Genomic DNA, 230,686 nt, shown 5'->3' on the forward strand with positions numbered 1-230,686 from the left:
CTTTCGGACGACACTGAGACTAACGATATGGTAATCACTTGGACCAGAACGGTTAAGTAACTGTGAGTCTACAGCTGGTTACGTGGTAACACACCGTCAGCGCCGGAGGAGGCCAGGGATGGAGCCGGCCGTGAAAGTGGTGTTAGCTGGCGACGAATTTTCAGCCAGCTTACAGCACGGGCGACTTTGGAGACACATGCTCTTCGTGGCTTCAAAGCGAGCGAGAAGACTGGTGTTCTTCCAGTCTGAAGCGTCCCCACAGCAGGTGGAATCCCTGGCAGCCGCAGTGCGCCCAATTTAGCCTAATTTAACGGTGTGACTGCTTACCCACACTGTGATGAGGCCTGAGTTTTATCCTTCAACCTTTAGTCGCCATCAAAAAAAGTAGTCATCATCTGAATTTTGGCAGATGATGACTACTTTTTTGGTGTCTAATGCTGAAAAATTTGGACGTTAATAAATTGATTAAGACTCCGCTACAAACAGCTGGGGCAGTTCATGGTCGGCTAAGCTGTTAACCAATCTTCAGGTTCGTTAAAGGCCGTTTGAATCATCGTCAGTAACTGACTGACATGGTAGCCGTCTGCGACCGCGTGGTGGGTGGTCACGGAGAGGGGCATGGTCCATTTGCCATCGTGGGCGGTGAACTTACCCGCCTGAATGACAGGAAAGAAAGTCTGTAGTGGCGTAAAGGGCAGCGGCACGTAACTGGTGAAGTTGGTCCAAGGAATGCTACCAATCATGTATAAATTGGCGCTCTGAGGTTGTTTAGGTGCGGGGGTGTGCTGGTCGCCGTATGCCGCGATATCCGCACAATAATTCTGATAGAATGTCTGAAATTCCGGTTCATAGGCAGTCCACAGGTTAGAAATGGTGTGGTCGTCCTCATGAAAAATGGTGTAGGACGGATGCAGAACCTCGTAGCGCACAAGTTGGTCATTTTCCCTGCCGATGCGAAATTCGGGGAATCTAGTCAATACTTTAGAGACCAAGTAAAGGTAAGCGGGATTGAACTTGTATCCATGAGTTTTCAGCCAGGCGTGCGTCGCCGTGATATCGAGGTCGACGTTGACGGTAAATCCAGTTGGCATCATTTTTGTGAAGTAGTAAAAGTAGTCGCGCCGTGACCAAGTGGCGAGGTCAATCGGTGTGGTGGTTGTATTTAGTGTCATATTAGCTCCTTAATTATATGCGGGCTCACACTTGTCGAGCCACGTTTGTTTGAGTTCTTTTAATGTTTGCCGGAGGTGGTCGACGCCAGCCGTGTCTTTTTTCCAGAGAACACTGTAGCTAAAGGCGTCGGCCCCTAGTCGATTCCAGTCTCGCTGAAGGTCGGTGTCGTGGTAAAAATTACCATTCAGGTTGGTCTGGTAGTAGCCCCAGCGGTTGTGAATGTTCGGGACCACATCGATGAAGGTCTTGCCGGACTGGTTATTCTTGATTTGAATCACGCCATAAAATGTGGGGGTTGCTTTGTATTTTTGAATAAGTTCTTTATGATTCATAATTAACTTAACTCCTTGTATTGACGCGCCAATAGTCGGTCCCATCGGCAGTGCGGTCGAGATAGCCGTATTCGATCAGTGAGCGCCGCAGAATGGCATAATCGGCAAAGATTGGCTTGAGAATAGCTGTAATTTCAGCTTCCGTAAAGTGTTGGTCGCGTGGGATTTCCTGAACGATTCGTGACAGAAGGGCAACGACCGCTTTTTGTTTCTTCGGCCAGCGTTTGAGTTGAATGCCAACGCCAGAGGTTGTCAAATAGCGTTGCAGGCTTTGGTGATACTCGGACTGAGTGATGATGAAACGGTCGTCCAGACTGCCTGGCTGTTCGGGAATGGCGAGTAATTGGTCTTCGGGAGCGTTGGGGTGGTCAAAAACGTTGTCGTAAATTGCCAGATAGAGTCGTGCTTGTTTGGCTTTTTCACGGAAGGTGAATTTTTGATGGCGAACCGTGGCGGCGGCTACCTGATTTTGCTTGGCGATATCGGCATCCTTGAGGCCACTGTGAAAGGCCTCGAGCAGTTCACGTTGTTTGGCAGTTAGGGTATTGTACTTACTATCGTCGTTGATCAGGTCGGTCACCCGATGGGGATGTTCCGCGCGTACGTGGCGTCGAATCATTTGGTCGGCGGGATAAAATTTGTCGTTGGCAGCAAACACCTCGTCCGTTGCAAAAGCGGCATGGCAGGTATTGCAGATAAAAGCGGTCGGCGTTTGGTGCCATCCCTGTTTGAGTTCGGTTAACGTGAGATCAGATTGTGTCATGTGTCGGTTACTCCTTTTAGTTAGTCGGTAATTGTGAGCAATTTCCGACTATCAGTAGCCTTAGTGTACAAATGTTTATCGAAACTGTCAACAATAAAATTCTAAGTTTATTTATTTTACCAACATCACGCTAAAAAATAGCAGGCGGTTGGCCGATGACATTTTGAGCGTGTAGAAAACGTCACCAATCGCAGGAAACCGCGGTATAACAATATTTGTAAGCGGATTTCGTTGCTTCTCGCTACTGCATCGGGTAGTATGGAAATTACTTTTAAGGGGGGACGACCATGACGACACCACGTGTGATTGCAACGGATTTAGATGGCACATTTTTAAATGATGCGGGGGGCTATGATCATCGCCGGTTTGATCAACTCTTAGGGAAAATGCGGCAGCGGGGAATCCGTTTCGTGGTCGCTACCGGCGACCCATTAGACCACGCGCTAAGTCTCTTTACAGGCTTGACCAATACAGCTGAACTAACTTACGTGGTCGAGGATGGTGCCCTGATTGCCTTAGCGGATGGGACGATTTTAGCATCACGACCCATGGCAATGGTGGATTGGCGAGCCGCAGTCCGTTGGATTCAGACGGCCCCCATCATGGCAGATAACTTTTTGATTGCCTGTGGGGTCACCGCCGCGTACACCGAACTGGCTAGTGATAGTCAACGGTTTCAAGCGTCACGTGCGTTTTATCCGAGTCTCACCAGTGTTTCCAACCTCAGTACCGTGCAGGATGACATTCTTAAGCTAGACGTGACTTGGCTGCGAGATGATGTGAGTGCCCAAGAGGTCGCCTTTAACCAGAAATTCGCTGGAAAATTAAAAGCCACTAGCAGTGGGGTAGGCGGCTTTGACGTGAGTCTGCCGACCGTTAGCAAAGCGGCCGCCCTCAGCCAGTTGGGCGACTTGTGGCAGATTGAGCCGCACAAAATGGCGGCGTTTGGCGATTCGGGGAACGATTTAGCCATGCTGCAATTGGTCGGTCAGGGCTTGGCGGTGGCCAACGCAGCGCCAGAACTTTTAGCCAACGGGGCCGCGTTATCATTAACAAACGATCAAGGGGCGGTTATGGCACAGATAGAGACGTGGCTAGTTTGAGGGACTTCCGAACCGATTATTTTTTGACCCCCAACATCGTCGTTATCACGTAAAATCACTGGTAATGGGGGTGAGGGGTTATGGCACAAATTAGTCCATTAGGGGAGTATCTAATCGGATTAGAGATTAAATGGCATCGCAGTCGGCAAATGAACGCAATTTACCGATCGTTGAAACTCGTCTTTCCAGTCATTCTCCTCGGGAGCCTGGCGGACTTTTTTGATAGCGCTTGGTTACAGAAGACGGGTTATTACTATCAGACTTTGGGCGTGAGCCAGTGGGGGTGGCCACTCAAGGTGTTACGGGCTTACTTTCGCCTGGTCAGTGCTGGTACACTAGGATTTGCGGCTATCTTGCTGGCTTTTGCTGTGAGTTTTTACTTAGTCGCCGCCGTCACGCCGCATGCGACCGATCGGTTAATTGCCGGCATGACGGCCGTGATCAGCCTGAAATTTTTCAACGTGGACCGCGCCTCAGTGCTAACGTTAAAGCCCGTGCAATGGCTGTCGACGAATCTGGGAATTCAGGGTGTCTGTATTGGTATCTTGATGGGACTGCTAGTGGGTGACGGTTATCGCTGGTGGCTACAGCGCGAATCAACGGTTGAAGAGAATTTACCGCGAACACTGACCATTACCAGTGGTTGGTTGCTACTCATGGCGGCGTTAGGCCTGTTGTGGATCAGCACACAGACGGTGGGACTGAATGTGGCCTTCGCCAGCATCGTTCGCTGGCCGTTTAAGTTGCCACATTTTATTCTGGGTCTGTTGGGATTCAGTACGTTAAGTAGTATGTTCCAGTGGTTAGGCGCACTGGGACCATTGACGGCTGGAAGCGGTCAAACGATTGAAACGGCGCAGAACTTAGCGGCCGTGTTGACCCACAGTGGGTGGCAATTGCCTCATCCAGTGACGTTACACACGATTGTGACCGCTTATACGACCATGGGCGGAACGGGGATGGTTTTAGCCCTCCTGCTCGCTATTTTTCTCAGCAAGCCGGACCCTCTGCAACGGCGAATCGGCTGGCTGAGTGCGTTGCCCACACTGGGAAATCTGAACACGCCACTACTAGTGGGGTTACCAGTGATGTTCAGTCCCATTCTAGCCATTCCTTTTTTGACGGCACCACTGGCCTGCACCGTTATCAGTTGGGCTAGCGTGCGCCTACAACTCGTTCCGGCGGTGGCCTATCCCCTTGCGAACGGGACACCGGGGCCCTTGATTGCTTATCTGGGAACCGGTGGCAGTTGGGCAGCGCTAGTCTTGGCGTTTATTAACCTTGGCATCAGCACCGCCATTTATTATCCGTTTGTGAAGTGGTTCCAACTAGCACGAAGGGGTGAGTAGGATGAGAAGGATGCGAACATTGCGTAGTTTCTGGCTGATCTTAGGGGCCATCTTCTTGCTGTGCTTACCCGGATTCATTTGGCGCCCCCATCAAGAAGCTCATGTCCGCGCAAACTATCGTAGTATGATTGCACCGGTATTTTTGGTGCCGGGGTCCAGTGCGACACAGAATCGCTTCAACGCGTTAGTCAAAGAGTTGAATAAAAATTCGGGAACCAAGCACAGCCTTTTGCGGGTGGAAGTTATGACGAATGGCACGCTGAAATACTCTGGGGCCGTTCGGCAAGATGACATGCGGCCTTACATCGTCGTGGGGTTTGAGAACCGTCACGATGGTGCGACTAATATTGAAAAGCAAGCAAAATGGTTTGGTATTGCTTTTCGTGCTTTACAGAAGACGTATGGTTTTAATCACTTCTCGGCAATGGGGCACTCCAACGGTGGCCTGGTATTAACCCTATTCATGGAAGATGAATTGGCGGCCACACGCGTGCATGCTGACCGGTTGCTGACGATTGCTTCGCCATTTAACTTGGAGGAGCAGGATGCGACAGTCGACACGCCGCTATTTGAGCGACTTTGTGCCAATCGTGATCGGTTGCCGAAACAACTGGTCGTCTATTCGATTGCGGGGAGTAAGACCTATACAGGGGACGGAATTGTGCCATTCGACAGCGTCAATCGCGGCAAGTACATCTTTCAAAATCAGGTCAAAAACTTTACGCAGATGACGGTCACCGGAGCGAATGCCAATCACGCTAATCTTCCGGAAAATCAGCAGATCGTTAGTCTGATTCAGCAGTATTTACTTTGAAACAAGTGAGTTGTGTCCGCCTGATCTGACGCCGTAAATTTGCCATAACTATCCTAGAAACGCTGTTTATTTCGGTAACGGTTACGTGTAAACTAGACAGTGAAACGGAGGTCAATGACGAATGATTAAAATGATTGCGCTCGACCTAGACGAGACTTTACTCAACACGGATAAGACTATCAGTGAGGCCAACGCAGCTGCACTACGGCAGTTACACACGGCAGGGATTAAGGTGGTACTGTGTACTGGACGGCCAATTAACGCCATCTGGGGATATCTCGAGCAACTGGGGCTAACGACCGCAGAAGATTACACCATCACGTTTAACGGGGCGTTAGTAATTCAAAATACCACGAAGGAAGCCTTAGCCCAGAGTGGTCTGAGTCGCAATGACTTTAAGCCCCTCCATGAATTTGCGGCGGCTCACGGCTATCCTTTAGACGTGTTAGACTTCGATCAGGTTTATCCGGTCGCAGATCTCGCTAAGTCAGAATATCAACGGATGTTGAAGGCGCCTATGACATTTACGCCAACGCCCTTTAACGAGTTACCGGACCACTTGTTCAGTAAAGCGGTGATGGCAACGGCGTCGACAGTTTTAGATGACGTCGTGGCGAATCTGACGCCGGCCATGCGCGAGCAATATCACGTTGTTCGCTCACAGCCTAAGATTTTAGAATTCTTAGCAGCGGATATGGACAAAGCTGTGGGATTAGGCCAACTGCTGACACACTTTGGCTGGGATTTCAGCAATCTGATGGCGTTTGGTGATGCGGAAAATGATCTGGGAATGATCAAGGCTGCTGGCGATGGAGTCGCGATGTTAAATGGCCAACCGGAAGTCAAGGCTGCTGCCGACCATATTACCCCTAAGAGCAACAATGAGGCGGGAATTGCGGCTTATCTGGAACAGGTCTTTACGGAACTCAAAAATTAAAGCAGGCATGTCGCTTGTGTTTGAACAATGCCTATGGCAGTATGTAAACAGATGAGCGGATGAATTAAAGGGAAGATTTGAAGGAGGATTTTTGGTATGAAGCGTTTTTGGATTAAGTTAGGATTGGTCGTCATGGCTGTGGGGACGTTAGGCGGCGTGGTTTCACCAAGCGTTGCCAGTGCTAAAACGAAAGCCAAACCAACTTTTACGAATACGGATTTAAAGCGTTATTACAAGAGTGACAAATCAAAGACAGCCTTTTACTTTAAGACTTACAAGGCCGCCAATAAGAAGACCGGCCAAATGCTGATCTTCGGCGACTTTGGGACTACGCCAAACGTGAAGTACGGGGTGCCAACGTCCATTAAGCTTAGCAAGAACAAGCGGACGCTGACGACCAAGTATAAGCTGATCAAGTTCACGACGACTGATGGCCAGACGACAACGTCATTGACTAAGACGGTCTACACGTTCAAGTTGACCAAGAAGACCAGTACGACCTTTACCACTAAGGTAACGGGGAGTAAGGCTAATCGGCGGTTAGGCACGACCGGCAAGACTTACACGTACACTAAGGTCAAGAAGAGTCCCGCTGAAGCGTACGCTAAGAAGTACGTTAAGCCAACGTTGTACAAGCAATACTTAAAGGCCTTTGCGGATTCTGGTGCTTTGACTGAAGAACAACAAGAAGAATACGCCACGAAGTATGCCGATCAAGGGGTAACCACCATGGTCAACAACTTCAACTACAAATCATAATTAGTAGATTCAAAAACGCCGTCACGATTGTCGTGGCGACGTTTTTTTCAGGGTTTAAACTGAACTGCTAAAGAAAGATATTCAGTGTGGGTAAGCAGTCGCACCATTATAAATTAAGCGCACTATGGCTGCCAGAGATTCCGACTGCTGTGGGGACGCTTCAGCCTAGAAGAACACCAGTCTTCTCGCTCGCTTTGAAGCCACGAAGAGCATGTGTCTCCAAAGTCGCCCGTGCTGTAAGCTGGCGGAAAATTCGTCGCCAGCTAACACCACTTTCACGGCCGGCTCCATCCCTGGCCTCCTCCGGCGCTGACGGTGTGTTATCAAGACAACGGTTGTAAACCACAGCTACCTAGCATTTTTGAATTCGACTGATAACAACCGTTACGGTTACTATCAAAGTCGTCCGAAAGCACAATGTAAGCCGAGAGGTCGGCAGATATGAGCTCAGGCGCGTCGTTCTACTTAGTCAGTAAGTGATCTGCTTACTGGCTTAGTAGAAAACCAAGCTTGTAGACTCGTGACCTTCGAGGCTTCAAGTTGTGTTCGCACCGATTCAGCTCATATCTGCCGGCCGGTAAGGCGACCAGACCACCAAGTTGCCTACTTTTAGAGCTACGGTTGTTGGTAGAACAGGCATGAACCGTACTTTGGAGCTTTCAACCTTTAGCTGAACTGGAAACTCACTTCCCAAATCATGGATGACGGGTCCAGATCGACCAAGTTTGACATTTTTAGCTCGCAAAGATGCGAATGGCCCGGTAGATGTTGTACAGATAGAGGCCAATGCTAATGAGAATGAGCAGCGCGGTTACTAGGAAACTGCCGCCGACTAGTAGGCGACTGTCGACGCTGGTGAAAATGGATAAGCCGCCTAAGCTTAACATGAAGACAATGAAGCTGATAAAGGGAAGTAGCTGGAGGAAAAGGGCATGCCGCGCTGACCGGCGAATGTCTGGCGCTAATGGGGTAAATGCACTAGTGATGAGGACAAGTAGCGGAAACCCAACGGGCATGAAGATGACACTAAGATAATTAAGACCGTTGATGACACGGTGTTCGGGTTGAATGGTGGGGTGCAAGGCAGCCACCTCCGTTTCATTAAGATTGTTTCTATACAGTCTAGGGGATTTCTCAACCAGAGTAAAGCTATTCGACCATAACCGTACAAAAAAGGCGTTCGCCTGGCGAACGCCTTTTCTCTGAGGCATAAACCGTTTTACCACCACGGATTAACCGCTGGCCCATCCACACAGGATGGGGGTAGCGGTCAATCAGGGGAGATCATGTCGATTTAAGTCTACTTGTTAGCTTTGAACAGAGCAGTTAAGTAGTTCATGAAGACCTTGAGGTAACGGTCCTTGTCGACCATTACGGCAACCTTAACGTTCGTAGGTTCGTTCAGACGGTTATCGTCACCGATAGTCCGGCCGTAGGTTTCCTTGTTGTAGTTAACCACCATGTTCAAGTCAATCGTGGTAACGAAGCTAGGGTCCAAAGCAACCCCAACAGCTAGTGGGTCATGCAAAGCACAGCCACCCAAGTTGTCGTTGAATTGCTTGTAGGCTTCGATGTAGTAGTCAACGATGTCGGCAAACTTTTCACCGGCAACGGTGCCTAAGTCACGCCATTGTTGGGTTTCCTTCTTGGTTAAGAGGGTCCGCAACGTGACATCCAACCCAACCATAGTAGAGTGAAGTGGGCTAGTCAAAACGGCGTTAGCGGCTTCAGCATCTTGGTTGATGTTGGCTTCAGCGTAAGCAGTAACGTTACCAGGCATGGTCAGGGCACCACCCATGAAGGTCATATTGCCGATTTCGTGGGCAATTTCTGGGGCCTTCTTCAAAGCAGCAGCTAAGTTGGTCATTGGACCAGTTGGAACTAAGGTCAGATCCTTACCGTACTTATGTGCAGCGTCGATGATGAAATCAACACCGGATTCTTTTTCGATGGCACGGGTTGGTTCTGGCAATTCAACTTCACCGATCCCGTTTTGACCGTGAATGTTTGCACTAACTTCCATGCGGTCGAAGTGATCTGAAGTTGATGAATGACTTTCACCTAAGTATACTGGAATGTCGGTATGGCCCAATAATTCCAAAATCTTCAATGCGTTTTGGCCACCGGCTTCAACGACAACGTTGCCGTAAGAGCCAACGATCCCGATTAAGTCGACATCAGGAGCACCTAATGCGTAAGCGATTGCAAGTGAATCGTCAATACCAGTATCCAAGTCCAAAATCATTTTGCGTTTTGCCATGATATATTGTCTCCCCTTTGATTCTTATTTAAGCTATAAAGCCTACTCTAACTATAATGTAACTGGTTACATTTAGCAAGCTCACTCGCACACCAAGTTGAAGCTGACCCGACTTCAAGGTAAGATAGGGAACAGGTTTAACGGGCATTGTTGGCTAGCCATGGCCTGAAAAAAATAATTGATGGCGCTAGTGGGTACTCAGAGAAGGCTGGAAGTTGGGCGTCAGATGGGACCGACAGAAAAAATAGTCAGTCCAGCTAGCCGGCAAGCTGGGCTAATTAACTTGCTCAGCGTCATACTTGGTCGGTGCCTTTGCTCGTCAAATTAGGGATGAGAAAAGTTTAGTCAGTAAGTACACTTCTTACTGACTTAGTCGAAAACGTAGACGCGGGTCTTGCGAGACTTCAAGTGGTGTTCGCACCACCTGCCAGCCGGTAAGGCGACACAACTACCAGGTTGCCTAGTGTTGGCGGCAATGTTGTGGTGTGAACAGGTATGACCGGTGTTACGTTAACTAAATTAAAAGAAGCGATGAAGGGGGATTAAGGTAATGGCCGATAAAGAGACCGTAAAACCGTTCAAGCGACGGTTTCAATACCATAATCATTTATTAGATGATGCAACCAAGGAAATGAACGAGTGGACTGGTGAGAATAAGGTCGTCGAGATTCACTTGTTCTCCATGTTTACAGAAGTTTTTAAGCCGCACGACCTTGATGATGCCGAGGCCTTATTTATTGTCGGCACCAAAGAAACCACGCCCTCACTGGAAGCCGTTTCGGCGGCACCAGTGAAGCCCTGGCTATTTTCACGGGTCTTTGCGTTGCTCGGGGCCAGTTTTGTCTTACTGGCCATGTTGTTTCTGGTCTTCCGCAGTAACAATGCGGTTCCTGGCATGATTTTCATCGGGTCGTTGACCGTACCATTTGCCCTGTTGATCATGTTTTTTGAAATTAACGTTTTCCGCAATATTTCGGTCTATCAGTTAATGACGGTCTTCTTGGTCGGCGGGATTCTTTCCCTGGTCGCCACGATGATTTTGTACTCCCTGATTCCATCGGGAAATGGGACCTCGTGGGAGTCGGCGTTGATCGTTGGCTTCATTGAAGAGACCGCCAAGATGCTGGTGATTGCAGCCTTCATTAATCGGTTCCATCTGAACTATATTTTTAATGGCTTATTGGTGGGAGCTGCTATTGGCGCCGGGTTTGCGGTCTTTGAGACGGCCGGTTACACCGGTCAGTACGGACTGGTCACATTACTGATGCGCAGTTGGCAAGCCATCGGCACCCATACGATTTGGTCAGCAATCATGGGAGCCGCGATTATTTTGGCTAAAGAGGGCCATCAACCCGTGACTAGAAGTAGCATGGTCAAGCCGAAATTTCTACGCTTCTACTTGCTAGCAGTGGCCTTGCACGCCATCTGGGATTGGAACGCGCCCTTTGCGTTGCTCGACATTCTTTACCTCCAGCAGTGGCTGTTGATTGCCATCGGGTGGGTCGCCATCTTCGTTTTGATCAATGCCGGTCTGCGTGAAGCGCGGACGTTACAGGGGCAGCGTATCCTCAAACGCACTCAGCTGGGCGGATAGAGGAAACGAATGACTTTGACATCGAGTTGGGGATTTTCATGTAATAGAGAATGCTGCGTTTGCCAAACGGGGCCACGGACCGCTTCATAGTGGTAACTGCCAACGCGGCCAGCGACCAGCCGCCGCATGGGGGTGACCGTGTTCGCTGGGACCTCGCTGTCGTTGCCCACATTTTCGATTTCACCGGCTAAATTAAGAATGTGCAGTTGCGGATAGTGGTACCTTAGCGGCTGGCGTTCGGGAAAATCGGCACCAATGCAGACCAAGCGGCTAACGGTTACGGGCGCTTGGGGCCGGTGATTCAAATAGTCATAGGCAATCGTTCCCCCCGAGGAGTGGCCGACAAAGTTGACGTGGGTGATGCCGTAGCGGTCGTGGAGTTGGTCAAGCACGGTGATCAACTGACGCGACTGGCGCAGAGCGTGCGTGTTATCCTTAAAGATAACGGGAATGAGCGCGTTCGTGGTGATGGCGTGATGCTGTTGCCAGGTGACCCGACCGTTCTGACTGACGTGTGCGGTTAGAGGAAATGACGCAAGGTGGGGTCGGTCTAGGCTTAACACCATACTGCGCATGGAGAGCCAGGCACCACTATTTCCCGGCAAAAAGAGGGTCGCCGTGTGGGTCTGGGGGACGCGAACTTGGTTCATAACTTGCCAACGACTGTGCCACCACCACCCGAGACCGCTCAGTACAATTAAAATTGTCATTAAAACGGTGAGACCGCGACGATGCTTCACGGTGACCACCTCCTAAAAATTTAGAATGGAGTCTTTGATCATGACGGAAAATTACGATATTACCATTGTTGGTGGCGGCCCTGCTGGCATGTTTGCGGCCTTTTACGCTGGTATGCATAATGCCAAGACACAGGTCGTGGAAAGTCTTGCGGAACTCGGTGGTCAAATCAACGCGTTGTATCCTGAAAAAACGATTTTAGACGTTGCCGGCTTACCAGCGGTTAAGGGCCGTGATTTAGTCGCCGCTCAGCAAGAACAGCTCAAGCAATTTCCGTTAACGATTAAGACGGGCGCAGCTGTTACCAATATTACACCGAATGAAGCGGGCTTCACAGTCACGACAGCTAAAGAGACGAGCCAGACGCGTGCCGTCATCATTGCGGTGGGAAATGGTGCGTTTACGCCCCGGAAATTAAACGTGGCTGGGGCGGATGCCTTTACCGGTAAGCAGCTTTTTTACAGCGCGCGGGACTTGGAAACGTTCCGTGATCAAAACGTGATGGTTGCTGGCGGTGGCGACGCGGCGATTGACCAAGCCTTAATGTTAGAGCCGGTTGCCAAATCAGTGACGTTGCTTCACCGGCGCGCACAGTTCCGTGGGTTGGCACACATGGTCGACCTCTTGAACGCGTCCACGGTCAACGTGAAGACGCCATACCTGATTCGGGACCTGCAGGCGGCTGGTGACCAACTCGATGTTATTTTGAAGCCAGTGGGCGCCGACGCGGAGCCGGTCCATCAGATTGTTGATAAGTTGGTCGTGAGCTACGGGTTCACCGCCGACCACCACGCCTTGGATGCTTGGGACGTAGATTTGGCAGAAGACCACCGACTGATTGCGGTGGACAGCACTATGGCCACCAATGTTGACGGAATCTACGCCATTGGTGATGGGGTCATGTATCCTGGCAAACAACCGCTGATTGCAACGGGGTATGGTGAGGCGCCCGTCGCAGTTCAAGCCATCATGAGCAAATTTTTCCCAGATCGTCGGGGTCCGGTTCACAGTACCTCCCTGACCACTAAACAATAGAACAGTTTCGGCTAAACACCAAAGAAGCTGACCCTTCGATTTAAAGATCGAACGGCCAGCTTCTTTATATCCCCAGCAATCGAATGTTAGAAGCGGCTGATACAATAGCCACCCCAATATTGTCTAGGTTGTCCGCCTTACCGTTCACCAAATTTGGACCGGAACGCGGTGGGCAGGACGGTCAAAGCCTGAGGAGCGGTCTTTGACCTCGCTTTGAGCCGGAAAGTTCACTGTCTCAAAGTCGCCATTTTTCAAGCAGATCATTTGAAAAATCCCACGGCTAGGTCCAAATTTGGCTCACTCTCGGCTACGTGACCGATTAGCAATTATGGTAGCGGATAGCGGGATTTAACCGTAGCGAACTTTAACAGCATGTTACTGCTAAGAACGAACGTAACCGGAGGAGGCCAGAGATGGAGGTAGCTGTGACGACGGTGTTGACCGGGTTGGGCTTTGACGCGGTCTACAGCGTGGGACGCGTTTGGAAACTGACGACCCTTGTCAGGTTTCAAACCGAACCGGAGGACCGCTTCTCAGGCCGCAGGTGGTCCCCACAGACGCCGGAATCTCTGGCAGCCGCAGGTGACCTCCTCGACTATTTAAATTAACCAGCACTGTTAGCTAAAGTGAGTAGAGACTAAAAAGTCGCCCAGCAAGAGCTAGGCGACTTTTGTAGGTGCTTATTTACCACTGGTGTCATCTTGGTTGGTGATCTTGATCCGGTTGGAATCGGTCGTCTTGTGGCCGAGTTCAGGTGCGTTCGTTTTGTAGAACGGCTGCGTGGATTTGTCACCATTTCTGGAGAAGAGGCTGGTTGATTTCAAGCCCAGTTTCTTCTCGAGCTTCTCTTCCTTTTCGAGACCGTCGGAGTAATTGTAGTCCGATGGGTCGACATCCGTGAAGCCCTTAGGATGGAAGAAACGCAGGAGGTTCTTTTGGTTGAGCGAGTCGGAGAAATTCAACCCTTGATTGACGTGCTTTTGCATCTTATCGATTTTTTTCTTTAGCGCGCCAGTGGGGTGAATTTCTTGTTGTGTCTTGTTACTATAAATACTGCCATCGACCGAAGTGTAATCTGGGCTGACCCAGTCACGGTTACGGAAAGCGACGACCTGATTGTGTTCCTTCGAGAAGAGGTCAGTCCCGAATTGAATGTACTTCTTAGAGTTCATTCCCATCAGGTGCATGAGGGTTGGCAACACGTCGATTTCACCGCCGTATGTGTGTTCAACTTTCCCTTTCTTGTAGCCAGGCATGTTAAACATCAACGGGACCCGCTGGAGTTGTGCGTTGTCGTAATCGTCCCAATCGTCGGGGTTGACGCCCAGTAATTTCGCTAGACTCTTATTGGAAGAGTTGGAAATGCCATAGTGATCCCCGTAGATCATGACCAGTGAATTCTTAGCCAAGCCGGATTTCTTCAGGTAGGCGTAGAATTCCTTGATGGACTGATCGAGGTAGTGGGCCGTCTTGAAGTAGTTGTCAACAGTCTTATCACCGGTATTCGGCGTCTTAAAGCTCGAATCTTCCTGATCAAGGGTGAACGGGAAGTGGTTCGTGACAGTCAGATATTTCACATAAAAGGGTTGTTGTAAATGCTGCAGGTACTTCACGGAATCGTTGAACAATAGCTTATCCTTTAAGCCATAACCCAGCGATTTATCACCAGAAGTATCGTAGTAGCTGGCATCGAAGAAGTACTGATAGCCAAGATTCTTGTAGGTATTGCTCCGGTTCCAGAAGCTGGCAACGTTCCCGTGGAAGACCGCGGTCGAGTAACCAGCTTGATCAAAGATCGCCGGTGCCGCCTGGAAGGTGTTGTCATTTCCCAGTTGCGTAAAGAGCGATCCCTGTGGTAGCCCAAACGTCCCGGTTTCCAACATTGTTTCGGCGTCGGAAGTCTTGCCTTGACCGACTTCATGGAAGAAGTTGTCGAAGCTATACGTGGACTTACTCTTATAGAGTTTGTTCAGGAACGGCGTGACTTCTTGGCCGTTGATCTTCTTGTTGATCAAGAATTGCTGGAAGCTTTCTAGGTGAATAATGATGACGTTTTTCTTCTTGGCAACGCCGTAGAGTTTCTTGTCTGGGGCGGCGTAATTTTTGTGCACGTATTTGAGAATACCGGTCAACTCAGACTTCTTGGCGTGTGATCGGAGTTCGCTGGTGTGACCAGACTTGATGCCATCGTAAACGGTGAAGGCATCGAGTCCCAGGTATTTTACCACGTAGGTCCGGTCAAACGTCCGCGTCAGGAGTTGTGGGCGATCCATTTCCCCCAGCGTCAAGTTGACGGAGAACGCTAATAACGCGGCTGAGGTGACGGCTAGGCCCACCCGTTTGTTAACGGGACGCGGATCAATGTAGATGCGCCGTGTTGCAATGAGCGCGAGCACGACGACCAGGTCGAGCCAGAATAAAATGTCATGCGGTGAGGTCAGTGCCAGCGAACTACCAGACAGCCCCTGGTCAACCTTGGAATAGCCCAGCACCGTGCTAACGGTCATGAAATCGGTGAATTCCCGGAAATAGATGACGTTTATGTACAGCAGCAGGGTGTTGAGAATATCAATTAAAAATAAAAAGGGATAAAAGAACCGTGCCCGCTTGAAGTAGAGGGCTAACCCGAAGAGCAGAATAGTCGTTGCGAGGGGGTTCAGTAAGAGAATCAGAAACTGAAATGGATCGCTTAAATTAAGCTTGAAGTCGACGAAATAGGCGACTAGAGTTTTTAGCCAAAACAGGACGACCATTAAGGTCACAAAGCCCATCCGGGTTCCTGTCCTGGCCCAGATCCTTTTGAAACGTTCCACGATATTTCGCTCCTTCATTAACACCTGTAATCGTCTCATTTTACCATAGATAGATTAACTATCCTAAAAGCTGGCCACCTTAGGATGATTGGCCAAACCGCAGTTGCCGCGATTGTTACCAATCGGTCAGCCTAGCTAATCGACCTATGGATAATAAAAAAGACATTTTGTCTATCCTAGCAAACAACCGCCTGTGCTGGCAACTTTTGACCGAAGTTTAGGAAAACTTTAAGTCGGATTGTCAAATTGTAACCGCTACCTTAGCATTCTTTGGTACACTAGAGCTAAAGGTTGAACGGACCTGATGACGATTTAGGAAAGGTGTGGCGTTAAATGGATAAGCAAGTAACCTTATACGTAGTACGGCATGGTCAAACGTACTTTAACATCTATAATAAGTTGCAGGGATGGAGTAATTCACCGCTGACCGCGGCAGGTATCGCGGACGCTAAGAGTGCCGGTGAACGGCTCAGCGACGTCCAGTTTGCAGCGGCCTACTGCAGTGACACAACTCGGGCGGAACAGACGGCACGGACCATTTTAGCGGCCAATCAGTCCCAACCAGCAGCGCAATTGACCACGGCACCGTTCTTTAGAGAAGAATTTTACGGTTATTATGAAGGGACTGACATGGCACAGGCGTGGTACGTGGCTGGTGCGCCACATGGTGTCCCTACCTTTAAGGACATTGAAGAGAAGTATTCGATCGGCAAGGCCAAGGATTTCTTAAAGGAAGCCGATCCGTTCCACCAGGCTGAAAATAACGCCGAGTATTGGGCACGGGTGGACCAAGGCTTTGACTTGATTCGCCACAATCCGGCGGTTCACGATGGGGATAACGTCTTGATGATCAGTCACGGCAACACGTTGTTGAGTTTGATGGAACGTTATGGCCAAAATCAGTTCGACTTGAGCGTTCGGCCAGCCAATGGGAGCTTGACCAAGCTGTTATTGACACCAGATGACATTCAGGTTCTGAGTTACAATCAAAAAGATTAGAAATGAGGTTGGTTTGATGGAATGTAGAATGGCATGGGGGAAATTAAATCCTTGTTACGACGATGCGTTGGCAATTCGCAAGGAAGTCTTTATCGGTGAACAGGGGATCGACCCGAAAATTGAGTTAGACGGCACCGATGAGGATAAGATGCATTACGTGGGTTACGTGGACGATAAGCCCGTCACGACCGCACGCATTGATATGCTCGGTGGTAACCGGGTCAAGATTCAACGAGTCGCTACGGTGGCCAGTGCTCGTAAGCACGGATACGCCGGAGAATTGATCAAGCAGATCATCAAGGACGCCAAGAGCTCGGATGTCGCGCACATCGAATTGGACGCCCAGTTGACGGCATTAGCGTTCTATGAAGAACTCGGCTTCAAACCAGTGGGGGAACCCTTTGAAGAAGCGGGAATCCAACACCGAACGGTTGCCTATCAGGAAGACTAAATTAGTCGATTGTGCTGAGGTTAATAGTCGACCAATAGTCATTTGGCTCGCAAAGGGCGTCTGGGAGTTTTGACCCAGACGCTCTTTTAGTGCGCAAGGCAGATTGATCACATGGACGAAAGCTGTGCCCAAGGGGTGATTGATGCCCCTCAGAGGTGCGCCTAGCCAGTGAAGGAAGGGTAGCCGCGTAAGTGGTCAGCCAAAATTCGTTGGACAAAAAAACGTTGCGGCAAGTCAATTACTTGCGCGCAACGTGGTAAAATTCAATCGTTCAATTTAATTCATCAGAGGCTGATAATAATGATTAGTCAGCGTCGGTTGCTGCTGACGTGCTGGTACTGGTTGAAACGCGAGCGTAACCAACAGCGTGCCACCATGGGGCATGAACGGCTTCACGAACAACACCGCGGTTTTGGGCATCGATCATCTTGCCATTACCAACGTATAAACCAACGTGAGAAATAGAATACTTGCTACCACCGAAGAAGACCAAATCACCCTTCTTGATGTTCTTATACGTCACGTGCTTCAAAGAGTTGAATTGTGCTTGGGCAGTCCGTGGTAACGTAACGCCAGCACCCTTCTTGTAAACATAGCCGGTAAAGCCAGAGCAATCAAAGGCAGTAGGACCAGTTGCGCCGTAAACGTAACGTGCGCCCATATGCGCCTTGGCAACTTGGTAAATGTTGCTGAAGTCATCTGCAGTAGCGGCTGAAGCAGTAGTCGTCGTTGTTTCGCTGACGGCGAAGAAACCAGTTAAAACTAATGCGAATGTTGCAATTGTCTTGATCACTTTTTTCATTATTATCTAGCACCCCTCATGAATTTTACAAGTACTAGAATACCAATTTAATGTGACAGGAATGTAACAAGCCAGTTGCAGTGGCGTTAAATGTCTTAAACAAAACGTTACTTTTCGCAACAATCCAGCTTAGTTGGCTAGAAACTTGCTATTATCTAACATCAATGGTAACTTATTTAACATAGAATAACGGCTCATTGTTAGTGATGATGGTGAACTGTTCTAAGGGAAGTGGAGGAGTACAAGTTGGCACAATTTACAAATGAAATGCGGCAGTTCTTTGACGTGCAGCGTCTGGTCTTTCGCATTGGGGAACTCTCAGCGATGACGGGGGTCTCGGCTCGGCAACTGCGGTACTGGGAGAAGAAAAAATTAATCACGTCGCAGGAGCGTGAGGACGGTCAGCAAGCGCGCGTCTACACGTTTAAGACGTTTATTGGTGTCTCCATGATCAAATATTTCTTAGATGAGGGCTACACGCTCACAGCTGCCGCCAAGCAAGCGCAGAGTCGTAAAGACCGCATCGCCTATATCCATCGCTTCATCAAGACCGGATTGAAGGGGTTTGCGAAGATCGATGGCCAAATGGCGATCAACTTGGGCGCCTTCGACGAGCAACAGACGTTAATGGCATTGATGCCAACGGATGACGGCCCGGTCACGTACCGGTTGGTTTCGAACGATGAAGCCCACCGCATGACCCAAGCAGAACCTAATTAGACAAAAACGAGGTCCCCAGTTACCGGCAAGGTTCGGTAGTGGGGGCTTTTTATGTGGGGTAAAGTGGCCAGCAAATTAGGCTTTAATTTTCCCTTGAATGTATCTTCCCGATACACTATACTAGGTCAACGGAAAGGAGTTGGCTGGTATGTACGACCTATTCGTTTTAGGTCAATTAATGGATCACACCATGACAGGTTATCAGTTGCGAAAGGCGCTGATGACGGTAGTGGGGCAGGAGCAAACCGTGAGTTATGGTGTACTTTATCCCTTGCTCGAACGGCTAAACGAAGCTGGCGATGTAACCCTGACCACGACGACCGGTCCCCGGACCAAGAAACAGGCAGGCATCACGCCACAGGGACGCCAACATTTCCATGACTTGGTGATAGAACCGGTCGCAATCAATAAGCAGACCCAACTGGTATTTCAGATAAAATGTAACTTTCTGCATCTGCTGGTGGTACCTGAACAGCGGGACGTGCTTCAGGACTTTCAGCGATTCAGCCACTTACAATTGGAAAATCTACAAACAGCGCGTGACTATTTGACGGATCATCCGCGGATGGTGCCAACGGATGTCGCCGATGCATTACAACTGAATCAATTACAACAACTGCGCGCGCAGGCCCAAGCCGATTGGATTGCTGCACGCCTGACAAACTTGCATTAAGGGAGAATAGGGAATATGAACTCAAAGACGTTTGCGGCCGACCCGCAGATTCAAAAGCACCGCTGGTGGATCCTAGTAGCGGTCTGTCTCTTTACATTTATGTCAACATTGGACGCCAGTATCGTTAACATTGCGTTACCGGTGATGAGTCACGATTTAAAAATTCCAATGAATCAGGCGGAGTGGGTGGTCTCAATCTACTTGATTGCCATCTGCGCATTATTGCTATTATTCGGTAAGCTCGGGGATACCCGCGGTAAGATCCGAATCTTCAAAATAGGCTCGTTTCTGTTTGTCTTCGGCTCCTTTCTGAGCGGATTTAGCGTGGGGTTGTCCTTTCTGTTGGGCGCGCGGGTCATTCAATCCGTGGGTGCAGCGATGACGATGGCGACCAACAACGGGATCATTACAGAGGTCTTTCCATTCAAGGAACGTGGTCGAGCGTTGGGGATGATTGGTTCATTCGTTGCGCTCGGGAGTATTGCCGGTCCCGGCATCGGCGGCTTGATTCTAGCGCACCTGAGTTGGGGGTATATCTTCTGGATCAACGTGCCGGTCGGTATTATTGCCATTTTGATTGGGCAGCGCATTCTGCCGCAGGATATTACGGTGAGTGATGAACGAATCGACAAGCCCGGTGCTAGTCTCTTTGCCCTCATCATGATCAGTCTATTTGCGGGCGTTTTCGTGGGCCAAGAGATTGGGTTCACACGTCCCTTGATTCTCGGCCTGTTCGCGGTGGCCATCGTCGCCATCATCTGTTTCGTCCACTTAGAACTGCGCGTGGATAATCCTATCTTGGCGTTGCACTTATTTCAAAATAAGCGGTTCACCATCAGTATTCTCTGTGCATTTTTGATTTTCGTGGCCAATTTCTTTTTCAATGTGATTGCGCCATTCTATTTGGAAAATGCCCGGGGGCTGGCTGCCAACTATGCCGGTTACGCGCTGATGACCTTCCCCGTTGTCCAGGTGGTCGTTGCGCCGATTGCGGGGACGGTCTCCGACAAGATCGGCCCGGAACTACTGACATTTGTTGGCTTGATTCTGATCTCAATCAGTCAGGTGGGCTACATGTTAGCTAATCTGGCAACGCCACTGTGGGTCTTTATGTTCTTCATCGGCCTAGTGGGCTTGGGAAATGGTATCTTCATGGCACCGAACAATTCAATCGTCATGAGCTCCGTGCCGGTCCAAGACCTGGGGGTTGCTGGCGGCATCAATGCCTTAGCCCGCGAATTGGGGATGGTGATCGGTATTTCCATCGCCACGACCGTCTTGTTCTCCGCAATGGGCCATTACGCGGGCCATCACGTGACGGCGTACCTACCGAGTCATCCAGAAATCTTCATCGCCGGGATGCGCGTGGCATTTATGGTCTCGCTGGCCATCTGCTTGGTTGCGACCGTCATTACCGGTTGGCGGCTATTGAAACGCCGGGTGGCTTAAACCAGATGATAGCGACCGCTGGCCATTAATCTAATTTTGAATTTTACTAAAAAAGCAGCGCCACGAGAACGAACTCGTGACGCTGCTTTGGGTCTAAACATGATTAATCTTTAGATTCCGTTGATGTATCACTGTTACTTGGTGTTTCCGTGGGACTTGCCGACGAGACATCGGTTGCCGGTTTCTTGCTCCGACGGGTCCGTGAGCGTGAACGCCGGGAACGGGTTTTACGCCGCTTTCTTCTGTGTGGATTGCGTTTCTTCGGTTTGCCGCTGAAGAATTCGTAAGGCTTCTTGGCGGGTAGCGTTACAGAAAGCTTTCCGAACGAGGCCGCTATGATTGGCAGTGCCAAGTTAAAGATGATGGCCGTTAAGATAGTAATCAACGTGACGGCCGTTAACACTTGGGATTCAGCTGCCAGCAACCCGAGGACACCCGTAATGATAATGAAGAGTGAGTGGCGGGTCGTTTGACCGACTTCCTTGATGCCAGGTAATAACCAGTCTAGCAATGGCGCGTCGTTTAATCGGTAGCTCAGTGCCAGTTGCGTCAATTCAACCACGGCCAGAACGGTCAGTGGGACGAATGCCAACAGCGGTACCTGCCAGTTAAAGACGCCATTCCCCGTTAACCACGTCATTAAGAGGTGGGTCAACTGGTAGCCGGCTAAGCCAGACAAAATGAATGTTAAGAACCAGTAAGTGGATTGAACCAGAGAACGACTGAAGATGATCAGGAGAACTAAGATAATACCAAGGACCAATAGTAAGACGCGTGGTAAGTCGTGTTGGTATTGTGACTGAATGGTTGCAGCGACGACGGGTTGACCAGCAAAGGTCAATTTAGCATCCTTGAGCGAGGTCCCACGAAGTTGTGAAGTGGCGACCGTCTTTAAATGCTTTAACGTCTTCGCTGTGTTCTGAGCATTCGGCTCCTGTTTCAACGTGATGGTCAAGTAGGTTGCCTTGACCTTTTCATCCGTAAAGTTAACCATGGATTGTTGGAAGTCACCACTAGCAATTTGCGTTGGTGAGAGGTAAAGGGACTTGGCTGCCTCGGACGTTTGAAGACCACCTAGATACAGGTAGATGTCATTCAAGGACTTTTGCATGCTAATAACTTGCTTACGGGAACGGTTTAAGCTGCTGTTAACAGCCTTTAAAGTTTCCGCATAGTTACTCAAGTTGGAATGCGCAGCACTAGCATCAGTATTAACGGTGCTGGCATCATTAGACAGTGCGGTCATGGTCGTCAGGGCCGTGTTCAATTCGGTGTTGACCTTGTTTAATTGATTGATGTAGCTGGTAACCTTCTTAGAGGAGCTGCTACTACCAACTGCACTGGAACGGCTCAAAGCCGTTTGTAGTGAAGATTCAAGGGTGCCACTATCACTGACCAAGTTGTTGGTTTGTGAAGTCAGCTTCTTCAACCGTTTGATCTCACTCTTGAGGGTCTTTTGGCGCAGATTGATACTATCTGACTTCAGATCATTACGGACAGTTCCTAATTGGCCAACAACCCCGGTCAAGTTTTCGTTGAGGGAACTGAGTTGGTTAGAAACGTAATACTGCGTAATGGGTTGGCCACCTGGTTGTGTGACGGACGTTACCGAACTGACACCAGGTTGGGCGCGTAACTTTTTGGTTAGATTATCCAATTGGAAGAGTTGATCCTGGTTATCTAATCGTTGATCTGCTTGTACGTAAAGCGTCACTGGCGTTGATTTGCCTTGGCCAAAGTGAGCACTGAGAACCCGAGCACCCTGCACGGCTTGATTATTGGGAATATCTTGGGTGTTATTGTAGTTCAGTTGATTACGGTAAGTGAGTGCAAATGGACCGACAACGAAGAGAACGACCACGATAGCGAGCCACGGTTGCCAGAAACCAAAGCGGGCTAAGTTGTGCCAGAACTTGTGATCCTTGAGCTGGGGCCGGGTCTTCTTAGGCCAGAAGAGGCTGGCACCGAGCATTCCAGAGAAGACAGGTACCAGGCTGACACTGGCAATTCCAGTAATGGCAAAGCCAATGCCGAGCACACCGAAAGCCCGAATCGTGGAGAAATCAAAGAGCATCAGGCTGCCAAAGGCAATGGTTAAGCTCAGGGTACTGATGAGAATGCGGTAGCCCAAGTCGTGAATGACCTTGGACGTGGCTGCCTGACTCTCCATGCCGTCGTCGACTAAGTTCCGCAGTTCTCTAAAGAACCAGAAACTCGTCAGCAGGGTGAAGAGGCTGATTCCGAGTAACAGAAAAATCGGTGTGTACTCAGAATAAGCAAAGTTCCAGTGATAGGCCAGGTTAGTTGCCAGACTAAGTGTTGAAATATAGCTAATTAAAATGGCAAGGAACGTAATAATAGGGGCAATAATTGAGGCAAATAAAATCCCCATGGCAACTAAAGCAATCAATAACGTCATCAAGATAACGATCAACGTAAACGACGAAATGTGTTCATTAGCGGCGTCACTAATAATCTCGGGGCTGGTCACGTAGGTATTGAGGCCAATGGTTGAAATCTGGTTTTTTAACTGTTCGGTAATTTGACGAACAGTTCCCTGATTATGACTAACTGCTAATTGAACCACTTCGGTCGACTTATCCTTTGAGAATAACTGTGGTTTACTGGTTGGCGTGTTGGTCATGGTCGTGATCTTTTGGATGCCATAATAGTTCGACCGTTTTTGTAACTCGGAGACTGATTTGTTCACAGCTGCGAGTTGCTTATTGGTCAAGGCACCTTCCGGATTGTTAAAGACCGCGTTAACGGTGTAGGTTCCGTTTAAATTACGGCCCCAATTGTTTCGAATTTGGGTCGCCTTAACGGGTTGACTCGTATTCGCCAACTGTGGTTGGCCATCGTATTGAATGATGGTACTAACGTTTGGCAAGGTGACGATGGCCGCAAAGACCACGACTAACCAGAATACGAGTGCAAAAATGCGGTTGTGGTGAAGCTTTCTTATCCGTTCTTGCATATGTAATCTGAGTCCTCTCTCTGTAATCAATTTCCCGCCGTGCAAGCAGGGTGTAATCCATGCTTAATTTTACCATAATGACTAGGGTTGGTGCAGATTTCCGATTGATTTAAGAAAGTTTAAGAAACTCTTTAGTTGCCTTAAAAATCTTAACTGGTAGAGTAGAAATACTTGTATCAGACAATTGAGAGGAGCGATTTTCATGGCAAAGCACCATCAAGCTTACCAAAGCCCGTTTGCAGCGATGTTGACGGACCAACGCTACCCGTTTGCAACGAAGCTGGCAACGGCCGCTGGATTAGACCCTAGCCAAGTTATGTTTGCTTACTTACAGATTACGGCGAACGTCCCGGAGACGCTGGCGGCAATACCGAAGCAAAAAGAGATTGATCGCCGTTTTCAGGCATTTTTGGCGGATGCTAAGGCGGCGAATCAGCGGTAGATTTTGTTGAAATTTGCGTGGGAAAATTGAAGCGACACACTGAACGTTTGGCTCGGTGTGTCGCTTTTTGAGTAATTTTGTAGACAGTGTTTTTACTTGAAGAGTAATTGTAGTTTCTTTGTGGGAACAATTAAGTAGTTAATTTTATTGAAAATGCCAGCGATTAGTCACCAAGCGTTATTGAATTTCCGTCATAAGATGTTGAAATAAACCAACCTCACCATTAACCGCCAACTCGTTATCATTGCTGTTAACAAAATTTTCGCGTAAACTAAATTAACTTATTAATAATCAAAGGCGATAAGGAGGATACAGCTTATGTGTACCAGTATTTTACAGATTGCTAAGGATGGCACGCACATTCTGGCGCGAACCATGGATTGGCACGCCCTGTATGTGCAACCGTTATTCGTTCCCCGTGGCTATGAATGGGAGAGCGTCTATGATAACGGTCGGCACGTCAACCGGTATGCCATGATTGGCGGTGGTGGACCGCACGACCACGAAATTGATGTGTCGGACGGTGTCAACGAGATGGGGCTCAGTGTCCAGAAGCTGACCTTTGCCAATGGGTCCCACTTGGTTGACCAACCAACGCCGGGACAGGTCCACTTAGCGCCCTATGAATTTTCCTTTTACCTCTTAGGCCACTACGCATCGGTCGCCGATATTGAAGCACACATTGATGAGATTCAGTTGATGAGTGGCAAGTGGGCCGTAAACAACATCGGCGATTCCGAACTTCACTTTGCGGTGGTCGACCGGACGGGCCGGACGGTGGTGATCGAACCCACGCATTTTCCGATGAAGGTTCGCGAAAATCCGTTGGGGGTGGTCACCAACAGTAAGGACTTCGAACTGCAACTCCAACGGTTGGGCCAGTACGTCAACTATACCGACGACTTTAAGGCGGGGACCCTGCCTGTGAATGCCACGCGGGTGTCTACTGGACGCTTTTCTGGCAAGCCAGTTCCTAGTGGATCATTTACCCCCGGCGGTCGATTCGTGCGGGCGGCGTACTATAAGGAACGTGCAGACTTACCGGCCAATGAAGAAGCGGGCATCATCAGCGCGTGGCATCTCCTGAACACGGTCACGGTGCCGCGGAGCAGTCAGTATCGACCAACGTATTCCGTCTACCGGGCAGCGACCGTCTGTGAGTCCTTGACTTACTATTTCCAACCGTATGACCGGCTGGACGTGGTGCAGTTAAAATTAACGCCAGACATGCTGGACTGGACGGCACCCAAATTTTATCCGGTTGCCAACCACCTGACCGTCACGGCCCTAAATCAGCAGACTGAGCAAGTTGGCGGTGATCAAACCGATCAGTACACCCCGGTGTAAGTTAGGGTGCATGACGATGATGGCTAGAAATTCGCGTGCCCACGCCACGGGGAAGTAGGACCATCGTGTTGGGGCCGGAATGCCGCCGACCTGAATGTGCAGGCTGCTGGCAAGATTGCGGGCGCGAAATAGGTGGTAGCTGTTGGTGACGATGGCAACGCGACCACCCTGTTGTGGCAGTTGTCCCCATAAACGCTGACTGTTGATGAGGTTAGCCCGCGTATTCTGCGACTGACTCTCTTGGATGATTTGTTTGGCGGGAAAGTCGTGCGCCATTAAATAGGCGGCCATCGCGGCGGCTTCACTCATGGTCTCGTCAGGTCCTTGGCCGCCAGCAACGATGATCGTGACGGGATGGTCTTGGCGCCGCGCGACCCGCAAGGCGGTATCCAGACGGGCGGCGAGAATCCGACCAATCTGGTCACCCTGAAGTAGGCCGGCACCGAGGACGACCAGGGTGTCGGCCCGTCGCGTGTGAAACAGGGTGCTCCGGAGTAGGCCAACTAGGCTGGCGCCATAGAGGATGGCGAGGTACACGCTGAAGAGAGGGATGAAGGTCAGCCACGGCCAAAGTGTTTCACTGAACTGACCACGGGTGACGGCAAAGAACCAGCCACCACAGAGCCCGACCCATCCCCAGATACCAGCGACCAGCCAACCGCCTAGGCGTTCCTGTTTACGCACGACCAACTTGGGCGCACCAATCGTTAGAAATAGTGTGAAGAAGCCGCTAAACGCCATGAGCAGCAGAATGATACCCAGACCCCTGGCCAAAATGTGTGACCAGGGGCGTATCGACCAGTGGGCGAGTAAGAGCAAACTTCCAGCCGCAACACAGGTGGCACTGGCACTAAAGAGACCCTGCGGTTGCCAAAATGTTAGTAAAGCAACTAAACAAATTAAGAACAAACTGGCACTGAGTAACATTTTGACACCCCCTTCTAAAGGTTAAGTTTTCTTGAGACTTTACAATTTAAGTTACTTCTTAGTTCATTCTGATTATAATTAATGAGAACTGCTAAAGTTAAGCAATCGGCGAAAGTTTGGTCAATCTAAAATGGGCTGAGCTGGGCACCATAACATGAGTGGTTATCAAATTAATTATAACCGAAATTGGAGGGATCGGGTTGCCAAAGCGTCGGCACTCACGCAAGCGAAATAGTCACCCCGCCACGGCCACCTGGATCTTTGTCTTGGTCTTGTTGGCCTTAGGTGGCGGTTTATTAGTTCGTGGAAAAATTAAAACAGAAATTCAATCGGCTCGTATTGATCAGACAGCGAGTGAATCCTCATCGGGGGAGACCGCGGCTCAACGGAAGTTCATCACTGAGATGGCCAAGCCGGCCGTGCGGGTCTACCGCCAAAACGGGCAGGTTCTACCCAGCATTGTGATTGCGCAGGCTATCTTGGAATCTAGCTGGGGCACCTCGGCACTCTTTCTGCAGGCCAACAACCCATTTGGGGTGAAGGGTAGCTACGATGGACAGTCCAAGCGCTTCCCGACTAATGAGTACGTGAATGGGAAGAAGATTACGATCAACGCTAACTTCAGAGACTATCCCAATTTGACGGCGGCCATTCTCGATCACGATGCCTTGTTGAAGCGCAGCTACTTTAAACAGACGGTCACGGACTATACGGTAGCGGCCAAACTGTTGCAAAATAACGGTTATGCGACGGATCCCCAATATGCCAAGAAGCTGACCAACCTGATTGCAACCTACAACCTGAATCAGTATGATACTTAGGCTGTCAGGCGAGATGGAGCCAGCCGTGAAGGTGGTATTAGCTGGTGTTTTTTCAGTCAGCTTACAACCCGGGCGCTTTTGGAGACACGTGGTTTTCGTGGCTTCAAAGCGAGCGAGAAGACTGGTGTTCTTCCAGGCTGAAGCGTCCCCACAGCAGGCGGAATCCCTGGCAGCCGGAGTGCGCCAGATTTAGACTAATTTAATGGTGCCTTACTACTAGATTTAATCTTTCAGCCTTTAGTCGTGGTCTAAAACGTAAAAACAAAGAACCCTCGTCCAACTGTGAAGCACGGTTGGACGGGGGTTCTTTAGTGGTCAAAGGTTGCAACCGGGCAATCTTGACGCTGAGCGGTGAATCTTCCCTACGGCAGGCAGAATCAGAAATCCTGAACAGCCGGCCGTGGTTCACTCAAATTTACTTTTCATTGTAGTTAATGGCCAACTGATACAGGGTCTTAGCCAAGGAATTCAAAGACTTGGTTGGACTTTGATTGGCGAAAAGAATCACGCCAGATTTGTTGCCCTCGGAGCCGTACAGGATGGTTTGATAGCCGGCACCGGATAAGCCACCGCGAACCCGCTTCATGCCAGATTCGTGGTAAAGGCCACCGGCGTAGCTTAATTTGTAGTCGTTGCTGAGGTCATAGTACTGTGTCTTGGTCAAGATTTTGCCGTTACGCAGTCCCTTTTGAATCGTGTAGTAGTCCTCTGGGGTAGCGTAGTAGTTCCCAGCGCCGAGCAAAGAAGACATCAGGTTTTGTGAAACACCGTTGGCCGTGTAATCCTGACCATTGGTGTAACTATACCCGTTGGCTACAGTCTGACCAGTGGGTAAATTGTTCCAACTGTAAGTGTTAGTCAGCTTGAGTGGCTGAATGATCCGCGATTGAACCAACTGGTCGTACGTTTGACCGGTAACTTTTGAGGCGATACCGGCTAGCAACGTGTAGTTGGCGTTGGTGTAGTCGAAGGATTGGTTGTTGCTAACGGATAATTGACTAAGGGTGTAATTTATTTCGGAAGCTTGCGTAGTCAACAGTGTTGTCGGCGTGGTTTCTCCCATGTCGATTCCGGAGCGATGATTCAAGAGTTGCCGGATCGTGATGTTGCCACTGTTTTTGACGCTCGGATAATACTTGCTGAGCTTGTCGGTTAAGGCGAGCTTATTGTTGGCAGCGAGTTGCTCGATGATGGCCCCCGTCATCACCTTTTGCAGTGACGCGATTGGGAAGAGGGTGCTAGCGTCGTTAGCTGTTTTGGTGCTGGCATTGGCATAGCCAACGTTGACTAGGCTAGCACCAGTTGCGTAGCTGTTGAACAGCATGGCGCGGCCTTGGAAGTGGGCGTTTTGTAAAAGTACCGCCGCATTTTGTGAACGGGTAAAGGTTTGCAGAGCATTTTGATTGACCCAGCCAATCGTTTTTCCGTACCAAGAAAACTTCACATAGGTCGAGCCATCGGATAACTTAGCCGTCTGACTGACCCGGACAAACCGGTGTTGCCAGTTCTTACCGCTGGCATCACGCGTCTTAGCGGAACGTTGCGTGTAGTACGGTGCGTAGTAATAGATGCCGTCGTTACGGGTGTTCTGGTTCACAAAACGAGCATTGTAATCAGTCTTTTTAGTACTGGTAATGGTCGTGTAGCTACGAGCATACGCGGGGTGTGCAGGGAAGAAGCTGCCGACTAACAAGACGGTTCCTAAAAGTAACAATAGTTTTTTCACAATAATCATCCATTTCCCCTTAAGTTATCTTCAATCTTAACGCGCTTTAGTTGCATCGAGGTAACAGAGATGTAGCGATTCGGTAACATTTGCAATAACTTAAGTTGTAAAACGACGAATTCAGTTAACTAACCTTTTGAATGGTTGTGCGCTATACTAAATAAATGGGTCGTAAGTTCGTCGTTAGTATGTTAAACTGACTCAAAATAAATTGTCTTATACTGAGGAGCTGAAGTAAGCGTTGTTACATTTTCTTGGCCAGTTATACGGGCCATTCTTTGACTTACACAATTGGGAAACGGTCATTTCTTCGGGAAATGATTGGCTGATTATCTTCTCATTAGTGATGATCGAGTGCCTCCTGTCTGTGGATAATGCTGTGGTATTGGCTGCTCAGACGCAGTCCCTTCCTTCTCAAAAAGAACGAGAGAAGTCGTTGTTCTATGGAATCTGGGGCGCGTACATTTTTCGCTTCATCATCATCGGGTTAGGAACCTACCTGATTCATTTCTGGGAGATCAAGGTCATCGGGGCACTTTACCTCGCCTATCTGGTGCTCCAATTCTTTACGAAGACCCGAGTCAAGCACACACGGAAACTAGTGAGTGACAAGAAAAAACGGATTCTGCCCCTCTTTTGGTCAGTCGTGATGCAGATTGAAATGATGGACATCATTTTCTCCGTTGATTCCGTTTTAGCCTCGTTGGCAATTTCCAGCAATCCAGTCATCGTCTTAATTGGGGGACTGATCGGAATTCTCGCGATGCGGGGTGTGGCTGAGGTCATCATGAGACTGATGCAACGTATTCCGGAATTGGAGCCCATGGCGTATATTTTGATTGGGTTGATTGCAGTGAAGTTGTTCATCTCCATCCCAGCTATTGATATCGAAATTCCAGCAACGCTATTCGGAATCGTTGTGGTTGGTGCGATTATTGTGACGCTGATTATTCACGTCATTCGTAAGCGACGGCGAAAAGTAACAACGCCAAGTGCAGTTAACATAAAGAAATCTTCTAAATCAACTGAATCATAAGCTAAAAATATGGGACCAAGGGCAGACAAAATTGCCTTTGGTCCCATATTTAGTGATGACTAGGGTTGAAAGCCTCAAAGTATGGGTCCATGCCTGTTCTACCAACAACAGTAGCCCTAAAAGTAGGCGACATAGTGGTTGATTCGCCTTACCGGCCGGCAGATATGGGCTGGATCGGTGCGAACACAACTTGAAGCCTCGAAAGAGCCGAGTCTACAAGCTTGGTTTTCTACTAAGCCAGTAAGAAAATCACTTACTGACTAAGTAGAACGACGCGCCTGAGCTCATATCTGCCGACCTCTCGGCTGACGTTGTGAGCTCAGACAACTCTGAGAATAACCATAACGGTCGTTATCCATTGGATTCAAAAATGCCAGGTAGTTGTAGTCTACAGCCGTTGTCTTGGTAGAACGCCGTCAGCGCCGGAGGAGGCCAGGGATGGAGCCAGCCGTGAAAGTGGTGTTAGCTGGCGATTTTTTCCAGCCGGCTTACAGCACGGGCGACTTTGGAGACACGTGTTCTTCGTGGCTTCAAATCGAGTGAGAAGACTGGTGGTATTCCGGGCTGAAGCGTCCCCACAGCAGGCGGAATCCCTGGCAGCCGGAGTGCGCCTAATTTAACGGTGCGACTGCTTACCCATACTGAGATGAGACCTGAATTTTATTTTTTAACTAGTTATTACTCCACTTGATCATTTATACCGCGTGGTTATCTCCTATATTTTTCGGCAAGTGGGACGGGTATACTAGAAGCCGAGGAGGAGATTACATGCAAATACGATTGAAGTGGTGGCTGACCGCGCTCGTGGGATTAGTCACAGTTGGTGTCGGGGGACCAGTTGCCAACGCAGCTAGCACAGATAAGACTTACCTAGCGGGGGATGTTAGCTATGTTCGGACGAAGCGGGCGATGTTTGTGGGGATTTCTAAAAAAGTCAACGGCCAGTATCACGCTGTCAAGGTCAAGAAGAATACGTTACTCTATGTTGAGGGGACTTCAGCAGATCATTCGGGGGTCAAGGCAGCCTTTTCGTACGGTGTCGTCAATTACAACCGCGCTCAGACGTTGAAGTATAAAAATGGGATGACCATTCCCTTTACCAAGGCCAACTTTAAACCGGTTCGTCTCAAGGCGCCAATTCGTACGCAGATTTTTTTGGCGGGCAAGGGATTTACGGCTAACGCGGCCAACACCAATGCTGCACCAACAGCGGGCTTCTTTTTAACGCTGGACAACTATCTGCAGTTCTATGAGCGATCTGCGATGGCCAAGAATGATTTCCTGTTTGGCTCGCGCAGGGCAACGACTAATCGGGTCTACAAGCCAACACAGACTGTCAAAACGACTAAGGTGACGGTCAAAGGGAACACGACGACGGTTTACTATCAGCAACCGGTCAAGGGATTACCTAATCAGAAAATCAGTCAGGGCCACTACCGCCTGAAAATTACGAACCAAAAGACGATGGGGCAGTTGGGGATTCAACTCGTCGATGGCAGCTACGCCCAAAATGCCACTTGGACCAACTATACCGTTAATGGTAAGCCATACCACTTTGGTGAGGTAGAATCAGCTGATAACTAGGTGGTCCTTTAGGGCCAAACCAAATGAAATGTAAATGCTAGCGGCCGTGAGCGATTGCGGTCGCTTTTTGCTGCCAGTAGAAGTCTTCTCAGCCGTGCTGTGTCTGGTAGGGATGTATCCATCACTTAGTTTCAGGGGAATCCAGCTGGCCGATTCAACGTCTTAACGTGCGGGGCGTTAGGTAGTCGTGCTATGATAACTTTAACGAGTAATGGGAGGTTTTGCTGATGCAAATTGGATTTATTGGAACCGGTGTCATGGGCACTGGGATTGTTGCGAATTTACTGAAGGCTGGGCAACAGGTAGTCGTTTATAACCGTACCAAGGCGCACGCCCAAACCGTGTTGGCTGCAGGGGCAACTTGGGCGGAAACGCCTCAAGCCGTTGCGGCACAGGCAGATGTGGTCATGACCATGGTGGGCTATCCGAGCGATGTGGAAGAAGTCTATACCGGTGATAAGGGGATTTTTGCTGGCATTAAGCCGGGAAGTATCGTGGTCGACATGACGACCAGCACCCCCTCATTGGCAGTCAAATTAACCCAGGTTGCGCACGACCATCAGGTTCAGGCGCTGGATGCGCCAGTGTCCGGTGGGGATGTTGGGGCTAAAAATGCGACACTGACGGTAATGGTCGGTGGCGACAAGCCCGCTTATGATCAGTTGTTGCCAGTCTTCCAGCAGTTAGGGCAACGCGTGGCTTATTTTGGAGCCGCTGGTAAGGGCCAACATACCAAGATGGCAAATCAGATTATGATTGCTGGGACCATGACGGGCCTAACGGAAATGTTGGTCTATGCTAAGGCGGCCGGGTTAGACCTACCACAGGTATTGGCAACATTAAGCAGTGGTGGCGCCGACAACTGGAGCATGGACAATTACGTTCCCCGGATTTTGAAGGGCGACTACACGCCAGGGTTCTTTGCGAAGCACTTCCTAAAGGATCTGCGGATTGCCTTACAAGAGGCCGACAAAATGAATCTCGATCTGCCGGCGACCAAGCAGGCGAAACTCTTGTACGAAGCCATGGTTGATGACTTTGGTTTAGGCAATGACGGAACGCAAGGACTGATCAAGACTTACGAGTAACAGATTGAAAAAATAGCTGCTAGGCGTGATGTGATAGGTGACAGTCTTATCGCCAAATCCAAAGTGGAATGTCATGGGATGACGATAAAACCTGAGAAGCGGTCTTGAGCCTCGCTTTGCGTCGGAACAGTCACCGGCACGAGCAACTGCCAAACAACTAGAAATGAGGGATTAAGTTGCGGTTCAAAGCGTATTTACGAGGGTTGATTCCTTGTTTAGTTTGGGTAATTATCTTCAGCGTGTCGGTTAGTCGTGGGTCGGCGAAGCTGGTGTTCTCATGGTGGACGGTGTACGTGATTGTGAGTTATGTCCTCTGCTTTCCGCGAGGCTACCGGTGGCTAATGGGGCGCATGCAGCGGGAGAAGACGCCCCAAAAACCAATGAAAAATGCGGATCAGGAAGCATTACGCTTAGGGGCGACATATGCGAATACTGGTAAATTTGGAACCGCACGACTTGGCGACGCTAACGGCAAGGAAAGCTGGCTAACGCGGACAGGCACGAACTTAGTGGTTTGGTTGTTCTTGGTGATTGCGGGGCCACTAGTGTTAGGACTTAGTTATTTAACTAAAGGTTGAAATGAAAGTTTCAAAGTATGGCCCATGCTTGTTCTAGCAACAATAGTGGTTGAGTCGCCTTACCGGCCGGCAGATATGGGCTGGATCGGTGCGAACACAACTTGAAGCCTCGAAGGTCACGAGTCTACAAGCTTGGTTTTCTACTAAGCCAGTAAGAAGATCACTTACTGACTAAGTAGAACGACGCGCCTGAGCCCATATCTGCCGACCTCTCGGCTTACATTGTGCTCTCAGACGACAAGAATAACCCATAACCAACTGTTATTGACTGGACCAAAACCGTTAAGTAACTGTGGTCTACAGCCGTTTACCTGATAAAACGTAGTCAGCGTTGGAGGAGGCCAGGGCTGGAGCCGGCCGTGAAAGTGGTGTTAGCTGGCTACGAATTTTTAGCCAGCTTACAGCACGGGCGACTTTGGAGACACGTGCTCTTCGTGGCTTCAAATCGAGCGAGAAGACTGGTGTTCTTCCAGTCTGAAGCGTCCCCACAGCAGGTGGAATCCCTGGCAGCCGGAGTGCGCCCAATTTGGACTAATTTAACGGTGCGACTGTTTTACCCATACTGAAATACCAAAAAAGACGTTACCGAGTGGCCGGGAATCGGCAGTTCGGTAACGTCTTTTTGACTGGTGTTTGGTTACATTTGCGAGTTGTGTGACAAGTTCTTTTTCAACGTCACCACGGGGGCGCCATCTTCGTTGAACGGTTCGCCGACAATGTGGTAGCCACAGCGTTCGTAGAAGGTCTTGGCCGTGAGTTCGCCGTCGATGACGCCACTGGTAAAACCATGCGTTTTCGCCCAGTCTTCGCCGGCTTGCAGCACCTGACGACCGATGCCTTGGCCACGAGCAGCTTGACTGGTGCAGACACGACCAAAGCGCATTTCGATGTCAGACTGGGGTTCTAACCGGAGGGTTCCCACTGGTAATTCGGGACGTTGGTATGCCACCACGTAGAGTCGTTCCGGGGTATCGCGGTCATCGAATTCCACGTCACGCGGGATGCCCCGTTCGGTCACGAAGGTTGCTTGGCGCAGGGAAAGGGCAGCTGCTCGATTATAGGGCGCATTTGAAATGACAATTTCCATGGGCGCGCCTATTCGATCTCAGCGAAGAAACTGTAAAGCTTCTCGGTGGTCAAAGCCGCTTTGTCTGCACCGGCCGCGTCAAAGGTGACTTTGCCGTGATGCAGAACAATTAGCCGGTTGCCGTACGTCAAGGCGTCTTCCATGTGGTGGGTGATCATCAGGCAGGTCAACTTATCTTGCGAGACCCGTTCGTTAGTCAGGCGCATCAGGTCTTGACCGGTTCGGGGGTCCAAGGCCGCCGTATGTTCATCCAGCAGTAGAATTTCGGGCCGTTTCAACGTGGCCATCAAAAAACTTAACGCTTGTCGTTGACCACCGGATAGGTTGCCGGTGGCCGTAGTTAGGCGTTCGTCTAGGCCATTGTGCATGGTCGCCGTGAGTTCCTTGTAGTGGTCTAAATGGTGGTTCAATCCCCGAGGCATCAAGCCCCGTCGTTGTCCCCGTCGTTCGGCAAGTAAGAGGTTTTCGGCCACCGTCATCCGTGGTGCTGTTCCCAATTTGGGATCTTGGAACACACGCGCTAGAAAGCGTGTCCGTTTTTCTACGGAGTCGTGTGCGATGTCCTTGCCGTTGAGTAGGATCTGGCCGCTATCGATGCTGAGGTCGCCCCCGATAGCGTTGAAGAGGGTCGATTTACCGGCCCCGTTAGAGCCCAGCACGGTGATGAAATCGCCAGCGTTGATGGTCAGGTTGAGTTTATTGAGGATCGTAATTTCCTCGGGCGTGTTGCGGTTGACCTTTAACACGACGTCTTTTAGTTCGAGTAGTGGTTTAGTCATTGGTATCCAACCCCCGTTTCAAAATGTGCTTGAAGTTCAGAACATTCTTGAAGACCGGCAGCATCATGCAGAGTGCCAAGATGATGGCGGAAATCAGGTTCAAATCGTTGGCGCTGAAGCCGAGCTTGAGCACCAACAGGAGGACGAAGCGGTAGAGGATACTGCCAAGGGTGACGGCGACGAGTCGTTGATTCAAGGTCAGATCACCGAAGGCTACTTCACCAATGATGATGGAAGCCAAGGCAATAACGATGATGCCAATCCCCATGTTTACGTCGGCATACCCGTTATTTTGCGCAACCAGGGCGCCACCAAAAGCAATCAGACCGTTGGAGACCATCAGTCCCATAATCTTCATGTTGTCGGTGTTGATCCCTAGTGAGCGCGCCATGGTCTGGTTATCCCCGGTCGCGATGAATCCCTGACCCAGTTCTGTTTGAAGAAAGTAGATCACGATGGTTGTGATGACCACCATGACGATGGTTCCCAGAACGACACTGTCAAAGTACTGAGGCAGGGCCGCCAGCAAGTGATTTTTAAATAACGTTGATTTTCCCAGCAAGGAAACGTTGGCGCGGCCCATAATTCGTAGGTTAACGGAATAACAGGCGGTCATGACTAGAATACCGGCTAGCAGGATGGGAATGTGCCCCTTGGTGTAGAGCAGACCGGTAATCAAGCCAGCCAGTGCCCCGATGACAAAGGCCAGTAATGTTGCGAGTAACGGGTTCATCCCATTACTAATGGCAGCCACGGCGGTTGCGGCACCGAGTGGAAAGGTCCCTTCAACGGTCATGTCGGCGAAATCAAGAATTCTAAAGGTCAGGAATAATCCCACCCCGAGGACGGCCCATAGTAGGCCTTGTCCGATTGCGGATACTGCTAAACTCATTTGAAGACCTCCCCATGTGTTTTGGCTTCCTTGATGACTGAATCTGGTAGTGTGATGCCCAATTTCTTAGCTTGAGATAGATTAATGGTCATTTCACCCTGACGTTCAAAGTGAATTGGCGTTTCGGCGGGATTCTTACCCTTTAAAATAGCCGCGGTCATCTTGCCAGTCTCCACACCTAACTTGTACTGGTTGATACTCAGTGTGGCGAGACCACCAGCTTTAACCATGGTGTCAACGGCTGGAAAGACGGGAACCTTCTTGGCATTAGCGGTCGAGACCAGCGTCTGCATGGCACTGGCAACTGTGTTGTCCGTGGGCACGTAAACGGCGTCAACTTGGCTGACCATCTGTTCAGCGACCTGATTTAAGTCGTTGGTGCTGGCAATCGTGTAGGCTTTGAGCCGGACGTGCTCCTTTTTACAGAGCGCGGCGAATTGATGGTACTGTGCGGTGGCCGAGTCATCAGATGACGTGTAGATAATACCAAGTGTCTTCATATCAGGCATGATTTTTTGAATCAACTTCAGTTGTGACTTCAAAGGGGCTTGGTCAGAAACGCCAGTGACATTATTGCCAGGGTGCGTGTTGCTCTTGACCAGGTCGGCACCCTTGGGGTCGGTGATGGCTCCCAGAACGACGGGGATGTTGGAACTGGCATTGGCCAAGGCCTGTGCGGCTGGCGTTGCAATACCGATCATGGCATCGGCATTTTCATTGACGAAGCGGGCGCTCATGGTCTTGAGATTACTCTGATCATTTTGCGCATTTTGAAAGTCGATTTTCACGTTCTTACCGACATGGTAGCCTTCTTCGGCGAGACCGTGGATGATGCCTTTATGAATAGCATCGAGCGCCGGGTGAGATAGAAGTTGCAAGATGCCGACTGTGGGCACCTTGGCTTTCGTTGCGGACTGTTGACGGGTCTCCTTAACGTAGGCGAACCCGAGGAAGATAAGTAAAATGGCGATTAAGCTGTACATCCGTTTCATAACAAAACCCTCTCTTATGTTGACATAAAATACGTAGGTTGGCGCGGGCCTTACTTGACAGTCGAAAGTGACCCCGACGGAGAAAGATGATACAAAAAGGGCACCCAGACCGGCTGAGTGCCCCAAAGAAAAAGGCCCGCAAAACCGGAGATTAAACATCCGTGCGGGCTTTTGCATCAGAAAAGTAGCCGGCGCAGATGCGAGAATCGCTCTGGGAGCTCAAGTCGCATCAACACTGATGAGACTTGATTACCGGCTTTGCCAACGTCCATTAAGTTCGATACCAGACATTTGCATATGACTTTTCCTTCTTTCCGTATGTGAATAAATTTAGTGTACGGCAACCGGGAAAAGCCGTCAACCTTATTTTTTTATTTATGACCTAAAGCACGCTTCTTGGTCAGATTTAGAAAAAGATTAAGTTGGTTAGCCAAGGATGAAATTTGCGCTTCATCCTAGTTTTGGTAAGTATTCGCGCCGTTAAATTGGGCTAACTTGGGCGCACTGCGGCTACCAGGGATTCCACCTGCTGTGGGGACGTTGCAGACCACGGCCATTTAATGTTTTTCGGTCCACTTGATAACAATGATTGTAGTTAGTCTCAGTGTCGTCTGAGAGCACAATGTAAGCCGAGAGGTCGGCAGATATGGGCTCAGGCGCGTCGTTCTACTTAGTCAGCAAGTGAATTTCTTACTGGCTTAGTAGAAAACCAAGCTTGTAGACTCGTGTTCTTCGGGGCTTCAAGTTGTGTTCGCACCGTTCCAGCCCATATCTACCGGCCGGTAAGGCGAAGAAACCACCGCGTTCCGGTCCAAATTTGGCGAACGGTAAGGCGGGCGTTTGACCAATATCCACTTAATTACGTTGATTTTAAGTCGGAACCGAATATCACGGAATTTTTTTGTTATACTGAAGAATAATGAAAAAGGACGAAACCATGACCTGACTGCGGACCTTGGCGGCCAGGGCGTTGACTACTAGGAGGCTCTGCCATGAAAATTGCCGTTTTAACGGATACATCGTCGGGAATCGATTTCCCTGAGGCACGGGAACGTCAGATTACCCTGTTGCCGGCGCCAATTATGTTTGGAAATCGACAGTATCACGAGTATCAGGATCTGAGTACGGCGGATTACTATCGGTTAATGCGCTTGGCGAAGGGGAGTAAGGTGGTACCAACTGCCCCCCAACTTTCAATGAAGACGTTACAAGCCGTTTGCGAGGACTTGGCTAGTCAAGGCGTGACCGATGTTATCGTGATTGGTCCTTCCTTGGGGATTTCTGGGGTGATTAATACCTTGGCTGCCTACACGTCATCGATTGTGGGCCTCCACGTCTGGCCGTGGGATTCACGGGGAATCCTGACCACGATGGGTGAACAGGCACGCTTGGCAGCCGCTTTAGCGGGGCGCGGGGCGACGGTCGATGACATCTTCGCTCAACTCACGACATTGCGGCAAACCACGCACAGCGCGTTTGTCGTCGATTCCATCAAGCCGCTGTTGCGAACCGGGGAAGTCAATCCGAGTCACAGCCCAGGCAGTACGCCGTTGTTAGCGGGAAAGCCAATCTTAATTTTTGATCCTTCCGGTAAGATGCGTGTGGCCGGCAGTTCGCTACGGTTAAAGGGGGCCCTGGGTGACTTTCTTGATGCATTGGCGACTGATTTGGCCGGAACGGTACCGGTTAAGGCGACGATTTTAAATGCCGATCAACCCGAGGCCACCGCACGATGGGTCAGTGCCGCCCAAGAACGATTTCCCACGGTTAAATTTGATGTTGCATTGATTGGGCCCAGCTTTGGTGTTCATGTGGGTGATGGGGCAATGGGACTAGCCTGGTGCCAGGATTATCGAAGCTTGTTAGACTCGGAAGATGAGAATTAAATTAAAGATTGGGGTTGACAGCCTCATTTTTTAATGGTTAACTGATAGTTGTAAATTGATAAATGAAAGGGATAATTCCAATGAAAATTACCAGCCTTAATCATTTAAATAGCCAATTTGCCTTTAGCTTTTTCTTTAGATAGCGTTTGTGTTCAGTTCACTGGATACAAGCGCACCGCATCATTGCGTTTGTATCTATCGATTAGCTAAAGTTTTTCAGCATGACTTAGCGCCAGATAGATACGGGTTAATCTATCTGGAGAAATAATATCGGGCCCGATATACACCAGGTAGATTCTACTCAGAATCTACCTGGTGTTTTTTGTCTTCTTAGGAACGAATTCTGAGAGAATTGGCAATCTTGGACGCAAGGTCGTCAATGTTGAAAGATTGGCAAGATTTACCAATTCAGAATAACTTTATCTGGCACGTAGCCGGATCACGAAAAATTAAAATAGACGTTTTGGAGGAAATTGAGAATGAAAAAATTATTAGCAACGAGTATCGCCGTACTGGGATTGGGTTTAGTTTTAGCGGGGTGTTCCAGCAAATCGGACGCTAGCAACGGTGGCTTAAAGGTCGGCATCTTGCAGGTCGTCCAACACGGCTCACTTGATGAAGCACGGCAAGGGTTCAAGGCCGGCTTAAAGGCAGAGTTAAAGGCCCACGGAAAATCGACCAAAGTGACTTATCACTACCTGAATGCGCAGGGGGATCAAGCCAATTTGAACACCATGAGCCAACAATTGGTGCAACAGAAGAATGATCTGTTAGTCGGTATCGCCACGCCGGCGGCTCAGGGGCTGGCCAAGAAGACGACCAGCACGCCAACCTTGGTCACCGCTGTGACTGACCTCAAGTCAGCTGGACTGGTCAAATCAAACGCTAAGCCACAGACCAACGTCAGTGGAACCAGCGATCTCACACCAGTGGGCTTGCAACTGAAGCTATTGGCTAGCATGGCGAAGGGCAAGTTACCCCTGGGTGTGATGTACAATTCATCCGAAGAAAATTCGGTGCTTCAGGTCAAGCTAGCTAAGGCTTACGCCAAGAAGCACAACTTGAAATTAAAGGTTGTCAGTGCGACGAGTACGAACGACGTTGCCAGTGTTTTGGCGGGTCTGACGGGCAAGGTTTCCGGCTTGTACTTGCCAACCGACAATCTGATGGCCAGTGCCATGAAGACCATTGGGGCCAAGGCAAAAGCAGCCAAACTCCCCGTTGTGACTGGCTCGATTGAAATGGCCGAAGATGGTGGAACCGCAACTTACGGGATCAACTACTACGACCTGGGCAAGCAGACCGGGAAGATGGCCTACGATGTCTTAGAAAACAACAAGAAACCGCAAAACATGGCCGTTCAGACCTCAAAGAAACTTCATTTATACGTGAACAAGGCAAATGCCAAGGCGATTGGGTTACAGTCTAATCAGATTAAAGAGCCTTAAGGAAGGGAGCTTGTTTTTATGTTAATCACGAGTATCGGTCAGGGCCTCTTATGGGCACCGTTGGCCATTGGCGTCTTCATTACATTTCGAATTTTAGATATCCCCGATTTGACTACCGAGGGGAGCTTTCCACTGGGCGCCGCGGTCACAGTGAGTGCTATGTTGAGCGGTCAATCCGCCGTAACGGCCAGCTTACTGGGATTCTTGGCGGGCTGCATTGCGGGCTGGGTTACGGGCGTGTTGGACACCAAGCTCCACATGCCATCGTTACTGGCCGGTATCCTCACGATGACGGGGTTGTATTCGGTCAACATGCACATTATGGGTAAGTCTAACGTGCCGTTGTTAGATCAAAAAGTGCTGACGACCTACCTGCCACAAACTTGGTCGATCGACCTACAAACGATTGTAGTGGGTGCCATCGTGACGGGGGTAGTCGTGGCATTACTGGTTTGGTTATTCAAGACGCGACTGGGGTTATCGCTCATGGCGACAGGAAATAATTCCGCTATGAGTGCGGCTAACGGGATTTACACGGACCGGATGGTAATTATTGGCTACATGGTTTCTAACGGTTGTATTGCCCTTTCTGGTGCGCTGATTGCCCAGAGTAACGGGTATGCTGATATTGGAATGGGCATTGGGACCATCGTCATTGGGTTAGCCTCCGTCTTAGTCGGTGAGATCTTCCTACGCGGACGTCAAATTTGGCTACGGTTGTCCGCTATGGTTCTGGGAGCCATCATCTACCGCTTCCTGTTAACGGTCGCGATGGGACTAGGCTTCCCAGTCGATGATTTGAAAATTCTATCTGCGGGCATCTTAGTCATTGTTATTTGCCTGCCTATTTTACAAAACAAATACCGTACGCGTCAGCAGTTGAAACGTTACCTCAAACAGATTGGAGCCGATGAACATGAAGCAAGCAACCGCAGTCTTAACCGTCAAACATCTCCAGAAGGTCTTCTTTCCCGGGACAGCAAATGAGCGTCACGTCTTAAAAGATGTCAGTCTTACCATTGAGCCGGGAGACTTCATCTCCGTGATCGGCAATAACGGGGCCGGTAAGTCGACCCTGTTGAATACGATTGCTGGCACACTATCGGCTGATGCGGGAACGTTAGCCTTAGCAGGGCACGATGTCACCAAGAAACCGATCGCGTATCGGTCGAAATGGTTATCGCGTGTCTTCCAAGATCCCAAGATGGGGACGGCTGGTGAGCTTAGCGTTGCGCAAAATTTAACGTTGGCACAACAGCATACAGGAAGTATGAGTCTCCACCGGTACCACAAGGCCAGTCAAACGGCGGCATATCAGGAGTTGTTGCGGCCGTTGAATATGGGTCTGGAAGATCGTCTGACGACACAGGTGAAATATCTGTCCGGTGGGCAACGCCAGGCCCTGTCACTCCTGATGGCAACGCTGAGTCAGCCGGACCTACTGCTGCTGGATGAGCACACGGCCGCCTTAGATCCACAGACCAGTCAGAAGGTCATGGATTTGACCCAAAAGATTGTGACAGAGAACCAATTAACAACGATGATGATCACTCATAAAATGAGTGATGCGCTGCGGTATGGCAACCGGCTAGTTATGGTCCAAGATGGCCAGATCAAGTTGGATGTGCGTGGTGCAGAAAAACAGAATCTGCGACAGGAAGACCTATTGACCCTGTTCGCGGAGTAAGATCACCGCTTAACTCTAGTGAAGGTTTACAGCAATATGTGGGCAAAAGAGACTCAGCTAATCCCCGTGGGGAAAAGCTGAGTCTCTTTTTTAGATGGTAGAAAATTGCCGCCTTACCGTTCGCCAAATTTGGACCGGAACGCGATGGGCAGGACGGTCAAAGCCTGAGGAGCGGTCTTTGACTTCGCTTTGAGCCGGAAAATTCACCGTCTCAAAGTCGCCATTTTTCAAGCAGATCACTTGAAAAATCCCACGGCTGGGTCCAAATTTGGCTCACTCTCGGCTACATGACTGATTAGCAATTATGGTAGCGGATAGTGGAACTTTAACAGCATGTTACTGCTAAGAACGAACGTAACCGGAGGAGGCCAGAGATGGAGGTAGCTGTGACGACGGTGTTGACCGGGTTGGGCTTTGACACGGTCTACAGCGTGGGACGCGTTTGGAAACTGACGATTTTTGTCAGGTTTCAAACCGAACCGGAGGACCGCTTCTCAGGCCGCAGGTGGTCCCCACAGACGCCGGAATCTCTGGCAGCCGCAGGTGACATCTTCAGCCAACTACATAAATGCCATCAGTGACATGGCGTTGTTGAGGAAGTGGAGCGTGGTGTTGTAGCGAATATCGCGAAAGTGCAGGTAAGCAGCCCCCAAGACCCAGCCGAGCCCAGCGTACATAAGCAGCGTTGGCGTGAGACTCATGGTGTGCAGGTAACCGAAAATCAGACCGGACATGAAGACCCCCAGGATGTTTAGCGTGCGGGAGTTTCCACGGAAAAAGTAATTCAGGAAGATACCGCGAAAGATGAGCTCCTCGATAACGGGGGCAAACAAAATGGAATAAGCTAGATTCCAGAAGGGCAATTGGATCACTTGTGAGGTCAGTTCCTTTTGATTAACGGGATTACTCAGGATGTGGGCTGAAATTAAGAACGTCCACAGATATTGAATCATCAGCATGAGCAGAAAGAAACCAATTAGTTGGACAATGGTTTTGGCTGTGAAACGGGTGTGCCCAAAGTGACGGGGATTATTTTGCGTCAATTGCTTTTGGTAGCGCCAAGTGATAAACGCGAGGAGCAATGCTGAATAAATCAGCATGATCCCAATTGAACGGTTAACGACACCAGGACGCTTAACCATTGCTGTGGCAAAGGTCAAGATTCCCGTATCAAGTAGGTAGATGATCAGAAAGCTAATCCATTTTAAACTACGGGACAGCCAATCGAGTAGGCTGTTCCCAGCGTTAGTAACGTGTCGCAAGGGGCAGGCCTCCTTTACTTGTCGTACTTCCCGATTTCAATTAAGTTTTCATCTGGATCGCGCACGTAGACGGAGGTCATCGGGCCCATTGCGCCTTGCTTTGGGAGGGGACCGTCAACGATTTCAACCGCGTAGTTGGTGAGGTGCGATAAGATATTTGCCAGCGGATCGGTCGCGATGATGGCAAAGTCTGCGCCACCGACCGTGGGATGCTTAGCAACGGGCAAATGGGGCTGGTCGCTCTGTTGGAAATTAATTTTTTGTTTCCCAAGTTTGACGCCGCGTCGGCCGTTGTCGAATTCGATGATGGGTAAGTCGAAAACTTCATGGTACCAGCGGACGGAACGCTCGATGTCACTAACGGTCAGTGTGATGTGGTCAATGTTACGAATATTCATAAGTTGTCAGTCCTTAGGCAGTAAATTTTACCCATTATAGCATAGTTTGCCACGACACTCCTAGGCGAGGAAGTTGACGAACCCGGGCGTTTCGTGGTAAATTACTACCTAATATATTGTTTAGGAATCTGGCCTTGACGTTGTCGGGGCTTTTTTCTGCGTGAGAGAAGAAGGGAAGGGACGAAACGTGCCACTATTAGAAGTTGACGACCTGAGCATGAGCTTCGCCGATAAGAAGCTTTACGAAGGGGCCAGTTTTACCCTAGAAAAGGGCGAACACATGGGTGTCGTCGGGCAAAACGGGGTTGGTAAGTCAACCTTAATTAAAATCATTACCGGTAATGAACTCCCATTGACGGGATCTGTAAAATGGCAAAAGAAGACCCACGTGGGTTATTTGGATCAATATGCCGACATTCCAGAGGGGATGACGCTGATTGATTTTCTCCATACGGCTTATGCTGACCTGTATGAAATGAACGACCGGATGACGGCCATGTACACGGAATATGCCGAGACGATGGAGGATAAACTGCTTGAACGCGCTGGTCGCATTCAGGAAGTGCTGGATGCCAGAAACTTTTATGACGTTGAAACGGAGATTGAACGGGTCATCTCTGGGCTTGGCCTGGACGACATGGGCCGCGATCACGAAGTCGCTAAGATGTCTGGTGGGCAACGGTCAAAGATTATTTTGGCCAAGCTATTGCTCGAAAACCCAGACGTGATTCTGTTGGACGAACCCACGAACTACTTGGATGTCGCCCACATTGCCTGGTTGGAAGACTATTTAAATAACTTTGAAGGGGCCGCTTTAATCGTTTCTCACGATTACGACTTCCTACAAAACGTGACCAACTGTATCATCAACGTTGCCTTTGGGCAGATTACGAAGTACCGGGGCAGCTTTAAGCAAGCTATGCGGCAACGGGGTGAAAAGGAAAAGGCCCAACAGCGTGAATTTGACAAGCAACAAGTCGTGATTGAAAAGGCGGAACGCTTTATTCGTAAGAACAAGGCCGGCTCGAAGTCGACCATGGCCAAGTCACGAGAAAAGATGCTGAACAGATTGGACCGGGTCGATCCGCCTTCGACGAACGTGCAAGCCCACTTTGATTTCCCTTACCAGGAAACCGGATCGCAAAATGCCTTGGTGGTTGATGAACTCTCCGTGGGTTACGACCGGCCATTGTTGAAACCCGTGACGTTCTCAGTGACAACGGACCAAAAAGTTGGTTTGACTGGGTTCAACGGGGTTGGTAAGTCAACGCTGATTAAGTCTATTCTGGGATTGATCAAGGCCAAGGGTGGGGAAGCCCACTTCTCGCCATCCGCGCGAATCAGTTACTTCAGCCAAGACTTGGTCTGGGATAACAATCAGCAGACACCGCTACAGATTATTCAAGAAAAGTACGAAAAGTTACCGCAAAAGGCGATTCGGACCAAGCTTTCCAAGTGTGGGCTAGATTCCGCCAACGCCATGAAGCCAATTGGTGAACTCTCCGGTGGGGAACAGACCAAGGTCAAGTTAGCGCTGATGGAATTTGAACCGGCCAACTTCCTGATCATGGACGAACCCACGAACCATTTGGATGACGAGACGAAGCAGGCTTTGAAACAGGCCATCTTGAATTTCCAAGGGAACGCCATCATCGTTAGCCATGAGGCGAGTTTCTACAATGGATTGGTCGATAAGATCTTGAACGTTGAAAAGCTGAGTTTACGTGCTGGCAACTAAAAACGTGTAAATTGGTCACGCGTCGGTTTGAGTTGCGTGTGCCGAGAAGAATCGTGGCCGACTGAAATCTTACGGCTAGGTTACGTTTTGGTCGAAATGGTTCCCTTTTTCAGAAAAATCCGTTAAGGTTAGCGGTAGAGATGAAAATTATGTCAACAAAAGGACGGAGAGCATGAGACGATTTAGACAATTACTCGTCATTGTTGTGTTGGTCATTGTGGCCGCAATTGGTATCAACCGGGTGATACAACAGACCTCGGCAGATAAGGTTGCCAATACGGCACCCAAGACAACTAAGACGACGACTGCCACCAAAAAGCCTAAAGTTGAGACTATTAATTGGCGTAAGCCGTCGGAAAAGAAGGCTTATCCGGATTTGAAAAAGTATCCTAATGCATGGTTAGACGTCAATACCAGTAAGCAGCGGGTTTACATTAAGAACGGCAATAAGGTGCTCTACACCATGTATTGCTCGACCGGGACCGGTAAGGAAAATGGCACGCCGCACGGGACATTCTATATCCAAGGTGAGCGGGGAAAGTTCTTCTACAACCAGAGTTCGGGTGAAGGTGCCCGTTACTGGGTCTCTTGGAAGGACCACGGCATTTACCTGTTCCACAGTGTGCCGACTGATAAAGATGGGAACTACATCGAAAGTGAGGCTAAGGAGCTGGGCAAGACCGCCGCATCACATGGGTGTGTCCGCTTATCCGTAGCCGATGCCAAGTGGGTCTACAACCATGTGCCTTATGGGATGAAAGTTGTTATTCATTAATTTAAATGACACGTATTGTGTTGATGGAAACAGGTTACCGATTCTTGGGGGCCTGTTTTTTGTTGTCGTCGAAAAATAGAGTGGGCCATCAGGCGGTTAGTTTGCGAGCATTAACGTGAGAACAGGGGTTATGCCTGGTCTTGGCATAAGTCCTGTTCTCGGGTTAAGCGTAACAAACTGCCTGGTGGCGCACGTTTCGACACGATAATGGCAAAAATAAAATCAGCTTTTTCAGAAGGAAATCCGAAAAAACTGATTTTTAAGTTATGTTCCAGACTCTTTAACTAGTTAAGCATTAAAATTGTCATTTTCCACGTCGCGAATAAATGTTGCTAAATGATCGTAGTAAACGGGAGCATTGTCGATCATGTGATGGTGACCGCCCTCTGGCGTCGTCACGAAGCGTGAGTGTGGAATAAGTTCAGCCATCTTCTTACCGGTCGCAATTGGCATGGTTTCGTGTTCACCAAAGGTCAGCAGGGTTGGCACCTTGATTTCCTTGAGATGGTCGCGGAAGTTCCATTCCTTTAGCTTCCCTTTGATGACGAATTCGTTGTCGCCTTGGAAGGCACCATATACGTCGGTTGCCATGGTGCTGATCAAGTGGGAAATAGCGGCGGGCTTCTTCCGGTCCACGTAGCCATCGTTCAAGATGTCCACGTAGCTTTGGTACTTCGCGTCGTCGTAATTGCCGTCAGCTTCGACCTGCTTCATGTAGGTCACTTGGTCGGGCGTCAGCACCGTTTCCCGGATATGGTTGATGCTTTCAACGTATTCATCGATGTTATCGACCATGGAGGAGATGATGGCCCCCTTCAAGTGTTGACCATACTTGGCAGCGTACATTTGAACTAAGGCGCCACCCCATGATTGGCCAATCAGGTAGAACTTGTCGATGCCTAATTTTTGGCGAACTTCTTCAACCTCATCCAAGAAGTAGTCGTAAGTGAGATATTTCTTAGCGGTCTCAGGATCGCTGTAATCGGGTTGGTCAGAGTACCAGGAACCGAGTTGGTCATACATGTGGACTTGAACGTTCAAGCCTTGCTTGGCTAATTGCTTCGCCGTGTCTTCCCAGTATTCATGGTTACCACCGGGGCCACCGTGTAGGGCCAGCAAATGAATGTCGCCGGTGCCTTGGGTGTTGGTCCAGAGGTGATAGCCGTTGTCTAAGGTGATAATTGTGGTGCCTTGCTTCATGAAAGTTTCCCCCGTTTCTAATGAGTCATTAATATTCTATCACTATTCGCAGAAATTCTAAACTGTTGGCAGTGAATCAAAATTTAAGCCGATGACGTTCAAGGTAGACTAAATGGTTCTGATTATTATTTTTTTTAGAAAGAGCAAACGAAAACCATCCTCAGTAGTACCGAAACACGCAGCACATCTGGGGATGGTTAGAAGATAAGACTAAAAGTTTCAAAACACTAGGTAATATGGTGGTTGATTCGCCTTACCGGCCGGCAGATATGGTGTTTTCAGTCGATAATGAGAATAACTATAATCGGTATGATCAATTGCCGCCAAAAAATAGGTTACCGTGCCTTACAGCTATTGTCGTGATAAAACACAATCAGCGCCGGAGGAGGCCAGGGATGGAGCCAGCCGTGAAGGTGAAGTTAGCTGGTGTTTCTCAGCCAGCTTACTCCACGGGCGCCTTTGGAGACACGCGGTCTTCGTGGCTTCAAAGCGAGCGAGAAGACTGGTGGTCCTCCAGTCTGAAGCGTCCCCACAGCAGGCAGAATCCCTGGCAACCGGAGTGTGCTAATTTAGATCAGTGTAACCAATGTTAGTCTTGTTCGGTAACAAAGGGCACACGCAAGGTAGAATCTCCCAGCTGAATCGAATACTGCAGGTCTTGGTTGCCCCGAACGGTCATACCGAAGTCGGTGGCGTAGACGACCAGTCCCAGCTGATGACCTGCAAGCAGGCGGTAGTGGGTTGGTTGTAGCGTGACGCTGAGATCGTAGAATTCATTCGGTTTCAACTCGTCAACGTGATAAACGTTGGTTCGGTTCTGCAGGTTACGGTGACCCTTGGTAATCATCTTAAACGGCGTCGTTGCGGTCGGCTTAAACTCACGCAGGTCGTCTTCACGCCAACGGTAGCCCTCATCCAGAGCCTTACGAGCAAGAACGGTTGGGCTGACGCCGAGCCGTTTGGCCTCCCCGTAGTCGACAATCTGAAAACTCAGCATCCCGACCGGTTGGTTGACTGCCACCCGGAGGTCAACGGTCGGCTTACCATCTAGGATGAGGTCGTCGGTCAGCACGGCCGACTTGAAGAGCAAGCGGTGGTTAAACATAGCGTTATGTTTGTCACCGAGGAGATCAGCCTGCCATTGATCAATATGGTGGGTGTAGCGATTGAACTGTTCGGCTGGCAGTTGGTCGTTAAAACTGGTTGCGGCAGGGCGTGTTGTCGTGACGGTTGCATCGACTAGCTCATCATCTTGTAAATTGAAGGTTCGTGTTGCGTTGGTTGGGGCATCCCAATCGGCGTAAGCGTTCCAAGTCTCAGGCCGGACATTATCTTGGATGATGACATTGGGCAACAGGGTCTCTGCTTGGTTGTCAACGCCTAACAGCTCGTGGGTCAACCACAGATTGACAATATCCGTGTAGTCGATGGAGCGAAAGGCGTTGATGTAAATGTGTTGTCCCTGATGTAGGATAAGCTTCTTGGCGACCGGCAAGTCGCGAACGGCGTTCCAAAGATTATTGACGTTCCGGGGCTTGACATTCCAGTCGTTGAGTCCGTGGACCAACAGGAGGTCAGCCTTGATGTTTTTAACATTTTTCAGGTAGTTCCGTGCGTCCCAGAAACTGTTGTAGTTACCGGTGGCCCGGTCTTGCCCGTGAGTGATAGCAGCGAGGTCGGCCTGCCATTTGGCCTGAATCCGGTGGTAGTCACCCGGAAGCAGTTCGCGGCTAAAGGTTTCCTCGGCCAACACATCGGTATCTTCGCCGGGAAAGCCACCGGGAGCGATGACTAAGCCGCCATCACGATAGTAATCGTACCAATTGGAAATGGCGGCTTCACTGATGACCGTCTTGAGACCTGCCACCCCCGTAGTTGCGGCGGCCGTGGCCAGAGTTCCCAGGTAGGAACGACCGGTCATGGCAACGGCCTGATTGCTCCACCAAGCGGGAATCGCCTGAGTAGCGGCGCGACTGGTAAATGCCGTGCGGTTGCCGGCTAGCCATTCAATGATGGCAATGGTCGAGGTCGTTTCCTCAGGGTCACCAGTGGTGCGGACACCATCGGAGTCTTTGGTCCCAATACCAGCAGCATAAACGACTGCGAATCCACGTGCTAAGAAGTAGTCGTTAAGAGTGTAGGATTGTTCCCGGGCAAAGGTCTCTACGGCTGTCTTAGTTGTGGCCGCAACGGGACGTTCGGCAGGCAACGGCGTCGTGTCAGGTTGGGCGGTAACGTCGGCCAAGGTGAGGTCGTTGGGTTGCTTGGGTTGTAGCGGCACGTTCACGTTGTGCATGAGCGCGTCACCGGATTCATCGTTAGTCCCTTGATTGTAAGGACTGGCGGTATAAAGAACGGGCACCTTGAGACCAGTTTCAGTCTCAGCTGGTCGAATAATTTCGGCCTTTAACAGGTCACGTTGACCATCGTGGTCGGTGTCTTGGGGACTCTCCACGTAGACGACTTCGCGAATTAGACGCGTTGTGTCAAACACAGCTTGGGATTTGCCATTAAAGATCAGGGGTTTTTCCACGCTGGCATCGTGCACGAGGGGCTCGAAATAGCCGTGGGTGGTCAGGTGATCCAGGAAGCTTTGGCCGTTCTTGGTGTGGGTCGTCAATAAGAGGTACCACGCCTGAACCAATTCGGCCAGGGTAAAGTCGTCACCGGCATGGTCGGCGACTGGCAGTTGAATCTTAGCCATGGCACGTAGCGGGTCGGTGAGTTGAAAATCAAGCCCGGGAGCAAACGCTAAACGTTGGAGGGCCAAATTGTAGAAGACGGTGACCGGAACATTATCGTGATGGTCTAAGAAGTCCAGGCCATCAACGTCTGCGGTCGCCATTAAATTACTAAGTTTTTGATCCACGACTGCTGGAGCCGTGTACTCTGGCCAGCTACGATCATAGAGATCCCGTAACAGGGCACTGGGAGTTGTTAAGCTAGTATTGTGGTCGTCTAAAAAATGAATTCGAGTCAGTTCATCACGCGCCGCTGCGGGGGCAGTGGGTCGGATGGCAAATTGTTGATTACGCAAAACTATCGCCTACTTTCAATTTTTTATCAAACAGGTTACTGATCATTAAAGCTGATCGTTGAGTCGACTGTGACGCAGGCCATAGCCGAAGTAAATCATGAGGCCCAGTGCAAACCAGATAGATGATGCAATCCAGGTCTCTGCTGGGAGTTGGAGCATCATGTAGAAACACAAGAGCCCAGAGATAATGGGCAGGACGGGATAGAAGGGAACCTTGAAACCGGAGTTTTGCGGCAGATCCTTCAGGTGACGTAGCCGGATAATCCCAAATGAAACAAACAGGAAGGCCACCAACGTGCCGATGTTTACCAGATTGGTCAGTTGTGCTAGGGGAACGAACCCGCCGAGCAAGGCAATGACCACGGTGATGACGGCCAGACTGTGCTTGGGGGTTCCGGTGGCGTCATCGATTTTGCCCAAGAACTTAGGCAACAGACCGTCACGACCAACTGAGTAGATCAGTCGCGATGAGCTATAGATCATGGTGACCATCATGGTAAACATGCCGGCTAGCGCCCCGAGGGAGATGATGCCAGACGTCCAGTTTTGATGGACGAGCGTCAGGGCAAAGGCCACGGGGTCGGCAACGTTAAGTCTCGTGTAGTGCACCATCCCGGTCAGCACGATTGCAACCAGCATGTAGAGCACCGTGGCCACGATCAACGTGCCAATGATCCCGATGGGCATGTTCTTCTTGGGGTTCTGCACTTCGGCAGCGGATGCGGAGACCACATCGAATCCCAGGTATGCGAAGAAGACGGTCGATGCGCCTCGCAAAATCCCCTTGGATCCAAACGGTGCGAAGGGTTGCCAGTTGCTAGGCTTGACGTAGAACATTCCCACGATTACGAATAAAATAATGATGGCAATTTTAACGATGACGATGGCATTGTTGATCCGCATCGACTCGCGCATCCCGCGATTCAAAAGCCAACTGATGAAAAAGACCACGAGAATGGCAACGAGGTTACCGTACGTGCCGTGGTTCGGGTCAAAGGGCCCAGAGATTGCCGTGGGGATGTTGAGGTGAAACCCAGCCAGAAATGATTTGAAATACGCCCCAAAGGCATTGGCCACGGCCGCCACCGCTAATACGTATTCCAGAATCAACGCCCAACCGAGCACCCAGCCGATGATTTCACCAAAGACCAGGTTACCGTATGAGTAGGCCGACCCGGCGACCGGTAGAACGGAAGCAAACTCGGCATAACACATGGCCGCTGTGGAACACACGATGGCCGCGATGAGAAAGGATAGAACGATGCCCGGGCCGCTGTACTGCGCGGCGATGGTTCCAGGTAAGATGAAGATCCCAGTTCCAATCACGGCACCGATTCCGAGTGACATCAGATCCTTTGCCGACATGGTTTTGGCAAAGTGTTGGTCACTCTTTAAGTAGTTGTCTAAGCGTTCGCGGCGAAATATTCGCGAAAGTCCCATAAAAAGCCTCCTATGCTAATATGTAGCGTAACTAGTCTGCGCGTATCAGTGCTGTTTTGGTACCACCGCCACGGTGAAAACAAACTAGTTTAAACCTATTGTATACATATTATGAGGATACGTCCCATAATATTTTTTCTAAACGACGATTTCTCCCCATTAGGCAACTGAAAACGGTTTAAAATGGGGTGGTCTCGGATAGTGTACCCTAGAGCTAAATTAAAAGTCAATGAGAGTTGGCCAGACTTTTTGAGAAATACAGTTAAATTTTACCCGTCAGTGGTCTTTTCGATTTAAAATAGAGGGAGTCTATTCAAATCCGAGGAGGGCAATTTGCCATGATTACCGAAAATGCTAGTGGAGCGGTCGTTTACCGCTTAAAGAATAACCAACCAGAGTATCTCTTATTGAAGAGTGCCACCAGTAACTTCTGGGGATTCCCCAAAGGTCACGTGGAGGGCAATGAGACAGACATCGAAACGGCCGTCAGAGAAATTCGTGAGGAGACCCAACTCCAGGCGACCATTGATCCCGCATTCCACGCTGATCTGGACTATGATATGAAGAACGGCCACCATAAGCACGTGGTCCTCTACACGTCACAGGTGCCAAGCGACGTGACCATCACGCGGCAGGTCGAGGAGATCAGTGAATACGGTTGGTTCGACTATCAAACGGCGCGCACCACCCTGAGTTATGACAATTTAAAGGGACTGTTGGATCAGGCAAATACGTACCTGGAGGACATCCATGAAAAGTAAAGTATTGGTGATCACCGGGGCAACGGGGACCGGCAAGACTACTGTGCAAGACTATCTGGTCGCTCATTACCCGGCAACAAAGATTGTGACGCACACCACCCGACCACCGCGCGCGGGCGAGGTCGATGGTGTTGACTACTATTTTGAAACGGAAGCGAGCTTTCCCAAGAACCACTACCTGGAATCCGTCCTCTATTCCGGCTACCATTACGGCTCGTCACAAGAGGGAATCGCCGCCGGCCTCAAACGAGCTGACCTGGCAACAATCGTGTTGGACAGTAAGGGCGCCATTACCTATGCGGATGAGCTGGGTAAGCAGGCGGTCATCATCTTTCTCACGGTTAGTGATTCCGGCAAGCTGGCACATCGCCTGAGTAAACGGGGTGACGATGAGCACATGATGGCCAAGCGCCTGGCTAGTCCAGAATACCGTCGCGATTTGACGATGCCCCTAGCTTTAAGGGGCCGCGCCATTCAGCTAAATAATGACAATTGGCAACAGACACAGATTAAGCTGGATGAGCTGATGACTCGCTTAGAACACGGTGAAGTAGTCGATAGTTGAGTTAATTCAGAAAATGTGCGACACTTACAGGGCGCTGAATGGGCTGGTTGGGGGCCGAAACGCACGAGAAGACCGGTGTTCTTCCAGTCGGAAGCGGTCTGTGTAGCCTTTAGAATCCCTAACAACCGTTTTGCAAATGCATAAACGCTACTGGGATGAGACCGGAATTTTGTCTGTCACCCTTTAGCAACGTTATCTAAAAAAACAAGGAGGCCGCCCATCATGGCAGAATCTTTATCCGCCGCTGTGGCTATTTTAAAAAAGAATAAATTAAAGCTGACTAAGCAACGGCACGCACTCTTAGAGTTTTTGTTGACCAATCAAGGTCATTACACGGATGTGGTGACCGTTGATGCTTTCATGCGAACCGAATTTCCGGGGATGAGCCACAACACGGTTTATCGTAACTTAAAGGAATTCGAGGAAGTCGGCATCGTTGAACAGAATACGGAACAGGAGCGCGCGCGGGTCAAGTACCAATGTGACTTCCACCATCAACATCATCACCACTTTATTTGTCAAAACTGTGGTAAGGTGATCGAGCTACAGATGTGTCCAATGGACTTTTTCACGGCCCAATTACCGGGTTGTGAAATTGCCGGGCATAGCTTTGAGCTGTACGGCCTATGTGCCGAGTGCAAGGCGGCTGGTGTGACCGAAGCGGCCTTAGTGAAAAATTAAGAGAATTTTGATAGTATTTTCGTTTTGCCGTGGGATAATGATTTTAATAAGAAGGATGCAGGGAGGAATGTAACATGGCGTACCGGACACCACCATTTATCACGCCATTTGCGATTGTCTCGATGGCCTTGGCCCTCGGTGCGACCAATGTGGTTACCAATACCGTGACTAAGACCAATGAAGGGGCGTCGCGGGTCTCAACAACGAGTTCATCGCTAGTTAGTGGGATGTCATCTAGTGACTCCAAGAAGAAGTCGAGTGATGATAGCAGTAAAAAGAAGAGCTCGGATTCTTCTAAAGATAGCAGCAGTGACGAGTCTTCATCAAAGGACAGTTCCTCAACGGATACGCAGAGTTCAACGGCGGATAGCACGTCTGAATCAGAAACGGGGACCACGACTGGGACGACTGGGAGCACAGGAACCACAACTTCTAAGAAGAAGACGTCATCTAGTGTGGCTAGCTCCGCAACCACGAATGATACGAACAACACGACGGGTGAGTCGACCAACTCAGCGAGTGATGACACGACCACGACGACCAATGATGACACTGGGGCTAGCACGTACAGTCATAGTACAGCTAACACCAATGGCACTTCGGGACAATAATGAAGAAAGGGGGACCGCAACATGCTTAGTTTCCTTGACATGGTCAACCACTATCTGGGTTATATCAACGTTAGTGTTAAGATCAAGAATCGAATTTACGTGATTTTAGGGGCATTGGGTGACTTATATCTGTTCTACATTGCCATTCGGTACTTCCAAAATGGTCACCCGTTCTGGGGACTGTTGATTCTGTTGGTGGCAATTATTCTGGTTTATTTTGTCTACCTGAATACGGTCTACTACTTTACGACCAAAAAGGCACCATTTGATATTTCACCAAAGATTGAAAAATTGTTGCACATGAAGCCCAAAGATGCCGATCTTGAAGGCACCAAGCCAATGGCGCGTGGTGGGCGCAACATTCCCGCCAATGGGTACTTTGACGAGAAAAAAATATTACCTGGGAAATTAACGTCGTCGGCAATGGAAACAGAGAGTATTCAACATCTAGCCACCCGCTTACAGCAGAATCAGCTGTTGCAGCTCGACTACTCCGGATTGGGCGACCGAGAAATCATGGAACAAACCCAGCGTTTGGGCAAGCCCGTCTATGCCTCAGGTCCTGGCGTCTTGATTCCTTACTTTGAAATGCAGACGGAGAACAACCAACTCGTTGTGTACGCGGGAATCAATCAAGCGGAAAAGCAGCGGGTAGGGGTCGTCAGCACGGTGGGATTACAAAACGTGGCTGATGTTCGTGATCAATTTGAATTGTACTTGGCCAACGCCACATTAGTGGGTGGTCCCTTCAAGGTTCTGGGCCGGACGAACCTGATTGAACAGGACAATCCATTTACTGTGGCTGTCCAATTGGCGTACAAGCATCAGAACGATGACCAGCCGCAGGATACATTGGCGGCTAACACGCGGGTGTCACGTTACGATGACCCCAGCTCGATGAGTCGTACGTCTCGGTCGGCGGAACGCGATGCCGGATCGGATTCAGAACCGATGACCCGGACGTCACGGTATCACCATTAAGTTTATGCTTCTCAGCCACCTATCAATTTTGGTAGGTGGCTTTTTTAGGGCCACTTTAGGCGATAAATATCGTCGGAACTTATGGGGATTTGTCATTCCAATAAAAGTAAGCGATACCATTGCCGGTATATGTGAATTTTAGAACTATTTAATAGGAAGAGTTTCATCAAAAGTGTTAGCTAGTACGTGGATTAACCAATTTGCGGGTGATGGTGTAACGGGCGAATCAGGCTCATGGTTAACATGGCAATGTCAGTTGGCGATGATAGGGACAAGCAGACCTAGAGTGGGCGGTGGTTAGACCGGTTGACGGGGGTGTAGAAAAAAACTTTTTAGGTTCAGCGGAGGACGCTAAACCGTGGTACGTCTAATATTTTTGACCTTAAATCGTCACCCGGGTTGGGCACCCCGAAGCAGTTTGTTTTGACCGAGTAAAATTTTTGGTTTAAACTTTAATTTAGACACCAAAAAAGCTTTCACGAAAAGTGGGTTTGGCGCTGAAATGCGACTTAGAGCCAACGGGCTAATTGGGGCGCTAGTAAGACCGTTTACGGTAAAAGAATAACTAGTGGAGGGAAAACATATGTCAATGATTGAATTTCACAACGTGGAAAAGTACTACGGCGACTTTCACGCGCTGCATAACATTAATTTAACGATTGAAGCCGGGGAGACCGTGGTTTTGATCGGACCATCTGGTTCCGGGAAATCAACGCTGATTCGGACGGTCAACGGACTCGAACAGATTCGTCATGGCCAATTGATCGTTAACGGTCAAGATTTGGCCAATCCCAAGACCGATATGAACCGGATTCGGAAGAACGTTGGGATGGTCTTCCAACATTTTAATTTATATGCGAATAAAACAATTTTAGAAAACATCATGTTGGCACCGCGAATCGTGTTACATCGTGGAGAAGATGAAAATAAGAAAGTGGCCATGGAAATGCTGGATCGGGTTGGTTTAGCAGATCAAGCTCCGAAAATGCCATCACAACTTTCTGGTGGGCAACAGCAGCGAATCGCCATTGCGCGGTCATTAGCGATGAAGCCTAAGTGTCTGTTGTTTGACGAACCCACCAGTGCATTGGACCCCGAAATGATCGATGATGTGTTGAACGTTATGAAGACCATTGCCCGGGACTCCAGTATGACGTCACTGGTTGTGACTCATGAAATGGGCTTTGCGCGTGAAGTGGCCAACCGGGTTATCTTTATGGCTGACGGTCGTATCTTGGAAGACGATACCAAGGAGAAATTCTTCGACGGCGAACCGACTAACGAACGTGCTCGTCAATTCCTTAGCAAAATTTTGACACACTAATCAGGGGAGGAAGCTAACCATGAAAAGATTGATTCGTAATCTTGGTCTACTGCTGACCCTGGTCACCCTAACAATTGTCGTGAGTGCTTGTGGCAGTAAGCCATTATCACAACGCAACGTGCTAAAGACCGACCAACAGACGAAAACCATCACTTGGGGGGTTAAGGCGGATACCCGACTCTTCGGGCTGCTTGACACCAAGGATGGCAAGATCAAAGGGTTTGAAGTCGATTTAGCCAAGGCATTAACCAAGCAGATGCTAGGGTCTAAAGGAAAGGCCAAGTTTATTCAGGTCACGAGTTCAACGCGGATGCCAATGTTGAAAAATGGGAACATTGACGCCATCATTGCAACGATGACCAACACGGCAGAACGGCGGAAACAAGTTGCCTTTTCTAACACGTACTTCTTTGCCGGGCAGTCATTGCTGGTCAAGAAGGGCAGTTCAATCAAGAACGTTAAAGATTTAAATAAGCAAAAAGGGACGGTTCTTGGCGTTGTCGGGTCTGACTCCGTTGAAAACGTGGCCAAGGTGGCACCAAATGCCAAGGTCCTCCAATTGACGGACTATGCTCAGGCTATGACGGCACTGAAGTCTGGTCAAGGACAAGCCTTGACGACTGATAACGGGATTCTTTACGGGATGTCCGTGCAGAACCCTGGCTATGAAGTGACAGGGGGCACGTTTGTCTCCGAACCTTATGGGATCGCCATGGATAAGAACCAGACGCCATTCAAGGCGGCTACAGACAAGGCGTTGAAGGAATTGCGGGCTAACGGGACTTATAATCGGCTCCTGCACAAGTGGTTCCACAACGTAAAGGGCTTTGACTACGAGGAGGCGGCTAAAGAATGATTCATATCTTTCAAAACTATTGGGGCACACTCCTTTATGGGTTAGGCCAGACCTTACTTTGCAGTATTCTTGCGTTGGTCTTTAGTTTAATTCTCGGCACGTTCTTTGCCCTACTCGAAGAGTCACCTAGCAAGGTTGCACGGGGAATCGCGCGGGTCTACATTGAAATTTTTCGGAACATTCCCTTACTGGTCATCACCATGTTCTTCTACGTGGTCTTCCCGTTGTATGTCATCAAAATGAACGGGTTTACTGCCGGCACGATTGGTTTGACGCTCTACACCTCAGCGTTTATTGCTGAAACGGTCAGAGCTGGGATTCAGTCCGTTGATTCTGGTCAGATGGAAGGGGCCCGTGCCAACGGGTTGTCTTTCTGGCAAGCGATGCGTCACATCATCTTGCCGCAAGCCTTCCGCTACGTGATTCCGCCATTAGGTAACCAGTTTGTCAACTTGGTGAAGAACTCATCAACGTTGGCCTTCGTGGGTGGCTTTGATTTGATGTACCAAGGAAACGTTATCGCGTCGAGTTCGCTGGAGACCATTGCGGCATACTCGGCAGTCGGGGTTCTTTACCTGGTCATCACGATGCCAATCAGTTACTACATGCGCTATCTTGAAAAACGGTTAGCTTAAGGGGAGGAGAATAACGATGTTACAAAACTTTATTGATGCTTACTCCCCAGATAACCTACGCTACCTGTTTGGGGGTCTCGGCATTACCATTCTGGTTTCCGTCGTCTCCATCATCGGGAGTTTTATTATCGGGTCGATCCTCGGGGTCATCCGGTACGTTAAGATTAAATATTTCTCAGCTATCGTTGGGTTTATTATCGACGTGATTCGTAACCTGCCGTTGATCTTAATCCTGTTCTTTACTTACTTCGGGTTGCCTAACCTGGGAGTCAAGCCGGAAATCATTCCAGCTGCCATTTTGGCCATGACCATTTTCGAATCCACCATGTTGGCAGAAATTGTCCGCTCAGGGATTCAAGCGGTCGATTCTGGTCAAATGGAAGGGGCACGCGCAAATGGGCTGACCTACTGGCAAGGTCTGTGGCATATCGTGTTGCCGCAAGCCATGGTCAAGATGATTCCAGCCATCGTGAGTCAGTTTATTTCCCTGGTTAAGGATACATCACTGGCAACTATCATTCTTTTGCCAGAAATGCTGTACCGGTCGCAGATCATTTATGGTCAGAACACGAACTACATTATTCCAATGTTCGTGGCAATTGCACTGATGTACTTTGTCGTGTGCTACTGCTTGTCGGTACTGGCCCGTTACTTGGAAAAACGTCAAGCTTAAATATTGTATAGGGATAGTCGATGACTTCTTAGTCGTCGGCTATTTTTCTGTTATGTCAGTTTGCGGGTGTACGGATGACACGTGCAGTCATGCTTGTTTTAGAAAACTAGGCAGCATGGTACTTTGGTCGCCTTACCGGCCGGCAGATATGGGCTGGATCGGTGCGAACACAACTTGAAGCGTCCCTACAGCAGGCGGAATCCCTGGCAGCCGTAGTGCGCTCAATTTAGACGATCAATTCAACTTAAAAAAAGCGCCTCACCAAATAGAAATTGGTGGGGCGTTTTTCAGATAAATCATAAAAAAGGTTAATCAGTCACGACATATTTCTTGAAACGGTCAAAGTCAGCTTGTTGGAGTTCAACCTTGAGGGCAGTGCCTTCAGCGGCGTAATCTGTGCTGAGAACGTGAGCGTTGTCGTTGAGGTAGGCCACAACTTCACCATCCGCAAATGGAATCAGGAAGTTAGCAGTGACGTAGTCGTGGAAGACCTTTTCCTTCATGGCGTCGACGAGCAGCTTGACGGAGGCATCGTCTTGCGCTGATAAGATGAGTTGGTCGCCGGCACGGCTTGGGTACTCGGCCTCAGTCAGATCAGCCTTGTTGAAGACCGTGATCATAGGAACGTCATTGACGCCAATCTCGTGCAATGTCTGTTCCGTCGTTGCCATCATAGCTTCCCGATTCGGGTCAGCATAGTCAACGACCTGAATTAAAAGGTCGGCGCTGGCGGCTTCGGCTAACGTGGAGCGGAAGGCTTGAACCAATTGTGTTGGCAATTGGCTAACGAAACCAACCGTGTCACTGAGAAGCATCTTCTTTTGGTCGGGGAAGGTCAGTTGACGCACACTAGTATCCAAGGTGGCAAACAGCATATTTTTGACGAAGACTTGTTTTTCTTCGCTCTTGCCAAACTGGCGAACTAGGGCATTCATCAGCGTTGATTTTCCAGCGTTGGTATAGCCGACCAAGGCCACCGAGGGGAGCTGATTGCGTTCTCGTTGTTGGCGTTGCGTGGCGGCCGCTTGGTTAATTTCCTTCAGTTCATGGTTAACGTGGTTGATGGAACGTTGAATGGTCCGCCGACTCATTTCGGTCTGCGATTCACCAGCACCACGGTTAGTGAAGCCACCGCCGCCACCGCTACCAGTTTGTTGGTCCAGCCGTTGTGAGGCGCTGGTGTGCAGTCGAGGCAGTTGGTATTGCAGCATCGCCAATTGGACCTGCAATTTAGCTTCGCGGGATTGCGCTCGGTTCGCGAAGATTTCCAGAATCAGGCCGGTGCGGTCAATGATCCGGGCCTTAGTGACGTTTTCGAGATTCCGAATCTGGCTGGGCGTCAGTTCGTCATTAACGACGATGATATCAACGCCATCGTCAGCAACAATGGTCGCCAGCTCTTCAACTTTCCCGGTCCCAAAGTAAGTCCCAGGTTGTGGCTTGGCTAAGGACTGTTGAATCTCCTCAACGACGGTCATGTTGTTTGCTTCTACCAGATTCTTCAGTTCGGTCATCGAGTAGTTAAACGTGGCTTGACCAGCATTTAACCCAATCGTGACGACCGGTGTTCGTGGGGTTTCTTCCAAAGGATCACCCTCCTTAATTGTCTATAAGATGAGTATAACATGCTCATCGGCTAACGTCGGTAAATTAACGCTTTTACTCAGGATTTAACGCCAATGGGTCTAACTTTGAAATACCAGTATTATAGCTAGCAAAATGTTCCAGGTAAGCTTTTAACCGAATTATCAGCGGTTATTAACTGTGAGGAACAGGTAACAACTTTGTGAGTAAACCATGACTAAGTTTGCCAGATTATGGGCTGATTTTTGTATATCGTATGCAGAAAAGCTCATTTTTACTCGTGCTAAATGTGACATCAGATTTTAATTTTTCATTTTAAACGCTGTTATATCAATGCTTTAAACTGGTTTGTTAAAATAATTTATCATTTACCATTGATTTTAATTAATTTCTAATATACAATTGGAAACATAAAATTTGAGGTTGTCAATTTATTACTCAAACAACTAAGAGGGGTTGGAATTAAAATGAAGATTAATTCGGCAGTCAAATTAGGGACGGTGGCAACGTTCGCGGCAGTTCTACTTGCAGCGTGTGGGTCATCTTCCAGCAGTTCAAGTGAATCCAGCAAGCAAACCTTAAACTGGATGGAAAGCTCAGCGTTACCTTCAATGGACTCATCTACCGCCACTGATGTCGTTTCAGGGGAAACGATGAACAACACGGGTGAAGGGCTCTTACGGATTGGTAAGAACAGTAGCATTCACCCTGGGGTTGCGAAGGATTACAAAGTCTCTAAAGATGGCAAAACCTACACCTTTAACTTACGGAAGTCTAACTGGAGTAACGGTGACAAGGTAACGGCTAAAGACTTCGTTTACGCTTGGCAACGGACGGTTAATCCCAAGACCGCTTCGCAATATGCTTACATGTACGCACCTGTGAAGAATGCGAACGCCATCATCAACAAGAAGAAGGCCGTTTCAACATTAGGCGTTAAGGCCGTTGGTGATTACAAGGTTGTGGTCACGTTAACGCGGGCAACTAGTTACTTCCCTTCATTGGTAGCTAGTCCAATGTTCTTCCCACAAAATGAATCAGTTGTTCAAAAATACGGTAAGAAATACGCAACGAATGCTCAGGATAACGTCTACAACGGTCCATTCAAGTTGACATACTGGACTGGGACGTCTGATAACTGGTCGATGAGCAAAAACACTAAGTACTGGAACGCAAAGAATGTTAAACTGAAGAAGATCAACTTCAAGACGATGAAGGATCCGCAAACGGCTTTGAGTCAGTACCAAAGTGGCAAGTTGGATGCAACTTACCTGAGTGGTCAACAACCAAAGAACTACAAGAACTCTAAGGAGTACGTTGAACGGAAGAGTGCCTCAACCTTCTACATTGAATTGAACGAAAAGAAAGATTCAATGATGAAGAACAAGAAAGCACGTCAAGCCTTATCAATGGCCATCAACCGGGACCAATTTGTCAACAAGGTACTCCAAGATGGTTCAACGGTTTCAACCGGTGTCGTTTCAACTGGTTTGGTGGAAAACAAGGGTAAGGACTTCAACACCGATGCTGCTGTTCCTTCAGCTACGAGCTACAACCTGAAGAAAGCTAAGCAACTTTGGAAGGAAGCTCTGAAGGAAACTGGTCGTTCAAACTACTCACTGACCTTAACCGCTGACGATACACCAGCTGGTAAGAACTCAGCTGAATTTATTCAGAGTCAATGGGCTAAGTTGGGCAACATCAAGGTCACGAACAGCAACCTGCCATTCAAGACACGGTTAGCGCGTTCACAAAGTGGTGACTTCGATGCCGTTATCTCCGCATGGGGTGCCGACTTCCCAGACCCAATCTCCTTCTTATCACTCTTCACTTCTGGTAACTCTTACAACAACGGGAGATGGTCTTCCAAGGCTTACGACAAAGACGTTGCCGCAGCTACTGGTAAAGACGCTAACAACACAACCGCTCGTTGGAACGATTTGGTTAACGCGCAAAAGACGATCTTGAACGAACAAGGGATTATCCCAATTTACCAACAAGGGAAAGCCCAACTCGTTAAGTCTAAGGTTCAGGGATTGGTTTACTTCCCAACCGGCGCTAACTGGGACTTCAGTAAGGCTTACATCAAGTAAGTTCTTGTTAACTCAGTGATTACTGTCGGGTAACCGACTTCATAAGTTTTATCGGGGAGTAAGGATTAACGCGAGTTGATCCTTACTTTTCGGTATTATTGCAATCATTTATTGTCTTGTTATTTTCGTAGAGTCTTTGTTAAGTTTGATAACTTAACGGTAACGAATAAGTCTACTGATTGAGAGGTAAACAAATGGCAAAGTACCTAGCAAAGCGGATCTTCTATCTGATCCTGACCTTATTCATTGTGATTACCGTGACGTTTTTCCTGATGAAGTTATTGCCCGGGACGCCACTGACCAATCAAGCCAAGCTCTCTAAGAGTCAGATTCATCTGATTTATGAGCAATATGGGTTGAACAAACCCGTTTGGCAGCAGTACCTGTTGTATCTGGCTGGTGCGGTCAAAGGTGACTTCGGAACGTCCTTCCAATTCAGTGACCAACCCGTATCTTACTTGATTTCGAGTCGGATCGAACCATCCTTGCAGATTGGGCTGCAAGCCATGATTATTGGGGTCATTTTGGGTGTTATCATCGGGGCCTTCGGTGCAATGAAGCAAAATACGTGGGTTGATACGACGACCACGGTGGTATCTATCTTAGGGATTTCAATTCCTTCCTTCGTCTTAGCCGTACTGTTACAGTACTACTTAGGTTTGAAGGCCGGTTGGTTCCCAATCGCTGAATGGGGCGGCTTTATCTACACGGTATTGCCAACCTTGGCTTTGGGGGCGCAACCGCTGGCCGAGTCCGCGCGGTTCGTTCGGACCGAAATGGTCGACGTGTTGAGTTCGGATTACATTGAGTTGGCGAAGGCCAAGGGGCTGAGCAAAACCGGTGTGATTTACCACCATGCGCTACGGAACAGTTTAATTCCGCTGATTACCATCGTGGGACCATTGGCCGTGAACATCATGACCGGGTCCATGGTTGTGGAAAACATTTTCTCCATTCCTGGTATCGGGGAACAATTCGTCAAGTCCGTCTTGACCAATGATTACCCAACCATCATGGGCTTAACCATCGTCTATTCATTCATGTTGTGTGTCGTTCTGTTGATCACGGATATTCTTTACGGAATCGTTGATCCACGGATTCGACTCACAGGAAAGGCTAACTAGGAGGTAAATAAATGGCAGATACAGTAAAACTCCCTGAAGATAGCTTTAAGCCGATTACGTCCGATGATCGGGCGGCGTTAGATAGTGAAAAAATTGCAGCACCTTCTCTGACCTTCGCGCAAGATGCATGGCGGCGGTTAAAGAAGAACAAGGGGGCTTGGGTCTCCTTGATTGTCTTGGTTGTCATCTTCATCATGGCCTTTGGGTCCATCTTCGTTTCACCACATGACCCTAATGCCGTGCACCCAGCCTATGCCAACTTACCTTCTAAGATCCCTGGTGTTAGCATTAATGGGTTTAACGGGACCTTGGTCCAAGCCGGTGAACGAATCGATGCCTACAAGGCTGCTGGTGCCAGTGGTGCACATTACATCATGGGAACCGACTACTTAGGTCGTGACTTGTTCTCACGGGTCCTTTATGGGACACGGATTTCCTTGATCATCGCGTTGGTAGCCACGTTATTTGACTTAACGATTGGGGTCACGTACGGGATGTTCTCAGGTTGGAAGGGTGGTCGCATTGATACCATCATGCAACGAATCATTGAAATCATCCTGTCCATCCCTAACTTAGTGGTTATCGTCTTACTGATCTTGATCCTGAAACCCGGGATGACCTCGATCATTATCGCCATCGCACTGACGTCTTGGGTCAACATGGCCCGGCTGGTACGAGCGCAGACGTTAGAGCTGAAGGAACAAGAGTTTATCTTGGCGGCTAGAACGCTGGGTGAGCGACCGATTAAGATTGCGTTTAAACACTTGCTCCCGAACCTCTCGAGTGTCATCATTATTAATACGATGTTTACCATCCCCAACGCCATCTTCTTCGAAGCCACCTTGTCCTACATTGGGATTGGGATTTCCTCACCACAGGCTTCACTAGGGACGTTGTTAAACGATGGACAGAAGAACTTCCAATTCCTGCCATATCAAATGTGGTGGCCAGCGTTGATTCTTTCCATCATTATGTTAGCCTTCAACCTTCTAGGTGATGGCTTGCGGGATGCGTTTGACCCGCGGACGAAAGAGTAGGTGAAGTCACGTCATGGATAACGAAAAAGATATTTTGGAAGTGCGCAACTTACAAGTTAACTTCAAGACCTATGCCGGTGACGTTAAGGCAATCCGGAACGTTAGCTTTGATTTACGTAAAGGGGAGACTTTGGCCATCGTTGGGGAATCTGGTTCCGGTAAATCCGTAACCACCCGGACGATTATGGGCTTAAATGCTCGGAACGCCGATATCACTAGTGGAACCATCATGTACAAGGGTGAAGACCTCTTAAAGAAGTCGGAAAAGGAAATGGAAGGCATTCGGGGCCAAGATATTGCCGAAATCTTCCAAGACCCAATGACCTCCTTGGACCCAACCATGAAGATTGGGCGGCAAATCGCCGAACCGCTGATGGTTCACAAGGGGATGAAGAAGGAAAAAGCCTTAGCGCAAGCTTTGGAAATGATGAAATTAGTCGGGATTACCGATGCTGAAAACCGCATCAATGACTACCCACACCAATTCTCAGGTGGGATGCGGCAACGGATCGTCATTGCGATTGCTTTGATCAACTACCCAGAAATTCTGATTGCTGATGAACCCACGACCGCCTTGGACGTGACGATTCAGGCACAGATTCTGAATCTGATGAAGGAATTACAAGACAAAATTTCCACGTCAATTATTTTCATCACGCATGACTTGGGTGTCGTGGCCGGCATGGCCGACCGGGTCGCCGTCATGTATGCGGGGAAGATCGTGGAATACGGGACGGTTGATGAAATCTTCTACAACCCGAAGCACCCGTACACGTGGGGCCTGTTGAGCTCGATGCCAACACTGGATACCGGTGGCGATGAATTGCCATCGATTCCAGGGACGCCACCGGACTTATTGGATCCGCCAACTGGGGATGCTTTTGCTGCCCGGAACGCCTACGCGTTGAAAATCGATACGGAACAAGAACCACCATTCTTTAAGGTGTCTGACACGCACTATGCCGCAACTTGGCTGTTGCATCCGGATGCCCCTAAAGTGACGCCGCCCGACCAAATCGTCGCTCGGCAAAAGAAGTACGCTGAGATGCAAAAGGACTTGGTCAAGCAACAACGGCCAAGTATTCCAGTTGAAGAAGAGGAGGAACAGCAATAATGGATTACGAAAATGCCGAAAAAATCCTCGAGGTCAAGCACCTCAAACAGTACTTCAACGTGGGTAAGCCCGATGAGGTTCGCGCCGTTGACGATATCTCCTTTGATATCTACAAGGGTGAGACCTTTGGCCTGGTTGGAGAATCCGGTTCTGGGAAGACTACGACTGGCCGCGCAATCATTCACTTGTACGAGCCAACCGCTGGAGAGATCTTATTTAACGGCAAGAACGTAGATAACTTTACCAGTAAGGCTGATCAACGAGAATTTCGTCAGGACATGCAGATGATTTTCCAAGACCCGTATGCGTCACTGAATCCCCGGATGAAGGTCAAGGATATCGTGGCTGAAGGAATCGACATCAACCACTTGGCCAAGGACGACGCTGACCGGAGCAAAAAGGTTGAAGACTTGCTGGAAACGGTGGGCCTGAATAAGGACCACTCCAGTCGGTATCCCCACGAATTCTCTGGTGGCCAACGGCAACGGATCGGGATTGCCCGGGCCCTCGCCGTTGATCCGAAGTTCGTGATCGCTGATGAACCGATTTCTGCCTTGGACGTGTCCATTCAAGCCCAAGTCGTTAACCTGATGAAGAAGCTTCAGCGAGAACAGGGCTTAACGTACCTGTTCATTGCGCATGACTTGTCCATGGTTAAGTACATCTCAGACCGCATTGGGGTCATGCACTACGGTCGGATGCTAGAAATCGCCGATTCTGACGAAATCTACGCCCACCCGCTGCATGACTACACTAAGAGTCTGCTGTCTGCCGTGCCAGTTCCTGATCCTGAGTTTGAACGGACCCGGGAAGAAATTGCGTACGATGCCAGCAGAGAAGGCGATGGTAAGGAACGAAAGTTAGTTGAAATCGCTCCCCATCACTGGGTTCGTGCTGCCGATGATGAAATTGACATGTACACGCAACGTGCTCATGAGGCGTCATTGATTAAAAAGTAAATTGAAAGCACTGTTGCTGTGATGGCGACAGTGCTTTTTTGTTGGGTCTAAAGTTGAAAGTTCCAAAACTAGGTAACATAGTGGGTTAGGTCGCCTTACCGGTCGGCAAATATGGGCTGGATCGGTGCGAACACAACTTGAAGCCTCGAAAGCCCCGAGTCTACAAGCTTGGTTTTCTACTAAGCCAGCAAGAACAAAAAAGTTCCGCCGACGATATCGTCAGCGGAACCTTTGCTGTTAGGGAGTTACTTCACTTTGCCCTCAGTATTGTTGTAATAGTTAACCTGGTAGTGCCCATCCTTAACGGTCAGCTTGGTGATGCTGCCATTGTCAACGGGAACGGAAACATCGATGTCGGAATACTTCGACACGATGCTCCGAATAGTGGTGCTGTGGGTGGCAATTAAGATGCGGTCACCATCAGTGGCAGCGGCAATGACGTGATCCAGACCAGGTTGCACGCGTGCCCAGAACTCAGCGTTATCTTCAGCATCGCCAAAGGGGTCCTGTGCCTTGAACATATCCTTGGTCTTTTCAATGGTCAGGTTAGCGATCATGGCGTTGAATGAGTCTAAACCAAGTGGTGTTCCCAACGTGTGCCAGGTCATGCCGGTATCCATACCTTCGAAGAAGCCAAAGTTTTCTTCCCGGAAGGCAGGTTCGGTCGTCAAGGCAACGGGAGCATCATTAGCGGCTAAAATGCTTTTAGCGGTGTTTTGCGCCCGAGTGGTGTCACTAGCGTAGGCAGCGGCAAATGATAGCTTAGAGAGACGTTCACCGGCTCGCTTGGCGTCTGCAATCCCTTTGTCGGTCAGAGGCGAATCGGACCACCCTTGAATGCGGTGGTATTTGTTTAAATAGGTTTGGCCGTGACGGACCAAGTAGAGTTCAACTGATGCCATGTTTTGGTCTCCTTTGATAATAAATGATATGAGGTGCGACGCAGTGACAGCAAGACATGCCAGCTGCGTTGGATGTTGACTAGTGGTGGTGACAAAATGGTGTTCAAAAGATAGCCACCAGCGACACTAGACTGCTAGTTTAACAGTTATGCGCTGGTTTTTAAATGACTTATGAAAAGGTAAGCGGTTTCCAGCACGACTTGTTATTAATTTAGAAATAATAGCGGCATTGGTCGCAGATAATACCAGGTACGTGGCGTAACTGCTCACCCGATTGCGCTGGTAGATTCGGTAAGGTGGTGGCAAAGTTTAAGCCACCATAACGGGCGAAATCTGAAACAATTACGCTAATTCAGAATTCCTAGTTCACGCCGAATCTCGCGCGCAGTAGCGGCACTGCTGGTGAAGATGATCCGGTCATTGAATTTGAGCGTGGTACTCCCGGTTGGTCGAATGAAATGGCCTTCACGGAAAATTTGACTGATTGTGATGTCCTTGACGAATGGCAAGTTGTGGATTTCCTGGTCGGTGTAGCGACGATTGCGCAATGCCACTTCGTAGACGGCAGAGGTCGACGCCGTCAGTAGACGCAGGGTGGTTGGGGTCTCAATCAGGCTCCGGAGCATGGCAATATTGACGTTCGGTGTGTTGTAGACCTCAATTCCCAAAGCAGTTAGCTCGTCTTCCCGTGCGTCCAAGACGTTGCGGTCCTCGAAACGCACGATGACCCGGTTGACACCGTACGCCTTGGCAGCCTTAGCCAGCTCATAGTTCTTGGTGGCGTTAAAGTGGCCGAGCACAACGATGTCAGCATCGAAGGCATCCTGGGACTCAACCACCTTGGTATCCAACGAAGACAGCAGTTTGGCGTTGACCTCGGAGTTGTAGGTCTTGAAGTTGGCCTCTTTATCGGTATACATGGTGATGTCGTACCAGCTGTCAGCCAGCTGTTGGGCGACAGGAACCGTGAGCAAATTGGTGCCAATGAAGTGCACCGTCGATTTTTTCAAGTCCTCAGCTTCAGCGGAATAGCCGGTGTTGAAGAGCAGTGGCCCGAGTACACAGGTGAGAATGGCGGCGAGCAAGAATGCACCGGATTGTTGTGTGGTGACGACCTTCATGGATTTGGCAACTTGCAGGACGGCCAGGACCATGGTGATGGTCGCAGCCGAGATGGCAGTTCCAGCAAAGGCGTTGCCCCGTTTGAAACGTAACCGGAGGATGAAGTAAACGGCGGCTTTGGCCAACAGATAGGCGACAAAGAAGGCCGGAATCAGGAGGAGGGTCGCCGGGTCGGCCAGCAATGTGCGGAGGTTGAGGTCAGCCCCACTCATCATGAAGAAGATGGGGATGAAGAACCCGTAACCGATACCGTCCAACCGAACCATGGTATTTTCTTGCGGTTGCAAAAGTTTCATGACGATTCCGGCAACGAAGGCGCCCAGGATTCCCTCGGCCCCCACAGATTCGGCAATGACGACCAGACTGAAAATTAGGAAGAATGCTAGGCGGATGTCGAGTTGCGTCGTGGATTTATTGATACTCTCAAAAAAAGTGAAGAACGGTTTGAACCGCCGAAAGAGGATGCCGGCAGCTAGGAAGACCAGTAGGAGAAGCCACAAGGATTTACTACTGTTGCCGAAGATCGAGGCGTAAACGGTCAACGAAAATAGGGGCACGATTTCCCCTAGGGCGGCCACTAACAAGACGGTTTGGCCGAACGGTTTACTCAGCAGCTCTTTTTCCTTCAAGGTGGCGATGACGATTCCTAGGGAAATCGTCATGAAGATGATGGCCGCTAGCCACGGGTCTTTGAAGAGTCCGGTCCATTGACAAATGAAGCCCAGCAAAAGCGACGTGACCATAATGGCCGCGTAACTGCTGACGGCCAGAAAAACTGGCGAGTACTTGGACGCGTTACCGGCGACCTTGGCGGCCAGTGGTGTCTGCGGACGCTTGCGGCGGTTGAATAGACTGAAGTCGATTTCCATCCCACTGAGAAACAGGAGGAAGATGACCCCCGTATTTGAAAGCAAGGAAAGTGTGGTGTTGCTGTGAACGATGTTGAGAACGCTAGGGCCCAACAGGATTCCCACGAGGATCTCCACGACGGCGGTGGGCAGGACGGTGAGCTTGAATTTCGCCATCACCAGCGGCGTCACCAACGCGGCGGTCAGAATGATTAATAAAGAAACTTGATCCATAAGATTCACCCCCGAAAAAGTTCCCTTACATTATAGCAAAATTGCGGCCACAAGACTGGAATAAAGGCACCACCTAGAGGGCATTTCAACGATAATTGACCAACACGGGTTGACCTAAATTTAGTGCAGTCAGTTTACTTTATTTATCACGAAAACACGTGTAGAATGGTAAGTCGAATTATTACGTCTGCCGACCAGTGGCTGCGGGTGATGGGGATGACAATTTTCCCATCATGGGGGAGTGAACTGGCCGAGTGGGCTGTCAAGGTTTAGTGTTCTGGACGTCATCAGCGACTGTCAACAGGTGTTGATCGGTGGTTCCAGAACACGTTAGTTTGCCCAATTAATCGAGGAGGGATTGGCTTGCCAGATTCAATTAAGGCCCACGAACAAAAACACTTAGATGCGGTGGTTACGAAGATCAAAGCCGCAGAAAAGGACGCTAAACAGCGAATCGACGTGGCTGAGGATGACGAAGCCGGGATTCGCAAGAACTTTGTCAACGACTTACGAATCAAAACAGATAGTTATGAGGGCTTGCTGGAAACGGCGCTGTCGGTGCGGCAACAGCAACAACTGTTGGCTGAACGGCAGAACAGTTGGCAACACGCCACAACGGAATTAAGTACGCTGCAACGCTTGGAGAAGAAGGCCTACTTTGCGCGGATCAATTTCCAAGAAGGTCCGACCGCGAAGCCGGAAACCATCTATATTGGGTTGGGGTCCTTCTCCGACACGCCTGACCACTTCTTGATCTACGATTGGCGGGCACCCATCTCGAGTATTTACTACGATGGGGAATTGGGAAATGTGAGCTACCAGACGCCGGATGGTGAACAGACCGTCGACGTGAAACTCAAACGGCAATTTCAAATTGAAGATGGGACCATTGTGACCCTGTATGACACCGACCAAACGGTGACGGATCAGATGTTGCTGTCGGCATTGAGCGAGCACTCCGATACCAAGATGAAGAGTATCGTGACCACCATTCAAAAAGAACAAAATCAAATTATTCGTGATACCAAGTCCGACCTGTTATTTGTGCAGGGGGCAGCGGGTTCCGGGAAAACGGCCGCTATTTTACAACGGGTCGCCTTTTTACTTTACCGCTACCGGGGCCATTTGACGGCAGGGCAGGTCATGCTGTTCTCACCTAACCAATTATTTAATGACTATATCGACCAAGTGTTGCCTGAATTAGGGGAACACAACATGGTTCAGATGACATACTATCAGTATGCCGGACGACGGCTGCCGAAGATCGACGTGGAAACGTTGGCGCAGCGCTTTGGTGAGACCAATACGCCGGCACAAAAGAAGATCAATCAGCTCAAGGGAAGCCTGGCGTTCTTTGATGCTGTCACGGCCTATGCCGACCAGCTGGAAAGCCGCGACATGGTCTTCAGAAACATCAAGTTCCAAGGCAAGATCTTTATTGATAAGGAAAAGATTCAAGAAATTTACTACAGCTTCAACCGAAACTATCACTTGGGCAACCGACTTCAAGCCACGAAGGAAGCTTTGATTCGTATCTTGAATCGGCGCATTACGAGTGAAATGAAGACCAAGTGGGTTGAAGAAACCATTCAGGACATGAGTAAAGAACAGTTGGATACCTTGTACGGCGAAGAACCAAGAGAATTCGACTCCTCTGAAAAGGAAATGCAATTTCTGTCGCGGCGAGTCGTCATGCAGGCGTTTGACCCTATTCGTAAGGCCATCGTCCGGGCACGATTCTTGAGCATCAATAACCAATACGTTCACATGTTGCGGAGCATGCCCAATCGGATTGATTTAGCACAGGCAGGTATTTCCGTGGCGGATTGGAATGCCAGCGTGGAGGAATCGATTGGTAAGCTGAAAGATCATCGCATGCAGCTGGTTGATACGACGCCGTACCTGTACTTGTATGACAAGATGACGGGCAAGGGTGGCGAGCGAGATATGCGCTATGTCTTCATGGATGAAATCCAAGACTACAATGCCTTTCAGTTAGCCTTCTTAAAGTTCAGCTTCCCCCGGGCACGCTTCACGATGCTGGGAGATCTGAACCAGGCCATCTTTACCAAGGAAAACAGTCGGACGCTGTTGCAGGAACTCAGTACGATGTTTGATCCCGACAAGACGCGGGTCATTCAGTTGACGCAGTCGTACCGGTCGACGCAGCAGGTGACTGATTTCACCAAGCATATCTTGAAAAATGGTGAAGCGGTCACTGCATTTGCACGGGAAGGTGAACTCCCAACCATGACGCTGGCGGCTGATGAAGCGGCGGGCCTCAAACGGGTCATCGCCCAAATCAAGCAGAACGAAGAAGAGGACGAGACGACCGCCATTATTGGCAAGGATTTGGCGGATTGTCGCGACCTGACGGCACAGTTGAAGGCAGCGGGCGTGGCGGTAACGTTGATTCAGTCCGAAAACCAACGGCTGGCACCGGGAACCATTGTGGTCCCATCGTTCCTGGCCAAGGGTCTGGAATTCGATGGTGTTATTGTTTGGCAGGCCTCAGCGAGTCGTTACGCGGCGGAGGATGAACGGCAATTGCTGTACACCATCTGCTCACGGGCCATGCATCGACTGAGTATCGTCGGCATTGGTGAGTTCTCGCCATTACTTAGCGATGTGCCTAGTGATGAGTATGAAATGGTTTAAGTGAATTGAAAACGCATGTCGCTGACTGTTGTGGTCGGGGCATGCGTTTTTTTGTTTGTTGGGAAACTAATGATAGATAGAAATATAGTTAGTCATATTAGCTAGTTAGTGATTTGTAGGGCAACCTTTCTCTTGACGTATTTGACACTAAAGCGGTTGTCAACGGGGTGATGGTACGATATGCTTTAAGAGGTTAAATGAAACTGACTTAGACTGCTGTTACAGTGTCATTGCCCAAGGTATTCTCCATGAGTGCGGAGCTAATTCTGTGTAGAAGGAAAGTGAAGTTATGCCAGTACAGCCATACACTGCTGCCAAAAAAGCGGCCAATGAAAGATGGAACAAAAAGAACAAGGAACGGGTACGGTACATTGCGGAGCGGTCTAAAGCACGTAGCTTTATTAAAAAATACGCGACTGATGACGATTTGCACGAACTTTTGGACTTGATCACTAGCAAGTTAGCTGAAAGGCCAGTGAGTGACGCTTAGTTCTGCAACCGGAGATATTAAAAAATATTCTCTGTGTACTGTCGGGGAAAGCTTCGTGGACCGGGGGCCATTTTTCGGGCCCTTTTTTCATACAACGATCTTTTTCCTAACCGTTTTAGTAAGCGCCTCCATTTTACAACTTCTCAGTGTCGGAAACGATCGACTTTGCGGTATAATGGTGGGTAATTATTTCTATCCAAAGTTGAGGTGTCTCCATGAGTGATCCCATTAATTACAATGCATTTACCCGCGCACAGTGGCGGGCGTTTTCCGATGATGCCACGTTACCGTTGACGCAAGAAAGTTTGCGGCAAATCAAGGCGTTCAATGATCGGATTTCCTTGCAAGACGTTCAAGATGTTTACATTCCGTTGGTTCATTTGTTGCACCTGGAGTTCGACCATTATCAAAAGCTCCAACAGGATAAGGCGACCTTTCTACAGCAAAAGAAGCACCGGGTACCGTTTATCATCGGGATTGCGGGGAGCGTTGCTGTTGGGAAAAGTACGGCGGCACGACTGTTGGAAGTTTTGCTCAATCACTATTTCAAGGGGCAACGCATTCAGCTGATTACGACCGACGGCTTTTTATATAGTAATGAAGAATTAAAAAAACGTAATCTAATGGCCCGTAAAGGGTTTCCTGAAAGTTATGATATGGCGAAACTCATTCACTTTTTAAACGCGGTGAAGGCCGGTGAAAAATTAATTAAGGCGCCGGTCTATTCGCATAAAGTTTATGATATCGTCCCTGATCAGTTTGAATACATTATGCATCCGGACGTGCTCATTGTTGAGGGAATTAATACCCTGCAATTGCCGACGAACGAACAGATCTACGTCAGCGATTTTACTGATTTTTCGATCTATGTCGATGCTGACCCGAGCTTAGTGGAAAATTGGTTCCTGGAACGATTTGAACTGTTACTGGAAACGGCCTTTCAGGACCCCACCAATTATTACTATCCCTATGCAATTGGTGATCATGATGCGGCACTGGCCAAAGGAAAAGCGGTTTGGCGCGACATTGATCTGAAAAATTTGGAAGAGTACATTTTGCCAACCCGGAATCGCGCCGACATGATCATTCACAAGACCTTCCATCATCGTATTGACCGATTACTGCTGCGAAAGTATTAGGAGGCGGTCGAATGTTACGAGATGCGACTATCGTTGACGCTGATGCAGTGGCCATGCTGGTACTACATGAGCTTGAACGGCGCCAATTGCGGCGGCTACGGCGAATCAGTAAGGAGCAGCTCTCGCAATTGTTGTTCGTCGGGTACCACCAACCTAATTTTCGCTACGGCTACGCCCAGGCGCGCGTCTATCAAAATCAGGGCGTCGCGGTAGGCGTGGCGTATGGGTATCCAGCGGCAGTTGAAGGCACGTTAGATAACCAGTGGTCGGCGCTGTTTTCTCGGTTGCAGGTGACGCCGCCCCAACAACTAGTTGTGACGCCACGCGCACTGGCTGATGAATGGTATTTAGACTTACTAACGGTACGGAACCGTTCCAAGGATAAGACTTTTCAGCAGAAATGGTTCGACGAATGGCTCTTGGGTGACGCGATTCACCGGGCCAAGTTAAGCGGTTGTCCGGTGATGGGGATGGACGTGCGGCCGGGAAGTCCACTGGGGACGTTGGCAGCAGAATATGGCTTTGTCGCGACCCAGCGACGGTTGTTGGACAGACAGGCCTATTATCATTTACGCCTGAAATTAACTTAGCCGTTATTCTGGCGACTAAACTTCAGGCGCTGAAAGCCCGAACCACGGGAGTAAGCAGCAGTGGTGAAGGCCAATTGCAACTTACCGGGTGACCCAGTTTTAGTCGAAATCGGTCGGATTTGCATTGACCATCGTTTGAGAAATCTGTATGATATAACCAATGTTGAAAAAGAAGAAAGGGTGAATGGCTTGGCAAACGTGGATATGTCCAAATTCGATAAGATTATCGTTTTGGATTTCGGAAGTCAATACAATCAATTGATTACGCGCCGGATTCGTGACATGGGCGTTTACTCTGAATTAAAGGCCCACACCATGAGTGCGGCTGAGATCAAGGCTTGGGGCCCCAAGGGAATTATCTTCTCCGGGGGACCAAACAGTGTGTATGACAGTAGTGCCTTTAATGTGGACCCAGAGATTTTTAACCTAGGAATTCCAATTTTGGGAATCTGCTATGGGATGCAACTGATGGCCCACAGTTTGACCGGTGGTAAAGTTGAGTCTGCAGACAACCGGGAATACGGTCGAGCAGACATTACCGTGTTGAGCGAAGATGCCAAACTGTTCAAGGACACGCCGAAGACCCAGACCGTCTGGATGAGCCATGGTGACTTAGTGACGCAAGTGCCAGATGGGTTTGAACGTGTGGCAACCAGTGACAATTGCCCGATTTCTGCCATGCAGGACGTTGACCGCAACTTTTACGGGATTCAATTCCACGCGGAAGTTCGTAATACAGAATATGGGAATGACATTCTGAAGCACTTTGCTTTTGACGTCTGTGGCGCGGCGGCAAACTGGTCCATGGATGACTTTATCGACTTACAAATCGAACACATCCGTGAAACGGTCGGCAACAAGCGTGTCTTGTTGGGCCTGTCTGGTGGGGTTGATTCCTCAGTAGTTGGTGTGCTCTTGCATAAGGCCATTGGCACGCAATTGACCAGTATCTTTGTCGATCACGGCCTCTTGCGGAAGGGTGAAGCCAAGCAAGTGATGGATAGCTTGGAAGGAAAGTTCGGGTTGAACATCGTTAAAGTCGATGCGCAAGACCGTTTCCTGAGCAAACTGGCTGGTGTCACTGAACCTGAAAAGAAACGTAAGATCATTGGTAACGAATTTATCCAAGTCTTTAATGACGAGGCCCAAAAGCTCGATGGTATCGACTTCTTGGCCCAAGGAACGTTGTACACGGACGTGATTGAAAGTGGGACTGATACGGCACAAACTATCAAGTCACACCATAACGTCGGTGGGTTGCCGGAAGACATGCACTTCCAGCTGATTGAACCACTCCGTTCCTTGTTTAAGGATGAAGCCCGTGAGTTGGGTGAAAAGCTGGGGATGCCAAGCGAACTCGTTTGGCGGCAACCATTCCCTGGTCCCGGTTTAGGAATTCGAGTTCTTGGCGAAATCACGCCAGAAAAGTTACAGATCGTCCGCGATAGTGACCTGATTCTGCGTGAAGAAATCAAAAAGGCCGGCCTCGACCGCGATATTTGGCAATACTTTACGGTCTTACCAAACATCAAGAGTGTGGGTGTCATGGGTGATGGCCGGACTTACGACTACGCCGTAGGTATCCGGGCTGTGACGTCGATTGACGGCATGACCGCTGACTTTGCCCGCATTCCTTGGGATGTTTTACAGGAGATTTCTGTTCGCATCGTCAATGAAGTGGATCATGTGAACCGCATTCTGTACGATGTTACGAGTAAGCCGCCTTCGACTATTGAATGGGAATAGGCCCCATTCTAAGCTATTTGCGTGATTTGATTTTTGTCTATAATTGGTAGGCCATTTTTAGGACTATCACAAAAAGCGATCTCCTATAAAAGGGAGGTCGCTTTTTTATATCCAAACATTAATTAAAGGCTTACAAGTGTCTTTTGAATCCGGTTATATTCATCCATGTATTCTTTAGCGTTCTGTGTGACGCCAGCAAAGTCATCGTCAGCTGCTGGGGCAGTCAAACCACCACCGGCACCAACAACTACCGCACCAGCTGCAAACCAGTCGCTCATATTTTGAACGTTAACGCCACCGGATGGCATGACATTTAAGTAAGGGAATGGACCATGATATTCCTTGATAGCCACAGTTCCAGCCATAGCCCCTGGGAACAATTTAACTACCTCAGAGCCATATCTTAAGGCAGTCTGGGCTTCTGTAACGGTGTAGGTTCCGGGAACGTAAGGGACTTGGTAGAGATTGCACATCAGTGCCACTTCTTTGTCAAAAGTAGGGCTAACGATGAACTGTGCGCCGGCAATGATTGCTAATCGAGCGGAGGTAGCGTCTAAAACGGTACCAGCACCGACAACCACGTCAGTATCTGCATACTTACCGACTAATTCACTAATAACCGTGTCGGCGTGGGGCACACTATAAGTCAATTCCAATCCCGTTACACCACCGGCAATCACAGCATCCGCAACTTTAACGGCTTTTTCCGGCGTTTCGGCCCGAATGACGGCAATGACACCCGTGTTGATCATTTTCTGTAGTAAATCTGCTCTTTTCATAAAATATAACCTTCTTATTCTGTAGTTTGTTGACTCTGTAAGTACGTATCTAGCTCAGCTGGTGTTGGATAACCGTCGTTGTCACCAGGGCTCATGACAGCTAGAGCACCAATTGCGCAACCACGACGTGCGGCTTTGGCAATTGATAAGCCGTCTAGTAAGCCGGTGATTAAGCCAACCGCGAAACCATCACCAGCACCGACTGTGTCCACAACAGTCTGAACATGAAAACCAGGAATAGTTTGTGCCTGTCCATTTCTCTGCTTAATGTAGGCGCCTTTAGGTCCTAATTTCACGATAACAGTTTGCGTTATCTCACTTTGATTCAGGTAAAAGTCGGCAATCTTCTCCGGATCAGTTGACCCCATTAAAATCTCACCCTCATGAATACCTGGCATGACAAGATCGGCATTCTTAGCGAGGTCATTTGTCACGGTCACCATGCGCGCTTGAGTATCCCAAAGAGCAGGCCGAAGATTGGGGTCGAAAGTGATGAACTTGTTGTGTTGCCGTAAACGTTGACTGAGTAGCTTGAGGACAGTCAAATCGTTGTCAGATAGGGCAGCAAAGATACCGGAGAGGTGGGCAATCTTGACGTCATCGAAATCAATTTGATCAAGAGTCTGCGCGTTAAAGTTAGCTGCTGCCGAGTTCTTTCTGAAATAGAATGTCTTTGGATCGCCATGGCTGACCCGTTCCTTTAAATAGAATCCGGTCCAGTGCTCAGCATCTTCACTAACATAAGTGTTACCAACTTTGGAAGCCGTCATTGCTTTGCGAATGAATTTGCCAAAGGGATCTTGGCCGACCGCTGAAATATATTCTGACTGGTGACCAAGACGTGAGACACCAATGGCAACGTTTAATTCGGCGCCCGCCACAAACTTTGAAAAGTCAGTGGCGTCTACTAAAGTTTGATCAACGTTAGTAGACGCAAAGACGGCCATGGGTTCACCGATTGTTAAGAATTCAGCCATATGCTTATTCCTCTTTTCTTATCTGCGATTATGTGGAGTATAGTAAAATTTCTAAAATGAAAAGGGATGCGAAATATTCGCGTCCCTTTCGTCTAGATAGGGTTAGTCGTTGAAGAAACCGAAGTAGTCACGTGCGTTCTCGTAACTGATGCGCTTCACGATTTTACCCAAGTACTCAAGATCGTCAGGAGCTTGTCCGCGAGCAACCCATTGACCGATAACATCACACATTACACGACGGAAGTACTCATGACGTGGGTAGGATAGGAAGGAGCGACTATCGGTTAACATGCCTAAGAAGTTGGGGAACATACCAGTGTTGGCATAAAGCTTCATCTGGTCTTCCATACCATCACGGGTGTCGTTGTACCACCAACCAGCGCCAAGGTGCATCTTTTGAACGGGTCCTTCTTGGAAGTTACCCAGTAAGGTGGCAATGGCCATCCAGTCGTTAGGATTTAGGGAGTAGAAGATTGTCTTAGGAAGGATTCCCTTGGTTTGGGCGTCGTAGAACAGGCGACGAACTTGTTCGGTCAGGTCAGCCTGTGTCCCAACGGAATCAAAGCCCGTGTTAGGACCAATTTTGTCGAACATTGGCTTGTTTTGTGAACGGGCAACGTTTACGTGATATTGGAGAACCCAATCGTGTTTTTGAGCGAGTTGCATCATAGTTTCAACCAGAGCAGTCGTGAATTTATTCAAATCATCGGCTGATAAGGATTCGTTGGCCATTCCCTTAGCAAAAATAGTTTCAAGTTCAGCGTCTGATGCATCAGCGTAGTAGTAAGTGTTTAAGCCGAGGTCAGCAATCTTGCCACCGTGATCGGCAAAGAATTGAACACGTTGGGCCATCGCTTCAGTTAACGTCTTGAAACTAGTGATCGTAATACCAGCTGCAGAGCCTAATCGCTTTAAGTAGTCGGCATAAGTATCAGCAGTAATGTTGAAAGCATCGTCGGGACGCATGCCGGGAAGAACTTTGAAGGCGAGATGTTCTTTAGCTAATAATTCATGGTACTTTAAGTCGGATTCTGGTGCGTCAGTCGTGACAACCACTTGAACGTTAGAACGTGCAATTAAAGCACGAGGTGTGAAGGAAGGGGTCGCAAGTTGTTGATTAGCTTCATCCCAAATTTCTTTGGCAGTGCTAGGATCAAGGCGCTTATTGATGCCAAAGAAGCGACGTAATTCCAGGTGAGTCCATTCGTACAATGGAGAACCTAATGAATCATTGATCGTTTTGGCCCAAGCCACGAACTTGTCGTAATCATCACCGTCACCGGTAATCAATTCTTCGGGGACACCATGGTCACGTTCCAACCGCCACTTGTAGTGGTCACCGTACAAGCCTTCATTGATCCAAATTTGAGAGATGTTGGCGTAATTTTTGTTTTCGTAAATTTCCTTTGGTTCCAAGTGGCAGTGATAATCGATAATCGGCTCATTCTGTGCATATTCGTGGAATAGCTTTTTGGCAACACCAGTGGTTAATAGAAAATCATCATTTAATAAAGTCATAAGAATCACTCCTCGATTTCTTTACCTAATTCGTTCAACAATTCTACCCAAGACATCTTGCCTTGATACTTGATATCCATACTAGCAACAAAACGCGTTAAGATTCCTTGAGTCTTTTCGGTGTAGTTGGCTTTAACTGCCTGCAGTGCTTCGTTGATGCGTAGATCTTCCCATTGCATGTAGGTTTGACTGGACCAAGTCGTTCCGTTGAAAACTAAGGCAAAAGTATCCGCTTGAACTAGTTTTCCCAATTCAGCGTCGGTGTTGAGGCCGATACTACTGAGATCCACTTTAGCCGGCGTGTTGCCGTTAAAGTCTTGATTTAGGAACTTTTGCTCTGGTTGATTGTAGACAATAACCGTAGTTGACATCTATAGCTCACTCCTTAATCTTTATCAGTTTGCGTTTCTTCATAAGTTTCATCTGGCCACAATTCGTCGTATGGATGGCCAGTTAACTCTTCAGCAACCTTCTTGGCTTCAGGGGTTACGTCGCGTTTGTCACCACCTTGTTCCAAACGATCAATTTCACCTTGTAGAACAGCATGTGTTTGCCGGTTCAACTTGAATGTCCAGGAAACAACTAGGGCAACGACAATTAAGACCAGTGGAGCCACTACGAAGAGCAAGGCGATTTTACCGGTGACACCGGCAGCTTGCGTCGATGCAGTTGAGACATAACCGATTTCTTCCAATAAAATCCCGGCAATCCAAGTTGCTAAAGCACCAGTAGATTTACGGAAGAAAGTCATGACGGCGGCGTAGGTTCCCGCTTTGTCATCACGAGTCATAATATGGTCAACATCGGGGATGAATGGGAAGACGTTCCATGGCGTAAATTCAAGAATCCCACGGGATAATTGATAAACAATCGTGATAATGATCAAAATAGTTAGTGGGTTCTTAACATGTAAGAAGTAAGTCACCCCATAAGCAAGTAATGCAACGATAATGCCTATGTATGACAAGCTGTAAAGGAAGCGAGGTCCGTGAGTAATCATCAACTTTGCAGCAGCTAAGGTTGATAGGATTCCAAATACGGCAAACGCATTGAGGACCCAAGGAATATTTGAAGACATTCCCATGCAGACAACAATGAATGTTGGCAACAATGTTGCATAGAAATCTTTTCCAGTGAAGGAGAAAATATAAATGGTTAAATGCTTACTGAATGCGAGGTTCCGGAAAGTTTGACCGTAGTCGTGCAATGTTTCTTTGATGTACTGACCAACGGTTAACTTTGGACGAGCATCAAGTTCAGCGATGAACTCTTTCGTCAATGGACGTTCCCAAGTGCTGCGGTAGGAGATGTAAATTGCAGCTACAAACAGAACAGTCCAGAGAATTCCGGCAAAGAGATAAGCATTCTTCTTTGCTTCGGCACTAGGTAAGGATTGTAGAATAGCCAAAATGAAGAAAACTAGTGAGGTTCCAGTAGCAGAGATAAACATCCGAGAACCAGAGAGGACAGTTCGCTTGGTATAGTCGGTCGTCATTTCTGTTGGTAAAGTTTCCCAAGGAATCAGAATCATCCCAACGAAGAGTTCAGTTAACGTGTAAACAACTAAGTAGTAGACGAAGTCATGTCCAGGTCCGAAAATGGATGTGGCTGGTACCCAAAAGGCCAAGAAAGAAATAGCAAAACCAATTAGGCCAATGAACATCCAGAAATGTCGCCGACCGTATTTCTTACCAAGGTTTGTCTTGTAGAAGCCATCGGTAATTGTCCCAAAAATTAAACAGAAGATAGCATCAAAGACACGAGCAATACCAGTAATCGCACCGGCCATTGCGGGATTCAAACCGACAGAAAGCGTTAGATAAGCGAAGATGACTCCAGAAACAATGTTGTTCCAGCCACCACCCATGAGGTCAGTTAAACCATAGGCAACCCCACGTTTAACATTGATCTCTTTGGGTGTGTAGACCCAGCGAGTATGTCCCATAATAATTCTTCCTTTCGAAGCGCCAATAATTGCAAATATTCCGTGAACTGAAATATTAGTATATCTGAATACGCTTTCATTCTATCTGCTTTTTGAATAAAGTCAATATGTTTTTTGTGAATGTTCATTCAAAGAATTAAATTGTGAACAAGAAAAGGCGCCACTTCAATGCGAAGTGGCGTCTTTAGCAAGGATAAAAAAATTCATGGCCAGACACTTTTAAGGCTAAGAATAGTCGTCATTCAAAGAAATCGGGATGAATCTTTAAGGCCACCTTAATGTCATCATCGACCATATGCAAGTGACGACTAACACAGGTTTCCGCACGGGTAGGTATCTTATCTGCGACAGCAGCTACAATGGCACGATGATCATCGAAAATCTGCTGCCAATCGAGGTCTGCAACTTCCAGTCGAAGGTAACGGAAACGATTGAACTGGAGATTAACAACCTGTAGCCAGTTCCACACAAATTCCTTATGATCAATCTTGTAAAAGGCCTGGTGAAAGGCTTCGTCTAGATTGAAAAAATGATCATAATCTTTTGAGTGAAGGTAGAGTTCTTGCAACTGAATCAGTCTTTGTAGCTCATTTAGGTCGACCTCAGTGATATGGTTGATTGTTTCGGCAACAACCAGTTTTTCAATGTTTTCACGGACAAAACGTGCCTGATAAACCTCATCAACACTGATTTTAGCAACGTAAGTACCGCTTTGCGGGCGTACTCGGAGAAGGCCCTCACGACTGAGACGTAAAAATGCTTCGCGCATGGGAGTTGCACCGATGGAGAGTTCGTTTTGTAACTCCTTCTTATTAATGCGATCCCCCGGCTTGAGCTCTAGACGTAGAATTTTATTACGAATGGCAACGTACGCTTCATCTTGAAAATTTGTTATTTCAACCATCTATGACTCCCCCTGCCTGTTTTTCAACTAAAGTATAACAATTTTGCCAAGCATAAACAAAAAATAATTTAGACTTGTAATCGGTTTCAACACATGTTAAGGTTTTTACGTGAACTGATATATTAGTGTAATTCAAAATATTGCTAAACTTGAAAGGAGCATACCATCATGGTGCGCTTAACTGATGATTATCTTCAAGATGCTGCAGCCTTCACTAAAGCTGGTATTACGGTACCAAAGTTTGATCAAGCTGAAGTCAAGCAGGCTGCACAAGAGGCTCCAGTGTGGGTTCATTTTGGCGGTGGAAACTTATTCCGTTGTTTCCATGCCAAGCTGGCCCAAGACTTGCTGGATGCTGGCGAATTACAAGCGGGCGTCATTGTTGCTGAAACCTATGATGATGGCGTAATCGAACAAGCTTACAAGCCGTATGACAACCGTGTCTTACAGGTTGTTATGGATGAAGCTGGTAATTACGATAAAACTTTGATTGCTAGTGTGGCAGATGCTATTTATTACAATAAAGCCAATACAGATGGCTGGTCGAAACTAAAAGGGATTTTTGAAAAAAAGAGTCTCCAGTTTGTGACAATGTCAATTACTGAAAAGGGTTATGCTCTACGCGATGTCAATGGTGACTTAACTGAGGCTGCACAGGCTGATATCGCTGGTAATCCAGATGATGCTCGTACCAACATGGGCGCTATTGCCCGACTGCTGCTCGCTCGTTTTAATGCGGGTAAGTTACCGATCGCCATGGTATCGACTGATAACTTCTCAGAAAATGGCAAACGGTTTGAGGAAGCTATCTTGACGATTGCAACGGGTTGGGAAGCTAATGGGACGGTTCCAGCAGAATTTGTTGACTATCTCAAGAATCCCAAGCAAGTAAGTTTCCCTTGGAGTATGATTGATCGGATTACGCCAAACCCAGCAGAATCTGTTGCTAAGATTCTCAAAGATAGTGGCTTTGAAGATACTAATATTATTCATACGGCTAAGCATACTAACATTGCGCCTTTTGGTAATACTGAGGTGACAAATTATCTGGTCATTGAAGACAGTTTTCCAAATGGTCGGCCAGCTTTAGATAAGGCTGGTGTAATTCTTACTGATCGCGACACAGTTAATGATGCCGATCAAATGAAGGTTACAGCATGCTTGAATCCGTTGCACACAGGTCTTGCCATTTTTGGTTCGGTACTTGGTTACAACAGTATTGCCGAAGAAATGACTAATCCAGACTTAGTTGCTCTAGTAAAACAGGTTGGATATAACGAAGACTTGCCAGTTGTAAAGGATCCAAAGATTATTGATCCAAAGCACTTTATTGACGAAGTTATTAACAAACGCTTACCTAATAAAAATATTCCAGATACGCCACAGCGGATTGCTAGTGATAGTTCACAGAAGATTCCAATTCGGTACGGTGTTACTTTGAAACATTACCTGGACGAGGGGAAGAGTACCAGTGACCTTAAAGCAATTCCATTAATCATTGCCGGTTGGTGTCGTTTCTTGATGGCAGTCAAAGATGACGGCACACCATTCACACCTAGCTTTGATCCCCTGCTAGATAAATTACAACCATACGTTGAGAATATTAAATTGGGAGACGCTGTCGACGCACATGCTGTTTTGAAGCCAATTTTGACGAATAAGCAAATTTTCCCAACGGATCTTGAAGCTGCCGGGCTGACGCCTAAGATTGAAGCTTACTTTACTGCAATGATTGCTGGTAAGGGTGCTGTTGCGAAGACATTACATGAAGTGTTAGGAGATTAATTCTATGAAAAATATGGGGTTCCGTTGGTATGGGCCAGATGATGACCCGATTACCTTACAAAACATCCGCCAAATTCCTGGAACTACTCAGGTTGTCGGTGCGTTGTTTGACGTACCGGTTGGTGAAGTATGGCCGAAAGAAAAAATTGCTAAACTTAAGCAGGAAGTTGAAGCTGCTGGTTTGAAGCTTGAAGTTATTGAATCCGTCAACATTCATGATGATATCAAGATTGGTAAGCCTAGTCGTGATAAATACATTGAAAACTATAAACAAACGATTCGTAATTTAGCTGAATATGGAATTAAAGTTATTTGTTACAACTTTATGCCGATATTTGATTGGTTACGGACGGATCTACATTATGTTTTAAAAGATGGCTCCAATGACATGGCATTTGAAGCTGAAAAATTAGCTGATGATCCACAAGAAATTATCGATTCTACCCGTAATGGGTCCAATGGCTACACTTTGCCAGGTTGGGAACCAGAACGGTTGGCAACAATCGAGGGACTTTTCAACGCCTACAAGGGTGTTGATGAGGATAAGCTACGTGAAAACATGAAGTATTTCCTGGATGCAATTATTCCAACTTGTGAGGAATGCGATGTCCGGATGGCAATGCATCCGGATGATCCACCGCGTCCACTATTTGGTTTACCACGGATTTACAAGAATGCTGAAGATATGCGTGCGATTGAAGCCATGCATGAATCTAAGTACAATGGATTCACCATTTGTACGGGTTCTTTAGGTGAAAATCCTAACAACGATGTCCCAGCTATTATTCGTGAATTTGTTGGTAAAGATCGGGCACCATTCATTCACGCCCGCAATATTAAGTTCATGAATGGTAATGGCGATTTCCATGAATCAGCTCACCTAAGTGAATGTGGTAGCCTTGATATGTATGAGATTATGAAGGCACTTCATGATACGAACTTTGATGGCTATATTCGTCCAGATCACGGACGTAATATCTGGGGTGAAGACGGTGTTCCAGGCTATGGTTTGTATGATCGAGCATTAGGGATTGCTTATCTTAATGGTCTCTGGGAAGCGTTAGAAAAGAATAAGTAATATTCAAGCATGATTGAGGCATAGTAACTGTATGCGTGCATAAATTATGTGTTGGAGATTCAATTCATTTTTGGATTGAATCTTTTTTTGTTAATTAAGAAAGTATAGATGGTTAAAACCGTCTTTAATGGGTTTATTTCATTTGTGAGGATGAAACTGGCGATAAACTTAATCACAGATTACCGACTTACACTTTTTATTTTCTCCACCAACTATCAAGGTGTATAACTAAAGTAACTAGAAATTAAACGTGACTGAAAAGGAGTTATCCCATCTATGTCAAAACAAATCGTTTTATATTTCTCTTGCACTGGGCACACCGCCGCGGTTGCTCAGAAAATCTCGCGTGTGACCGGCGCACAGTTAGTGCCACTCGAACCGCAACAGCCTTATACACCTGATGACCTTGACTGGCACAACCCAACCAGTCGCGTATCACTTGAATCCGCTGATGATACCGTTCGACCAGCCATTCAGTTACCCAATCAGCGGTTACTTGAACAGGCGGACACCGTCTACCTCGGCGCGCCCATCTGGTGGAGTCAGGTTCCACACGTGGTCAACACCTTACTCGAAACAAATCTGTTACGTGGCAAGGCCGTCTGGCAGTTCTGTACCTCCAGCACAACCCCAGTTGCGGTTGCTAATGACCGCTTACGTTGTGCCTATCCCAGCATCAATTGGCAACCCGGCCGGCGGTTTACCCACACAATCAATGGTCAAGAAGTCGAATCCTGGTTAAAACAGGGTCAGCGTTAATTTGCTCGCGTCATTCGTAGCGTCTCGCAACCAATTGTCGTATAATGAGTTTATTCTAACAATTTAAGGAGAAAAATATGGCAGAATCCACACATTTTTACGAACTGTTTCAACCAACGCACTACAACGTGTACCTCGATATCAACCGGGCGACGAAGCTGATCTCTGGGACGTCCACCATTACTGGTGACGCCAAGCAAGCTAGCATCGCAATCCACCAGAAGTTTATGACCATCAGCGCCGTTAAGGCTGACGGTAAGGACGTTCCTTTCACCTTTGACGACCAGAGTGAAGGTATTCACATTGACCTGGGCAAGACCGGAGAGACCACGGTGGCTATCGACTTCACCGCACCCCTGACTGATAGCATGATGGGCATTTACCCGTCATATTACGAACTCAATGGAGAGAAAAAGGAATTGATCGGCACCCAGTTTGAAACGACGGCTGCGCGCCAAGCCTTCCCCTGTGTCGACGAACCCGAAGCCAAGGCCACGTTTGACCTCGCTATCAAGTTCGACGAACACGAAGGCGAAACAGTTATTAGCAACATGCCCGAAGTGAAGGTTGTCGATGGTGTTCACTATTTTGATACCACGGTCCGCATGTCCTCTTACCTGATTGCCTTTGCTTTCGGGGAGATGCAAAGCAAGTTGACGACGACCAAGAGTGGTGTCAAGGTGGGGGTTTTCTCCACCAAAGCGCATCAACCTAAAGAACTCGACTTTGCTTTGGACATTGCCAAGCGGTCGATTGAATTCTACGAAGACTTCTACCAGACACCATATCCATTGCCACATTCTTGGCAACTGGCCTTACCTGATTTCTCAGCTGGCGCCATGGAAAACTGGGGATTGGTGACTTACCGGGAAGCCTACCTGGTCTTAGACCCCGACAACACGTCATTTGAAACGAAACAACGGGTCGCGACAGTTATTGCCCATGAATTGGCTCACCAATGGTTCGGTGATCTGGTGACTATGAAGTGGTGGGATGATCTCTGGTTGAACGAAAGTTTTGCCAACATGATGGAATACGTCGCTATCGACGCGATTGAACCTGACTGGCACATCTGGGAAGTCTTCCAGACGTCCGAAGCCCCAATGGCGCTGCAACGGGATGCCACGGATGGCGTGCAATCTGTTCACGTGCAGGTCGAAGATCCAGCTGAAATTGATGCACTATTCGATGGGGCCATTGTTTACGCAAAGGGCGCACGGATGCTAGTCATGGTTCGGGCCTTGATCGGTGACGATGCCTTGCGGGCTGGTTTGAAGAACTACTTTGCTACTCACCATTACGGCAACGCCACCGGGGCTGATCTCTGGGCTGCGCTCGGGGCTGCTTCTGGTATGAACGTTGGCGCCATCATGAACTCTTGGCTCGAACAACCAGGTTATCCCGTTGTTTCCGCCGCAGTGGTCGATGGCAAATTGACTATCAGCCAACAACAATTCTTCGTTGGCGAGGGCAAGGATGCTGGCCGTCAATGGCAAGTACCTTTGAACGGCAACTACGATGCGGTTCCTGAAATTTTAGCGGACAAGTCCATGACCTTAGGTGACTACGCGGAATTGCGTCAGGCCAGTGGTCAGCCTTTCCGCTTGAACGTGGGCAACAACTCGCACTTTATCGTGAAGTACGATGACACCTTGTTACAAGACATCTTGGCCAACTTAGACACCTTGGACGCCATTGCGCAATTGCAATTACTTCAAGACTTACGGTTGTTAGCTGAGGGACGCCAAATTTCATACGCAGCAATTGTGCCATTACTGAGTCGCTTTGCGGACAGCCGTTCAACGGTCGTTAACGATGTTCTGTATGGCGTTGCGGGTAACCTACGGAAGTTTGTCACTCCTGATTCTGCTGAAGAAAAAGCATTACGACGATTATTTGACCGTCTGAGTGCCAAACAGGTTGCTCGGTTGGGGTGGACCCCTCGGGCTGGCGAATCTAACGATGACCAACTGACGCGGCCATTCGTATTGAATGCGGCTTTATATGCGAAGAATCCGGAATCGATTGCGGCTGCCCACAAGTTGTTCGTTGCCAACCAAGATAACTTGGCTGGGTTGCCAGCGGCTGTCCGGGTCTTCATTTTAGCCAATGAGGTGGAGAACTTTAGCGACGCTGAGGTCTTCGACCAACTCTTGAATGACTACCGGAAGTCTAGCGATGCCAGTTACAAGGCTGATCTTGCAGCGGCACTGCCAACGACATCGGATGCAACCTTGATTGCCAAATTGATTGGTGTCTTTGAAGATGCCGATACTGTTAAGCCGCAAGACTTGCGCGCTTGGTATCGTGGTGTGTTGAACAATTCTGATGGTGAACAAGCCGCTTGGGATTGGATCAGAAACGATTGGCAATGGCTGGAAAACACGGTTGGTGGCGACATGGAATTTACCACGTACATCACCGTGACGACTGGTGTTTTCCATACGCCAGAACGGTTGGCCGAGTTTAAGGCCTTCTTTGAACCGAAGTTGAATACACCAGGGTTAACCCGGGAAATAACGATGGACACCAAGGTCATCGAGACCCGTGTTGCCTTGATTGAAGACGAAAAGACGGCCGTGAATGAAGCGGTTGCTGAAGCGACAAAATAGATTTTCATAAAAGAAGCTCACTGGGAGAATAATTGCCAGTGAGCTTTTTATTATGATTAAGATTTAGAACTAAGATGATATGATTAGGCATCTTCGGTGATCACATAGTTATTGTAGCCAATAATGATTTAACAAAAAAGCCCTCCCCAGATTGAAGGGAAGGCAATTCTAGAATTAATCGTTTAAATTGTACCGTAGCTTCATGTGTTCTGAACCAAACGTGACCATGTCACCCAGTAACTTGGTTTGACGCGTGAAGGATTCATTGGACAACTTTTCGTTAGCGTCCTTCAAAATATTAACGTCGGCACCGTTCTTGATAGCGGCGTCCGTGTCATTTTGAATCTTACGGTAAGCGCCCATAGCCTCTAAGGCAAAGGTGTTACGGAAGTCGACGTATAAGTCGTAGTCCGTGTCACCCAGTAAAGCGGTGGTGCAGCTCAACCAGTACATGTGATTCAAGTTGAATGTGCCATCGGCATCCTTGTAAACGGCGGGTGTGTCGTCAACGTTAGCGTAGAAAGGAACGACCGTGTTGAACGTGTTGGCACCAAAGGCTAACCAGTGAATACCGGCAATGCTGTCAGGCACGTTATTTCTGATTTGGAGAATGTGCACATCGTGGTTCCGGTTGATACCGATTGGCCGGAACTTCGTCTTGTCGGCTTCGGAGCCGTCGCCGTAAACGTCGTACTTCGTGTTTTCAAAGTGAGAACTCAATACGTACTTAACGTCTTCAATGGAAATCTTGCGGTTAGCGTGGCAGATGAATGGCAGGTCTTGGTCTTGCGGGTCCTGTTCAACATCAGGGGAGAAGTACTTTTGACCGAACCAAGCACGCGGGTTGTTGTAAACTGTATCCTTGGTAGAAGCACTACCGAAAATGTGACGGAGGTTAACCGTATCGAAATCAGGGTTTAAGCTGTAGGTTTCAATCATGTCTTCCAGGTCATCAGAGGCCATGGTGTCGTCAGCGCTGAAATCGAAGAAATCGATGTTCATCCGGTTAGGGGCAACGACATAAGCATCGTCTGGAATCCGCTTAGCAGCCCAGTGGTGACCACCGATGGTTTCAAGCCACCAGATTTCGTTGTTGTCGGAAAAGGCAATACCGTTTGGTTCGTAAGTCCCATAGTCTTTTAAGAGACTACCTAAACGTTCAACCCCTTCGCGGGCGCTGTGAATGTAAGGCAAGACCAAAGTTACCAAGTCTTCTTCACCAATACCACCAGCAACGTAAGGGTCGATGCCCAAGATGCGTGAGTTAGTGGTGATCGTTTCAGTCGCGGACATGGCGATGTTGTCGCTGTTGATTCCGGCAGCTGGCCAGATACCGTTCGTTAAAATTGAGTTGGGAATAGATGTGTAACGCAATGGGTTATCGGGTAATTTAACCTCGACACCACTGATAACGGCTTTGTAGTCGCGTGGTTGGTCAGCAGGATTGACCACGACAAATTTTTCAGGGTCGAGGGCCTCGTGACCATCGTCGTTCCGCGAAATAATCGTTGAACCATCGAGTGAGGCTTTTTTTCCAACCAAAATGGTGGTACATGAACCTTTAATTCGTTTTTCCATGAATGCAGCACTCCTTTTAACCCGTATTATATCATTGAAACCCATGAGAAGAGAAGTGGTTGCGCAGATGGTTGGCGCATTTATGGCGTGGTATCAGTCTTGTGCTGAACTTCGTCGGGGGAAGGGGATTGCCGGGTGGATCGTAGCAGGTCGCGCAATTCCTGATTCTGTTTTTCAATGGCAGTCAGTTGTTGGGTAACGCGCTGATACTCGGACGATTTCCCCCGATTCGCGAAGTAGGTGGTGATGGTACTCGTCAGCGCGCCAATAAAGCCGATGCCGACGAGCATGAGCAGGGTGGCGGCAACCTTGCCGACAGTTGTGTGTGGGGCAACGTCGCCGTAACCGACCGTGGTGGCAGTGGCAATGGCCCACCACAGAGCCTCTCCCCAGGAGACGTGTTCGGCATAGGAATAAAGCGTAGCGGCGAGAATCAAGATGGCCATGCAGGCCCAGATTAAGTAAATGAAACCGTTGGTGCGCAGAAAACGTTTCAGTGTCTGGCGAAGCTTACCAATGAAACCAATCAAGCGGATGAACCGGAAGAGACGGACGAGTCGAAATAAACGGGTGATCCGCGCTAAACGGAAGAAACTAAAGATGGTACTTAACGGAATGATGGCCAAGAGATCGAAAATGTTGTGGCGAAAGAAGACCCATTTTTGCTTAGATCTTGCGAAGCGGACAACGTAGTCCACGGTAAAAGCGGCTAAGATGCCATCATCCATGACACACCAAGGAAGCTCTTGAATGTGAATCAGATTGGAGAAGTCAAGGATTGCCAAGGTAATTGACCAGAGCGCCAAAATGACGACACCAAGATTATATGCTTTTTGCCACGAGCTCATACGACTCACCCCCCCTTAATTGTGTTCAGTATGACATGACAAAACTGAGGTACTCAAGGGGATGGCTTGGTAGTGGAAGTGGGCTAACTATACCAGTTGTCGACCAATTTTGTTTATAATCTAAATATAAAATATAGATTAATGCTTTACGGGGTGTCCTGATTATGGTAACGTTTACAACTGGAGGAGATACAACTTTCAGGGAGGAAATTAAAAGATGAATCAGATGATGAAAACCGGTTTGACCGTTGTGTTAGGAACAATGCTATTTGGGAGTATGGGGACGCCGGTTGTTGCTAATGCAGCAAGTAAAACGATTTATGGTACAAAGATTCCGTTGAAGGGTGCTAGTAACGTTCAGGACATGGGCGGCATCAAAACTAAGAATGGTCATCGGATTAAAGCCCATCGGATTATCCGCTCAAACAAGATGATCAATTACACCAAAAATGATATCAAGGTCATTACATCAACATATAAATTGAAAACAGTGGTTGACTTTCGTTCGGGTAATGAAATTAAAAACACACCCGACGTTAAGATTGCTCACGTAAAATACATTAAAGATGGTGTGGTCAAGGACTCTAATTTTGGTGGTAACTCACAAGCAGAGTTTGCCCAACAGTTAGCGACGATGGATCCTAATCATATGCCAGAATTCTACCAAGGTTTAGTCAGCGATAAAATCTCAATCAAGGGGTACAAAATTTTCTTTAACCAGTTGCTTAAGCAAAAGAAGGGATCGACTCTCTTTCATTGTACGGATGGTAAAGATCGGACTGGAATTGGTGCAATGCTCTTCCTGTCCGCGATGGGGGTCAGCAAGCAGACGATTATGAAAGAATATCTACGTTCCAATCATAACTTAGCTCAGGAAAACAAAATTGCGATTTCGGCAATGGATAAAGTGACGACGAATAAGAATGCGCGGGCCAATTTCCGTCGGTTGAAAGCCGTTAAGAAGTCCTACTTGAATGCTGCCTACAAGACGATTAATCAAAAATATGGTTCGGTGGACAACTTTTTGAAGACGAAGATTGGCTTGACTACTCATAAAAAAGCACAGTTACGGGCAATGTATTTGACGAAGTAACCAGTTATAAAAAGTAAGCTCCTCCAAAAAAGGCCTGAACGCGTCACTGTTCAGGCTTTTAAAAAAAGCTGAGCAAATGGTTAGCCATCAGCTCAGCCTTAAGTGTTTCTAGTTGAATTACTATCAGTGCGGATGTAACTTGAGTCTATATCTAGCAGACATAGTGCGCCCAATTTAGACTAGATTGCCGTGGTCAGGCTAGAGTCAGTGATAGGTGCAGTATCGCCTAAAATCTGATTGGCAACGTAGGTGGCTTCAACCGTGATGGCTGGTGTCACCTTAGCCCGTTGTTTGGCAATCACGTCGCCGATTGCGTAGATATTGTCACCGTTAGCGCGTAAATGATCGTCGACCGCAATATCGTTAGGGTTACTGTAAATCCCGGCATTCTCCAACCCCAGGTGTGTCACATTTGGTTCGCGGTCAGTCATGTTCAACACGTAGCCAGTGGCAAGGTTAGCGCCGTTGGAGGTGATGACCTTGTAGCCTGTGGGTGTTATAGCAATGGCGTGGGCAGTGTCATTGAAGTAAAATTTGGCGCCAGCCGCTTCCATTTTAGCAATGAGTTTAGAAGCTTGGCTGGAATTAAAACCATTTACCATGTGTGAGTCGTGATCAATAATCGTGACCTGAGCACCCAATTCCATAATTAAGGCGGCAAACTTCAAGGAAGCCATGCTGGCCCCGATGAAAGTTACGTGAGCGGGTAACTCTGACAGATTGAGAAGGTCATGGCTATCATGCATGAACTCCCAGCCACTGATTTGAAGTCGCTTTGAATGCCGACCGGTCCCGATAACAATTTTTGCAGCGCGAATCACTTCGCCATTAATTTGAATACAGTGGTTGCCCATGAGAACGGCGGAGCCATGGAAAACGGCGATACCTGCTTGGGTCAGTCGAGTCGTCATTTGGCGGGGAAGGGGATCAATGACGTGCTGTTTGTAGGTTCTGAAGCTTTTCCAATCAATGGCGGCCGTCGTCAGCCGTTGGTCGCGGTAATCCTGAAGTTGTGCGAGTAGTTCAGCGGGTTCGCTCGACAAGCGATTAGTGTCCCGTTCGATAAGGGCCACCGATTTGCCTGCTTGGTTGAGTATGGTCGCGGTATGCCATGTTGCGTGGCTACTGCCAATAAGGACGACGTCGTAATTTGTTTCTATCATTAATTGAAAAACCTCGTTTTCTAAATTTTGGTCGTGCACGATTGATACGAATGAAGAAAAGATGCTACTTGAGCATCCGTTGTAGGGTAGCAATCAATTCGTGATTCATAGCTAGGGTGTCATTGTATTTACTAACATCAACATTCTGCTGGGCAACACATTGATGAATAGCGGCAAATATTTCTGGTTTCGCGTCCCGTGCCTGTTCAGTCAGGGAAACAATCAATTGTCGATGGTCGGTAGCTGGCAGACGACGTGTCAACCAACCATTTGTTTCCATCCGCTTCAATAAAGGTGTCAGAGTATTGCTACCAAAGTCGAGCCGTTCGCCAAGCTTATGTAGCGGTTGTCGATCCTCTTCCCATAGTGAAAGGAGGACGAGATACTGCGGGTAAGTTAGCTGAAATGGTTCGAGGGCCTGCTTATAAAATTTGGTAAACAGCCGGCTAGCGTGGTAGACCGAGAAACATAGTTGGTTGGTTAAAGTCATATCGTCTGGTGCCATGCGCGATCACTCCAATTCAATTGCGTACGATTTAATTTACTATAAGCTAGTTTATCTTAGCTGTCAACTATATTTAGTGAACATTACAGGTAATGTCAGTTTAATTAATATCTAAATAGTTAGCTTGTTATAAGGCCTACAAACTGGTTGAAATCGTTACCCTTTCGTGTGATGACGGGTTTTACATGGCAAATCAAAATTAGCCATATTGGTCAATGTGTGAGGTGATTGTGAATCGATTTTAGGAGTGATTTATGGCCAGAAATTTTTATTTTAATTTTGGAATACGGCCGCAATTTTTTGGGAATTTAGGGTTTTGATTACAAATTAAATATGAATCTAGGCAAGAAAGTTACAGGGCGTTCGGTTGTATTACTCGGCATTAGCCTTTAAAATAGGACTATTGAGCAAGACGATATAAAGAAGAAATGATTATTTAAGGAGCCAGCCATGATAGATTTAGCGGCAGCACAACAAGTATTAAAGACAACGTTTGGCTACGACGAATTTCGTCCGGGCCAACGCGCAGTGATTGAACATGTGCTAGCCGGAGATAGTAGCTTAGCCATCATGCCTACGGGTGGCGGGAAGTCCCTGTGTTATCAAATTCCGGCGATGTTGTTTGCGGGGATTACGGTAGTTGTGTCGCCGCTGATTTCCTTGATGAAGGATCAGGTCGATGCGTTAAATGACAGTGGAATTCCGGCAACCTTTATCAATAGTTCATTAGAATGGCCGGAGATTCAAGAACGGCTAGCAGCACTACACGATGGTGCTTACAAGTTACTCTATGTTGCCCCCGAACGCCTAGACTCAGCAGCCTTTATTCAAGCTTTGGGGCGGTTGCCAATTGACTTATTAGCTGTGGATGAAGCACACTGTATTTCACAATGGGGACATGATTTTCGGCCGAGCTACCTGGCACTGAGTACGGCAATCGAACAATTACCCACTAAGCCACAAGTGTTGGCACTCACGGCGACGGCGACGGAGCAGGTGGTAGATGACATTCGGCAGCAATTAAAGATTGCGCCACAAAATGAGGTTAACACCGGATTCGCACGGGACAATCTCAACCTGACTGTGGTCAAGAACCAAGATACGGATCGTTATATTTTGGATTATTTGAAAGTTAACGCCGGTGAAACGGGAATTATTTATGCCAGTACGCGTAAAGAAGTTGAGCGGCTGACAAAAATGTTGACGCGCCATCATGTTCGAACTGCGGCTTACCATGCAGGACTGCCCGATGAAGAACGGCGGCAAAATCAGGAAGACTTCCTATATGATCGGATTCAGGTCATGGTTGCGACCAATGCATTTGGGATGGGTATCGACAAGAGTAACGTGCGGTTTGTGATTCACGCGCAGGTGCCGGGCACGTTAGAAGCCTACTATCAAGAGGCGGGCCGGGCTGGTCGGGATGGCTTACCTAGTGAGGCCATTTTGCTGTATCGCGCGCAGGACCTACAGATTCAACGGTTCTTCATTGACCAGTCGGAAGAAATGGACGAGGAGCACCGTCAGCGTTCCTACCATAAATTACAGGTGATGAATCAATATGCCAACACGCAAGGGTGCTTGCAACAGTTTATTTTGGCCTACTTTGGCGAGGACTCGGAGCCATGTGGCAGGTGTAGTAACTGTCTGGATGATCGGGAAGCACAAGATGTGACGACCGCGGCCCAGAAGGTGTTATCGTGTGTTGTTCGGCTGCGGTCACGTTATGGTAAAGGCATTGTAGCCCAGGTTTTGACAGGCGCCCACAACCAGCGAATTCGGGAGAACCATTTGGAAGAGTTACCCACGTATGGCATCATGCAGGGGCAGCGTCAAAAGAGTGTCGGCGAGTTAATTGATTTCTTATCCGCGGCAGGCTACCTGCAGAGTGTTGGTGGTCAGTACCCGACACTGCAAGTTACGGCTACTGGTGCGGCAGTCCTTAAAGGAGAAGAGCAAGTCTACCGTAAGATGGCGCGACAGGTTAAACGCCTAGTGCCAGAGAATGACGAACTTTTTGGAAAGCTCCGCGAGTTACGGCGCAGTTTAGCAGAAGAACAACATGTACCGCCATTTGTCATCTTCTCGGATAAGTCGCTTCATGGCATGTGTGAAGTCCTGCCAACGAATGAGGCGGAATTCCTATCCGTGAAGGGTGTCGGTCAGAGCAAGTTGGAGAAATACGGGGCGACATTTATGACGGTTATTCGGGAAAATAAATAAAGTTATTGTCTAAGAAGCAGAACGGATCAATCAACCGGACTGCCTCTTTTATTTTGAAGCCAGTTCACTTTGATCAAAATTTCAATTAGGGTAATCTTGTTGTTAGTTATGCCAATTAGGTGACAGGTGCCAAGGAGGACAGTGTTGTACGAGGGTCTCACCAGTGGATTTCTTAATTCGATTGGGAAGGCAAAGTGCGTATATGTGTTCCAATACATAAAAAAGCAGGGGGCCTGAGACAAAAAGTCTCAGACTCCCTGTAGTTGACACAGTTAATGACGACTAGTTGCTGACCTTGATCCGGAACATGTTCCAAGACAAAGGTTGTAACGTGGTATGCAAGCCGTTGGCGTCTAATTGGACGTTGTTATTTGGCTGAATGGCCATCGACTGGTCTTCGTTAGTCTGCTTGATGTCGTAGCCGTAGAATTGTGTGGCTTCAACAATTTCCTTGGCATTTAGGTCACGCAGGTCGGTACTAAAGTCCATGGCGTCTTCACCCTTGTTTTCGGCAAAGACAACAATTTCACTGTTTTCCTGGTTGTAAACGGCCAAGCTATCCAAGTAAGGAACAGCCTTGAAGTCCTTGCTGTCATAAGTAGCGGATTCCTGTTTAGGTGCTAAAGCAATCCCACGACCGTACTTGGAGACCTGCATGAATGGGAAGAAGATAGATTGTAACCAGACCCCGTTGTCGTCCGTCATGATTGGTGCGATGACGTTCACGAGTTGTGCCAGGCAGGCAATCTTGACCCGGTCAGCGTGCTTCAACAACGTAATCAGCATGGTGCCGACCATCAAGGCATCTTCAAAGTTGTAGTGGTCTTCCAGCAAGTGTGGTGCTTGTTGCCAAGGCGTCGCTTCATCATCTTGTTTGTGGGAGTGATACCAAACGTTCCATTCATCTAAGGCCAAGTTAAGGGTCTTATCGCTGTGTTTACGGGCCTTAACGGCGTCACAAACGGCAACGATACCGCTAATAAATTCGTCGAAGTCCACGGATTTCGCCAGGAAGTTGTGAAGGTCATTTTCTTCGTTGCCGTAGTAACGATGAAGGGACAAGTAGTCGACATCATCGTAAGTGTGGTCGAGGACGGTTTCTTCCCAGCTACCAAACGTTGCCATTTCACGCGTTGAACTGCCACTGACGACCAAGTCAATGTCGGGGTCAACGAGCCGCATGACCTTAGCTGTTTCGTGGGCTAAGCGACCGTACTCTTCAGCGTTCTTGTGACCGATTTGCCAGTCACCATCCATTTCGTTACCCAGGCACCAGGTCTTAATATTAAAGGGCTTGTCGGCACCGTTTTTCTTCCGCAAGTCACTCCAGCACGTCCCACCAGGAAAGTTGCAGTATTCGATAAGGTTACGAGCAGCATCGATGCCACGGCTGCCTAAGTTAACGGCCATGTCGGGACGCGTGCCAGTCTGCTTGGTCCATTTCATAAATTCATGGAGACCAAACTGGTTGGTTTCGATACTTCGCCAAGCTAGGTCAAGACGAGTAGGCCGATCTTCCTTAGGACCAACGCTGTCTTCCCAGTTAAAACCGGAGACGAAGTTCCCACCGGGGTAGCGAATCAAGTCGATGTTTAAGTCTTTAACGGCCTTAACAACGTCTTGGCGGAAGCCGTTGTCGTCAGACTTAGCATTTCCCGGGTTATAAAGGCCATCGTAAACGGCGCGACCGAGATGCTCAATTAAAGCACTGTAGACCCGGTCATCAATCTTTGAAATTTGATTGCTGGGGTCAACGGTTAATTTTCCTTGCATAAAAAAACCTCCATTAAATAGTGATTAGTTGTAATTATAGGGAACGGGTTTGCCAAAATTAGGAGTGCCATCGTCGTTCCACGTGAACGGTTGGACCATTGTGTGCCGGTTAGGGTCGTACAGGGGATCACCCTTGATGTCAGTATAGTTTCGACAATGGTAGACGAGCATGTCGGTCTGATCATCTTCAGCGACCGTGAAGGAGTTATGCCCAGGACCGTATTGCTGAATTGGCAGGTTGCTTTGGAAAACGGGAGTCTTAGACTTGGACCAATTTGAAGCGTCAAGTAAGTCAGCATCTTCAGGCACGGTCAGCATCCCCATGGCATAGTTTTCGTCAGTGGCACTGGCAGAATAGGTGAGGAAGAAGCGGCCATTACGGTGTAAGACGGCCGGGCCTTCGTTGACCCAGAAAATCTTAGTTTCCCAGTCATACTCGGGCTTGGTCAACATTACGGGCTTGGTCTTTAACGTCCAAGGATTTTCCATTTCGGCAATGTAAATATTGGAGTTCCCTTTGATAGCGGGATCCTTTTGTGCCCAGACGTAGTACAACTTGTTTTGTGCTTCAAAGACAGTCGCGTCCAAAGCAAACGTATCCATCGGTGTCTCAATTTGACCATGTTCAATCCAGTCAGATTCATCACGCATGGGGTCAGGATTGTCGCATTCGATGCAATACATCCGGTGCTGGAACATTCCGTTATGATCGAATTCTTTGGTGTGAGAAGCAGCAAAGTAGATGAACCACTTGCCATCTATGTAATGAATTTCGGGTGCCCAGATTAATTGACTCATAGGACCGCTGCCATCTGGGTGTTTCCGCCATACGGTACGTGGTGCGGCATTAGCTAAACCATTTAAGGTTTTTGCGCGCCGAATCTCGATTAGGTTGTAAGCCGGAACCGAAGCAGTAAAGTAATAGTAGCCATCGGTGTGCTTGTAAATGTACGGGTCAGCCCGTTGAACAATTAGTGGGTTGATATAATCCTGTGCTTGGACCATAAGATTAGTCGCTCCTTTTAGAAAATTTATAAGTATTTAAACAATATATCTCTCAATAAATGCTAATAAATACGTCTACTTGAAATATACAACCGTATGAAAACGCTGTCAACCGACAAACGGAATCTTTCGGATATAACCAGATCTTTTGGGAGAAGTCTACATTATTGGAAGGTCCACCTTTAAACAATTGATGACTATTAGCGGCAAGAGACTACTATATTTAATGAGTTTTGAACGAAAAAATATATCCGAATAAGTGATTGGTAGCATCTATTTATCGATATTTTTGTTCACTTTTACTAAAGTGTCCGGATGATTTTGTTCACTATTCGCTTTATATGAATACGCTTTCATCTTATACTGAGTACAGATAAATTTTTGAAGGGAATGTTATACATAATGGCTGAAGTTAATCTAGAACACATTTACAAGCAATATGATGGAGCCGATGATTATTCTGTAACTGATTTTAACCTTGATGTTAAAGATAAGGAGTTCATGGTCTTTGTTGGACCATCTGGTTGTGGGAAGTCAACGACTTTACGGATGATTGCTGGACTGGAAGACATTACCAAAGGAAAATTAGTGATCAATGGGAAAGTTGCCAACAACTTAGCACCTAAGGACCGGGATATTGCCATGGTCTTCCAAAACTATGCTTTGTACCCTCATATGACGGTTTACGGTAACATGGCCTTTGGACTAAAGATTCAAAAGAAGTCTAAAGAAGATATTGATAAGCGAGTTAAGCATGCCGCTGATATTCTTGGGTTAACTGAATATCTAGATCGGAAGCCTGCTGCTCTCTCTGGTGGGCAACGACAACGGGTTGCCTTAGGTCGGGCAATCGTGCGTGATGCCCCTGTCTTCCTAATGGATGAACCATTGTCTAACTTGGACGCTAAGTTGCGGATTTCGATGCGGGCTCAGATCGCTAAATTGCATCAGGACTTAGGGACGACGACCATTTATGTTACTCATGATCAAACTGAAGCGATGACCATGGCTGATCGGATCGTCGTTATGCGTGATGGAAAAGTGCAACAAGTAGGAACGCCTTCTGAAGTTTACGATAAACCAGTTAATGCCTTTGTTGCTGGGTTCATCGGTGCACCTGCCATGAACTTCTTTAACGTAACATTACACGATGGTGTGGTTACCGATGAAAAAGGGGAATTACATCTCAGTGTACCAGAAGGTCGGTTGAAGAACTTGGTTAAGCATGGTTACGATGGCAAACAACTGATCTTGGGTGTTCGTCCAGAAGATATTCATACTGAGAATGCCTTCTTGGAAGCATTTCCTGAAAACGAAGTTGATGCAGAAATTATTGTTTCTGAATTACTTGGTGCCGACTCTCAACTGTACAGCAAGGTTGGAAATACTGAATTTGTATCGAAGGTTAACGCACGTGACTTTGAGAAGCCAGGTGCCCACGTCAAGATGGGCTTTGATTTAAACAAGGCACATTATTTCGATAAAGATTCTGAAGTTTCGGTAGACTACATGGACTAAATCGTTATTAAAAGGATAGTGAGTTCCCATGAGGGAGCCCACTATCCTTTTTGGACTATTGAAAAGTTAAGAGATAACAAAAAAGAAGGTCATCCATATTTTTCAGATTAAAGCCGGTTGTTTCTTGAAATTTTTTGATTCGATATTGTAGGGTATTACGATGCAGAAACATTTTTTTAGCAGTGATACTAACGTTACCACCGTTCTGATAGAGCGTGGTAATCGTTTTCTTGGCAGCGGGCATGTTGAATAATTCTGAATCACTTTTTAGAATCAAGGGATCTTGACTGAGCTGTATTTTAAAATAATATTTGAGAATACTATTTGAAATGGAGAATAGTCGATCGCTAGTATTCTGCTGTAGTTGGAACTTAAAGAGATTACGTTCGTTAGTGAAAAGTTGGTCGATAGTATTGTCATCCTGCCAATACTGACCGATGTAAAGTTTGGAACTACAGTAAAAGTCACTATCTAATGCCTGGCTAATTCCTAGGAAGTTATCATTGTCATATATTTTAGAACCAAGTAGTTCAATTGCAATTGCTTCATGATCATTGACTAAAAAAGCATCTACAAAGGGCTGCTTGAACATGGTTTTAAAAGCATCTAGCCAATTATCAACGGGAATGGAACTGTCATGGCTGACGAGGTTAATTTGAATCACACGAACACGTTGCTTTTTCATTTTTTGTGGCGGAACTTTTTCACCTAAAAATAGACGACGAAACCAAGTATGATCGTTAGCCGTTTTCGTGGGTGATGAGGTTGTCGTATCCGTTATAAGCTGAAGTAGTGTAACTTCACGAGAGGTAAGATTGGCACGGGGGATATTAAGCCACTGTGCCGCAACGGGAAGGCTCAGGTAAGTTGCATCCGGATTAGGCGTTGATTGTAATTTTGCGTCCGGGAAAACACTAATAATGTCTTTAATCTCCACGATAAAATTCATTCCCTTCAGATCGGTTTCAGTGGTGGGTTATTGATTAGTAGCATTAATAAAAATTCGAATTTCTAATTTTAATAGTAACGCAAAAGGTCCATGTAAATCTAATTGGACATGCCGATTTACGTGGGCCTTAATCTTAGAGCAAATTATTTATCGGTATTCACTTGCAGCGTCACAACGCTCATTGCCGGAATCTTAGCGATTAATTGGTGAGTAGTATGAGTAGTGGTTGTGAAATCCTTCGGAGAAATTTCGTCGGGATGATTGAAGTCATTATGTTGATCCATATGCGTTCCTTGCAGAATTTCGCCACTAACGGTATTGATGGTGCTATCCATATCAATCGTAACCGTGTCAGCTGCGGTTAAGCCGTAGTTGCAAAGGGAGATGAAGTAGCCATCCTGATTTTGGGAGATTGACGCGCTGGTCGTTTCTGATAAGTCGTCAAGTGTATCCATTGCAATGGCATCCTGATGATTGAGGAACATTTTAAAGATGTAGTAAGTTGGTGTCTTAATTAGCTTTGGTCCATCTGTCAGTAGCATGGCTTGTAGTACGTTGACCATTTGGGCAATATTTGCCATTTGCACGCGATCAACGTGTTTTTGAAAAATATGCAAAGTAATTGCAGCAATCATAGCATCACGAATTGTATTTTGTTGATAAAGGAAAGCCGGATTGGTTCCCTTCTCAGTTCGTAACCAAGAGCCCCATTCATCGACAATTAAGCCAACCCGTTTTTCGGGATCGTATTTGTCCATAATGGTACTGTGTTTAGTGATGAGTTCGTCCATCTTTTGAGCACTCTTAATTAGAGAGAACCATTCGTTTTCAGGAAATCCTAAGGCTGGTCGCTTATCTTCCCAGGCAGAAGCTAGGGCATAGTGATGTAAACTGATACCATCCATATAAGGCGTAGCAGTCTTCATTAACGTATCCATCCAATGATAATCGTCGACGTTAGGACCAGAAGCAATTTTATAAAGGGGATGGTCAGTATCATAACTGTTAAGGAAGGTTTGATATTGTCGGTAAAGATCGGCATAGTACTCAGGACGCATATTACCGCCACCGCCCCAACTCTCATTACCCACGCCAAAGAACTTTACGTGCCAGGGTTCCTTATGACCATTAGTTGCACGAAGATCAGCCATTGGGGAAGTGCCATTGAAGGTCATGTATTCAACCCACTCGGACATCTCTTGAACGGTACCACTACCAAGGTTGCCATTTACATAAGCGTCGGCACCTAATTGCTTAAGCAATTCAAAATATTCATGCGTACCAAAGTGGTTATTCTCGACAACGCTACCCCAGCTAGTATTCACAATCTTTTTTCGTTTGTCAGCTGGACCAATACCATCAGCCCAATGATAGGTGTCAGCGAAGCAACCACCAGGCCAACGTAAGACGGGAACCTTGATGGCTTTCAGGGCCGTAATAGCGTCAGTTCGCAGTCCATTTATATTAGGAATTTCCGAGTCAGGTTCAACCCATAAACCACCATAAATACTATGACCAAGGTGCTCTGAGAATTGACCATAAATATATTTACTTATTTTACCGAGCTTCCGGTGTGCATCGATTGAAATATGAGACAAGATATGACCTCCTAGTTGAAGATAAGAATAGTTTGAATACGATTCTTTTATTCGGACAACATTTAAATTAAGAACAATATATCTGAACAAATATTACTATATAAAACGCTTTCAATCAAGAAAGACCTAGGTGAAGAGTGTGAACAAATAGGTTGTGACTACAATTCGGGCAATATTTAAGCTGATTTTTTAAGCTTTACTAAAAGTAATAAATACATATAATCTAAAAGTGGCGTTAGGAAAACCTGGCGAATGACTTATCGTTTGTTCAACAAAGCAGAGCATAAACACTGATAAATCAGGAGAATTAGCTATTCTAAATAAGGAAATAAATAAGAAGCCACTGAGATAAGGTATGAGTCAGATTGAAGAAATATAAGTTTTTTTAGTTTTTTTTGAAAGCTGATTTATTAGCTACAACCGGTGTTATTAGTGGGATTAACGTCCTCATTAGTAAGTATATAAAATAGCAAAAGGCAAAATTGTTCCGTATAACTATTGAAATCGCTTACAATTTATGCTAAATTTGTACGTGGATAAGGCAAGAGCGTTAGTTAGAAAGTATAGAGGTTATACTTTCTAAACTCAGGAGTTGCTGGGGCTAACGGGTTGCTGAATCGTTCGTTCATTGAACGTGCCACTGTAGGCAATGACAATTAGTACCAAACGTTAATGCGCAGACGATGGGAAAGTTGTGGGAGCTGAATGAGGTCACTTGTGAGAACATTAGCAATGAGGATGCTGATCGTTCAATCAAATTTCGTTTAATGGCCATGACAGATAACAAGGGGGTCCTTCAATCGGAGATTACTGTTCAAGCAAAGTTCTAAATATGATAGGGGCATTGCGATAAAGTACAGTTATTATTTTTAAGTACATATGAGGAATACGATCATCAATCAACATTTAGGGGTTAATGGATGAATGTGTTCAAGAGCGAAACCACTATCATATAGGTATTGGAATTAACTACTAATCATAGAGGTGTAAATCATGAGACATGGCTTAATGAAAAAGCTTGGCGTTGTTGCTGCAATCGCAGCAGCAGGTGTCAGCTTGGCAGCATGTGGAAGCAGTAAGTCTAGTAGCAGTAGTTCTTCAAACAAGACGACGACTATTACTTTCTGGAACGGCTTCACATCAACTGACGGGGACGTTTTAAAGCAAATTGTTAAAGATTACAACAAGACTAACAAAGACCACGTTAAGGTCAAGATGGATATCATGACCTGGGATAACTTCAATCAGAAGTTACCAACTGGTATCACTGCTAATAAGGCGCCTGACTTTGTTGCTATGAACTACGGTGACATGGCTTCTTACGTTGCCAATGGTACGATGAAGGACATGGGCGACTTCTACAAGCAAAGTGGTGTTGACAAGTCTAACTTCGAAACCACTGCCCGGAACTTAGGGGTTATCAACGGGAAGACTTACTTCGTTCCTATGCAAGTGCAAGGTATGTACCTGTACTGGAACAAGAAACTCTTTAAGAAGGCTGGGTTGAATCCTAACAATCCACCTAAGACTTGGGCTGAATTAGCAACTGATGCTAAGAAGATCTCCAAGTTAGGAAACAATACGCAAGGGTTCGCAATGCCTAAGGATGGTAGCGCTATCATGTACAACTTGTTACAAGATAACGGTGCTAAATTGTTGAACGGTAGCGAAAAGAAATCTGCTTTGAATTCTGCAGCTACTAAGAAGAGTTTTGATTACTTACAACAATTAATCTACAAAGACGGTGTTGGTCCTAAGAACATCTCTGGTGCCGAAGCTGATAACTTAATGCTTGCTGGTTCTCTGGGTCTTTACATCAACGGTCCTTGGTTGAACTCCGGTTTGAAGAAGAACAACATTGATTATGGAATCAGTACCTTGGTTCAAGCTAAGCAAGGTGACCAGAAGGCTATCTTGGATGGTGTTGGATTTGGTATTCCTACCAGCACTAGTGATAGCAAGACTAAGGCCATCTACTCATTCGTTAAGTACTGGAACACGACTAAGGTCGGTAAGAAGTGGAGCCTTGAAAACAAGTGTGCACCATACCTGAAGTCTGTCGCTTCTAACAAGGATATCAAGGCTGATAAACTTGTTTCTACGATGTACAAGCAAATTGGGTATGCTAAGCCATACTACCCAGGTAACAAGAACATGAGTAACATCACGACTAACGTGATTAACCCATCTATCGAAAAAGTCTTGGCTGGGAACAATACTACGAGTGTGATGAAGTCTGCATCTAAACAAGTTGATAGTACATTAAGTGGTAACTAAATTAGTTAACTAGTTAATGTGAATCAGAAAAAAAACAGATGTTAATTTCAATCTCGGTTGAAATTAGCATCTGTTTTATAAAGGAGTCGAGTTAAATGGAAGAGATCGATACATCTGTTAATAAAAAACGTTCCTTCTTCCGATTCTGGAACCAGCCCAAGCATGCTGCCTACTTATTCATGGCACCATCTATTATCATCCTGCTATTCTTCATGGTGATTCCATTAATTGGGACGTTAGGACTTAGTTTTTTCAATATTAATATTTTCTTCACGGGTACTAAATTTGTTGGTCTAGATAATTTCGTTCAGTTCTTCCATGACCAACGAGCGATTAACTCAATGTGGCATACGGTTTACTTTACGTTGCTAGAAACACCTACGCAAGTTATTGTTGGGACGGTTGCTGCTGCGGCTTTATCACGGACAACCTTGTTCAACCGTTTCTCACGTTCTGTTTTCTACGTGCCAGTTATCTGTTCATTAACCACTAGTGGGATTATCTTCTCCATGTTACTTGATCCTAACATTGGTTGGATTCCTTACGTTTTACACCAATTTGGAATGAGCACGCCACAATTCTTCCGGGATGCAACACTGGCTATGCCATCAATCGCCGTTATGACGGTTTGGAAGAACTTTGGTGTTACGATGACCATCATGTTGACAGCCATTCAGGCCATTTCACCTAGTCTGTATGAATCAGCCGAAATGGATGGGGCAAATAAGAAACAGCAATTCTTCCACGTTACGATTCCTCAAATTATTCCATCATTAGGTTTCTGTGTGATGACGAACCTGATTGGGTCAATGCAAGTCTTTGACCAAATCTACGTTACGACTGCTGGTGGTCCTGAGTTCAAGACTGAATCAGCCGTTCAATACATTTATAGTCGTGGGTTCTCTGCACCATATCAATTGGGCTACGCTTCAGCCGTTGCGACAATTTTATTTGTAATTATCGCTGTTTTGTCAGTTTCCTCTAACCTCTACATGAGCCACAAGGAAAAGCAAATGAGATAGGCACCCAATTTTGACTATAAAGTCCTTTGTGGGCGATATCTACTGGAATTACCCGTAAAGGGCGCGAAAGGAATGAATCTATATGGAAGCACGAACAGCTGATACGACTGAACTCGTTGATTCTACTAAAAAAAGTAACTATCACCGGAATAAAGTAATCAAGTCAATCATTTTTAAGATTATCATGTCTTTACTGATCTTGATTGTTGTATTCCCATTCTTATGGTTGCTGTTGTCATCATTTAAGTATGAAAAGGATATTATTACTTATCCACCACACATCTTTTCTGGGAAGTACACGTTCCAAAACTACATTAAGGTTTGGGATACCATTCCGTTGTTAGGTTATGTGAAAAACACTGTCATCTTTGCCGGAGCAACTATGTTGATTTCTCTGGTCTTAGATTCCATGACAGGGTATGCATTAGCTAGAATGGAATTCAAAGGAAAGACGGCTTTCTATTACTTTGTCATGGTTTCCATGATGATTCCATTTATGGTTTACATGATTCCTCTGTTTATTGAAATGAACAAGATGAACTTGCTGGATACTTACACTGGGTTGATTGTGCCACGGGCAACTACTGCGTTCGGGATTTTCATGATGCGGTCTAACTTTGTTGGGTTACCGCGTGACTTGGATGAAGCGGCACGTTTGGATGGCTTAAACGAATGGCGGATCTTTACGAAGATTATGCTACCGTTGTCCAAGCCAACGCTGATGGCCCTTGCGGTCTTCACGTTGACCAACAACTGGAATGATTTGCTCTACCCTCTGATTTTGACGACTACTTCAAGCATGCGGACATTGCCTGCTGGGTTAGCGCTCTTTACGGGGCAACATATCTCATTCTATGGACCAGTTATGGCTGGTGCCGTTATCTCAATGCTACCATTGTTCATTATTTACATCTTTGCGCAAAAGTACTTTGTTCAGGGTTCAGCAATGTCTGGTATGAAGGAATAGTTTTAACAGCAGATGAGGGGGAAATCTCAGCATGTCACGGATTTTTAATAGCCGATTGTATTTAGGCTTAATACCGCTGACAAATTATCTGATTCTTGGGGTATTTGCGACGATGGGTTTTGCGACAGTTTTCTTCGCTTATCCGATCATTAGTGCATGTATTACCACTGCAATTCGGATTTATGGTCAGGGTAATGAAACGATTATGAGAAAGTTTTTCGAAGAGCTACGACGTCATTTTTGGACGAAATTTGGAATTGGTTTAATTACATCGACCTTGGCAATTTTGTTCTACTACGTTTATATGAAAGCATTTACACGAGTAATTGTTCCAATTCGTGTAAGTCTGGTTATTTCATTGATTCTATTCGTTGCGGCGTTATTCTACATGGTTCTTGAAGAGTATGCAATGCGCGATGACTTTCACTTTGGCCGTTTTTTCCAGAATGCCATGATTGATATTGTTATTGAATTACCAATAACGCTAGCATTTGCGGCAATTATGTTTGTAATGATTATGTTTGCAATGGTTTTCCCAATCACTGCGTTCTTCAGTCTTACGTTTCTAAACTTTATCTTTGCTTCTTTTTACCATAAGAAGCTAGATACGAAACTTTCGAGGTTTTAACTTATATGGCAAAATTAAACTTATATAACGAACAACGATTTGATGTCCGGCCACGCTTGTTTGGGTCATTCCTTGAGCACATGGGGACGGTCATCTATACAGGAATTTACGAACCCAGTCACCCTTCAGCAACTCCTGAGGGGTTTCGGGGAGACGTACTAAAGCTTGTGCGCGCACTCGGCGTGAAAACGCTACGCTATCCGGGTGGTAACTATACGTCTAGTTATCATTGGGAAGATACGATTGGCGATAAGGCAACACGGCCAAGGCGAATGAATATTGCCTGGCAGTCACTTGAAACCAATCAGTTTGGTCTGCATGAATTCTTCCAATGGATACAGCAGGCTAATGTGGACAATCCAATTTTAACGGTTAATTTAGGGACTCGTGGAATCGATGATGCTCTCCATGAATTAGAGTATGTGAATGGAAAGTATGATACCGATTGGGCTAATTTAAGACGGCAGAATGGACACGAAGAACCGTACGGGGTTAAGTACTGGTGCCTGGGTAATGAATTAGACGGTCCTTGGCAAGTTGCTAGTAAAACACCTGAGGAGTATGGTTTGCTCGCTAATGAAGCGTCTAAGGCAATGAAACTGATGGATCCAGATATCGAAACCATTTTGGTTGGAAGCTCAACGCCACGGTTGAATACCTATCCGTCGTGGGACTTCAAAGTGTTAATGGAAGCTTATGATAACGTTGACTATATCGCGATGCATAACTATGTGGATCGTGATCAGTCTGAAAATTTAGATCAAGAATCACTTCGCGAGTCTGATGATTTACCGACTTATTTGGCTCGTTCTCGCGAGTTTGACAAGCAGATTGAAGAAGTGGCTACGATTGCTGATGCGGTTAAAGCACTGAAGCACAGTGATAAGACCATGAAGATTTCGTTCGATGAATGGAATGTTCATCACTTTTCACAGAAAAAGTCCCAGCCATGGGGAGAACATAATCCCGTTGACTGGTGCTACTTTGATTTAGCAGATACGTTGTTATTCGGTTCTATGGCATTAGCCATTCTTAGGCATGGTGATCGGGTTAAATTGTCATGTCAGGCGTTGTTGGTCAACACGATTCCATTGATTTTAACGGATGAAGGTGGCAAGGCGTGGGCCAATCCGACCTACTATGTCCTGCAATCAATCCTGCAAAACTTGTCGGAAACATCAACGGTGGTGGCGTCTTCGTTAACGGATAGCCAAAACTATTCGACAAAACGGTATCAAGATGTTCCAGTAATTGATCAGGTTGTGATGGATACTGGTTCGGCATACGTTATTTTTGCGGTTAACCGTGGAGAAAAGACACAATCCATTTCAGTGACATTGCCAGCTACAATTAAGAGTGGGCACATGGCGCATATAGTAGGTGAATTAGGTGATAAGAATACGCGTGAACATCCAGAAACGCTAACTTTACAGCCGTGTGATGATCTGACCGTTGAGGTTGGTAGCAAGGCGCAAACGGCAACGCTATCAGGGTACTCATGGAACGTCTTAACCTTCGATTACTAAAGCGTTCTTTGACAGGGCCACTTAACGGCATGTAAGAACACAATTGAAAAACTTTAGGGATCTAATTCGCTTATGAATTAGATTCCTTTTGTTTTAAGTGGCTAACAAATTGCGTTAACTATGTTGGCGACCGTAAGACTTTTGATTCATATTTAGCTAAGGAATGGATTAGCTAAATACTTGTAAATGAAAACGCTGTCAAAGACTGGCTATGGATGAATAGGGGTAATGGTGAGGTGTAATATGGAAAATAAATATCAAAAGGTTAAGGATGGACTTAAACAGGATATTATTTCAGGAAAGTTTTTGGTAAATGAAAAGCTACCGACTGAATCGGAGTTAATGGACCGCTATCAAGTGAGTCGATATACTGTTCGGCGGGCCGTTGGTGATTTGGAAAGCGATCATTTTATTTATCGGATTCAAGGTGGGGGGATGTTTGTTCAGGATTGGCACAAGGATTGGTCAGCTCCTGATACAAAGTTGATTGGTGTGATTACGACGCACATTGCAGACTATATCTTTCCCAATATTATTGCTGGAATTGATCAAGTTCTCTCTAAAGCAGGCTATTCTATTTTAATTAGTAATACACATGACAATCATGCTAATGAACGCCAATCTTTAATTAATATGTTGGATAGTCGAGTAGCGGGATTAATTGTTGAGCCAACGCAAAGTGCATTACCCAATCCTAATCAGGACCTTTACCATGAGATTAAAGATGATGAGTTGCCACTGCTCTTTATTAATTCATACTATCCAAGTATGAACGTCCCGTATGTTAATACCAATGATGCTGCGGCTGAGCAGAAAATGGTCGACTATTTGTTGGAACAAGGCCATCAAAGTATACTTGGGATTTTTCAAGTGGATGATCTTCAAGGCGTAGATCGAATGAACGGTTTTGTTCGCGCTTATCAGCAGCGGCCAGAATTGTCCTATATGAGTAATATCATTATGTATCAGTCTGGCGACACGTCTCAAAAATTATTTGAACGGATTTCAAGTTATCTTAATCAAGATGATGCACCGACAGCAATTGCTTGCTACAATGATCAGCTTGCGATTGAGGTTATTGATTTCTTGAAATCAAAAAAACTAAAAGTGCCAACGGATATCTCAGTGGTGGGGTTTGATAATTATCGTATGGGCGAGTACCTAACGCCTAGTCTGACGACCTTAAATCATGAGAAGGAGCGGATGGGAACTGATGCGGGGGACATGTTGATTAAACTGCTTAACCATGAGCCTGTTACATCGATTACGTATCAGCCAGAAATTGTTAAGCGAAATTCGGTTAGTCAGCGTTAGACTGTACATAGTGAGGAGCGGTAAGTCGAGGTGGGAAATTGCTGTCTAGACGGACGCTTCTTTTTATTAAAGTAAGGTAGTTAATCAATTTTTTTAGTGGGTAGCATGCTATTTTTTAATAGATAGTAGGGTAATTTTTACTTTTCTAAGAAAATGTGGTTTACACAATTAACGGTGAAGGCAGTCCTGTTTGAATAGAAGCTGATTTCTTTTTTTAAAAGTTATCTGGTCAGTAAACGGTTGCAAAAAGGTTACTTATTTAATTGAACGAACCCAAATTAAAATAAATTATATAATAAATTTGTTTATTTAAAGAATTTATTTGTAAACGTTCTCAAAAACCGGTAGAATTAGGTCATCGGTGAGGTGCAATATGGAAAATAAATATCAAAAAGTCAAAGATGGCTTAAAAGAAGATATCATATCTGGTAAGTATCAGGTCAATGAAAAATTACCAACGGAATCAGAATTGATGAAGCAATATTCTGTCAGTCGCTATACGGTGCGCCGGGCAGTGGGCGATCTCGAGAGTGATCATTTTATCTACCGGATTCAGGGTGGGGGAATGTTCGTTCAGGATTGGCATAAGGATTGGTCGACACCGGCCGATACTAAGCTGATTGGGGTCATCACGACCCACATCGCGGACTACATTTTTCCCAACATCATTTCAGGAATTGATCAGGTGTTGTCACAAGCCGGCTATTCCATTCTGCTCAGTAACACTCACAACAACCATGAGAAGGAACGCAAGAGCCTGATCAGCATGCTGGACAGCAAAGTGGCTGGATTGATCGTTGAACCGACGCAAAGTGCGTTACCCAACCCCAATCAGGATCTCTACCAAGAAATCAAAGACGATGAGTTGCCCACGTTATTTATCAATGCGCACTACCCATCCCTTGATTTTCCTTATGTGGATACCAATGATCTAACCGCGGAACAAGAAATGGTGGATTACCTGTTTGACTTAGGTCACCAGAGCATTCTTGGCATCTTCCAAGTTGACGATATCCAAGGCGTCGACCGGATGAACGGGTTTGTGCGGGCTTACCAGCAACGCCCAGAACTGTCCTACATGAGCAACATCATCATGTACCAGTCCGGCGAAGAGTCTGGCAAATTATTCGAGCGCATTGCCAACTACCTGAAACAGACTGATGCGCCAACTGCCATTGCCTGCTATAACGATCAGTTGGCCATTGAAGTCATCGACTTCTTGAAATCACAAGACTTACGGGTCCCAGAAGACATCTCAGTGGTTGGATTCGACAACTACAAGATGGGTGAATACTTCACGCCTAGTCTGACGACCTTGAACCATGAGAAGGAACGCATGGGGGCGGATGCCGCCAACTTGCTGATCAAGATGCTCAATCACGAGAGTATCGAATCAATCACGTATCAAACGTCCATTGTGGAACGGAACTCAGCAATTCAGTTGAAAAAATAATTGATTTCTACTGATGCAGTGGAAAGTAAAACGGACTGGAAGTGGCTAAAAATGCCAATTCCGGTCCGTTTTGATGTTCAAGATAAAGGTAATGCTAGACGTGATATCATCAGTCAGTTTTGATTAGTCAGTCGCACTTTCCTTAGCCTGGGCATGTCGTTCAGCTAAGTCTTCAGTAACTACAGGTTCGTGGTGTTCCCACTTACGGTAGAAGACCATGATGATCAGACTGATCGCGTAAATAATAACGGGCACCCAGATGAAGGTGAAACTAATTGAGCTCAAGCTACCTGCGGATTGCGTTGCCTTAGCGGCGGAGAACCCAAAGGCCGCCATAATCTTAGCAGCGATGAAGGAACCAATCCCAGCGCCCATTTGAATACAGAAGGACGCGCCCATCGCGGTCAGTAGTCCGTTGGCTCGAATACCGCTCTTCCATTCACCAAAGTCGACAGTGTCACCGACCATGGCGAAGAACATGGTGCAGGCAGATCCGGATCCGATACATGCCAGAATCCAGCCAATCAAAGCTGAGGTCACGTTGCCGCCAGCTAAGCCCATCCAGATTTGACCGACCATGGTCAAGGCCAGCATGAAGACGGTCGTTCCCCATTTGTGCATAAACTTAACGAAGAAGGGAACGGAAGCCATCCCGATGATTTGAATGATCGAGAACCCGTTGAAGAATGAAATCAATGCTTTGTTATCCAGGTTATACTGGAAGTAGTAAGGCAAAGCGGCGTTTCTGGCGGAGTAGGCCGTCCAGTAGATCAGGTTAGCCGCCACGATTAACATCCATGGCCAGTTACCCTTAGTCGCTTTGAAGCTTTCCTTGATCGTGATGATCTCGTCGCTCTCGATGTTCTTTTCACGCATGTCCAAGAACCCAATCATCAGTAAGATGAAGGCAATCACGGCGTAGATTCCAACGGCGATGGACCAGCCGCGTTGGTCGTTACCTTTACCCACGGCACTTGCTAACGGCATGATGAAGGTGACGGCAAAGAAGTTCCCGACGTTGCCCAAGACCAGTCGAATCGAGTTGGCGGACATCCGGTCATCGGAGTTCGAGGTCAGGTTAGGCAAGACGGACGTAATGGGCGTCGACATTGCCGTGTAGGCTAATTCAGCCAAGATGTACATCCCACCAGCGTAGACGATTTTTGCCGTCCCACTCAGTGCTGGCGTGGTAAATAGTAACCAGATAAAGATACTGAAGGGCAAAGCCATCCACAAGAACCAAGGCCGACTTTTCCCATACTTGCTATGCGTGTGGTCAACTAAGACCCCCATGACTGGTGCACCGATAGCATCGATGACCCGTCCCAGTAAGAGCAGGGAACCAGCAGTCCCCACGCCCAGGCCAAAGACGTTGGTGAAGAAGTATAACATGTAAGAGCCGACGATACAGTAGAGTAAGTTTCCCGCCATATCTGTAAAGCCATAGGTCACTTTCCGGTGGAAGGGTAACCGGTCGTTCTTTAGTAGCGCTTGCGCTGCCGCAACGTTATGGTCCGATTGTTGTGCATTAGAACTCATAACAAACTCCTCGCTTTCTGTTGTGTTTCTTTTTTAATGAGTTAAGAGCCGAAGCGTCATCCTGTTTAATGTTGCTGAACTTGACTGGTATTGGGACGTCACGTTCACCAAAGTTGAAACAGGAGCGTCATCAGCCCCTATTTATCCCGTTGCTTGCTGTCGTGGGACAGACTGATATAGGTCAATAGAAGAATGACGCCCGCGCCGGCAATGGTCCACAGGTTGTTTTCGATGTGATGATCGGCAACCTGCCACGCCAGATAGATTAAAATTAATTGTAGAATCCACGAAATCAGGGACTGACCCGCAAATAGTTTTGTCATAAACTTCAACGCTCTCGCCTCCATTAACTTATGTGCTGAACACCCACGAGAGATGGGCAACAGAATTTTTATTCGGGTTATGTACCTTCACCCGCGTCATCATGGGAGATGAAGGTCGTTAACTAAAGGTTGAAACTTCCAAAGCATGTTCTAGCAACAGTACAATAAAATTAGGCAACCTGGTGGTCCCTTCGCCTTACCGGTCGGCAGATATGGGCTGGATCGGTGCGAACACAACTTGAAGCCTCGAAAAATCCGAGTCTACAAGCTTGGTTTTCTACTAAGCCAGTAAGCAGTTCACTTACTGACTAAGTAGAACGACGCGCCTGAGCCCATATCTGCCGACCTCTCGGCTTGCACTGTGTTCTCAGACAACACTGAGAATACCTATAACTGTCATTAATACTTGAGGTAAAACACTAAGTAGCGGTGGCGTTTACAACTATTGTGATAAACCACAGTCAGTGCTGGAGTGCACCCAATTTAGACTAATTTAATGGTACAGCTACTTCTCAAATACCAGAATGAGGCAGGTATTTCGTCTTTCAACCTTTAGTCGTTAATCATAGTTAGGCATTTTCCTTATTTAGCCAAACACGCATTTGGCCGTCCGCACGGTTTGCCCAGGCATAGTAGGGAACTAGTGTCAGGTCGCTCGGTTGCCAAATCGTAGGTTGATAGTCGGCATAAAGATCGGTTGTCGCGGGTGTTTCCCGGACAGTTGCCTTAGCGGTGATCTCACCCACACCGTTCAGTAGGTCGGCGTCAAAATGGTAAGTCAAGTCGGCGTTGGCAGCTAAACGGTAGTTCCAAAGGTCGGCTGAATTGTCAGCTTGTTCCGCGCAGTAGATCATGGGTCCTCGTTGAATGGCGACTTTGCCGGCGTCACTAGCAACGGCAGGATTAGCCTGAAGTTCACGAATACTGAAGTCCAGAGTCAGCTCAACGGTTAAATCTCCCGTGACATCGAGGTAAATGAACCCATTTTGGACGGGCCGAGTTTGTTCGGCGCCATCGACAATTAGTGTGAAGTTAGCCCGGGACCAGCTTGGAATCCGAATGCCCAGCTTGGTTTGGACACCATTGGGATTCTTGACCGTATAGTGAATGTGGTTGTCCCACGGGAAGTTGCTGGTTTGGTCGATCTCTAAGCCCTGCGCAAACCTTGCTTGGTTAGCAATGAACTGATGGGACAAAATAGCGTCACCCGTTACCGTGTAAATGTAGTGGTCGATGGAGGAGACTAACCGGGCAATGTTACTTGGACAGCAGGCACAGCCGAACCAATCCTGCCGGCGACTCATGATGTGGGCCTTGGACGGGTTCTGTTGGAACTTTGGATCCGCCGTGAGTGGGTTCACGTAGAAGAAGTGTTTACCATCTAAGGAAATTCCACTCAGCGCACCGTTAAATAATTCCTTTTCAATGATGTCACCAAATTCACCTTTGGCCTCGTTTTGCAGCATTTGCTGGGCAAAGAAGGTCAGACCAACTGAAGCACAGGTTTCGGCATACATGGTTTCGTTTGGCAGGTCGTAGTCGTAGGTAAAGGCTTCACCAATGTTGGTCGACCCAATGCCACCAGTGACGTACATGCGACGGTGAACAATGCTGTCCCACAGGCGGTCACAAGCAGCTTGCAGGTCTTTGTCACCGGTTAACCGAGCGACGTGGGCCATTCCTGTGCAGAGATAAACGACCCGCACGGCATGTCCTTTCGCGTCCTTTTGCGTCAGTAGGGATTGGTCAACTTGGTAATAGCTGTGGGTCACACCATGCATCCCGGGGATGATGTCGTTATCGATGCCATCGGCCTTCAGTTGGCGGTCATAGAAGTCAGGATCGACGCCGCGGTTGACCAAGAAATAGTGGGCCAAGTCGAGATAGCGGTGCTCATGGGTGACCTCAAAGAGCTTGGCGAGGGCCAATTCGATTTCGGGATGCCCGTCGGCGGCGTGAAGTTTGCCGGCTTGGGGACCAAAATTGGCGTCGATACAGTCGGCCATCTTGGTGGCAATCGTCAGCGCCTTTTCGTTGCCGGTAGCATGATGGTAGGCAACACCGGCCTCGATGTAGTGTCCCATGGTGTAGAGCTCGTGGCTTTGTTGTAACCGCTTAAATTTACGTTCTGGCGCATCAATCTGAAAGAAGGTTGAGAGGTAGCCGTCATCTTCTTGCGCAGCGGCAATTAAGTCGATCAGGTTGTCCGTCACGGTCTTCAAATCCGGGTTAGCCTGGTAGCTGAAGGAGTAAGCCGCGGCTTCCAACCATTTGTAAACATCGGTGTCTTGGAAGGGAAAGCCAAAGTGGTGTCCGGTCATCTGACCAGCGGCAATCTTCAGGTTGGCAACGGCGTGACTGTTCTTGGAGTCGGGGTTGTCGCCCCCCTTTTCATCGGTAATGTTAATATCGGCTTCGTCATTCATGACCGCCCATTGGTAGGGAAGTACTTCCTTAACGATGAGTTGGCGATACTTGTTCCAGAAGTCAGACGTGATGGTCACCTTCGGGGTGGCGGTAGTTAACGTTGATTCAGTCAAAATAAGATCTCCTTTCGTGTGGTCGCATTATAGATTGAAATGTGCGGCTGGGGTGCTAGACGTGGTATCGAGAAGTTAACTAGTATGTATATCGTGATACCATAGCGAGGGTTCCTTCTTTGGCCGAGAAGGGAAGCTTGGTGGCACACCCAGCAAAAGGGTAAGGTGCCTGACATATGATATAATAAGAGCAGTAATGTCGTGGTCAGGGATAGCCTTACGGATTGTCCGCGCGGGTCGGTTGAGCAAACCTCACTTTTTCAAAATATAATAATTTGTCTGAACAACTATTATTGTAAACGGTAACAAATTGAAAAAAAGCCACTGACCTGTGAAAAAAGTGGCAATTTCCGAACACGAGGTGAGACGATGAAATTAATGCAGTTAGCGTTGTCACAACCACTCTGGTTTTATAAGGCCGGAGAGTTCAGTGCTGACGCGGGTTGGCGGCACAAAGATATGTATCACGAGCACGATTTTGAAATTATTTTTTGTTTAAAAGGCCATTTTGACGTCACCATCAACGGTCAACCCTGTCGGATCCGGGCCAACGATTGCTGGGTATTGCCACCCGATACCCGCATTGCGGGAACGAAAGACACGACTGGTTCGGTCGATTTCTTTTGGCTCCACTTTTTCGCAGCGTGGGATTGGGTCGACTTTTCCCATCAACAGTTACAAGTGATGACGCAACAACAGGCTGCTCACGAGCCGGCCCATGACCTGAAGTGCTTGGTCAACTTGCCACGTCACTTTCCGGTGACCAATCCCCAAGAGCTGATTTTGATGTTCAATCAGCTCCTGGATTATACGAATCGCTATCACTACACGGACTATGGGAATCACCTGATGACGCAACTGACCTTGATTTCGGTGGGGGATGCCTACCTCCAAAATCTGGTTGCAACGGCTGGTGGGACTGATGCGAAGACGACCCGGGTTGTGGAGTGGATTCGTGCGAACTTGTCCAGCGAGCTGACAGTCGCCGTCATCGCCCATCACTTTGATATGAGCCCCGACTACCTGACCAAGCTGTTTAAACGGGAGCAAGGGAAAAATTTACGCGGCTACTTAGTTGATATAAAAATTGAAGTTGCTAAATTGTTATTAGTACGGACGAATCTGCCCATCAACCAGGTGGCAACGGCAGCTTATTTTCACGATGACAAGAACTTTATGAAACTTTTCAAGAAGAAGGTCAACATGACCGCGGGCCAGTATCGGAACGGTTATGGCAATACCCACTTAAATAATCCGTCAATTGACCCGAGCATTCCCATTCCACAAGACATCAGTGTTTTATTGGATCGTGAAGAAAATGAAAGCAGTGTGAAATAAGTTCAGAGTGTTAAAAATTATAAACACGGTGTTGTCTATCAGATTGGCAATCCCGTGTTTTTGTTTTAAATTGGTATTAAATAAAAACGATCGTTAAAGCGCTCAGGGGCCATAGCCATTAGAAATTTGCATTATTTTGTAACCGGTTACGACTATGGGACACGCCAGGAGGGGTTAATGACTCGTTTTTATAAATTCACTTCAAGGAGGAACTTATTGTGAAAAGTCAAGTCGCAACTGCTGTTAAGTCAGACGCTAAGGTCCCGTTCCATAGAATGTTAGCGTTTGCCAGCACTGATGCCGCAGGGAACTTGCTCTACACGACGGTCACGACCTTCATTCTTTACTACTATACGGATGTGTTTGGGTTATCCGTTGCCGCTGCCGGGACTGTTCTACTGGCTGCTCGTATCTTAGATGCCTTTGATGCACCAGTCTGGGGCTTCATCATTGATCACACCCATACACGGTGGGGCCAAAGCCGACCGTATTTCTTATGGATGGCGTTCCCATTTGCCATCTTCTTCATTCTGATGTTCTTAACACCGAACCTGAGTGCCACCGGGAAATTCTGGTGGGCCATGATTACCTACCTGCTCTTCGGGATTTCCTACACCGGGGTCGGGACGCCAATTAGTTCAATCCTGCCAAACTTGAGTAACGATTCTGATGAACGAATCAAGTTAAACAGTGTGCGGATGATTGGTGGGAACATTGGGTTCTTAATTACCGCAACCTTTACGTTGAGTTTCGTGGCCTTCTTCGGTGGCGGCAATGACGTTGCTGGTTGGCGGAACACGGCGATTGTCTTGGCCGTTGCTGGTTTTGCACTGTTAATGTTTGCCTTCTTCGACACCCGTGAAGTCAACACTGCCACGCAAAAATCCATTCCAATTATGGACAGTATCCGGGCCGCAAAGAGTAACTGGCCTTGGTTTATCCTGGTCATTGCCTTTATCTTCTACTGGTTGGGGAACTCTTCACGGACTTCCGTGCTGGTTTACTACACGCAGTACAACCTAGGGGTCAAAGGGTTTGCGTCCGTTCTGAATGCCTTAGTGATGTTCCAAATGGTTGGGATGGTCTTGATTCCATTCCTAGTTAAGAAATTTAGTAAGACGCACGTGTTAATGTTTGGCCTGTGCTTAGCAGCCTTTGGTCAAATCATGATCTTCTTTACGGGTAAGTCCCTCATCGCCTTAGGGGTTGCCTGGAGTATTGCATCTGTTGGGACTGGGATCTCTGTTTCCATGCCATTTGCCATGTTATCCGACACGGTTGATTATGGGGAATGGAAGAACGGTATCCGGGCCAGTGGGTTCTTAACTGCCATCGGGAGTTCATTTGCGATCAAGATGGGTTCTGGCCTGGGTGGCTGGGCACCATCGATGATTATGGCCAATGCTGGTTACAAGGCTGGTGCTGCTCAGACGGCGGCTTCCTTAGGCGCTATCAAGTTCTGTATCAGTTTCTTACCAGCGATCTTCTTCGTTATCGGCGCCGCAATCATGATCTTCTACGTGCGTTACGAAAAGCAAGAAACTGGTATCCGGGCTACCTTAGCTGAAAAGCGGGGCGAATTAGCTGAAGACTAGTTTGGCAGTTGCCGCTAGCAGTTGCAGAGATTGCGCGGTAACGACTTATGGTTTAGCGGAATAGGTGCGGTTTCTTATGGAGACTGGGCACCTATTTCGTGTCAGAGGCGCATTTCTCAGACGGCGGTCTTCCTGCCCGAGTTTGGCGAACGGGACAGTCTGCGTTAATAGCTAGATGTCTGATATCTGGTTTAGCAACAACATTGCGGCCAAGTCTAGGCAGCATGGTGGTTGAGTCGCCTTACCGGCCGGTAGATATGGGCTGGAACGGTGCGAACACAACTTGAAGCCTCGCAAAGCCCGAGTCTACAAGCTTGGTTTTCCAGTCTGAAGCGTCCCCACAGCAGGCGGAATCCCTGGCAGCCGGAGTGCGCCCAACTTGGACTGATTTAATGGCGCGAATGCTGACCAATGTTGGGATGAGGGGTGAATTTCAGCATTTAACCTTTAGCAGAAGTTTGGTAAGTTAGTCACAATAGTGCAGACGGACTATAATAACGGTATTAAAACATTACCGTAGATGATACAGCGTTTTTAGAAGAACCGTTTTGGAGGTGATTGCATGGCCCAACCGGCTTACATTTCAATTTCGTGTTTACCGTTGCCGACGTTTATTGAAGGGGGATACGCGACCTTTCATGCCGGTGACCATCACCCGAACCGTAACAACCTGCAGTATTTCATTTTGATGTTTATGATTAAGGGGAAACTCTTCATTTCAGAAGATGATAATGACTACACCGTTGAGCCGGGTGAAATGTTCGTCTTATTGCCCATGCATCACCATTATTCCTGGCATGCAGTGACTGAGGATACCGGGTACTACTGGCTTCACTTCTACGTGTCCGGCCATTGGCAGCAACAGGCGACCTTGGTCCCCATGCGTTCGGCGATCAAGGTGCCGACGCTCCATCACTACACGCCGACCGAGACGCTTTATCTGGCGAAACACACTAAGATGCAGCATCCAGATCGTTTGGTTCAAATGACCGAACAGATTTTCAAAAATAGCTCCGCAACTGAGGAATACGGTTTTTGGCAAGCACAGCAACTCTTTATCGATGTCTTACAAGAAGTTCAGGTTCAGTCGCAGCAAGACTCGGCGATGGTGCAGCTTTCAGGGCAGGTCCAACGCTACTTGCGTGATCACTTTGATGAAAAAATCACCAATACCACGTTGAGTCAGGAATTTCACTTTCATCCGAATTACCTGATTCGGACGTTGAAGGCCACGACCGGGTTAACGCCCACCGAATTTCTCCGGCAGTACCGCATGGAAGAGGCTAGCAAGCGATTGCTTAACACGAACATGTTGGAGACCGAGATTGCGGAGGCCATTGGCTTTCAGAACATTTATTACTTTTCAACGGTATTTAAACAATATACGGGTTTGTCACCCAGTCAATATCGCCAGGCCAATACCCGGCGGATCAAAGCAGACAAGGAGGGGTTGAAGTAATGGAATCAACACAGTTTCAATTAGACGTGAATCAACGTGGTGCTATTGTCAATTTGCAAAATAAGCAGGATGACCACCACATGAACTGGGTCGTGGATCCCGCTTATCTCAAACAAGTCGGCTACCAGGACGCGGATAAATTATTTGGTGAATTTACCCTGACCGTGGGTGACAAGACTTACCGCAGCATTGAGTTTGAACCCAACGTTTTAACTACGGATAACGACATTACGGTGTCTTACATGATCGCCGGTTTAGTTATTGTCGAAACGTACCGTTTGGTGGGCAAGCAGGTACAGTGGGACATTGTTGTTCAAAATCCAACCGATGATTTTGTGACGCTCGAAAACTTTGGCGTGTGGGCATCGTTGGCCTATGTGATGTTCCGCGACAAGAATGTTCACCGCAACATGTCCGACTCCGCTGCCGTTTTCCCCAGCATCTCGGCTAATTTCACGAAGCTGGCTGGCGTTCGGCGGGACAATCAAGGACCTAATCTGGGCCTGTTCCAAACGGCCGGCGTCACCCAATCCGTGGGGACCTACAATGAATGGACGAACCGGTTCTTTGAAAATGTTTCGCCGTCGTTAGATGGGTTGTTATTCCACCAACTTGAGTTAGCTGGCGGCTATCAACGGGGGGAAGAACCCGTCAATGACTGGATCTATCCGCATAATGAAGTCGTCATCACCGGTGGTGCCGCTCAGTGCTGGAGCTTTGTACTCGAACCCTTCACAACACAGGCTGACTTTAAGGCCGTTGCGGCGACTAACGGTCATCCCGAAATCAACTACGATCCACTGTTAACAGTCGGTCAAACCACCAACATTCACATCTCGCTACCTGCAGGGGTTAAGCCAGAACGGATGGTGATGACCTACAAGACGGACGGTAAGCTCCACAAAGAAGACGTGATCGGTGACTATGAAGGCAATCTTTTGAAGACACCGGTCAAGGGTGTCGGCGAACACTGTTTACGCATCTACTTAGCGGATGGTCGCAGTGACTTGATTGTCTTCAACGTCATGGCTGCCGTGCGTGACCTGATTGAAACACGGGTCAATTGGTTGACCAAAAATGCTTACAATGGTAAGACGACGCAGCCGTACGATGCCTTTACCCCCATCTCCAATCAGGGGGAATCACTTGGGAAGCTCAGTCTGATTTTGCAAACGAACTTATTACATCAGACGGCGAAGACCCCGGATCAGGTGCGTGAGGTTGAAGCCAGTGCAGTCAACTACGTGAAGCCCAAGTGGTTTACCGATGGCGACTTCTTCAAGCCGGTCAACCTGTATGGCGACTTTTACCGGGACATGGACTTTGAATACATCGGCCACGTGTACTACTTGCTGGCCCAGTTCGACGAAGATGTCTTACAGTTGCATTCACCGGCCACTTATTTGAAATGGGCGGCGCAGGTCTTCAATATGCGGGTCAATGCCGACCTCCACACCTCGGCGCGGGGAAAGGAAGAAGCCCATACGCTAGGCGTCTACTTCCTGTACATCAACGATTTGCTGGCAGCCCTAAAGCAACATGGACTGACCGAAGAATATGCACAAATCAAGGGTTGTTGGGAAGAAGCAACCAAGCGGGTGGCAGCTCATAGCAGCGAGTATCAAGCGGCCATTACGGAACACTTCTACGACAACGCTGGATTTGGTCCGGCAACTGGGGCCTTAGCCAATGCCGGCTACGTCGACGAAGCACGGCGTTACGCGGAACTGTTAAAAGCTAACATTGGGTACAGCAATGACTTCCGGAGTCAAGCACCCGATCGTTGGTGGGAAGCCCAGTCTTACATGATTCATTCTCTTTGGGGCGGGATTACGGCGGCGTCAGCTTTGGATGCCTATGAGGTCTTGGATGACACGGCCTTGTTACTCGCGTCTTACCGGGCATTTGTCGGTGTGCTGTACATGTATGACAGCAATGCCACGACACCAACGAATCAGTTGAAACCAGGGGAAGCGGCCTCGACCTACAGCATTGCTGGGCCTAACTTGAACCGGCCAGACTTGTCCCGGAACCGCTTCGGACAATCTACATTTGCCAAGGACGGTGGTATCTACACCCGGCTCTTCCCAGATGGTGATACGGGTCAGGCAGATTGGGATATGGGTGAAGAGCTCGCGGCCTACCTGACGGGCTTTGGTCAGAATGCCTACTTGTACGAAACGGATGACGGCGAGTTGGCAGTGGTCAATGGGAGTCTCGAACGGCTGTCGGCAACGCAGTACCGCGTGACAAACGATGCGCCATACCCGCACGCGGTGAAATTTATTCACCGGCAGCAAGCGGTAGCAACGACAGCAACACAGGTGATTTATGACATGGAAAAGGGATTTTTAGACGCAACAGTAGCAGAATAGAAAAAAGCGTGATGTTGTGGGGCAACGGGGATGGTCACAATCACCGCTGAATGAAGTTAGGTGATTGTGAGCGCCCAGTGCAACCCGGCAAAATGAACTAACTAAAAAAGCAGCTCCGTCAAGCCAGTCTTGGTTTGACGGAGCTGCTCTTTTAGCCAACAAGTAAGCGACGCTATGGGGGTTATCAAGGATACATTCTTATTTATCCGTACAAGTTAATGAGACCGCTGTCATTTCGCCTGAATAGTCATTAAACGGTCAGGTGAGTAAACGTTAGGATCTCCCGAATATTCTACTTAAAGCCCGTTAAAATGGGACCAGAGACCCGTGATTTTAACGATTGCCTTTTTTGCCGCTTAAAATCTAAGCATTTTCTAAAAATAATACGTATAAATATAATTTGCTGTTGATTTATGCGAATAAAAATTATACACTTAAGACGTTGAGTAGTAGAATTTATTAGCCGACAGAGCTATGGAGGTTTATCGCATGAATGCGGATAAGACTATTCAGGATGTTGAAAGCGGTAACATCTCGCTGGGGATCGAACTTGGATCAACGCGGATCAAAGCTGTTTTAGTCACTCCTGACTTTAAAACGATTGCTTCCGGCAGTTATGTTTGGGAAAACGAATTGAAAAACGGTATTTGGACGTATTCCTTAGAGAACGTTTGGACCGGGATTCAAGCCAGTTACCAAGCAATGGCTGCGGAAGTTCAAGATAAATATGGCGTGCCATTGACCAAAGTCGGGTCAATCGGCGTCAGTGCCATGATGCATGGGTACATGGCCTTCGATGCTAAGGACCAATTACTGGTACCTTTCCGGACCTGGCGCAATAACATCACGGAACAAGCCGCTGATGAGTTGACGACCTTATTTGACTTCAACATTCCACAACGGTGGAGCATCGCGCATCTCTATCAAGCTATCTTGAACCAGGAAGACCACGTCAAGGACGTCACGTTCTTCACGACGTTGGCTGGGTACGTTCACTGGAAGTTGTCTGGTGAACGGGTTCTGGGTATCGGGGATGCTTCTGGTATGTTCCCAATCGACAGCAACACTAAAGATTACGATGAAAATTTATTAGCGAAATTTAGAGACGTGAAGTCTGTTCGGCAATACCACTGGGATATCAAGGACATTTTGCCCAAGGTGCTGCTAGCTGGTCAACCAGCTGGTAACTTGACTACTGACGGGGCAAAGTTGCTTGATCCAAAGGGGAACTTGGAAGCCGGCAGTGTCATGGCACCACCTGAAGGGGATGCTGGTACCGGGATGGTTGGAACTAATGCCGTTCGCGAACGGACCGGGAACATTTCAGCCGGGACGTCAGCCTTCTCGATGGTGGTCTTGGACCAACCCATGAAGGCCGTTCACCGCGACATCGACTTGGTAACGACCCCCACTGGATTACCAGTGGCGATGGTCCACACCAACAACTGTTCATCCGACATCAACGCGTGGGTCAACCTATTTAAGGAATTCGCGCAAACGATTGGCGTTGATTTGAAGCCTGATGAACTCTATGGGGCGCTCTTTAACAAGTCGACCGAGGGTGATGCCAACGCCGGGGGACTGTTGAACTACAGCTACCTTTCTGGTGAAAACATTACCAAGATGACGGCTGGTCGGCCACTATTCGTTCGGACGCCAAATAGCAACTTTACCTTGGCCAACTTCGTGAAGACACAGCTGTACGCAGCCTTTGCTCCATTGAAGATTGGTATGGATATCTTGGCTAATGAGGAACATATCCACTTAGATTCCTTAATTGCCCAAGGTGGCCTGTTCCGGACGCCAAAGGTTGGGCAACAAGTCTTAGCGGACTCGTTGAACACCCCAATCACCGTTACCAGCAACGCTGGCGAAGGTGGACCTTGGGGGATGGCGGTTCTGGGCTTCTACGTTACTGACAAGGCTGCCAATGAAACGCTGGAAGACTTCTTGGACAACAAAGTCTTCGCCAACCCAGATAGCACGACGGTCGCCCCTGATCCAGCTGGCGTTAAGGGTTCTAACGAATTCATCGCCGGGTACAAAGCGGCCTTACCAGTTGAAGGCAAAGCCATTGACCTGCTGGACGATTAACTAAGAATTAAAAGGAGAAATAGCATGCTTGAAGATTTAAAGCAAGAAGTTTACGAAGCCAACATGCGTTTACCAAAACTTGGCTTGGTCTCATTCACCTGGGGAAACGTTTCCGGGGTTGACCGTGAAAAGGGCCTGTACGTTATCAAGCCTTCTGGCGTTCCTTATGATGAATTAAAGCCAGAAGACATGGTCGTTGTGAACCTGAAGGATGGCAAGGTCGTTGAAGGGAAATTAAACCCATCAAGTGACACGCCAACTCATACGTACCTGTACAACCACTTCCCGAACATCGGGGGAATCGTACACACGCATTCACCTTGGGCCGTTTCCTTTGCTGCTGCTAAGATGGATATCCCAGCCATGAACACGACGCATGCTGACACCTTCTATGGTGACGTGCCTGCTGCCGATGCCTTAACTAAGGAAGAAATCGAAGAAGACTACGAAGGCAACACGGGGAAGACCATCGTCAAGACCTTTAACGAACGCGGGATTGACTACGAAGCCGTTCCAGCCGCTTTGGTTAGCCAACATGGGCCATTCTCATGGGGACCAACGCCGGACAAGGCCGTTTACAACGCTAAGGTCCTTGAAGTGGTTGCCGAAGAAGACTACCACACCTTACAGTTGACGCGGGCTAACCGTGAGTTGCCACAATACTTGCTGGACAAGCACTACCTCCGTAAGCACGGTGCCAATGCTTACTACGGTCAAAACAACGCCAAGTCCAAGGAACACGCTGCTCGCGAGTAGGCTGTCTATTTTAATTATTGCGAATAACTAATAAAAAATATTTCAAAGGAGTGTCATTTTATGTTATCAGTACCAGATTACGAATTTTGGTTTGTTACCGGTTCTCAACATCTTTATGGTGAAGAACAATTGAAGTCCGTTGCCAAGGATGCCCAAGACATCGCTGACAAGTTGAACGCTAGCGGCAAGTTACCTTACAAGGTGGTCTTCAAGGATGTTATGACGACCGCTGAAAGTATCACGAACTTCATGAAGGAAGTTAACTACAACGACAAGGTTGCCGGTGTTATTACTTGGATGCACACCTTCTCCCCAGCTAAGAACTGGATCCGGGGAACTGAATTGTTACAGAAGCCATTGCTGCACTTGGCGACCCAATACTTAAACAATATTCCTTACGCTGACATCGACTTTGACTACATGAACTTGAACCAAAGTGCGCATGGTGACCGCGAATATGCTTACATCAACGCGCGTCTGCACAAGAACAACAAGATCGTTTATGGCTACTGGGGCGACGAAGACGTGCAAGAACAAATTGCCCGTTGGGAAGACGTTGCTGTTGCTTACAACGAAAGCTTCAAGGTTAAGGTTGCTCGGTTTGGCGATACCATGCGTAACGTTGCCGTTACTGAAGGTGACAAAGTTGAAGCACAGATCAAGATGGGCTGGACCGTTGACTACTACGGTATCGGTGACTTGGTTGAAGAAATCAGCAAGGTTGCTGACGCTGATGTCGACAAGGAATACGCCGACCTCGAATCGCGCTACGAAATGGTTCAAGGCGACAACGATGCTGACAAATACAAGCACTCTGTTCGGGTACAATTGAAGCAATACCTGGGAATCAAGAGTTTCTTGGAAAAGGGTGGCTACACGGCCTTTACCACCAACTTCGAAGACCTTTGGGGAATGGAACAACTTCCTGGTTTAGCCGCACAATTGTTGATTCGTGACGGTTATGGCTTCGGTGCTGAAGGTGACTGGAAGACCGCTGCCTTGGGTCGTGTCATGAAGATCATGTCTCATAATGACCGGACGGCCTTCATGGAAGACTACACGTTGGATCTGCGGAAGGGCCACGAAGCCATCCTCGGTTCTCACATGCTGGAAGTTGACCCTTCAATCGCTTCCGACAAGCCACGGGTTGAAGTTCACCCATTGGATATTGGTGGTAAGGCTGACCCTGCACGTCTGGTCTTCACGGGTTCCGAAGGTGACGCCATTGACGTTACCGTTGCGGACTTCCGCGATGGCTTCAAGATGATCAGCTATGCCGTAGACGCTAACAAGCCAGAAGCTGAAACGCCTAAGTTGCCAGTTGCTAAGCAACTCTGGACGCCAAAGGTTGGCTTGAAGACCGGTGCCTTGGAATGGATGAAGGCCGGTGGTGGTCACCACACCATGCTTTCCTTCTCCCTGACTGAAGAACAAATGGAAGACTACGCAACCATGGTTGGGATGACAAAGGCTTTCATCAAGTAAGCTTGAATTAAATGAAGTGGCCGTTCGCCAATTGGCGGGCGGCCACTTTTTAGATGGTTAGCTAAAAATACAATCGACAAAATTGGGATTACTCTCAGTAACCAGTAAGGTAAAGCACCGGACATTCCCGTTCTAGCAACAACAGTGGAATAAAATTAGGCAACCTGGTGGTCCCTTCGCCTTACCGGCCGGCAGATATGGGCTGGATCGGTGCGAACACAACTTGAAGCCTCGAAGAACGCGAGTCTACAAGCTTGGTTTTCTACTAAGCCAGTAAGAAGACCACTTACTGACTAAGTAGAACGACGCGCCTGAGCCCATATCTGCCGACCTCTCGGCTTACATTGTGTTCTTAGACGACTGAGATTGGGACTGTAACAGGCGTTATCAATTGGACGAAAATGTTAAATTCCCCATTTCTCAGCTATTGTCGCAATGAAACACAATCAGAGCCGGAGGAGGCCAGGGATGGAGCCGGCCGTGAAAGTGGTGTTGGCTGGCGTTTTTTTCAGCCAGCTTACACCACGGGCGACTTTGAAGACACGCGTTCTTCGTGGCTTCAAATCGAGCGAGAAGACTGGTGGTCTTCCAGTCTGAAGCGTCCCCACAGCAGGCGGAATCCCTGGCAGCCGTAGTGCGACCAATCTAGCAAACAGTAAGGCGACGGCTTAGCCAATATAAAATACACGAAATGGAGTGACTAGCATGGTAAAGAGTGAAAAAGAAAAGATGATTACAGGCGAACTTTTCAACGTCTATGATGAGGAACTTGTGGCCGAGCGGGGGATTGCTCGTGACCAGGTCGAAGCCTTTAACGCGCTCGGGGAGAAGCATCCTGAACAGAGTCGCCAGTTGATTAAAGAGATGTTTGGGGCGACGGGTGCGGACGTTGAGGTTCACGCGACCTTTCGCTGTGACTATGGGTATAACATCTACGTTGGTGAGGATTTTTTCGCCAACTATGACTGTGCTATGCTGGATGTGGCGCCCATTCGCATCGGCAAGCATTGTCTGCTAGGCCCCAAAGTGCAGATCTATTCGGTCAATCATCCGGCTGATCCTAAGCTCCGGCGTAATGGAGCCATGGGGATCGGCAAACCAGTGACCTTGGGTGATGACGTTTGGGTCGGTGGTGGCGCGATTATCTGTCCCGGTGTGACGCTGGGGAACAACGTTATCGTGGCTGCCGGGGCCGTGGTGACCAAGTCGTTTGGCGATAACGTCGTTTTGGGTGGTAATCCCGCACGGGTGATTAAGAATTTAAAGTAATTTTGTGTCAAAAAACACAATCTTCGCAGTTGAGAATGCGGGGGTTGTGTTTTTTGACATCTATTTATAAATAAATACGCTTACATATAAATATCAAAACAAAGAAAACGGTTTAGAAAAGTAATACGAATGAAACAATAAATGGTTGATTTATCCGTATAAATAGTCTAAAATAACATTATTGCGTTTGTGAAAACGGTTTACTTAAAAGCTAAAATTACCGATATCACAATCATGGTAAGTAAGAAACTAGTTATCACATCTATTTACTCGGCAGAAATGGATGTGTGTCGACAGAGAGAGCAAGAGACATTGGGAGGGAACATTTTGACAAGCACAAAGAAAATTTCAAGCGGTTTCATTTACTTTTTTGGATCCTTTGGTGGCATTCTGTTTGGGTATGACATTGGGGTCATGACTGGGGCATTGCCATTTCTAGAACACGACTGGGCGTTAACAAATGCTGGCGTCATCGGCTGGATTACTTCGGCTGTGATGTTCGGGGCAATTTTTGGGGGCGCCATTTCCGGTCAGCTATCTGATAAGCTGGGTCGTCGTAAAATGATCTTGATTTCAGCATTGATCTTTGCACTGGGATCCCTACTATCCGGTCTGGCGCCCAACCAGGGATCGATTTATCTGATTGCCGTTCGGATCTTCTTGGGGTTGGCTGTCGGGGCTTCATCGGCACTCGTGCCAGCCTACATGTCGGAGATGTCACCAGCCCGGTTACGGGGCCGGTTAACTGGGATTAATCAGACCATGATCGTATCCGGGATGTTGATCTCTTACGTGGTTGACTACCTGCTAAAGGGACTGCCAGAACTTTTTGCTTGGCGGTTGATGTTGGGGTCCGCAGCGGTGCCAGCAATCATCCTATTTGCCGGGGTATTGCGGTTGCCAGAATCGCCGCGTTTCTTAGTTAAAAACGGAGACTTGGCCGGTGCTAAGCAGGTATTGAGCTTTATCCGACCAGCTGATGAAATCGCTGATGAATTAGCCGATATTCAAACGGCCGCTGCGGATGAAGCAACCGTTGCACAAAATACATCGTGGTCAACTTTATTCTCGAGCAAGTACCGTTACTTAGTTATCGCCGGAGTTGGTGTGGCAGCATTTCAACAGTTCCAAGGGGCCAACGCCATCTTCTATTACATTCCGTTGATCGTGCAACAGGCTACGGGGAGTGCAGCTAGTTCAGCGCTGATGTGGCCAATTATTCAAGGGATTATTTTAGTCATTGGGTCACTGGTCTTCTTGGTCATTGCCGATAAATTTAACCGGCGAACGTTGTTGACGTTAGGTGGGGTCGTCATGGGATTGTCTTTCATCCTGCCAGCCATTCTAAACGTTGTCAATTTGAACAAGAACCCCATGTTGATTGTTTTGTTCTTGTCAATCTACGTGGCCTTCTATTCCTTCACGTGGGCACCGTTGACGTGGGTGTTAATTGGGGAAGTCTTCCCATTAGCTGTGCGGGGCCGGGCTTCCGGATTGGCCTCATCCTTTAACTGGATCGGGTCGTTTGCCGTGGGCTTATTATTCCCAATCATGACGCAGTCGATGTCGCAAGACGCCGTATTTGCCATCTTCGGGATTATCTGCCTGCTGGGCGTAGCCTTCATTCGTTTGTTCGTTCCAGAAACGAAGGGCCGGACCTTGGAAGAAATCGAACAACAAGGGACCCAAACGAAAAAAGTTTACGAGACTTCTGAATCACATGAGCATTAGTCAGGTATCAACAAAAGGAGCTATGACGGTTGTCATAGCTCCTTTTTGTACCTTGATAATGGGCAGCGACAGGGCAGATGGCACCATTTAAAATTGCTAAAACGCGTTATTACTCATCTCGTTGTTCATTCTTAGGATCAAGCACCAGCGGCACTTCGGGGTCAAAATTACTGCTGTCGAGGAATTTTTTAGTATAGGTATGTCGAAATTCTGTTGGTGTCAGGTAGTAGCGCGCTTTAAAGGCCTTCATGAATCGTTTTTCGTCCGAGAAAAAGACGGTACTGGCGATACGCTTGATTGGAAAATTGGTCTGCAGAAGCAGTTCCGCAGCCTGCTGTAGCTTGAGCTGATTAATGTATTGAATGACGGTCTGCCCCGTTTGCTCTTTGAAAATGCGGACGAGATAATGCGGATTCAGATCAAAGTGATCGGCGACAGCGCTCGCCTTGAGGTCAACGCTGAGATTGGCCCGGATCCACTCTTTGATGCCGTCGATTCGGGCCTCGGCCCCGGTAGAATTTTCACCAGAGAGGGAATTGTAGAAGTCCTCAGCGATTTCAATCAATAGTGCAGTTAGGAGATAGTCAACGGACATCGACGTGAAGTAATGATTTTTGGCAACGTCCAGGACCTGGTAGATGATAATGAGGATTTTTTCTAGGCTGAGCGCTCGGTACTGCAGGGGGAGAACGACCTGATTCTTCTTGAACAGTGCGGCCACGGATTGACCATCGTGGCTATCCACGTGAAGCGAACGCATGGCATTTTTTTGCGTGAAGAAGTGAAACCAAAAGTATTGGGTGTCTTCCGGCGAGTCCTTATAGCCATGAAGGTGATGAAACGGTGGTAAGGAGAAAATGTCGCCTTCATTAATCACGTAATAATTAGTATCTACTTGCAAGTAGAGGGTCCCTTTAATGACAATGATGATTTCAAAATTACCATCATGATACATGGACTTGTGTTGCCAATGAGGACCGGCCGTGAACTTTCCAGATGAGAAGTGTAAGACGGGCTCACTAATATCAATACAGGTGACGGTTCGCATAATCGTAAACTCCTTTCATTGAAGGGTGACCGGCAACGGTGTCCGAAACGATTGCGGTCAAGTTGGTTGGCTGTTAACCCTATTTTCTCCTGAATGGTAGGGGGCGTCTACCGGAAAAATGGCGTAAGTGAGAAAAAGACACTAAATATGAATGTGATAGTTATAAATAAACACCTTTCCTACAAAATACACCATTTTTAATCACAATGAAACCGTTTACAATGAAGAGCGTAGAAGATAAATCTGGTGGAGCGTCCATCGTGGAGACGTTCTCCGATTCTAACCCAAGTTTCGCTGTATCTAGGAAGGGAAGATGATCATGAAAAGTTTTGATGTTAGCACCAATCAGGCACGACTCGGCTTTGAAGTTAATCAGGGCAAGGTTGCCCTCACGGTAATGAATTCAAATGACCTCAGTGACGCTGACGACGACCTGAAGCGCCATCTCCAGATTGCCGAAGTCCAAGTGACTGGCCGCAATTTCCATCACAAAGGCGTGGGCTTTGTCGACACGAATCCAGGACGCGACCTCCGTTACGTTCGGCATGCGGTCCGTGACGAAGCCGATGGCAAGCAACTCACAATCGTGCAAGTGGATGCTGAAGAGACACTCCAGGTCAGCAGCTTTTATCGGTTATATAATGGTTCAGCAGTCGTTAGAAGTTGGACGACCATTGAGAATATTGGTCAGACGGATCTGGGCATTGAATACGTTTCTTCGTTTGCCCTGAGTGGCATCAACCAGGCGAACGACCTTAATGGTAACTATGCCGAAAACAATGTCATCTATGTACCCAATAATGACTGGACCGCTGAAGCGCAGTGGAAAGCCAACACGCTCAAAGATGCTGGGCTGGACTACTGGGTCGACGGTGATTTGGCGCAGGCGTCTACGAAACGAATCAGTGTGACCAACAACTCGTCATGGTCCTGCTCCGAGTACTCACCGAACGGCATCTTGACGAATACAACGACGGGCCAGACAGCAATTTGGCAAATTGAAAATAACGGAGCTTGGCACTATGAGTTAAAGGATATTGGTCGCGGAAACCTCTTGGCTATTAGATTATCCGGACCAGAGGAATTTGACAATCAGTGGTGGAAAAATCTGACGCCGGGCGCTTCCTTTACTACGGTCCCCGTGGCATTTGGCCAGTTGATGGGTGATTTTGAAGACGGCATTGGTGAAATGACCAAGTATCGGCGATTGATTCGTCGTGAAAATGATGATAATCAACGATTGGCCGTCATTTTCAACGACTATATGAATGGGTTGTCGGGTGATCCCACGACCGAAAAGGAACTTCCCTTGATCGATGCGGCCAAGCAGGTCGGTTGTGAATACTTTGTCATTGACTGTGGTTGGTATGCGCCTGGGTATTGGTGGGATAGTGTTGGTGAGTGGCAGCCTTCTCAAGAACGGTTCCCCGAAGGCATTGAAAAGCTGATTCAGTATATCCGGGATCAGGGCATGACGCCGGGCCTCTGGTTAGAACTTGAGGTCGTGGGTATCAAGAGCCCACTGGCCGATAAGCTTCCCGACAGCTGGTTCTTTATGCGCCATGGAAAGCGGGTCATCGATGCGGATCGGTATCATTTAGATTTCACGAACCCCGAAGTCCGCGACTTTGCGGACGGTGTCGTGCAGCGGTTAGTCGAACAGTATGGCGTTGGGTACATCAAAATGGATTACAACATCACGACTGGCGTGGGGACCGAGCAGAACGCAGACAGCTTTGGTGACGGCCTCTTGAAGCACAATCGCGCTTATCTGACCTGGCTGGACGCGGTCTTTGCCCGTTACCCAGATCTGGTGATTGAAAACTGTGGCTCTGGTGGGATGCGGCACGATTATGCCATGCTTCAACGACACAGTATTCAGTCGATGACCGACCAGACCAACTATGTCCGCAATGGAAATATTGCGGCCGTGGGGGCGTCGGTAGTGGCACCGGAACAGTGTGCTATCTGGTCATACCCTTTACAAGCTGGGGATGATGAGGAAGTCATCTTTAACATGGTCAACGCTATGTTGTTGCGAATTCATCAGAGTGGCTATCTCAACAAGGTTAAGGGGCACCGGTTAGACTTGGTTGCTGAAGGGATTGCGACGTACAAGACTTACCGCCACAAGATTGCGACGGGCTTGCCCATTTGGCCAGAGGGACTTAGTCAATTGGATGATGCCTGGTTTAGCTATGGCTTTAAGCAAGGAAAAGAGATCTACTTGGCCGTATGGCGGGGCGTTGGTGAAGTAGCTGACCATACCCTATCACTGGCTAAGTATGGTGAAATTGCTGATGTGACGCAACTGTACCCTAACAAGATTGGTGGGACCACGGTGACGCATGACCAACAGAACCTGCAGCTGAACTTTACGAAGGAAAAGATGGCGCGGCTGTACCATATTCAATTGAAGTAGAAAAGTTAGCTAGGAAACTGATTTGCCGGAAATAGGCAGGTCAGTTTCTTTTTGGCAGATACTTTTTTAAGCAATTCTAGTCGCTGATAATTAGCGCCAATCGGCAAAAAGATAAGGGGTAAGCAATCAAAAATCGGTCAATGTGAGTTTTAAACACCAAATCGCATTTGTCCAGTTACTTTATGCCACTAAATCTACAATTTAGCTCGTTGAAAGCGTTTTCTCAGATGCTATGATTAGTTTTGTACATAAGGATATCCAAACGAAATGGTTTTTGGCCTACCGGTGGTCAAAAACGGTGAACTCAGAAAGGACAGCAATTATGACTAAGAAATTTAGAACATTTGCTCAGGTCCCGCCTAAGGGGTGGAATAGTTGGGACAGTTACGGTGCTTCGGTTCGGGAGAACGAAGTCAAACGTAATGCCGACTATTTAAGCCAACATTTAAAACAATTCGGCTGGGAATACGTGACCGTTGATATTCAATGGTACGAGCCGACCGCCGATTCTTCTCAGTACCATAATTTTACGCCATTACTAATGGATGCCTACTCCCGATTGATTCCGGACCCCAAGCGGTTTCCATCCGCAGCGAATGGTCAAGGTTTCAAGCCGTTAGGGGATTATATCCATAACTTAGGCTTGAAGTTCGGGATTCATATCATGCGAGGGATTCCGCGCCAAGCGGTTCACAACGCAACGCCAATCAAGGGAACAACCAAGACAGCCAGAGATATTGCTGAAAATAATATTTGTCCCTGGAATGCAGATATGTATGGTGTCAACGTCGATATGCCAGAAGGCCAAGGCTACTACAATTCGTTGATGGATCTCTATGCCTCTTGGGGAGTCGACTTCATCAAATGCGACGACATCGCGAACTCCGTCATCTACAATGGCACGCTCAAAAAAGAGGTCGTTGCGCTGAGAAAGGCCATCGATCAGACCGGCCGGGCGATGGTCCTGTCCTTGTCACCAGGGCCAGCGCCAATTGAAAATGGGGCGTTTCTCCAACGGAATGCGAATATGTGGCGAATCACGGATGACTTCTGGGACGAGTGGTCGTTGTTACTGAACATGTTTGACCGTGCTGAGAAATGGTCACCAATTTCACGACCAGGTAACTGGCCAGATTGTGACATGCTACCGCTGGGCCACATTGGCATTCGTTCAGTTGATGGGCCTGGTGGCGACCGGCAAACACGGTTCACGCGATCTGAACAAAAGACCATGATGAGCCTGTGGAGCCTGATGCAGTCGCCACTGATTATGGGTGGTGAACTCCCTGACCTTGATGCGTGGACGACCAGCTTGTTGACCAATCAAGACTTACTAGAAATGGATGACCATTTGACCGAAAAGTATCAGACGTCACGTGATGAACGGAAGATTACGTGGTACGCAGCCAGTTCTGACCACACCTACCATGCAGTCTTTAATATTTCCGACCAGCCGCTAACTCTAACCGGTAAGGAGCTGGACGCATTGGAAATTCCACTGGCTGGTCACGATATTTGGCAGAATAAGGATCTGGCTTTAACGGATGAGCAGTCCATTGAAATCGCTGCCCATGACGTTTACCTATTAAAAGTTTAGAGTTTAACAGCTAAAGGAGCTGAAAATTATGGAAGAAAAAGCGACAGCCAAGCCCAAACGTCAAATCGTTCCTGGGTTGGAAAAACTGAGTTATGCGCAATTAGACTTTGCTGGTCAATTGGTGGCCACCGTTGTCGGTAGTTATCTGATGTATTTCTTTACCGACGTTGTGCTCTTACCAGCCGCCGCTGCCGGATTGATTTTACTGATTGCGCGGGTAGTTGATGCCGTTGGGGCCCCAGTCTGGGGAACCTTAATTGATATGACCCATACGAAATATGGGAAAGCCCGGCCGTACTTCTTATGGCTAGCATTTCCATACGCTGCCATGGGCGTTCTCTTGTTCTGGGCACCACAGTTAAGCGTCACTGGTAAAATTTGGTACTGCGGGATTGTCTACATTATTTATGGGATTCTATATTTAGGTATCAACGCCCCAATTACGACCATGTTGCCGTTGATCACCTCCGATCCTAAAGAACGGGTGGTCCTCAACTCGTGGCGGATGGTCGGCTCTAATCTAGGGGTGTTCGTGGTCAACTCACTGACCTTACCATTAGTTGCCTTCTTCGGCCGTGGTAACGACGTCAAAGGGTTCCGGATCTTCATTGTGATTTTTGCGATTCTTAACGTGACATTGACATTATTCTCATTCACACATACTAAGGAACGGGTTTCTTCTAAGAATAGTGAACGGGTAACCTTGAAACAAGGGGTCCACGCCATGAACAAAAACTGGCCATGGATCATCTTGGTTGCCGGAAACTTCTTATTCTGGGTTGCCCAACAGAACCGGCAACAAGGAATGGTTTATTACTTTACGTATTACTTCAAGAACAAAGATTTAGTGACTCTCTTTAACTCCATTGGACTGATTCAAGTCATCGGGGTTATTGCCATTCCGCTGATGAACAAGTACATGTCGAAGAGTCATATCTGGGCGTTGGGCTTCGTCATCGCGGTTCTAGGCCAATTGATTATTACCCTGTCTGGTCTCAACATTGCTGGGGCCATCGTGGGTTGGTTGATTGCGTTGGTTGGTTCCGGGATTGCCGTTTCCATGCCATTTGCAATGCTGGGGTCTGCGGTTGACTTCGGTGAGTGGAAGAATGGCATTAATGCGGCTGGTCTGCTGACAACGATTGGGGCCGCGTTCTGTATGTCAATGGGCCAAGGACTGGCCGGCTGGTTAAACGGGACGTTCTTATCTTCCTTCGGTTATGTTGCTAATCAAGTGCAAACGGCGCATGCCTTAACTGGGATTAGTATTGACTTCAACTGGATGACGATGCTCTTGTACGGTGCCGCAATTATTCCAGCGTTGATGTACCAAAAGTACGAAAACATGGAAGATCAAATTACGTCAGAATTAGCTAAGACACGTGATTAGATTAAAAATAGAGAATCAAATTAGCTAAACTACCGCTTTACCGTTCACCGAATTTAAGCCAAAACGCGGTGAGCAGGTGGTGGGTCACTAATTAACAGAATAACTTTGTCTGACCATCAAGCTCGCTTGTGGCAATTAAAACGGACGCCATCGAGCAGAATCGAGGCGTCCGTTTTTGTAGGTTGGGCTTGACGTTAGATGCGATAAGAAAGGATAAGTGAGGAATGATGGCAGGAACAATTGCTTCTACCGATTTAGTTTCGATTCAAACGCAACGGGCGCAGTTAAACTTTGTCGTGGACTCTGGCGGACAAGCCAAACTGCTCTATGTGGGATGCTTACGAGATGTGGCCGATTGGGTACGGCAGGTTAAGCCAGTTGAAGATGCGTTTAGCCTCACTGAGCTTCAAGTCGCTGGTGGCGATTTTAAACACAAGGGAGCGAAGCATGCATCAACCTCCGAGTCCTATGAATTGGTGTATGCGGATCATACCGTACAAGATCTGGAGAACGGGAAGCTAGTGACCATCCATGAATTTGATGAACAATGTAACTTGGATGTCTACAGTTATTTTCGGTTGTATAACAATACAGCAACCGTGCGTTCTTGGAAAAAGGTGAAAAATCACGGGACAACACCCGTTACGGTTGAATACTTGTCGTCATTTAACTACTCGGGTCTATTACAGCAAGACGATTATCCGGGCAACTATGCCACTCATGATGACATGTACATTGCCCATAATTCATGGACGACCGAGTTGCAGTGGCAAAAGGACTCGATTCAGCATTTGGGGATGCCTTACTTTGGACAAGATTATGAAGTGGATGTCAGCGACAGTGATACACAGGATAGTGGCGAACCTCATATGGGTGTGTACTTGTCTGGTTCAAGTTCGAAGCGAATTGGTATCACCAACAATTCGTCTTGGTCCTGTTCAGAATATTCGCCCAATGGTGGCCTCCACAACCGGGCGACCAACCAGTCTGCGTTTTGGCAGATTGAAAATAATGGGGCTTGGCACTATGAAGTTGAGAACCATTATGACGGCTCCATTTTAAATTTGGAACTCTCGGGACCTGAGGAGTATGACAATCAATTCTGGACAACGCTTAAGCCAGATGATGAGTTTACAACCGTTACTGCAGCCTTTGTTCAGGTAAATGGTCCATTGGAAACGGCGATTGATGAGATGACGGTTTACCGCCGCAATATTCGCCGGAACAATGTGGACAATCAAAAGCTGCCAGTTATCTTCAATGATTACATGAATTGCTTGATGGGTGACCCGACGTCTGCCAAGGAATTTCCGTTAATCGATGCTGCAGCTAAGGCTGGTTGTGAGTACTTCGTAGTCGACTGTGGTTGGTATGATGACGGTTACTGGTGGGATACAGTTGGTGAATGGCAACCATCGAAGAAACGTTTCCCGAATGGTATTGAAGAAGTGACGGACTACATTGCCTCAAAAGGGATGGTTCCAGGGCTATGGTTGGAACCGGAAGTTATGGGGATTCGCAGTGACTTTGCTAATACGTTACCCGACGATTGGTTTTTCCTTCGCAATGGTAAACGAATCATCGACATTGACCGCTACCTGTTGGACTTTAGAAATCCAGCGGTTGTGGACTATGTCACCAAAGTGGTCGATCGGTTAGTCAATGACTACCACGTCGGCTACATCAAGATGGACTACAATGTCACGACCGGTGTGGGAACGGATTACCATGCCGAAAATCGGGGCAAGGCGTTGCTGGATCATAACAGAGCGGTTCTTGCTTGGCGAGATAGTCTTTATCAAAAATATCCAGACTTAGTGATTGAAAACTGTAGTAGTGGTGGTATGCGTCACGACTATGCAATGTTAAGCAAAGACAGTATCCAGTCGGTTAGTGATCAAACGGACTATACGTTGAACGCTGCAATTTCTGGTGTCGCGGCGACGGCAATTGCCCCAGAACAATCAGCAATTTGGTCCTATCCGCTGCCGAAGGGTGACCGGGAAGAGACCATTTATAACATGTGTAATGCGTTGCTATGTCGAATTCACCAAAGTGGCTACCTGAATAAGATTTCAAAAGAGCGGTTAGCCGATGTGGCTGAGGGAATTGCCATTTATAAAAATGAGATTCGGCAACATATCCCTCACGCCGTTCCGGTTTGGCCCAAAGGGTTCCCTCACGTTTACGATGACGAAATCGTTTATGGGATTCGCGATGAGCAGACGCTGTATCTGGGAGTTTGGAATAATCTCAAAGCTAATCATCAGATTCAGGTCGACTTGTCGGCTTACGGTGAGGTGACGGACCTGAAACAGATTTATCCAGGACAATCAGCGGCCATTCGGACTTCGGTTGCCAATAATATTGGATTATTTACATTCCCACAGGCTAAGATGGCTAGAATTTTCAAGGTAACGTTGAAGTAAAAGATAGTTAACTAAAGACGAGATTGAAAGATGAAATTTAAGCTTCATCACAGTATTGGTAAACGTTTTTGTCATTAAATTTGTCTAAATTGAGTGTACTTAGGCTGCCAGAGATTCCAACTGCTGTGGGGAAGCCAGCTTACATCATGTGTCCCCAAGAAACATCAACTAACACTACTTTCACGGCCGGTTTCATCCCTGGCCTGCTCCGGTGCTGACTGTGTTTTATCACGGTAACAGTTGTAGAACCTGGTTACCTGGCAACTCTTTTGATTCAATTGATAACGACCGTGACAGTTACTCTCATCGTCATCTGAGAACGAAATGTAAGCCGAGAGGTCGGCAGATATGGGCTCAGGCGCGTCGTTCTACTTAGTCAGTAAGTGTCTTTCTTACTGGCTTAGTAGAAAACCAAGCTTGTAGACTCGTGCTCTGCGAGGCTTCAAGTTGTGTTCGCACCGATCCAGCCCATATCTGTCGGCCGGTAAGGCGAAGGGACCGCCATGATGCCTAGTTTTAGAGCCATTGTTGCTGGAACAGATAGGGCCGTACTTTGGAACTCTCAACTTTTAGATAGTTAATAGAAAAGCTTCACGGTCAATTTAGGCCGTGAAGCTTTTTCGTGACAATTCAGGTGGTGTTAACCTTTCAAGCTGATCCAGCCACCCATGGCAACTAAGAACACGCCAACGAGCACGAAGACTGTCAAAAGTGCTTTGGTGTCCGTGTCGTGCTTCGTCTTGGGAATCAGTTTGGCAAACAGTAGAATGAGTAGCGCTAAGCCAGATAATAGAATGAATACCCCGGTCGTTAAATTTTGTGTCATCATAATCTCCCCTTACGCCTTGATTATACCGATAATTATTTAAACTTACTTACCGATTACGATTTATTAAGAAAAAAGTTGAAATACTCCTAGCCAATTGAACGGATAGCAGATTAGCCGATGTCACTAATGCTAAGGAATCAAGTGCGCCGGCTGCCTGTCAAGTTAGAACTTGGCGGTAGAAACTAAAAGCTCCACAGTCAATTTAGACCGTGAAGCTTTTACAGATGGCAGTTGTCGAGACCTGGTTTATAGCCAACAGCCCATGGCACTGCCGAAATGGCCCAGCCCCATCAAACTGACCCAACCACCCATGCCGACTAAGAATACGGCAACAGCGACGTAAACGGTTAAGAGCGCCGTCGTGTCCGTGTCACGCTTGGTTTTTGGAATTAACTTAACGAACAGAAAAATGAGTAGTGCAATCCCCGATACTAGAATAAATGTCCCAGTTAATAAGTTTTGTGTCATCATCCGAATCTCCCCCTTTATTCAACTAATTATACTGATTTGCTAGGGGAAAGGGTGAAATGACTCCCGCGAATTTAGGGCCTATGTTAAAATGATGGTTAGAGACAGGTCCTAGTAGTTTGTAAGGTGCCAAAACATTTTCGGCGAGCGCACAGTCCTAGGTGCGAGTGTTATCACATACGGGACAGCGGGCTGCCGAGAAGGTGCAGTCAACAAAATAGACGATAGGGGTGACGAGCATGATTGATCGAATTGAAGCAAGTGCGGATGCCTTATGGTTAACGCCCAACGCAGAAGGGGTCGTCCGGATTGGGTTTGCGGATGATGGTCGTGAGCTGGTGGGACCAGTGACAAAGATTACGTGGCAGAAGACCAGTGGTCAAGTCAGACTGGGAACACCGTTAGTGATCGTGCATGGCGAAAAAGAGGAGATCACGTTGCGTTCGCCATTTGCTGGTCGGATTGCTGCCGTGAACACGGACCTCGTTGCCCATCCGGAGCGTCTGAATAATCGAAATGATGATCTCGATTGGATGGTTGATCTGGTCGATGACTAATTTGGTTGAAAAGGAGCAAGACGGTATGGAATTGACCTGGCAGGTAACGGAGCCAGTAACAAGTCTTAAGAAATTTCTCAATGCACAGGGGGTCAGTCACCGGGTCTTTAGCGATTTAAAGCGAGACGGGACGATTCGCGTCAACGGCACGGTGGTCACGCCGGCAATCACCTTGCAGGTCAATGATCAAGTGGCCGTGACGTTACCGGCAGAGGCCGCGGACGATGCGGTTGCGGTCAGTCACGGGCCACTGGCGGTCTTGTTTGAAAATCGAGACTGGTTGCTTGTAGATAAGCCAGCGGGGCTCAATGTGGTTCCCGGTCCCGCCAATCGAACGGATACGTTGGTGAATCGGGTCAAGGGCTACTGGCTGGATGAAGGTGCCGAGAACTTGGTCCCACACATTGTCACGCGCCTCGACCGGTTTACCAGTGGTGTGGTGTGGCTCGCCCGGCACCGACTAGCTAATAGTTTAGCCAGCCAACTCCAGGCCGCCCATCAGGTTCAGAAGCGATATCTAGCGGTTGTGAGCGGTCAACTTGAGGCCGACCATGGACTGATCGACCAACCTTTAGCGAGTGATCCGGCTGGCTTTAATCAGATGGTCTCGCCAGAAGGGAAGCCGGCTAAGACGGAGTACTGGGTGCAACACCGGTGGTCCAATGCCACGTTGGTTGAGGTCCAGCTACATACGGGCCGAACGCATCAGATTCGTGCCCACTTTACGTATTTAGGCCATCCGTTGTTAGGGGATGAGCTGTACGGCGGTCCGCAACTCGGCGGAATGACGCGGCAGGCTTTGCACGCCCACACGTTGGCATTTACAGATCCCTTTACACACGAACAACGCAGCTTTACCAGTGACCTACCTGCTGATTGGCAGGCTATGATTCAAAACCTGAACGAGGAGTGAGCACAGTGGCAGACGAGGAGCATCTAGGCTGTTTAGTGGATGGTGAACCGATCTCGCTTGAGACCAGTCTTCAATTGGCTGAGCTGGATGTCGGGCTACGCAACCGGATTAAACGAGACTATCCACAGAGCAAGCCCAGCGATTACATTTGCGGCCATCACCTGTTAAAATACCGGCTAGATCACGTTGATGCGATGATCAATGCTGACCTTAAGCAGACCAAGAAAATCAACCATAAACTAACGAAGGCCCTACAGAGCGACGATTATGACATCATTGACGTCAACGACAGCCTGAAAGAAAGCCTAACCTTTGGGCAAAAAGTCTCGGATGACGTGGCCCGCTTCGGTGGGTCTTGGGGTTTTATTTTCGTTTTTATGTTCGTTTTGATTGGGTGGATGATTGTCAATGGACTCCATTTATTTGGGGTCAACTTTGACAACTATCCCTTCATTCTGTTAAATTTAGTATTGAGCTGTGTGGCAGCGATTCAGGCACCCATCATCATGATGAGCCAGAACCGTTCCGCAGACCGTGACCGGATGATGGCTGAAAACGACTATCACGTGAACTTGAAGTCCGAGCACGAACTGCGGTTACTACATGCTAAGGTCGATCACTTGGCGCAGAATCAAGTGCCACACACCATGGAGATCGAGCGGTTTCAGTTAGAAATTTTAGGTGAAATTCGTCAAGAACTCGCCGAACTACGGGAAGCAAAATCTCCGGAGTCGACGCCACGAAGGGAGCCTCATCAATGAGAACTTGGATAACTGCCGGCGTCTTATTTGCTGTTGGTCTAGTCTTTGGCCAACGCGCCGCGGGACGGGTCACCCACTAAAGTTGTACGGGGGAACCTGCAAATCCTTTGACAAATTTTCAATCCTCCGTTACTCTAGTGAAAGTACTAGAAATGGAGGATTTTTTGTGATAATTCGTGAAGCTCGACCAACGGATGCCCCTCAGATAGCACCGTTGATGAACTTGATTTACGACGAGATGGAATTGACCGACCTCGAGGACGTACCTGGCCCCGACTTATTGCAGGTCATCACGGCGGCATACCGTACCCGGACTTACCTGTCTGGTGCGGCAACCACGGTGGTGGCCGAGGCCAATGGCCAAGTTGTTGGGGTTGCGTTCGGCTACCCCGGCGAAAAAGAAGACATCGTGGAAGATGTAATTACCCGGCTAACCGCCAAGAGTGCTGCGTTCGATGAGCCATTAGAGGCCGATTCGGAAACCGCACCGGGCGAGTGGTATTTAGATTCGTTAGCCGTCTCACCAGATCATCAGGGCAAGGGAATTGGTCGTCAGCTATTGCGGGCCTTACCCGTTTACGCCCAGCGTGACCGACAATCGGTCATTGGGTTGAACGTCGACTTCGAGAATCCCGGCGCCATGAAGCTTTACGAGCGCATGGGCTACGAGGTGACGGGTACCCAAATGATTGGTGACCATAATTACTACCACATGCAACTTAAGATTGGGCAACCAGTCCGCATCGCAAATTAAACTGAACTGAAATGGTGTGCCTGTGAACGGATGATCGTTCTGGGCACACTTTTTGATTGTCCTGGAAATTTATGAGACACGTGTTCTTCGTGGCTTCAAAGCGAGCGAGCAGACTGGTGGTCTTCCAGGCTGAAGCGTCCCCACAGCAGGCGGAATCCCTGGTAGCCGGAGTGCGCCCAATTTCGCCTAATTTAATGGCCCGGCTGCTTGGGATGAACTCTGAATTTTAGTCGTATCGCTACTTTTTGTTGCAAATACAGCATGATTGTCTTAAACTATGACTTATCTTGAAAGAAGGAATTAGCAGATGGCAGAAATATTGCGGCCCATCGGTGGAATTTCCCGGGCACTGGATGCCATTGCCAATCGGGAATTTCAGCGGGTGGCCCTGACTAAAGGGCAATATTTATACTTGGCACGGGTTGCTGAACATCCCGGCATCATTTTGGAACGTCTCGCGGAACTCTTGCGGGTCGACCGGACCACAGCGGCACGGGCGGTGCAAAAATTAACCCAGGCGGGGCTGTTGGAAAAGCGGGCCGATGACGAAAATAAGAAGATCAAGCGGTTATTCGTGACGACTCAGGGTAGTCAGATCTATCCGCTGGTCAAGCGGGAGAATGACTATTCAAATCGCATGGCCTTACAAGGATTCTCGGCGGCAGAAGCAGCACAATTAGCGCAATATCTGCAGCGCGTCGATCAAAACGTTGCGGCAAATTGGGACGCCGTGAAACATGGTGAGCAACGACATTACTAAAAGGAGTAATCACAGATGACAGGAAAAATTAAAACGTGCACCTTGCAAGACTTGAAGACACTACAACAGGTTAGTCGGACCACCTTTACCGATACTTTTGGCGCGGCTAATACGCCGGCAGACTTGGCGGAATACTTAGACACGGCATACAGCGACGCCCAGTTAACCCAAGAGATGCAGCAGCCGACCGCCCAGTTTGCGTTCATCTTGGTGGCTGGTCAGGTCGCGGGGTATTTGAAGCTGAACTGGGGGGCCAGTCAATCAGAGCATCGCGGGGAAGCAACGCTAGAGATCGAGCGAATTTACATTTTACCTGAATTCAAACGGCAGGGACTTGGCCGACAATTCTATGACTACGCGGTCGCTACTGCCAAACAGCTTAATTGTCGGACGATTTGGTTAGGCGTTTGGGAACATAATCAACCTGCCCAGAAGTTTTATCACCGGTTGGGATTCCACCCGGTCGGTGATCATGTCTTCCAACTGGGGGAGGACGCACAACGTGATTTAATTTTGGAGAAGACGCTGGTATAATAGTTGCTAACGTTTGCGTTGCGTGACGGCCGTCAATGATGGGGTAGCCGCGTGATGGCAATTTTAACGATGGAACTATTTTAGGAGGATTAACCGATGAAGGACGACATACAATTAGGTGACAACGAATTTGCCAAAATGATGCTGGTACTCAAGTCACCAGTGACCCAAGCCAACCACAAGGAATTTAAGTTTCTTGATGGGACTGAGACCGGTGAGATGCAAGAGATTGCGCCGGATATCTGGGCAATGCCCGCCTACATGCAGGCAGACGATGACTTCACGATGTTCTTCTTAACCACCCAGATTGAATCGGGTGAGACGGTGATGGCGTTTGCAACTGGCGAAACCGACGAGGGTAACTTCCGGCTAAGCCAACCATTGGTGACAGGGGCGGGGCTGAACCTGCTGAATGAGCAGCAACCGAACCGGGCCAAACGGGTCTTGAAATTTTTGAATGATATTTCCAAAGCAGATGAAGGCAGCTGGCGAATGGTCGATTAACCGCGATTGATGGCGAAATGGAGGTGGTCGCATGCAACAGTCGACCAAGGCGTTTAACCTGCCACTTTTACTGGCCCCCTTCATCTCGCGACTCGGGAGCACCCTTTACCTGTTTGGTTTAAATTGGTTCGTGGTCCAAGCCACGGGGAATGCGGCGTTGCTGGGGGTGATTCAGGCCATCGGCGGGGTCGTTTTGTTCTTTGGCGATCTGCTCTGCGGGGTAGTCGTTGATAATTACAATCGGAAACGAATTGTGGTCAGTGCGGAACTCCTGAGTGTTCTGGGATGCTTGTTCTGCGCGTGGTGGCTGGATCCACAACACATTACAGCAGCACCGTTGATCACGTTGACGGTCATCTTGGATGTCGGGTTGGCGTTCAGTTTACCCGCAGCGAAGGCCATGATTCCAGAATTGATCACATTGGCGGGACGTCAACGGTTTAATGCGGTCAGCAACACGCTGATTGATTTGGCAGATATTTGCGCACCATTAATTGGTGGGGGCTTATTGGCCTTACACTGGTTAGATCTGCGGGGATTTTTACTGCTAAATGGCACGTCGTTCTTGCTATCATTTCTGCTGTACCTCAGTATTCGCTACCAAAAGCCAACGGTAGCGTCCACACAACTGGGCGTTAAGGAAAGTCTGCTGACGGGTTGGCGCTACGTGTGGCAACGGCCGATGTTGGTTGAAGTCATTGCGCTCGGTGGGCTACTCAACGTGTTGTACGCGGCGGTCCGGCTGGTGCTGCCCTATGACGTTAACCACTTGTATGGCGGCGATTCGGCTCGCTATAGTTATTTACTGGTCATGTTGGCACTGGGTGGCATCCTCGGTGGCGCCCGTTTAACGCTAGCACGGCGGGACCCCCACCGTCAGCAAAATTACATTGATCTCGCTTTAGCGGCGGGCGCACTGCTGGTCGCTGGCTTGTGGGCTAACTATTGGGTCCTAGTAGTCGCTAGTGGGCTCTTTGGGTTCTGCTACTCGTGTTTTGAAATTCGCGCGATTACCATCACCCAAAACTTAACGGCGCCGGACTATCTGGGGCGGATGTTTGGCATCCTCTTTTTAGCCATTGATGCGTTTCAGCCACTGGGAAGCTTTGTCTTTGGCTTTGTGACGGACTGGGTCGCTAATTGGACACTGGTCATTATAGGAAGCCTCTTGGTGTTGGGATTAGCTTTAATTAATCATTGGTATCAACGACTAAGCCGCTAGAAATGATTAGTGAAATAAGCGTTGACAGGAGCATGGGGGGTCCGTATAATGAGTGAAAATATGTTCCTTTAACGTTGTCCCGTGAGGCAACTAAGGGTGCACCCTCCGGCAGATGCTGGGCTAAGTCTAGGCTTAAAGTGGGCGCGCACGTTTCCTTACGGGAGACGGGCGCGCTTTTTCTATCTCATGACTGGAGGTCTTTGTTTATGAAAGAAGCACCATCACGCTACCGCAATCCAGATGCCCTGATTGACATCTGGGAACGGCCAAGCTGGGGAAAATGGTTCGGGTTATCGCTCCAACATTTGTTTTCGATGTTTGGGTCAACGGTGTTAGTCCCCATCTTGGTGGGTTTGAATCCTGGAATCGCGCTGTTTAGTTCTGGTGTGGGGACGTTGATGTACATACTGATTACGCACGGTAAGATTCCGGCGTACATGGGATCTAGCTTTTCTTTTATTGTACCGATGGTCGCCCTGATGAAGACGACCGGTTATCCGGGCATCGCGCAAGGAACGTTGGCCGTTGGGGCGGTGTACCTGATTGTCGCTTTAGTGGTGGCGTTAGTCGGGTCAGACTGGATCAATAAAGCCTTACCCCCCATCGTCGTGGGACCAATGGTCATGGTAATTGGCCTTTCACTGGCTGGTAGCGCGGCGCAGAAAGCCACGGTGGATAGTCAGGGAACCTATCACTGGCAATTCTTTGCGGTCGCCATGGCAACTTTGTTACTGACGGTTGGGTTTAACCTGTACTTACGAGGGTTCTTGTCACTGGTGCCAATCTTGCTGGGCATTGTTGCGGGTTACCTGATTGCGGCACTAGCGGGACTAGTCGACTTCAAGCCGGTCATGACGGCGGCGTGGTTCTCCCTCCCCAGCTTTGAGGTGCCGATTCTCAGTTATCCGTTGCATTTTTATTGGGGCGCCATTGTGAGCTTGGCCCCGATTGCGTTTGTTACGATGACCGAACATATCGGGCACATCACGGTCCTTAATGAATTGACGCACCGCAACTTCTTTGAGGATCCTGGTCTGCATCACACACTTGCAGGGGATGGATTGGCGTCAATTATCGCGAGTTTCGTTGGGGGACCGCCAGTGACGTCTTATGGTGAAAATGTCGGTGTACTGGCGATTACGCGGGTCCACAGTGTATACGTCTTGATTGGGGCTGCGGTCTTCGCGATTATCTTTAGCTTCGTGGGCAAACTGAGCGCCCTGATTGAAAGTATTCCCAATCCAGTCATCGGTGGTATCAGTTTTCTCCTGTTTGGGGTGATTGCCTCAAGCGGCATGCGGATTCTGATTGAAAAACACGTAGACTTTAACAAGAAGCGTAATCTGATGATTGCCTCGGCTATCTTAGTCATCGGCATTGGAAATGCCTATCTTAAGGTCGGCCAATACGAATTCTCCGGATTAGCGGTTGCCGCTGTGCTGGGAATCGTGTTGAACTTGGTATTACCACAGGATGACTAATAAAAAATTGTAAACTAATAGCCCATCTTCTTTAGCAGGTACGTAGAAGGTGGGCTATTTGATGTTGAACTAGCGTTAAATCGCGCACTACGGCTGCCAGGGATTCCGCCTACTGTGGGGACGCTTCAGCCTGGAAGACCACCAGTCTTCTCGCTCGCTTTGAAGCCACGAAGAACACGTGTCTGCAAAGGCGCCCGTGCTGTAAGCTGACTGAAAAATTCGTCGCCAGCTAACACCACTTTCACGGCTGGCTCCATCCCTGGCCTCCTCCGGCGCTGACTGTGTTTTAGCACGCAAACAGCTGTAGACCGCAGTTACTTAACATTTTTTGTACAGTCTGAGAGGCAGCACCAATAAACGCACGACGAACAATGAACCGCCTTCCCCGTAAGTATACCGGGAAAGGCGGTTCATTTCACCAGAGGGCAGAGCGAAGCGACACCCTCAGAGAGTTTTTTGTTCAGTCAACCACGATGATTATGGTTAATCTCAGTGTTGTCTGAAAGCACAATGTAAGCCGAGAGGTCGGCAGATATGAGCTCAGGCGCGTCGTTCTACTTAGTCAGTAAGTGATCTGCTTACTGGCTTAGTAGAAAACCAAGCTTGTAGACTCGTGGTTTGCGAGGCTTCAAGTTGCGTTCGCACCGTTCCAGCTCATATCTGCCGGCCGGTAAGGCGAAGAGACCACCATGTTGCCCAGTCTTAATTCTAGTGTTGTGCCAGAACAGCTATAGCTGGCAGCAAAGGCTACTACGACTGCCTGGTATAGCAGTGAGTTAGCCAATCGAGAAATAGCGGAGCACGGCCATTGCCATGATGCCGACCACCACGACCATTAGGAGACTCTTGGTTAGTACCCCCGCCAAGGTTGCTGGAATTGCCGCTAGACAGTTTGCAAGGTTGAGGGTGGCCAGGTGCCCGGGATTGGCGATGAACAGACTCTGGCAACACAGAGCGGTCATAATTGTGATGGGAACGAAGGATAGAAAGTTGATCAGCCATGCCGGCATGGTCAGTGATTTAACGAAGACAAAGGGCAGGGCCCGTGATAGGATGGTCACTAGACCACAGCCTAAGATGGTCCACAGTTCGGTTAGACTCATCGACATTTTTTCATCTCCATTCCAAAGAGGCAACCTGCCACCGTGGCAACCAGCAGGGCGAAGTTTTGACTCATGATACCAATCATAAAGTAGTAAACCAGAGCCACGAAGAGCATGACCATCAGCTGCAGGGACAGACCTAAATGGCGGTCGCTGATCAACTGCAGGTAGACGAGCCCGATGAACATGGCGGTCAGGGCGAAGTCAAAACCGAAGCGTTCGGGATTGGAGATTAAGCCCCCTAAGACAGCCCCCACGAGCGTGGCAATGCCCCAAACGAGGTAGGCGACGATGTTTGCAGCGGATTGCCACGCAAAACTCAATTTGCCGTTCGTTTTGTTCTGCTTATTCATTGCCAACGCAAAAGTTTCGTCTGTGACCAACGACCCAATTAAGAGGTTGCGGGTCAATGATTCATGTCGGAAATATTGGGCCAGACTAGTGCTCATTAAGATCATTCGAGAATTGACCAAGAAAGTCGAAATAAAAATGGCAGAAAGCGGGTCATGTAATAAAAGCATGCTGGTAATAATGAATTGCGCAGACCCGGCATAGACGATAAATGAGAGGCCGGCAACGACTAATAAACTGAGGTGGCTGGTGTGGGCAACAATGCCGAAAGCCAGGCCCACTCCGATGTAACCAAAGACCGTGGGGAGGACGTCGTGGACGCCGGCCCTGAAGGTGAGTGAAGGACCCATGACTAACTTCCTTTCTGAATTCTAATTTAGTTTTAACTTCCATTTTAGCCCTGTCGGGGGACCGCGTAAACGTGTAATTTATTTGTAAAATTTACCATCAAAAAAAGGTAAGAGAAAAGGTTGCATTTCGGTAAAGAGGGTTGTATGATACTCTCATTGATAAAAGATGAAAGTGAGGGTATGGGCGATGAAGATGAACTTGACTGAGCTGGCTGCGGCCGCACACGCTGACGCCAGTGACATTGAAGCTTACGTAAAGAATGGCTTGTTAGGGGAGGCGCACTCCGCTACAGAATTTGACGAGTCGGATCTCTACTGGATCGACATGATTCAATGTTTTCAGGAAAACGGAACGTCTTTAGACGACTTATCCGGGTTAATGCCACGTTGTCGTAAGGGACAAACCCAATTAACTCAGGTGAACTAGTTAAGGTAATGAATCGGTAAAATGTACCACTAAGCAGCTCGACGGAAATTAGGCCGTGAGCTGCTTTTTTAATACAGAAAAGAGGGTGAAAGCTGAATTTTAGACCTTATTCTAGTAGGGGGAAGAAGCAGTCGTATTGATTAGTCCATAGCTGTTGGCCGGCAAGGTGCTCCAACCGGCTACCCAGTTTTTGTTCAACCCCAAAAAGGGGGAACCACACAACGAGTCGTTGTGGGTTCCCCCTTTTTTAGGTCACAGATGCACCTCACCGGGCGACATTATCTGCTCATCTTCAAATCAGACTACTTCTTGACCTGGGCAATCAGTTGTTTCATTGCTTGGGCTTGGTAAGCAGCGGTTGCCTGTTGCGTCACTTTTTTCTGTTCAGCGGCAGACATGGTTGGGTTCTTGGTCATTGCGGCCATCACTTGTTGTTTAACGTAGGTCATTGCAGCGGCCTTTTGTTTTGCTTGATAGCTCTTAGAACTCGTTAGCTTTTGGAGCTTCTTGGCTTGGGCAGCACTGAGGACCGTCCAATTTTGGTTGATGTAGATGGTGTTGGTTTCCTTCACGTATTGGTGACCGTTACCGGAAAGGCCAAACCAGAAACTACTCATGCCGTTCTTGTATTCTCGGTAAACCTTCTTGGTCACAATGCGATTTTCACCCGTCGTCCGCTTGATCACGTTTTTCGTGGTGACCTTAGCTGACGTGTGCGTGGTCTTCTTAGCAGTTGCACTCGTCTTATAAACGTAGACCTGGTGCTTGTTGGCCGTCCCAATTGGTTGGTAGACCATCATCGGTAATTGTTTAGAAGGTGAGGCAGAGTAGATGGTCCGCGATGACGTGGTGGTGACATTGTGCATCCCTAAGTGATCATGGTCGTTTTTAACCATGAAGAAGATGCTTGTCAGCAGACCAATCACAGCGACCGCGGTCAACGTATTGCTCAGTGGCTTATTTTCAATGTAAACGAAGAAGATGAAGGACAGAACGGCACAGATAATCAGTGAAAAGATAATCATTATGCGGCACCTCCTTGGGTCGTCTTTGCGGCTTCAGAGTCTTCATCGGCTAAATGAACGGAGTGGCGACTGCCCTTCATGAAGAAGGCGACGACCAGGGCGATCACACAGAAGCCAACGGCAATCCAAAAGGCAGCGTGATAACCAGACAGGGTGGCATTAATGGCCCCATTTGCATAACTCAAGGGATTCGTGGTCAAGACGTGCTTAGCAGGCATCTGGCCCTTCGTTACGTTTGTCAGGACACTGATTAAAATGGCAGTCCCAACAGAACTGGCGACTTGTCGCTGCGTGTTGTTAACGGCAGTCCCATGAGAAATCATGTTCAATGGTAAGGCGTTCATCCCGGCAGTCGTTGCGGGCATCATCACCATCGCAATCCCGAACATCCGTAAAGCGTAAAGCAAAACGATGTAGAGGGTCGACGTGTCCTTGGTGATCCAGACGAATGGCAAGGTCCCGACGGTTAGAAGGAACATCCCCATGATGGCCAAGCGCTTGGCACCGAAACGGTCAAAGGCGCGACCAGTGATCGGACTCATGATCCCCATCATCAAGGCACCGGCTAACAGCGTCAGACCAGAATGGAAAGCGGACATTCCTTTAACCATTTGGAGGTAAAGGGGAATGACCATTTCGACCCCGACCATGGCCATGTTGACCACGGAGCTTAGGATAGCAGAAACTGTAAATTCTTTAGACTTGTAAACTCGGAAGTTCAAGAATGGATTGTCCATCGTCAGTTGACGCCAAACGAAGAGGCCAACGAAGACAAAACCAATGGCTAACGTGGACAGCACCAGTGTACTGCCCCAACCATCGTCACCAACGGAGGAGAATCCATAGAGCATGCTCCCAAAACCGATCGTGGATAAGATCACGGAGAGTAAATCTAAAGGTTCCTTGCGGGTTTCAAGAACACTATGCATGATCCAAAAGCTGGCAATCACGACCACAGCAACGATGGGAATAATCATCCCAAAGAGATCACGCCAAGTCCAGTTGTCGATGACCCACCCGGATAAGGTTGGGCCAATGGCAGGAGCCAGTCCAATGACGATTCCAGCAAGACCCATGGCAGTCCCACGCTTGTTAGCGGGGAAGATGGTCAGCATCAACGTTTGGAGTAAAGGCATGGAAACCCCAACCCCAACGGCTTGAATTAACCGGCCAATGAGTAACATGGGGAAGCTAACGGCCGACCAGCAAAGGACGGTCCCGAGTAAGAAGGTTGACATGGCACCGATGTACAGCCACTTTGAGCTGATCGTACTCAGTAACCAGGCACTAATGGGAATCATGATCCCATTGACCAGTAAGAACCCAGTCGTTAACCATTGAACGGTCGAGGTCGACACGTCAAAGGCTTTCATTAAGGTTGGGTAGGCGGTACTTAAAATAGTTTGGTTTAAAACCGTACAGAAAGTTCCCACTAACAGGAGGACGACAAGCAAGGTCCGGCTGTAGGACTTTCCGTTGGTATCAATTGCATTTCCCAATATATATTCCCTCTTTATCCATAAAATCAATTCTGAAACAACTATACGCAGATTGAATGAATTTGTCAACTAGCTTGACATGCTTTTCATTTTATCTATACTAGTTAGAGAAAAGCGAACACTAAGATAAGAAGAACTAACAAAATTCACAAGCGCTTACATTGCGTTTAAACGAGCATTTGGACATTTTAGACAGACAGGAGAGGTGGCGTACAGCGTTATGAATGAGGAACAAAAGGCGCTTTTAAAAAAGATTCCGATTGAAAATTTAATCTTTGGCATCGGGGATGTGGCGGCCGCAACGGGTGTTTCCCAAAGCCAGATTCGTTATTGGGAGAGTAAGGGGTACATCAGAAGCGAGGTCGTCAAGGGGAGCAAGAATCGAAAGTTTTCCTATAAGACGCTCTTTAAGGTGCAACACATCAAGAATTTTTTGGATGATGGCTTCACGTTAGTTGGGGCAGCTAAGCAAGCTCAGAAACGCGACGAGTATTTCGACACGTTACGGTCCTTCTTTGAATCTCGGTTTGCGGGGCTGGAAATCAATGATGGTCAAGCTGAAATTGATATGGGACGGTTTGACCCAGAGCCAGGGAAACATTTAATTGCTCAGCGAACGGATAACAAGTGGCAGTTTAAGCTGATTGACCCCATGAATTAGGGCGATTTCGTTGTGTATCGGCGGTAACAATGGTAACCTGAAGTCACGGGAGAACTTTTCGTGATGGGCAGAAAAAACTTTCGATACCAATCGATCTTCTGGCTGGATTGGTGGTCAATCATGTTGTTGACGTGTTGTGAAACCAGGCGAATAACCAAGAGTAATAGCGCGTTTATCTTGCGCATGGACTACGCTGGCGGATGTCAGCGTAAGCAATCGTGAAACTAAAACGACGTGTTTTTGGAAAATTAAAGTGTTTTGATTTTTCGCTCGCCCATCACCGCCCCCGTATGACCCATTCCAGTTTAGAAAGTTCTGGGGTGGGTTTTTGTGTGGCGAACGTGGCGCACCTTTTAGCGGTTACCAGAATCAGGACGATATAGAGATAAGTAAGTGTCTGCGACATAACTCAAAAATCAGTTTTTTCAGGAGCCCTCTGGAAAAACTGATTTTATTTTGCCATTATCGTGGCGAAACGTGCGCAACAAACTAACCGCCTGAGGGCCCACTCTCTTTTATTGTGAAAAGATTTTAGTCGGGCTAGAGCGATATCGCCTGAATTGTTCACAAAATCACGTGTTTTATGAAAAGTATTTAAGAAAATGAATGAAAAATTAGAGCAATCGATGCCGCACCATTGCAGTGGTCATAAGCTTTCATAACCTTTTCAAAAAAACAATGCAAAAAAGTAATCTATTTCGTTGAAATCTGACGCGAACGTGTTAAGATTACAAAATCGCTTTAAACCAAAAATAAGAAGGATGGTGTTACACATGCTGTTACGACAAGCTACTATGGCTGATTTACCACAAATTGAATCAATTATTCGCGATGGCCGTGAGTTATTGGCGGCCCAAGCAATTGATCAATGGCAGGGCGCGTACCCGAATACGGCGATTCTCGTCGACGACATTCACCAAGGGTGGACGGTCGTTTTGGAAGAGAACAACGAAATTTTAGGGACTGCCGCTATTATTCCGGGGGAGGACCCAACGTATAAACAGATCGATGGCCAGTGGCTGACCGTGCAGGCACCATACCTGGCAATTCACCGTGTGGCAGTATCAAGTCACCATCGGGGTCGTGGTTTGGCCGGCGAACTGTTCCAACGGTTATTTGACCAAATTGACCACGCTCAAAATATCGAGAGCATTCGGATCGACACGCATCCGCAAAACATGGCGATGCAACACGTCATTAAGAAAAACGGCTTCACCGAAACTGGGATGATCGATTTAGAAGCCGCTGGACTTAAGGGAACCAAAGATTACGCTTACGAACGATTAACGGCCAACGTTAAGCCGGCGCACGTGGTGCATGCAGAAATCGCCAAGTAAGTGGGTGATCGAGATTCCTCTGACCGATCAGCTTAAAAAGACGTATTAATTATAGTAGGATTGGTTCCGTTTTCACTCGGAGGCAATCCTTTTTTAGTGGCCTAAATGCCCGCTACACCAGAAAAATGTCAGGTTAGCCAGAACCTGACTTTTCATTCCCCCTAAACTCTGCGATAATGGAGGGTAGCAGTTAGATGCGGAGGCGGTGTGATTGGAGAAAAGTTTATCTGGTGGTCGGTTCTTACTGGTCACAGTGTTGAATGTCATTATTACGGTATTTGAATTATTGGGTGGCTTACTTTCCGGGAGTCTGTCGCTGTTGTCGGACGCCTTTCATAACCTGGGCGATGCGCTTTCGATTGTGTTGAGCTATGCGGCTCACCGAATCGGTGGGCGGCAACAGACACGGACCAATACGTTTGGTTATCGCCGTGCAGAAATTTTAGCGGCGCTGTTAAACTCTGGCGTGTTGATCGTGATTTCGCTGATCCTGGCGGGGGAGGCCGTGCGGCGCTTGTTGCATCCGGAACCGGTCAAGGGTGACATCATGCTACTGGTTGCCGTGGTGAGCTTCCTGGCTAACTTACTGTCCACGGTGCTTTTGAACCGCGGATCGAAGCATAATCTGAACATTCGGGCGACCTATTTGCACTTGCTAAGTGACGCCTTGGCTTCCGTTGGGGTCATTGTGGGGGCCTTACTGATTACCATTTGGCGAATCAGTTGGGTCGACCCGACAATTACGATTCTAGTCGCCTTGTACATCTGCTATGAGTCGTTTCCCATCGTCAAGCAGACGTTTGGCATCTTAATGGAAGCATCCCCCGACTTGGACTACGAGGGTATCGCTAGAGATATCTGTGCCTTGCCCGAGGTCGAGGGTGTCCATCACTTGCACGCTTGGCAGATTGACGAGAATAATATCGTGGTGTCCATGCACGTTAATATGGATAACGTGCCCATCAGTGAGATTGAGCCGATCTATCGCCAGATTGAGGCCTTGCTCTGCCAGAAATATAACGTCAATCATGTGACGATTCAGGCCGAGTGTCATCGTGGAGAAGATGAGTCACTCTTCTATCAGCAAAATGATTGGCGACATAACTAAATGGCTGGGGTGAGCTGGTGGACTAGTCGACCTCTTTTCAGAATATTTTTGCGCCGGTCTGTGGTAAAATTAGAGTATTAAGCCATAAAAAAAGTTAATGAAGGTTTGAGACGCTATCGCAGGTTCGGTAGTGGTGAAGTGGTAACGCACATTCTAGATGAGGTGAACAGTGATGACTCCGATGAAGGAGGATTATTTAAAAATTATTTTTGAGCTGGGTGGTAAGCAGAAGAAGGTTTCTAACAAGCAAATTGCTATCAGCTTAAATATTGCTGCCGGGTCCGTGACCGAAATGGTCAACAAGATGTCGGCGGAAGGCCTGGCTGAACACACGCCATACGCTGGAATTTCGCTCACCAATAAGGGAATTCGGTTGGCAGAAGATTTAGTGCGTAAACACCGGATCTGGGAAGACTTCCTGGTGGAAAAGCTCAACTATGATTTACCCGACGTCCACGACGAGGCTGAGGTCTTGGAGCACGTGACGAGTGCCAAATTGGTGAATTCACTGGATGATATGTTAGGTCACCCCACGCACTGCCCCCACGGTGGCGTGATTCCCGATCGTTATGGGCACTATCACGAAGATAGCCATACGGTCCTGAATGAAGCCGAGGATGGATCGGTGGTAACGGTCGATCGGTTTATTGATAACCACGACTTGTTGACTTACTTAGGTGACCTCAAATTAGACATTGGTGACCAACTGAAGGTATTGAAGCATGATCCATTCGAAGGCCCCGTCACGGTGCAGAACCTGACGGACGATGCCAAGCTCATCGTGAGCTATAAGGCGGCCCATTACATTTTTGTAAAATAAACGAAGCTCAGGCACGTAATCAGCGGATGGTTGCGTGCCTTTATTAGTCCATTAAATTGCGGTGGTCCCCCTTTAATTTTGGTAGGAACGCCGATTTTATATTTTCCCAGTGGGTGAAGTGCCGTATAATGATAAAAAAGTGTGGTCTATCAGGTGGGCCACCAGCTTGCTGAGAGAAGGGGAAGACGGGATGAGTAGTCAAAAGAAACGGGACCAGTTGATTCTCCATACGGCACTCACTGCCGGTCGAATCATGATTGAGAATGGTTCAGAAATTGAGCGTGTCGAGGATACCATGACGCGAATTGCCCACAACGCGGGTGCCCAGACCAGCCAACTGTTCGTGATGATTACGGGAATCCTGATGGCAATCAACGGTGAGGTCGGTGCGCAGATTGAACCGGTGAAGCGGCGAACGTTTGATTTGGAAAAAATTGCCGTGGTCAATGACTTATCGCGGCAGTATGCGGACCATAAGATCGACTTGCAACAATTTTCGAACCGCCTGGACCATTTGGATAGTGTCAGTCGTTACTTTCCGTTTTGGCTCCAGCTGTTGGCTGCTGCCTTGGTTAGTGGGCCACTGGAAGTCGTTTTCCGTCATAATTTACCAGATTTCTGGATCACCTGTGTGGTGGGGATGCTGGGCTGGTTAGTGTACTATCTGCTGAGCAAGTTTATCCAGATTCGTTTCCTGTCAGAATTCGCTGCGGCCGCGGCAATTGGTGTGCTGGCGGTCTTAGGGGTCCACTTGGGCCTCGGTAACAGTGTTGATGATATTATCATTGGGAGCGTCATGCCGCTGGTACCGGGGGTGCCAATCACAAATTCGGTCAGAGATATTTTAGCGGGAAATCTAGTCAGTGGCCCGGCTCGAGGGGTGGAGGCCCTGGTCAGTGCGGCGGCAATCGGCTTTGGCATCGCCATGGTTTTACAATTCATGTAAGGAGGCGACGCAGATGACGGTCGTGCAATTTTTAGTTGAGGTTACGGGCACCTATGTCGCCACGCTAGCCTTTGGGATTCTGATCAACATTCCCCGGCGCGCATTAAATGTTGGGGGCTGGATCGGTGTATTGGGCTACCTCCTGTATCGCTTTACGGTACTCGGTGGCGGGGGCTATGTCGTTGGTAATTTGCTCGGTGCGGTTGCCATTGGGGTTGCATCGCTGCAGGCGGCTAAATTTAAAAAAATGCCCATGATTCTCTTTAACATCCCAGCTATTGTCCCACTGGTCCCCGGTGGTCAAGCCTATCAAATGGTTAAGAATTTTGCCTTAGGACAGAATAGTACGGCGTTTAGCTACTTACTACAAGTGGTGATGATCTCGGGCGCCATTGCGTTTGGGTTTCTACTATCGGAACTGGTCAATCGAGTGCAACAGCGGGTTTGGCGGCGTCACCGGTAGTCTTTACGAAATTCTTAAGGCGGGGGAACCTAGCAATCTGGTAGTGGGGTGGTATACTCATTGCTAGGGGTTTTCTCAGAATCAGATTTGATGAAAGGAATTAAAATCATGATGTTATTCAATCGGGACCGTGATCGGCCGTGGAAGTTTGGCCTAACAACGGTACTGTTTTTAATTGTTGCATTTTACATACAAGCACAGAATGCCTACGTGGAGTTCTTGGATTCGTCGATCGTTGACGTGATTCAAAAGAGCCAACCAGGGTGGAAGACGTTACTCTATCGGGGGGTGACGAGCCTAGCGGAACCGAAGCTGACCATTGTGTGGGTCTTGATTCTGGCGTTTCTCTTGTGGGGCTTTAAGTTCAAGATTCCCGCGTTGTGGAGCCTGGCAACACTTGCCGGTGGGGACGTCGTGGCCACGCTGGTCAAGCATGTGATTAAGCGTGCCCGACCCGCGGCCCACTTAGCTATTGATGATGGTTATAGTTTCCCAAGTGGACATGTTTTTGGGACGTTCCTCCTGATTGCCATGATCTGGTTGATTCTAATTCCAATGATCAGCGCGAGTTGGAAGGCCTGGACGGTCCGCGTCATCTTAATTATTTGGATGGGCTTAGTCATGATCTCACGGGTCTATCTCAATGCTCATTTCCCAACCGATACGATTGGGGCAATCCTGTTAGCTTACCTGTGGCTCCAGCTTGCAGAAGGACTTTACATTCGTTTGGCGCCGGCGATGCAAGGGTGGCCATTCCTGAAGAAGTCAGAGATTTAGATAAAAGAAAAAGACACGTGCACTTCCAGTGGGAAATGTGCGTGTCTTTTTTTGATGTTGAACCAAGGGTTGAAAGTTCCAGAGTACCTAGTCACAGCAATGGTACTAAAACTAGGCAACATAGTGGTTAAGTCGCCTTACTGGCCGGCAGATATGAGCTGGAACGGTACGAACACAGCTCGAAGCCTCATAACCCATGAATCTACAAGCTTGGATTTCCATTAAGCCAGTAAGAAGACCATTTACTGACTAAGTAGAACGATGCGTCTGAGCTCATATCTACCGACCTCTCGGCTTACGTGGTGTGCTTAGACGACTTTGAGAACTGTAACGGTCGTTATCAATTGAATCCAAAAATGGCAGGTAACTGTGGTCTACAGCTAGTTGCGTGATAACACACAGTCAGCGCCGGAGGAGGCCAGGGATGGAGCCGGCCGTGAAGGGGTTGTTAGCTGGTGTTTCTAGCCAGCTTACAACCCGGGCGACTTTGGAGACACGCGGTCTTCGTGGCTTCAAAGCGAGCGAGAAGACTGGTGTTCTTCCAGTCTGAAGCGTCCCCACAGCAGGCGGAATCCCTGGCAGCCGTAGTGCGCCCAATTTAGCCTAATTTAATGGTGTAAATGCTTACCAATACTGGGTTGAAGTTAAAAGGTGAACCTGTCAAATGGGTGCTAGTCGAGTTCACCGAGCCATTCAGTGGCAAGGTCGAGCCAGTGGGCAACGTGAGGAAGATCGGTTCCGTCACGCCAAGCAGTGACGTCGTTTGCCAAGGCTAATCCGTGGGGTCCTGCATGGAACATGTGAAGTTCGGTATCGACGTTGTGCGCCAGAGAAGCCTGCACGTAAGCGAGCGCATTTTGTACGGGAACCAAAGGATCGGCGGCCGTGACCCAGACGAAAGTTGGCACGTTGTCGTCAGTGACCAGTTTGTCGGCTGCAATTTTGGCAGGGTCATCGGTCCATGCGGCAAGCGTTGCCTCATCGTTTGGAAAGCCAGCGGCCGGTGTAATGACAGGGTAGCCGAGAATCACGGCGTGCGGTTTGATTTGGGCGGGCGTCGTATCAGCCAGTTGATTGAAGGCCGAATCATTCCAGGAATCATTGAAAAGAGCGACAATGTGACCGCCAACGGAGAATCCGGCAACGTTGATGTGGGCTGCGTCAATTTGCCAGTCTGTCGCGTTAGCTCGAATCAAGGCGAGACTTTTGGCGAGTTCAACGACTGGGGTTGGCAGGAGGGGATGACATTCTTCTGTGAATGAGTAGCGCAGGAAGAATGCTTGATAGCCCTTGGCAAACCATGCCATAGCCAGATCTTCAGCCTGTTGCTCAGGAATGTGCGTATACGACCCACCGGGAACGATGATGATGGCCGGATAAGTGGCCGTGTCGTCATGTGGGTGACGTAGGTAGCCTTGTAAGTAAGCAGCAGAATCGTTAGCGAGTGCTTGGGTGATAATTTTCAAATGTGAAACCTCCCAAATAAGCTATAATAAACTTATTGTACCACGCGTTCGGACAAATGCTTTTGAATGAGTCAGCAATTTAGAACCGTTTGAAAAGAGGAATAAGAATGCAAAATGTGATTGAAACGGCGCGACTGCGGCTACGACCGTTAACGGAAAGTGATCTCCCAGATTATCAGCGGTTAATGATGATGCCGGTCTTAAACGAAGCTAACGGCGGCAACGTGACCCCCACGCCAGCCGATGTTGCCCAGTGGTTAACGGCGGACCGGCAAAGTCCGTATGCCTTTGCCATTGAGGAGCGGGCCACGTCACGCTTTATGGGAACAGTCTTGTATTACGCCCACGATTTGGCGACGAGCAAGCTAGAGTATGATGTCGGCTACTTCCTGGATCCAGCAGATTGGGGTCAGGGAATTATGCCAGAGGCGCTTCAGGCGAGTCTAAAATTGGTCGGTCAGGCCGGTTCCGCCGACCAGATTGTTTGGGCAACGTGTTTGTTAGCGAATAAACGGTCACGTCGCGTTTTAGAAAAACTGGGGTTCGCAATGGTTGATGACCACTTTATGGCGCCCGGGGGTGCTGGCTTGACGCCGGTACCACAGTATCTATTCCGGTTAGTGGTCACCCCAGGGTAGAGGGTTAGCGCACAATATTGGCTTATCAATTTGTAAGATTAACCAAACATGAGTAAAAATAATTGATTTTAATTGCAATTTAATATTGCAATTTGAAAAAGACATGCGTATACTACGTTATATCGAATAGAAGAGGCGCGACCAACAAGAGTCGCTTTCCCAAGATGGGTCACATCAGAGCGGGAGAGTTAAAGGGGCGGTCGCCGAAACTTGGACGTGAGGACATAGCGGACAGGTTGGGTCCTGGTTTAACAGATCAGGGACTGTCGCAGCCAAATATGGGTTGCGGGGCGCTTTCAACGATATTGACTTGGAATAATGAACTTTCCAATCTCTTTCGCGGGCTTTTATTGCGAAGGAGATTTTTTAGTTTCACTGGGTCGTTTCGAGGAAGTCCTTCTAAAATAAGAAGGAGGAAATAGTTATGGAACAGAGTATGACAAATGCAACAACCAGCGAGGCCTCTGATCAGGTTAAGCGGGGACTCAAGACGCGCCATGTTTCGATGATCGCGTTAGGTGGCTGTATCGGGACGGGGTTATTCGTCGCTAGTGGGTCGGCAATTTCAACTGCCGGTCCTGGTGGTGCACTGGCTGCCTATGTGGCCATGGGGTTAATGGTCTATTTCCTGATGACTAGTCTAGGTGAAATGGCAACGAACATGCCAATTTCAGGTTCATTTGCGGCTTATTCCGCGAAGTATGTTGATCCAGCTTTAGGGTTTGCCATGGGCTGGAACTACTGGTTTAACTGGGCAATCACTGTGGCGGTTGATATTTCAACCGCAGCCTTGGTCATGAAGTTCTGGTTACCCGGCGTTCCCGGTTGGATCTGGAGTGCCGTGGCCTTAGGAATCGTCTTCTTGATCAATGCTTTAGCCGTTCAAGCTTTCGGGGAAACCGAGTTTTGGATGTCTTTGATCAAGGTCGTCACGATCTTCGTCTTCTTAGCCGTTGGGTTAATGACCATCGTCGGCATTATGGGGGGACACGCTACTGGCTTAGAAAACTTCACTTACAAGCAAGCCCCATTTGTTGGTGGCTTCCCCGCAATTCTGAGTGTCTTCGTGGTTGCTGGGTTCTCGTTCCAAGGAACTGAATTGGTTGGGATTACTGCTGGTGAATCTGAAGATCCAGCACACAGTGTTCCCAAGGCCATCAATTCCGTATTCTGGCGGATTATCTTATTCTACATTTTAGCTATCTTTGTGATTGCCGCCGTATTGCCTTACACCAGCAAGGACCTGTTGGGGTCTTCTGCAAGTGACATTGCGATCAGTCCCTTCACGTTGGTCTTCCAACGTGCCGGCTTGGCTGCTGCCGCTAGTGTGATGAATGCCGTTATCTTGACGTCAGTGATTTCCGCTGCGAACTCTGGAATGTATGCATCCACGCGGATGTTGTACTCTCTGTCTAAGGAAGGCTACGCACCACAATTGTTTGAACGAACGGGGAAGAATGGGATTCCTTACCCAGCCTTGTTTGCCACCACAATCGTTGCAGCCTTGACCTTCGTCAGCAGCATTGCTGGTCCAAAGATCTACATGTGGTTAGTGGCCGCTAGTGGGTTGACTGGCTTCATCGCTTGGTTTGGGATTGCACTGTCTCACTACCGGTTCCGTCGCGCATTCATCAAGCAAGGACACAAGTTGTCTGAATTGAGTTACCATGCCAAGTGGTTCCCAATTGGGCCGATCTTAGCCTTGGTCTTGTGTGTGGCAGTGATCGTGGGTCAAGATCCACAATCCTTCTTCTCAGGTAACTGGGAACAAGTTCTGATCACCTACATCAGTGTGCCATTAGTCTTGATCCTGTACATTGGCTACAAGATCAAGAAGCACACCAAGCTAATTCCACTCAGTGAAGTTGACGTGGCACCGGTCCACAAGGACGGCACGTTAAAGGAAGCTAAGGTTACGTCAAACGATTAAAACATCAAAAAACGTGTGGGCACACGAAAAATTTAAATAAATTGGAGCGGCGACTGGTCGGGGAAATCCCCACTGGGCGCCGCTTCTTGTCCGTCGATAACCCAAAACACGCAAACCGGCCATGCCGAATTTGGGACAACATATTGTCTTTTAGGAATGAGGTTGGTACAATATGTGGTGTTGAATTTTTTTGAGTCTATTTGCAAGCTGAATGGACAGTAGGAACCAGTAAACAGTTGTAGTGCCGGGGTGTCCGGCACGTCGTTATTTAAAGGAGAGATTGCATGCTTGTATTATCCGGAACCATTGGCGCCGGCAAAACGAGTCTGACCACTTTGTTAGCCGAACATTTACACAAACCAGCTTTTTACGAATCAGTCGATGACAATAAAATTTTGCCGTTGTTCTACCAAAATCCTCAAAAGTATGCTTTCTTATTACAAATCTACTTTTTAAACAAGCGTTTGGACAGCATCAAGGCCGCTAATGCCGATGATGAAAGTGTCTTGGATCGTTCGATCTTTGAAGACTCCCTGCTCTTTCACTTGAATGCTGACCTGGGACGGGCAACGAGCACGGAAGTTGACATCTATGACTCCCTGTTGGCGAACATGATGCAAGAATTGCCCGACGCGATGCACAAGAAGAACCCAGACTTATTGATTCACATCAACATCTCCTTTGAAACGATGTTGGAACGGATCAAGAAACGTGGCCGTTCTTACGAACAGATCGATCATGATCCAAGCCTGTATGAATACTATCAACAACTCGATCAACGTTACGTGAACTGGTACAATAACTACGACAAGTCACCTAAGATGCAAATTGATGGTGACAAGTTGGACTTTGTTGAAAACCCAGCTGCGCGTGCAGAAGTTTTACATTTGATCGATGAAAAGATTGCGTCACTTTAGTCGTTGTCATCGCCGTGGAAATGCGGTATGATATGACCTATCAACAAACACGTTAGGTGCCTATTTCAGTAGACGGCCAGAGAAGCGGGGGAAGCTGCAAACCGCGACGTCGAACATTCCAGCACTAAAAAAAGTGGGCGGGTAATGCCGCACGGTGCAGACCGTTATCATGTTCAAGGGTGTAACTGGGCGACCAGTTGCGAACTTGGGTGGTACCGCGAAGGTCTTCGTCCCATGTGACGGAGGCTTTTTTTGTATCATCCGTGAAATTGAAGGGAGAAATAGAGAGATGTTAGATTTAAAGTTGATTCGGAATGAAACAGATTTTGTTAAAGAAAAATTGGCAACCCGGGGCGTCGACCCAGCTGACATTGACAACTTATTAGCCTTAGACAAGCAACGTCGAGACTTGATCGTGAAGAGTGAAAACATGAAGGCCCAACGCAACACGGTGTCCGATGAGATCTCACAATTGAAGCGTAACAAGCAAGACGCAGATGACAAGATTACTGAAATGCGTCAAGTGAGCGCCGATATCAAGGAAATTGATACGGAACTCGACACGTTAAAAGCTCAAGTCCACGATGCAGCGGCACACTTGCCAAATATTCCTAACGACAACGTTCCCGTTGGCCTGACCGAAGATGGCAGTGTTGAAATCCGTAAGTGGGGCGAAAAGCCTAACATGGACTTTACCCCTAAGGCACACTATGACTTAGGTGAAGATTTAGGCATCTTGGACTTTGAGGCTGGTGCCAAGGTCTCCGGAAGTCGTTACCTCTATTACTTAGGCTTGGGTGCACGTTTGGAACGGGCCGTCTATAACTTCTTCTTGGACGAAAACACCAAGGCGGGCTTCAAGGAAGTTCTGCCACCTTACATCGTCAATGATGACTCCATGTACGGGACGGGTCAATTCCCTAAGTTCAAGCAAGATGTTTACCAATTACGTGACGAAGACATGACGCTGATTCCAACGGCCGAAGTGCCATTGGTCAACTACTACCGTGATGAAGTGATCCCAGAAGCGGACCTGCCAGTCTGGTTCACGGCCTTAACACCAGCATTCCGGTCAGAAGCCGGTAGTGCCGGTCGGGATACCCGTGGCTTGATTCGCTTACACCAATTTAACAAGGTCGAAATGGTTAAGTTCTGTAAGCCAGAAAACTCATGGGACGAACTTGAGGCGTTGACGAAGCACGCTGAGGACCTCTTACAGAAGTTAGGCCTGGCTTACCATGTTATTACGCTTACGACGAGTGACATGAGCTTTACGGCTGCCATGACGCACGATTTGGAAGTCTGGTTCCCAGAGCAAAACACGTACCGTGAAATTTCTAGTTGTTCCAACACCACGGACTTCCAGGCGCGGCGGGCACACATCCAGTACCGTGACGACAACGGTAAGTTGCAATACGTGCATGCACTGAATGGATCTGGTTTGGCCGTTGGTCGGACCGTTGCTGCTATTTTGGAAAACTACCAAAATGCAGATGGCACGGTAACTATCCCAGAAGTTTTAGTACCATACATGGGTGGCGTCACCAAAATCACCAAGTAATCCAAGTTAAAATGATGAAGTTCCTGCTGATGACGAGAGTCGTTGGTGGGAACTTTTTTAGTTATAGACGGTAGCTACTTGACCTGATTACGCGTTTTTAGGGGCTGTGGGGGTTATTTGAAATGGAAGTGGATGTTGGTGGAAAATGGGATTAGCTGGCGTGAGCAGGGAGAGAATGGATAAACAGCCACTCCAGTCCCCACCTTAAGGGTGAGCGGGATCACGCTGCTTATCCAAACCAAATACATTGGTATCTCGAGAAGGATAGCTAGGGGAGCACGGGATACAGGCGATTAAACGATGCTCTTTTCCAGCAATAAAGCCAGTCATGAAGCGGGGTTCAAGCCGGGAAAGCCAGTTTTTAAAACTTTTTGCAAAAAAATTCAAAAAAGGTCTAGCTTTTTTTCTGGGGATACGATACAATATTATTTGTTGTTACGAGAGTAGTTATTCAGTTCACGAATATTTATTCAAAACAATTTAAAAAAGTGGTTGACAAGTTTTCGTCGGCATGGTAAATTATAATAGTTGTTTCGATTGAGAGAGTTGTTTCTCAGTTCGGATGATATGGAGGATTAGCTCAGTTGGGAGAGCGTCTGCCTTACAAGCAGAGGGTCACAGGTTCGAGCCCTGTATCCTCCATTGGGACCTAGGTCCCTGGCGTTAGTTCGCCAACGTTGCAGGTGTGGCGGAACTGGCAGACGCGCTAGATTTAGGTTCTAGTGTCTTATGACGTGGGGGTTCGAGTCCCTTCACCTGCATTAACCAAATATTGCAAAATATTGTTAAAATATTTTGCCGACTTAGCTCAGTTGGCAGAGCATCTCACTAGTAATGAGGAGGTCGGAGGTTCGAATCCTCTAGTCGGCATGGTTCCAAAAAACCAAATAGCCAATTTGCGGAAGTAGTTCAGTGGTAGAACATCACCTTGCCATGGTGGGGGTCGCGGGTTCGAATCCCGTCTTCCGCTTTTGCCCTTTTGCCGGGGTGGCGGAATTGGCAGACGCACAGGACTTAAAATCCTGCGGTCAGTGATGACCGTACCGGTTCGATCCCGGTCCTCGGCATTTAACTTAATAATTATGCACCCATAGCGCAACTGGATAGAGTGTCTGACTACGAATCAGAAGGTTGTAGGTTCGACTCCTACTGGGTGCATTTTTGTTGCTTATAAGTAATTATGGGCAATTTTTCGGGAAGTAGCTCAGCTTGGTAGAGCACCTGGTTTGGGACCAGGGGGTCGCAGGTTCGAATCCTGTCTTCCCGATTAACTGGCGTAACCAGTTCGCCAGCGGGCTATCTCGGGAAGTAGCTCAGCTTGGTAGAGCACCACGTTCGGGACGTGGGGGTCGCAAGTTCAAATCTTGTCTTCCCGATTTTTTTATCCCGAGACTACATATAATAAAGTTAGAGAATCAGTTCATTGCGAATTGATTCTCTTTTTTTCTGTCTCCACCAACAGGGGGTGGCGTTTGCGAGAAATGAAATGGGGATAATCAGTTACACATCAGCAGACAGATCAACAGGAGGCCAAAGCAAGTCAATATAATGGAAGCCAGTCATTGTATTGGGTTAAAATAGAATTGTGGCTGAGAAGTCGGCAACCTGGGAATAGGAAACCTCAGGCAAGCAGGATAACAGCTGGAAATGGCTCAAACCTTTCTATAGTAGATTTAGAGTAGCTGAAATAGGCGGCGACGATGTCTCTAACTTGGGTGCTCGGTTAGTTTGCCTAGAATCATTTGTTGCGTAAGCAGCTTGCTGGAACTAAAGATGGTCAGAGATGTTACAACTACGAGAGAAGTCACAATACGGCAGAGACTCAATGAACGGCGAATGCTTATTCATAGCCACTGAGATAACGGCCACGCTAATTGTTTGGAAGGTCAAAGTTTTTTTGGTATGATGGATTACCAGAACTTCTTAGGGAAACACGGTCTAATCCGTTGCATTTTTACTGGAAGTTCGTATAATATTAGTCAACATTAGTCAAGAAAACCGCACTGAAGGGGGGACGATAATGGAGAATCAAAATATTTCGGATATTATTGAGTCTTACCTTAAGCAGATTTTGGCTGAGTCCCAGCAAGTGGAAATCCGCAGAGCGGAAATTGCCGACCAGTTTAATGTGGTGCCTTCACAGATCAATTACGTAATTAAGACGCGATTTACCATCCAGGACGGTTATGTCGTTCAGAGCAAACGGGGTGGCGGCGGTTATATTCGGATTGAAAAGGTGAAGCTCCTCGACAACTTAGACTTTATTGACTCTCTCGTGACGGCTGTGGGTGATCACATCACCCGCCACGACGGTTTAGCGGTCGTGCGTAGCCTGTTTGAGGCAGGAGCTGTGAACCGGCGAGAGGTGAACATTATTTTGGCCGCAATCGATAAAGATGCCATCAATACTGGCGACCGTGACCTGGACCAGCAGATTCGGGCACGCGTCTTGATTTCTATTTTGAACCATCTGCGTTACGAAAGTTGAGAAAGTGAGGAGTTGCAATGGATAACCTATTTACACCGAGTGCTAAGAGTGTCCTAGTTTTGGCACAGGAACAAGCAAAATATTTTAAGCACCAAGCGGTGGGTACGGAACACTTGTTGCTGGCCCTCACCATTGAAAAAAATGGGATTGCCAACAAGGTTTTACAGCAGTTTTCCGTGACCGACGATGATGTTCGCGAAGAAATTGAACGTTTTACGGGGTACGGCACCTTAGCAAATGTCGATAAGGATAGTTACCTGCCATATTCGCCTAAGGCCAAGGCAATGTTAGCCTTAGCTGGTGACGAGGCTAAGCGGTTGGGTGCTACCAAGATTGGCACGGAACACTTGTTATTGGCACTGTTGAGCGATGAAACGATTTTATCTTCGCGGATTCTGAAGAACTTAAATGTTGAACTCGTTGATGCCCGCAAAGTCGTGCTTCGTAAGCTAGGGATTTCTGACACGCCTAAGCGGCGGAACGATTCCCGTTCTCGGCGGGGGGCAGCGCAAGGCGGAACACCAACGCTGGATTCTTTGGCACGTGATTTAACTGAATCCGCCAAAGAAGGTCGCATGGACCCAACGGTTGGCCGGAACAAGGAAGTCAAACGGGTCATTCAGATTCTGAGTCGTCGGACCAAGAACAACCCCGTTTTAATCGGGGAACCCGGTGTTGGGAAGACCGCGATTGCTGAGGGCTTAGCCCAACGGATCGTTGCCGGCGATGTTCCGGAAGATATGCAACAGAAACGGTTAATGATGCTGGACATGGGCTCATTAGTGGCTGGAACTAAGTACCGTGGTGAATTTGAGGACCGGTTGAAGAAGGTTATCGAAGAAATTTACAACGATGGCCAGGTCATTCTCTTCATTGATGAATTACACACACTGATCGGTGCTGGGGGTGCTGAAGGGGCCATCGACGCCTCAAATATCCTAAAGCCAGCCTTAGCGCGGGGCGAACTTCAAACCATTGGTGCAACGACGTTAGATGAATACCAAAAGTACATTGAATCTGATGCGGCATTGGAACGGCGGTTTGCTACCGTTCAGGTCGACGAACCAACACCGGACGAAGCTTTGGAGATTTTGAAAGGCTTACGGCCACGTTATGAGGATCACCATCACGTCAACATCACCGATGAGGCATTGGACCAAGCTGTGAAGCTGTCCACGCGTTACATCAGTGATCGCTTCTTGCCAGATAAGGCGATTGATTTGATGGATGAGGCCTCTGCCAAGGTTCGTATCGACCAAATGGACAAGCCAACGCCAGCTAGCAAGCAGGTACAAGAATTGAATCAGTTGTCCGCTGACAAGGAAGCGGCGATTGAAGACCAAGACTTCGAAAAAGCTGCGGAATTGCGGACGAAAGAAATGCAATTGCGTGAGAAGATTGAGGCCAGAAAGGCGAAAGCTGCTGCCGCGGCTGCTGAAACGCCAGAACGGCACTACAGCCTAAACGTGACTGGTGAGGATGTTGCCGACGTGGTTGCTGAGTGGACGGGTGTTCCCGTTACGCAACTGAAGCAAACGGATGCTGACCGGCTGGTTAACTTGGAAAAGATTCTGCATCAACGGGTAGTTGGTCAGGAAGAGGCCGTTTCGGCGGTTTCTCGAGCTATTCGACGGGCCCGTTCTGGGTTGAAAGATCCTAACCGGCCTATTGGCTCCTTTATGTTCCTGGGACCAACCGGTGTCGGGAAGACTGAATTAGCTAAGGCGTTGGCCGAAGCCATGTTTGGGTCCGAAGACAACATGATTCGTGTCGACATGAGCGAATACATGGAGAAATACTCGACTAGCCGTTTGATTGGCTCAGCACCAGGCTACGTGGGCTACGACGAGGGTGGTCAGTTGACGGAAAAGGTTCGTCAAAAGCCATACTCTGTGGTTCTCTTTGATGAAGTAGAAAAAGCCCATCCAGACGTCTTCAACATCTTACTGCAAGTCTTAGATGATGGTTACTTGACTGACTCCAAGGGACGGAAGGTCGATTTTAGAAATACGATTTTGATCATGACGTCTAACCTGGGGGCCACGAAGTTACGGGATGAAAAGACGGTTGGTTTCGGTGCCGAAGATCTGGCTGATAACTACCGGGCAATGGCTCAGACCATCCGGGAAACGTTGAAGCAGTCATTCCGGCCAGAGTTCTTAAACCGGATTGATGAAACGGTCATCTTCCACTCCCTAAAGAAGCCTGAACTTCACGAAATTGTGAAGTTAATGGCCAAACAGATTGTCGACCGTGTGGCAGAACAAGACATTAAGCTGAAGATTACCCCTGCAGCCATCGATGTTGTTGCCAAAGCGGGCTTCGACCCAGAATATGGGGCACGGCCAATTCGGCGGGCACTGCAGACACAGGTCGAAGATAAGCTGAGTGAAGAACTCTTAAATGGTGAGGTCAAGACCAACGATCAAGTGACGATTGGGGCAACCCAAGGCAAAATCACGATCAACGTAAAAACAGCCGCTAAGAAAACGGCGGTTACGACGAACTAGAAGTAACTGTATGTAGGTAGCGTATGCTGGGAGTACCCCAGGTACGCTACTTTTTTGGTGCGGGGGATGTGCGTGACGCAGTGGTCTACAGAAATGACTATTGTCAGGACCTAGTGCCTGTTTCCGTGGGGCCAACCTTTTAGAGATTAACTGTTACTTGGTCTAGCTGGTGATAAGTGGCTGTGGTACACTTACACTACGAGAGACGAAAGGACGGGAGCCACCAATGAAAAGAGAAGAGCAGTTGACCCACACACACACGGCTATTTTGCAGGCCGCACGGGAGCAGTTCTTGTCGCAGGGGTATCAAGCCACCTCTACCAGAGACATTGCAAGAGAAGTGGGGATTACGCAACCAGCACTGTATCATCATTTTAGTGACAAAGAGGTCATTTTTCTGGAGGTCATTAAAACGGTCGGCGCTGAAATTCGAACAGGGTTAACTCGGGTCAACGCCCAATTAGCTGCTATGGAGAATCCCGACCCAGTTGATGCCTTGGTTCAGATTACAGAAGTATTGACTGCGATTCATCCCCGGGATGTCTTTACGGTGATTCACAGTAGTTTTAAATACCTCAAGCCGGAAAACAAGCGACAACTCGGCATGGTATTTGGTCAGGACTACGTAGCGCCCTTGCAGCACTTTTTCGAGTTAGGAATCGTGACACTGCAATCGGATGTTGCGCCACAGGATGCGGCTTCCTTCTATCTCACAAGTCTTAGTCCACTTTTTAATACATTCCACCACGTTGGTGCCGCAGATGCCTCACAGCATGACCAAACGGTGAATTTGATTCGGCTGATCCTGTTTGGGGTGGCCGTTAAGTCACAAGACTAATTTTTGGGCGATAATCGGGTTTCAGATAGAAATCGTGAGGGTTCGCCATTGACAATTCAAAATTAATTTAGTATCATATCATTTGTATGCAACTGTGAACTGAAATTGGCAGCGACGATCTATTGTCCGGCGTTGCCGTTATAAGAAGCCAAAAGCAAATCAAATTGGGTTTGTTTTTGGATTTTTTTTGCCAAAAAACCGGGTGAAAAGCAAATTGTAACAAAAATGTAACATAACGGTTTGGCCAGTCCACAGAATAAATAGGAGAGGTGAACAACTTGGCAGGACACTTAGTGAAATACGGGAAACACCGTACTCGCCGTAGCTATTCGCGGATCAAGGAAGTTCTTGATTTACCTAACTTAATCGAGATTCAAACCAATTCTTACAACTGGTTCCTCGACGAAGGTTTGCGTGATATGTTCGACGACATCATGCCAATCGAAGATTTTCAAGGAAACCTTTCGTTAGAGTTTGTTGATTATCAATTACTGGAACCCAAATATAGCGTGGATGAGGCACGGGAGCACGACGCGAACTATTCAGCACCACTTCACGTCACCTTACGTTTGACCAACCACGAAACGGGTGAAATTAAGTCGCAAGATGTCTTCTTCGGTGACTTCCCATTAATGACGGCCCAAGGGACCTTCATTATCAACGGGGCAGAACGGGTTATTGTTTCTCAATTAGTCCGGTCACCAGGAGTTTACTTCAATGAAGATACCGATAAGAATGGCCGGACCGTTTACGGTGCCACGGTTATTCCTAACCGGGGGGCTTGGCTAGAATTTGAAACGGACGCTAAGAACATTTCTTACGTTCGAATCGACCGGACACGGAAGATTCCAATGACCGAATTAGTTCGGGCATTAGGTTTCGGTTCCGATGACGAAATCTTGGATATCTTGGGTGACAACGAAAGCTTAATGGCAACGTTGGAAAAGGATATTCACAAGAACACCGACGATTCACGTGTTGAAGAGTCCTTAAAGGATATCTACGAACGCCTACGTCCAGGTGAACCAAAGACGGCCGACTCTTCACGGAGTTTACTGACTGCACGGTTCTTTGACCCGAAGCGTTACGACATGGCGCCTGTTGGTCGTTACAAGACCAACAAGAAGTTAAGCTTAAAGACCCGGTTATTGGGTCTGACCTTAGCTGAAACGTTAGCAGATCCAGATACTGGTGAAGTTATCGCGCAAAAGGGCACGGTCGTTGATAAGGACGTCATGAAGACCTTGGCACCATTCTTGGACCAAGAAGACTTCAAGATGGTCACTTTCCAACCTTCAGACGAAGCCGTTGTCACGGAACCACTGAAGTTACAGATCATCAAGGTGCAATCACCAGATGATCCAGAACAAGAAGTTCCCGTTATTGGGAATGGCAACATTGATATTAAGCTGAAGCACATTCGTCCAGCCGATATCATTGCTTCCATGAACTACTTCTTCAACTTGCAATTAGGCATCGGGAACACCGATGATATTGACCACTTGGGTAACCGGCGGATTCGTTCCGTGGGTGAACTCCTTCAAAACCAATTCCGGATTGGGTTATCCCGGATGGAACGGGTTGTTCGTGAACGGATGTCCATTCAAGACGCTGCGACGGTAACGCCACAACAATTGATCAACATTCGCCCAGTGGTTGCTTCCATTAAGGAATTCTTCGGTTCATCTCAATTGTCACAATTCATGGATCAGACCAACCCACTGGGTGAATTAACCCATAAGCGGCGTTTGTCTGCCCTTGGACCTGGTGGTTTGACGCGTGACCGTGCCGGATATGAAGTCCGGGATGTTCACTACACCCACTATGGTCGGATGTGCCCAATTGAAACGCCTGAAGGCCCTAACATTGGGTTGATCAACAGTTTGTCTAGTTATGCGCGAGTTAACAAGTACGGCTTCATCGAAACGCCATATCGTCGTGTCTCATGGGACACACACAAGGTTACCGACAAGATCGATTACCTGACGGCCGACGAAGAAGATAACTACGTTGTGGCTCAAGCTAACACGCCATTGAAGGATGACGGTTCATTTGATACCGACACCATCATGGCACGTGCAAAATCCGAAAACATTGAAACCAGCGCAGACCGGATTGACTACATGGACGTTTCGCCTAAGCAAGTAGTTGCTGTGGCCACGGCATGTATTCCTTTCTTGGAAAACGATGACTCCAACCGGGCCTTGATGGGTGCCAACATGCAACGGCAAGCTGTGCCATTGCTGGACCCTCATGCGCCATTAGTTGGGACTGGTATTGAATACAAAGCAGCGCACGATTCCGGGGTTGCCTTAATCAGCCAACACGACGGAACTGTTGAATACGTTGATGCACGGGAAATCCGCGTACGACGCGAAGACGGTGCGCTCGACACTTACAAGCTCATGAAGTTCCGCCGGTCAAACGGTGGGAAGAACTACAACCAACGGCCAATCGTTAAGGTTGGCGATCACGTCGACAACGACGAAATCTTGGCTGATGGTCCTTCAATGGAAAATGGGGAATTGGCTTTAGGTCAAAACCCATTAGTTGCCTTCATGACTTGGCAAGGGTACAACTTCGAAGATGCCATCGGGATCAACGAACGTTTGGTTCGCGATGACGTTTACACGTCCATTCATATTGAAGAATATGAATCAGAAGCACGTGACACGAAGCTTGGACCTGAAGAAATGACTCGCGAAATTCCTAACGTGGGTGAAGACGCCTTGAAGAACTTGGACGAAGACGGGATTATCCGTGTTGGTGCTGAAGTTCAAGACGGCGACATCTTAGTTGGTAAGGTGACGCCTAAGGGTGTGACTGAATTATCTGCTGAGGAACGGTTACTCCATGCCATCTTTGGTGAAAAGGCCCGTGAAGTTCGGGATACTTCCCTCAAGGTGCCACATGGTGGTGGCGGGATCATCCAGGATGTTAAGATCTTCACGCGTGAAAACGGTGATGAACTTTCTCCTGGTGTTAACATGATGGTTCGGGTCTACATTGCGCAAAAGCGGAAGATCCAAGTTGGAGACAAGATGTCTGGTCGTCACGGTAACAAGGGAACTGTTTCAGTGGTTATCCCTGAAGAAGATATGCCGTACATGCCAGATGGTACCCCAATCGACATCATGTTGAGCCCAATGGGTGTGCCTTCTCGGATGAACATCGGGCAAGTGCTCGAATTGCATTTGGGGATGGCTGCTCGTAAGTTGGGTATTCACATTGCGACGCCTGTCTTCGATGGTGCCCAAGATACTGATATCGCGGACGCTGTTAAGGAAGCTGGGATGGCTGCCGATGCGAAGACCGTCTTATACGATGGCCGGACCGGTGAACCATTCGACAAGCGGGTTGCCGTTGGTGTCATGAACTACCTGAAGTTGGCCCACATGGTCGACGACAAGATGCACGCCCGTTCCATCGGACCTTACTCACTGGTTACGCAACAACCACTTGGTGGTAAAGCGCAATTTGGTGGCCAACGGTTTGGTGAAATGGAAGTTTGGGCTTTGGAAGCTTACGGTGCCGCTTATACGTTACAAGAAATCTTGACGTACAAGTCTGATGACGTGGTTGGTCGGGTAAAGACCTACGAAGCCATCGTTAAGGGCGATCCAATTCCTAAGCCTGGTGTGCCTGAATCATTCCGTGTTCTGGTCAAGGAATTACAATCCTTAGGGCTGGACATGAAGGTCTTAAACGGGAACAACGAAGAAATCGAACTCCGCGATATGGACGATGATGACGATGATGTTGTGAACGTGGATGCGTTGAGCAAGTATGCGCAACAGCAGGAAGAACAACGGAAAGCCGCTGCTCAGACCGATGATGCTAAGGCAACGCCTGCACCTACGAAAAACGAAAGTCAACCGAACACACAAGACTAATTAATAAGGGAGGTCGCTTCTTTGGTCGATGTCAATAAGTTCGAAAGCATGCAGATCGGGCTGGCTTCACCTGATAAGATCCGTAGCTGGTCTTACGGGGAAGTTAAAAAGCCTGAAACCATCAACTACCGGACATTAAAGCCTGAAAAAGACGGGCTATTCGACGAGCGGATTTTTGGCCCTACTAAGGACTGGGAATGTGCCTGTGGGAAATACAAGCGAATCCGTTACAAGGGTGTCGTTTGTGACCGTTGTGGGGTTGAAGTTACCCGTTCTAAGGTTCGTCGTGAACGGATGGGCCATATCGAATTGGCTGCTCCTGTCACTCACATCTGGTACTTCAAGGGTATCCCAAGTCGGATGGGCTTAGTCCTCGACATGAGTCCCCGTGCGTTGGAAGAAATCATTTACTTTGCTTCCTACGTGGTCTTAGATCCAGGTAACACGCCACTCGAAAAGAAGCAATTGCTTTCCGAACGTGATTACCGTGACAAGCTGATCGAATACGGCAGCAGTGCCTTTAAGGCTGAAATGGGTGCCGAAGCCATCAAGAAGTTATTGATGGCCGTGGACCTAGATAAAGAAGTTAAGGAATTAAAGGAAGAATTGAAGGAAGCTACTGGCCAAAAGCGGACGCGTGCCGTTCGTCGTTTGGACATTTTGGAAGCCTTCGTCACATCTGGTAACCGTCCGGAGTGGATGGTCATGGATGCGATTCCGGTAATCCCACCTGATCTTCGTCCAATGGTACAACTCGAAGGTGGTCGTTTCGCAACGTCCGACCTGAACGACTTGTACCGGCGGGTTATCAACCGGAACAGCCGGTTGAAGCGGTTGCTGGACTTAAACGCGCCTGGCATTATCGTTCAAAACGAAAAGCGGATGTTACAAGAAGCCGTTGACGCCTTGATCGATAACGGTCGTCGTGGTCGTCCAGTGGCTGGTCCTGGTAACCGTCCATTGAAGTCTCTTTCACACATGTTGAAAGGGAAGCAAGGTCGGTTCCGTCAAAACTTGTTAGGGAAGCGGGTTGACTACTCTGGTCGTTCCGTTATTGACGTTGGTCCTTCCCTCAAGTTCAACCAAATGGGTCTGCCAGTGCCAATGGCTTTGGAATTATTCCGGCCATTTATCATGAAGGAACTGGTTGCTCGTGGGTTAGCTTCTAACATTAAGAACGCCAAGCGCCAAATTGACCGTGAAGATGACGATGTCTTTAACGTTTTGGAAGATGTCATCAAGGAACACCCTGTTCTGTTGAACCGGGCACCTACGCTTCACCGTTTGGGGATTCAAGCGTTCGAACCTGTCTTAGTTAGTGGTAAGGCAATGCGGCTTCACCCGTTGGCTTGTGAAGCTTACAATGCCGATTTCGATGGGGACCAAATGGCCATCCACGTTCCTTTATCTGACGAAGCACAAGCTGAAGCACGTCTGCTGATGTTGGCTGCTCACCACATTTTGGCACCTGCCAGTGGTAAACCAGTTGTTGCGCCTTCACAAGATATGGTTATCGGGAACTACTACCTGACGATGGAAGAAGACAATCGTGAAGGGGAAGGTATGATCTTTACCGACCTCAACGAAGCTGTTCTGGCTTACCGGAATGGTTTAGTTCACTGGCACAGTCGGGTCGGTGTTCAAGTTTCTTCGATGCCTGATAAGCCGTTTACGGATGATCAACGCACGAAGATTATGGTCACGACCGTTGGGAAGTTGATTTTCAACAACATCCTGCCAAAGTCGTTCCCATACTTGAACGAACCAACCAGCACGAACCTGAACGGCTACGTCCCTGACAAGTACTTCTTGGCACCGGGCGAAGACATTCACGATTACCTGCAAAATGCTGAATTGATCGGTCCATTTAAGAAGGGCTTCTTGTCCGATATTATTGCGGCCGTCTATCAACAATACAAGGTAACGGCAACGTCGAAGTTGCTTGACCGGATCAAGGACTTAGGTTACGACGAATCAACTAAGTCTGGCCTGACTGTTGGGATGGTCGATGTCACTGACTTGAAAGAAAAGCCAGAGATCATTGACGAAGCCCACAAGCAGGTTGCTACGGTTACCAAGCAGTTCCGTCGTGGTCTGATTACCGATCATGAACGTTACGAACGGGTCATTGGAATCTGGAACGATGCCAAAGACGACATTCAAAACGCCTTGATTCACAGTTTCGATCAACAGAACCCTATCTTTATGATGAGTGATTCTGGTGCTCGTGGGAACATTTCTAACTTTACGCAACTTGCCGGGATGCGTGGTCTGATGGCCGCTCCTAACGGTGAAATCATGGAGTTGCCGATCACGTCTAACTTCCGTGAAGGCCTGACGGTTATGGAAATGTTTATTTCGACCCATGGTGCTCGTAAAGGGATGACCGATACGGCCCTCAAGACTGCCAACTCAGGTTACCTGACTCGGCGGTTGGTCGATGTTGCGCAAGATGTTATCATTCGGGAAAAGGACTGTGGGACTGACCGTGGTTTGAAGATTCGGGCCATCACTGATGGTAACGAAATGATCGAACCATTGTACGACCGGATCTTAGGGCGTTACACCCAAAAGACCGTCTACGATCCAAAGACTGGGGACGTTATTGTTCCTAAGAACCAAATGATCGTTGAAGACACGGCACAAAAGATCGTTGATGCTGGTGTTGAAGAAGTTACCATTCGTTCCGCCTTTACTTGCAACACTGAACATGGTGTTTGTGAACATTGTTATGGCCGGAACATGGCTACTGGTGACGAAGTTGAAGTTGGTGAAGCTGTCGGAACTGTTGCCGCACAATCTATCGGTGAACCAGGGACCCAGCTGACCATGCGGAACTTCCATACCGGTGGTGTTGCCGGGAACGAAGATATTACCCAAGGGCTTCCTCGTGTTCAAGAATTATTTGAATCTCGGAACCCTAAAGGTAAAGCTGAGATCACTGAAGTTACTGGGACGGTTGAATCAATCGAAGAAAACCCAGCTGAACGGACGAAGGAAATCACCATTAAGGGTGAAGCCGATACGCGGAGTTACACGTTACCAATCACTGCCCGGATGCGGGTCACTGAAGGCGACTTTATCCACCGTGGGTCTGCATTGAATTATGGGTCTGTTGATCCTAAGGAAATGCTGCGGGTTCGCGACGTCTTATCAACTGAAACTTACATCTTAGGTGAAGTGCAACGGGTTTACCGGATGCAAGGTGTTGCTATCAGTGATAAGCACGTGGAAATCATGGTTCGACAGATGTTACGGAAGGTCCGCATCATGGACCCAGGTGACACCGATGTCTTACCTGGTACCTTGATGGATATTCAAGACTTCCGTCGTGCCAACTACCAGACGTTGATCGATGGTGGCATTGCTGCTACCGCACGTCCAGTTATCTTGGGGATCACCAAGGCTGCTTTGGAAACCAACAGTTTCTTATCAGCCGCATCCTTCCAGGAAACGACACGTGTCTTGACCGATGCTGCTATTCGGGGCAAGAACGATCCACTGGTTGGTTTGAAGGAAAACGTTATTATTGGGAAGATTATTCCTGCCGGGACTGGGATGCCAGATTACCGTCAGATCAAGCCCAAAGAAGTCGGTGGCTCATCGACCGAAGGCGTCTACTCCATCAGCGATTTGGAAAAGCAAATGCAAGAAGACTCTCAAGCTTAGTGACAGCTAAGTAGGATGGTCGGGGGACTCATCAGAAATGATGGGTCCCTTTTTGTATACTGAGGAGAAAACAGAGACTTCGTGGTTTTCTGAAGATATGAATGTAGAATGAAAGTGATCGCCCTTACCTGTTTACCAGGACCAAAACCACCAAAACAGGCTGCTAGCTATTAGATAGGGGATAAACGCTAAGCGGGTCTCCTTAGAATGCCGCAATAACGCGATGACGCAAGCCAGCAAGAGAAGTTTTGCCGTATCGGTGACGTGCCAAAGTAGAACGCTGGTCAGCAGCATATCGAGATCACCATTACCAATCAGCGTGCCAACCCAGTGGGCACATAGCCAATTGATTAGAACAACGAGCAAAGCAGCAACTAGCCAACTTGAGAAGGAGTGCCCATAGAGGGTGAGGAGCAGTGAAAAGTAGCTTACCCACCCCGGAAATGATTTGGTTTGCGCATCACATAGCGCTGCGTAGCTCCACAACCCCAACCAAATAACGGGAATCACCGTTGCTGGCGTGAGGGTTGTCAAAACCATCCCCGCCGTGAACTCGACCAGCAGACCGGTTGCCGGTATCGCTGTTTGACAGTAATGACACCGACCGCGCAATAAGAGATAGCTTAAGATGGGAACCAGTTGCCAGTACGTTAGGGGAGTCTGGCAGGTGTCACAGTGGGAAGCTGGATAGAAAAACGATGTGTGGGTGGCGTATCGGTCTGCCAACGCAACTAGTCCAGAACCGAGACAGGCACCATAAATAAACAGGATAATCAGCATGAAAGTTTCACCTCTATTGCTTAACTCCGTAAAAAATGCTGAAATGTTTGTGGAAAATTCCAGTTAGGCCGGTTGACATGCAAATGATGGCATGGTATTCTATTCAAGGTGCTTTTCGCAGACAGGTCTCGGGTATTCACTACCAGACATGCTGACTGACGGCGGGGAGGACACTTCAATTAAATCTCCACTTGGGTCGTCTTTTTTCTTTACAGGAAAATGAACCACCTGGATGTGTGGACTTAAAACTCTAGAAAGATTACGGAAAGGAGGACTATTTAGATGCCTACTATCAACCAATTGGTGCGTAAAGGTCGTAAATCTAAAAGTTCTAAATCAGATGCCCCAGCTTTAAACTACGGGTATAACAGTTTCAAAAAAGCTCAAGTTAAGAATCCAGCTCCACAAAAGCGTGGGGTTGCTACTCGTGTCGGTACCATGACACCAAAGAAGCCTAACTCTGCTTTACGTAAATATGCACGTGTGCGGTTGTCAAACTTAATTGAAGTGACTGCTTACATTCCTGGTATTGGCCACAACCTTCAAGAACATAGTGTTGTGCTTATCCGGGGCGGCCGGGTTAAGGATTTACCTGGGGTTCGTTACCACATTATCCGTGGTGCCCTCGATACTGCCGGTGTTACTGACCGTCGTCAAGGTCGTTCCAAGTATGGGACTAAGAAGCCTAAGGGCTAGACCGAGACTCAATAATAGGGTCGGGTGCACGGTTGCCGTCAACCGACCTGTAACAGCATTTCAAGGAGGATATTAACAATGCCTAGAAAAGGAAACGTACAAAAGCGTGAAGTCCTTCCTGATCCAATTTACAATTCAAAGTTGGTCACTCGTCTGATCAACCACACGATGATGGATGGGAAACGTGGAACTTCAACTAAGATCATTTATGGTGCCTTCGACATCATTAAGAACGAAACTGGTAACGATCCAGTGGAAGTCTTCGAAGAAGCAATGAAGAATGTTATGCCAGTCTTGGAAGTTAAGGCTCGGCGTGTTGGTGGGTCAAACTACCAAGTTCCTATCGAAGTTCGGCCAGACCGTCGGACCACTTTAGGTCTTCGTTGGATGGTACAGTACTCTCGTTTACGTGGTGAACACACGATGGTTGAACGACTTGCTCGTGAAATCATGGACGCCGCTAACAACACCGGTGCTGCAGTTAAGAAGCGTGAAGATACGCACCGGATGGCAGATGCCAACCGTGCCTTCGCTCACTACCGCTGGTAAGAGCAGCTATCGCACTGCTTTGCTAGTAGTGTGATAAAATGTTAGAGCAGCGTGTCCTCGTGACCGCTCGCCTCTAACTTAAGGGAGCAATCCTTTAATCCAGAGGTGGCTACTAAAATCAATTGCGATGTTAGTAGTCACTTTTTGGCACAATCTACGATCAATTTTGAGAGGAGTTACACATTAATCATGGCTAATACTCGTGAATTTCCGCTTGATAAAACTCGTAACATCGGTATCATGGCCCATATTGATGCCGGGAAGACGACGACTACTGAGCGTATCCTGTATTATACTGGTAAAATCCATAAGATTGGTGAAACCCATGATGGGGCTTCACAAATGGACTGGATGGAACAAGAACAAGAACGGGGTATTACGATCACTTCTGCCGCTACGACGGCCGAATGGAAGAAGCACCGGATCAACATCATCGATACTCCAGGACACGTGGACTTCACTGTTGAAGTTGAACGTTCTTTGCGGGTTCTTGATGGTGCCGTTGCCGTCTTAGACGGTCAAGCCGGTGTTGAACCTCAAACCGAAACTGTTTGGCGTCAAGCCTCAGATTTCGATGTTCCCCGTATCGTGTTCGTGAACAAGATGGATAAGCTGGGTGCCGATTTCGACTTCTCAGTTAACTCCATTCACGAACGTTTACAAGCCAACGCGGTTGCTTTACAAATGGCAATCGGTGCCGAAGATGATTTCACCGGTGTTGTTGACTTGATCGAAATGAAAGCCTACGTTTACGACAAGGATGAATTGGGTTCCTCATGGGACACTGTTGAAATTCCTGCCGACATGGCTGAAGAAGCTAAGAAGCGTCATGAAGGCATCATCGAAAGCGTCGCTGACGTTGATGATGAAATCATGGAAAAGTACCTTGAAGGTGAAGAAATCACCAAGGCAGAACTTAAGGCCGCTATTCGGCGTGCTACGTTGAAGCTGGAAATGTTCCCAGTCTTCGCCGGTTCTGCTTTCAAGGATAAGGGTGTTCAAATGTTGATGGACGCCGTTGTGGACTACTTACCATCCCCATTGGATGTTAAGCCTTACAACGCCACTGTTCCTGACACTGACGAAGCCGTTGAATTACGTGCCGATGACGATGCGCCATTTGCTGCCTTAGCATTTAAGGTTGCTACTGACCCATTCGTTGGTCGTTTGACTTACATCCGGGTTTACTCCGGTACTCTGGAAGCTGGTTCTTACGTGCTTAACTCCACGAAGGGCAAGCGTGAACGTGTTGGTCGTTTGCTGCAAATGCATTCAAATCACCGTCAAGAAATTCCAGAAGTCTTCTCCGGTGATATCGCTGGGGCCATTGGTTTGAAGAACACCACTACTGGTGACTCTTTGACTGACCCAGATCACCCATTACATTTGGAATCTATGAACTTCCCAGATCCAGTTATCCAGGTTGCCGTAGAACCAAAGACGAAGGCTGACCAAGATAAGATGAACACGGCCCTTCAAAAACTTTCTGAAGAAGACCCTACTTTCAAGGCTGAAACTAACCCTGAAACTGGTGAAACTCTGATTGCTGGGATGGGTGAACTTCACTTGGATATCATCATCGACCGGATGAAGCGTGAATTCAAGGTTGAAGCTAACATTGGTGCCCCTCAAGTTGCCTACCGTGAAGCATTCACGAAGTCAACTAAGGTCCAAGGTAAGTTCGTTCGTCAATCTGGTGGTAAAGGTCAATATGGTGATGTTTGGATTGAATTCACCCCTAACGAACGTGGTAAGGGTTACGAATTCGAAGACGCCATCGTTGGTGGGGTTGTTCCTCGTGAATTTATCCCTTCAGTTGACCAAGGTCTGCAAGAAGCAATGGCAAACGGTGTCTTAGCCGGTTACCCATTGGTTGATGTTAAGGCCAAGTTATACGATGGTAGTTACCATGAAGTCGATTCTAGTGAAGCAGCCTTCAAGGTTGCCGCTTCCTTGGCTTTACGGAACGCCGTTAAGACTGCTGGCCCTGTAATTCTTGAACCAATCATGAAGGTTGATATCTTGGTTCCTGAAGAATACATGGGTGATATCATGGGCCAAGTTACCGCACGTCGTGGTAAGGTTGATGGTATGGAAGCACGTGGTAACGCACAAATGATTCACTCCTTCGTTCCGTTATCCGAAATGTTCGGTTACGCAACGACGTTACGTTCTGCATCTCAAGGTCGTGGTACCTTTACCATGACGTTTGATCACTACGAACCAACGCCAAAGAGTGTTCAAGCTGATATTATCAAGAAGAACGGCGGCACTCCAGTCGAAGACTAGTCTGCTTACTGTTTAAAATGAAACGTCCTGCCAGTAGAGGTAGGGCGTTTTTTTTGGACTAAAATCAGTTTGAGTATGAGTTTGCAGAGTTAGTGGGAAATGATGCGGATGTCACTATCCCTTATATATAGAAGAAAGCGAAGCTCAAGGTAGTGGTTTAGAATGGAGAAACCCCTTGCGGCTGTTGCGATTGACTACATTATGTCTAGCGACAATTCTGTGATGGCGTTCAGAAGCGTGCAGATGGCAGACCAATTTCGGCTAACGCCTGTCGTAACCAGCGGGAAGCCTGAACCTCTTAGTTTTAGCAGTCGCGGTTACGGATAAGTGCAGGTGACTGCTGATCGACTATTTTTGAAGTTAACAGAGCGTGGTGCTTTGCGTTATAATAAATGCTGTGCGTTCGTATTGGAATTGGAGAGTGAGTTATGGAAGAACTGTTTGAACGGTCCTCGATTCCACGGGCCTATTTTAAGCTGGCTTTACCGGTTGTTCTGAGCATGGTGGCCAGCATGATTTACAATTTAGCCGATACCTTTTTCGTTTCTCAAACGCAGAATACGAACTTGGTGGCGGGGGTAGCGTTATGTACCCCGTTATTCTCGTTGCTGATTGCGATTGGTGACATCTTTGGTCTGGGTGGTAGTTCCCTGATTTCTCGGTTACTAGGGGAGAAGGCCTACCACACCGGGAGTCGGGTCAGTAGTTTTTGCCTGTACGGGTCGGTTGTTTTTGGATTGCTAACGACAGCCCTCTTGCTGGTTTTTGATCGGCCGATTTTACATATGCTAGGGGCAACACCAGCGACTTATCCGTATGCCTCACAGTTTTACCGTATTATGGCAGCAGGGGCGATGCCGATTATTGTGTCGATTGTGCCCGGAAACTTGATTCGAACTGAGGGATTTGCTACGCAGTCGATGATTGGGACCATGGTCGGGACGGTCATCACGATTATCTTGGACCCGATTCTGATCTTTCCACTGGGTTTAGGTGCAGCGGGGGCCGCATTGGCAACCGTTATTGGTTACACGATTTCGGCAGGGGCCTTGGTTTATCTGACCAAACGTTACTGTCAGGTCATCTCCGTTGATCCTAAGATCAGTCGAATCAGTTGGTCATTAGTCGGATCAGTTCTATTCATTGGGATACCAGGCTCGATTACCAACTTGATGCAGGCATTTGGGACGACTATCTTGAATCGTTACTTGGTGGACTATGGCCCAACTCGGGTGGCGGCGATGGGAATCGTCTTGAAGGTCTACATGATCATCATGTTAGTCATGGTCGGTTTTGCATTTGGGGCGCAACCGTTGATTGGTTATACCTTTGGTGCGAAGAATATGACACGCTTTAAGAAGATCTTGCACTTCGATCTGTTGGTCGAGGTAGTCTATGCACTGGTATTTGCCGTAATCTTGATGATTCTGGCACCGCAGATCATTGCGCTGTTCCTACACAATGCGGCGGTGATTACGGCTGGGACGTATATGTTGCGCGTCTTTTTACTGACAACGCCGTTTGTCGGGGCTGTGCTGGTCTACACGACCGTCTTTCAGAGTACGGGTAAAGCCAGTGGTGCACTGATTATGTCGCTCTCACGCCAGGGTATTGTCTTCTACGTGATGATTGTGACAGGGGCAGCCCTGTTTGGTTACCATGGGGTTATCTGGGCACAGCCGGCTGCTGACGTGGTCACCTGCTTGATTGGTTGGTTACTATCGAAAGTGCTATTTAATAGGAAAAGACGCGTTTGACACCAGATTTTGAAATGTGACGTCAACTTTTCAAGTTGATTTCGGTCAATTTGGATGGTGACTTAACAAAAAAATTCAAGGAATTCTGTTAAAACCCTTGTCAGTCGCCGTTTTATTTAGTATGATAGTCAAGTGCTGAATTTCAGGGGGTAATTTGTGCCCCCCGGGTAAGGCTCAAAAGTTTAAGCGATGATGTGGGAGATTGCGACACACCCGGCCGCTTTGCCATGAGGGTGTGGCGGGAATTTCCACGGAGTTAGTCTTATTTTTAAAATAGACGAAGGAGGGAACACAATGGCAAAACAAAAAATTCGGATTCGGTTGAAGGCTTACGAACATCGTATCCTCGACCAATCAGCGGACAAGATCGTTGAAACAGCGAAGAGAACAGGTGCCGGCATCTCAGGTCCTATTCCATTACCAACTGAACGGACGATCTACACCGTTTTACGTTCACCACATAAGTTTAAGGACTCACGTGAACAATTCGAAATGCGGACGCACAAGCGTTTGATTGATATCGTTAACCCAACGCCAAAGACGGTCGACTCATTAATGAAGCTTGACCTGCCTAGCGGTGTTGATATCGAAATCAAGTTATAATTTCCAAGAATACTAAATACAATATAATCGGAGGTGTACTCATGACCACTAAAGGAATCTTAGGGAAAAAGGTCGGGATGACGCAAGTCTTCACTGATGCTGGCGAATTAATCCCCGTTACTGTTGTCGAAGCAACGCCAAACGTTGTGTTACAAGTTAAGACGATGGAAAACGACGGTTACGATGCCATTCAACTTGGTTACCAAGACAAGCGTGAAGTACTCAGCAACAAGCCCGAACAAGGTCATGTAGCAAAAGCAAACACGACTCCTAAGCGCTTCATTCGTGAATTCAGAGATGTTGAGCTGGGAGATTACAAGGTAGCAGACGAAGTTAAAGTTGATACCTTCCAAGCAGGAGACATCGTTGATGTCACAGGTATCACTAAAGGTCATGGATACCAAGGTAACATTCATAAAGATGGTCAAAGCCGTGGCCCTATGGCCCATGGTTCTCGTTACCACCGTCGTCCAGGTTCTCTGGGTGCCATCATTAACCGGGTATTCCCTGGCATGAAGCTCCCAGGTCGGATGGGTAACAAGCAAGTTACTATCCAAAACCTCGTGATCGTTAAAGCTGACGTTGACAACAACGTTCTGTTGATTAAGGGTAACGTCCCTGGTGCTAACAAGTCACTCGTTACTGTTAAGAGTGCTGTTCGTCCACCACGTCCCAAGCAATCAGACAAATAAATAGGAAGGGAGGATAATTAAATGACAAGCGTAGCATTATACAAACAAGATGGTAGTCAAAACGGCAACGTTGATTTGAACGCTGATATCTTCGGCATCGAACCTAACGAAAACGTTATTTACGACACGATCCTGATGCAACGAGCTTCACTTCGCCAAGGTACACACGCCGTTAAGAACCGGAGTGCTGTCCGTGGTGGTGGTAAGAAGCCATGGCGTCAAAAGGGTACTGGTCGGGCCCGTCAAGGTTCCATCCGTTCCCCACAATGGGTCGGTGGTGGTGTGGTCTTTGGACCTACCCCTCGTTCTTACAGTTACCACCTTCCTAAGAAGGTTGGCCGTTTAGCATTGAAGTCAGTTCTTTCTCAAAAGGTTCTTGACGAAAGCTTAGTCGTTCTTGACGGTTTAGCATTCGACGCACCTAAGACAAAAGAATTTGCTGCAGTGCTGGCTGGTTTGAATGTCACAACTAAGACGTTGGTTGTCCTTGAAGACGACAACGTAACTGCTGCCTTAGCAGCCCGTAACTTAGCTAATGTTAAGGTTATTCCAGCCAAGAGCTTGAATGTCCTTGATATCGCCGCTGCGGACAAGTTAGTGATTACCCAACCAGCTCTTTCTCAAGTAGAGGAGGTGCTCGCATAATGGAATCACGTGACATTATTTTACGCCCAGTTGTTACCGAAGCTACGATGGCAACTATGGACGACAAGCGTTACACCTTTGACGTTGACGTACGAGCAACCAAGACACAAGTCAAGCATGCCATTGAAGACATCTTTGACGTTAAGGTTGTTAAGGTCAACATCATGAACTTAAAGGGTAAGAAGAAGCGTCAAGGACGTTACGAAGGCTACACTAAGAAGCGTCGTAAGGCCATTGTTAGCTTATCTGCCGACTCAAAAGAAATCAAGTTATTCAACGAAGAATAAAATTTCAGATATAGGAGGGAAATAACGTGGCGATTAAGAAATACAAACCAACAAGCAATGGTCGTCGTAATATGACGAGCTTGGTTTACAAAGACGTCATCACTAAGACGACTCCTGAAAAGTCATTGCTTGATTCACAAAGCCATACCGCCGGCCGTAACAACGCTGGTAAGATGACTGTCCGTCATCGTGGCGGTGGTAACAAGCGTCAATACCGGATCATCGACTTCAAGCGAATCAAGGACGAAGTTCCAGCTACTGTTAAGGCTATCGAATACGATCCTAACCGTACTGCTAACATTGCCTTGCTCGTTTACGCTGATGGTGTTAAGTCATACATCATCGCACCTAAGGGCTTAAAGGTTGGCGCACAAGTTCAATCTGGTCCAGAAGCTGATATCAAGGTTGGTAACGCGTTACCATTGAAGAACATTCCTTTCGGGACTGTTATTCACAACATCGAATTGAAGCCAGGTAAGGGTGGCCAATTGGTCCGTTCTGCTGGGACTTCAGCTCAATTGTTAGGTAAGGCTAACGATGAAAAGTACGTGTTAGTTCGTTTATCTTCCGGTGAAGTTCGGATGATCTTGAACGTTAACCGTGCGACTATCGGTGCCGTTGGTAATGAAGAACACGAATTGGTTAACGTCGGTAAAGCCGGTCGTACCCGTTGGGGCGGTCAACGTCCACACGTTCGTGGTTCTGTAATGAACCCTAACGATCACCCACATGGTGGTGGTGAAGGTAAAGCACCTGTTGGTTTACCATCTCCTCTTTCTCCATGGGGTAAGAAGACCGTTGGTAAGAAGACGCGTTCGAAGAAGAACAAGAGCAACAAGTTCATCGTACGTCGTCGTAAAGGTTCCAAGATGTAATAATCCGGTTTACCGGATGTCAAGAGACCTGGTGATCATCGTTTTAGACGATGCGCCACAAGTAGAGGAGGTTTCATAATGGGTCGTAGTTTGAAAAAAGGACCTTTCGCCGATGCGCACTTACTGAAAAAGGTTAACGCGCAAAAGGATCAAGACAAGAAGGCTGTCATCAAGACCTGGTCCCGTCGGTCTACTATTTTCCCTAGCTTTGTTGGTTTAACTATCGCTGTTTATGATGGACGGAAGCACGTACCAGTTTACGTTCAAGAAGACATGGTAGGCCACAAGCTTGGCGAATTCGTACCAACCCGGACATTCCGTGGTCATGGTGGCGACGACAAGAAAACTCGTTGATAAGGAGGATTAACTAATGGCTGAACAAGTTACATCAGCGCAAGCGACTGCTAAGACGGTTCGGATTGCTGCTCGCAAAGTCCGCCTTGTCATCGATCTTATCCGCGGCAAGAGCGTTGCTGAAGCAATCGCTATCTTAAAGTTCACACCACGTGGAGCATCACCGGTTGTGGCAAAGGTATTGAACTCTGCAATTGCTAATGCAGAAAATAATTTTGACTTAGATCGTCAAGATCTAGTTGTTAGCGAAGCCTATGTGAACGAAGGACCAACCCTTAAGCGGTTCCGTCCTCGTGCCAAAGGTTCTGCTTCACCAATCAACAAACGTACGAGTCACATTACGGTTGTTGTATCTGAAAAAGAGGAGGGATAACGCGTGGGTCAAAAAGTAAATCCAACTGGATTACGGGTCGGTATCATTCGCGACTGGGAAGCAAAGTGGTATGCTGAAAAGGATTTCGCTGCTTACCTGAAGGAAGACCTTCAAATCCGTAAATTTATCGAAAAGCGTCTTGTTGACGCATCTGTATCAACTGTTGAGATTGAACGGGCTGCAAACCGCGTCAACATCTCAATTCACACTGCCAAGCCAGGGATGGTAATTGGTAAGGGTGGTTCCGAAGTCGAAAATCTCCGTAAGGAATTAAACGACTTAACTGGCAAACGTGTCCACATCAACATCGTGGAAATCAAGAAGCCAGATTTGGATGCTAAGTTGGTCGGCGAAAACATTGCTCGTCAATTGGAAGGCCGTGTTGCTTTCCGTCGTGCAATGCGTGGAACGATGCAACGGACTATGCGTTCTGGCGCCAAGGGTGTTAAGACGCAAGTTGCTGGTCGTTTAAACGGTGCTGATATGTCCCGTGTCGAAAGCTATGCTGAAGGTACGGTTCCTCTGCACACGTTACGTGCTGACATCGACTATGCATGGGTTGAAGCTCACACAACTTACGGTTCTTTAGGTGTTAAGACCTGGATCTACCGTGGTGAAGTTCTTCCCGAAAAGAAACAAACTAACGGACAAGGAGGGAAATAAGCATGCTGGTACCTAAGCGAGTAAAGTTCCGTCGTGTCCACCGTGGTAAGCTTCGTGGCGAATCCAAGGGTGGCAAGAGCGTCGCTTTCGGTGACTACGGTTTGCAGGCGTTGGATTCCAAGTGGATCACCAACCGTCAAATCGAAGCTGCCCGTGTGGCAATTACACGTTACATGAAGCGTGGTGGGAAAGTTTGGATCAAGATTTTCCCTCACAAATCCTACACCAGTAAAGGTGTTGGGGTCCGGATGGGTAATGGTAAAGGTACGCCTGATGGCTGGGTAGCCCCAGTTAAGCGCGGTAAAGTGATGTTTGAAGTGGGTGGCGTTTCTGAAGAAACAGCCCGCGAAGCATTACGCCTAGCTGCCATGAAGCTTCCCGTTCGCACTAAGGTTTTAACCCGAGAGGAAGTAGGTGGCGAATCTAATGAAGACTAAAGAAATCAACGAATTAACCACTGCTGAAATGCTCGATAAAGAAAAGAGCTACAAGGACGAGTTATTCAACTTGCGTTTCCAATTAGCTACTGGTCAATTGGAAAACACCGCACGGTTGAAGCAGGTTCGTAAGAACATTGCGCGGATTAAAACCGCTCTTCGCCAACAAGAACTGAACAAGTAGAATACGATAAGAAGGAGGTCACTAATACATGAGTGATGCACGTAATAACCGCAAGGTTTACCGTGGTCGTGTCGTTTCCGACAAGATGGAAAAGACGATCACTGTCGTTGTAGAAACGACGAAGACTGATGCACGATATGGCAAGCGTGTCAAGTACTCCAAGAAGTACAAGGCACATGACGAAAACAACGAAGCCCACACTGGCGACATTGTTGAAATCATGGAAACTCGTCCTCTGTCTGCTACCAAGCGGTTCCGCTTAGTCGACATTGTTGAAAAAGCAGTAATCATTTAGGTGTCGTTTTTATCGTATTCTGAACTAGAACTGAAGGGAGGACACTAGCTGTGATCCAACAAGAAAGCCGTTTAAAGGTTGCCGATAACTCCGGCGCCCGGGAAATTCTGACCATTAAGGTTCTGGGTGGCTCCAAGCGTCGCTACGCCGGAATTGGTGATGTCATTGTCGCTACTATCAAACAAGCAACACCAGGTGGCGTTGTCAAAAAGGGTGATGTTGTTAAGGCCGTTGTTGTTCGTACGAAGTCTCGTGTACGTCGTAACGATGGTTCATACATCAGCTTTGATGAAAATGCCGCAGTGCTGATTAAAGACGACAAGAGCCCACAAGGGACTCGTATCTTCGGACCAGTTGCACGTGAATTACGTGACAACGACTTCATGAAGATTATCTCATTAGCACCCGAAGTACTGTAATTAAGAAACGTGTTAAACAAGGAGGTGCCCACAGGAATGCTTATTAAAACTGGTGACAAGGTCCGCGTGATCGCTGGCAAGGATAAAGGTAAAGAAGGAACTGTTTCCAAAGTCCTGAATGCCAAGAACCGCGTGATCGTTAAAGGCGTCAATATGATTAAGAAGCACCAAAAAGCTTCTCAATCTAATCCCCAAGGCGGAATTATTGATATTGAAGCACCAATTCACGCATCCAACGTAATGCTCATCGATCCTTCGAACAACGAACCCACCCGGCTTGGCGTTCGAATTGAAGATGGTCACAAAGTCCGGTTCGCTAAAAAGTCCGGCGAAACCATCGACAAATAATCACTGAAAGGAGGAACATAATTTCATGTCAACTCGTTTAAAAGAAAAGTACGTTAATGAAATTACCCCATCATTGGTGGAAAAATTTAGCTACAGTTCTATTATGCAAACACCGAAGATCGAAAAGATCGTATTGAACATGGGTGTTGGTGACGCTGTCTCCAACGCTAAGAACCTCGACGAAGCCGTTGAAGAACTTGGTTTGATTTCTGGTCAAAAGCCATTGGTTACTAAGGCCAAGAAATCAATCGCAACCTTCCGTCTTCGTGAAGGTATGTCAATCGGTGCTAAGGTTACCCTCCGCGGTGACCGCATGTACGAATTCCTGGACAAGTTAATCAACGTGTCATTGCCACGTGTTCGTGACTTCCGTGGTGTTAGCTCCCGTGCCTTCGATGGCCGTGGAAACTACACTTTGGGTGTTAAGGAACAATTAATCTTCCCAGAAATCAACTTTGACAATGTTAACCGTGTTCGTGGTTTGGACATCGTTATCGTTACCACGGCTAATACTGATGAAGAGTCACGCGAATTGCTGACTCAATTCGGTATGCCGTTTGCACACTAATTTAAGGAGGTTCACACAAATTGGCTAAGAAATCTCAAATTGCTAAGAACAAGCGTCCTGCGAAGTTCTCTACTCAGAATTATACTCGTTGCGAACGTTGTGGACGTCCACACTCTGTTTATCAAAAGTTCCATCTTTGCCGTATCTGCATGCGCGAATTAGCCCACAAGGGTCAAATTCCTGGCATGAAGAAGGCAAGTTGGTAGACTGAATTTTAAACAAAGGGAGGGAAATCGTTAATGTCCATGACTGATCCTATTGCAGACTTCTTGACGCGGATTCGTAACGCCAACATGGTTCGTCACGAATCACTCGAAGTTCCTGCATCAACAATTAAACGTGACATCGCTGAAATCCTGAAGCGCGAAGGTTTCATCCGTAACGTTGAATACATCGATGATGACAAGCAAGGTATCATCCGCGTATTCCTCAAGTACGGCAAAGACAACCAACGTGTTATCAGTGGTTTGAAGCGTATTTCTAAGCCCGGCTTACGTTCATACGTTAAGGCCGACGCTGTACCAAAGGTATTGAACGGTTTAGGTATCGCCATTATCTCCACCTCTGAAGGTGTAATTACTGATAAAGAAGCGCGGGCCAAGAAAATCGGTGGCGAAGTTCTCGCCTACGTTTGGTAAAACTTTTAAGAAGATAGGAGGTGCCTTTCAGTGAGTCGTATTGGTTATAAAACTGTCAACGTCCCAGCCGGCGTTGAAGTTAAACGCGATGGCAATCAAGTAACGGTCAAGGGTCCTAAGGGTTCTTTAACCCGGACGTTCTCCGATATCATTTCTATGAAAATTAGTGATGGTGCTGTTGACTTCGATCGTCCAGATAACAACAACAAGACACGTGCCATGCATGGTACGCAACGGGCTAACTTGAACAACATGGTTGAAGGTGTTGTCAATGGCTTTGCTAAGACCTTGAAGCTGGTCGGTGTTGGTTACCGTGTTCAAGCTAAGGGTAAGACCCTGGTATTGAGCGTTGGTTACTCCAACCCTGTTGAAATGGCTGTTCCTGAAACCTTGGAAGTTAAGGTTCCAGATAACACCACTATCAACATTTCCGGTATCAGCAAGCAAGAAGTCGGTGACTTCGCTGCTGAAGTTCGTGCCGTTCGTTCACCAGAACCTTACAAAGGTAAGGGTATCCGTTACGAAAACGAATTTGTTCGTATTCGTGAAGGTAAGACCGGTAAGTAGTATCGCAGCTTAGTGCTGATAATTTTACAAAGAGGTGACTATTTTGATTACAAAACCAGATAAGAACAAGACACGTCAAAAGCGTCATATGCGTGTCCGGAACAAAATTTCTGGAACTGCTGAACGCCCACGCTTAAACGTATTCCGCTCTAACAAAAACATCTACGCTCAAATTATTGATGACGTAGCGGGTGTTACACTTGTTAGTGCCTCGACGTTAGATAGCGAAGTAAGTGGCGACAACAAGACTGACCAAGCTAAAGGCGTTGGTGAGTTAGTTGCAAAGCGTGCTGTCGAAAAAAATGTTAGCGATGTTGTGTTCGATCGTGGTGGGTATTTATATCATGGCCGTGTTCAAGCATTGGCAGAAGCTGCTCGCGAAAACGGGCTTAAATTTTAAGAGTAAGGAGGAATAACCACACATGGCAAAATTTATTGATCCCGACAAGTTAGAACTTGAAGACAACGTTGTTGCTATCAACCGGATTACCAAGGTTGTAAAAGGTGGCCGTCGTCTGCGGTTCGCTGCGCTTGTAATTGTCGGCGACAAGAACGGTCACGTTGGCTTTGGTACTGGTAAAGCACAAGAAGTCCCAGAAGCTATTCGTAAGGCCGTTGAAGCTGCTCGTAAGAACCTGATCGAAGTTCCTATCGTGGGAACGACTATTCCTCACGAAGTCCTCGGTTCATACGGTGGGGGTAAGATCTTACTCAAGCCCGCTGCTGAAGGTTCTGGGGTTACCGCTGGTGGTTCCGTTCGTTCCGTCATGGAATTAGCTGGAGTTGCTGACGTTACTTCCAAGCGTTTAGGTTCTAACACGCCGGTCAACGCTGTTCGGGCCACTTTTGCTGGCTTGGCTCAGTTGAAGCGTGCTGAAGAAGTTGCCGCTCTCCGTGGTGTCTCTCTTCAACACTTAGCTGAATAAGGAGGGGTTTTAAAATGGCTCAATTAAAAGTTACTTTAATCCATAGTGCTGCTCACCGCCTCCCTAAACAGCGGAAGATTGTGGAAGCTTTAGGTTTACATCGTGTTAACAGCACGGTTGTCCAACCAGATAACGAAGCTACCCGCGGTGCGCTTTTCCAAATCGCACACTTGATTAAGGTTGAAGAAGTTAAGTAATACACAGATCATTAAATAAGGAGGTGCGCAATAGCATGAAGTTGAATGAACTAAAACCTGCTGAAGGCTCACGGAAGGTTCGTAATCGAGTTGGCCGTGGTGATTCATCTGGTAACGGTAAGACTGCTGGTCGTGGCCAAAAGGGTCAAAAGGCTCGTAGTAAGACTCGTTTGGGTTTTGAAGGTGGCCAAATGCCACTGTACCGTCGTATTCCAAAGCGTGGGTTTACCAACATTAACCGTAAGGAATTTGCTGTCGTAAACTTGGCTGCTTTGAACGTCTTTGATGATGGTGCTGAAGTTACACCAGCTGCCTTGATTGAAGCTGGAATCGTCAAGAACGAAAAGGCCGGTATTAAGATCTTAGGTAACGGTGAGTTAACGAAGAAGTTGACGGTTAAGGCCGCTAAATTCTCCAAGTCAGCTGCCGAAGCCATCGTAGCTGCTGGTGGTAAGACTGAGGTGATTTAATGCTATCAAGCTTGAAAAACGCCTTTAAGATTAAAGACATTCGTAAAAAGATTCTCTTTACTCTATTGGTTTTGATTGTCTTTCGGTTGGGTACTTATATTACCGTCCCCGGCATTAACGCAAAGGCACTTCAAAGCGTTGCGTCTTCTGGATTGGTTAGTATTTTAGATACCTTCAGTGGTGGTGGGTTAACCAATTATTCCATCTTCGCGATGGGGGTTTCACCTTACATCACTGCACAAATCGTTATTCAATTGCTACAAATGGACATCGTTCCGCGCTTCGTTGAATGGAGTAAGCAAGGGGACGTTGGTCGGCGTAAATTGAACCAGGCAACGCGGTACTTAGCGATTGCGTTAGCCTTCGTTCAATCCATCGGGATCACGGCTGGTTTTAGTGCTTTAAGCTCACTGAAATTAGTCCAAAACCCAAGTGTTGCAACGTACTTGTCAATCGGGTTAATCCTGACTGGTGGGACCATGTTGACCACTTGGATGGGTGATATGATTACCGATCGTGGTCTTGGTAACGGGATTTCAATGATTATCTTTGCGGGTATCATTGCTCGGACACCAAAATCTGTTTACCAACTTTACCAAACTTACTTTGTCGATGCTGATAAAGGGACTTTGTGGAAGAGTGTCTTGTTCATTCTTGGGTTGATCGTGTTAGTTCTGATTATTGTGACCTTCACTACGTGGGTTCAACAAGCGGAACGGCGGGTCCCAATTCAATACACTCGGCGAGTATCTGGTTCACCAGATAGTAGCTACCTTCCATTAAAGGTCAACGTTGCCGGTGTTATTCCAGTTATCTTTGCGAGTTCGTTTATTGCGACGCCACAGACTATTCTGATGGCATTCCAAAACACCCACTCTCAAGATGCTTGGTATCAAACACTGACGGACGTCTTTAACATGCAAACGGTCGATGGCGCCATTTTGTACACCGTTCTGATCGTTGTGTTCACGTTCTTCTATGCGTTCGTGCAAGTTAACCCAGAAAAGTTAGCTGAGAACCTGCAAAAGCAGGGGAGCTACATTCCTGGTGTTTGGCCTGGTCACGAAACACAATCATATGTTTCCAGCTTGTTGATGCGCCTCAGCACTGTGGGTGCGCTCTTCCTTGGATTCATTTCCTTGATTCCGTTATTAGCCCAAAACCTTTGGGACTTAGATGAGTCAATTGGTTTAGGTGGTACCAGCCTCTTAATCGTCGTTGGTGTGGCTATCGAAACCATGCGGCAAGTTGACGGATTGATGATGAAGCGCGAATACGTTGGCTTTATCCAAGATCCAGAACCAGCTTAATGAGTTTCCAGCGGGTGTGTTGATCTTTTAGCACACCTGCTTGTGTTTTTCGGGTAAATTTTCGAATAAGGAGAACGAACATGACAGCTATGAATTTAATTCTCATGGGTCTACCGGGTGCCGGTAAAGGGACTCAAGCCGAAAAGATTATCAAGGAGTTCCACTTACCGCATATTTCTACGGGAGATATCTTCCGTGAAGCGATGAAGAACGAAACTGAAATGGGATTGGCAGCGAAGAAGTTTATCGACAAAGGTGAATTGGTACCGGACGAAGTTACGAACGGAATTGTTCGCGACCGGTTAGCCCAAGCTGACACCAAAGACGGGTTCATGTTGGATGGATTCCCCCGTTCCATTGTTCAAGCCGAAGCGTTAGATACCTTTGGCCCAGAACTGGATCGGACCATCAACGCCGTGATCAACATTCACGTTGAACCAGATGTCTTGGTCGAGCGCCTTTCTGGTCGTTACATTTGCCGCAACTGTGGGGCAACTTACCACAAGCTGTACAAGCAGCCTAAAGTTGAAGGTACGTGTGATGTCTGTGGTAGTCATGACTTCTATCAACGTGAGGACGACAAGCCTGAAACGGTGAAGAATCGTTTGGCGGTTAATCTGAAAATGAATACACCGCTGGTTGATTACTACACCAAGAAGGGGTTATTGTTCACCGTTGATGGTGACCGTGACATCGATGACGTGTACGTCGACATCGAAAAGATCCTTAAGAGCTTGTAGTCTGCACTAAGTTCTTGCTTACTATCGAGAAATATGGTAGACTTATTCAGGTTTAGCCTGTAAATGGCGCGCTGTCGCGATTCACAGGTGCTAGGTGGGAGCAAAGTCTTTGTTCCTACTGCTTTTACGTGTAGTTTACACGCAAGAAAAAGGGAGGTACTTTCGTGGCGAAAAGCGATGTCATCGAAGTCGAAGGTAAAGTTACCGAAACATTACCCAACGCGATGTTTCGGGTCGAATTAGAAAACGGTCATGAGATTCTCGCTCACGTCTCCGGTAAGATTCGGATGCATTACATTCGGATTCTGCCTGGTGATCGAGTAACTGTTGAAATGTCACCGTATGACTTGTCTAAAGGCCGGATTACTTATCGCTTTAAGTAACGGTTAGACAGATGTAGGAGGGATATTCATGAAAGTAAGACCATCAGTTAAGCCAATGTGCGAACACTGCAAGGTTATCAAGCGTAAGGGCCGAGTAATGGTTATTTGCTCAGCTAACCCTAAGCATAAACAACGCCAGGGTAAGTAATTCAATTTATAGGAGGTGCAATTAAATGCCACGTATTGCTGGAGTGGATTTACCACGTGATAAGAAAATCGCTTACGGTTTGACTTACATTTTTGGTATTGGTATCAACACCGCACATAAGATTGTTGCGGATGCTGGAGTCTCAGAAGATGTTCGGGTTCGCGATATGACACCTGATCAAGAAGACAAGATTCGTGCCGAAGTTGACAAGTACAAGGTTGAAGGTGACTTACGTCGTGAAGTTAGCCTGAACATCAAGAACTTGCAAGAAATCGGTTCATACCGTGGTATGCGTCACCGTCGGGGTTTGCCTGTTCGCGGTCAACATACCAAAAACAATGCCCGCACTCGGAAGGGTAAAGCCGTTTCCGTTGCCGGTAAGAAGAAGTAAAGGAGGGTTAACACTTTATGGCTACTAGAAAAACTAGTCGCAAGCGTCGGGTCAAGAAGAATATTGAAGCCGGTGTTGCACACATTCATGCTACGTTTAACAACACATTAGTTATGATCACTGACGTTCAAGGGAACGCCATTGCTTGGTCATCAGCTGGTGCCTTAGGATTCAAGGGTAGTCGGAAGTCAACGCCATTTGCTGCTCAAATGGCCGCTGAAGCCGCTGCTAAAGCCTCAATGGAACATGGTATCAAAGCCGTTGAAGTTGCTGTTAAGGGTCCTGGTTCAGGACGTGAAGCTGCTATCCGTGCTATCCAAGCTACTGGGGTAGAAGTTACTGCTATTCGCGATGTCACCCCAGTTCCTCATAATGGGACTCGTCCTCCAAAGCGCCGTCGGGTTTAACGTGAGCGTTTCATTAATGAGGGCAACCTTCATGATGGGATTGACTTATAGGAGCTCAACGCGGTTTGAAAGGGGTAAACGATAAGAATGATTGAATTTGAAAAGCCTAACATTCATAAAATTGATGAAAGTAGCAACTACGGTAAGTTTATTGTCGAACCGTTGGAACGTGGTTACGGGACAACGCTAGGGAATTCCTTACGGCGGATCTTGCTTTCTTCATTACCTGGTGCAGCTGTTACCAGCATTCAAATCGACGGGGTTCTGCATGAATTCTCTACTATCGAAGGTGTCGTTGAAGACGTCACGCAAATCATCTTAAATGTTAAGAAGATTGCGTTGAAGCTCAACGGTTCTGACGACCAAGAGGAAACCATGGAGATCAACGTTAAGGGTCCTGCTCAAGTTACCGCTGGTGACATTGTCGCAGGCGCTGACGTCGATGTGTTGAACCCAGATCTGTACATTGCTACAGTTGCGGATGGGGCAACGTTCCACATGCGGATGACAGCGGATAAGGGCCGTGGTTATGTTTCTGCTGACGAGAATAAGACTCGCAACACGGATATGCCAATTGGTGTCTTAGCCGTAGATTCCATTTACACCCCAATCGAACGGGTTAACTACCAAGTAGAGAATGCACGGGTTGGCCAACGGGCTGACTACGATAAATTGACCCTGGATGTTTGGACAAACGGTTCAATTAATCCAAGCGAAGCCATTGCTCTGGCTGCTAAGATCTTGACCGAACATCTGGCTATGTTTGTCGACTTGACCGACGAAGCTAAGAATGCGGAAATCATGGTTGAAAAGGAAGAGACTCACAAGGAAAAGATGCTTGAGATGACTATCGAAGAGCTCGACTTGTCCGTCCGTTCGTACAACTGTTTGAAGCGTGCTGGTATCAACACGGTTCAAGAATTGACTAATAAGACCGAAGCAGACATGATGAAGGTTCGTAACTTGGGTCGCAAGTCCCTTGAAGAAGTTAAGGCTAAGTTAAGCGACTTAGGGTTATCACTTCGGAAGGAAGACTAATTTTAGACACTCAAAGGAGGGTTTCTGGTTATGAGTTACCGTAAATTACAACGGACTAGTTCTCAACGTCGTGCATTATTACGCGATTTGACTACCAGTTTAATTTTGAACGGCCGCATCGAAACGACTGAAGCACGCGCTAAGGAAGTTCGTAAGACGGCTGACCAAATGATTACCTTGGGCAAGCAAGGCGACTTACATGCTCGTCGGCAAGCTGCTGCTTTCATCCGTAACGTAGTTGCAGATGTTAAGGAAGACGGCGACGATGTCGTTGTTACCAGCGCATTGCAAAAGGTATTCAGCGAATTAGCACCTAAGTACGCAGACCGTAAAGGTGGTTACACGCGTATCTTAAAGACGATGCCTCGTCGCGGTGATGGTGCCGCTATGGCTATCTTGGAATTCGTTGACTAATCTTTGGTTAACAGTTTTCGGGAGTAATCACGTCCCTAAACGTGGTACAAATATGCATTAAATTAATCACTAGAACCATGTGGTATAGAGCGCTATGATGATGGGGAATTTCCGAGTCTAGCTTGAATGGGGGCTAACGCCTCAGCGCCGCTGGTTTGTTAGTGATTTTTTTGTACCCATTTTTTGGTTCAGACTATGATGTAATGGGCGATCAGACTCAAATGTGATCGGGGAATCACTAAGCCTACTGGAACGCGGCCTTAACCCCCTTCACACTGGGGCGTTAGCGCACACGATGACTACCACAGAGTGACCGTTGGCAGTCACAGAGGGCGGTAACTGAATATATTTGTTCCCGAACACTTCGGGTTTGCTTGAATATTTGGTATAATTACCGGTGACATTTTGCGTAAGGAGATGACGGCTGATGGCAAACATCATTGAAGTTGCACATCTATCGTATCGTTATCGTAACGGTGAACAGGACGCCGATCAGCGCCCGGCGTTAAATGACGTTAGTTTCACCGTTCAGGCCGGTGAGTGGTTGGCCATCGTCGGTCATAACGGGAGTGGTAAGTCGACGTTAGCGAAGTCGTTAGACGGTCTCTTGCCGTTCACCGAAGGAACCATCACGGTGGGGGGGATTACATTGACCCCTGCGACCGTCTGGCAGGTTCGGGAGAAAATCGGGATGATCTTCCAGAACCCCGATAATCAATTCGTGGGCGCCACCGTTGAAGATGACGTCGCCTTTGGTCTGGAGAACCGCCAGATTGCGCGTGCCGACATGTTGCCACGCGTTCAAGCGGCCATTGAAGAGGTCGGCATGACTGAGTTTGCGCACCGCGAACCCAGCTCCCTTTCTGGTGGCCAGAAACAACGGGTGGCGCTCGCCGGTATCGTGGCGATTGCACCAGATATTCTGATTCTGGATGAAGCCACTAGTATGCTGGATCCCCAAGGACGGCGGGAGATGCTCGCTCTGGTGCGGCAATTGCGCACTGACCAGCACCTGACCGTCATCTCCATTACCCATGACATCGATGAGGCAGCCAATGCCGACCGGGTGTTGGTGATCGATGATGGTCGTCTGGTTGAGGAAGCGGACCCCGCCACTATTTTTGCGCAAGGTGAGCGCCTCACGCAACTTGGCTTGGATTTACCCTTTACTTCAAAATTACAGGCTGCTTTACGGCAACGGGGGATCACACCACCGGACGGCTATCTGACAACTGCGGAAATGGAGGCATGGTTGTGGCAATCTCTTTCGAACACGTAAGTTATACGTATCAAGCGGGAACGCCCATGGCGAACACGGCCTTGACCGATGTTTCCTTTACCGTCCCCGACCATGGCTACCTGGCCATCATCGGCCATACGGGAAGTGGTAAATCAACGCTGATTCAGGAACTAAACGCGCTACTGAAGCCAACCACCGGCAACGTTCACGTCGATGACTTCACCATCACGCCCAAGACCACTAATGCCGATCTCAAACCATTGCGGCAACACGTTGGCATGGTCTTCCAGTTCCCAGAGAGTCAATTGTTTGAGGAGACCATCCGTAAGGACATTGCGTTTGGGCCGCAGAACTTTGGCATGAGTGAAGCCGAGGCTACCCAATTGGCCGATGACATGTTGGCAACCGTGGGCCTCGACAGCAGTTATGCCGACCGGTCACCATTCGAGCTGTCCGGGGGCCAAATGCGCCGGGTCGCCATTGCTGGGGTATTGGCGATGCGTCCTCAAGTTTTAGTCCTCGATGAACCGACCGCCGGGCTGGATCCGCGCGGCCGCGAAGAAATGATGACACTCTTTGAACGCCTGCATCGTGAGCAGGGGCTGACCATCGTGTTGGTCACCCACCAAATGGAGGACGTGGCCCAGTATGCTGAGCAGGTTGCCGTCATGCGCCAAGGTCAGCTGGTTAAATTTGGCACGCCCCAGGAGGTCTTTCAAGACCCCGACTGGTTGCAGGCTAATCAACTAGATGTGCCCCGTGCCGCACGATTTGCGCAAGCACTTGCGGCCAAGGGCATGCAATGGGGGCAGTTACCGTTGACCGCCGATCAGTTGGCCGACCAATTGGTAGCGCGCTGGCCACAGAGGGGGTCCGCTGATGTCTAGTTTTATTTTTGGTCGGTACCTCCCACTGAATTCGGTGGTCCACCGGTTAGACCCACGGGCCAAACTCATGCTGAGCTTCTGTTACATCGTTCTAGTCTTTTTGGCGAATAACTTAGTGAGTTATGCAATCTTGATTGCCTTTACGATTGGTGCCATTCTGGCGTCGAAAATCAGTCTGGGTTTCTTTCTCAAAGGGATTCGTCCGTTGCTGTGGCTGATCGTCTTTACGGTAGTCTTACAGCTGCTGTTTAGTCCGGCCGGCGGGCACACGTACTTTCACTGGGCATTTATCAACATTACGCAGTTCGGACTGGTCAATGCGGGGTTCATTTTCATTCGGTTCCTGCTGATCATTATGTTTTCAACGCTGTTGACGCTATCGACGCAGCCCCTGGATATTGCGACCGGATTGGCTTCATTGATGAAGCCGCTGCGGTGGGTACACGTGCCAGTAGATACGTTAGCGATGATGCTGTCGATTGCGTTACGATTCGTGCCCACGCTGATGGATGAGGCCACGAAGATCATGAACGCCCAGCGTGCACGGGGCGTGGATTTCGGTGAGGGGGGCTTATTGAAACAAGCCAAAGCCCTGATTCCGCTGATGGTACCGTTATTTATGAGTGCTTTTAACCGGGCGGAAGACCTCTCAACGGCCATGGAAGCGCGAGGTTATCAGGACAGTGAACACCGGAGCCAGTACCGCATTTTAACTTGGCAAAAACGGGATACGATCACTTGGATAATATTTTTAATTGGATTTGCGGCGATACTTGCTTGTCGCCACTGGTAGGAGAGAGATGCAGATGCAACGTTACAAGGTAACTTTTATGTACGACGGAACCGACTTTGCCGGCTTCCAGCGCCAACCCAATAAACGGACAGTGGAGAGTGTTCTCACAAAAATCGTCAATAAAATGGCGAAGAACCCAACACCGGCCATCGTCATCTACGGTTCGGGACGGACCGACGCAGGGGTCCACGCGTTAGCGCAGGTGGCCCACTTCGACTTTCCCTTCCTGATTCCCGCGGAGAACATGCGTAAGGGCTTAAACAGCATGTTACCGATGGATATGGAGGTCTTGAAGGTCGAGGAGGTTGCGGCTGACTTTCACGCGCGGTATGACGTGTCTGGGAAACGCTACCTCTACCGGATGGATATGGGCGAGTTCCGCAATCCGTTCAAACGTAACTATACCGGTCACTGGAAGTTTCCCGTTGATTTGACAAAGATCAACGCGGCCCTGCAGGATTTAGTGGGGGAACACGACTTTACCAGTTTTGTGGCATCCGGCGCGCAAACGCGGACGTTCGTGCGGACCATCTATGAAGCCACGTGCCACATTGACGAGGCGAACCACGAGTTGGTCTTTGAATTTTACGGGAATGGCTTTATGTACAATCAGGTGCGAATCATGGTCGGCGTGCTGGTCGAAATTGGCGCTGGGACCCGACCGGTGCACGATATTTTACGATTGTATCAGGTCAAGGATCGACGGCAGGCCAGAAGAACGGTTCCGGCGGCGGGCTTATATCTCAAGCACGTCTATTATCAGGGAGAAGACCCGGAACACCCGACGAAATTGCCCCAACATCAGCGGTAAATTTCGTTAGGGGGACAAACAATCATTGACTTTATGGAGAAAACTTTGTATTATGGTTGTTGGTATTGTTTGCCCCACGATAAGCCCCGGAAAGTTTACTTGGTGTCAGACAAACACAGATTTATGGAGGAATTTAACGTGCGTACAACTTATATTGCAAAACCAAACGATGTTGACCGCAAATGGTACATCGTGGACGCAACTGATGTTAGCTTAGGTCGTCTTGCTTCAGTCGTTGCTTCCGTATTACGCGGTAAGAACAAGCCAACGTTCACGCCTAACGTGGACACTGGTGACAACGTAATCGTCATCAACGCTGCTAAGGTTGGTTTAACCGGCCGTAAGGCAACCGACAAGATTTATTACCACCATACCGGTTTCGCCGGTGGCTTGAAGTCACGGACTGCTGGTAACTTCCGGGATCAAAACCCAGAAAAGTTGATCGAAACTTCTGTACAAGGTATGCTCCCTAAGAACTCCTTAGGTCACCAAATGGCATTGAAGCTTCACGTGTACGCTGGTGCAGACCACAAGCACGAAGCACAAAAGCCAGAAGTATTAGACATTACTAACCTAATCTAAGGAGGAAACCAAATTGGCACAAGTTCAATATCGCGGCACTGGCCGTCGTAAAAACTCCTCTGCTCGTGTACGTTTAGTACCCGGCTCAGGTAAAATTGTTATGAACAAGAAGGCAATCGAAGACTACATTCCATTTGCAAGTATTCGTGAAGTCGTCTTACAACCATTCAACGTTACGGAAACTCTCGGTAACTACGATGCATTAGTTACTGTCCATGGTGGCGGTTTCTCCGGCCAAGCCGGCGCAACTCGTCATGGGATCGCTCGGGCATTGCTCGAAGTAGACCCAGACTTCCGTGGTCCGCTGAAGCGTGCAGGTCTTTTGACCCGTGACGCCCGGATGAAGGAACGTAAGAAGCCAGGTCTCAAGAAGGCCCGTAAAGCTTCACAATTCTCAAAGCGTTAATATTTCGATATTTTCGATTTGGAAATCCTCACCAATTTTGGTGGGGATTTTTTGTTTGGGTTTAAAATACTGACGACAGCATGTTGGTCAGAAGCGAAGAACAGGTCGGCAACGCTCTGTTAGCTGTTGGGGATAGCAATGGGCATCTTTATGGAGCGTTTTCTCATTTCCTTCTCACCGCTCTGTCCTTTGTGCAAAGTGGGTATTGTTTTCCCCCGCGCTTTGTCTTAAGCTGAATGGGAAGTCTTTGACAGGATAGGAAAATCATGGAGAAAATTAAGCAATCTAAGTTATTTGACACGTTATCTAAAAAAATGGTCTGGGGGTTTATCTTCCTGATTACGTTAGGAACGATCTTCTTGAGCTTACCCGCGGCTACGCGGGGGGCGCAGGGGACATCGTTTATCGACACCGTGTTTACCGCGGCGTCCGCGACCTGTATTACCGGCCTCACGGTGGTCAATACCGCGCAGCACTGGTCTTTTTTTGGTCAGGTCGTGATTTTGGTTCTCTCAGAGGTCGGCGCGCTGGGTTACATGACGTTTGCCGTGTTGCTGTTTAACATCATCCGGCGAAACCTGAACCTCTCGACACAATTAATGGTGAAAGAGTCACTCAATCTGGAAAATCTGAGCGACACGAAGAGTGTGATGAAATACGTTGTCGGGCTCTCTGCGCTGTTTCAAGTTGGTGGGGTCATTCTCCTTGCCTTCGACTTTGTCGGTCGTTTCGGGTGGAAACGGGGGCTCTACGTGTCCCTTTACCACTCCGTCATGTCCTTTTGTAACGCCGGGTTTGACGTCTTTGGTGACAGTCTAATGAGCTTTCGTGATGACAGCTACTTGCTGGTGGTTACCATTATCCTCATTATCGGTGGGGGCTTGGGATTCCTGGTTTGGCGCGATTTGTTGCTGTACCATGAGCGTCACCGGTTGAGTCTGAACTCCAAATTGACGCTGGTCACGACCGGAACGTTATTCGTAGCTGGTTTTATCCTGCTGCTGATTACGGAAAAGGACCTCTCCTTGCTGCCTAAGGGAACGTCGTGGTTCAACCGGACGATCAACACGCTCTTTCTCAGCGTGACGCCACGAACGGCGGGACTAATCACGTTACCCACCAATGATCTACAGGCCGGCAGTATCTTCTTATTGATGATTCTGATGTTTGTCGGGGGGACGCCGGGGTCCACTGCTGGGGGGATCAAGACCACCACGTTTGGTGTGTTGATGCTCCAGAGCATTGCCCAGTTGCGCGGGAAAAAAGACGTGGAGTTCAGTCGGCGGCGGTTCAGCCAATCAAACATTAGCCGGGCACTCCTGCTGGTCTTTCTGGCGAGCATCGTGATCGTCATGGCCACGTTAATCTTGACGCAAACGGAACACATCCCCAAGGGGTTTGGGCTCGAATACATTGTCTTTGAGGTGCTGTCGGCGTTTGGAACGGTGGGCTTGAGTCTGGGGCTTACGCCACATTTAACACTGATCGGTAAGCTGGTCATTATCTTACTGATGTTTATCGGCCGAGTCGGCATCTTTACGTCGTTATACTCGCTATCCAAGCGGCAGACCAAGGTCAACCAGATTCGGTACCCTGAAGAAAATATCTTAATCGGTTAAGGAGTATGTGAAAATGAAGAAGAGTTTTGCGGTTCTCGGCCTCGGTCGGTTTGGTCAAAGTGTGGTGCAAACGTTGGCAGCGTCCCATCAAGATGTCCTAGCAGTTGATGTTAAGGAGGAGCCGGTCAACGAAATGATGGACATTGCCACGCAGACGTTGATTGCGGATACCCGTGATGAGGACGTTTTGCGGGGACTGAACATTGACACCTTTGATTACGTCATCGTCGGCATTGGGAACAACATGGAAGCCAGCATTTTGACCACCATGTTGACCAAGGAGCTGGGTGCAAAAAAAGTAATCGCTAAGGCCGAAACCGCCGATCACGGGCGAGTGCTGAAACGCGTGGGGGCTGATCAGGTGACCTTCCCCGAACGGGACATGGGCCACAGCATCGTGCGTAAGCTACTGTCCAACCACATTCTGAACTTTATCGATCTCAGTGATGAATATACGTTGGCCGAAGTGGTGATTACGGACCCGAATTTCGTGAACCAAGACCTGATTGCATTAAACCTGCGGCAACGCTTCGATTTGACAGTGATTGCCATTCAGCATGACGGTAAGATCAACATCTCGCCGCAACCGTCCGCAATGGTCCAGTTACATGACGTGTTGACGGTGGTTGGACCAATCAAGAGCGTAGAATCATTGGATGAATCGTTGAAAAAATAGGTGAAAAATGGCGCTTGCCGGTTGGTGGGCGCTTTTATTGTGGCTAAAATGTTGTGAGATATCGGGGATGATTCTCTCAAGCGCGAGTTCAGGCAACGTTTACCGGATAGAATTACCGCCCCAAATTTCGCTGAAACCACTTATCTTTAAATGGCACCCGACTTACCGTGAGCTAAAACGAGGTACAGGGGTTGGCTGTCCACACGTTTAACCACTAACGGGGTCAGTACGGTTAGCATTGTCTCTGGCTGACCGGTTGGGTATAGTTGGACTAAATAGCTACTAAGCGGGGGAAAACGCAATGAATGATGACCTGTTCAGAATTACCAATTGGTTACGCGTTAAGAGTCATCAACAGATGATTGCTCAAGAAGCCGACGAGTTGAACCGTGCGCGAGCCGCGCAACTACTTTACTACGTGCAAGGCACCTGTCTGGCCGTGTACGGGGTGAGTGCGTTTACGGACAAGATGATTGCGGGCAAACACGGCGTGGAGTTTGCGCGACTGACCACTCAGTATCCAGTGGGACGCGGCATTGTTGGCCAGTTAACTGAACGCACGTTGGCCGATTATGATGCGTTGGCGACCTGCGACCCATTTACGTCCATTTTGGAGGGCGTCTGGCAAAATCTAGGAGATCTGTCGGCCGTGCAATTGATGTGGCGCGTCCGGCGAGATGAGCCATGGCGACAGGCACCGCGGGGAGCTGCCTTGGACTTAGATGTGGTGACGACGTATTTTCGCGAACATGTAGTGAACTGACCGTTGTTGGTGACCACCGCCATAAATAAATTCGTAAGACCTTAAGTTTTCCCGTAGCCAAGTCCTTAGTTACCTCATCCACGCGGCACTGCGTTATCCTAAAGATAAACCAGTGACAGACTAAGGGGGATGAGGACCAATGACGCGTGATGCCACGACCGACCACCTGATTCAGGCGATTATTGCCCGTCTACGGCATGCGGGAATCCAAGTCAACGTGACCCGCCATAAGACGAGTAGCCTATACCTGCACTTAGACAATGACATCTTGAAAGAGATTCGGGTCAGCGACCATGGTATTGGGAAAAAGTCGCGGCATCGCGTGGGATATGACATCCGTACGGACCGCGATCGGCGACTGTATTTTTGGCCTGAGAATCGCTGCTTTCAGTATGGCCGCCAGAACGCCCTGAGCGTCACGGAAAAGGTGATCCACGACCGTGACCGAGAAATTGCTGCGCTAGGTGTAAAGGGCTATCAACAGTTGGTGCGCACCGCCAAAATTCACCGGCAGCTACCGAGCAAAGAGGCGGCGTTTGAAAATAAACTCAGTCAGTTTTTCGACCAGGCCGTCCCCAATCGACCGGCACACATTTCGCGGCGGCATGGTCATTGTTCTCGACAACCAGAAGCGAGGTGAGTCGGATGCATCAAAAGTCGCATCAAGAGTCGTCGATCGACGTTGATCGACTGGCCGAAATTGCGGCCGTGTTGGGGGTCATGATTCCGTTGGTTCTAAGTTATCTAAGCAAGTGAGCCGATGCAGTAAGGGTTAATCAATCAACTAAAGAGTGCGTCTCACTAGACCGGTGAATGTCGGTCTGGTGAGGCGCACTTTCTTCTATAATACAGCGTTTAATGAGTAATGGTGGGGTACGCCATGCAAACTTACGCATCACTAAAATGATAGTTGGGTTACAGCAGGTGAATGTTCCCCGCTTCACACTTATCGATCATTTCTTGAGGCCATAGCGCAGCTTGAACTTCGCCGACGTGCGCTTTGCCTAGCAACAGCATGCACAGCCGGGACTGGCCGATCCCACCACCGATTGTGAACGGGACTTCTTCGTTCATGACCATTTTGTGGTAGGGCAGGTTCAGCCGGTCTTCAGCGTGGGCAATCTTCAACTGTTTCAACATCGAGTCGGCGTCGACCCGAATCCCCATGCTGGAGATTTCCATTGACTGGTTCAGAGGTTCATACCAGAACAGAATGTCACCGTTCAATGACCAGTCGTCGTAGTCAGGGGCCCGGCCGTCATGACGCTTGCCACTCTTCAGCGCGCCACCGATCTTCATCAGGAAGACACAGCCGAGTTTCTTCGTAATGGCGTTTTCCCGTTCCTTAGGCGTCATGGTCGGGTACATGTCTTCGAGTTCTTGCGTGGTCACAAAGTGAATCTCATCAGGTAAGTGGTGAACAGCTTGGGGGAACTTGTACCAGACTTCGTGTTCCATGTGCTTGATGACCTTGAAGATGGTCCGCACAGTGGCCTTTAAGGTGTCGACAGTCCGTTCGTCCTTGCCGATGACCTTTTCCCAGTCCCATTGGTCAACGTAGGCGGAGTGATAGTTGTCGAGATCTTCGTCTTTCCGAATGGCGTTCATGTTGGTGTAAAGGCCTTCGTGCATGTTAAATCCGTAACGCTTCAACGCCACCCGCTTCCACTTGGCCAGGGAGTGGACGATTTCAATCGTTTCGTCGCCCATGTCGGCCATGGTAAATGAAACGGGCTTTTCTACGCCGTTCAGGTTGTCGTTAAGCCCCGTCGACTTTTCCACGAACATCGGTGCAGATAGCCGCGAGAGGTTCAGTTGCTTCCCGAATTCTTCCTGGAAGGTTTCGCGAATGTAGCGAATGGCAGCTTGCGTTTCTTTAACGGTTAATTTTGGATCGTAATCCTTTGGAATAATTAAATGCATGGTCATGATCTCCTTTGGGTTGTGTATTAGATAAAATAAAAAGAGTCTCTCATCCCGAAAATCAAGGGACGAGAAACTCTCGCGGTACCACCCAAGTTGTCTATCTGCAGTATAGACCAGCTCAAAAATAGAGTACTAACATACTCCACCGATGGTAACGTACCGGTTAACGGCCACGCCTACTCTGACAACGTCATTTCAGGTAGCAACTAAGAAAGTGTTTTTCGGTCAAGGCGAACACTGATTGGGTTTGCACTAACTCCCAACTCACTGGCAGGCCGGCTTGACGTACTCCTCTTTCCTCCGTTTTTTATCTTATGGGCTTAATCCTAGCACGTTTTGGTCAGATGTAAATAACAAAATTAAAAATCGGCGAGAATCCGTTTCAAAAATGACCGCGAAAATTCAGATGGGAACCGGATTTAACGGTCATTCAACTTTTTTTAAAAAGTTACGGTCTTGTCTGCCCAGACGACCAGGTCGACACAGTCGGTCACGGTGCCAGCGGGACAGGCAGCGGTGCTGGTCAGTTGCCGATTCTTGAGGCAGGTCCCACAGGCGAGAACTGTCCCACCGGCCGCTTCAAATTTAGCTAATTGGTCGGCCACATCGTAGCGGGCATTGCCGACGGTCGCAATTTCCACACCAGCGCCCATCAGAAAGACGTGGACGGCGTGGCCCTGCTGCCGGGCAGCGACACCAAAGCGCAGCGCATTCCAGACCATTTCGGGATCCTTACTCTCTAAAATCACACCTAACTTCATGCGGACTCAACTTCTTTCAGGTTTTCGCTAATCGTATCATAGGTGGTCGGGGCGGGACTACTAATATGATTCCGTTTGGCACGGTCACCAGTTAAATGGTTGCGGCAAGTGTCGGGAGAGAAAATACCACGAAAATCCCGGCAGTATACGCTTTCAAGCAATCTTTTTCTTGACATTTACCCTTAAAATAACTAAAATATGATAATTAGTCTAATCGAATTCTAATTAATGCTAACGTTGTCTGCAAGTGCTACCTAGAGTTGGTAGCGGGCGGGCAAATGGCTTAGCAGTCAAGTGCCGTCATCATTAAGGGATGGCAGTAGCGTCAGTGAATTTAACACACCACAAAGGAGGAGTCAGCTTGGGACGACCACATCAACTATTTATCAAAAAACAGGTGCAAACGGATCTCTATAAGAAAACGGGGTTGGAGAAGACCTTAACGGCGTTTAGCCTGACGACTATGGGAATCGGCGCTATCGTTGGTTCCGGGATCTTCATCACGCCCGGACTGATTGCCGCCAACTATACGGGGCCCAGCGTGATGCTGTCGTACCTGATCGCCGTAGTCGTCTGTGCGATGGCCGCGCTGTGTTACTCGGAGTTCTCGTCAACGATTCCGTTAGCGGGAAGTGCCTATACCTACGTGTACGCCGTCTTCGGCGAATTTGCCGCCTGGATTCTGGGCTGGGCGCTGATTTCGGAATACCTCTTTGCTGTCTCGTCGGTGGCCGTGAGTTGGTCATCATATTTTCAAAACCTATTAGCGGGCTTTGGCATTAAATTACCTTCCTTCCTTCAAGCAGCAGCGGGAACGGCAGGCGTCAGGGGGGGCGGTATCGACATTGTGGCCCTCGCGATTACAATGATCGTTGCTTGGCTCTTATCCAAGGGAATTCGGGAATCGGCCCGGATCAACAACATTATGGTCATTGTTAAGATTTTAGTGATTTTGCTATTTATTGGGATTGCCGTCTTTTACGTGAAGCCGGAAAATTACAATCCGTTCTTGCCATTTGGGACGCAAGGCATCTTCAAGGGAGCCGCGGTGGCTTTCTACGCCTACATCGGGTTTGATGCCGTCTCTACGGCGAGCGAGGAAGTTAAAAATCCCAAGCGTAATATGCCAATCGGGATTATCAGTTCACTTTTGGTTGCGGCCGTGCTCTACATTAGCTTGTCGGCGGTGCTGGTAGGTGTAGTCCACTACACCAAGCTCAGCGTTGCTGATCCGGTGGCCTTAGCCCTGACCCTGATTCACCAGAACTGGGCGTCCGGCGTGATTTCACTGGGTGCCATCGTGGGGATGACCACGGTGCTGATTGTGATGTCCTATGGGGGCACGCGGCTGTTGTTTGCGATTAGTCGGGATGGCTTGTTGCCTAAGCCACTGATGAAATTAAATCCGAAGACCCACGTGCCCGTCGCCAATACCTGGATTTTCGGTGTCATCGCCAGTCTCTTTGCGGCGGTAATTCCCATTGATAAGATTGCGGAATTGGTCAATATTGGGACACTATCAGCGTTTGCGATGGTGTCCCTGGGGATCGTTTTCCTCCGGCATGACGAGCGGTTCAAGAATCTCGACACCTCATTTCAAGTGCCATGGTATCCCTTCCTGCCAATTATTTCGTTCTTGGCGTGTGTGTACCTGATGACGCAACTGCAGCCGTTCACTTGGGAGGCCTTTGGTGTGTGGGTCGTGTTGGGGCTTATCGTCTACACGACTTACGGCTACAAGCACAGCCGGGTACGGTAACGACCCAGCCTATCGTTTGACACGGCGACAGCATTTCCCAGCGGGGACGGTCGAGTTCGACTTAAATGTCGATCACGGAAAGATCCAAGCCATCCAGATTCACGGCGACTTCTTCGGCCAACTGCCGATTGAAGAGGTCACGGCCAAATTGGTGGGGACGACCTATACCCCGGCTGCTGTTCAAGCGGTCTTTGATGCGTTGGACGTGCCAAGTTACTTTGGCAAGATTCCGGCTAAGGATTTGGTCGACCTCTTGACGCGGCAACCGCAAACCAAATAGAGGTGCACACTCGAAGCGTTACTGCAGAGACGGTAACGCTTTATTTTTAAATTGGTAGTGTGGGGTATTGATTACAAAATGGGTAAAGTAGTGATGCAGACGGCTAGCTGCCACGTCAGCAAATGGTGGCCGCTCAGCAACGATTTCTACGTTTTTCTTAAGCTTCACCGGCGATTAGGAAGTGTTAAGCCTCAGCTCCTATAATGGTCAAGTCAATCATGACCGAAATAATTAAAAGCATCAACCGCCCGGTAGTCTTGCGGACGGACTGAAAGGGTGGTTATCAATCATGGATACGGAACGGCGGCAACGGCCGCATAAAAAGCGTCATCCCATTCGCAACATTATCATTGTCTTACTCCTGGCGTTAATTGCAGGCGGGACGGCTTATGGGATGAATAAATATCAGAGCATCAAGAACACGGTCAAAACAACGTATAAGGCTTCGGGCGCCCAGAAACTGCGCAATGCCAGTGCGGTGCTCCAGGCGAAGAAGCCGGTCTCGATTCTCCTCATGGGGACGGATACGGGGGCCTTGGGGCGCAACTTCAAGGGACGAACGGATAGTATGATGGTCGTGACCATCAATCCGCAGACTAATAAGACCACGATTACCAGTATTCCACGGGATACAGCGGTCAACGTGCCGGGCTTTGCGGACTATGGTGTGGCCAAAATCAATGCGGCGTATGCTTGGGGGCAGTCCAAGACGGCGATTACCACCGTTCAGAAGATGCTGAACATCCCCATCGACTTTTACGCCATTATCAATATGGGTGGTATGGAAAAGATCATTGATGAGGTCGGCGGCGTGACGGTGAAGCCCACGCTGAGCTTTAGCTATGGCGGTTACACGTTCAAGAAGGGTGTGAAGACCCACATGAACGGGAAGAAGGCCTTGGCCTACGCCAGAATGCGTGACGATGATCCCAAGGGCGACTACGGTCGACAAACACGACAACGGAAGGTCATTATGGCCCTGTTGAATAAATCGGGGTCCATTTCGTCATTACTCAACGAGGACTTCGTTAATTCACTGACGACGCAGACGCAAACTGATTTGACGTTCGACGACTTAACGGCGCTAGCGACGAACTACCGCAAGGCAACGCAGACCAAGAACATCAGCACGACCCATCTTCAGGGGAGTAGCGCGACCATCAACAGTCAGAGCATGGAGGTGGCGTCTAAGGCCGAACTTCAGCGCGTGACAAACTACATTCGCAAGGCGTTGGGGTTGAGTCAGGCCACCACGGGGACGATCGCCCAGATGGATACGGGCAATGATGGTGCAGCCAGTAGCAGTGAGTCAAAAACGACAAGTGATAACAATACTAATAATAGTGGTCAGCATACGGGCTACTAGAAAATGAAGGTCCAAAAGCCTGCCTCAACACAGATAGTGTTGGGGCAGGCTTTTTGTGCACCTGAAAGAATAATGCCATCAGTGATTTATGGCCTACACATATAATAAAAAGTGTAACAAAAACGTCTTAATTATACCCACCAAGCCATAGTATAATGATGGAGCGAAATTCGAGATGTACTGACAAAGAGCCACAAAAGTTATCCTAAATATAAAATTTGTAATTACGGTTAACTAACGTATGCACCATTTATAGGGTATCTGTGATTCGGTTTAGCGACGAGCACTTTATACTCGGTTTTAGGCTAAAAAGACCAGTAGCTTGTTAATTGGCGGAAATTGCCGAATGCATTTTTTGGGCGCGTTTGGCCGTGTAGTTAGGGGGATTAAGTGACGTTGACTAAGTATGATTATTTGGTTGTGGGGGCTGGCCTCTTCGGCGCAGTCTTTGCTCGCGAAGCGGCGTTACATCAGAAGCGAGTCAAGGTAATTGAAAAGAGAGAACACGTTGCTGGAAACATCTATACCGAGGAAATTGACGGCATCCAGGTTCACCAGTATGGGGCCCATATTTTTCATACTTCCGATAAAGCAATCTGGGATTATGTGAATCAATTTGCGACGTTCAACCGGTATACGAACAGTCCAATGGCCAATTACCAGGGCAAGCTGTACAACCTGCCCTTTAATATGAATACCTTTAGCGAGCTGTGGGGAGTGCGGACGCCCGCCGAAGCACAGCAAGAGATTGCGCGGCAGCGGGCCGCCTTGAACTTGGCAGGAGCACCCAGAAACTTGGAAGAACAGGCCATCTCATTGGTGGGGACGGATATCTATGAAAAATTGATCAAAGGGTACACGGAGAAACAGTGGGGCCAGCCGGCTAAGGACTTGCCAGCGTTCATCATTCGCCGGTTACCCGTCCGCTACACCTTTGATAACAATTATTTTAATGACACCTATCAGGGCATTCCCATCGGTGGCTACACCCAAATCGTGGAAAAGATGCTCGCTAGCGACCTGATCGACGTTGAGACCGGGGTGGATTTCTTTGCCAACAAGGCGCACTATCTGCGGGATTTCCCCAAGGTCATTTTCAGCGGCATGATTGACCAATATTTTGACTACCAGCTGGGGGAGCTGGCGTACCGGTCGCTGAGGTTTGAAACGGAAGAGCTGGCTATTGACAACTACCAGGGAAACGCCGTGGTGAACTATACGGATGCGGCAACCCCATTTACCAGAATTATAGAGCACAAGCATTTTGAATTTGGTAAGGGCAATGCGGGCAAGACCATTATCACCCGTGAGTATCCGCAGACTTGGAAACGTGGGGATGAACCGTACTATCCCGTCAACAACGCTCAGAATAACCAGCTTTACAAGGCTTACGCCGCTTTGGCTAAGGATGAAAAAAACGTTATTTTTGGCGGTCGACTGGGACAGTATCGGTACTTTGATATGCACCAGGTCATTCATGCCGCGCTGGTCATGGCAGAAAGGGAATTAAAGTGATGAAAGTTTGGGGGAGGAGGATCTCCGAAGTGACAGCTGATACAGATGGCGTCCAAAAAAAGCGGGTCTATCATATCTGCAAACGGATCTTTGATCTGATAATGAGTGTCATTGCCTTAGCAGTGCTATGGCCAATTTTCTTAATCATTGCCATAGCGATTAAGGTTGATGATCCGCACGGGGGTGTGTTCTATTCTCAGACCAGAATTGGCAAGGACGGCCGCCGCTTTAAAATGTTTAAGTTTCGGTCAATGGTTACGGATGCGGATGAAAAGTTGAAAACGTTGTTGAAGTATAACGACGTCGATGGTGCCATGTTCAAGATGAAAGAGGACCCACGAATCACACGGGTAGGCAAGTTTATTCGCAAGCACAGTTTGGATGAACTGCCCCAGTTGGTGAACGTGCTCTTGGGTGACATGTCACTGGTCGGGCCACGGCCACCGTTGCCGCGAGAGGTCAAGGAGTACGGCCTAACCGATGTGCAACGGTTAGCGGTCGTGCCAGGGTGCACTGGCTTATGGCAAATTAGCGGGCGGAACAACGTTAGCTTCGACACCATGGTTGCCTTGGACTTAAAGTACATTCGAGAAGCCAGCATCTGGGTCGACTTTGTGATCCTGCTCAAGACATTTCGTATCATTATCAGCCCGAACGATGCCTATTGAGTTGTGGGGGGGCAAAGTGCAGCCCTGATGGTTACGTTTCGGTTCAAATTTAACGAACGGTAAGGCGGCACAGTTATTTGCTAACGGCCACCCCTTAGTAACTTAGTAATTTGAACAATGCAACAGCAGATAGTAGTCATTCTTAACGGGAAATATTATGTTAATGGTGACTTGAAGCAAATAAGTTGCTGATACATGAAGTCGATTGGAGTTTAATGGCATGAATGTTGTTCGCAATTATATGTATAACGCGGGATATCAATTACTGACACTGATAGTGCCCTTTATTACGGTGCCTTATATCGCACGGGTTCTGGGGCCTACGGGTGTCGGGATCAATTCGTATACGAATTCCATCATCACCTATTTTCTGTTATTGGGAACGTTAGGCATAACGGTCTATGGTAACCGCGAAATTGCGTATCACCGCGATGATTTCGAACAACGAACACGGACTTTTTGGGAAATTGAGTTGTTACAAGTGATCACGGTCGTGGTTGCGTACGGCTTGTTTTTAATCTTTGTGGTGTTTCAAACCCAGTATAAAAGCTATTTCTTGCTCCAGTCACTGTGGATCATTGCCGGCATCTTCGACATCTCATGGTTATTCATGGGGATGGAGGATTTTAAAAAGACCGTTCTGCGGAACTCGTTGGTCAAGGTCGGCTCGTTGATCGCAATCTTTACGTTGGTCAAGACTCAAGCCGACGTGGGCATTTACATCATGATTTTGGGGGCTGCGCAGGTTCTGGGGAATCTGACACTTTGGCCGTATCTACACACCGTTGTCGGGAAACCCCAGATTAATTTTGCGGGTGTCTGGCGTCATCTGCGGCCGACCATCGTGTTATTTATTCCCCAGATTGCGACGCAGGTCTACCTGCAGTTGAACCGCACCATGTTGGGGCAGTTCGACTCCGTGACGGCAGCGGGCTATTACGACTATGCGGATAAGTTGGTCAAGATGATTTTGGCGGTGATTACAGCCACGGGGACGGTGATGCTACCACACATGTCACACTTGGCAGCCCAAGGGAGTCAGCGGCAGCTAAACCGCCTGTTGTATAAATCATTTAGCTTTTCAAGTCTGTTGGCCTTGCCGTTGATGTTTGGCCTAGCGGCGGTGGCCGGTACGCTCGTGCCCCTTTACTATGGCCCTAAGTTCAGCATTGTTGGTCAGTTGATCGTCATTGAAGCGCCGGTGGCCCTACTGATTGGGTGGAGCAATGTCATTGGGTTGCAGTACCTGATGCCGTTGAAGCGGGTTAGGGATTATACCGCCTCCGTTACCTACGGCGCCTTGGCGAATATTGTGATCAACGTGCCCTTGATTATGACTTTGGGGGTCAAAGGGGCGACGATTTCGACGGTGATTTCGGAAGTGATCGTCACGGCCTATCAACTGTTTGTGATTCGTGACCGGGTTAGCTACCGGGATCTGTTCGCGGATGGCTGGAAATTTCTGGTCGCCGCGGTGGCCATGTTTGTTCCGGTGCTTGCATTGAACTTGACCATGCGCGTGTCGGTGATGAGTCTCGTCTTGCAGGTAATGTTAGGAATTGGCATCTATTTTGGTGCCTTGGCGCTCTTGCGACCAGATATTCTGCAGGATGGGATTTACTTTTTGAAAAACCGTCGGCGGTGATTGGCATGCTGTGAGAAGTGGGGGTCAGTGAGATGAGTTCTAAACGACAAAACCGCATCCGTAATGGCTTGATTGCGACCGCCATTCTGCTCGTGATTGGACTGGTCAGTTACTGGAAGTCGAGTAGTACCCTTGTGATTAATTTTGTGGATGAAAATGGCACGCCGGTCACGGCACCGTTAAAGACGATTGGGCGGCCGAATGCAGTGTACAACTTGACCGCTGCTAAGGTTCCGGGGTACACGCTTAACCGGACGCACTATCAGTTCAAATACACATATGGCACCTCGCAACAGCAAGTGATCTATCATCCCGACACCGTGGCCTCACTGGATAAGTTGCTGAAAGCAAAGTACATCGGGGTTTCCGCACAGGATATCACGACCAATACGTTCAATGGCGTTCAGTCGACGCCTTATGAACAAAGTGATAATCGGTTGCGGGTCCTCTACGCCAATCGGCTGAACGACTGGCATACCTTCAGTACCAACTATCCGGACGTTGCCATTCAAGATCCGACCCTATTTCAGCTAGGGGAGTTCTGGTTCATTGCCTACACCGGTGGGGTCTTACGGTCCACGGATCTCAGTAATTGGGACGTGATTGCAACGACCCCTTCGCCTAAGTTTCACAATGTGATTGCGCCATCGCTAGTGCACGTTGGCAAGAAGACCGACATGATATTCATGGCGACGGTGCCCAAGCGAAAGGAACTGGCAAGTTTCGTGGCACCATTTAACGAGACGACTGGTCAGCCCAAACTGACTCAGGCAAAACGAATTCGCGGTGTCACTGGGCCAAGCACCTCTGCCAGCTTATATCAGGGGCGGACGGGGTACTACCTGACTTACAGTGAGCAGGACTCCGGGGTCGTTTACATTAAGAAGTCCAAGACGATCACGGGGAAGTATCGGTTGGTCCGTAAAATTGTTCCAGTCAAGGGAAGTTTTTATTACGCACCGACCTTTGCTTTGGATGAGGCGGGGAAGGTCCGGGGCATCGTCTATAGCTCATACTATTACGATGAATCGGGCGACCTGGCGTACAATGGTGCATTTATGCAGTCAAAGATTTTGACGAAAACGCCGCCGATTCAGCTAACTGGTCAGTTTGCTTTTCAAAAATTTAGCGTCATCAAGCTCGGCGCGGATTAGGAGGAAGTTGGTTGGAAAATTTATACACGTTTTTTAAAAACATGCGCAAGGACTGGCCACTCTTCCTGTTCCCAATCATCGTGTGTCTAGCGTTTGCCAGCATTTTCATTGGTAACGAGCAGACCGTTTTTGTGAGTCGCATTCAGGTTCAAAGTCGGGGGGATCGGCAGTGGGATTCCCTGTCGATCCCGGTATATCAGACGATATTAAAGAACCCAACGGTGATTCGCTCGGCACAGATTGCGCTGAAAAAGGATTACAACATTGCGGTCAGTCAAGCACAATTAGTTGCCAGTGTGACGACCAAACCGGTGGTTCACGGCAATGCGATGGTGATTGCGGCAACGGCGCGCGATCCCGAGTTAGCGACGGCCATGGGAAAGCAGGTCACCGCGAGCATGTATTACACGCTTGGCACGTACTTACCGACCAAAGATCTGCGAATCGATCCGCGTGCGACTGTCAAGCAGCAGGGGGCGAATCCGGTTTATGCGCTGCTAATCTCGCTTCTGTCGGGATTGGCAATTGGCCAAGGGTTACGGTTACTGATGAGGAGGCGCGGAAAGGGGGAGTTGGATGTCTAGTCATTTGAAACATCCGCAGCGCATGGCGCGACTGTCACTGGGTATCTATTACCTGGGGACAGTGTTGTACCTGGTGTATACCTTTTTGCAAACGACGCTCTTCTCCGCCGTGGTACCGAATGCCGTGTTTAGTTTGGCCAAGTATCTCTGTTTGGCAATATTCGTTGTCCGTATTTTGACTAATAGATATGACGAGCGGCAAGTGTTGCTCCTCTTTGGGGGCCTGCTACTGGCGGTACTGATCTACCAGAACTCCGGTGATACGTCGATCGTGGTGCTGATGTTGTTTCTGCTGAGCAGTCTTAACTGCCGGTCCAGGATCATCGTTGAAATCTATTTCTGGACGGCCCTTGCCTTAATCGCCGTTACGATTGGCAGTGCCTTGGTCGGTGTTATCGATAACTATCACTACCAGGTGAACGGGAGTGTGCGGTATGCGTTTGGTTTCTTGTACAGCACGGACTTTGCCGCCCATATTTTCTATCTCTGCCTAGCGTATGTCTACATTCGGGGACGGCAGCTACGCAAGCTAGAGTTCTTCATTCCAGTCGTGTTAGCGGCACTGGTGTTTCTGTTGACCAGAGCCAAGTTAGATACGGCCTTGTTGATCTTAATTCTATTAGCGGCGATGGATTACCGGCGATTGTCGAATCAACAGATGAAGAAGTTTGATCGGTGGCTATATCTGTTTCCAGTGCTGATGGCCGCGCTGTCAATCGGGGCATCCTGGTTATTTACGCCCACGAATGGCATTTTGGTCAAGATTGATGACTTCTTTACGCACCGCTTAGCGATGGGGCATTTGGCCCTTTACGAATATCCCTTGCGGTGGTTCGGCCAGTACGTGTTTCAGCAGGGAAGTGGGGGACTGACCTTTCCGACTGGACTGACCACTACGGGGACCAACTTGGCGTACTTTTTCATTGATTCCTCGTATATCAAGGTGTTGCTGAGCTTTGGTATCGTTTTTCTAGGGCTCTACCTGTTTGGCATGAGTCATGCCATCCGCTTCAACGTGGCACACCAAGCCTATCTGTTACCACTGGTTTTAGTCATTGTCTGTATCTCAAGTATCATTGATCATCATTTGCTGGATATTGCCTACAATCCGTTTGTTGTCTGTGTCCTAGCTAATAATGCTGTGGGGGGCGTTGGAAGTGAAGAACGTATATATCATTGGTTCAAAAGGGATTCCCGCTAATTATGGTGGGTTTGAAACGTTTGTTGAAAATTTGACGGGTCTGAAAAAGTCGTCAGCTTTACAGTATTACGTTGCTTGTTTAAGCGATGAGGCCGGGACGTTTGCGTATCATGACGCTACTTGTTTTAATGTGCCCGTCCCGAATGTCGGCCCGGGGAAAGCCATCGTCTATGATTTGAAGGCCTTGAAATGGGTGATCAACCACGTCAAGGAAAATAACGTGCAGTCAGCGGTGGTGTACATTCTGGCCTGTAGAATTGGCCCCTTTTTGGCCCCCTATCTGCGCAAGCTACATCAACTCGGGGTCGCCTGCTATCTCAATCCGGACGGTCACGAGTGGCTACGGGCAAAGTGGAGTAAGCCCGTGCGGCACTACTGGAAGCTATCCGAAAAGATGATGGTGCGCCAGGTCGACCTGGTCATCTGTGACAGTGTCAATATCGAAAAGTATATTCATCAGAACTATGAGAGCGACCACTTGCGGACGTGTTTTGTCCCGTACGGCGCGACCGTAGCCAGTGAGAAAGGGGCCATCACGGCGGACCAGCAAGCCTGGTTTGATCACCGCCAGGTTGCGCTGAATGAGTATTACCTGATTGTGGGACGATTTGTCCCGGAAAACAATTATAAAACGATGATCACGGAGTTCATGCGCAGTCAGACTCGGCGGAAGTTGGTCATTGTCACCAACGTCGAACACAATAAATTTTACGATGACTTGGAGCAAGAGACACATTTTAGTCAGGACAGCCGCATCCAATTTGTGGGAACGGTCTATAATCAGGCGTTACTAAAAGTGATTCGCGAGAATGCGTTCGCTTATCTCCACGGGCATGAGGTGGGGGGCACCAATCCCTCGTTGCTGGAGGCCTTGGCGTCAACGTCATTAAACCTGTTGTTAGACGTGGGCTTTAATCATGAGGTCGGCAAAGCAGCCGCGAGATACTGGACCAAGGACCAGGGGTCGCTAGCGCAACTGATCAATGAGGTTGACACGTGGGATGAACAGCAGCGGCAGGACTATGGTGTCTTGGCCAAGCACAGGATCACGCAAGCCTACAACTGGGACGATATCGTCAGCACGTACGAAGCTATCTTTCTGGGGGAGAAATCATGAAAACAATCCTATTTCTCCACGCCGGTGCGGAGCTCTATGGTGCCGATCGAATCCTATTGAATCTGGTAAGTACGTTGAACCCCCAGAAGTTCAAGCCGATTGTGGTGTTACCCACTGAGGGGCCATTGGTCGCTGAGTTACGCAAGCAGCACGTGGCGGTTCACGTCATCGCCTACCCAATCTTACGGCGGAAATACTTCAATGTGCGGGGCTTGTTCCATTACTTGAAGCAATATCGGCGGAGCTGCCGGCAAATTGTCGAGTTGGTCAAACAGGAGGATGTGGCAATTATTCATGCGAACACGCTCGCCGTCTTGGAAGGCATCACGCTCAAAAGGCGCCTGCGAGCGAAATTGGTCTGGCACGTCCATGAGATCATTACGCGTCCCCGAGTCGTGTTCCTAGCGACGGCCTTTCTGGCTGGTCGGTTTGCTGATCAGATTATGGCGGTCTCCAAGGAGGTGCAGACCCACCTGGTAAGCTCCAAGCTGGTGGCCCCCCGAAAAGTTCGGGTCGTGTATAACGGTGTCGATACGGAAAAGTTCAAGCCAATGCCAGTCGCCGCGAGTTTAAAGGCGGAGTTCCAACTGACCGATGATGACATCGTGATCGGCATGATCGGCCGAATCAACGCTTGGAAGGGCCAAATGGTCTTATTGCGGGCAATGCTGCCATTATTGCTGGCGAATCCGCGACTAAAGCTCATCTTTATCGGGAGTGTTTTTGCTGGCGAGGAACAGCGCCAACGGGACTTAGCAGCGGCGATTGCGCACAGCCAGGTAGCTGATCAGATTCGCCTCAAAGCGTTTAGAGACGATCTGCCCCAGGTGTATCAGCTGTTCGATGTCTTTGTTCTCCCGAGTACGAACCCCGATCCGTTGCCGACAGTGGTCTTGGAAGCAATGGCGACGGGCAAGCCAGTCGTGGGTTTCCGGCACGGCGGGGTGATCGAAATGGTTCGGGATGGCCTGAACGGGTTACTCGCTACGCCCGTGGACGAGGACGACTTGCGGCGGTGCATTCAAGAATTAGTCGCTAACGAAGGCTTACGCACTAAGATGGGGGCTGCCTCACGCGTACGCGCTGTGCAGCAGTATTCACCACAAAAATTTAGTCGGGCGTTCGAAGATATTTACAATCAACAGTAGATGGAGTTGAATGGGTTGAAAAACGGAGAAGATGTTGCTATTTTAATGTCGACTTTTAATGGCGCGGCCTATATTGCGCAGCAGATTGACTCTATTCGGGCCCAAAGTTATGCGGGGTGGACGCTCTATGTCCGCGATGACGGGTCAACGGATGATACGGTCGCGATTCTTCAGAAACTCAGGCTGATCGATCAACGAATCGTGCTGTGCGACGAAGAACAGCCAATGAATCTGGGACCGGCGACTTCCTTCATGACGCTGTTAGCGAAAGTCGAAGCGGACTACTATTTATTTGCGGATCAGGATGACGTTTGGTTACCGGATAAGATCGAAAAAACCTTGCTGGTGATGACACGTTTGGCGCCACATGAACCGAACCTGGTGCACACCAATCTGTCGCTCACGGATGGGGAGCTGAACGTGGTGGCGCCTAGCTTCAACGAGGTGGCCTACGATGACGTGCAGTCACTCTTGCTAGCGAATGATATTACGGGCTGTACCGTCATGGTCAATCGCCAACTGAGGGAACTGGTGAAGCAATCAGTGACGCTCCCGTGCATGCATGACATGTGGATGGGCCTGGTTGCCGCGCAGTTTGGCAACATTGCCTATCTCAAGACGCCAACAATCTTATATCGGCAACATGGCGGCAATGTCGTGGGATCGACCACGAGCAGGCTAGCCAAGCTCAAGGCCATTAATTCCGCAGCGGAAAAGGCGCGGTTGCTCACGACCGTGGTCACGGCGCGGGAATTTTTACGACGCTATGGGCATCACTTGAGTGCCACGGAGAGCAAGCCAATCACGACGTTAGCCCAGTTGGGGCAGGTCCCCTTGTTCAGCGCGCTATGGCGACTGCAGAGAAATCATATCTATAAGCATTCATTTGGCGCCACGGTGTCATTTTTCTTAAAGCTAACGTTGCACTATTCGGACTTGAAGCATCGCATCTAGGGGGAGAGAAAGTATGAGGGGAATTATCTTAGCTGGAGGCTCTGGTACGCGGCTGTATCCGGTCACGTTGGGCGTCTCTAAACAACTGGTACCGGTATATGATAAGCCGATGATTTATTATCCGCTGTCCGTTTTGATGTTGGCCGGCATTCGCGATATCTTGATCATCACGAAGCCGCAAGACCAAGCGCAATTTGAAAATCTGTTAGGGGATGGCAGTCAGCTGGGGATTCACTTAGAATATGCCATTCAGGAAAAGCCCAATGGCCTCGCCGAAGCCTTCATCATCGGCAAGACCTTTATCGGCAACGAATCGGTCTGCCTGGTACTGGGGGATAATATCTTTTATGGCAGCGGCCTCAGCACGCTGCTACAAAAGTCGGCCCAATTAAAACAAGGGGCTTCCGTCTTAGGCTATCAGGTGACCGACCCCGAACGTTTTGGCGTTGTCAGCTTCAATGACCAACATGAGGTCGTCTCGATCGAGGAGAAGCCCCAAGCCCCTAAGAGCAATTACGCCGTCACGGGCCTGTATTTCTATGATCATAACGTGGTCGACATTGCCGAGAATATGCGGCCCTCGCGGCGGGGGGAACTGGAGATTACCGATGTGAATAAGTGGTATCTGGACCATCACGCGTTGAACGTCACCCTGTTAGGTCGCGGCTACGCCTGGCTAGATACCGGCACACACGATTCCCTGTTAGCCGCGGCCAGCTTTATTTCGACGATTCAATGCCGCCAAAACTTGAAAATTGCGGCCATCGAAGAGGTAGCCTACCGAATGCACTATATCAACGCTCAACAATTGGCGGCTTTGGCCCACCGCTTCGATAAGAATGACTATGGTCAGTATTTGCTGCGGATTCTGAAAGACGAGGAGGGCTAGGCTGGTGGAAAATTCAGTTTGTGCCGTGGTGGTCACCTACAATCGGGTCGACTTGCTCCAAAAATGTTTGCACGCCATTCTGACGCAATCGGTGGGGGTGGCCCACGTCCTCGTCGTGGATAATCACAGTACGGATGCAACCCAGACGGTCGTCACGGGGATGACGGACGACCGTGTGATCTACCGGCGACTAGATGCCAACTATGGGGGTGCCGGTGGGTTTAAGCAGGGCATTGCCGCCGCGCTACGTGAGACTACCGCGTCGTTCTTTTGGGTGATGGATGACGATACGATGCCGACGCAGACAGCGCTGGCGGAGTTGTTGCACGCCCGTGAGCAGGTCCCCAACTTTGGCTTCCTAACGGCTAATGTGCGCTGGAAGGATGACTCACCTATGAATGTGCCACCGCTTGCCGGTGACTGGGCGGAGGCCACGCGCAACGGACTGGTTAAGGTACACGAGGCGAGCTTTGTCTCGCTATTTATCAGCCGGTCGCGGGTAAATGAGGTGGGATTGCCATTCGCGGACTTTTACATTTGGCATGATGATACCGAATTCACGTTACGCCTAGCTGAGGCGGGGAATGGCTACTATGTTCCGCGGGCCGTGGTGATTCACGACTCGCAGAGCAATCAGGCACCGCTGATCTATCGCGATGAGGCGAGTCGCATTCCCCGTTATTATTATCTGTATCGCAACGAGCTGTACATCTGTCGTCGGCATAAGGGGCGGTTAACGACGATCAAGACGTTTGTGCGGGACCTTTATGTGAGCGTCAAGGTGCTCTTTGTCGCCCCGAATCACCGGTTAAAAAGAAGTCTCGCGGTCTTACGAGGGACGTTTAGTGGCCTACGTTTCTTACCAAAAGGGTAGGTGAATGGTGGCTTGAAATTTCGACAGAAAATGCTGTTGGTCGTGGGCGGTCTCATCCTGATTGGGACTGGCACGTGGTTACTGTGGCCGCAAACCACCATTACGGTGACGCCACTAGACCAGTTAGGTACTCAGATTCAGCCGGCAAAGACGATCACGGGCAGAGTCGGGAGCCGACTGGATCGCCAGCAGCTCACCGAGGCGGGGTACCAGCTCAGTGCTGCGCCTAAAATTAAATTCAGGATCACGCCGCAGACCTTGGTGGTCCACTATCGGCCGACCTTAAGTCGCCAGCAAGTGGCCCGTAAATTAAAGGACTACCGGTACATTGGGGCGTCGTTTCAGGTCCTAAACGCGGGCTTGGGCCGCTATGAGCAGAACTATAACCAGCTCAAAAGTGAGATGGACCGTATGCGCCTTCTGTTGTCGAATGACGGCCTCCATTGGGACCGACTAGCGGTCAACTATCCGAATGTCGCGGTCCGCGACCCCAACATCATCAAGATCGGTGATCGTTGGTGGATCATCTATACCGCTGGCCTCATGTGGACGACGGATTTTCAGAAATGGCATCAGGTCGTCAGTCCAGGCCTCAATCCGAATGGTCAGTTCCAGAAGGTCTGGGCACCGGAGATCTATCGGACGCAGGCGGGCACCTACCAGGTCGTGAGTGCCAACTCGACAGACGGGACGACCTTTCAGCTGTATAGTTACACATTTGATCCCCGGACTGGGGCGGTGGCCGAGCCACAGGCGCTAAATGTGGCGGGCAACTTTCCCAATCTCATCGACCCACACATCGTGTATCAACACGGTATCTATAACCTGTGGGCGAAGGATGAGCAGCGGCATCAATTGGTCCGGGCGGTTTCGGCTGATGGAATCACGTTCACGGGAACCCAGCCGGTGGCATTGCCCATCCAATCGGGACAAGTTCCGGAGGGGCCGACTGAATTGGTGCGGGGAAACCAGGCCTGGTTGTATTTTGACCTATATGATCAGCAAGAGACGTTTTATGGCGTCCAGGCCGTGGCCTTCAAGGATAATCGCGTGGTGTCGCAGCGAAAACCGCTGCAGGCCGACTTTATGGTTCGTCATTTCAGCGTGTTTACCATGCGTTAGGTTTGGCGAAGGAGGGTGAGCTAGTGAAGAAAAGAGTAATGTGGATCGATATTGCCCGGGCAATCGCCATGATTTGCGTGATTATTGGGCACTCCCTATATCAATATACGGATTCGACGTTTGGCCACCTGATTTATAACTTTCATATGCCGCTCTTCTTTATTTTTAGTGGGTATCTCTATCATATGAAGAGTTGGGATAAAGAGGTCCGTGGGGCGTGGCTAAACCTGCTATTGCCGTACTATACGACTGCTGGGCTAATGGGGCTGGTTTTTCTGTATCGGGAATTTTTCCCGAAGTTCTTATCGGTCGGCTTTCCACCTTCGGCAACGGCACTACTGAATATGGCGCTGTACGGCGTGGGGGTGACGCCGCGAACGCCAATGCCAACGAATGTGTTGGCAATCGGTGCCATTTGGTTCTTGATGGCGATGACCATTGCTGGAATCATCTTTAACTGGGTGATGGTCAAGACGCAGGATACACCCCTGCAAAACGTCAGCCGACTAGCCATTTTTGGGACGTTGGCGGTATTCGGCAGATTGATCAGTACGTATTGGCTTTTGCCGCTGTCGATGAATTCCGCCCTCTTTGCGTTAATTTTCATGTACATCGGGTATTTGGCAAAGGATGGGGCGCTGCTTGAACGTCAGAGCGCTAAGTTACTCGTGATGGCGCTGCTCATTTGGTTGGCGGTCTCCCTGCAGCAGACATTTTATATGGTGTCACTAGAGACGCCAGACAGCCTCATCGCCATCGTGGGGGCCGTTGCGGGGACGTTTGCAATCGTCAAGGTTGCGCAGGGGCTAGCTCACTTAAAGCTGACGTCACGGTTCATGGCGTTGCTGGGGCGAAATTCGATCATCATTCTGTGCTTCCACAGCATTGACATGATGTTTTCAAACGTCCCGAATTTGATTATGACGGCCGAATTCACGACGAATGAGGTGGTGAAAATTGTGGTGGTCGTGCTGTATCGCATGCTCATTCCAATCACGGCGGCCATCCTGATTCCCCACATTCCCGGCCTCCGTTCGCTATTTCTCAATAGGGCCTATCCTTTCAAGAAGCGGCAGGTGAAGACTGATGCGCAAGCTTAGAAATGTTCTGGTGGCGCTATTACTAGTCGTGGTCGTTTTGCTCTCCGCAACGGCATGTACCCGTAAGCAAACAGGCTCGGAAACAGCGACGCCGGCACCGGGAAAAATCGTCTTCTTGGGTGATTCGATCACGGCTGGGCTGTTGCCGGGTGGTCAGCACGCTGAGAAAAATTATCCGTGGTGGGTTGGCAAGAGTCTGGGGGTCAAGGTCAGCAACTATGGTCAAGATGGCGGTAAGATCACGGGGGAGTCTGACCGCGATCTATTGCCAGTTTTGAAGCATCACCAGTTAACGGGTGCCCGCACGGTGGTCCTGGCCTATGGCATCAACGACTACCTGGATAACGTGGGGTTAAATGACGTGACGGCCAGATTACTCACCGCCATTCAATATATTCAGAAACGTTATCCCAAGATCAAGTTAGTTGGCCTGTTGCCCCAAAGCGCCTTCGTTGTGCCGGTACCCGCGGCGAATACGACGGGGGTCGCCATGCAGACGAAGAACAAGGCGAACTATACTGAGAGTGAGTTGTGCGACAATCTGACAACTGTTTATCAGAAACAAAACGTACCGGTTCTGGATTGGCGGCCGGATTCGGTCATCAACACGGGTAACGTTGATCAGCTCACCTGGGATGGTGGCCTGCATCCGAACGCTGAGGGGTATCAGATCATCGGCCTGCGGGTGGCGGCATTCATCTTACAGAATGGTGAAGCTTGAGCCGGACGTAAGCAACCAATTATGGGGGGAAATTCAGATGGGAAAATTAAAAGTCACCACAACCAAGTTACAGGACGTTAAAATCATCGAGCCAGCCGTATTTGGCGATCAACGCGGCTTCTTTACAGAGACCTACACCGACCGTGACTTTCAGGCGGCCGGGATCGACATCGACTTCATTCAGGACAATCAATCGCTGTCGGTGGATGCGGGTGTCTTGCGTGGACTGCACTTTCAGCGCGGGAAGGCGGCCCAGACTAAGCTGATTCGGGTGGTCACGGGCGCGGTCCTAGATTTGATTGTTGACGTCCGCGCGGGCTCACCGACTTATAAGCAGTGGGAAAGTTACATCATCTCGGCCAGCAACCATCGCCAGTTGCTGGTCCCGAAAGGATTTGCTCACGGGTTCGTGACGTTGACGACGAATGTTAATTTTCTCTACAAGTGCGATAATTATTACGATGCGGCGGCCGATGGCGGTTTTTCATTTAAGACACCGGAGCTCGGCCTGCAGTGGCCCATCGACTTTGACCAGGCCATCACGTCGGTCAAGGATGCTGAGCAACCGACGTTTACGGAATTCGAACAGAACAATCCATTTGTCTATGGTGAAATTTAGAGGAGACGGCTAATGAAAAATTTACTTGTTACGGGCGGGGCCGGGTTCATTGGGTCCAACTTCGTGCGTTATGTGATTGAAAATCATCCGGAGGTCCACGTCACGGTGCTGGATAAATTGACCTATGCCGGGAATCGGGCGAATTTGGCCGGCCTACCAGCCAATCGGGTGAAGCTGGTGGTCGGTGATATCTGTGATGCGCCATTGGTTGCGACCTTGGTCCAGCAGACGGACGCGGTGGTGCACTATGCGGCCGAGAGCCACAATGACAACTCGTTGCTTGACCCGGCACCGTTTATTCAGACGAACATTGTCGGGACTTACACGTTGATACAGGCTTGCCACAAGTACGATGTGCGCTTCCACCACGTGTCGACCGATGAGGTGTATGGCGACTTGCCCCTGCGCGCCGATTTACCGGGGCACGGTGAGGGGGTTGGTGAGAAGTTCACGCCAGACAGTCCGTATCGTCCCAGCAGCCCGTACTCGTCGACCAAGGCGAGCTCGGACTTGCTGGTGCGGGCGTGGGTGCGTTCCTTTGGCCTCAGGGCGACGATTTCTAACTGTTCCAATAACTATGGGCCGTATCAACACATTGAGAAATTTATTCCCCGGCAGATCACCAATATCTTGAGTGGCATTCGGCCCAAGCTTTACGGGACGGGGAAGAACGTCCGTGACTGGATTCACACCAGTGACCACTCGCGAGCGGTCTGGACGATCTTAACGCAGGGGGAAATTGGCGAGACCTATCTGATTGGTGCCAATGGTGAACGCGACAATCAGGAAGTCCTCGAGACTATTTTACGGTTGATGGGCCAGCCGGCCACGGCTTACGACCGGGTGAAGGATCGGCCGGGCCACGACTTGCGGTATGCCATTGACGCGACGAAGCTGCGCACGGAATTGGGCTGGCAACCAGAAGTGACCGACTTTGAACGCGGCTTACAGCAGACTATTGACTGGTATCGCAATCACGAGGATTGGTGGCGCGCTGAGAAGGCGCAGGTCGAGGCGGCCTACGCCAAGAATGGACAGTAAACTTTTGAAGCGTAATGGCGCGTTGAATCCGACCGCAGGACTTGAAATGTGCTAAGGTCGGATATGAATTTGAAGTGGCGAAAGACGATGCCTTGCGGGGATGACCAGGATGGAGTGCTGAAATGAAAATTTTGATAACGGGCGCCAATGGCCAGCTGGGAACGGAGCTCTGTCGGTTGCTAGATGAACGGGGCGTCACCTATCTAGCAACGGGAAGCGCGCAGCTAGATATCACGGATCAGGAGCAGGTCGACCGCTTCTTTGAACGGAAACAGCCAACGGTCGTCTACGATTGCGCGGCCTTCACGGCGGTCGACGCGGCGGAGGAAGAACCGGGGCGGACGCGCAATCAGGCGGTCAACGTGGCGGGGACGCAGAACCTTGCGACTGCGGCTGAAAGGGTCGGCGCCACGCTGGTGTATGTCAGCACGGATTACGTGTTCGATGGGACCAACCAGGCCGAGTATTTGGAAAGTGATCCGCCGAACCCACGGAATGCGTACGGTCGGGCTAAATTGGCGGGGGAGCGCGCGGTGCAGGCGACCCTGTCTAAGGCCTACGTTGTCCGAACGTCCTGGGTGTTTGGGGCGTACGGCAAGAACTTCGTGGCGACGATGCAGAATTTGGCCAAGACACA

General features: G+C 48.3%; 213 protein-coding genes, 8 tRNA genes and 1 riboswitch (1 of these 222 cut by a window edge). Of the genes, 170 read left to right on the forward strand and 51 right to left on the reverse strand.

All coding sequences use genetic code 11. From position 1 onward, the window contains the following. Positions 1-506 precede the first annotated feature (506 nt). From FAY32_RS01370 to FAY32_RS01380, 3 genes are read right to left on the reverse strand one after another with little or no spacing between them, the layout of a single operon-like run. A complete protein-coding gene (locus FAY32_RS01370) occupies positions 507-1,172 on the reverse strand; it encodes a chloramphenicol acetyltransferase (RefSeq protein ID WP_143461558.1) in 666 nt (221 codons plus the stop codon). A gap of 9 nt (positions 1,173-1,181) precedes the next feature. After that, positions 1,182-1,505, reverse strand: coding sequence for a GIY-YIG nuclease family protein (locus FAY32_RS01375; protein ID WP_143461560.1), 324 nt, complete (start codon positions 1,503-1,505; stop codon positions 1,182-1,184). A gap of 7 nt (positions 1,506-1,512) precedes the next feature. Next, the gene (locus FAY32_RS01380; protein ID WP_143461562.1) at positions 1,513-2,268 is read right to left on the reverse strand and encodes a DUF2087 domain-containing protein; all 756 of its coding nucleotides are present in this window, start codon (positions 2,266-2,268) and stop codon (positions 1,513-1,515) included. 287 nt (positions 2,269-2,555) lie between these two features. Here FAY32_RS01380 and FAY32_RS01385 point away from each other — a divergent pair, with 287 nt between their 5' ends. The 5 genes from FAY32_RS01385 to FAY32_RS01405 all read left to right on the forward strand — a co-directional run bounded on the left by FAY32_RS01385 (position 2,556) and on the right by FAY32_RS01405 (position 7,230). Continuing rightward, positions 2,556-3,371, forward strand: a complete 816-nt coding sequence (locus tag FAY32_RS01385) for an HAD-IIB family hydrolase (protein ID WP_143461564.1) — start codon at positions 2,556-2,558, stop codon at positions 3,369-3,371. Positions 3,372-3,451: 80 nt separating this feature from the next. Next, a complete protein-coding gene (locus tag FAY32_RS01390) occupies positions 3,452-4,720 on the forward strand; it encodes a PTS transporter subunit EIIC (protein ID WP_143461566.1) in 1,269 nt (422 codons plus the stop codon). A 10-nt stretch (positions 4,721-4,730) separates the two neighbouring features. Further along, complete coding sequence (locus FAY32_RS01395; RefSeq protein WP_143461568.1) at positions 4,731-5,534, forward strand: alpha/beta hydrolase; 804 nt, start codon at positions 4,731-4,733, stop codon at positions 5,532-5,534. A 121-nt stretch (positions 5,535-5,655) separates the two neighbouring features. Then, positions 5,656-6,471, forward strand: a complete 816-nt coding sequence (locus tag FAY32_RS01400; RefSeq protein WP_143461570.1) for a Cof-type HAD-IIB family hydrolase — start codon at positions 5,656-5,658, stop codon at positions 6,469-6,471. 96 nt (positions 6,472-6,567) lie between these two features. Further along, the gene (locus tag FAY32_RS01405; RefSeq protein WP_143461572.1) at positions 6,568-7,230 is read left to right on the forward strand and encodes a hypothetical protein; all 663 of its coding nucleotides are present in this window, start codon (positions 6,568-6,570) and stop codon (positions 7,228-7,230) included. Between the two features lie 734 nt (positions 7,231-7,964). Here FAY32_RS01405 and FAY32_RS01410 read toward each other — a convergent pair. Both FAY32_RS01410 and FAY32_RS01415 read right to left on the reverse strand, forming a co-directional pair. Further along, positions 7,965-8,312: a hypothetical protein gene (locus FAY32_RS01410; protein ID WP_143461574.1), complete on the reverse strand. Its 348-nt coding sequence runs from the start codon at positions 8,310-8,312 to the stop codon at positions 7,965-7,967. Between the two features lie 218 nt (positions 8,313-8,530). After that, complete coding sequence (locus tag FAY32_RS01415; RefSeq protein ID WP_143461576.1) at positions 8,531-9,490, reverse strand: nucleoside hydrolase; 960 nt, start codon at positions 9,488-9,490, stop codon at positions 8,531-8,533. Positions 9,491-10,040: 550 nt separating this feature from the next. Between FAY32_RS01415 and FAY32_RS01420 the strand changes: the two genes are divergently transcribed. Continuing rightward, complete coding sequence (locus tag FAY32_RS01420) at positions 10,041-11,084, forward strand: PrsW family intramembrane metalloprotease (protein WP_143461577.1); 1,044 nt, start codon at positions 10,041-10,043, stop codon at positions 11,082-11,084. Here the strand turns inward: FAY32_RS01420 and FAY32_RS01425 are convergent. Further along, positions 11,069-11,824, reverse strand: coding sequence for an alpha/beta fold hydrolase (locus tag FAY32_RS01425; protein WP_143461579.1), 756 nt, complete (start codon positions 11,822-11,824; stop codon positions 11,069-11,071). The genes FAY32_RS01420 and FAY32_RS01425 overlap by 16 nt on opposite strands. A 40-nt stretch (positions 11,825-11,864) precedes the next feature. Here FAY32_RS01425 and FAY32_RS01430 point away from each other — a divergent pair, with 40 nt between their 5' ends. Together FAY32_RS01430 and FAY32_RS01435 are read left to right on the forward strand one after the other, a co-directional pair. Then, positions 11,865-12,857: an NAD(P)/FAD-dependent oxidoreductase gene (locus FAY32_RS01430; protein ID WP_143461583.1), complete on the forward strand. Its 993-nt coding sequence runs from the start codon at positions 11,865-11,867 to the stop codon at positions 12,855-12,857. Positions 12,858-13,270: 413 nt separating this feature from the next. Further along, entirely contained in the window at positions 13,271-13,465 is a 195-nt protein-coding gene (locus FAY32_RS01435) for a hypothetical protein (RefSeq protein ID WP_143461585.1), read from the forward strand. A gap of 72 nt (positions 13,466-13,537) precedes the next feature. Here the strand turns inward: FAY32_RS01435 and FAY32_RS01440 are convergent, their stop codons facing one another. Then, positions 13,538-15,688 (reverse strand): LTA synthase family protein, encoded by a 2,151-nt coding sequence (locus FAY32_RS01440; protein WP_143461587.1) that lies wholly within the window; start codon positions 15,686-15,688, stop codon positions 13,538-13,540. Positions 15,689-16,003: 315 nt separating this feature from the next. Between FAY32_RS01440 and FAY32_RS01445 the strand changes: the two genes are divergently transcribed. Together FAY32_RS01445 and FAY32_RS01450 are read left to right on the forward strand one after the other, a co-directional pair. After that, positions 16,004-16,669, forward strand: a complete 666-nt coding sequence (locus tag FAY32_RS01445; RefSeq protein WP_143461589.1) for a histidine phosphatase family protein — start codon at positions 16,004-16,006, stop codon at positions 16,667-16,669. 16 nt (positions 16,670-16,685) lie between these two features. Further along, positions 16,686-17,120 carry a GNAT family N-acetyltransferase gene (locus FAY32_RS01450; protein ID WP_143461591.1) on the forward strand — a complete coding sequence of 145 codons (435 nt, stop codon included), beginning with the start codon at positions 16,686-16,688 and terminating at the stop codon, positions 17,118-17,120. A 304-nt stretch (positions 17,121-17,424) separates the two neighbouring features. On the opposite strand, the gene FAY32_RS01455 is transcribed toward FAY32_RS01450, so the two are convergent. After that, positions 17,425-17,922, reverse strand: coding sequence for a C40 family peptidase (locus tag FAY32_RS01455; protein ID WP_143461593.1), 498 nt, complete (start codon positions 17,920-17,922; stop codon positions 17,425-17,427). A gap of 246 nt (positions 17,923-18,168) precedes the next feature. On the opposite strand from FAY32_RS01455, the gene FAY32_RS01460 reads away from it, so the two are divergent. The 3 genes from FAY32_RS01460 (at position 18,169) to FAY32_RS01470 (ending at position 20,764) form a co-directional block, all read left to right on the forward strand. Next, the gene (locus FAY32_RS01460) at positions 18,169-18,642 is read left to right on the forward strand and encodes a MerR family transcriptional regulator (protein WP_143461595.1); all 474 of its coding nucleotides are present in this window, start codon (positions 18,169-18,171) and stop codon (positions 18,640-18,642) included. A gap of 148 nt (positions 18,643-18,790) precedes the next feature. Beyond that, positions 18,791-19,315, forward strand: a complete 525-nt coding sequence (locus tag FAY32_RS01465) for a PadR family transcriptional regulator (RefSeq protein ID WP_143461597.1) — start codon at positions 18,791-18,793, stop codon at positions 19,313-19,315. Between the two features lie 15 nt (positions 19,316-19,330). Next, positions 19,331-20,764, forward strand: a complete 1,434-nt coding sequence (locus FAY32_RS01470; RefSeq protein ID WP_143461599.1) for an MFS transporter — start codon at positions 19,331-19,333, stop codon at positions 20,762-20,764. Positions 20,765-20,867: 103 nt separating this feature from the next. Here the strand turns inward: FAY32_RS01470 and FAY32_RS01475 are convergent, their stop codons facing one another. Further along, entirely contained in the window at positions 20,868-23,741 is a 2,874-nt protein-coding gene (locus tag FAY32_RS01475; protein WP_143461600.1) for an MMPL family transporter, read from the reverse strand. Positions 23,742-23,943: 202 nt separating this feature from the next. Here FAY32_RS01475 and FAY32_RS01480 point away from each other — a divergent pair, with 202 nt between their 5' ends. Next, positions 23,944-24,183: a hypothetical protein gene (locus FAY32_RS01480; RefSeq protein WP_143461602.1), complete on the forward strand. Its 240-nt coding sequence runs from the start codon at positions 23,944-23,946 to the stop codon at positions 24,181-24,183. 318 nt (positions 24,184-24,501) lie between these two features. Beyond that, positions 24,502-25,530 carry a linear amide C-N hydrolase gene (locus FAY32_RS01485; RefSeq protein WP_143461604.1) on the forward strand — a complete coding sequence of 343 codons (1,029 nt, stop codon included), beginning with the start codon at positions 24,502-24,504 and terminating at the stop codon, positions 25,528-25,530. On the opposite strand, the gene FAY32_RS01490 is transcribed toward FAY32_RS01485, so the two are convergent. Beyond that, positions 25,471-26,457: a YdcF family protein gene (locus tag FAY32_RS01490; protein ID WP_143461605.1), complete on the reverse strand. Its 987-nt coding sequence runs from the start codon at positions 26,455-26,457 to the stop codon at positions 25,471-25,473. The two genes, FAY32_RS01485 and FAY32_RS01490, sit on opposite strands and share 60 nt — an antisense overlap. A gap of 200 nt (positions 26,458-26,657) precedes the next feature. On the opposite strand from FAY32_RS01490, the gene FAY32_RS01495 reads away from it, so the two are divergent. Next, positions 26,658-27,278 carry a glycoside hydrolase family 73 protein gene (locus FAY32_RS01495; RefSeq protein WP_143461607.1) on the forward strand — a complete coding sequence of 207 codons (621 nt, stop codon included), beginning with the start codon at positions 26,658-26,660 and terminating at the stop codon, positions 27,276-27,278. A 415-nt stretch (positions 27,279-27,693) separates the two neighbouring features. Here the strand turns inward: FAY32_RS01495 and FAY32_RS01500 are convergent, their stop codons facing one another. Beyond that, the gene (locus FAY32_RS01500; protein ID WP_225428264.1) at positions 27,694-29,013 is read right to left on the reverse strand and encodes a class A beta-lactamase-related serine hydrolase; all 1,320 of its coding nucleotides are present in this window, start codon (positions 29,011-29,013) and stop codon (positions 27,694-27,696) included. A gap of 232 nt (positions 29,014-29,245) precedes the next feature. Between FAY32_RS01500 and FAY32_RS01505 the strand changes: the two genes are divergently transcribed. The 4 genes from FAY32_RS01505 (at position 29,246) to FAY32_RS01520 (ending at position 33,290) form a co-directional block, all read left to right on the forward strand. Continuing rightward, a complete protein-coding gene (locus FAY32_RS01505) occupies positions 29,246-30,040 on the forward strand; it encodes a TerC family protein (RefSeq protein WP_143461610.1) in 795 nt (264 codons plus the stop codon). Positions 30,041-30,808: 768 nt separating this feature from the next. Then, positions 30,809-31,624, forward strand: a complete 816-nt coding sequence (locus FAY32_RS01510) for a hypothetical protein (RefSeq protein ID WP_143461612.1) — start codon at positions 30,809-30,811, stop codon at positions 31,622-31,624. Positions 31,625-31,851: 227 nt separating this feature from the next. Further along, a complete protein-coding gene (locus FAY32_RS01515) occupies positions 31,852-32,712 on the forward strand; it encodes an NAD(P)-dependent oxidoreductase (RefSeq protein ID WP_143461614.1) in 861 nt (286 codons plus the stop codon). A 176-nt stretch (positions 32,713-32,888) separates the two neighbouring features. Continuing rightward, positions 32,889-33,290, forward strand: a complete 402-nt coding sequence (locus tag FAY32_RS01520) for a hypothetical protein (RefSeq protein WP_143461616.1) — start codon at positions 32,889-32,891, stop codon at positions 33,288-33,290. 637 nt (positions 33,291-33,927) lie between these two features. Here FAY32_RS01520 and FAY32_RS01525 read toward each other — a convergent pair. From FAY32_RS01525 to trpX, 4 genes are read right to left on the reverse strand one after another with little or no spacing between them, the layout of a single operon-like run. Continuing rightward, the gene (locus FAY32_RS01525) at positions 33,928-34,377 is read right to left on the reverse strand and encodes a GNAT family N-acetyltransferase (protein ID WP_143461618.1); all 450 of its coding nucleotides are present in this window, start codon (positions 34,375-34,377) and stop codon (positions 33,928-33,930) included. A gap of 8 nt (positions 34,378-34,385) precedes the next feature. After that, positions 34,386-35,156, reverse strand: coding sequence for an ABC transporter ATP-binding protein (locus tag FAY32_RS01530; protein WP_143461620.1), 771 nt, complete (start codon positions 35,154-35,156; stop codon positions 34,386-34,388). Further along, on the reverse strand, positions 35,149-36,048 hold the full coding sequence (locus FAY32_RS01535) for an ABC transporter permease (RefSeq protein ID WP_048735168.1): 900 nt from the start codon (positions 36,046-36,048) through the stop codon (positions 35,149-35,151). The genes FAY32_RS01530 and FAY32_RS01535 overlap by 8 nt, the downstream gene beginning before the upstream one ends. Then, positions 36,045-37,040, reverse strand: coding sequence for a tryptophan ABC transporter substrate-binding protein (gene trpX, locus FAY32_RS01540; protein ID WP_143461622.1), 996 nt, complete (start codon positions 37,038-37,040; stop codon positions 36,045-36,047). The genes FAY32_RS01535 and trpX overlap by 4 nt, the downstream gene beginning before the upstream one ends. 992 nt (positions 37,041-38,032) lie before the next feature. Here trpX and FAY32_RS01545 point away from each other — a divergent pair. From FAY32_RS01545 to FAY32_RS01565, 5 genes are all read left to right on the forward strand, one after another. Then, positions 38,033-38,926, forward strand: coding sequence for a DegV family protein (locus tag FAY32_RS01545; RefSeq protein ID WP_143461624.1), 894 nt, complete (start codon positions 38,033-38,035; stop codon positions 38,924-38,926). Positions 38,927-39,405: 479 nt separating this feature from the next. Then, entirely contained in the window at positions 39,406-40,374 is a 969-nt protein-coding gene (locus tag FAY32_RS01550; RefSeq protein WP_143461626.1) for an ABC transporter substrate-binding protein, read from the forward strand. Between the two features lie 18 nt (positions 40,375-40,392). Beyond that, positions 40,393-41,361, forward strand: a complete 969-nt coding sequence (locus tag FAY32_RS01555) for an ABC transporter permease (protein ID WP_143461628.1) — start codon at positions 40,393-40,395, stop codon at positions 41,359-41,361. Then, positions 41,291-42,061 carry an ABC transporter ATP-binding protein gene (locus tag FAY32_RS01560; protein ID WP_143461630.1) on the forward strand — a complete coding sequence of 257 codons (771 nt, stop codon included), beginning with the start codon at positions 41,291-41,293 and terminating at the stop codon, positions 42,059-42,061. Before FAY32_RS01555 ends, FAY32_RS01560 begins: the two co-directional genes overlap by 71 nt. Before the next feature lie 374 nt (positions 42,062-42,435). Next, complete coding sequence (locus FAY32_RS01565; RefSeq protein WP_143461632.1) at positions 42,436-42,642, forward strand: hypothetical protein; 207 nt, start codon at positions 42,436-42,438, stop codon at positions 42,640-42,642. Here FAY32_RS01565 and FAY32_RS01570 read toward each other — a convergent pair. Together FAY32_RS01570 and FAY32_RS01575 are read right to left on the reverse strand one after the other, a co-directional pair. Next, entirely contained in the window at positions 42,622-43,323 is a 702-nt protein-coding gene (locus tag FAY32_RS01570; protein ID WP_143461634.1) for a CPBP family intramembrane glutamic endopeptidase, read from the reverse strand. The two genes, FAY32_RS01565 and FAY32_RS01570, sit on opposite strands and share 21 nt — an antisense overlap. A gap of 14 nt (positions 43,324-43,337) precedes the next feature. Further along, complete coding sequence (locus tag FAY32_RS01575; protein WP_143461636.1) at positions 43,338-43,721, reverse strand: VOC family protein; 384 nt, start codon at positions 43,719-43,721, stop codon at positions 43,338-43,340. Between the two features lie 187 nt (positions 43,722-43,908). On the opposite strand from FAY32_RS01575, the gene FAY32_RS01580 reads away from it, so the two are divergent. Further along, a complete protein-coding gene (locus tag FAY32_RS01580) occupies positions 43,909-45,459 on the forward strand; it encodes an ABC-F family ATP-binding cassette domain-containing protein (protein ID WP_143461638.1) in 1,551 nt (516 codons plus the stop codon). A 172-nt stretch (positions 45,460-45,631) separates the two neighbouring features. Beyond that, the gene (locus tag FAY32_RS01585) at positions 45,632-46,234 is read left to right on the forward strand and encodes a L,D-transpeptidase (protein ID WP_143461640.1); all 603 of its coding nucleotides are present in this window, start codon (positions 45,632-45,634) and stop codon (positions 46,232-46,234) included. Positions 46,235-46,522: 288 nt separating this feature from the next. Here the strand turns inward: FAY32_RS01585 and FAY32_RS01590 are convergent, their stop codons facing one another. The 3 genes from FAY32_RS01590 to FAY32_RS01600 all read right to left on the reverse strand — a co-directional run bounded on the left by FAY32_RS01590 (position 46,523) and on the right by FAY32_RS01600 (position 51,911). Beyond that, positions 46,523-47,434 (reverse strand): proline-specific peptidase family protein, encoded by a 912-nt coding sequence (locus FAY32_RS01590; RefSeq protein ID WP_143461642.1) that lies wholly within the window; start codon positions 47,432-47,434, stop codon positions 46,523-46,525. 589 nt (positions 47,435-48,023) lie between these two features. Next, positions 48,024-50,471, reverse strand: a complete 2,448-nt coding sequence (locus FAY32_RS01595) for a Xaa-Pro dipeptidyl-peptidase (protein ID WP_143461644.1) — start codon at positions 50,469-50,471, stop codon at positions 48,024-48,026. 45 nt (positions 50,472-50,516) lie between these two features. Beyond that, the gene (locus FAY32_RS01600) at positions 50,517-51,911 is read right to left on the reverse strand and encodes an APC family permease (RefSeq protein WP_143461646.1); all 1,395 of its coding nucleotides are present in this window, start codon (positions 51,909-51,911) and stop codon (positions 50,517-50,519) included. A 338-nt stretch (positions 51,912-52,249) separates the two neighbouring features. Between FAY32_RS01600 and FAY32_RS01605 the strand changes: the two genes are divergently transcribed. The 9 genes from FAY32_RS01605 (at position 52,250) to FAY32_RS01645 (ending at position 58,998) form a co-directional block, all read left to right on the forward strand. Continuing rightward, the gene (locus FAY32_RS01605) at positions 52,250-52,672 is read left to right on the forward strand and encodes a bis(5'-nucleosyl)-tetraphosphatase (RefSeq protein ID WP_143461648.1); all 423 of its coding nucleotides are present in this window, start codon (positions 52,250-52,252) and stop codon (positions 52,670-52,672) included. Beyond that, the gene (locus tag FAY32_RS01610; RefSeq protein WP_143461650.1) at positions 52,662-53,237 is read left to right on the forward strand and encodes a nucleoside/nucleotide kinase family protein; all 576 of its coding nucleotides are present in this window, start codon (positions 52,662-52,664) and stop codon (positions 53,235-53,237) included. The genes FAY32_RS01605 and FAY32_RS01610 overlap by 11 nt, the downstream gene beginning before the upstream one ends. 222 nt (positions 53,238-53,459) lie before the next feature. Next, entirely contained in the window at positions 53,460-53,918 is a 459-nt protein-coding gene (locus tag FAY32_RS01615; RefSeq protein ID WP_048735204.1) for a Fur family transcriptional regulator, read from the forward strand. 74 nt (positions 53,919-53,992) lie between these two features. Next, positions 53,993-54,529 (forward strand): hypothetical protein, encoded by a 537-nt coding sequence (locus tag FAY32_RS01620; RefSeq protein ID WP_143461652.1) that lies wholly within the window; start codon positions 53,993-53,995, stop codon positions 54,527-54,529. Between the two features lie 21 nt (positions 54,530-54,550). Then, complete coding sequence (locus FAY32_RS01625) at positions 54,551-55,510, forward strand: DUF6681 family protein (RefSeq protein ID WP_143461654.1); 960 nt, start codon at positions 54,551-54,553, stop codon at positions 55,508-55,510. A 583-nt stretch (positions 55,511-56,093) separates the two neighbouring features. Next, entirely contained in the window at positions 56,094-56,834 is a 741-nt protein-coding gene (locus FAY32_RS01630) for an amino acid ABC transporter ATP-binding protein (RefSeq protein WP_048735211.1), read from the forward strand. A 19-nt stretch (positions 56,835-56,853) separates the two neighbouring features. Continuing rightward, on the forward strand, positions 56,854-57,690 hold the full coding sequence (locus FAY32_RS01635) for a transporter substrate-binding domain-containing protein (protein WP_143461656.1): 837 nt from the start codon (positions 56,854-56,856) through the stop codon (positions 57,688-57,690). After that, positions 57,687-58,325, forward strand: coding sequence for an amino acid ABC transporter permease (locus FAY32_RS01640; protein WP_143461658.1), 639 nt, complete (start codon positions 57,687-57,689; stop codon positions 58,323-58,325). Before FAY32_RS01635 ends, FAY32_RS01640 begins: the two co-directional genes overlap by 4 nt. Before the next feature lie 16 nt (positions 58,326-58,341). Next, the gene (locus FAY32_RS01645; RefSeq protein WP_143461660.1) at positions 58,342-58,998 is read left to right on the forward strand and encodes an amino acid ABC transporter permease; all 657 of its coding nucleotides are present in this window, start codon (positions 58,342-58,344) and stop codon (positions 58,996-58,998) included. A 308-nt stretch (positions 58,999-59,306) separates the two neighbouring features. On the opposite strand, the gene hflX is transcribed toward FAY32_RS01645, so the two are convergent. Continuing rightward, a complete protein-coding gene (hflX, locus tag FAY32_RS01650) occupies positions 59,307-60,584 on the reverse strand; it encodes a GTPase HflX (RefSeq protein ID WP_143461662.1) in 1,278 nt (425 codons plus the stop codon). A gap of 465 nt (positions 60,585-61,049) precedes the next feature. On the opposite strand from hflX, the gene FAY32_RS01655 reads away from it, so the two are divergent. The 5 genes from FAY32_RS01655 to FAY32_RS01675 all read left to right on the forward strand — a co-directional run bounded on the left by FAY32_RS01655 (position 61,050) and on the right by FAY32_RS01675 (position 66,909). Beyond that, positions 61,050-62,675 (forward strand): peptide ABC transporter substrate-binding protein, encoded by a 1,626-nt coding sequence (locus FAY32_RS01655; protein WP_143461664.1) that lies wholly within the window; start codon positions 61,050-61,052, stop codon positions 62,673-62,675. A gap of 194 nt (positions 62,676-62,869) precedes the next feature. Then, complete coding sequence (gene opp3b, locus FAY32_RS01660) at positions 62,870-63,799, forward strand: oligopeptide ABC transporter permease (RefSeq protein ID WP_143461666.1); 930 nt, start codon at positions 62,870-62,872, stop codon at positions 63,797-63,799. Positions 63,800-63,810: 11 nt separating this feature from the next. Beyond that, complete coding sequence (locus FAY32_RS01665; protein WP_143461668.1) at positions 63,811-64,836, forward strand: ABC transporter permease; 1,026 nt, start codon at positions 63,811-63,813, stop codon at positions 64,834-64,836. 13 nt (positions 64,837-64,849) lie between these two features. After that, positions 64,850-65,950 (forward strand): ABC transporter ATP-binding protein, encoded by a 1,101-nt coding sequence (locus tag FAY32_RS01670; protein WP_143461670.1) that lies wholly within the window; start codon positions 64,850-64,852, stop codon positions 65,948-65,950. Next, entirely contained in the window at positions 65,950-66,909 is a 960-nt protein-coding gene (locus tag FAY32_RS01675; RefSeq protein WP_158727524.1) for an ABC transporter ATP-binding protein, read from the forward strand. The genes FAY32_RS01670 and FAY32_RS01675 overlap by 1 nt, the downstream gene beginning before the upstream one ends. Before the next feature lie 245 nt (positions 66,910-67,154). Here FAY32_RS01675 and FAY32_RS01680 read toward each other — a convergent pair whose 3' ends face one another. Together FAY32_RS01680 and FAY32_RS01685 are read right to left on the reverse strand one after the other, a co-directional pair. Continuing rightward, positions 67,155-67,811, reverse strand: a complete 657-nt coding sequence (locus FAY32_RS01680) for a histidine phosphatase family protein (protein WP_143461674.1) — start codon at positions 67,809-67,811, stop codon at positions 67,155-67,157. Between the two features lie 347 nt (positions 67,812-68,158). Further along, a complete protein-coding gene (locus FAY32_RS01685; RefSeq protein ID WP_143461676.1) occupies positions 68,159-70,015 on the reverse strand; it encodes a cation:proton antiporter domain-containing protein in 1,857 nt (618 codons plus the stop codon). A 363-nt stretch (positions 70,016-70,378) separates the two neighbouring features. On the opposite strand from FAY32_RS01685, the gene helD reads away from it, so the two are divergent. From helD to guaA, 5 genes are all read left to right on the forward strand, one after another. Continuing rightward, positions 70,379-72,673, forward strand: a complete 2,295-nt coding sequence (helD, locus tag FAY32_RS01690; RefSeq protein WP_143461678.1) for an RNA polymerase recycling motor HelD — start codon at positions 70,379-70,381, stop codon at positions 72,671-72,673. 289 nt (positions 72,674-72,962) lie between these two features. After that, the gene (locus tag FAY32_RS01695) at positions 72,963-73,163 is read left to right on the forward strand and encodes a hypothetical protein (RefSeq protein WP_143461680.1); all 201 of its coding nucleotides are present in this window, start codon (positions 72,963-72,965) and stop codon (positions 73,161-73,163) included. A gap of 215 nt (positions 73,164-73,378) precedes the next feature. Further along, on the forward strand, positions 73,379-74,302 hold the full coding sequence (coaA, locus tag FAY32_RS01700) for a type I pantothenate kinase (protein ID WP_143461682.1): 924 nt from the start codon (positions 73,379-73,381) through the stop codon (positions 74,300-74,302). 11 nt (positions 74,303-74,313) lie between these two features. Continuing rightward, positions 74,314-74,892 carry a hypothetical protein gene (locus tag FAY32_RS01705; RefSeq protein ID WP_143461684.1) on the forward strand — a complete coding sequence of 193 codons (579 nt, stop codon included), beginning with the start codon at positions 74,314-74,316 and terminating at the stop codon, positions 74,890-74,892. Positions 74,893-75,096: 204 nt separating this feature from the next. Next, a complete protein-coding gene (guaA, locus tag FAY32_RS01710) occupies positions 75,097-76,638 on the forward strand; it encodes a glutamine-hydrolyzing GMP synthase (RefSeq protein WP_191988133.1) in 1,542 nt (513 codons plus the stop codon). 122 nt (positions 76,639-76,760) lie between these two features. Here the strand turns inward: guaA and FAY32_RS01715 are convergent, their stop codons facing one another. The 6 genes from FAY32_RS01715 to FAY32_RS01740 form a co-directional block, all read right to left on the reverse strand. Beyond that, complete coding sequence (locus FAY32_RS01715; protein ID WP_143461688.1) at positions 76,761-77,417, reverse strand: bifunctional 2-keto-4-hydroxyglutarate aldolase/2-keto-3-deoxy-6-phosphogluconate aldolase; 657 nt, start codon at positions 77,415-77,417, stop codon at positions 76,761-76,763. A gap of 14 nt (positions 77,418-77,431) precedes the next feature. Beyond that, positions 77,432-78,394 (reverse strand): sugar kinase, encoded by a 963-nt coding sequence (locus FAY32_RS01720; RefSeq protein ID WP_143461690.1) that lies wholly within the window; start codon positions 78,392-78,394, stop codon positions 77,432-77,434. Positions 78,395-78,496: 102 nt separating this feature from the next. Continuing rightward, positions 78,497-79,912 (reverse strand): glucuronate isomerase, encoded by a 1,416-nt coding sequence (gene uxaC, locus FAY32_RS01725; RefSeq protein ID WP_143461692.1) that lies wholly within the window; start codon positions 79,910-79,912, stop codon positions 78,497-78,499. Between the two features lie 5 nt (positions 79,913-79,917). Next, positions 79,918-80,283, reverse strand: coding sequence for a hypothetical protein (locus FAY32_RS01730; protein ID WP_143461694.1), 366 nt, complete (start codon positions 80,281-80,283; stop codon positions 79,918-79,920). A gap of 14 nt (positions 80,284-80,297) precedes the next feature. Further along, a complete protein-coding gene (locus FAY32_RS01735) occupies positions 80,298-81,857 on the reverse strand; it encodes an MFS transporter (RefSeq protein ID WP_143461696.1) in 1,560 nt (519 codons plus the stop codon). 238 nt (positions 81,858-82,095) lie between these two features. Then, positions 82,096-82,761: a GntR family transcriptional regulator gene (locus tag FAY32_RS01740; RefSeq protein ID WP_143461697.1), complete on the reverse strand. Its 666-nt coding sequence runs from the start codon at positions 82,759-82,761 to the stop codon at positions 82,096-82,098. Between the two features lie 168 nt (positions 82,762-82,929). Here FAY32_RS01740 and FAY32_RS01745 point away from each other — a divergent pair, with 168 nt between their 5' ends. The 4 genes from FAY32_RS01745 to FAY32_RS01760 all read left to right on the forward strand — a co-directional run bounded on the left by FAY32_RS01745 (position 82,930) and on the right by FAY32_RS01760 (position 88,995). Continuing rightward, the gene (locus FAY32_RS01745; RefSeq protein WP_143461699.1) at positions 82,930-84,546 is read left to right on the forward strand and encodes a mannitol dehydrogenase family protein; all 1,617 of its coding nucleotides are present in this window, start codon (positions 82,930-82,932) and stop codon (positions 84,544-84,546) included. 4 nt (positions 84,547-84,550) lie between these two features. Next, positions 84,551-85,624, forward strand: coding sequence for a mannonate dehydratase (gene uxuA, locus FAY32_RS01750; protein WP_191988125.1), 1,074 nt, complete (start codon positions 84,551-84,553; stop codon positions 85,622-85,624). A gap of 276 nt (positions 85,625-85,900) precedes the next feature. Then, a complete protein-coding gene (locus tag FAY32_RS01755) occupies positions 85,901-86,383 on the forward strand; it encodes a flavodoxin (RefSeq protein ID WP_143461703.1) in 483 nt (160 codons plus the stop codon). Positions 86,384-86,460: 77 nt separating this feature from the next. Continuing rightward, complete coding sequence (locus FAY32_RS01760; protein WP_143461705.1) at positions 86,461-88,995, forward strand: M1 family metallopeptidase; 2,535 nt, start codon at positions 86,461-86,463, stop codon at positions 88,993-88,995. Between the two features lie 174 nt (positions 88,996-89,169). Here FAY32_RS01760 and FAY32_RS01765 read toward each other — a convergent pair whose 3' ends face one another. Both FAY32_RS01765 and FAY32_RS01770 read right to left on the reverse strand, forming a co-directional pair. Then, positions 89,170-90,573, reverse strand: coding sequence for a C69 family dipeptidase (locus FAY32_RS01765; RefSeq protein WP_143461706.1), 1,404 nt, complete (start codon positions 90,571-90,573; stop codon positions 89,170-89,172). An 80-nt stretch (positions 90,574-90,653) separates the two neighbouring features. Beyond that, positions 90,654-91,421: an ion transporter gene (locus FAY32_RS01770; protein ID WP_143461708.1), complete on the reverse strand. Its 768-nt coding sequence runs from the start codon at positions 91,419-91,421 to the stop codon at positions 90,654-90,656. 217 nt (positions 91,422-91,638) lie between these two features. Here FAY32_RS01770 and FAY32_RS01775 point away from each other — a divergent pair, with 217 nt between their 5' ends. Next, positions 91,639-92,514 (forward strand): tyrosine-protein phosphatase, encoded by an 876-nt coding sequence (locus FAY32_RS01775; protein WP_143461710.1) that lies wholly within the window; start codon positions 91,639-91,641, stop codon positions 92,512-92,514. Positions 92,515-92,693: 179 nt separating this feature from the next. On the opposite strand, the gene FAY32_RS01780 is transcribed toward FAY32_RS01775, so the two are convergent. Both FAY32_RS01780 and FAY32_RS01785 read right to left on the reverse strand, forming a co-directional pair. Further along, positions 92,694-93,677 (reverse strand): FAD-dependent oxidoreductase, encoded by a 984-nt coding sequence (locus FAY32_RS01780; RefSeq protein ID WP_143461712.1) that lies wholly within the window; start codon positions 93,675-93,677, stop codon positions 92,694-92,696. Between the two features lie 64 nt (positions 93,678-93,741). Then, entirely contained in the window at positions 93,742-94,182 is a 441-nt protein-coding gene (locus FAY32_RS01785) for a MarR family winged helix-turn-helix transcriptional regulator (protein ID WP_143461714.1), read from the reverse strand. 450 nt (positions 94,183-94,632) lie between these two features. Between FAY32_RS01785 and recQ the strand changes: the two genes are divergently transcribed. Further along, complete coding sequence (gene recQ, locus FAY32_RS01790) at positions 94,633-96,405, forward strand: DNA helicase RecQ (protein ID WP_143461716.1); 1,773 nt, start codon at positions 94,633-94,635, stop codon at positions 96,403-96,405. A 282-nt stretch (positions 96,406-96,687) separates the two neighbouring features. On the opposite strand, the gene arfA is transcribed toward recQ, so the two are convergent. After that, a complete protein-coding gene (gene arfA / locus FAY32_RS01795; RefSeq protein ID WP_143461717.1) occupies positions 96,688-98,178 on the reverse strand; it encodes an arabinosylfuranosidase ArfA in 1,491 nt (496 codons plus the stop codon). Positions 98,179-98,202: 24 nt separating this feature from the next. After that, positions 98,203-99,183, reverse strand: coding sequence for a glycoside hydrolase family 43 protein (locus FAY32_RS01800; protein WP_143461719.1), 981 nt, complete (start codon positions 99,181-99,183; stop codon positions 98,203-98,205). 402 nt (positions 99,184-99,585) lie between these two features. On the opposite strand from FAY32_RS01800, the gene FAY32_RS01805 reads away from it, so the two are divergent. Further along, positions 99,586-100,701 carry an ABC transporter ATP-binding protein gene (locus FAY32_RS01805; RefSeq protein ID WP_048735288.1) on the forward strand — a complete coding sequence of 372 codons (1,116 nt, stop codon included), beginning with the start codon at positions 99,586-99,588 and terminating at the stop codon, positions 100,699-100,701. A 55-nt stretch (positions 100,702-100,756) separates the two neighbouring features. On the opposite strand, the gene FAY32_RS01810 is transcribed toward FAY32_RS01805, so the two are convergent. Next, positions 100,757-101,638 (reverse strand): helix-turn-helix domain-containing protein, encoded by an 882-nt coding sequence (locus tag FAY32_RS01810; RefSeq protein WP_158727525.1) that lies wholly within the window; start codon positions 101,636-101,638, stop codon positions 100,757-100,759. A 155-nt stretch (positions 101,639-101,793) separates the two neighbouring features. Then, the gene (locus FAY32_RS01815) at positions 101,794-103,248 is read right to left on the reverse strand and encodes an alpha-N-arabinofuranosidase (RefSeq protein ID WP_143461722.1); all 1,455 of its coding nucleotides are present in this window, start codon (positions 103,246-103,248) and stop codon (positions 101,794-101,796) included. A gap of 993 nt (positions 103,249-104,241) precedes the next feature. Here FAY32_RS01815 and FAY32_RS01820 point away from each other — a divergent pair. The 7 genes from FAY32_RS01820 (at position 104,242) to FAY32_RS01850 (ending at position 112,435) form a co-directional block, all read left to right on the forward strand. After that, on the forward strand, positions 104,242-105,525 hold the full coding sequence (locus FAY32_RS01820) for an ABC transporter substrate-binding protein (RefSeq protein ID WP_143461724.1): 1,284 nt from the start codon (positions 104,242-104,244) through the stop codon (positions 105,523-105,525). A gap of 95 nt (positions 105,526-105,620) precedes the next feature. Then, complete coding sequence (locus tag FAY32_RS01825; RefSeq protein WP_143461726.1) at positions 105,621-106,547, forward strand: carbohydrate ABC transporter permease; 927 nt, start codon at positions 105,621-105,623, stop codon at positions 106,545-106,547. Between the two features lie 82 nt (positions 106,548-106,629). Beyond that, entirely contained in the window at positions 106,630-107,514 is an 885-nt protein-coding gene (locus FAY32_RS01830; protein WP_143461727.1) for a carbohydrate ABC transporter permease, read from the forward strand. Between the two features lie 31 nt (positions 107,515-107,545). Next, entirely contained in the window at positions 107,546-108,142 is a 597-nt protein-coding gene (locus FAY32_RS01835; RefSeq protein ID WP_143461729.1) for a hypothetical protein, read from the forward strand. Between the two features lie 5 nt (positions 108,143-108,147). Next, entirely contained in the window at positions 108,148-109,668 is a 1,521-nt protein-coding gene (locus FAY32_RS01840; protein ID WP_143461731.1) for an alpha-N-arabinofuranosidase, read from the forward strand. Positions 109,669-109,911: 243 nt separating this feature from the next. Beyond that, entirely contained in the window at positions 109,912-110,982 is a 1,071-nt protein-coding gene (locus FAY32_RS01845; protein ID WP_143461733.1) for a GntR family transcriptional regulator, read from the forward strand. Between the two features lie 373 nt (positions 110,983-111,355). Then, positions 111,356-112,435 carry a GntR family transcriptional regulator gene (locus tag FAY32_RS01850; RefSeq protein WP_143461735.1) on the forward strand — a complete coding sequence of 360 codons (1,080 nt, stop codon included), beginning with the start codon at positions 111,356-111,358 and terminating at the stop codon, positions 112,433-112,435. A gap of 123 nt (positions 112,436-112,558) precedes the next feature. Here the strand turns inward: FAY32_RS01850 and FAY32_RS01855 are convergent, their stop codons facing one another. The 3 genes from FAY32_RS01855 to FAY32_RS01865 all read right to left on the reverse strand — a co-directional run bounded on the left by FAY32_RS01855 (position 112,559) and on the right by FAY32_RS01865 (position 116,837). After that, a complete protein-coding gene (locus FAY32_RS01855) occupies positions 112,559-113,974 on the reverse strand; it encodes an MFS transporter (RefSeq protein ID WP_143461737.1) in 1,416 nt (471 codons plus the stop codon). Positions 113,975-114,111: 137 nt separating this feature from the next. Then, positions 114,112-114,306, reverse strand: coding sequence for a hypothetical protein (locus FAY32_RS01860; RefSeq protein WP_143461738.1), 195 nt, complete (start codon positions 114,304-114,306; stop codon positions 114,112-114,114). A gap of 560 nt (positions 114,307-114,866) precedes the next feature. Further along, on the reverse strand, positions 114,867-116,837 hold the full coding sequence (locus tag FAY32_RS01865) for a glycoside hydrolase family 127 protein (protein ID WP_143461740.1): 1,971 nt from the start codon (positions 116,835-116,837) through the stop codon (positions 114,867-114,869). 369 nt (positions 116,838-117,206) lie between these two features. Here FAY32_RS01865 and FAY32_RS01870 point away from each other — a divergent pair, with 369 nt between their 5' ends. The 9 genes from FAY32_RS01870 (at position 117,207) to FAY32_RS01910 (ending at position 130,939) form a co-directional block, all read left to right on the forward strand. Further along, positions 117,207-118,175, forward strand: coding sequence for an AraC family transcriptional regulator (locus FAY32_RS01870; RefSeq protein ID WP_143461742.1), 969 nt, complete (start codon positions 117,207-117,209; stop codon positions 118,173-118,175). A gap of 275 nt (positions 118,176-118,450) precedes the next feature. Next, positions 118,451-119,770 (forward strand): glycoside-pentoside-hexuronide (GPH):cation symporter, encoded by a 1,320-nt coding sequence (locus FAY32_RS01875; protein ID WP_191988135.1) that lies wholly within the window; start codon positions 118,451-118,453, stop codon positions 119,768-119,770. 562 nt (positions 119,771-120,332) lie between these two features. Further along, the gene (locus FAY32_RS01880) at positions 120,333-121,229 is read left to right on the forward strand and encodes a helix-turn-helix transcriptional regulator (protein ID WP_143461745.1); all 897 of its coding nucleotides are present in this window, start codon (positions 120,333-120,335) and stop codon (positions 121,227-121,229) included. Next, positions 121,229-123,604: a hypothetical protein gene (locus FAY32_RS01885; protein WP_143461747.1), complete on the forward strand. Its 2,376-nt coding sequence runs from the start codon at positions 121,229-121,231 to the stop codon at positions 123,602-123,604. The genes FAY32_RS01880 and FAY32_RS01885 overlap by 1 nt, the downstream gene beginning before the upstream one ends. A 489-nt stretch (positions 123,605-124,093) precedes the next feature. Then, entirely contained in the window at positions 124,094-125,698 is a 1,605-nt protein-coding gene (locus FAY32_RS01890) for a xylulokinase (protein WP_143461749.1), read from the forward strand. A gap of 24 nt (positions 125,699-125,722) precedes the next feature. Then, positions 125,723-126,454, forward strand: coding sequence for an L-ribulose-5-phosphate 4-epimerase (locus tag FAY32_RS01895; protein WP_143461751.1), 732 nt, complete (start codon positions 125,723-125,725; stop codon positions 126,452-126,454). Positions 126,455-126,514: 60 nt separating this feature from the next. Next, positions 126,515-127,939 (forward strand): L-arabinose isomerase, encoded by a 1,425-nt coding sequence (araA, locus tag FAY32_RS01900; protein ID WP_143461753.1) that lies wholly within the window; start codon positions 126,515-126,517, stop codon positions 127,937-127,939. Positions 127,940-128,644: 705 nt separating this feature from the next. Continuing rightward, a complete protein-coding gene (locus FAY32_RS01905; protein WP_143461755.1) occupies positions 128,645-129,208 on the forward strand; it encodes a sugar O-acetyltransferase in 564 nt (187 codons plus the stop codon). Between the two features lie 327 nt (positions 129,209-129,535). After that, entirely contained in the window at positions 129,536-130,939 is a 1,404-nt protein-coding gene (locus FAY32_RS01910; RefSeq protein WP_143461757.1) for a sugar porter family MFS transporter, read from the forward strand. 109 nt (positions 130,940-131,048) lie between these two features. On the opposite strand, the gene FAY32_RS01915 is transcribed toward FAY32_RS01910, so the two are convergent. Then, a complete protein-coding gene (locus FAY32_RS01915; protein ID WP_143461759.1) occupies positions 131,049-131,987 on the reverse strand; it encodes a helix-turn-helix transcriptional regulator in 939 nt (312 codons plus the stop codon). Positions 131,988-132,306: 319 nt separating this feature from the next. Between FAY32_RS01915 and FAY32_RS01920 the strand changes: the two genes are divergently transcribed. The 4 genes from FAY32_RS01920 to FAY32_RS01935 all read left to right on the forward strand — a co-directional run bounded on the left by FAY32_RS01920 (position 132,307) and on the right by FAY32_RS01935 (position 139,825). Beyond that, a complete protein-coding gene (locus FAY32_RS01920) occupies positions 132,307-134,409 on the forward strand; it encodes an alpha-galactosidase (RefSeq protein WP_143461761.1) in 2,103 nt (700 codons plus the stop codon). A 322-nt stretch (positions 134,410-134,731) separates the two neighbouring features. Next, positions 134,732-136,006: a glycoside hydrolase family 27 protein gene (locus tag FAY32_RS01925; protein ID WP_143461763.1), complete on the forward strand. Its 1,275-nt coding sequence runs from the start codon at positions 134,732-134,734 to the stop codon at positions 136,004-136,006. 28 nt (positions 136,007-136,034) lie between these two features. Further along, entirely contained in the window at positions 136,035-137,396 is a 1,362-nt protein-coding gene (locus FAY32_RS01930) for an MFS transporter (protein WP_143461765.1), read from the forward strand. A 224-nt stretch (positions 137,397-137,620) separates the two neighbouring features. Continuing rightward, entirely contained in the window at positions 137,621-139,825 is a 2,205-nt protein-coding gene (locus FAY32_RS01935; RefSeq protein WP_225428265.1) for a glycoside hydrolase family 36 protein, read from the forward strand. Between the two features lie 640 nt (positions 139,826-140,465). On the opposite strand, the gene FAY32_RS01940 is transcribed toward FAY32_RS01935, so the two are convergent. After that, positions 140,466-140,651, reverse strand: a complete 186-nt coding sequence (locus FAY32_RS01940; protein WP_143461767.1) for a hypothetical protein — start codon at positions 140,649-140,651, stop codon at positions 140,466-140,468. Positions 140,652-140,900: 249 nt separating this feature from the next. Beyond that, positions 140,901-141,125 (reverse strand): hypothetical protein, encoded by a 225-nt coding sequence (locus FAY32_RS01945; RefSeq protein ID WP_143461769.1) that lies wholly within the window; start codon positions 141,123-141,125, stop codon positions 140,901-140,903. A gap of 236 nt (positions 141,126-141,361) precedes the next feature. On the opposite strand from FAY32_RS01945, the gene FAY32_RS01950 reads away from it, so the two are divergent. The 9 genes from FAY32_RS01950 (at position 141,362) to FAY32_RS01990 (ending at position 148,608) form a co-directional block, all read left to right on the forward strand. Then, positions 141,362-141,679, forward strand: coding sequence for a glycine cleavage system H protein (lipoate-binding) (locus FAY32_RS01950; RefSeq protein ID WP_143461771.1), 318 nt, complete (start codon positions 141,362-141,364; stop codon positions 141,677-141,679). Between the two features lie 25 nt (positions 141,680-141,704). Then, positions 141,705-142,592, forward strand: a complete 888-nt coding sequence (locus tag FAY32_RS01955; RefSeq protein WP_143461904.1) for an RluA family pseudouridine synthase — start codon at positions 141,705-141,707, stop codon at positions 142,590-142,592. Positions 142,593-142,642: 50 nt separating this feature from the next. After that, complete coding sequence (locus tag FAY32_RS01960) at positions 142,643-143,353, forward strand: DUF1003 domain-containing protein (RefSeq protein WP_404820115.1); 711 nt, start codon at positions 142,643-142,645, stop codon at positions 143,351-143,353. A 217-nt stretch (positions 143,354-143,570) separates the two neighbouring features. Continuing rightward, positions 143,571-144,107 (forward strand): GNAT family N-acetyltransferase, encoded by a 537-nt coding sequence (locus FAY32_RS01965; protein WP_191988136.1) that lies wholly within the window; start codon positions 143,571-143,573, stop codon positions 144,105-144,107. Positions 144,108-144,414: 307 nt separating this feature from the next. Continuing rightward, positions 144,415-144,867, forward strand: coding sequence for a MarR family winged helix-turn-helix transcriptional regulator (locus FAY32_RS01970; protein ID WP_143461777.1), 453 nt, complete (start codon positions 144,415-144,417; stop codon positions 144,865-144,867). Positions 144,868-144,882: 15 nt separating this feature from the next. Then, complete coding sequence (locus FAY32_RS01975) at positions 144,883-145,401, forward strand: GNAT family N-acetyltransferase (protein ID WP_143461779.1); 519 nt, start codon at positions 144,883-144,885, stop codon at positions 145,399-145,401. A 96-nt stretch (positions 145,402-145,497) separates the two neighbouring features. Then, the gene (locus FAY32_RS01980; RefSeq protein ID WP_143461781.1) at positions 145,498-145,905 is read left to right on the forward strand and encodes a hypothetical protein; all 408 of its coding nucleotides are present in this window, start codon (positions 145,498-145,500) and stop codon (positions 145,903-145,905) included. 31 nt (positions 145,906-145,936) lie between these two features. Then, on the forward strand, positions 145,937-147,127 hold the full coding sequence (locus tag FAY32_RS01985) for an MFS transporter (RefSeq protein WP_143461783.1): 1,191 nt from the start codon (positions 145,937-145,939) through the stop codon (positions 147,125-147,127). A 206-nt stretch (positions 147,128-147,333) separates the two neighbouring features. Then, positions 147,334-148,608 carry a uracil-xanthine permease family protein gene (locus FAY32_RS01990; RefSeq protein WP_143461785.1) on the forward strand — a complete coding sequence of 425 codons (1,275 nt, stop codon included), beginning with the start codon at positions 147,334-147,336 and terminating at the stop codon, positions 148,606-148,608. A 776-nt stretch (positions 148,609-149,384) separates the two neighbouring features. Here the strand turns inward: FAY32_RS01990 and FAY32_RS01995 are convergent. Beyond that, positions 149,385-149,717 (reverse strand): AzlD domain-containing protein, encoded by a 333-nt coding sequence (locus FAY32_RS01995; protein WP_143461787.1) that lies wholly within the window; start codon positions 149,715-149,717, stop codon positions 149,385-149,387. Continuing rightward, a complete protein-coding gene (locus FAY32_RS02000; protein WP_143461789.1) occupies positions 149,708-150,412 on the reverse strand; it encodes an AzlC family ABC transporter permease in 705 nt (234 codons plus the stop codon). The genes FAY32_RS01995 and FAY32_RS02000 overlap by 10 nt, the downstream gene beginning before the upstream one ends. Before the next feature lie 187 nt (positions 150,413-150,599). Between FAY32_RS02000 and FAY32_RS02005 the strand changes: the two genes are divergently transcribed. Beyond that, a complete protein-coding gene (locus tag FAY32_RS02005) occupies positions 150,600-150,839 on the forward strand; it encodes a MerR family transcriptional regulator (RefSeq protein WP_143461791.1) in 240 nt (79 codons plus the stop codon). Between the two features lie 302 nt (positions 150,840-151,141). On the opposite strand, the gene FAY32_RS02010 is transcribed toward FAY32_RS02005, so the two are convergent. Beyond that, complete coding sequence (locus FAY32_RS02010) at positions 151,142-151,864, reverse strand: DUF4811 domain-containing protein (RefSeq protein ID WP_143461792.1); 723 nt, start codon at positions 151,862-151,864, stop codon at positions 151,142-151,144. Beyond that, a complete protein-coding gene (locus tag FAY32_RS02015) occupies positions 151,864-153,363 on the reverse strand; it encodes an MDR family MFS transporter (protein ID WP_143461794.1) in 1,500 nt (499 codons plus the stop codon). Before FAY32_RS02015 ends, FAY32_RS02010 begins: the two co-directional genes overlap by 1 nt. 220 nt (positions 153,364-153,583) lie before the next feature. Between FAY32_RS02015 and FAY32_RS02020 the strand changes: the two genes are divergently transcribed. The 7 genes from FAY32_RS02020 to FAY32_RS02050 all read left to right on the forward strand — a co-directional run bounded on the left by FAY32_RS02020 (position 153,584) and on the right by FAY32_RS02050 (position 159,475). Beyond that, positions 153,584-154,024: a MerR family transcriptional regulator gene (locus FAY32_RS02020; RefSeq protein WP_143461795.1), complete on the forward strand. Its 441-nt coding sequence runs from the start codon at positions 153,584-153,586 to the stop codon at positions 154,022-154,024. Positions 154,025-154,797: 773 nt separating this feature from the next. Beyond that, positions 154,798-155,361 carry a GNAT family N-acetyltransferase gene (locus FAY32_RS02025; RefSeq protein WP_143461797.1) on the forward strand — a complete coding sequence of 188 codons (564 nt, stop codon included), beginning with the start codon at positions 154,798-154,800 and terminating at the stop codon, positions 155,359-155,361. A 211-nt stretch (positions 155,362-155,572) separates the two neighbouring features. Next, on the forward strand, positions 155,573-156,469 hold the full coding sequence (locus tag FAY32_RS02030; protein WP_143461799.1) for a cation diffusion facilitator family transporter: 897 nt from the start codon (positions 155,573-155,575) through the stop codon (positions 156,467-156,469). Between the two features lie 172 nt (positions 156,470-156,641). Beyond that, the gene (locus tag FAY32_RS02035; protein ID WP_143461801.1) at positions 156,642-157,289 is read left to right on the forward strand and encodes a metal-dependent transcriptional regulator; all 648 of its coding nucleotides are present in this window, start codon (positions 156,642-156,644) and stop codon (positions 157,287-157,289) included. Between the two features lie 190 nt (positions 157,290-157,479). Continuing rightward, on the forward strand, positions 157,480-158,235 hold the full coding sequence (locus FAY32_RS02040) for a threonine/serine exporter family protein (protein ID WP_143461803.1): 756 nt from the start codon (positions 157,480-157,482) through the stop codon (positions 158,233-158,235). 13 nt (positions 158,236-158,248) lie between these two features. Continuing rightward, positions 158,249-158,698, forward strand: coding sequence for a threonine/serine exporter family protein (locus tag FAY32_RS02045; RefSeq protein WP_143461804.1), 450 nt, complete (start codon positions 158,249-158,251; stop codon positions 158,696-158,698). Between the two features lie 108 nt (positions 158,699-158,806). Next, the gene (locus FAY32_RS02050) at positions 158,807-159,475 is read left to right on the forward strand and encodes a phosphatase PAP2 family protein (protein WP_143461806.1); all 669 of its coding nucleotides are present in this window, start codon (positions 158,807-158,809) and stop codon (positions 159,473-159,475) included. Positions 159,476-160,146: 671 nt separating this feature from the next. Here FAY32_RS02050 and FAY32_RS02055 read toward each other — a convergent pair. Then, complete coding sequence (locus FAY32_RS02055) at positions 160,147-160,941, reverse strand: alpha/beta hydrolase (protein WP_143461808.1); 795 nt, start codon at positions 160,939-160,941, stop codon at positions 160,147-160,149. Between the two features lie 107 nt (positions 160,942-161,048). Here FAY32_RS02055 and FAY32_RS02060 point away from each other — a divergent pair, with 107 nt between their 5' ends. The 17 genes from FAY32_RS02060 to rpoC all read left to right on the forward strand — a co-directional run bounded on the left by FAY32_RS02060 (position 161,049) and on the right by rpoC (position 179,385). Then, positions 161,049-161,579 (forward strand): GNAT family N-acetyltransferase, encoded by a 531-nt coding sequence (locus FAY32_RS02060; RefSeq protein ID WP_143461810.1) that lies wholly within the window; start codon positions 161,049-161,051, stop codon positions 161,577-161,579. Positions 161,580-161,701: 122 nt separating this feature from the next. Then, positions 161,702-161,883: riboswitch (Lysine riboswitch) on the forward strand. 120 nt (positions 161,884-162,003) lie between these two features. After that, positions 162,004-163,509 (forward strand): amino acid permease, encoded by a 1,506-nt coding sequence (locus tag FAY32_RS02065; RefSeq protein WP_191988126.1) that lies wholly within the window; start codon positions 162,004-162,006, stop codon positions 163,507-163,509. 284 nt (positions 163,510-163,793) lie between these two features. Next, a complete protein-coding gene (locus FAY32_RS02070; RefSeq protein ID WP_143461812.1) occupies positions 163,794-164,426 on the forward strand; it encodes a deoxynucleoside kinase in 633 nt (210 codons plus the stop codon). Positions 164,427-164,715: 289 nt separating this feature from the next. Then, positions 164,716-165,987, forward strand: coding sequence for a serine--tRNA ligase (serS, locus tag FAY32_RS02075; protein WP_143461814.1), 1,272 nt, complete (start codon positions 164,716-164,718; stop codon positions 165,985-165,987). A gap of 569 nt (positions 165,988-166,556) precedes the next feature. Further along, positions 166,557-166,629: transfer RNA gene (locus FAY32_RS02080), tRNA-Val, on the forward strand. 37 nt (positions 166,630-166,666) lie between these two features. Further along, positions 166,667-166,748: transfer RNA gene (locus FAY32_RS02085), tRNA-Leu, on the forward strand. Between the two features lie 36 nt (positions 166,749-166,784). Continuing rightward, positions 166,785-166,857, forward strand: a tRNA-Thr gene (locus FAY32_RS02090). Positions 166,858-166,885: 28 nt separating this feature from the next. Continuing rightward, a tRNA-Gly gene (locus FAY32_RS02095) sits at positions 166,886-166,957 on the forward strand. A gap of 11 nt (positions 166,958-166,968) precedes the next feature. Then, positions 166,969-167,054 (forward strand) — tRNA-Leu (locus FAY32_RS02100). 17 nt (positions 167,055-167,071) lie between these two features. Continuing rightward, positions 167,072-167,145, forward strand: a tRNA-Arg gene (locus tag FAY32_RS02105). Between the two features lie 35 nt (positions 167,146-167,180). Further along, positions 167,181-167,254 (forward strand) — tRNA-Pro (locus FAY32_RS02110). A gap of 35 nt (positions 167,255-167,289) precedes the next feature. Then, positions 167,290-167,363 (forward strand) — tRNA-Pro (locus FAY32_RS02115). A 644-nt stretch (positions 167,364-168,007) separates the two neighbouring features. Then, positions 168,008-168,475: a CtsR family transcriptional regulator gene (locus tag FAY32_RS02120; protein WP_143461816.1), complete on the forward strand. Its 468-nt coding sequence runs from the start codon at positions 168,008-168,010 to the stop codon at positions 168,473-168,475. Between the two features lie 17 nt (positions 168,476-168,492). Then, positions 168,493-170,985: an ATP-dependent Clp protease ATP-binding subunit gene (locus tag FAY32_RS02125; RefSeq protein WP_143461818.1), complete on the forward strand. Its 2,493-nt coding sequence runs from the start codon at positions 168,493-168,495 to the stop codon at positions 170,983-170,985. A 226-nt stretch (positions 170,986-171,211) separates the two neighbouring features. Further along, on the forward strand, positions 171,212-171,823 hold the full coding sequence (locus tag FAY32_RS02130; RefSeq protein WP_143461820.1) for a TetR/AcrR family transcriptional regulator: 612 nt from the start codon (positions 171,212-171,214) through the stop codon (positions 171,821-171,823). A 278-nt stretch (positions 171,824-172,101) separates the two neighbouring features. Further along, complete coding sequence (gene rpoB / locus FAY32_RS02135; protein WP_143461822.1) at positions 172,102-175,716, forward strand: DNA-directed RNA polymerase subunit beta; 3,615 nt, start codon at positions 172,102-172,104, stop codon at positions 175,714-175,716. A 21-nt stretch (positions 175,717-175,737) separates the two neighbouring features. Next, the gene (rpoC, locus tag FAY32_RS02140) at positions 175,738-179,385 is read left to right on the forward strand and encodes a DNA-directed RNA polymerase subunit beta' (RefSeq protein ID WP_048735463.1); all 3,648 of its coding nucleotides are present in this window, start codon (positions 175,738-175,740) and stop codon (positions 179,383-179,385) included. A 132-nt stretch (positions 179,386-179,517) separates the two neighbouring features. Here rpoC and FAY32_RS02145 read toward each other — a convergent pair whose 3' ends face one another. Continuing rightward, positions 179,518-180,165, reverse strand: coding sequence for a prepilin peptidase (locus FAY32_RS02145; RefSeq protein ID WP_143461824.1), 648 nt, complete (start codon positions 180,163-180,165; stop codon positions 179,518-179,520). 282 nt (positions 180,166-180,447) lie between these two features. Here FAY32_RS02145 and rpsL point away from each other — a divergent pair, with 282 nt between their 5' ends. From rpsL to FAY32_RS02360, 43 genes are all read left to right on the forward strand, one after another. Further along, on the forward strand, positions 180,448-180,861 hold the full coding sequence (gene rpsL, locus FAY32_RS02150; RefSeq protein WP_011668504.1) for a 30S ribosomal protein S12: 414 nt from the start codon (positions 180,448-180,450) through the stop codon (positions 180,859-180,861). A gap of 78 nt (positions 180,862-180,939) precedes the next feature. After that, positions 180,940-181,410: a 30S ribosomal protein S7 gene (gene rpsG / locus FAY32_RS02155; protein ID WP_020090150.1), complete on the forward strand. Its 471-nt coding sequence runs from the start codon at positions 180,940-180,942 to the stop codon at positions 181,408-181,410. Positions 181,411-181,599: 189 nt separating this feature from the next. After that, positions 181,600-183,699 carry an elongation factor G gene (gene fusA / locus FAY32_RS02160; protein ID WP_143461826.1) on the forward strand — a complete coding sequence of 700 codons (2,100 nt, stop codon included), beginning with the start codon at positions 181,600-181,602 and terminating at the stop codon, positions 183,697-183,699. A 428-nt stretch (positions 183,700-184,127) separates the two neighbouring features. Continuing rightward, positions 184,128-185,456 (forward strand): MATE family efflux transporter, encoded by a 1,329-nt coding sequence (locus tag FAY32_RS02165; protein WP_143461828.1) that lies wholly within the window; start codon positions 184,128-184,130, stop codon positions 185,454-185,456. A gap of 294 nt (positions 185,457-185,750) precedes the next feature. Then, positions 185,751-186,059 carry a 30S ribosomal protein S10 gene (gene rpsJ / locus FAY32_RS02170; protein WP_011668500.1) on the forward strand — a complete coding sequence of 103 codons (309 nt, stop codon included), beginning with the start codon at positions 185,751-185,753 and terminating at the stop codon, positions 186,057-186,059. Between the two features lie 41 nt (positions 186,060-186,100). Beyond that, on the forward strand, positions 186,101-186,751 hold the full coding sequence (gene rplC, locus FAY32_RS02175) for a 50S ribosomal protein L3 (protein WP_143461830.1): 651 nt from the start codon (positions 186,101-186,103) through the stop codon (positions 186,749-186,751). A 21-nt stretch (positions 186,752-186,772) separates the two neighbouring features. After that, on the forward strand, positions 186,773-187,396 hold the full coding sequence (gene rplD, locus FAY32_RS02180; RefSeq protein ID WP_048735491.1) for a 50S ribosomal protein L4: 624 nt from the start codon (positions 186,773-186,775) through the stop codon (positions 187,394-187,396). Next, positions 187,396-187,683: a 50S ribosomal protein L23 gene (gene rplW / locus FAY32_RS02185; protein ID WP_048735493.1), complete on the forward strand. Its 288-nt coding sequence runs from the start codon at positions 187,396-187,398 to the stop codon at positions 187,681-187,683. The genes rplD and rplW overlap by 1 nt, the downstream gene beginning before the upstream one ends. A 26-nt stretch (positions 187,684-187,709) precedes the next feature. Then, the gene (rplB, locus tag FAY32_RS02190; RefSeq protein ID WP_143461832.1) at positions 187,710-188,558 is read left to right on the forward strand and encodes a 50S ribosomal protein L2; all 849 of its coding nucleotides are present in this window, start codon (positions 187,710-187,712) and stop codon (positions 188,556-188,558) included. Positions 188,559-188,636: 78 nt separating this feature from the next. Continuing rightward, positions 188,637-188,912, forward strand: coding sequence for a 30S ribosomal protein S19 (gene rpsS, locus FAY32_RS02195; protein WP_143461834.1), 276 nt, complete (start codon positions 188,637-188,639; stop codon positions 188,910-188,912). A 16-nt stretch (positions 188,913-188,928) separates the two neighbouring features. Further along, positions 188,929-189,285, forward strand: coding sequence for a 50S ribosomal protein L22 (gene rplV, locus FAY32_RS02200; RefSeq protein WP_048735501.1), 357 nt, complete (start codon positions 188,929-188,931; stop codon positions 189,283-189,285). A 3-nt stretch (positions 189,286-189,288) separates the two neighbouring features. Continuing rightward, positions 189,289-189,948 carry a 30S ribosomal protein S3 gene (rpsC, locus tag FAY32_RS02205; RefSeq protein WP_048735503.1) on the forward strand — a complete coding sequence of 220 codons (660 nt, stop codon included), beginning with the start codon at positions 189,289-189,291 and terminating at the stop codon, positions 189,946-189,948. A 2-nt stretch (positions 189,949-189,950) separates the two neighbouring features. Next, complete coding sequence (rplP, locus tag FAY32_RS02210) at positions 189,951-190,385, forward strand: 50S ribosomal protein L16 (RefSeq protein WP_125688341.1); 435 nt, start codon at positions 189,951-189,953, stop codon at positions 190,383-190,385. Further along, complete coding sequence (rpmC, locus tag FAY32_RS02215; RefSeq protein WP_020090139.1) at positions 190,375-190,569, forward strand: 50S ribosomal protein L29; 195 nt, start codon at positions 190,375-190,377, stop codon at positions 190,567-190,569. Before rplP ends, rpmC begins: the two co-directional genes overlap by 11 nt. A gap of 28 nt (positions 190,570-190,597) precedes the next feature. Further along, positions 190,598-190,864 carry a 30S ribosomal protein S17 gene (gene rpsQ / locus FAY32_RS02220; RefSeq protein WP_048735510.1) on the forward strand — a complete coding sequence of 89 codons (267 nt, stop codon included), beginning with the start codon at positions 190,598-190,600 and terminating at the stop codon, positions 190,862-190,864. A 50-nt stretch (positions 190,865-190,914) separates the two neighbouring features. After that, on the forward strand, positions 190,915-191,283 hold the full coding sequence (rplN, locus tag FAY32_RS02225; protein WP_048735513.1) for a 50S ribosomal protein L14: 369 nt from the start codon (positions 190,915-190,917) through the stop codon (positions 191,281-191,283). 36 nt (positions 191,284-191,319) lie between these two features. Further along, positions 191,320-191,631 carry a 50S ribosomal protein L24 gene (gene rplX / locus FAY32_RS02230; protein ID WP_143461836.1) on the forward strand — a complete coding sequence of 104 codons (312 nt, stop codon included), beginning with the start codon at positions 191,320-191,322 and terminating at the stop codon, positions 191,629-191,631. 25 nt (positions 191,632-191,656) lie between these two features. Next, entirely contained in the window at positions 191,657-192,199 is a 543-nt protein-coding gene (rplE, locus tag FAY32_RS02235; protein ID WP_048735518.1) for a 50S ribosomal protein L5, read from the forward strand. Positions 192,200-192,219: 20 nt separating this feature from the next. Then, positions 192,220-192,405 carry a type Z 30S ribosomal protein S14 gene (locus FAY32_RS02240; RefSeq protein ID WP_082153261.1) on the forward strand — a complete coding sequence of 62 codons (186 nt, stop codon included), beginning with the start codon at positions 192,220-192,222 and terminating at the stop codon, positions 192,403-192,405. A gap of 33 nt (positions 192,406-192,438) precedes the next feature. After that, positions 192,439-192,837, forward strand: coding sequence for a 30S ribosomal protein S8 (gene rpsH, locus FAY32_RS02245; protein ID WP_048735521.1), 399 nt, complete (start codon positions 192,439-192,441; stop codon positions 192,835-192,837). 30 nt (positions 192,838-192,867) lie between these two features. After that, entirely contained in the window at positions 192,868-193,404 is a 537-nt protein-coding gene (gene rplF, locus FAY32_RS02250; protein ID WP_048735523.1) for a 50S ribosomal protein L6, read from the forward strand. Positions 193,405-193,438: 34 nt separating this feature from the next. Beyond that, on the forward strand, positions 193,439-193,804 hold the full coding sequence (gene rplR, locus FAY32_RS02255; protein ID WP_048735526.1) for a 50S ribosomal protein L18: 366 nt from the start codon (positions 193,439-193,441) through the stop codon (positions 193,802-193,804). A 22-nt stretch (positions 193,805-193,826) separates the two neighbouring features. Further along, a complete protein-coding gene (gene rpsE, locus FAY32_RS02260; protein ID WP_048735529.1) occupies positions 193,827-194,330 on the forward strand; it encodes a 30S ribosomal protein S5 in 504 nt (167 codons plus the stop codon). A gap of 14 nt (positions 194,331-194,344) precedes the next feature. Further along, the gene (gene rpmD / locus FAY32_RS02265; protein ID WP_143461838.1) at positions 194,345-194,527 is read left to right on the forward strand and encodes a 50S ribosomal protein L30; all 183 of its coding nucleotides are present in this window, start codon (positions 194,345-194,347) and stop codon (positions 194,525-194,527) included. Between the two features lie 35 nt (positions 194,528-194,562). After that, positions 194,563-194,997, forward strand: a complete 435-nt coding sequence (gene rplO / locus FAY32_RS02270) for a 50S ribosomal protein L15 (RefSeq protein ID WP_048735535.1) — start codon at positions 194,563-194,565, stop codon at positions 194,995-194,997. Beyond that, the gene (gene secY, locus FAY32_RS02275; protein WP_143461840.1) at positions 194,997-196,307 is read left to right on the forward strand and encodes a preprotein translocase subunit SecY; all 1,311 of its coding nucleotides are present in this window, start codon (positions 194,997-194,999) and stop codon (positions 196,305-196,307) included. Before rplO ends, secY begins: the two co-directional genes overlap by 1 nt. An 89-nt stretch (positions 196,308-196,396) precedes the next feature. After that, positions 196,397-197,047: an adenylate kinase gene (locus FAY32_RS02280; RefSeq protein ID WP_318635483.1), complete on the forward strand. Its 651-nt coding sequence runs from the start codon at positions 196,397-196,399 to the stop codon at positions 197,045-197,047. Positions 197,048-197,211: 164 nt separating this feature from the next. Continuing rightward, complete coding sequence (infA, locus tag FAY32_RS02285) at positions 197,212-197,430, forward strand: translation initiation factor IF-1 (RefSeq protein ID WP_011668477.1); 219 nt, start codon at positions 197,212-197,214, stop codon at positions 197,428-197,430. A gap of 28 nt (positions 197,431-197,458) precedes the next feature. Then, positions 197,459-197,578 carry a 50S ribosomal protein L36 gene (gene rpmJ / locus FAY32_RS02290; protein ID WP_011668476.1) on the forward strand — a complete coding sequence of 40 codons (120 nt, stop codon included), beginning with the start codon at positions 197,459-197,461 and terminating at the stop codon, positions 197,576-197,578. A gap of 25 nt (positions 197,579-197,603) precedes the next feature. Continuing rightward, the gene (gene rpsM, locus FAY32_RS02295; RefSeq protein ID WP_125765145.1) at positions 197,604-197,969 is read left to right on the forward strand and encodes a 30S ribosomal protein S13; all 366 of its coding nucleotides are present in this window, start codon (positions 197,604-197,606) and stop codon (positions 197,967-197,969) included. Positions 197,970-197,986: 17 nt separating this feature from the next. Continuing rightward, the gene (gene rpsK, locus FAY32_RS02300) at positions 197,987-198,376 is read left to right on the forward strand and encodes a 30S ribosomal protein S11 (RefSeq protein ID WP_048735547.1); all 390 of its coding nucleotides are present in this window, start codon (positions 197,987-197,989) and stop codon (positions 198,374-198,376) included. Positions 198,377-198,463: 87 nt separating this feature from the next. Further along, positions 198,464-199,414 carry a DNA-directed RNA polymerase subunit alpha gene (locus FAY32_RS02305; RefSeq protein WP_048735550.1) on the forward strand — a complete coding sequence of 317 codons (951 nt, stop codon included), beginning with the start codon at positions 198,464-198,466 and terminating at the stop codon, positions 199,412-199,414. Positions 199,415-199,444: 30 nt separating this feature from the next. After that, entirely contained in the window at positions 199,445-199,828 is a 384-nt protein-coding gene (rplQ, locus tag FAY32_RS02310; protein WP_125573697.1) for a 50S ribosomal protein L17, read from the forward strand. A gap of 424 nt (positions 199,829-200,252) precedes the next feature. Next, positions 200,253-201,107 carry an energy-coupling factor ABC transporter ATP-binding protein gene (locus tag FAY32_RS02315; RefSeq protein ID WP_143461844.1) on the forward strand — a complete coding sequence of 285 codons (855 nt, stop codon included), beginning with the start codon at positions 200,253-200,255 and terminating at the stop codon, positions 201,105-201,107. Then, positions 201,083-201,955, forward strand: coding sequence for an energy-coupling factor ABC transporter ATP-binding protein (locus FAY32_RS02320; protein WP_143461846.1), 873 nt, complete (start codon positions 201,083-201,085; stop codon positions 201,953-201,955). The genes FAY32_RS02315 and FAY32_RS02320 overlap by 25 nt, the downstream gene beginning before the upstream one ends. Continuing rightward, positions 201,948-202,748 carry an energy-coupling factor transporter transmembrane component T family protein gene (locus FAY32_RS02325; protein WP_143461848.1) on the forward strand — a complete coding sequence of 267 codons (801 nt, stop codon included), beginning with the start codon at positions 201,948-201,950 and terminating at the stop codon, positions 202,746-202,748. The genes FAY32_RS02320 and FAY32_RS02325 overlap by 8 nt, the downstream gene beginning before the upstream one ends. 13 nt (positions 202,749-202,761) lie before the next feature. Beyond that, positions 202,762-203,559, forward strand: coding sequence for a tRNA pseudouridine(38-40) synthase TruA (truA, locus tag FAY32_RS02330; protein ID WP_143461850.1), 798 nt, complete (start codon positions 202,762-202,764; stop codon positions 203,557-203,559). A 138-nt stretch (positions 203,560-203,697) separates the two neighbouring features. Then, the gene (rplM, locus tag FAY32_RS02335; RefSeq protein WP_048735560.1) at positions 203,698-204,141 is read left to right on the forward strand and encodes a 50S ribosomal protein L13; all 444 of its coding nucleotides are present in this window, start codon (positions 203,698-203,700) and stop codon (positions 204,139-204,141) included. A gap of 13 nt (positions 204,142-204,154) precedes the next feature. Further along, the gene (gene rpsI / locus FAY32_RS02340) at positions 204,155-204,547 is read left to right on the forward strand and encodes a 30S ribosomal protein S9 (RefSeq protein ID WP_048735562.1); all 393 of its coding nucleotides are present in this window, start codon (positions 204,155-204,157) and stop codon (positions 204,545-204,547) included. A 266-nt stretch (positions 204,548-204,813) separates the two neighbouring features. Then, the gene (locus FAY32_RS02345; RefSeq protein WP_143461852.1) at positions 204,814-206,166 is read left to right on the forward strand and encodes a TrkH family potassium uptake protein; all 1,353 of its coding nucleotides are present in this window, start codon (positions 204,814-204,816) and stop codon (positions 206,164-206,166) included. 13 nt (positions 206,167-206,179) lie between these two features. After that, a complete protein-coding gene (locus FAY32_RS02350) occupies positions 206,180-206,842 on the forward strand; it encodes a potassium channel family protein (RefSeq protein ID WP_143461853.1) in 663 nt (220 codons plus the stop codon). Between the two features lie 301 nt (positions 206,843-207,143). After that, positions 207,144-207,605: a Panacea domain-containing protein gene (locus FAY32_RS02355; protein WP_143461854.1), complete on the forward strand. Its 462-nt coding sequence runs from the start codon at positions 207,144-207,146 to the stop codon at positions 207,603-207,605. A gap of 139 nt (positions 207,606-207,744) precedes the next feature. Beyond that, positions 207,745-208,245: a hypothetical protein gene (locus FAY32_RS02360; RefSeq protein WP_143461855.1), complete on the forward strand. Its 501-nt coding sequence runs from the start codon at positions 207,745-207,747 to the stop codon at positions 208,243-208,245. Between the two features lie 275 nt (positions 208,246-208,520). Here the strand turns inward: FAY32_RS02360 and asnA are convergent, their stop codons facing one another. Together asnA and FAY32_RS02370 are read right to left on the reverse strand one after the other, a co-directional pair. Continuing rightward, entirely contained in the window at positions 208,521-209,528 is a 1,008-nt protein-coding gene (asnA, locus tag FAY32_RS02365; RefSeq protein WP_143461856.1) for an aspartate--ammonia ligase, read from the reverse strand. A gap of 443 nt (positions 209,529-209,971) precedes the next feature. Next, complete coding sequence (locus FAY32_RS02370; protein ID WP_143461857.1) at positions 209,972-210,292, reverse strand: DsrE family protein; 321 nt, start codon at positions 210,290-210,292, stop codon at positions 209,972-209,974. A gap of 361 nt (positions 210,293-210,653) precedes the next feature. Here FAY32_RS02370 and FAY32_RS02375 point away from each other — a divergent pair, with 361 nt between their 5' ends. From FAY32_RS02375 to rfbD, 20 genes are all read left to right on the forward strand, one after another. Next, the gene (locus FAY32_RS02375) at positions 210,654-212,051 is read left to right on the forward strand and encodes an APC family permease (RefSeq protein ID WP_143461858.1); all 1,398 of its coding nucleotides are present in this window, start codon (positions 210,654-210,656) and stop codon (positions 212,049-212,051) included. Between the two features lie 16 nt (positions 212,052-212,067). Beyond that, complete coding sequence (locus FAY32_RS02380; RefSeq protein WP_263862537.1) at positions 212,068-212,331, forward strand: lipoate protein ligase C-terminal domain-containing protein; 264 nt, start codon at positions 212,068-212,070, stop codon at positions 212,329-212,331. Positions 212,332-212,620: 289 nt separating this feature from the next. Continuing rightward, positions 212,621-213,697, forward strand: coding sequence for an LCP family protein (locus tag FAY32_RS02385; protein WP_143461860.1), 1,077 nt, complete (start codon positions 212,621-212,623; stop codon positions 213,695-213,697). 396 nt (positions 213,698-214,093) lie between these two features. Then, positions 214,094-215,212, forward strand: coding sequence for a UDP-galactopyranose mutase (gene glf / locus FAY32_RS02390; protein ID WP_143461861.1), 1,119 nt, complete (start codon positions 214,094-214,096; stop codon positions 215,210-215,212). Further along, entirely contained in the window at positions 215,212-215,880 is a 669-nt protein-coding gene (locus FAY32_RS02395) for a sugar transferase (protein WP_143461906.1), read from the forward strand. The genes glf and FAY32_RS02395 overlap by 1 nt, the downstream gene beginning before the upstream one ends. Positions 215,881-216,100: 220 nt before the next feature. Continuing rightward, positions 216,101-217,525, forward strand: coding sequence for a flippase (locus FAY32_RS02400; protein ID WP_143461862.1), 1,425 nt, complete (start codon positions 216,101-216,103; stop codon positions 217,523-217,525). 32 nt (positions 217,526-217,557) lie between these two features. Beyond that, complete coding sequence (locus FAY32_RS02405) at positions 217,558-218,679, forward strand: MucBP domain-containing protein (protein ID WP_143461863.1); 1,122 nt, start codon at positions 217,558-217,560, stop codon at positions 218,677-218,679. 11 nt (positions 218,680-218,690) lie between these two features. Beyond that, the gene (locus tag FAY32_RS02410; protein ID WP_143461864.1) at positions 218,691-219,263 is read left to right on the forward strand and encodes a YveK family protein; all 573 of its coding nucleotides are present in this window, start codon (positions 218,691-218,693) and stop codon (positions 219,261-219,263) included. Further along, complete coding sequence (locus tag FAY32_RS02415; RefSeq protein WP_143461865.1) at positions 219,256-220,464, forward strand: hypothetical protein; 1,209 nt, start codon at positions 219,256-219,258, stop codon at positions 220,462-220,464. The genes FAY32_RS02410 and FAY32_RS02415 overlap by 8 nt, the downstream gene beginning before the upstream one ends. After that, the gene (gene cps2T / locus FAY32_RS02420) at positions 220,400-221,581 is read left to right on the forward strand and encodes a beta 1-4 rhamnosyltransferase Cps2T (protein ID WP_191988127.1); all 1,182 of its coding nucleotides are present in this window, start codon (positions 220,400-220,402) and stop codon (positions 221,579-221,581) included. Before FAY32_RS02415 ends, cps2T begins: the two co-directional genes overlap by 65 nt. Then, positions 221,578-222,729 carry a glycosyltransferase family 4 protein gene (locus FAY32_RS02425; RefSeq protein WP_143461867.1) on the forward strand — a complete coding sequence of 384 codons (1,152 nt, stop codon included), beginning with the start codon at positions 221,578-221,580 and terminating at the stop codon, positions 222,727-222,729. Before cps2T ends, FAY32_RS02425 begins: the two co-directional genes overlap by 4 nt. 15 nt (positions 222,730-222,744) lie before the next feature. After that, positions 222,745-223,683, forward strand: a complete 939-nt coding sequence (locus FAY32_RS02430) for a glycosyltransferase family 2 protein (protein ID WP_158727526.1) — start codon at positions 222,745-222,747, stop codon at positions 223,681-223,683. Between the two features lie 13 nt (positions 223,684-223,696). Then, positions 223,697-224,572 carry a glucose-1-phosphate thymidylyltransferase RfbA gene (gene rfbA / locus FAY32_RS02435; protein ID WP_143461869.1) on the forward strand — a complete coding sequence of 292 codons (876 nt, stop codon included), beginning with the start codon at positions 223,697-223,699 and terminating at the stop codon, positions 224,570-224,572. Between the two features lie 4 nt (positions 224,573-224,576). Beyond that, complete coding sequence (locus FAY32_RS02440; protein ID WP_158727527.1) at positions 224,577-225,446, forward strand: glycosyltransferase family 2 protein; 870 nt, start codon at positions 224,577-224,579, stop codon at positions 225,444-225,446. Positions 225,447-225,458: 12 nt separating this feature from the next. Further along, on the forward strand, positions 225,459-226,568 hold the full coding sequence (locus FAY32_RS02445) for a MucBP domain-containing protein (RefSeq protein WP_143461871.1): 1,110 nt from the start codon (positions 225,459-225,461) through the stop codon (positions 226,566-226,568). Between the two features lie 23 nt (positions 226,569-226,591). Then, positions 226,592-227,668, forward strand: a complete 1,077-nt coding sequence (locus tag FAY32_RS02450) for an acyltransferase family protein (RefSeq protein ID WP_143461872.1) — start codon at positions 226,592-226,594, stop codon at positions 227,666-227,668. Beyond that, positions 227,655-228,389: an SGNH/GDSL hydrolase family protein gene (locus FAY32_RS02455; protein WP_143461873.1), complete on the forward strand. Its 735-nt coding sequence runs from the start codon at positions 227,655-227,657 to the stop codon at positions 228,387-228,389. Before FAY32_RS02450 ends, FAY32_RS02455 begins: the two co-directional genes overlap by 14 nt. Positions 228,390-228,426: 37 nt before the next feature. After that, the gene (gene rfbC, locus FAY32_RS02460) at positions 228,427-229,008 is read left to right on the forward strand and encodes a dTDP-4-dehydrorhamnose 3,5-epimerase (protein ID WP_143461874.1); all 582 of its coding nucleotides are present in this window, start codon (positions 228,427-228,429) and stop codon (positions 229,006-229,008) included. A 12-nt stretch (positions 229,009-229,020) separates the two neighbouring features. Further along, positions 229,021-230,049 carry a dTDP-glucose 4,6-dehydratase gene (gene rfbB / locus FAY32_RS02465; protein ID WP_143461875.1) on the forward strand — a complete coding sequence of 343 codons (1,029 nt, stop codon included), beginning with the start codon at positions 229,021-229,023 and terminating at the stop codon, positions 230,047-230,049. Between the two features lie 122 nt (positions 230,050-230,171). After that, positions 230,172-230,686, forward strand: the 5' portion of a protein-coding gene (rfbD, locus tag FAY32_RS02470) for a dTDP-4-dehydrorhamnose reductase (protein WP_143461876.1). Its footprint extends 328 nt past the window's final position; 515 of the gene's 843 nt are visible here — the first part of the coding sequence; it begins with the start codon at positions 230,172-230,174; its stop codon lies off the right edge, out of view.

Origin of the sequence: Levilactobacillus enshiensis (assembly GCF_007115095.1) — a bacterium.
Classification (GTDB): Bacteria; Bacillota; Bacilli; order Lactobacillales; family Lactobacillaceae; genus Levilactobacillus; species Levilactobacillus enshiensis.

Excerpts from the sequence above, each read along its gene's own strand:
- FAY32_RS01370 (WP_143461558.1), bottom strand. The coding sequence starts at position 1,172 with ATGACACTAAATACAACCACCACACCGATTGACCTCGCCACTTGGTCA.
- FAY32_RS01375 (WP_143461560.1), bottom strand. The coding sequence starts at position 1,505 with ATGAATCATAAAGAACTTATTCAAAAATACAAAGCAACCCCCACATTT.
- FAY32_RS01380 (WP_143461562.1), bottom strand. The coding sequence starts at position 2,268 with ATGACACAATCTGATCTCACGTTAACCGAACTCAAACAGGGATGGCAC.
- FAY32_RS01385 (WP_143461564.1), top strand. The coding sequence starts at position 2,556 with ATGACGACACCACGTGTGATTGCAACGGATTTAGATGGCACATTTTTA.
- FAY32_RS01390 (WP_143461566.1), top strand. The coding sequence starts at position 3,452 with ATGGCACAAATTAGTCCATTAGGGGAGTATCTAATCGGATTAGAGATT.
- FAY32_RS01395 (WP_143461568.1), top strand. The coding sequence starts at position 4,731 with ATGCGAACATTGCGTAGTTTCTGGCTGATCTTAGGGGCCATCTTCTTG.
- FAY32_RS01400 (WP_143461570.1), top strand. The coding sequence starts at position 5,656 with ATGATTAAAATGATTGCGCTCGACCTAGACGAGACTTTACTCAACACG.
- FAY32_RS01405 (WP_143461572.1), top strand. The coding sequence starts at position 6,568 with ATGAAGCGTTTTTGGATTAAGTTAGGATTGGTCGTCATGGCTGTGGGG.
- FAY32_RS01415 (WP_143461576.1), bottom strand. The coding sequence starts at position 9,490 with ATGGCAAAACGCAAAATGATTTTGGACTTGGATACTGGTATTGACGAT.
- FAY32_RS01420 (WP_143461577.1), top strand. The coding sequence starts at position 10,041 with ATGGCCGATAAAGAGACCGTAAAACCGTTCAAGCGACGGTTTCAATAC.
- FAY32_RS01430 (WP_143461583.1), top strand. The coding sequence starts at position 11,865 with ATGACGGAAAATTACGATATTACCATTGTTGGTGGCGGCCCTGCTGGC.
- FAY32_RS01435 (WP_143461585.1), top strand. The coding sequence starts at position 13,271 with ATGGAGGTAGCTGTGACGACGGTGTTGACCGGGTTGGGCTTTGACGCG.
- FAY32_RS01440 (WP_143461587.1), bottom strand. The coding sequence starts at position 15,688 with ATGAAGGAGCGAAATATCGTGGAACGTTTCAAAAGGATCTGGGCCAGG.
- FAY32_RS01445 (WP_143461589.1), top strand. The coding sequence starts at position 16,004 with ATGGATAAGCAAGTAACCTTATACGTAGTACGGCATGGTCAAACGTAC.
- FAY32_RS01450 (WP_143461591.1), top strand. The coding sequence starts at position 16,686 with ATGGAATGTAGAATGGCATGGGGGAAATTAAATCCTTGTTACGACGAT.
- FAY32_RS01455 (WP_143461593.1), bottom strand. The coding sequence starts at position 17,922 with ATGAAAAAAGTGATCAAGACAATTGCAACATTCGCATTAGTTTTAACT.
- FAY32_RS01465 (WP_143461597.1), top strand. The coding sequence starts at position 18,791 with ATGTACGACCTATTCGTTTTAGGTCAATTAATGGATCACACCATGACA.
- FAY32_RS01470 (WP_143461599.1), top strand. The coding sequence starts at position 19,331 with ATGAACTCAAAGACGTTTGCGGCCGACCCGCAGATTCAAAAGCACCGC.
- FAY32_RS01475 (WP_143461600.1), bottom strand. The coding sequence starts at position 23,741 with ATGCAAGAACGGATAAGAAAGCTTCACCACAACCGCATTTTTGCACTC.
- FAY32_RS01480 (WP_143461602.1), top strand. The coding sequence starts at position 23,944 with ATGGCAAAGCACCATCAAGCTTACCAAAGCCCGTTTGCAGCGATGTTG.
- FAY32_RS01485 (WP_143461604.1), top strand. The coding sequence starts at position 24,502 with ATGTGTACCAGTATTTTACAGATTGCTAAGGATGGCACGCACATTCTG.
- FAY32_RS01490 (WP_143461605.1), bottom strand. The coding sequence starts at position 26,457 with ATGTTACTCAGTGCCAGTTTGTTCTTAATTTGTTTAGTTGCTTTACTA.
- FAY32_RS01500 (WP_225428264.1), bottom strand. The coding sequence starts at position 29,013 with ATGATTATTGTGAAAAAACTATTGTTACTTTTAGGAACCGTCTTGTTA.
- FAY32_RS01510 (WP_143461612.1), top strand. The coding sequence starts at position 30,809 with ATGCAAATACGATTGAAGTGGTGGCTGACCGCGCTCGTGGGATTAGTC.
- FAY32_RS01515 (WP_143461614.1), top strand. The coding sequence starts at position 31,852 with ATGCAAATTGGATTTATTGGAACCGGTGTCATGGGCACTGGGATTGTT.
- FAY32_RS01525 (WP_143461618.1), bottom strand. The coding sequence starts at position 34,377 with ATGGAAATTGTCATTTCAAATGCGCCCTATAATCGAGCAGCTGCCCTT.
- FAY32_RS01530 (WP_143461620.1), bottom strand. The coding sequence starts at position 35,156 with ATGACTAAACCACTACTCGAACTAAAAGACGTCGTGTTAAAGGTCAAC.
- FAY32_RS01535 (WP_048735168.1), bottom strand. The coding sequence starts at position 36,048 with ATGAGTTTAGCAGTATCCGCAATCGGACAAGGCCTACTATGGGCCGTC.
- trpX (WP_143461622.1), bottom strand. The coding sequence starts at position 37,040 with ATGAAACGGATGTACAGCTTAATCGCCATTTTACTTATCTTCCTCGGG.
- FAY32_RS01545 (WP_143461624.1), top strand. The coding sequence starts at position 38,033 with ATGAAAATTGCCGTTTTAACGGATACATCGTCGGGAATCGATTTCCCT.
- FAY32_RS01550 (WP_143461626.1), top strand. The coding sequence starts at position 39,406 with ATGAAAAAATTATTAGCAACGAGTATCGCCGTACTGGGATTGGGTTTA.
- FAY32_RS01555 (WP_143461628.1), top strand. The coding sequence starts at position 40,393 with ATGTTAATCACGAGTATCGGTCAGGGCCTCTTATGGGCACCGTTGGCC.
- FAY32_RS01560 (WP_143461630.1), top strand. The coding sequence starts at position 41,291 with ATGAAGCAAGCAACCGCAGTCTTAACCGTCAAACATCTCCAGAAGGTC.
- FAY32_RS01565 (WP_143461632.1), top strand. The coding sequence starts at position 42,436 with ATGGAGGTAGCTGTGACGACGGTGTTGACCGGGTTGGGCTTTGACACG.
- FAY32_RS01575 (WP_143461636.1), bottom strand. The coding sequence starts at position 43,721 with ATGAATATTCGTAACATTGACCACATCACACTGACCGTTAGTGACATC.
- FAY32_RS01585 (WP_143461640.1), top strand. The coding sequence starts at position 45,632 with ATGAGACGATTTAGACAATTACTCGTCATTGTTGTGTTGGTCATTGTG.
- FAY32_RS01590 (WP_143461642.1), bottom strand. The coding sequence starts at position 47,434 with ATGAAGCAAGGCACCACAATTATCACCTTAGACAACGGCTATCACCTC.
- FAY32_RS01600 (WP_143461646.1), bottom strand. The coding sequence starts at position 51,911 with ATGGGACTTTCGCGAATATTTCGCCGCGAACGCTTAGACAACTACTTA.
- FAY32_RS01605 (WP_143461648.1), top strand. The coding sequence starts at position 52,250 with ATGATTACCGAAAATGCTAGTGGAGCGGTCGTTTACCGCTTAAAGAAT.
- FAY32_RS01610 (WP_143461650.1), top strand. The coding sequence starts at position 52,662 with ATGAAAAGTAAAGTATTGGTGATCACCGGGGCAACGGGGACCGGCAAG.
- FAY32_RS01615 (WP_048735204.1), top strand. The coding sequence starts at position 53,460 with ATGGCAGAATCTTTATCCGCCGCTGTGGCTATTTTAAAAAAGAATAAA.
- FAY32_RS01620 (WP_143461652.1), top strand. The coding sequence starts at position 53,993 with ATGGCGTACCGGACACCACCATTTATCACGCCATTTGCGATTGTCTCG.
- FAY32_RS01625 (WP_143461654.1), top strand. The coding sequence starts at position 54,551 with ATGCTTAGTTTCCTTGACATGGTCAACCACTATCTGGGTTATATCAAC.
- FAY32_RS01630 (WP_048735211.1), top strand. The coding sequence starts at position 56,094 with ATGTCAATGATTGAATTTCACAACGTGGAAAAGTACTACGGCGACTTT.
- FAY32_RS01635 (WP_143461656.1), top strand. The coding sequence starts at position 56,854 with ATGAAAAGATTGATTCGTAATCTTGGTCTACTGCTGACCCTGGTCACC.
- FAY32_RS01640 (WP_143461658.1), top strand. The coding sequence starts at position 57,687 with ATGATTCATATCTTTCAAAACTATTGGGGCACACTCCTTTATGGGTTA.
- FAY32_RS01645 (WP_143461660.1), top strand. The coding sequence starts at position 58,342 with ATGTTACAAAACTTTATTGATGCTTACTCCCCAGATAACCTACGCTAC.
- FAY32_RS01655 (WP_143461664.1), top strand. The coding sequence starts at position 61,050 with ATGAAGATTAATTCGGCAGTCAAATTAGGGACGGTGGCAACGTTCGCG.
- opp3b (WP_143461666.1), top strand. The coding sequence starts at position 62,870 with ATGGCAAAGTACCTAGCAAAGCGGATCTTCTATCTGATCCTGACCTTA.
- FAY32_RS01665 (WP_143461668.1), top strand. The coding sequence starts at position 63,811 with ATGGCAGATACAGTAAAACTCCCTGAAGATAGCTTTAAGCCGATTACG.
- FAY32_RS01670 (WP_143461670.1), top strand. The coding sequence starts at position 64,850 with ATGGATAACGAAAAAGATATTTTGGAAGTGCGCAACTTACAAGTTAAC.
- FAY32_RS01675 (WP_158727524.1), top strand. The coding sequence starts at position 65,950 with ATGGATTACGAAAATGCCGAAAAAATCCTCGAGGTCAAGCACCTCAAA.
- FAY32_RS01680 (WP_143461674.1), bottom strand. The coding sequence starts at position 67,811 with ATGGCATCAGTTGAACTCTACTTGGTCCGTCACGGCCAAACCTATTTA.
- FAY32_RS01685 (WP_143461676.1), bottom strand. The coding sequence starts at position 70,015 with ATGGATCAAGTTTCTTTATTAATCATTCTGACCGCCGCGTTGGTGACG.
- FAY32_RS01695 (WP_143461680.1), top strand. The coding sequence starts at position 72,963 with ATGCCAGTACAGCCATACACTGCTGCCAAAAAAGCGGCCAATGAAAGA.
- coaA (WP_143461682.1), top strand. The coding sequence starts at position 73,379 with ATGAGTGATCCCATTAATTACAATGCATTTACCCGCGCACAGTGGCGG.
- FAY32_RS01705 (WP_143461684.1), top strand. The coding sequence starts at position 74,314 with ATGTTACGAGATGCGACTATCGTTGACGCTGATGCAGTGGCCATGCTG.
- guaA (WP_191988133.1), top strand. The coding sequence starts at position 75,097 with ATGTCCAAATTCGATAAGATTATCGTTTTGGATTTCGGAAGTCAATAC.
- FAY32_RS01715 (WP_143461688.1), bottom strand. The coding sequence starts at position 77,417 with ATGAAAAGAGCAGATTTACTACAGAAAATGATCAACACGGGTGTCATT.
- FAY32_RS01720 (WP_143461690.1), bottom strand. The coding sequence starts at position 78,394 with ATGGCTGAATTCTTAACAATCGGTGAACCCATGGCCGTCTTTGCGTCT.
- uxaC (WP_143461692.1), bottom strand. The coding sequence starts at position 79,912 with ATGACTTTATTAAATGATGATTTTCTATTAACCACTGGTGTTGCCAAA.
- FAY32_RS01730 (WP_143461694.1), bottom strand. The coding sequence starts at position 80,283 with ATGTCAACTACGGTTATTGTCTACAATCAACCAGAGCAAAAGTTCCTA.
- FAY32_RS01735 (WP_143461696.1), bottom strand. The coding sequence starts at position 81,857 with ATGGGACATACTCGCTGGGTCTACACACCCAAAGAGATCAATGTTAAA.
- FAY32_RS01740 (WP_143461697.1), bottom strand. The coding sequence starts at position 82,761 with ATGGTTGAAATAACAAATTTTCAAGATGAAGCGTACGTTGCCATTCGT.
- FAY32_RS01745 (WP_143461699.1), top strand. The coding sequence starts at position 82,930 with ATGGTGCGCTTAACTGATGATTATCTTCAAGATGCTGCAGCCTTCACT.
- uxuA (WP_191988125.1), top strand. The coding sequence starts at position 84,551 with ATGAAAAATATGGGGTTCCGTTGGTATGGGCCAGATGATGACCCGATT.
- FAY32_RS01755 (WP_143461703.1), top strand. The coding sequence starts at position 85,901 with ATGTCAAAACAAATCGTTTTATATTTCTCTTGCACTGGGCACACCGCC.
- FAY32_RS01760 (WP_143461705.1), top strand. The coding sequence starts at position 86,461 with ATGGCAGAATCCACACATTTTTACGAACTGTTTCAACCAACGCACTAC.
- FAY32_RS01765 (WP_143461706.1), bottom strand. The coding sequence starts at position 90,573 with ATGGAAAAACGAATTAAAGGTTCATGTACCACCATTTTGGTTGGAAAA.
- FAY32_RS01770 (WP_143461708.1), bottom strand. The coding sequence starts at position 91,421 with ATGAGCTCGTGGCAAAAAGCATATAATCTTGGTGTCGTCATTTTGGCG.
- FAY32_RS01775 (WP_143461710.1), top strand. The coding sequence starts at position 91,639 with ATGAATCAGATGATGAAAACCGGTTTGACCGTTGTGTTAGGAACAATG.
- FAY32_RS01780 (WP_143461712.1), bottom strand. The coding sequence starts at position 93,677 with ATGATAGAAACAAATTACGACGTCGTCCTTATTGGCAGTAGCCACGCA.
- FAY32_RS01785 (WP_143461714.1), bottom strand. The coding sequence starts at position 94,182 with ATGGCACCAGACGATATGACTTTAACCAACCAACTATGTTTCTCGGTC.
- recQ (WP_143461716.1), top strand. The coding sequence starts at position 94,633 with ATGATAGATTTAGCGGCAGCACAACAAGTATTAAAGACAACGTTTGGC.
- arfA (WP_143461717.1), bottom strand. The coding sequence starts at position 98,178 with ATGCAAGGAAAATTAACCGTTGACCCCAGCAATCAAATTTCAAAGATT.
- FAY32_RS01800 (WP_143461719.1), bottom strand. The coding sequence starts at position 99,183 with ATGGTCCAAGCACAGGATTATATCAACCCACTAATTGTTCAACGGGCT.
- FAY32_RS01805 (WP_048735288.1), top strand. The coding sequence starts at position 99,586 with ATGGCTGAAGTTAATCTAGAACACATTTACAAGCAATATGATGGAGCC.
- FAY32_RS01820 (WP_143461724.1), top strand. The coding sequence starts at position 104,242 with ATGAGACATGGCTTAATGAAAAAGCTTGGCGTTGTTGCTGCAATCGCA.
- FAY32_RS01825 (WP_143461726.1), top strand. The coding sequence starts at position 105,621 with ATGGAAGAGATCGATACATCTGTTAATAAAAAACGTTCCTTCTTCCGA.
- FAY32_RS01830 (WP_143461727.1), top strand. The coding sequence starts at position 106,630 with ATGGAAGCACGAACAGCTGATACGACTGAACTCGTTGATTCTACTAAA.
- FAY32_RS01835 (WP_143461729.1), top strand. The coding sequence starts at position 107,546 with ATGTCACGGATTTTTAATAGCCGATTGTATTTAGGCTTAATACCGCTG.
- FAY32_RS01840 (WP_143461731.1), top strand. The coding sequence starts at position 108,148 with ATGGCAAAATTAAACTTATATAACGAACAACGATTTGATGTCCGGCCA.
- FAY32_RS01845 (WP_143461733.1), top strand. The coding sequence starts at position 109,912 with ATGGAAAATAAATATCAAAAGGTTAAGGATGGACTTAAACAGGATATT.
- FAY32_RS01850 (WP_143461735.1), top strand. The coding sequence starts at position 111,356 with ATGGAAAATAAATATCAAAAAGTCAAAGATGGCTTAAAAGAAGATATC.
- FAY32_RS01855 (WP_143461737.1), bottom strand. The coding sequence starts at position 113,974 with ATGAGTTCTAATGCACAACAATCGGACCATAACGTTGCGGCAGCGCAA.
- FAY32_RS01870 (WP_143461742.1), top strand. The coding sequence starts at position 117,207 with ATGAAATTAATGCAGTTAGCGTTGTCACAACCACTCTGGTTTTATAAG.
- FAY32_RS01875 (WP_191988135.1), top strand. The coding sequence starts at position 118,451 with ATGTTAGCGTTTGCCAGCACTGATGCCGCAGGGAACTTGCTCTACACG.
- FAY32_RS01880 (WP_143461745.1), top strand. The coding sequence starts at position 120,333 with ATGGCCCAACCGGCTTACATTTCAATTTCGTGTTTACCGTTGCCGACG.
- FAY32_RS01885 (WP_143461747.1), top strand. The coding sequence starts at position 121,229 with ATGGAATCAACACAGTTTCAATTAGACGTGAATCAACGTGGTGCTATT.
- FAY32_RS01890 (WP_143461749.1), top strand. The coding sequence starts at position 124,094 with ATGAATGCGGATAAGACTATTCAGGATGTTGAAAGCGGTAACATCTCG.
- FAY32_RS01895 (WP_143461751.1), top strand. The coding sequence starts at position 125,723 with ATGCTTGAAGATTTAAAGCAAGAAGTTTACGAAGCCAACATGCGTTTA.
- araA (WP_143461753.1), top strand. The coding sequence starts at position 126,515 with ATGTTATCAGTACCAGATTACGAATTTTGGTTTGTTACCGGTTCTCAA.
- FAY32_RS01905 (WP_143461755.1), top strand. The coding sequence starts at position 128,645 with ATGGTAAAGAGTGAAAAAGAAAAGATGATTACAGGCGAACTTTTCAAC.
- FAY32_RS01915 (WP_143461759.1), bottom strand. The coding sequence starts at position 131,987 with ATGCGAACCGTCACCTGTATTGATATTAGTGAGCCCGTCTTACACTTC.
- FAY32_RS01920 (WP_143461761.1), top strand. The coding sequence starts at position 132,307 with ATGAAAAGTTTTGATGTTAGCACCAATCAGGCACGACTCGGCTTTGAA.
- FAY32_RS01925 (WP_143461763.1), top strand. The coding sequence starts at position 134,732 with ATGACTAAGAAATTTAGAACATTTGCTCAGGTCCCGCCTAAGGGGTGG.
- FAY32_RS01930 (WP_143461765.1), top strand. The coding sequence starts at position 136,035 with ATGGAAGAAAAAGCGACAGCCAAGCCCAAACGTCAAATCGTTCCTGGG.
- FAY32_RS01935 (WP_225428265.1), top strand. The coding sequence starts at position 137,621 with ATGATGGCAGGAACAATTGCTTCTACCGATTTAGTTTCGATTCAAACG.
- FAY32_RS01940 (WP_143461767.1), bottom strand. The coding sequence starts at position 140,651 with ATGACACAAAATTTAACGACCGGGGTATTCATTCTATTATCTGGCTTA.
- FAY32_RS01945 (WP_143461769.1), bottom strand. The coding sequence starts at position 141,125 with ATGATGACACAAAACTTATTAACTGGGACATTTATTCTAGTATCGGGG.
- FAY32_RS01950 (WP_143461771.1), top strand. The coding sequence starts at position 141,362 with ATGATTGATCGAATTGAAGCAAGTGCGGATGCCTTATGGTTAACGCCC.
- FAY32_RS01955 (WP_143461904.1), top strand. The coding sequence starts at position 141,705 with ATGGAATTGACCTGGCAGGTAACGGAGCCAGTAACAAGTCTTAAGAAA.
- FAY32_RS01965 (WP_191988136.1), top strand. The coding sequence starts at position 143,571 with ATGAACTTGATTTACGACGAGATGGAATTGACCGACCTCGAGGACGTA.
- FAY32_RS01970 (WP_143461777.1), top strand. The coding sequence starts at position 144,415 with ATGGCAGAAATATTGCGGCCCATCGGTGGAATTTCCCGGGCACTGGAT.
- FAY32_RS01975 (WP_143461779.1), top strand. The coding sequence starts at position 144,883 with ATGACAGGAAAAATTAAAACGTGCACCTTGCAAGACTTGAAGACACTA.
- FAY32_RS01980 (WP_143461781.1), top strand. The coding sequence starts at position 145,498 with ATGAAGGACGACATACAATTAGGTGACAACGAATTTGCCAAAATGATG.
- FAY32_RS01985 (WP_143461783.1), top strand. The coding sequence starts at position 145,937 with ATGCAACAGTCGACCAAGGCGTTTAACCTGCCACTTTTACTGGCCCCC.
- FAY32_RS01990 (WP_143461785.1), top strand. The coding sequence starts at position 147,334 with ATGAAAGAAGCACCATCACGCTACCGCAATCCAGATGCCCTGATTGAC.
- FAY32_RS01995 (WP_143461787.1), bottom strand. The coding sequence starts at position 149,717 with ATGTCGATGAGTCTAACCGAACTGTGGACCATCTTAGGCTGTGGTCTA.
- FAY32_RS02000 (WP_143461789.1), bottom strand. The coding sequence starts at position 150,412 with ATGGGTCCTTCACTCACCTTCAGGGCCGGCGTCCACGACGTCCTCCCC.
- FAY32_RS02005 (WP_143461791.1), top strand. The coding sequence starts at position 150,600 with ATGAAGATGAACTTGACTGAGCTGGCTGCGGCCGCACACGCTGACGCC.
- FAY32_RS02010 (WP_143461792.1), bottom strand. The coding sequence starts at position 151,864 with ATGATTATCTTTTCACTGATTATCTGTGCCGTTCTGTCCTTCATCTTC.
- FAY32_RS02020 (WP_143461795.1), top strand. The coding sequence starts at position 153,584 with ATGAATGAGGAACAAAAGGCGCTTTTAAAAAAGATTCCGATTGAAAAT.
- FAY32_RS02025 (WP_143461797.1), top strand. The coding sequence starts at position 154,798 with ATGCTGTTACGACAAGCTACTATGGCTGATTTACCACAAATTGAATCA.
- FAY32_RS02035 (WP_143461801.1), top strand. The coding sequence starts at position 156,642 with ATGACTCCGATGAAGGAGGATTATTTAAAAATTATTTTTGAGCTGGGT.
- FAY32_RS02040 (WP_143461803.1), top strand. The coding sequence starts at position 157,480 with ATGAGTAGTCAAAAGAAACGGGACCAGTTGATTCTCCATACGGCACTC.
- FAY32_RS02045 (WP_143461804.1), top strand. The coding sequence starts at position 158,249 with ATGACGGTCGTGCAATTTTTAGTTGAGGTTACGGGCACCTATGTCGCC.
- FAY32_RS02050 (WP_143461806.1), top strand. The coding sequence starts at position 158,807 with ATGATGTTATTCAATCGGGACCGTGATCGGCCGTGGAAGTTTGGCCTA.
- FAY32_RS02060 (WP_143461810.1), top strand. The coding sequence starts at position 161,049 with ATGCAAAATGTGATTGAAACGGCGCGACTGCGGCTACGACCGTTAACG.
- FAY32_RS02065 (WP_191988126.1), top strand. The coding sequence starts at position 162,004 with ATGGAACAGAGTATGACAAATGCAACAACCAGCGAGGCCTCTGATCAG.
- FAY32_RS02070 (WP_143461812.1), top strand. The coding sequence starts at position 163,794 with ATGCTTGTATTATCCGGAACCATTGGCGCCGGCAAAACGAGTCTGACC.
- serS (WP_143461814.1), top strand. The coding sequence starts at position 164,716 with ATGTTAGATTTAAAGTTGATTCGGAATGAAACAGATTTTGTTAAAGAA.
- FAY32_RS02120 (WP_143461816.1), top strand. The coding sequence starts at position 168,008 with ATGGAGAATCAAAATATTTCGGATATTATTGAGTCTTACCTTAAGCAG.
- FAY32_RS02125 (WP_143461818.1), top strand. The coding sequence starts at position 168,493 with ATGGATAACCTATTTACACCGAGTGCTAAGAGTGTCCTAGTTTTGGCA.
- FAY32_RS02130 (WP_143461820.1), top strand. The coding sequence starts at position 171,212 with ATGAAAAGAGAAGAGCAGTTGACCCACACACACACGGCTATTTTGCAG.
- FAY32_RS02145 (WP_143461824.1), bottom strand. The coding sequence starts at position 180,165 with ATGCTGATTATCCTGTTTATTTATGGTGCCTGTCTCGGTTCTGGACTA.
- rpsL (WP_011668504.1), top strand. The coding sequence starts at position 180,448 with ATGCCTACTATCAACCAATTGGTGCGTAAAGGTCGTAAATCTAAAAGT.
- rpsG (WP_020090150.1), top strand. The coding sequence starts at position 180,940 with ATGCCTAGAAAAGGAAACGTACAAAAGCGTGAAGTCCTTCCTGATCCA.
- fusA (WP_143461826.1), top strand. The coding sequence starts at position 181,600 with ATGGCTAATACTCGTGAATTTCCGCTTGATAAAACTCGTAACATCGGT.
- FAY32_RS02165 (WP_143461828.1), top strand. The coding sequence starts at position 184,128 with ATGGAAGAACTGTTTGAACGGTCCTCGATTCCACGGGCCTATTTTAAG.
- rpsJ (WP_011668500.1), top strand. The coding sequence starts at position 185,751 with ATGGCAAAACAAAAAATTCGGATTCGGTTGAAGGCTTACGAACATCGT.
- rplC (WP_143461830.1), top strand. The coding sequence starts at position 186,101 with ATGACCACTAAAGGAATCTTAGGGAAAAAGGTCGGGATGACGCAAGTC.
- rplD (WP_048735491.1), top strand. The coding sequence starts at position 186,773 with ATGACAAGCGTAGCATTATACAAACAAGATGGTAGTCAAAACGGCAAC.
- rplW (WP_048735493.1), top strand. The coding sequence starts at position 187,396 with ATGGAATCACGTGACATTATTTTACGCCCAGTTGTTACCGAAGCTACG.
- rpsS (WP_143461834.1), top strand. The coding sequence starts at position 188,637 with ATGGGTCGTAGTTTGAAAAAAGGACCTTTCGCCGATGCGCACTTACTG.
- rplV (WP_048735501.1), top strand. The coding sequence starts at position 188,929 with ATGGCTGAACAAGTTACATCAGCGCAAGCGACTGCTAAGACGGTTCGG.
- rplP (WP_125688341.1), top strand. The coding sequence starts at position 189,951 with ATGCTGGTACCTAAGCGAGTAAAGTTCCGTCGTGTCCACCGTGGTAAG.
- rpmC (WP_020090139.1), top strand. The coding sequence starts at position 190,375 with ATGAAGACTAAAGAAATCAACGAATTAACCACTGCTGAAATGCTCGAT.
- rpsQ (WP_048735510.1), top strand. The coding sequence starts at position 190,598 with ATGAGTGATGCACGTAATAACCGCAAGGTTTACCGTGGTCGTGTCGTT.
- rplX (WP_143461836.1), top strand. The coding sequence starts at position 191,320 with ATGCTTATTAAAACTGGTGACAAGGTCCGCGTGATCGCTGGCAAGGAT.
- rplE (WP_048735518.1), top strand. The coding sequence starts at position 191,657 with ATGTCAACTCGTTTAAAAGAAAAGTACGTTAATGAAATTACCCCATCA.
- rpsH (WP_048735521.1), top strand. The coding sequence starts at position 192,439 with ATGTCCATGACTGATCCTATTGCAGACTTCTTGACGCGGATTCGTAAC.
- rpsE (WP_048735529.1), top strand. The coding sequence starts at position 193,827 with ATGGCAAAATTTATTGATCCCGACAAGTTAGAACTTGAAGACAACGTT.
- rpmD (WP_143461838.1), top strand. The coding sequence starts at position 194,345 with ATGGCTCAATTAAAAGTTACTTTAATCCATAGTGCTGCTCACCGCCTC.
- rplO (WP_048735535.1), top strand. The coding sequence starts at position 194,563 with ATGAAGTTGAATGAACTAAAACCTGCTGAAGGCTCACGGAAGGTTCGT.
- secY (WP_143461840.1), top strand. The coding sequence starts at position 194,997 with ATGCTATCAAGCTTGAAAAACGCCTTTAAGATTAAAGACATTCGTAAA.
- FAY32_RS02280 (WP_318635483.1), top strand. The coding sequence starts at position 196,397 with ATGAATTTAATTCTCATGGGTCTACCGGGTGCCGGTAAAGGGACTCAA.
- rpmJ (WP_011668476.1), top strand. The coding sequence starts at position 197,459 with ATGAAAGTAAGACCATCAGTTAAGCCAATGTGCGAACACTGCAAGGTT.
- rpsM (WP_125765145.1), top strand. The coding sequence starts at position 197,604 with ATGCCACGTATTGCTGGAGTGGATTTACCACGTGATAAGAAAATCGCT.
- rpsK (WP_048735547.1), top strand. The coding sequence starts at position 197,987 with ATGGCTACTAGAAAAACTAGTCGCAAGCGTCGGGTCAAGAAGAATATT.
- FAY32_RS02305 (WP_048735550.1), top strand. The coding sequence starts at position 198,464 with ATGATTGAATTTGAAAAGCCTAACATTCATAAAATTGATGAAAGTAGC.
- rplQ (WP_125573697.1), top strand. The coding sequence starts at position 199,445 with ATGAGTTACCGTAAATTACAACGGACTAGTTCTCAACGTCGTGCATTA.
- FAY32_RS02325 (WP_143461848.1), top strand. The coding sequence starts at position 201,948 with ATGTCTAGTTTTATTTTTGGTCGGTACCTCCCACTGAATTCGGTGGTC.
- truA (WP_143461850.1), top strand. The coding sequence starts at position 202,762 with ATGCAACGTTACAAGGTAACTTTTATGTACGACGGAACCGACTTTGCC.
- FAY32_RS02345 (WP_143461852.1), top strand. The coding sequence starts at position 204,814 with ATGGAGAAAATTAAGCAATCTAAGTTATTTGACACGTTATCTAAAAAA.
- FAY32_RS02350 (WP_143461853.1), top strand. The coding sequence starts at position 206,180 with ATGAAGAAGAGTTTTGCGGTTCTCGGCCTCGGTCGGTTTGGTCAAAGT.
- FAY32_RS02355 (WP_143461854.1), top strand. The coding sequence starts at position 207,144 with ATGAATGATGACCTGTTCAGAATTACCAATTGGTTACGCGTTAAGAGT.
- FAY32_RS02360 (WP_143461855.1), top strand. The coding sequence starts at position 207,745 with ATGACGCGTGATGCCACGACCGACCACCTGATTCAGGCGATTATTGCC.
- asnA (WP_143461856.1), bottom strand. The coding sequence starts at position 209,528 with ATGCATTTAATTATTCCAAAGGATTACGATCCAAAATTAACCGTTAAA.
- FAY32_RS02370 (WP_143461857.1), bottom strand. The coding sequence starts at position 210,292 with ATGAAGTTAGGTGTGATTTTAGAGAGTAAGGATCCCGAAATGGTCTGG.
- FAY32_RS02385 (WP_143461860.1), top strand. The coding sequence starts at position 212,621 with ATGGATACGGAACGGCGGCAACGGCCGCATAAAAAGCGTCATCCCATT.
- FAY32_RS02395 (WP_143461906.1), top strand. The coding sequence starts at position 215,212 with ATGAAAGTTTGGGGGAGGAGGATCTCCGAAGTGACAGCTGATACAGAT.
- FAY32_RS02400 (WP_143461862.1), top strand. The coding sequence starts at position 216,101 with ATGAATGTTGTTCGCAATTATATGTATAACGCGGGATATCAATTACTG.
- FAY32_RS02405 (WP_143461863.1), top strand. The coding sequence starts at position 217,558 with ATGAGTTCTAAACGACAAAACCGCATCCGTAATGGCTTGATTGCGACC.
- FAY32_RS02415 (WP_143461865.1), top strand. The coding sequence starts at position 219,256 with ATGTCTAGTCATTTGAAACATCCGCAGCGCATGGCGCGACTGTCACTG.
- cps2T (WP_191988127.1), top strand. The coding sequence starts at position 220,400 with ATGCTGTGGGGGGCGTTGGAAGTGAAGAACGTATATATCATTGGTTCA.
- FAY32_RS02425 (WP_143461867.1), top strand. The coding sequence starts at position 221,578 with ATGAAAACAATCCTATTTCTCCACGCCGGTGCGGAGCTCTATGGTGCC.
- rfbA (WP_143461869.1), top strand. The coding sequence starts at position 223,697 with ATGAGGGGAATTATCTTAGCTGGAGGCTCTGGTACGCGGCTGTATCCG.
- FAY32_RS02455 (WP_143461873.1), top strand. The coding sequence starts at position 227,655 with ATGCGCAAGCTTAGAAATGTTCTGGTGGCGCTATTACTAGTCGTGGTC.
- rfbC (WP_143461874.1), top strand. The coding sequence starts at position 228,427 with ATGGGAAAATTAAAAGTCACCACAACCAAGTTACAGGACGTTAAAATC.
- rfbB (WP_143461875.1), top strand. The coding sequence starts at position 229,021 with ATGAAAAATTTACTTGTTACGGGCGGGGCCGGGTTCATTGGGTCCAAC.